The sequence below is a fragment of the Candidatus Phycosocius spiralis genome (assembly GCF_030158815.1).
GTDB classification, from domain to species: domain Bacteria; phylum Pseudomonadota; class Alphaproteobacteria; order Caulobacterales; family Aquidulcibacteraceae; genus Aquidulcibacter; species Aquidulcibacter spiralis.
In genome coordinates this window covers 57672-288357 of sequence record NZ_BPFZ01000001.1, presented here as the reverse complement: position 1 = coordinate 288357, position 230686 = coordinate 57672, and the positions used below count along the sequence as shown (strand labels likewise).

Below are 230686 nucleotides of genomic sequence, written 5' to 3'. Positions count from 1 at the left end.
CAACTTTGGGTGGGCATGTGAATTTAGCCAAGGGTGTGTATATTGGTGGACTCGCGGCTGTTCATCAATGGACGCGGATTGGTACTTATGCCTTTATTGGTGCCATGGCCTTGGTGACGCGCGACGTTATTCCTTTTGCGATGGCCAATGGCAATCCAGCTCATCTTAAGGGGCTGAATATTGTCGGATTTAAGCGGCGCGGTAATCATACAGGGCAGATTCGTGATATTCTGGCTGCCTTTGACATGCTATTTGGCGATGATGTGACCCCATTACAGGACCGTATCACCGATGTGAGTGAGGGTTTTGCAGATAATGATCAAGTCCAATCAATGCTGGACTTCCTCAATGCTCCCTCCAAACGTGGCATTTGTAGTGTGGAGCGCTAAGTAGGCTAATCCAAAGTCAAAGCCGTGGCGGAAGGGCGAGATGGGCACATTTTCTAAACTGGGCATTATAGCCGGGGCAGGGGATTTGCCGTTGCTCTTGGCGCAGCATTGCCAAGAAGCAGGTCTTGGAGTGCATGTAAGCCGTATCAAAGGCGTAAGCGATCCCAGTTTGGCGCTTTTCCCGGGCATTGAGTGTGGCTTGGCACGGGTCGGTGAGCGGATCAAAGCGCTTAAAGCCGATCAAGTCGATGCCTTGGTGTTTGCGGGTCTGGTTAACCGTCCTGACCTTAAATCCCTTAAACCCGATATGCGTGGCGCTTTGGCCTTAACCCGCATAGTACCGGAAATGAGCAAAGGGGATGATGCTTTATTGCGCGCCGTCATAGCCGAGTTTGAGCGCGAGGGCTTTAAGATCGTTGGTACGGACGATGTCTTGGCAGCCTTATTGGCAACAGAAGGGCTTATTGCAGGACACATGCCCACGCCTGCTCAAACCCAAGACTGCTACAAAGCCTTTGAGGTCGCTGGCGAAATTGGTCAGATGGATATTGGTCAAGGGGTTGTCGTCGTCGATGGCTTGGTGCTGGCCGTGGAGGCCCAAGAAGGTACTGACCGAATGTTGGCCCGCGTCCATGAATTATCCAGCCATCTGCGCGGCACCAGGTCTCACCGACGTGGCGTTTTGGCTAAGCGCGCCAAGCCCAATCAGGAACGGCGAGTTGATCTGCCGACCATTGGCGTTAAAACTGTCGAGGGTGCGGCGAAAGCCGGCCTAGCTGGCATGGTGGTTGAGGCTGGAGGGGCTTTAATTATCGACAAAACTCATGTGATCGCCGCAGCAGAGGAAGCAGGCTTGTTTATTCTGGGCATGGCAGTGGACGTTAAGACGTGAAGCCAAGGCGTGTTTTCATCGTCGCAGCGGAGCCATCGGGCGATGAGTTGGCCGGCGAGTTGGTGGCTGCATTACGCAGAGTTGAACCCACACTTGAACTTGCAGGGGTTGGAGGGGCTAAGCTGGCCAGCCATGGCGTTATCAGTGAAGTTTCCATTGAAGGACTATCGGTATTAGGCCTAACAGAGGGATTGAGTGCCCTTAGAACCGTGCGTCGACGCGCTTTAGAGACGAGCGAGGCAGCCCGCCGTTTTACCCCTGATGCCGTGGTATTCATCGATTCATGGGGTTTTACGCTTCGCGCCGCCAAGGCCATTCGCGCCTTATTGCCTAATGCAGTCTTGATTAAGATGGTTGGGCCACAGGTGTTTGCCAGCCGACCCGGGCGGGCCAAGACCGTCGCGCAGGTCTATGACGCTTTATTCTGCATCCATGATTTTGAAGTGCCCTATTATGATGGAACAGGCCTTCCAATTACAGTGATTGGTAATCCAGCAATCGCGCGAAGCAAACCCGGTAACGCTACCCAGTTTCGACAACGCCATGGACTTAAAGATAAACGCGTGGTCCTGTTGCTACCGGGTTCACGCGCCGGGGAAATCAAACGCGTTGCCCCGGCCTTAGAAGGTGCGGCTGCATTACTCAGCGCCGCAGATCCAAGTGTTGAGGTGGTTGTGGTGCTTGCACCATCGGTGGAAGAACAAATCCGCGCGCGCGCTGCCACGTGGACTTTCAAGCACCATCTGGTTGGCGAAGCAGAGAAATGCGATGCATTTGCGGCCGGTGATGTGGCATTAGCTTGTTCAGGTACGGTGACAACCGAAGTTGCATTACAAGGTACGCCCATGGTGTTGGGTTATCGATTAGGGGCAATCAGTGCATTTATTCTATTGAAATTTTTACTTAAAAGCCGTTACATCTGTTTGTTGAACATCGCACTTAATCGCATGGCCATACCAGAGTTTTTGCAAGATGAATTAACACCACAGAATATCGCGCAAGCCGCTTCAATTCTCTTATACGACCCAAAATCTGCACAAGTCCAACGCGATCAACAAGCCTTGGCGCTTGAAAAGATGGGGGGTAGCCATGCGCCAGCACCCCAGCGCGCTGCCGAAGCCTTGGTAGCCCTCCTCAACAAACAAAACAAAGATGACCCTCAATCGAATAATAGGCCTTGAGTGGGCTTAGGGAGGCTTGTTCTCTCACGTTTTGGTTTATCGCTGGCTGGCTTCTCATCTATGTGGACTTGGGCGTCGCCGTCGACAAAGGTCAAAGTCAATCGAGACTGGCCTTGCATGTCCGCTTTGGTGCGCACCACACCATGATTGCGCCCGCGCACCACCACAAATCCCCGCGCCAAGGCCGATCGATAGGAGAGGGCCTCAAGCAAACTCGCTTGGCTGGTGACATGGCGGGCTTTAAGGTCGAGTTGTCGCGCCATGGCGGCTTTCAACCGTACCGATGCGCTTTCCAGCCGTACATTCGATTGCGCAAGGGCGTGCCGTTCAAGGCCGGTGCGGCGCATCATGGCCCCTTGCAGGCGCATGCCTAATGCTTGAACCACTTGTGTCTTCCTGCTTACATCTGTGGTCAGGATCATTGGACGCAACCGACCCCCAAGGGCTGTTAAATCATGGATCTTAGCGGTCACAAGCGCACGCAAGGACGGGGCAAAGCGCAAATCAATTAGGTCCATGCGCTGACGTGCACTGGCTAGGATAGTATCGGATTTGGGAAGGCGCGCGCTCGCAGCGCGTAGCGCTATTCTTTGCCCTTCTAAGGTGCGAAGTACGGCACGGGCCAAGCGGCCATCAAGGGTTGCAAGGCGTTGGAGTAATTCCGTACGCACGGGCACTGCCAATTCAGCGGCACCGGTGGGGGTGGGCGCGCGACGGTCAGCCGCAAAATCAATCAAGGTTGTGTCGGTCTCATGACCAATGGCAGAAATCAGCGGGATGGTGCTGGCCGCAGCCGCGCGCACCACTATTTCCTCGTTAAATGCCCATAAATCCTCAATCGAGCCACCGCCGCGCGCAACGATGATCAAGTCAGGGCGGGGGATTGCGCCCGTGCCATGTCCTGAAGCTGCGGGTAAGGCATTAAAGCCCTTGATCGCGCGAGCCAATTGTGGGGCAGCTTTATCCCCTTGCACCAGAACGGGCCATAAAATCACATGCACAGGAAAGCGCTCGGTCAAGCGATGAAGAATGTCGCGGATGACCGCCCCGGTTGGGCTTGTCACCACGCCAATAATTTGGGGGAGATATGGCAGAGCCTGTTTGGCATCGGGGTCGAACAAACCTTCAGACGCTAATCGTTTTTTGCGTTCTTCTAATTGGGCCAATAAGGCCCCTACACCTGCCGGCTCAAGGTTTTCGATAATCAGTTGATATTTCGATGAGCCCGGAAAGGTGGAGATCTTACCGGTCGCAATCACTTCCATGCCTTCTTCAGGCTGAAACCGCAGGCTGGCCGCAACGCCTTTCCACATTACGGCGGAGAGAACCGAATTGGCATCCTTCAAGTCAACATAGACATGGCCAGACCGTGCCAAAGTCACCCGGCCCATCTCTCCGCGCACCCGCACATGGCCGAAATCATCCTCTAAGCGGCGCTTAATCGCGCCTGACAGCTCAGAAACTGAAAACTCTGGCGCATTGGAGGGGTCGTTGCTCATGGCACGTGCTTAATCGGTTGCGCGGTCATGGGAAAGAGCCCCTTAGGCTGGCGGACTGTGCCTTGGCATTACAATTCAGAGAGAAACATCACAATTTCGGGTACGTAGCGAACCAGTTGATCTGCGCAACGTAGAGGGTGATTGAGCTATTTTGCTCATCCAAAAGGTATGAATATGTCTATTTTCAAAATGTTTGCTGTGGCGACAGTCGTTTTAGCTGTATCAACTGTACCAGCCCTATCTCATGGTACCCAAACGCGTGGGGATGCAGCCGCCCGCGGCGCTGGCGCGAAAGCCCATGCCAATCCTGGCACGATTGTGGAAGTTGCTGTTAGGGCAGGTAGCTTCAAGACCTTGGCCGCAGCTTTGGGTGCCGCCGGCTTGGTTGACACACTTAACAATGCCGGCCCCTACACTGTTTTTGCCCCAACCGACGCTGCCTTCGCAAAATTGCCAGCGGGAACCGTTGAAACCCTTCTTAAGCCGGAAAACCGTGATCGACTTACCGCTATTTTGTCTTATCATGTGGTTGCAGGCAAAGTCACGGCTAGGCAATTGGTGGGCAGGCTCAGCCAAGCCACTACAGTTCAAGGCGGAGCAGCGATTGTTGACGGGCGGGGAGGTCAAGTTACAGTCAATGGCGTTAAAGTCATCGCGGCAGACGTCGCGGCCTCCAACGGCGTGATCCATGTCATCGATACAGTGCTCATGCCACCTAGCGCCATTGGTCGCTAGGATAAATTGCCAAGAAAAGCGCCCCCTATTTGGGGGCGCTAACTGGAGGACTAAACCCCTCCACCATGAATTGGATGATGGCATGGTTCTTTTGCTGATTGGTGTGCGCGTCCATAGGCCATTTCAACAGCCCAGGCACGGTAAAGGCAGGATTAGAGACTGAGATATTGACCAGACTTCCGAAATAGCCGCTTTGTCCCAAAAAAGGTGGTAGTTCATACCCCAAGGCGTCCGCGCGATCATTAAAGGCGACTACAGTCGTCCGAGGGGGTGTAGGCAAAATAGGGTTTGGGGAATTGGTTTGACGTAATCGGCTGTCGTTGACAGGGCAACTTGTTTCCAGGTCAGACGGCACGCAGCGCGCTCTAAGATCAGTCAGCGCTAGCAAGCTTATTTGATTGGCATGCATATAGATGGTGGCATTGTCCAGTAGCGCAAAAAAAGCAATGCGTTCAGAACTGGCACTAGGCTTCGTCGACAAATGGGTCTGGCGCGATAAATGCGCTTTAAGCGTGAGATAACTGCCCAAGGATTCAGTAACCGTAAAAAACGGCGTTTCAGCCAAGGCCGTGACCAGCTTCTCGGTGCGTGCATTGGTCAAAGATTCTAAGGAACACCTCTTGTCTTCGGTTTTGACTTGCAGATCGAAGGATTTAGCTTCAAGGTTTATAGTATTCTGCTTAAGCTTTTCGCGCGTCGCGTCCGCGCGATCTTTGGCGCTTGCGGAGCTTGAAAGGCTCTTGTTCGCTTCTTCGCCAGCGGCCTTTAGGAGTGCCGATTCTTTAGTGGCATCCGACAGAATATCATTGGCCATGACACAATAGGCTAACTGAACGTCATCTTCCAAAACGGCCCCAGCAGCACCCACGACCGTTACGGCATCGCCAAATCCATTGACCATCAAATTGTCTTTTAAGACCTGCCCATTGAACCAAAGTCTTTTGTCCGTGTTTCGGGTCGCACCAAAACTGCCTTCTGGCGGGCAAATCGTATCCAAGGGTTTGGGGGTCTGAGACACGTTGTTTCGCGCTTGGACCGCCTCATAGCTTTCAAAACATCCCAGCAACGAATTCTTGACCCAATCGCGCGTCGGCGCCCAAAACAGGGAATAGACAATCAAAGCAGGCTGGTTATCCCGCTTCCAGACGTAACGAGTGAGGACGGAACTGGGCGCGGACACCTTCCCACTGGCATCTTTTGGAAAGGCCGTCTCCAAAGACTGACCATAAAATTGCATCACCGGGTTGTAGCCACGCGGCAATGGATAGCGATCCTCTAACCCAACCGATGTTTCTGGCTCACACGCCTTTTTTGATTTACATAGGCCGAGTTGCAGCGCCAGCGCGCGTTGAGTGGGAAGGCTATAATCCTCTCGATCTGTAATCATCCCGTGAACAAAAAGGATGCGGACAGGTCGATTGCTTGCCCTCGTTTGGTTTTCCAAGGCGGCACGAATGCCATCAAATTTTTGTCCCGTTGTTGCCCATGAATTCGCCATTGGAATTGGCCGAATGTCGGCAGGGGTGATCGGTCGTGAGACGCACCCCGCTAGGATAGAGCATGCAACTAGAGCGCAACTTAAAGCAGCATTTAGGGACCGCATTTGCTATTTTTAACTCCCAGCAGCCCTGCGTAGCAGATCCAGAACATTCCTATTAAGGTTGTTCAACTTGCCCAAAGTTGTCAAGCATGAAGTGACGACAGACCCGTTCGCATGCCGCACTTATGGGCTGTATCCGAGCACATCTCATTTCACTTACATTGACCGCGTATACCGAAGCTGTAATCAAACGGCTGTTAGCTGGTTTTTGGGTGAGTTTGGCGGTGGCAATTTAGATCGTAGCGTCGTATCTGGCCGAGACAGGTCAATGAACTGAGTCTGATCGTGTTGATGGGGCAAAATGATGACGAAAATCGTCGTCGATGGACATGAAATCGATGTGCCGGGGGAATTCACACTGCTCCAGGCATGTGAAGCTGCGGGCGCTGAAATCCCACGTTTTTGCTTTCATGAACGTTTAAGCATTGCTGGTAACTGCCGGATGTGTCTTGTTGAAGTTAAAGGCGCGCCAAAGCCCGTCGCATCCTGCGCCCAACAAGTCAAAGATCAACGCCCTGGCCCCAATGGGGAGCCCCCTGAAGTCATTACTCAGTCAGCAAAAGTGAAGTCAGCCCGCGAAGGTGTGTTGGAATTCCTGTTGATCAATCATCCGTTGGATTGCCCGATCTGCGACCAAGGTGGCGAATGTGATTTGCAAGACCAAGCGGTGGCGTTTGGTCGCGCTAACTCGCGCTATGATGAAAATAAACGCGCGGTTGAAGAAAAAAATATGGGCCCTCTCGTTAAAACGGTAATGACGCGTTGCATTCAATGCACGCGTTGCGTGCGTTTTGCGACTGAGGTTGCGGGCGTGTCTGAGCTGGGTGCCATTGGGCGCGGTGAAGATATGGAAATCACCACCTATCTTGAACAAAGCTTGACCAGTGAATTATCCGCCAATGTTGTCGATTTATGCCCGGTTGGGGCCTTAACTTCAAAGCCCTATGCATTTAACGCACGCCCATGGGAGCTGCGCAAGACCGAGACTGTAGATGTGATGGACGCGGTTGGCTCCAACATCCGCGTGGATGCACGTGGCAATGACGTGTTGCGCGTGCTTCCCCGTCTGCATGAAGAGATCAATGAAGAATGGCTATCGGATAAATCGCGTCATGCGGTGGATGGCTTACGCCGCCAACGTTTGGATCAGCCCTATTTGAAAACTAAAGGCAAATTAACCCCTGTGAGCTGGCCTAAGGCTTTGGAAGCGTTTGCGAGCAGACTTCAAGGCGATGCCAAAAAGATTGGCGCAATTGCTGGTGACTTGAATGAGGCTGAGGGTTTAAAGGCGGCATTGGACTTGTTACGCGGCCTTGGGGTAACCAATACCGATTGCCGCCAAGATGGCGCACAAATTGGCCAGTCAGGCCAACGCGGGGAATATCTCTTCAACTCCACGATCATGGGGATTGAAGAATCCGATGCCTTATTGATCATCGGCTCTAATCTGCGTCTTGAAGCGCCTTTGATTAACGCACGCGTGCGCAAAACCTGGTTGTCCGGCGCGTTAGATTTGATCGGGGTGGTCGGTGAAAACCTCGACCTCACCTATGGTTATGAGCATTTGGGTGTTGGCCCCTCGGTATTGGTGGACTTGGCTAAAGGCAAGGGCGATTTCTTCAAGCGCTTCGCGGCAGCGCAGCGGCCGATGATCATCATCGGCATGGGTGTTCTTATCCGTAAAGACGGCGCGCAGGTTCTGAAATTGGCTGCTGAGATCGGCATGAAAGCCAAGATCGTGCGTGATGGCTGGAATGGCTGGAATGTCGTCCATACGGCTGCAGGGCGTGTTGGTGGCTTGGATCTTGGCTTCTTACCCATTGAGCAAGGGCTTTCTACCCAAGCGATGCTGGCACCTGGTGCCTTGGACACGCTTATTTTGCTGGGCGCGGATGAAGTTAAAGCGCCAGCGGGCACCTTTGTGGTCTATATCGGTAGCCATGGCGATGCAGGTGCCCAGCAAGCCGATTTGATCCTACCTGCCGCCGCTTATACCGAAAAAAATGGCACCTATGTGAGTACCGAGGGGCGTGTCCAGCAAGGGTTGCGCGCGGTGTTTCCAAAAGGGGAAGCGCGCGAAGAGTGGGCGATTTTCCGTGCAGTTTCAGCGTTGCTTGGCACGCCCTTGCCCTATGACACCTTAGAGGCTTTGCGCGCCAAGATGCGCGCTGATTGCCCGGTACTGGCGGGCCTAGATTTTGCGCCCGGTGCCAGCACCCCGCTTGAATTAAAGCGGATTGGCCTTGCGGGTGATGTCGATCATGTCCCTTTTTCGAGCCCGGTTGGTGACTTTTATCTCACGAACCCCATTGCGCGCGCCAGTGAGACCATGGCGGCGTGTTCGGCTTCCAGAAAAGCAGCCTCTGTAGCTGCGATCGCTGCGGAGTAGGGGCCCATGCAAGATCTTGTGCGTGACTGGGGCCCATTGTGGGGCGTGCTAGGCGGGACAGGGCAGATTTTAGCGATCATGGTCATGTTGCTTTTGACCTTGGCCTTTATCTTGTTGTTCGATCGCAAAGTCTGGGCCGCCGTGATGATGCGTAAGGGCCCCAATGTGGTTGGCCCCTTTGGTTTGCTTCAAAGCTTTGCTGACTTTTTGAAATTTGTGGTCAAGGAAATCGTGATCCCAGCCGGGGCGAATAAGACGGTCTTTATCTTAGCGCCCCTGATCACCATCACTTTGGCGTTTGTTGCTTATGCCGTGGTGCCCTTTGCGCCGGGTTGGGTTATCTCCGACATGAATGTCGGTATTCTCTATCTGCTCGCCATGTCGTCCTTGGGTGTTTATGGCATCATCATGGGGGGGTGGGCGTCTAACTCCAAATATCCATTTTTGGGCTCGCTGCGTTCAGCGGCGCAAATGGTGTCCTATGAAGTCTCGATCGGTTTTGTCTTGATCACTGTGCTTTTAGTGGTTGGAAGCTTGAATTTGACCGACATTGTTGACCACCAAAAGGCCGGTATCTGGGATTGGCACGCCTTTTCCTTCATCGGCGCTTTGGTGCACCCCCAGGAAGGCGCCGGGATTGTTGGTACCGTCTATGCCTTCGTCGTTGGCCTTGTGATGTTCATGATGCTGGGCATTTTCTTCGTGTCGGCTTTGGCCGAGACCAACCGCCCGCCGTTTGATTTGCCTGAAGCGGAATCAGAATTGGTTGCTGGCTATCAGGTTGAATATAGCTCCACGCCATATCTTCTATTCATGATCGGGGAGTATCTGGCCATTGTCTTAATGTGCGCGATGATTTCGATCTTGTTTTTGGGTGGTTGGAACGCACCTTGGGGGCCGATTGACAACCCATGGGTCGGCTTCTTGATCCTCTATATCAAGATTTGGCTGGTCTTTTTCATGTTCGCCATGGTGAAAGCCATCGTACCGCGTTATCGCTATGACCAGTTGATGCGCATCGGTTGGAAAATCTTCCTGCCCACCACTTTGGTGGCAGTGGCAGTAGTAGGCGGCCATGTCGCTTATTTTGGGAGGTAAGCATGGGGATTGCCCAAGCCATTCGCGGTGCACTCCTGCTCGATTTTGCGGGCGCATTTGGCCTTGCGATGAAGAAATTCTTCGAGCCTAAGTTCACGATCAATTACCCGTTTGAAAAGGGCCATATCAGCCCACGTTTTCGCGGTGAGCATGCGCTGCGCCGTTATGCAAATGGTGAAGAGCGTTGCATTGCCTGTAAATTGTGTGAGGCGATTTGCCCGGCCCAAGCCATTACCATTGAGGCAGAGCCACGCGACGATGGTTCGCGCCGCACCACGCGCTATGACATCGACATGACCAAATGCATCTATTGCGGCTTTTGCCAAGAAGCCTGCCCAGTAGACGCCATTGTGGAAGGCCCAAATTTTGAGTTTGCTACCGAGACCCGGGAAGAATTATTCTATGATAAGGACAAGCTTCTGGCCAATGGCGACCGGTGGGAACGCGAAATTGCGAAAAATCTAAAAATGGATGCCCCCTATCGATAGGGGCAATCCTTGGACTTTTAACATAGCGCGGCCAAGCCACAAGATGGTCAGGCCGCAGAGGGGAAGTAAGTCGCGATGATTGCGGTCGCCGCCTTTTACATCTTGAGTGCGATTGCAATTGCCGCAGCCTTCATGGTTGTGGTGGCGCGCAACCCTGTGCACTCGGTGCTCTTCTTGATTCTGACCTTCTTTACCGCATCGGGCCTTTTTGTGCTGTTAGGCGCGGAATTCTTAGCCATGCTGTTGATCGTCGTTTATGTCGGCGCGGTCGCGGTTTTGTTCCTGTTTGTCGTCATGATGCTTGATATTGATTTTGCCGAACTTAAAGCGGGATTTTTCACCTATTTGCCGTTTGGTGGCTTGATTGCTTTGATCCTATTTGGCCAGTTTGCCATGGTTGGCGGGGCATGGATTGAAAAATCAGTCACTGCCTCAGCTATCGCCGCGCCAAGCCCCGCAGCCGCGGCGGTATCGAATGCCGAAGCCATCGGGCGCATCCTTTATACCGACTATATTTTCCTGTTTCAGGCGGCAGGCATCATCTTGTTCATCGCTATGGTAGGGGCGATTGCTTTGACGCTTCGTCACCGCGATGGCATTCGCCGCCAAAATGTATCGGCCCAAGTTGGACGCACCCGTGCGGCTGGCGTTGAAATGAAAGACCCGAAGCCGGGCGAGGGGGTGGTGTTTTGATCGGCCTTTCTCATTATCTAGCGGTAGCGGCCGCTCTCTTCACCATCGGTGTTTTTGGAATTTTTGTGAACCGGAAGAACATCATCGTCATCTTGATGTCGATTGAGCTCATCCTTTTGGCCGTTAACATCAATCTGGTCGCCTTTTCTTCGTTCTTAGGCGACCTCGTGGGTCAGGTGTTTGCCATGTTTGTCTTGACGGTGGCGGCAGCAGAAGCCGCTGTTGGCTTGGCAATTTTGGTCGTTTATTTCCGAAACCGCGGCAATATCGCGGTTGAAGACCTTAATTTGATGAAGGGCTAAAGCGTGTCTGCTGAACCTCACGCCGCTTTTGGCCTCACAGAAACGCTTGCGACGATTGTCGTGTTCGCGCCACTTTTGGGCGCACTTGTTTGCGGGCTATTCAACCGCTTTATCGGTGAGAAGGTGGCGATGTTTGTGGCTACCGCCTTATTGTTTGTCGCGGCTGGATGTGCAGCCACACTATTCATTGGCCATTGGCAACATAATTTGCATTTGCCAAGCGAGCCTATTGCGATCGCAACTTGGATCCATGTTGGGGATTTTAAAAGCACGTGGTCAATCCGCATTGACGCCATTAGTGCGGTGATGATGATTGTGGTGACGGGTGTTTCTGCGCTCGTGCATCTATATAGTTGGGGCTATATGGCCGAAGACCCCCATAAGCCACGCTTTTTTGCCTATTTATCGCTCTTTACCTTTGCAATGTTGGCGCTGGTTACAGCGGCCGACTTCATGCAGCTCTTTTTTGGCTGGGAGGGTGTGGGCCTCGCCTCGTACCTCCTGATCGGCTTTTGGTATCATAAGCGCTCAGCCAATGATGCCCAGATTAAGGCCTTTGTGGTCAACCGGGTTGGCGATTTTGGTTTTGTGCTAGGCATTATGGCGGTATTCTTTGTATTTGGAACCATTGAGTTCAAAGACGTTTTTGCTTTGGTGCCCGAAAAAGCGGCAGTGATGCTCAAATGGGGCAGCTATCAATTTCCTGCCATCGAAATCATCGCCTTTTTGTTGTTCATCGGTGCGATGGGCAAATCAGCGCAATTCTTCCTCCACACTTGGTTGCCCGATGCGATGGAAGGGCCAACCCCGGTGTCGGCGCTGATCCACGCGGCCACAATGGTGACCGCTGGCGTTGTGCTCGTCTGCCTATGCTCACCCATTTATGAAGCAGCCCCCATGACTGCTGGCTTCATCACCATGATTGGTGCCGTTACGGCGTTATTTGCTGCAACCGTTGGCCTGGCGCAAAACGACATTAAGCGCGTGATTGCATATTCGACCTGTTCGCAATTGGGTTTCATGTTCTTTGCGGCCGGCATTGGTGCCTATCAGGCCGCCATGTTCCATCTCTTCACCCACGCCTTCTTTAAAGCGTTATTGTTCTTGGGCGCAGGTAGTGTGATCCATGGCATGAACCATGAGCAAGACATGCGCAAAATGGGCGACTTAGCCAAGCATATGAAAATCACCTTTGTGATCATGATCATTGGCACTTTGGCGATAACTGGCGTTGGCATTCCCCACACGCCACTTGGTTTTGCAGGCTTTTTCTCCAAAGACGCCATTCTTGAAACCACATTTGCGGCGGGTATGACTGGCAATGGTGCAGCCCAAGCCGCCTTCTGGATGGCATTGTTGGCTGCAACCCTCACCAGCTTCTATTCTTGGCGCTTGGCCTTTATGACTTTCAGCGGATCGCCAAAATGGCATGTGACTGCCGCCTCTGGTCATGATGACCTTAGCCAAAGAGATTATAACCACACCGATCATGGCCATCACGCGTGGCATGGCCCACACGAGAGCCCTTGGGTGATGTTGATCCCTTTAATCCTCTTGGCCTTAGGGGCGGTGTTTGCGGGATCGATCTTCTATGACGCCTTTGTCGGCCATCACGCCAAGGAATTCTGGGGCAGCGCGATTTATACGGCACCTGACAACACGGTTCTGAAAGACAAATATGACGTGCCACACTGGGTGTTTTATGCGCCTTTGGTTGTCATGGTGGTTGGCCTTGGTGCTGCCCTTTACTTCTATTTCTTCAATGAAGACTTGGGCAAGAAGATCGCCGACCGCAAACGCTTGGCGCACGCTTTCCTCCAAAACAAATGGTACTTTGATGAGCTCTACGAGATTATTTTCGTGAAGGCGGCGCGCGTTCTAGGCGACTTTTTCTGGAAAATTGGGGACGGCAAAATCATCGATGGTTTAGGTCCTAATGGCATTGCTGGCACTTTAAACTTTGGTTCCAAAAAAGCGGTCAAAATCCAGTCTGGCTATGTCTATCATTATGCCTTTTTGATGCTGATTGCGGTGGTCGCGCTTGGTGCTTTAGTTTTATTGCGGGGTGCTTGAGGCTATCATGGACACGCTGCCCATCCTCTCGATCCTCACTTGGCTGCCCGCGATTGCGGCCGTCCTGATCTTGTTCTTACCTCAGCTCATCAAGAGCCCGGAAGCGGCGCGCGCCAGTGCGGCGCGCTGGATTGCGCTTTTCACAACCTTGATCGTATTTGTTCTCGCCGCTTGGATGACTGTGGCGTTTGATGAGACCAATTCGGGCTATCAATTTGTCGAGCGTGCCAATTGGTATGGCATGATCCAATATCATTTGGGCATTGACGGGATATCGGTGCTTTTGATCCTATTGACCGCCTTTTTGATGCCGCTTTGCATCTTGGCCAGCTGGACGGCGATTGAGAAGCGCGTCGTTGAATATATGGCGGCGTTTTTGCTCCTGCAAAGCTTGATGATCGGCGTATTCTGCGCGCTCGATATTGTGCTTTTCTATATTTTCTTCGAAGCTGGCCTCATCCCCATGTATCTGATCATTGGGATTTGGGGCGGTAAAAACCGCGTTTATGCGGCCTATAAATTCTTCCTCTACACGCTTTTGGGCTCGCTTTTGTTGTTGGTCGCCGTCGCTTGGATGGTCGTCACCGCCAAAACAACCTCCATCCCCGATCTGCAAGCCTTTGCCTTTAGCCCGGCGGTGCAAACCTGGCTGTGGCTCGCGTTCTTTGCATCCTTCGCCGTAAAGATGCCGATGTGGCCCGTGCACACTTGGTTACCCGACGCCCATGTTGAAGCACCAACAGCTGGCTCTGTCATTTTAGCTGGGGTTTTGTTGAAGATGGGCGGATATGGCTTCTTGCGCTTCGCGCTTCCCATGTTTCCAGATGCGTCCAACGCTTTTGCGCCGTTTATTTTTGCGCTCTCAGGGATTGCCATCGTTTACACGTCTTTAGTTGCCTTCCGGCAGACCGATATCAAGAAGCTGATCGCTTATTCTTCGGTCGCGCATATGGGCTTTGTTACCATGGGGATTTTCTCCGGCAATGAGCAAGGCGTGCAGGGCGCGATCTTTCAAATGATCAGCCACGGCGTCATTTCTGGCGCTTTATTCTTGTGCGTTGGGGTGATTTATGATCGCATGCACACCCGTGAGATCGCCCAATATGGCGGGCTGGTGAACCGCATGCCAATTTATGCAGCCGTGTTCTTGCTCTTCACCATGGGCAATGTCGGCCTTCCGGGTACTTCAGGCTTCATCGGCGAAATCCTGACCATGCAAGGTGCGTTCAATATCGATCCAGTGACCGCCATGGTGGCTGCAAGCGGGGTAATCTTATCTGCCGCTTATATGTTGACGCTTTACCGCAAAGTCATTTTCGGGACGATTGTGAACCCCGCGCTTAACACCATCACCGACATGAATACGCGTGAGATTTTGATTTTTATTCCTCTGATCGCGGCGGCTTTATTCTTAGGCTTCCAGCCCAATCATGTGTTTGACCAGACAGCGATCAGTGCTGTTGCGCTCGTGGACGCCTTCCACGCCCACTTTAAATGAACCGGTACGGTAATGAGCACACCTCTAACCATCACCCAAGCAACTATGACGCCAGAACTGTTCTTGCAGCAATTGCTCTATGTGCTGCCTGAACTCAGCCTTGCGATTGGCGCGCTTATCATTGTGCTGGTTGGAGCGTTTGTGGGCGATAAGGGCGCGCGCTTGGTGACATGGCTGTGTGTGGCCACCATATTGGTTGCAGGAAGCATGGCCATTTTACATGTCCCGGCTAAGCAAATAAATGTTTTTTCAAGTTCTTATGCCGCAGACGCCTTTTCAGCTTACGCCAAGATGATCATCGCTTTAACTGCTGCCAGCGCCCTTGTGTTATCGATTGATTTTTTGGCTGAAAAAAAAATCGATAAGCCAGAATTTCCGGTGTTAGCCCTTTTAGCGACCTTGGGCATGTTCATCATGGTTTCCGCGCATGATTTGATCGCGCTTTATGTTGGTGTCGAGATGCAGAGCTTGTGTCTTTACGTACTTGCAGCCTATGCCCGCGACGATGCCAAAAGCTCAGAAGCGGGCCTCAAATATTTTGTGCTGGGCGCTTTATCGTCGGGGCTTTTACTCTATGGCTGCTCGTTGGTTTATGGCTTTACAGGCTCAGTTCGGTTTGATGTGATCGCCAGCCAAGTGCAAGATCACCGCTCCATTGGTGTGATTTTTGGCCTTGTGTTCATCCTATGTGGTTTGGCATTTAAGATGGCGGCAGCGCCCTTTCATATGTGGACGCCGGATGTCTATGAAGGCTCGCCAACGGCCGCTACCGCGTTTTTTGCCTCCGCCCCAAAAGTGGCAGCGGCTGCTTTGTTTGCACGTGTATGCTTTGAAGCCTTTGGGTCGTTACAAAAGGACTGGCAGAGCATCGCCATCATCATGGCCATCTTGTCGATGGGGATTGGCGCGCTGTTTGCGCTTCAACAAACCAATATCAAGCGCCTGTTGGCATATTCCTCGATCGCCAATATGGGCTATGCCTTGGTGGCGATTGCGTGCGGTCCGATCTATGGTCCCAAAGCGCTTTTGGTCTTTATCTCCATATATGCCATCACTTCGGTTGGGCTCTTTGGCGTCGTCTTATCCATGCGCACAACCGATGGCCAAAGACCCGAAACGATTGAAGCATTATCGGGCCTTTCACGCTCTAATCCGCTTTTGTCCGTCGCTTTGACTTTGTTGTTGTTCTCAGTGATGGGTATACCTCCCTTGGTAGGCTTTTGGGGAAAATGGGAAATCATTCTCGCGACCATTTCGACGGGTCTTATTCCCTTGGCGGTTTGCCTGATCCTGGCGTCTGTAGTCTCAGCCTTCTACTATTTGCGCATCCTCAAGACAGTTTGGTTTGACGCCCCGCGTATGGCGATGATGCCAGTTGGCGTATCTACCACCTTGACCCTCACAGGGGCGACTATCATTTTAGCTGCATTGACGGTGGTGATTGGATTTGTTGGCTCGGCAGCAGAACTGGCTGGGGCTGGGTTTCATTGAAGCCACTTCATACCAGCTGGTGGCGTGTGGCTCGACTGTATGACAGTTTAGATTCCACCAATGATGAGGCGCGCCGCCTAAGCGAACAAGGCGAGACAGGCCCTCTGTGGTTGCGTAGCCTTAAACAGACCAAGGGCAGGGGACGAAGGGGCCGCACATGGTACAGTGAGCCTGGCAATCTTTTTGCAACAGGATTAATCACGCTCGAATGTAGCCCTGCAGAAGCGGCAAACCTCTCATTTGTCGCAGCCCTTGCTGTGGCAGAGGCGATTGATCACCATGTTCCCCAAAACTTGGTCAGCCTCAAATGGCCCAATGATGTCCTGATTGAAGGGCGCAAAACCAGCGGCATCTTGTTGGAGAGTTGGCAAGGGGCCAATGGCTTTCATATCGCCATTGGCATTGGTGTTAATGTGCTTACCTATCCTCACGCCATGGATCAGCAGATCACATGTGTTGCTCGCCACCTGCTAAATGGTCAACCGACAGTGACTGTAGAAATCTTGTTTGAGGCATTGCGCCGCCACTTTCAGACTTGGTTTGATGTGTGGGTTGAAGCTGGCTTTGCCCCGATCGCGCAGGCTTGGTTGACCCGGGCCACGGGTGTGGGCCAACCTATCATGGTGCGTTTACAACATGAGACACTCGAAGGCAGGTTCTTAGGCCTTTCTATGACGGGTGCACTACAGCTTGAACAAAGAGATGGCACGATCGCGGATGTGGCGGCTGGTGATGTGTTCTTTACCTGATCCCAGCAGCTTCATGACTGGCAAGTGTCACCCAGAAAGGCTAAGGCGGTTTGCTCAACCAGACCCTAGGGGGCCTTATGCTTTTAGCAATTGATGTTGGAAATACCAATTCAAAATTTGCGGTGCATGATGGCAAAAAATGGCGCGGGACCTGGCGCGCTGCCAGTAATTCGTCGCGTACAGCCGATGAATATGCCGTCTGGCTGGATGCAGCTATGCGCTTTGTACATCTTGATATAACAGTCCTAAACCATTGCGTGATTTCAACCGTGGTGCCCCAAGCTCTGTTTCATTTGCGTAATTTGTCGCGTCGTTATGTCGGGGTAGAGCCGTGGGTGGTGGGTGAGAATGCAGCGCTTGGCATTGAAGTGCGTATTCCCAAACCTTCAGAGGCAGGCGCGGACCGATTGGTCAATGCGATTGGGTCTTTTATTCAATATGGCGGGCCCAGCATTGTGATTGACAGTGGCACCGCGACTACATTTGACATTGTAGGGGCAGATGGCGCATTTGAGGGGGGTATAATCTCGCCTGGGATCAATCTTTCTTTACAAGCACTCCACACCAATGCGGCTCGTTTGCCCCGTATCGAAATTCGCAAGCCTGATAAAGTCATAGGCACCGATACGGTTGGTGCCATGCAATCGGGTGTTTTCTGGGGCTATATTGAACTGATTGATGGCCTGATTGGTCGTATTAAGGCAGAGTATGGCGAACCCATGAAAGTCATTGCCACAGGTGGCGTTGCTTCTTTATTTGAGGGCGCGTCAAACCATATTGATTTTTATGATCAAGACTTGACTCCTGTCGGGCTATTAGAAATCTTTGAGCGCAACGGCGGCAGGTCCGTCAAACGGAACCCAACGTGACAAAAATAAAAATAAAATCAACATGTGATGAACTCGTCTTTCTTCCCCTTGGTGGTTCAAACGAAATCGGCATGAACCTTAACGCCTATGGCTTTGGCCCGGAAGGCGATAAGAAATGGATTGTGGTCGATGTCGGCGTCACTTTCGCTGGCGAGGAGGGCATTCCAGGCGTCGATCTGATCCTGCCCGATCCTGAGTTTTTAGAATCCAATAAAGAAGATATTCTAGCCATCATTCTCACCCATGGGCATGAGGATCATATCGGTGCGATTGGCTGGCTCTGGCCGCGCTTTCCAGCCCCTGTCTATGCCACACCTTTTACTGCGCACTTACTGCGTGACAAACTACGTGAGCGCGGGATTGAGAGCAAAGTGACGCTCCATGAAGTTCCCTTAAAGCATCGCTTTCAAATTGGGCCGTTTGACATTGAATATGTCACTTTAACCCACTCGATTGCTGAACCCAATGGATTGGCGATCCATACGCCTCTTGGTAGGGTTCTTCATACTGGGGATTGGAAACTTGATGCTAGTCCATTGATTGGGGGTGAAACGGATAAAGCCCGTTTGCGCCAATTGGGCGATGAAGGCGTATTGGCGATGGTGTGTGATAGTACCAATGTGTTTTCAGAAGGCGAAGCGGGCTCTGAAGCCGGCGTCCGTGACGGCTTACATGAAGTTATTGCTGAACAAAAAGGAAAAGTGGCTGTTGCGTGCTTTGCATCCAATGTGGCGCGGATCCTATCGACGGTTGAAGCTGCCACAGCCGCCGGTCGCTCAGTCTCTTTGATTGGGCGTTCGATGGTGCGCATAACCGGGGCCGCCAAAGCTGTAGGCCTTTTGGCCGATGCACATTTTATTGAGCCAGAACAAGCCAGAAGTTTACCCGATGATCGAATTTTGTATTTGTGCACCGGTAGCCAAGGTGAGCCGCGCGCAGCATTGGCCCGCATCGGAAAAGGTAGCCACCCCCATGTCACCCTTGGCAGAGGCGATACCTGCTTATTCTCAAGCCGTGAAATCCCCGGCAACGAACATGCGATCATGGCACTGCAAAACCAGCTTGCCATGCGCGGGGTAAACATCATCACCGGTAAGGATCGCCATATACACGTTTCAGGTCACCCGTGTCGCGATGAATTGCGAACGATGTATGCCATGGTACGCCCAAAAATAGCGATCCCAACCCATGGTGAGCAACGCCATTTGATGGAGCATACGAAATTTGCCTTGAGTTTGGGCGTTCCTGAAGCTTTGGCGGTTAAAAACGGTGATATGATCCGCTTGGCTCCGGGCCCTGCCAAGGTAATTGATGAAGTCCCCAATGGTCGATTGTTGGTTGATGGTGATGCCATTATCTCTGCGGAAAGTGAGTGTATCAGGGATCGCTTGCGCTTGGCGGAGCATGGCTATGTCATGGTGTCGATGGCGATTGATGGCAGTGGTAAAATTAAAGCTGGCCCTGATGTAAGGGCACGCGGATTGAGCGAGAAAAATGGTGATCCCGCCGAAGGTCGCTTAGAACAATTGGCCGATGCTGCCGAAGAAGCCTATCATCGCCTCAAGCCTGATCAGCGTACCCATGAAGAAGTGGCAGAGGGATTTGTTATGCGCGCCGTCCGCAAAGCGACGGAGCGGGTTTTTGGTAAACGTCCTATCGTCGATGTAGTGGTCATGACGGTTTAGAGGTTTATGGGTCAGCGCTTCCTTGGGAGAGAGAGATGAAACTTGGTCGGTTAAACCACGTCGGCATTGCGGTTCCTTCTATTGCCGTTGCCCTAGAAACCTATAAGTCGCTCTATGGTGTGAGCGATGATGAAATCACACCAACGCGCGAAATGCCCGAGCAAGGTGTGAAAGTGGCCTTTGTCACTATTCCCAATAGCCAGCTTGAGTTGATCGAACCCTTGGGAGACGCTTCACCCATCCATAAGTTTTTAGAAAAAAATCCAGCCGGCGGGCAGCATCATGTGTGCTTTGAGGTTCCTGACATCTATACAGCGCGCGATGCCATGCGCGCCAAAGGGGCAATGATTATGGGTGAGCCGCGGATCGGGGCGCATGGGACTTTGATCTTATTTGTCCACCCTAAAAATAGTCACGGCGTCTTAATTGAGTTGATGGAAACGCCCAAGGGGAGCCATTAGATGGATTGGTTTACCGGGATCGCCATTTATTTGATTCTATGGTGGGTAATATTATTTGCCGTGCTACCTTTTGGGGTGCTTAGCCAGAAAGAATATGGAGAAATGATAGAAGGAACAGATCCTGGCGCACCCGTGGATACCCATATCAAGCAAAAACTGATTTGGACGACTTGCATCTCCGCAGTGATTTGGATCTTGTTAGCTTTGCTAATGCTTTCTGGATGGATATCATTGCAGCATCCTTTAGGTCGATTTATAGCTTAAAGGGACCGAAATTGGACTATATCTAATTGTGAGCCTAAAAAAAAGGCAGTCATTGCTCCTCAAATAGTCCATTAGTCTAATCAAGTCATTTTTACGGTCAATTTGCGTGATTACTATTGTAACCATGAGAATTTGGACCAATTGTGCAATTGCGAGATGGGCCTGTCGCTGTCTCGTAAATGCCTGATGGCGTTTCCTCCCAGAACCTTTGTGCCGCGCTAGACAAGTCTTGCGCGGCCTTTTTTTAGGTATATTTCAGACTACATGATGGGTAAGTAATGCACACGAGAGTCACAATTTTTGGCTAACAGTGATTGCGACTTTGCAGCCTAGCTTGATCAATGTTTCTAAGATAGGGTGGGCAAATGCATCCTTAGCCCCTTCAGCAATGGCTTGATCTTTGTGCGCAATCTCTTCGTTACGAAATTGGGTGATCATGGCTTTAAGCTCAGGTTCTCGGTCACCTAATTCTTCTATCTGATCGCGATAATGGGTTTCAATCACCTCTTCAACCGCCGCTGTGCAGGCATGGGCAGCTTTTTCGCCCATCAAAGCTGTGAATATCCCAAGGCTATATCCCGCCATGCCCCACAGCGGTCCCAGAAGCGTAGGGCGAACACACCTTTCAACCAAAAGCTGATCAAAAGCAATTTTATGGACCTTTTCATCGGCTTCTTGCTCCGCCAATTGAGCGGTTATCCTGCGCGCACCAGGCAAACGCGAGAACACTGCGCGCTGGCCAGCATAAATGCGGGTTGCGCCATATTCACCAGCATGATCGACGCGCAGCATCTCTTTAAGCCGATCACGACTAAAACCAGTGCCGGGTAGGGGGGGGCGTTTGGCGCGCCCTGTCTTAACTTCTGACATGAGCCAATTCCATGAAGCCATAGGGTCGCCACGTGGCTATCCCCGAATAAATACATAGTTTAAGCGAGGTCACCATATTCCATCCAGCCATGGATAGACCCAAAAATGACCACGCGATGTGGCTACATCCTTGGGCTTGCATTGGCTTACCTAAGGCCGCCAAAAGATCAGTAGAGATCGTTTGCGTTGGACCAGCCGCGCACGAGGCAAGCCCTGGCCACCATGTGTATTCAACGCCCATATGGAAGCCTGCCACCAGAGCGCCTGTACCAAATGTGATGGCCAATAAAAAGTTTAAGGCCTGTACACTCATACGATCGGAAGCCATTTTTCGTGTTACCAGTGAGATGATCGCTATTGTAATTGCGATCCAATAGACTTCTCTCTGGCGCAAACAAAGGGCGCAAGGTGGCAAATGGCCAAAACGCTCAAACCCATGGGCGATGGCCAGCATCAAAAAACTGCTTCCAATCGCCGTCATAGGCCAGTGCTTAATCAATGGGTGGATTAATGATTTTAGGCTCATCTAAGCATAAGCATTCTATCTTGATCTCGCTTGGATGGCGAGGGGTTATAGGTCGTAGCCATAACAAACAAAGGTGCTTGATCTAAGCAAATTGCGCCGCTAGCACAAAACCACCAATAAGGACCACCGCGACAGCCCCTGTAACCCAATAAAGCTGTTTTTCGATGAAGGGCTCAATGCTGGGACCAAATTGTGCGGCCAACCAAGACACGAGAAAAAAACGGACACCCCGGGTCAGGAGGCTTGCCAATATGAAGGTCAATAGATCAAATTTTGCTAGACCAGAGGCTATTGTTACCAGCTTAAAGGGTATCGGTGTTAAGCCTTTGATGAGAATGATCAACAAGCCCCATTTGGCGTAGGCTTCGTTGAATAGATGTAATTTTTCCCCATAACCATATAAATCCAACAATGGCTTTCCTATCGAGTCCATAAAGAACGCACCGATACAATAGCCCATTAACCCACCCAATACCGAGAAAAACGTAGCTATCGCGGCTGACCGCCAAACACGCTCTGGTCGTGTAGCTGACATAGGGATCAACATTATATCTGGAGGTATTGGAAAAAATGATGCTTCAGCAAACGCCACACCAGCCAAAGCCCGGTCGGCACGGTCAGATGCGGCCAAGGCGCGTAATTTGTGATAGAGATTTCGCAACATTGCAAAGCTTTAACATAAAAAATTCAACTCTGTCTGTTTTGAGCACATCTAGTTGCAGAAGAAGTGATTGCAACATGGTCGCGTCCCGTCTAGGACACCGCCCTCGCACCCCATGCTGAAAGGCTTGCCCCGGTGGTGGAATTGGTAGACGCGCTGGACTCAAAATCCAGTTCCGAGAGGAGTGTCGGTTCGAGTCCGACCCGGGGCACCATTGGCTTTTTAAGTATCTGAAAACAAACAATAAAAACTAAGGTGCGGTACACTTTGTGAAAAGGTGCGGGGCAGTTGTTCATGTTTGTTCTCTCTGATTACGTTGCCTTAAACAGAAAAAAGTCAAGTTAGTTGCCCCTTTACAGCTTAAATAATCCAGCCAAGCTTTACGCTACCCCTGATTTTAGAGCCCTAGATATGGGACCCAAGATTTTCTTGTTAGCAAACATTTTATGCAAGTGAGAATAATACAAGAATTATGACCCATGGTGAGCTTGGGCGTTGATTGGGTCCTAGCATGATCAAACAAGACCCAGAACCCGCTTTAAGATTGCAGGATTGAGCGCGATACCGAGCCCAACTATCATCGATTGATAATGGGTACATAATCGCGTTGTATGGCACCCGTATACAGTTGGCGGGGGCGGCCAATCTTTTGGGCGGGGTCGTCGTTCATTTCGTCCCATTGGGCGATCCAGCCGGTGGTGCGGGCCAAAGCGAACAAGACTGTGAACATTTCAACGGGAAAACCCATCGCTTTTAAGGTAATGCCTGAATAAAAATCAATATTGGGATAAAGCTTGCGGCTAACGAAATAGTCATCGTTTAACGCAATTTTTTCCAATTCCATCGCCACTTTCAACAAGGGATCATCCTTCACACCAACTTCGGCGAGGACTTCATGGCAGGCCTGCTGCATTACCTTGGCGCGTGGGTCATAGTTTTTATACACACGGTGACCAAAGCCCATCAAACGTACGCTGGAATTCTTGTCTTTGACTTGCGCCACAAACGCTGGAATATTGTCAACATGGCCAATCTCGGTCAACATGTTGAGGGCCGCTTCATTGGCCCCACCATGTGCTGGGCCCCACAAGCAGGCAATACCCGCTGCAATACAAGCAAACGGGTTGGCACCAGATGAGCCTGCTAGACGTACCGTTGAAGTTGAAGCATTTTGTTCGTGATCGGCATGGAGTATGAAAATTTTCTCCATCGCTTTGGCCATGACAGGATTGACGACATAGTCTTCTGCTGGCACGGCAAAGCACATGCGCAAGAAATTGGCGGCATAGCTCAATTCGTTACGTGGGGTCACAAAGGGTTGGCCCAACCAATATTTATAGGCGCGCGCAGCAATCGTTGGGATTTTAGCGATCAGACGATGTTGAGTGATTTTGCGCTGGATGGGATCATCAATATTCAAGCTATCGTGGTAAAATGCTGATAAAGCTCCCACTGTACCAACCATAACCGCCATAGGGTGTGCATCGCGGCGAAACCCTTCAAAAAATCGATCAAACTGCGCGTGTAGCATGGTGTGATAGGTGATGTCATGGCGGAATTGCTCAAATTCCGCTTGGCTGGGTAGATGGCCTTCAAGCAATAGATAAGCGACTTCTAGGAAGTTTGACCGCTCTGCTAATTGGTCAATCGGATAGCCACGATGGAGCAAAATGCCTTCATCGCCGTCGATAAAGGTGATCTGACTCTCGCAAGAAGCAGTGGAGGTAAAGCCCGGATCATAGGTAAAGGCACCAGTCTGCGCATAAAGTTTACGTATATCGATGACATCAGGCCCAGTCGCGCCGCTGAAGATCGGCAGATCAATTGTCTTGCCTTCAAACTCCAATTTCGCGGATCCTTTTGGTATTGCATGACTTTCCATGTCTCTGCCCTCACATCATTAACTTTTACCGCCAGTTTGTACGACAGAAGTTTATATTATGTCATCAAGACGCCCTAAGGTTTCCTGTTTTCCTAGTAATTGCATCGTTACAGCCAGATCAGGTGCTGCCAAACCACCGGTCAGAGCGGCGCGTACAGCAGGTCCAATCTTGCCAATGCCGATGTTTTCCTCCCCAGCGAAACGGTCCAAACTACCTTTAATTTCGTCGTGTTGCCAGACTATTAGCAAACTTAGCTCACCGCGCAAACGCCTGATCCGCTCGATTGCTTCACTTGAAAGCGCTTTGGATGCCTTTTCATCAAGAGTAATGGGCCTTTTGGCCAGGATGAATTGGAGCTGATCTAAGAGGTCTGGCAGCGTTTGGGCGCGTGGTTTAAGATAGGGCAGGGCCGCCTTCAAAATGACATCTGGGATCGCGCTCAAATCGATCCCACTTTGGCTAGCTTGTTCCCGCAATAACTCCATCAGGCGTGTATCATCGGCCAAGCGGATGAAATGCGCGTTGACACTACCCATTTTGACAAAATCCAACCGCGCGGGGCTTCTGCCCAATCCTTCCAAGTCAAAAAGGGCGAGTGCTTCGTCGGTGCTGACAATATCAAGGTCACCCTTAGACCAACCAAGGCGCAACAAATAAGCCCGCATGGCTTCGGGCAAATAGCCCATGCGTCGATATTCATCCACACCCAAAGCGCCATGGCGCTTGGATAGTTTTTTGCCATCATCGCCGTGAATCAAAGGAATATGAGCATAGACAGGTACAGGCCAGCCAAAGGCTTTAATCAAGACAGATTGACGTGCCGCATTGGTCAAATGGTCATCACCGCGGATGATGTGCGTCACGCCCATATCATGATCATCGACTACGACCGCCAGCATATAGGTGGGCGTGTGGTCAGAGCGAAGCAAGATGAAATCGTCGATCTCGCGACCCGCAGTCACGACCCTGCCTTGAACCTTATCCATGACCTCGATGATGGTGTTGTCGCTGGGTGCGCGCAGTCGCGTGACATAAGACGCCCCGGTGGGTGGCGTGCCATAATCGGGATCGCGCCAGGGGGAGCGGAAAGCCAAGCCCTTGGCCCGTGCTTCTTCTTTAAGTGCAGATTCTTCTTCTTTGCTCAGATAACAATGGTAAGCCCCACCGCTTGCAACTAGGCTTGTTGCGGCCTCTTGATGGCGGGCAGCGCGGGTAAATTGAAAGGTCGGTGGGCCATCAGCTTCCAGCCCCAACCATGCCAATCCAGCCAAAATTGCATCAACAGCAGGCTGCGTTGAGCGTTCACGATCCGTATCTTCGATCCGCAAAAGATATTTGCCACCTGCTTTTCGTGCAAAAAGCCAGTTGAATAAAGCCGTCCTTGCCCCTCCTATATGCAGGAAGCCAGTCGGTGAGGGCGCAAATCGCGTCACGATGGCGCTGCCTGTTGCTTCGTGTGTGTGGACTGTCGGGTCGGTCGGAGCATGCATGATAGACGGGGCTTCTCAACAAGAAACAAAACTGAAAGAGGCAACGCCAGTTGGGCGTTTGTTTGCCCGCCTCTTAGCACGCTCACGGGCGCGTGAAAGCCGTCTCTACATATTGTTCATGGATTGGTTGGAAGATTTAAGGGCCCAAGATAGCGATCGGCTGGTATTATGGCTGCCAGTTGCCTTTGCGTTTGGGGCAGGGCTAACCTGTTCGGTGCGTGCTGACGACCCTGCAGGACTTTGGGTTGGTTTGACCATTGGGGCCTTATCCATCTGGTTGATTGGTATCTTTTTATCCCAGCGCGCCCAAACACATGCGATCTCTTATACTTGTGGCCTGATCGCAACCCTTGCCCTCTTGTTTGCCGCCTTTTTGGGCGGAGGTGCAGCAGGCTTATTGCGCGCCATGGCGGTGGCAGCACCTGTCATTCGTGAACATAAAGTCCCGCTGACCGTATCGGGCTATGTTGTCCAAATCGATAAGACCCAAAATGGTGTATGGCGGGCGCGGATTGAAGTTGAAAGCCTAACCCCAGCCGCAAGCCGAGAAAACCCCAGCTACGTGCGACTGGCTTTGACCCAGGACGAGCCGCCAAGGCCAGGCGAGAAAATTCTGTGTCAGGCTATTTTACGTCCACCACCGGGGCCTGTAGTGCCCACGGCCTATGATCATGCACGCCGGGCTTGGTTCATGAAGCTTGGGGGCGTCGGTTACGCAATTGCGCCATGTAAGCTGATTACGGGGCAATTGCCGCCAGATAAGGCTATGGTTTTGATATTGAGTATTTGGCGCGCACAAGCCGCACGGTATTTGGTCGAGACCACGCCAAGCCCTGGGGCAGGATTTTTGGCAGCAATCACTACGGGTGACCGCGCTTGGTTGAGCGAAGACGATGTTGAAGCCCTGCAAGTCTCCGGCCTTTCCCATATCATTTCGGTTTCTGGCCTCCATGTCGGGGTACTTGGTACCTTAATTTTTTTGGTTATCGCCAAGACTATTGCCCTTATTCCAAGTGTTGCGCTTCGATTTGATGCACGAAAAGTCGGTGCCAGCGCTGCACTCCTTGGCACTGGAGCTTATTGCATTTTTTCGGGTGCAGAAGCCCCAGCCGTGCGAGCATTTATAATGTCCGCCATTGCTTTTGGTGCGATCCTATTGGACCGAAAAGCCATATCGATGCGTGGCTTAGCGATTGCTGCCATCTGTGTGCTGGTGGGTGTACCCGAAAGTGCGATTGATCCGGGTTTTCAGATGAGTTTTTTGGCTACAGCCGGATTGGTGGCGATGTGGGAAGTATGGGAAGCTCATCATGCCCGCGATCAAGGCAAACCAACGCCCGGCCCTGTCCATACCGTGATTTTTTGGCTTGGGGCCGCTGCCGCGACCAGTTTTGTGGCTGGGCTTGCCACGGCACCTGTGGCAGCGGCAACTTTTGGCCGTATTTCGCCATGGTCCTTGCCTGCCAATCTTTTGGCAGCCCCGATCAATGATTTTTTGGTCGCCCCGGCAGCGGTTTTAGGGGCGCTCTTAGCCCCGATTGGACTGGATGGTTGGGCATGGGCACTGGCCTCTTGGGGGCTCAGCCGCACCCTCGACATCGCTCATTTCATGGCAGAATTGCCGGGAGCGCGTGCGCGCGTTGCGTGGACCGACGCCACCGCGCCAGTGGTATTGATCCTCTCTATCCTATGGCTCACCTTATGGCGGTCACGCCTGCGCTATATGGCTTTGTTGGGTTTTGTTCTGGGTTTGGCGATCTGGATCGCTGCACCTAAACCCGTTGGCTGGATTAGCCCAGAAGGGCGGGCCATACTAGCCACACCGGCGGGTGAGTACCCCCAATTATGCCGCACAACGGGCGGCCGCTTTGATGCAAGCCGCCTCATAGACCGCGCAGGGCTGAGCCCAACACAGGTTCAAGACCTGTTACCAGAGGGCGAGCATGTCATCCGCCGCACCTGTTTTGTCGGTCAAGGGGATTGGGAAGGGCGTTATGTTTATGCAGGTCGAGGGCGGGGCACCTTGGCCTTGTCCTTCGATGGCCAAAGTCATGCCTTTGGTCGTGGCGATCTCCCAGATGGTGCATTATTGATGCGCAATGGCTGGCAGCTCTATTTCTATCCTGCCTCACCACGTAAGGGGCCATGGGCGAAGTTGCCAGCCGATGCCGGCGAGGACATCGTGTTGCACGATAAAGAACAATAAGTTGCTTTACTTATCTGCGCGGCGGTGGCGAGGATTTCTTAGGCTCAGCCAGCCTACGGTCGAGATAGACGGCCGCCCGCGTGCGCAGCACATCTAGCTCATTGCGGAAGAAATGATCCGCGCCTTCAATCTGTTCCCATTCAACCAATTCACCCTTTTGCGTACGAATTTTGGAAGCTGAACGTTCCAAATCGGCTGGCGGGGACACTTGGTCATTGGAACCATAAAACATCATGCCTGAAGAGGGGCATGGTGCCAAAAACGACAGATCATAATGATTGGCAGGGGTGGCTACGGTAATGAAGCCGTCAATTTCTGGCCGCCGCATCAAAAGCTGCAAAGCAATATAAGAGCCAAATGAATAGCCGGCGACCCAGGTAATCGGGGCAACTGGGTTTTGTGCTTGCAGCCAATCGAGCGCACTTGCAGCGTCTGACAACTCGCCTTGACCATTGTCAAAATTGCCCTGGCTGCGCCCGACACCACGAAAATTAAATCGCAATGTTGAAAAACCCCGCTCCACAAATAATTTATGCAGCATGACAGTGACCCGGTCTTGCATCGACCCACCAGCTTTGGGGTGATTGTGCAGGATTAAAGCGATCGGCGCATTTTCCGATTCTGCTTGATTATAGCGGGCTTCTAGGCGCCCCGCAGCGCCAGTTAGGATTAGTTCGGCCATATTGCTCAGTTTAATTCTTGACCATAGAGGTCGGGAATACTAGGTCTATAACAGACAGAAACGGCTCCTATCATAGCCGGGCAGCACATTGCCAAGTTTTTCCGCAATGAAACTGTAACCTGTAGCAGGTAATGAGGTAAGGAGCGAGGATCATGGAGCTAACAACCAAGGGGCGCTATGCCGTAATGGCTATGGTGGATTTAGCCACCAACAGTGCGTCGGCTTGTCAAGCGGTCAAATCCATCACCTTGGCCGATATCGCCCGGCGTCAGGAAATCAGCCAATCCTATCTTGAGCAATTATTCGCTCGCCTGCGACGCCATGGCTTAGTGGACAGCACGCGTGGCCCCGGCGGTGGTTATCGATTGGCAATGCCTGCCGAAGCAATCGCCATAGCTACCATTATGGCAGCTGTTGAAGAGCCTTTAGAGATCACACGTTGCGAGGCCCATAATCGGATTGGTTGCCTCAGCGGTGGACGCCGTTGCCTAACCCATGATTTATGGGATGAATTATCGCGTCATATTCGCGCTTTTTTAGGCGCATTGACTTTGGCCGATGTTGTGTCGCGCCAAGTATCCAAAAACCAACTATCCAAAAACTACGATTCTATAGGCCCTTTAAGCTTGGTAGCGGCTCCGCCATGAACCGTCTTTATGCCGATCACAATGCCACCTCGCCGCTGCGGGCTGAAGCGCGCGAAGCCATGGTGCGGGCGTTGGATCTGATTGGAAACCCCTCTTCAGTGCATGGTGAAGGCCGCGCCGCCAAGCGGGCGTTGGAAGATGCCCGCGAAAACTTGGCCGCCACATTACAGTGTCATGGTGAGGCGATTTATTTTACCAGTGGCGCGACCGAGGCATTGCATATCGCACTCGAAAGCGCCCATGCGATGGACTTTAAGCGGGTATTTATTTCCCCCGTCGAACATGATGCAGTTTGGGCCTATGCTCAAAAACTTTGGCCAGACGCGCACTTAATCGCGGTGAACCAAGATGGGCTGCTTGATATGGATTGGCTGTCTGCCCGCCTTGGGTCCGATGCCAGCCCTGCTTTGGTGATCGCACAAGGGGCCAATCATGAAATTGGTACGCTCCAAAACCTTAACACATTGAGTAGCTGTGTGCGCGCTTCCGGTGGTGCTTTGATGTGTGACGGCGTGCAGATGGCAGGCAAGACCAGTGTCTCGCAGTTTGCGGGGTTCGCCGATTGGCTCATCATCTCGTCCCATAAGTTGGGTGGTCCAGCTGGCGTTGGCGCTTTGATTGTCGCTCCCGGTATCAATGCTCAACCGATACGCAGCGGCGGTGGGCAAGAGAGGGGTGCGCGAAGTGGAACCGAAAATCTGGCGGCCATCATTGGATTTGCCGCTGCGGCCCGCGCCGCTTGTGACGATGAAGCGATAAGAGCATTTTCGCGCCTTACTGGCCGTGAGCGCGATAGCTTTGAGCGCATCGTGACCGGGGGTGGAATTGGGGCCAAAGTGATCGGCACCGGTGTTGCTCGCCTCACTAATACTTCATGTCTTATGGTCGACGGTTGGGAAGGGTCCAGTCAGGTTATGGCATTGGATTTAGCGGGTGCTGCCGTTTCAGCGGGCTCGGCATGTACTTCGGGTAAAGTCAAGGCGTCGCGCATTTTGCAGGCTTGTGGATATGGACCAGCCGCCTCGGCATGTGCCATCCGCGTCAGTTTTGGCTGGTCGAGCGAAGTTGGCGACGGGGTCAAATTAGCAAACCTTTATCTTGAAGCGAGCGCACGGCTGGGTCGCACGCGATCAGCCCACGCCGCCTGAAAGGTACAAAGTTTATGCCTGCAATTAAAGAAACCATTGATACAGTTGAAAGCATTGCTGAATATGAGCATGGCTTTGTCACGGATATAGAGATGGAACTGGCCCCTAAGGGTCTCAATACAGACATTATTCGTTTTATTTCCGCCAAAAAAGGGGAACCGCAATGGATGCTCGATTGGCGCTTAGCGGCCTATGAGCGCTGGTTGACCATGCAAGAGCCGACTTGGGCGATGGTGCGGTACCCTAAGATCGACTTCCAAGATTGCTATTATTATGCCGCCCCTAAGGCCAAGATCGAGCTGGATAGCTTGGACGATCTTGACCCAGAAATCCTCGCCACCTATCAAAAACTTGGGATACCCCTGCGCGAACAAGAGGTTCTGGCAGGCGTGAAGGGCGCACCACGTATTGCCGTCGATGCCGTGTTTGATAGCGTCTCAGTTGCGACCACCTTTCGGGCGGAACTGGCCAAATCGGGCGTGATTTTTTGTTCGATGTCAGAAGCGATCAAGGACTATCCCGATTTAGTGCGCCAATATCTGGGATCGGTCGTGCCAGTCACCGATAATTTTTACGCGACGCTGAACAGTGCCGTGTTCTCTGATGGGACGTTTGTGTACATCCCGCCTGGCGTACGCTGCCCAATGGAGCTTTCGACCTATTTTCGCATCAATGCTGCCGATACAGGTCAGTTTGAGCGCACATTGATCATTGCCGATAAAGGGTCTTATGTCTCCTATCTCGAAGGCTGTACTGCGCCGAAGCGCGACGAAAATCAGCTCCACGCGGCCGTTGTTGAATTGGTGGCTTTAGAAGATGCTGAGATCAAATATTCCACCGTGCAAAACTGGTACCCCGGCGATAAAAACGGCGTGGGTGGCATTTATAATTTCGTGACCAAGCGCGCCGATTGCCGTGGTGCGCGCTCTAAAGTGTCTTGGACACAAGTTGAAACCGGGTCAGCAGTGACGTGGAAATATCCTTCCTGCATTTTGCGTGGTGATCAAAGCCAAGGCGCGTTTTACTCTATCGCCATCACCAATGGGCATCAACAAGCCGATACTGGCACCAAAATGATCCATTTGGGCAATCATACCCGTTCGCGCATCGTCTCGAAGGGCATTTCGGCTGGTCAAAGCAATAATACTTATCGCGGTCTAGTTAGTGCTCATGCGAAAGCAACTGGCACGCGCAATTTCACCCAATGCGATAGCTTGTTGATCGGCGATCAATGTGGTGCCCATACCGTGCCCTATATAGAAGCCAAAACGCCTCACGCCACCTTTGAGCACGAGGCCACCACAACGCGCTTGAGCGAGGATCAGCTGTTTTATTGCCGCCAACGCGGCTTACCGCCCGAAGATGCGGTAGCCCTTTTGGTCAATGGCTTTGTCCGCGAGGTCTTACAAGAATTGCCGATGGAGTTTGCGGTGGAGGCCCAAAAGCTGGTGGCCATCAGCCTTGAGGGGAGCGTGGGATGATGAGAGTATTTCTGGAAGAGGTGAGGTCATGACCGAAATCACAATCAACTTGCCTGATGCGCTCACAAGCGATCTGCAAGCCAAAGCAGATGCGTGGAAAATGAGCTTGGAGGAAGTCCTCCAAGAGGCCGCAGCCCAACTCATGCTTCAAGAGGATTTGGCTTTGGAGGCACTGGATTTGACCCCTGAAGAAACCGAAGCCTTAGAATTGGCTAATCGGGACTTGGCACAGGGCCTTACCATCAGTCATGAGCAGGCAATGACCCAGTTTCGTGATGTTTTGTCTCAATGATGGAGGTAAGATGGTCGCAGCAAGCGCTATCGGATCTCGTTGAAATTGGTCGCTGGCTCAATGAACGAAATCCCAAGGCTGCAAAGCGTGCTGAGCAGGAAATCGGCGTCGCCATAAGTTCGATTGCCAAAAGACCGTTAGCTTGGCCCAAAGCGCGAGGGCATGATGCCCATGTTCGAAGCCTTCCAAAGTGGACGCGAAGGATCGTTTATCGGGTTGGCCCAGATTTTATTTTGATCATCTCGATGAAACACACCCGTCAAGAAAGCAATATATGACCACCATCACCGCCATTGACCATGTGCAAATCGCTATCCCAGAAGGTGGCGAGGCCTCAGCGCGTCGGTTTTATGAAGACCTTTTGGGCCTCGACCCCGTACAAAAGCCAGCCAGTATGGCCGTGCGCGGTGGTGCTTGGTACCAAGCGGGCGCGGTTAAGGTGCATTTGGGAGTGGAGCAGAATTTTCGCGCTAATGACAAAGCTCATGTCGCCTTTGTCGTGAAGGATGTTGCAGCCCTTGCTGCCCAAGCCCAAGAGCATGGCTTTAAAGTTAAGCAGGATGATGAGTTGCCCGGTTATGTGCGCGCATTTCTCTATGACCCGTTTGGCAATCGGATCGAGGTTTTAAAGCCCCTTGGGGAGCCCGCACTATGACCCATAGGTTTGTTTCAAGCCCCATTCCCTATTCCTTCGGAAAGAAAATCCCATGCTAAACATTGATAATCTGCACGTGGAAATTGGCGGTAAGGCCATTATCAATGGCCTAACGCTAGAAGTGCCTGCAGGGCAAGTGCATGCGATCATGGGCCCAAATGGGGCAGGCAAATCCACTTTGTCTTATGCGCTAACCGGGCGTGAAGGCTATGAGGTGACGCGCGGCACTGCGACCCTAAATGGCGTCGATCTGCTGAGCCTGCCGCCAGAAGCCCGCGCCGCCAAGGGCCTGTTCTTGTCATTCCAATACCCGTTAGAGATCCCAGGCGTGCCAACCTTGACCTTTTTGCGCACCGCTTTGAATGCTCAGCGCAAAGCCCGTGGTGAGGACGAAATCAGCGTTCCAGACTTCATGAAGCTATCACGCGAAGTCGCAAAAAAGCTGGGTGTCACCCAGGACATGATGAAGCGGCCCTTGAATGTTGGTTTTTCGGGTGGCGAGAAGAAGCGCATGGAAATCTATGCGATGGCGCTGTTGGATCCCCGCTTCATGATCCTAGACGAGACAGATTCTGGCTTGGATATCGACGCTTTGCGCGTCGTGTCTGAAGGGGTCAATGCGCTACGCGGACCCAAAAAGGCCATGTTGGTGATCACCCATTACCAACGTCTGTTGGATTATATTAAGCCCGACCGCGTGCATGTTCTCGCAGGTGGGCGCATCGTCGATAGTGGCGGCCCTGATTTAGCTTTGACCTTGGAAGCGAGCGGCTATGACCGCTATAAGGATGCCGCTTGATGGTTCTTGTTGCACCAAGCTTAGCCGACGGCGAATTAGCTGTACTAGAGGCTTTGGCACCCACCCAAGCCGGGGAAGCGGCGCGCGCGTCCATCCTCGCTCAAGGCTTACCAACCAAGCGGAATGAAGCGTTTAAATGGTCTGACCTACGTGCGGCCCTTCAAGACGGCGTGCCGAAGCCCAGCGGATCGGCAGGCATGGTCCCGGCCTGTTGGCAAGATGCTTTGGTGATCGATTTTACCCCCGAAGGCTTTGGCCTAGAGGGCGATAAAGATGCGGGCCTTGTTATTGAAAGTGAAGAAAGCTTACCGCTTGAAGATGTAGTGGGGGTAGAGAGCCTTGCCGCCGGGTTTGCCCCGCGCGCTTTGGTGTTGCGCATAACCAGCCAGCAATCGAGGCCAATCTTCCTGCGCCGTCATCCCGGGGCGCCGATGCGGGTGCGCGTGGAGCTGAAAGCCGAGACAAATCTCACCTTGGTGGATACCAGTCTGGGCGAAGCAGGCCTAGCGAGCGCCTTGATCGAGGCTGAGCTTGCTACCGGGGCGACCTTGACGCGCTACAGTCTCCAGCAGGGCGGAAATAAAGCGATCGACCTTTCCCATTGCCGGGTCACGATTGGGGCAGGGGCCACTTATGAGGCGACATCCTTGATGTTTGGTGCCCATTTTGCCCGCGCAGAGACATTGGCGCGTCTCATCGGGGCAGGTGGCTATTGCCGTATTCGAGGCGCTTATCTTTTGGCTGGATCCTCTCATGCTGATATGACATCTAAGATAATCCATCTGAGCCCAGATACGTTCACAGAAGAATTGTTCAAAGGTGCCGTTCAAGATCGCGCGCGTGGTGTCTTTCAAGGAAAAATTCTGGTTGAACGGGGCGCACAACAAACCGATGCCCGCCAAAATCACCATGCCTTAATGCTCACCGAGGGCGCTCAAATTGATGCCAAGCCTGAGCTCGAGATTTATGCCGATGATGTGCAATGCGCCCATGGCAACACGATCGGCGCATTGGATGAAGAAGCACTGTTTTACTTGCGCCAACGCGGCATTCCCGAAAACCAAGCCAAGGCGCTTTTGATCGAGGCTTTTGTCACCGAAGTATTTGATACCCTATCAGAACAAGACGTGCGCGACTGGTTCAACGACCAAGCGCGAACATGGTTGAAGTCCAGAGTCGGTTGAGCGCCATGGCACCACCCGTAACGCCCTTTAACAGCCAAGTCATCCGTGACGCGTTTCCTATTTTGGGCCGGCGCGTGCATGGCAAGCCCTTGGTCTATCTTGATAATGCAGCTAGCGCTCAAAAACCTGAAGCTGTGATATCGGCGATGGCACAGTTTCAGCGCACCTCCTACGCCAATGTGCATCGTGGATTGCATACTTTGGCCAATGAAGCGACCCAGGCCTTTGAGGATGCGCGCACCAAAGTCGCCCATTTTATTGGAGCAGGGAGCGCGGAGGAGATTGTTCTCACCAAAGGCGCGACCGAGGCAATCAATCTGGTTGCTGCAGGGATCAGCCAGAGATTAGAGCCAGGTGATGAGATTTTGATTTCAGAGCTAGAACATCATGCCAATATTGTGCCGTGGCATATGGCGGCACAACGCACAGGCGCAATCCTTAAATGGGCTCCGATTACCCCAGATGGGGCGCTCGATATGGATAAGCTTTCGGCCTTGATAACACCGCGCACCAAAATGGTGGCGATCAGCCATATGTCCAATGTCTTGGGAAGTGTGCAGGATGTAACTGCTATCGTCGCTATGGCACACGCTCAGGGCGCACTGGTGCTGCTCGATGGCTGCCAAGGGGTGGTCCATCAAAGCATCGACGTTCATGCAATTGGTGCTGATTTTTATGTGTTTTCTGGTCATAAGATGTATGGCCCAACCGGGATTGGCGTTCTACATGGGACTCCAGCAGCCTTGGATGCTTTGCCACCGTGGCAGGGTGGGGGCGAGATGATTGAGATCGTCTCGAAAGAACGCATAACCTATAATGTACCCCCGTTTCGTTTTGAGGCTGGTACCCCTGCGATTACAGAAGCTGTCGGGCTTGGGGCGGCAATTGATTGGATCCAAAGTCAGGATCAAGCGGGTTTGCATGCCCATGAACAAGCACTTTTAAACTATACAATGGAAGCACTTCATGGCGTCAATGGTGTCCGTCTTTATGGCACGGCACCGGGAAAAGGCGCGATTGTGGCTTTCAATGTCGATGGGGCACACCCACATGATGTTGCCCAACTTCTTGATCGCTCCGGCGTAGCGGTGCGGGCGGGGCACCACTGCGCCCAGCCTTTGATGACAGCCCTTGGCGTGACCGCAACCGCGCGGGCAAGCTTTGCGGCTTATACGACCTTTGAAGAGGTCGATCTCTTTTTGGCAGCGCTGGCTAAAGCGCGCAATTTTTTGCTTTGAGGCAGGCTTATGACCGATGAAACCACTGTAACGCGAGACTTACTTGATCTGGCTACCCCCCCGATCGTGACACCAGACCGCGAGCCTTCCGATTTGCCGCCTGAAGAAATCGCACGCCTGACCGATGATCTGATCGAGGCGTTTAAAACCGTCTATGACCCAGAAATTCCAGTTGATGTCTATGAATTGGGCTTGATCTATAAGGTTGACCTCAAGGCTGGGGGCCATGTGGATATTGATATGACTTTGACTGCGCCCGCTTGTCCAGTTGCTGGGGAATTACCGATTATGGTGGAAGATGCGGCCAAAACGGTTAAAGGGATTAATTCGGCCAAGGCGATTGTCACGTTTGAACCGCCTTGGACCCAAGCCCGGATGAGCGATGAAGCCCGTTTGGCTTTAAATATGTTATAGGTGCGCCATGATTACATCCGACACCCTTGCCCCACGCACCCGCCGTCCACGCCCACAAGTGGTGACCCTTACCGCCGCCGCCGCTCAGCGCGTGCGTGACATCATGGCAAAGACAGATAAACCATATCTTCGGGTCGGAGTAAAAAATGGTGGCTGTGCGGGCATGGAATATGTGATGGCCTATGCAGACCAGCCCGATCCCCACGACGAAATTGTCGAAGACAAGGGCGTCAAGATCCTTGTTGCTTCCAATGCAATCTTATTTTTGATCGGATCAGTGGTCGACGTAGAGACCACCCGATTGCATTCCAAATTCGTCTTTACAAACCCCAATGAAACCGATGCTTGCGGGTGCGGCGAGAGCGTGACCATCGTGCCTGCCAATTTTGAGGCTTGAGAATTATTGTTGTCCAGCCTGACATGAACCACTTGCGTAAAGGCATGCTCTTACCAACATAAAGCACTATCTTGCCTCATAGAATGGGGCTTAACTTTTTGGGGAACTGGCATGGCTTTCAATACACGTCTGGCTGGCTTAGCTTTGGTGGGCATGGGTGTCGCTTCGGTGGCAGGGTGTGGCTATAACACCATTCCTACGCAAGAAGAGGCGGCGAAAGCCGCTTGGGCTGAAGTGCAAACCCAATATCAACGCCGCGCTGATTTAGTTCCTAATTTGGTATCCACGGTTAAGGGGGCTGCTTCCCAAGAAAAAGAGGTTTTAACAGCCGTGACCGAAGCCCGTGCTTCGGCCACCCGCCCCAGTTTTGATAGCTCGACCATTACTGACCCCGCCAAGTTCGCTGAGTTTCAGGCCGCCCAAGGCCAACTTTCTGCAGCTTTAGGCCGCTTGATGAGCATCCAAGAAAACTATCCAGAGCTACGCTCGCTCGAAGGCTTCACAGCCCTGCAAGGTCAGCTTGAAGGCACCGAAAACCGCATCGCGATTGCACGACGTGACTATAATGCAGCTGTGCAGACCTATAATACAACATTGCGTACTTTTCCCTCAGTAATCTGGGCCCAGACAGTCTTTGCTTCTTCCAAGCCGATGCAATTGTTCCAAGCCGCAAGCGGGGCTGAACAACCGCCAGAAGTCAAGTTTTAAGCCTTGCCTCCATGTTGCCTCACCTTGCGACTAATCCCTAGAAAGGGGGCGATATGCTGAAGATTTGGCAACACCGCGTCCGTCAGTTTACCCTTATTGGGTGTTTCGCGGTCGCCGTCCTAGCGGCGATTGTGTCCAGCACACAGACATGGGCTGCGGGGCCAACTTTTCCGGCCTTGACTGGGCGGGTTGTAGACGCCGCTAACATTATACCTGACGACACCGAGGCCCAACTGACGGCTCAATTAGCGGCTTTGGAAGCCAAATCCTCTGATCAGCTGGTGGTGGCGACCGTGCCTAGCCTTCAAGGCTTTGAGATTGAAGAATACGGTTATCAATTAGGCCGAACATGGCAGATTGGCCAAGGTGAGGGTCTAAGCAATGGCATAATTTTGCTAGTAGCGCCGAATGAACGCAAGGTGCGTATTGAAGTTGGATATGGCCTTGAAGGGGTGATGACCGATTTTTTTGCGGGGCAAATCATCCGCGATACGATTGTGCCAGCCTTTAAGGCAGGCGATATGCCTTTGGGGATTACAAAGGGCGTTACCGCAATTGAAGGGGTCCTGACAGCCGATCCAGCCGAGCTACAGGCGCGCGCCGTGCGTGGGCTTAAAGAACAGGCAAGCGGGATGCAGTATAGCCCAGCCCAAGCCATCATCATGGTGCTGGTATTGCTGTTATGGGTTTGGATTTCTGTTCATAGTTCCCGGCATGGTCGTTTCCGTCGCCGTTCGGCTTGGGGGATGACACCTTTTGTCCTGTACGACTGGGATCAACGGCGCAGAGGCGGGGGTGGCTTTGGTGGTTTTGGTGGCGGGGGGGGCTTTTCTGGCGGCGGCGGTAGCTTTGGTGGAGGAGGCTCGTCAGGATCATGGTAACACTAGCGCCTCAAGGCCTAAATGCCGATCAAAAAAAGTCGATCGTAGATGCCATTGTAGCAGCCGAACTCAAAACGGCGGGTGAGATTGTTGTGGTAGTGGCGCGCAAATCGTCTGACTATAATCTTGTGCCTTGGGTGTATGGCATCGCCATTGCATGTTGTTTTCCATTACTGCTTCTCGCGTTTGGTTTCGATCCAATCACTTTGGCCGAATGGGTCCATGCTTCACAGTCTGGTGGATGGCGTTTGGGTGTAGATTATAGTGCCTATAATGAAGCCCAGATTGGCATGGTTCTGATTGTGATCGCTCAAGTTTTGATCGTGATGTTAGCACAAACTTTGGGTCGCTTTTCATGGGTTCGAGATTTGTTGACCCCAATCTGGATTAAACGACAGCAGGTCCATCAAGCTGCGCTGGACCAATTTGTCACCCAGGCCATGCAGGAAACCCAAGCGCGAACCGGTGTGCTGATCTATGTGAGCTTAAAGGAAAAACAGGCCGAAATCGTTGCAGATACTGGTATTTATACTAAGGTTGATCAAGGGGTCTGGCGTGATGTGATCCAAGATTTGGTAAGCGCAGCATGCGCTGGCGATTTAGCGCAAGGCCTGGTTGGGGCCGTTGCAGCCAGTGCAACGATCTTGGCACCGCATTTCCCCCCTATTGCGGGCGATGCCAATGAATTGTCCAACAAGGTGATCCTGATTTAGACCCTTATCCCGCCCGTTTGGCCATCCAAATTCCAACCAGCACCAAAGCCCCGCCAGCCACTTGAATTGGGGTTAAGCTTTCGTGCAGCCACAGCCAGCCCAATAAGCCTACCAAAACAGGTTGAAGTAAGATAAGGACGGAAGCGATGTGGGTGGGCACCATGCCAAAACCAACAGCCAATAATCCTTGCCCACCGACCTGCGCCAAAAGCCCAAGTACCAAGATGGGCCACCATTGGCTGATCCAAGACTGACCCGTGTCCGGTGGCAGGATCGGCTCGCCTGCAATCAAGGTAACCGCCAAGCATATAACCATGGCGACACAAGATGAGAAGAACATAATGGTCCCAGCACCCCAATCGGCGCGCATTCTCGCCATTGCCAAGAGATAAAGGCCGTACCAAATTGAAGTGAGGGCCGCTAAGCCATCACCTACTAAGCGATCTGGATTGGTTGCCGGGGCACCACCCGATAAAGCTAGGGAACCCAATAGTGCAAGCCCAACCCCGGCCCAATAGGCTTTTGTAGGTAGCATTCTGGTGGTCAGCCACGTAAAGGCAACAACCACGATTGGGGTTAGATTCGATAAAAACGTGGCGTTAGCCGCACTGGTGCGCACAATGCTGGCGTGCCAAGTGGCTAAATCACCGGCAAACAATGCACCCGCAAGGATCAGGAGACCCCAAGGCATCGTGGGTTGAACATCGTTACCCTTTGCCTTCTTCGCTTCAATTAAGCTCCAAATACTCAATAATGGCAAGGCAAAGGACAAGCGCCAAAATGCGCTAGCTTGGGGCCCTAATGGTGATAATTTCACCATGATTGGCGCAAGTGCAATGCATGAGGCCCCAGCCGCCAACACAAATGTTCCGATGAAAATTGAACGCGGGTTATCGTGCACTAAATCAATAATCCTATAGGCCCACAAGAGCACGAATCTGGTTGGGACTTGTGCCGTTTTCACGCATACTTCGCAATGTGACCGCCTGATTTCTTTTGGCATATCTTTTGCCATCGGCATCCAGGATCAAGCGGTGGTGATGATATTCAGGCGTTGGTAAGTCAAATAGAACCTGTAACAGCACATGCAAATGGGGTACATCTGCTAAGTCCTCGCCACGAATAACATGGGTTATGCCCTGGGCCGCATCGTCTAAGACACTTGCCAAATGATAGCTAGATGGAAATTCTTTGCGCCCCAGTACCACATCGCCCAGACGTTCCAGATCCGCCTTGACCCAGTTCCCATTTGCCAAAAAGCCTAAATCTTCCCATCTAGCCCCCAAATACTGGCGGCAGCGTGAAAGGGACAGACGCCACGCAAATGGGCGGTTTTCAGCCAGAAGACGGGCTTCTTGTGCTACCGTCAAAGCGTGGTCAACAGACGCCGACACTGGGCCATGGGGTGCAGCTGCTATGTCTGCCATTAGGGATTTGCGGGTTTTGAAGCAGCGATAGATCAAACCAAGGCTTTCGAGCTGAGAGAGCGCGGCCTGATACTCATCCATATGCTCGCTTTGGCGGCGCACGGGTTGTTCCCAACTGAGGCCTAACCAGGCCAAGTCCTCATAAATCGCCGCCTCAAATTCAGGCCGACAACGGGTTTGATCACTATCTTCAATGCGCAGAATAAATCGGCCTTTGGCTTGTTGTGCCGCTTCAAAAGCCGTCCATGCCGAAAACGCATGTCCTAAGTGCAAATAGCCGGTGGGGGAAGGGGCAAACCGTGTGGTAAACATGGCTGCTCTATGCCGTAGCGGCGCTGTCTTTGGCAACGCTGTTTTGCTATGAAGGCGGATGACTTTGATTTCCTTGACCGGCCCCAGCCGCCCGCCACGATCGGGCCAACCCGCCAAAAGCCTAGTGATTACCTTGCATGGCTATGGCTCTAATGGTGACGATTTGCTCTCTTTGGCACACTATTGGGACAAGTTACTCCCCGACACGCACTTTTCCTCGCCGAATGCACCCCAATCCGTTCCAGGATTTGATATGATGTATCAATGGTTTAGCATTGAAACCATGGACCCTTTTAAACTCGCTCAAGGCGCGCATGCCGCTGCCCCGATACTTGATGCCTTTATTGATTCTGAGATCACACGTCTTGGCATAACCAAGGCACAAACTGCTTTGGTTGGGTTTAGTCAAGGCACGATGATGGCACTACAAATTGGTCTAACCTCAAAACAACCTTACGGCGGTATAGTTGGTTATTCGGGTGCCTTGGTCGGCAATCCCTTGATCGCCTCTAAACCCCCGGTCTTGCTTGTCCATGGCGATCAGGATGAAAGAGTGCCACTTGGAGCCAGTCAATTGGCGCTACAAAGGATGGTGGCCGCTGGTATAGATGTGCAGCTGCATATCTCGCCTACAACTGGTCATACGATTGCTATGGACGGGCTACAGCTGGGGGGCGCATTTCTCGCGCGCGTGCTCAATAGTTAAATCCCCGATTGGCCGCTTACTCACTGCAACGACATAAACCTTTTGCGTATCTGTCATGTTTTCTTGTTTGTGAATCGGTTAGTGCTAAATCGTTGTGCAGGAGGATAAGGTTTTCAGTACGCTAAGCCAAGCAGGTCTCGCTTATGGGTTAAGCACTCCGCGTTGCGCTTTTTGCCTAGGCGTTGGAGGATCATTTGGACATTGATCACCATTTATGTGGGTTACAGACCAATCATGCCAAACCCTATAGGCAGTTTAATGGTTTTCCTGCCTTAGTTCTCAATGCCGATTATCGGCCATTATGCTATTATCCCTTATCAACCTGGTCCTGGCAGGATGCTGTCAAAGCTGTATATATGGAGCGGGTTGAGGTGGTTGCCGAATATGAGCAGGCCGTCCATAGCCCAAGTTTTGAAATGCGCTTGCCTAGCGTGATTTCTCTCAAAGAATATGTGCAGCAAGACCGCACCCCAGCCTTCACCCGGTTTAATCTTTTTTTGCGAGATGGTTTTAAATGTGCTTATTGTCATGCCACTGATGAATTGACCTTTGACCATGTGATTCCTCGCTCTAAAGGCGGCAAAACAACGTGGGAGAACATCGTGACGGCGTGCTCGCCTTGTAACCTTAAGAAGGGCGGAAGAAACCTTCGCGATGCGGGTATGAATCCGCGCCGGGCACCTAAACGTCCCACCATGCATGAGCTTCAAGCCATGGGCCGAAAGTTCCCACCCCACCATTTGCACGAAAGCTGGGTGGACTGGCTCTATTGGGATGTTGAGCTAGAAGCTTGAGGTAAAACTCTTTGTTGGACGGAGCCCACAAGGTCTAGAAGGTCTAGACGCGCTTTGGTGCCCCTTCTGGTCAAAACCGTCCCAGACACTTGATATCAAGTTAATCCGTGCGATCGCGGTCCCAATCATCGGCCCTGCTAATATAGCCCTTACATCCCGCCGAAACTATGCTTATCTCCAGCAGGGTGCTGCGAAAGGTTAGCGAGATAGACAATCACGAATGAAGCAGCCAAGCAAAGTCAAGCTGTTAGGCTTTAAGCAAAATCTCTCCCATGGCTTGGACAAAGTGCGTGCCATCGGTTCTTTACTGTACAAATGCGGCCTTGCCGTGCTTGGCCTACTTGGCGTTTTGATCGGATTTATTCAAAGAATGTTTGGACTGGCGTTGCGCGAAACCTATGAAGCGCTCGATCGACGTCATGAGGAACAGATCAAACAAGGTATCGACAAGATGGGACGGCGAAGCGACTGGCGAGACACTGATGATGAAGATGATCGTAGAGCTTATAGCCGTAAAATGGAAGAAGCCCGTCGTCGTTATGAGTTGGAAATTCGCGCAGCTCGCGATGTGCAACGTCAAGAGCGCCGCGCGCAAGCTGGACTTAAGGCAGGCTGGACAGTGGCCAGTGTCGGCTCAGGTATTTTTTTGGCAGCCGTGATCGGCGACGCACTTAATCCTTTGGCAGGCATTGGCTTTGGCATCATGATCGGCGGATTTGTATCTTGGATTGGGTCCTCAATACTCAGTCGCAGTCAAAAAACGGCACGCCTTACCAATGCTATCCCTGTGCCAGCGCGCCCTGAAATCAAAGCGCCGACTGTGAGTGAGAATACAATGCCTCAAGGGCGCACTGAGTTGGTTCAACAAGTCTTGGCTGAAGCGGCGGCGGCTCTGCGCGCTTTGGATGGTACCGTGTCGCGCTTGCGACATCCTGATTCTGTGGCTTCGGTTGCCCGTATCGTGGCAGTTGGTAATCGACTGATGTTGAGTGTGGCGGCAAACCCCGAAAAACTTGGTGTTGCCCAACGTGTTTTCACCTATTATTGCCCTGAGACGGTGAAAGTGGCCGATGCCTTGGCCAAACTCGAAGCCGATACAGACCCTGATATAGAGCGGATCAGTGGTACCCAAACCGTACTCAAAAAACTTGAAGTCTTGTTTGAGCGTACTGAACTTGAGCTCAAGGCCGATGAGGGCAAGGAATTAGATATTGATCTACGCTTACTCGACCAATCGATCGAGACGGATTTGCGCTCGCGTTAATCGCCTTGTGTGTGTTGGTTCCAAGCTGGCGGTAGTTTAATCCCTGAAGTAAACCTACCTTGGGGACGCCATGACAGAGATTATTGCGATTTGGTCATGCCAAGGACGAACAAGTGAACCGGTTGAACGAGAAACTGGTGCCGGTTGCAGGAATCGAACCCGCGACCGTCCGATTACAAATCGGGCGCTCTACCTGCTGAGCTAAACCGGCATTATATGCTTCCTAAACGTTTTGGGGCTTATGGTGCAAGTGCGCTCTGCAATTGACCGCAGATGCTGTGTCTTTATTCTTTCTTGGGGGATCTTTTTGGCATGATTTTAAAGCTTCAAGGCCTTCCCAAACGGCTACCCCTCTAGGTATTCGCACAATTTTACCACCTTGACACGTTGCAACCAAGGCCGCTCCAGCCTAGTAAATTCAAAGATGACTGGCTTTACCAAATGTATTAAATGAGGGCGCAGATGGCGCAAACTGTAGGATCAGCCGTTGAACAAGTCGGCCTTGAGATTAATCATACGCTCGTAACCAGTGATTTTTTGCTGGACTATCTTCCTATCATTGTTTTTCTGGGGCTAGCGGCAGCCCTTGGTTGCGCCTTTATAATGGCCAGTTTTGTTTTGGCCCCATCCAGTCCTGATCCTGAAAAAGTATCGACCTATGAGTGCGGATTCAACGCTTTTGACGATGCGCGGATGAAGTTTGATGTGAAATTCTATCTGGTTTCGATCCTATTTATCCTCTTTGACTTAGAAATCGCCTTTCTGTTTCCCTGGGTTTTGGCCCTCGATGAGCTAGGCCCCTTTGGTTATTGGTCGATGATGAGTTTCCTTGGAATTTTGTTGGTAGGCTTTATCTATGAGTGGAAGAAAGGGGCCTTAGAATGGAACTAAAGCTTCCCCCGCGCGGCGGTATGCTTCCGGTAATGAATGAAAAAATTGACTCAGTCATACCCAACGATCCTTATTTTTCTGGGCTGTCTGATGAATTGGCCGATAAGGGATTTGTTGTTGCTGCCACAGATGATTTGATCACTTGGGCTCGTACTGGTTCTTTGATGTGGATGACGTTTGGTTTGGCGTGCTGTGCGGTTGAGATGATGCAAGCCGCCATGCCGCGCTATGATATGGAGCGGTTCGGATTTGCCCCGCGCGCTAGCCCACGCCAATCTGATGTTATGATCGTGGCTGGCACCTTGACCAACAAAATGGCACCGGCCTTGCGTAAGGTTTATGACCAAATGCCAAACCCACGCTATGTCATCTCCATGGGTTCATGCGCCAATGGTGGAGGTTATTATCATTATAGTTATGCAGTCGTTCGTGGCTGCGACCGCATCGTTCCAGTCGATATTTATGTCCCTGGATGTCCACCCACAGCAGAAGCCCTGTTGTATGGTATCTTACAATTACAAAAGAAAATCCGCCGTGAAGGAACGATTGAGCGATGAGCACATTGGTTGCATTACAAGACCGCCTGACCGCAGCGCTCGATACCTCAATCCTTTTGGTGAACTTAGCTGGGGGTGAACTAACGCTTACGATCAAGCGTGACGACAATTTGGCTGTTCTGCAACATCTGCGCGATATTGAGGGATTTACTTCCTTTGTAGATTTATGCGGAGTTGATTATCCTGAACGGGTAGAACGCTTTGAGATAGTCTATCACCTTTTATCCATGAGCAAGGCTAACCGCGTGCGGGTTAAGCTTTCAACCGATGAAGATACCCCAGTTGACTCCGCCTCTGGTCTTTGGCCCGCGGCTGAATGGTTTGAGCGTGAAGCATTCGATATGTATGGCATTTTATTTTCCGGCCATCCAGATTTACGCCGCATACTTACTGATTATGGTTTCCACGGCCATCCGCTGCGCAAAGACTTCCCCCTCACTGGCTATAATGAAGTGCGCTATGACGAAGCCCAAAAGCGGGTGATTTATGAGCCGGTAAAGCTGGTTCAAGAGTATCGCAATTTCGATTTCCTAAGTCCCTGGGAAGGGATGCTGTCCGGCGATGAGAAGGCAGTAGAATAAAGATTGTTAAATATCTCTTCGCCCCCTATGGTGTTATTCAATAGTCAAACTGTCGCGAACTAATCTGTGAACAAACCTAGCGACTTGCTTAAAGTTATCAACCAAGTGGATCAATGCGCCGGTGTGATGAGCTTTATGTGTTGGGTAGGCTGAAACGTGTCTATGACCTCATCTTGGGCCACAATGAATTAAGTGTGGGCAACTTTAGGGACAGATTGACTTAGCTTGCTTGACCAGCGGTTTTAGGGGTGAATCGGTTTATCAGCTTCCAAGGTATTTGGCGTTTTAACGCTCCGTTTTTCTCAGTTATGGGCCAATTGGAGCACTGACTTGGTTTACCTTTTAGCCAATGGCAAAGCTAGTCCTGTTGTGCCAGCATGTTGGATAGAATCATGTTTGGTAAAAAGCATGGCGGGTCGGCCACCGGTCTGGGTCTCCATCGCGCCTGTAGATACGACAAGGCCTGAGCGCTCTAAGGTTCGGCGGAAGTTTTGTTTATGTAGAGGCACACCGCACAAGGCCTCGACCAAATCTTGCAGCATACTGAGCGTAAACCGCTGCGGGGCTAGATCAAACACAATCGGGCGATAGCGGATTTTAGCACGTAATCGGCCCATGGCCGTGGCCAGGATGCGACGGTGATCAGAGACCATGGCCTCGCCAGCATAGTCAGTCGTGGTCATAGGTATGAAAGATGGGTTGGATTTAGCCCGGTCGCGAGCGGCTTCTTGCACAAGGCCAGCTTCATATAAAAGCTCGTATCGTTCAAGGACATGCGATTCGTTCCATGACAACCCGTTTAGACCAAAGGCTAAAGCGACCCTGTTTTGTCGCTCTGGCGTTGTGGCCCAACTACTCAAAGCGGCAATGATTGCCTGCACTGCCCGCGTACCCGACATGGTCCGCTGATCCTCCCAAGGCAAAAATCGATACCAATCCGCCCAAATACCCGCCCGTCTTTGGCCATCGATAATGCTTCCAGCTAAGGCAATATAGCCAACCGAAACAATGCGATCCCCATCGGTGGATAGGCCCATATCCGCGACAGGGGCTTCACGACCTTTGTCGCCAAACGTATATAATTGTTCAACATAGCCTAAAGCAAAGCCGGTCTGGGCGGTCACAAAATCGCGCACCGCCAACTCAAAGGTACGATGGCCGACTGGGTCGAAACTGCCAAAGGGCAATCCAATCGCTGGTTGCCCGCCACTCAATAAAACTTCAGGACCTTTAGCACCCGCCGCCACAACCACAGCAGATAGGCCAATAATCACGCGGGGAGAGGCTGTCACCTAAACCTCCCACCGGGCTGGTAAATCGAAGGCTACACCTTCAAAACAATCTTCACCACGGCCTATGGCATCAACCGCTTCTACCATTTTGCCTCCCCGACACAACAGATCATCCCCACAAGCGGTCAGAAGGCGGTTAGGTGAGGCTGTTGGCGAGAATTCACGGATGAAACTGGCAATGATGTGGGGTTCGATGTCTGGATTAAGCGCACACGCGACGATAAAGGCTGTAGCGGTGGATCGCGATACCCCAGCCCAACAATGCACCACCAAAGGCGCGGCTTGGTCCCATGCTTGAATATGATCTAATATGGCACATACATGTGCCGCCGCAGGGCTGATTAAGCCTTCTTGGCTGGAGGTGGTGTCATTGAGCCCTAACTTCAAATGGGTTGTGGGCGAGACACCTACAGGGGTATCAATCATAGAGCTTGGGTCTAGGAGTGAAATAAGCCCCCATGGATTCAGCCGTGCGACCGTGGCATGAACACGAGACAGGGAACACACAGAGATGAAAGGCATCAAGGGATCTTTCTTTTGGTGTTTGTGGGGGCTAAGGCATCGATCTGGCTGATTAAGCTGTGATGGCGTTCAAGATAGGCGGTTTGGGCTTGGCGGGTTGGCCAAGGTTGAAGAGTGAGGGTATAGCCAGCTGGTGGGGAGCCAAACAATTGGGTTGCTTCACTGATGCTAAAGCCCGCTACTTGTGTTGCTTCAAAAAATGCACTGACCCGATCAGCCTGTTTGATCAATTGTTTTAGAGCCAAGGGGGTCGTGGCTGGTAAGCCAAAACGAATATGAATCGCGCGCTCTAATCGATCTTCAAAAGTCCGATAATTCATGCCAAGAGCGTTTTTAAATGGACTAATCATATCCCCAACCACATATTCAGGCGCATCATGCAACAGAGCAATCAAGCGATCCTGCGGGCTTAAATCTGGGGCAATATGGTGGGCGATCTCCTCGACCATCAAACTATGTTGGGCCACACTTAAAGCGTGATCCCCGGTTGTCTGCCCGTTCCACCGCGCCACTCTGGCCAAGCCATGAGCAATATCTCCAATCTCAATATCTAAGGGGGAAGGATCTAATAAATCTAAACGGCGCCCTGAAAGCATGCGTTGCCACGCGCGCGGTGGCGTTTTTCTCTCATAGGATTGAAGTGTTTTTGGCATGCGTGAAAGTTTTGGTTTGGCCATAAGTCTCATCTGGTTAAAATGGCTTGTGCTAGCCTGAGTGGCTGCCTAAATCTATAGCATGACACGACGGCATGACACGATAAGGTGACAGGATAGGGTGAAGGAGCGTATGTGCAAGGGTGACTACTAGCTGGGGTGGGATTCACCAAAACCCATGATGCAACACCAGCGTTTGACCGCGTTGATGGAGAAAGATCATGAGCCAAGTTGAAATCCTGATGCCCTTATTGGGGGACAAGTCAGATGTCGATTTGATGGCACATACCCAAAAACTTGCGGCCATGATGAATGGGCAAGTGGCGTGTGTCTTCACTCAATCCGATCCAGCCGATATGATGGCTTGGTCAGCGGATGGCGCTTTTGCCGCTACTTCTGTCGGGCTCATTCAATCAGCCCGTGACGGCAATGACGAAGCATGGGACATTGTACGTAAAAGAGTAAAGTCGCTAGGCTTTCGATCTGATAACCTATGTGTAGAACGCTTGATTGGACGGGCGGATCGGTTATTGGCACGGCGCGCGGCTTTGAGCGATTTGGTGATCTTTACCTGTGAGACTGCACGGGGAAAAACCTCCATCTCACCTCTGTTTGAAGCGCTGTTGATGGATGCACATGCCCCGATCTTCATTCCAAGAAGACCCATATCTGATCTCGCTGGTGTGGCCTTGATCGCATGGGACGGCAGTGTAGAGTCAGGACGTGCTGCCAAAGCGGCATTGCCACTCTTAAAGCATGCCAAGTCAATTATCATCATCCAAGCTGTGGGGGCGCAGGACGATTTAGACAAGCAGTTGAGTGAGCCTGCGCGCCTGCATGCATGGCTTTCCCGTCATGGTATCGCCTCACAAATTGAGCAGATTGAAGCAAGCCACGAGGCCGCCACCGATATTCTTATAGCCTGCGCCAACCATGGGGCTGGCCTTTTGGTTTCAGGGGCTTATGGCCATTCGCGTGCCCGAGAATTTATCTTTGGGGGAGTGACACGCACCTTGATCAAGACGGTTACAAGCCCATCTCTTTTCATGTGTCACTAGCAATCAGGGCCCATGGGTCACTTAGTTCAACGGAGTAGGATATGACAGATCTCACACGAATCATTTTGCGTTTGGCCCGTAACCCGCAAGTAGGTTTTCCAAGTGGCGATGCACGTCATGGTTATAGCTTAGTTGCTCCATTACGCTCGGATGGGCATCTTGATGTAGCGGCGTGGCAAGCTCACCGCGCCAAATGCACAGTACGTCGTTTTGATCCCAGTCCTGATCATGGCGGCCCAGAAATTGCCGACGGTTTACTTACCCATCACGGTACACGCTGGTATTTCCATTATGATGAAGCTTTTGAAGGCCCTGATGAAAATGTAGATCATTTGGGGGAGCATCGTTTACTGATCGGGGATTATGTGACCATCACAAGGCGCGGGCAAGCTTTGACTTATCAAGTCGTGGAAGAAACAGACATGACATAGGACCGGCATTGTCACAGTCCTAGCGACAAAACCGGTCAGTTTTTGACTTCAGTTTGAAGGAAGTTTTATCGATCGTTGGCTTTTGTTGGACCCTTTATACAATCATCCAATTATGCGGGCTGTGTTAGCGGCATTATAGCCTATGCCCATCCGATTATGAGCTAAAAGCACCCCTAAATGCCCCAACACCCTTTATCAATTATTCTTCATGGCCGGTCTCATCCTCAGCGATCTAGCGATAAACATCCCGACAAGGCTGGACGTTAAATCCAAGGTCACTATGGTTTGTTCCCGGGGCAGTTCATTTTCTTTTGCGTATTGGGTAAAGCTAGCTGGAAAATCCTGTTACTCGTGGAGTTCATTCTTGATAATATTTTTTTGGCAATAGTGCACCGCCGTTTTGGATTACTCTATTGCTGGCTTTAGTGGCAAACTTGTGGTCAATTTTTGGCAGTTGGCTTTGTTCTAATCGTTACGCGATCAGGCTTATTCATGTAAATTTTAAATAATCAGCCCGCGTGGTCCGCTAATTGCTTCATCCATGAAGATTTCAAATGCATGTCTGATCTCGCGTGGTGGATCGGCAAGCCCAGACAAAAGTACGGTCAGATGCTTATCTCCCAGCTTACGCCAATGGCGTGCTTGCCACCGCCGCCAGAACGGCCCATGATCAGGACGCACAATCACCAGGCTAAACCGTGCAACAAGGTCAATCTCTAACACAGCAATTTTGGGCAAGCTCATCAGGCGGGCTTGGGGCCTTTCGAGATAGGTAATTTGACCGATCGCTTGCCACGGGATCAACCCTAAACCATCCAATCGAAATCCGTCTTCACAAAGCTCAATCGCAGGTTTGGATGGTTTAAGGACGGGCGCAAAATGAAACAATAATGCCAACATACAGCCGATAGGTGCTATAGGAATGGTTCTAACCAACACCATGGTACCAAGCGCCGCCATGCCAAAGAGGCCAAGACCCACCCAAACAAAAGCCCAAGCCGGCCGTGGGTCAAACTGGGATGTAAAGGACCGTCCCAGCACATGTGGCCGCACGGAAGGCTCCACCAATTTATCCCCCCATTTGCCCACGGTGCCGCAGGACGTGATCGGCGAGTACACATGCCATCATGGCTTCCCCAACTGGCGCTGCCCGTATCCCAACACATGGGTCATGACGGCCCGTCGTTACCACAGAAATTTCTTCAAGATTGCGGTTTAAGCTTTTAACTTCTTTAAGAATAGATGAAGTTGGCTTAATGGCAAATCGCGCCACGATATCTTGTCCCGTACTGATCCCACCTAAGATGCCACCATTATTGTTGGAGGTAAAATAAGGCTGACCATCGTTACTGCAACGCATTTCATCGCTATTGGTTTCGCCATGAAGAAGGGCTGCACCAAAACCCGCACCAATCTCCACCCCTTTAACCGCGTTAATCGACATCAAAGCGGCGGCTATATCACTATCCAGTTTTGCATAGATCGGTGCACCTAAGCCAGCTGGAACCCCACTCGCCACCACTTCAAGGACCGCCCCAGTTGAAGTGCCATCTTTACGAATATGATCCAAATAGTCCTCCCAAACAGGAACAATAGATGCATCAGGGGCAAAGAACGGATTGAGCCTTGTTTGACCCCAATCCCAGTTAGCGCGATTGATGTTATGTGGCCCAATTTGGATCAAGGCGCAGCGAATTAGGATAGACTCCCCTAGAATTTTTTTGGCAACGGCACCTGCCGCAACACGTGCGGCCGTCTCCCGCGCGCTTGAGCGGCCACCGCCACGATAATCGCGCACGCCATATTTGATGTCATAGGTATAATCGGCATGGCCGGGCCGCCAGCTGTCGCGAATTTTTGCGTAATCCTTGCTGCGTTGATCTGTATTCTCAATCATGAGGCTAATGGGTGCGCCCGTGGTCACTTGCCCGCCAGTGCGGTCATCTTCAAACACACCTGACAAAATACGAACCTCATCTGCTTCGCGCCGCTGTGTGACAAAGCGGTTGGTACCGGGTTTGCGGCGGTCAAGATCGGATTGAATGTCCTCTGCGGAAAGCGCGATGCCAGGGGGGCAACCGTCGATCACACAGCCCAAGGCTGGCCCATGGCTTTCACCCCAGGTGGTAACGCGGAACAGATGACCAAAGCTATTGTGTGACATAATGCCTTCTTAATTCGACTCATTGGATTGTGCGAAACTTATTCTTGTGGATGAGTCTCGCTTGGTTCAGTGGCTGGCCAATTACGCTGTCGCACCACTGTGACGGTGCATGGCGCGTGGGCAGATACTTGCGCGGATACGGCTCCTAGTAAATTGCGCATAGTGCTTTCAGCACGTGCACCCATGATGATGTGATCGACATAATTTGCACGTGCATAGTCTAAGATGGCTTCTGCGGCATTCATGGCTTCCGGCACGTGATAAGAAACGGCTTGCTTACCAAGGCCTAAAGGACCGGCCCAGTGTTTGAGTGCAACAATACCCGCCACATGACGATTGGGGGTAGATACCGCCAAACTTAGATCAAGCCCGCCTGCATGATGACTAAGCACTGTCATACAAACCGTGCGGGCCTGTGGGGTTGCGGCGAGCGTGCTTTGAAGTTTATCACGCAAGGCCCATCCCAATGGGCCATTGATGGTTCTTGGGTCAAGCGCGACTAGAATAATGGGTGCTGCTGCAAACTTGCTTTGGCTCGCCAGTTTACGCGCTGGCGCATAAGTGTCGGGGTTAAACTTGCGACGTAGTGCGGTGAACCAACTGTCTTGAAATTGTCTTTGACCGCGTGGGGTTAACTTGATTTGCTCTGGATTGTTAAGATCGAACGCGACTTGGGCGGCCGTTGGATAACGCTGTTCAGGGTCAGGTTCTAGGCAACGCAATATCACCTCTTGCAGCCAGTTGGGAATGTCGCTTCGCCACCGACGCGGTGGAATGGGATCGCGCCATAGCCTCTCTTTAAGACCTTTTAAGCTTATCGGATCACCAAAGGGCCGCACGGCTGTGGAAAAAAAATACATCAAGACACCCAACGCGAATATGTCAGACCGACGATAATTGCGGACACCAAGCACTTGTTCGGGTGCCATATAGGGGGCAGTGCCATAAGGTAGACGAAATTGTTCGGCCATCAAATCGGGCAATTTGGTGTGATGGGAAAGGCCATAATCAATCAAAACCGCTTCCCCACTTGGGCGAAACAAAATGTTGGAGGGCTTAAGATCTAAATGGATGACATTTTGGCGATGGAGAGAATCAAGCGCGCACGCCAATTTAATGCCTAAAGCGGCAACTTCTTGGGGCTCTAATGGCAGGGATTTGAGTTTGGGTAATAATGTTTCACCAGCAATTTCCTCAACCACTATATAGGGCTGGTGCGTGTAATCGCCGACGCCAAATGTTTTGGGCACATGCAATCCAGACAGCCGAGGCAGGATCATCTGCTCCATCTCAAAACTGACAATAGCGGCAGGATCTTTGCCATTGGCGAGTTTGGGCACTTTCATCAGTAAAGGGAAGGGTATATCTTGATGCTTACAGCGCCATAGAACCGCCATACCGCCACGATGAACGATGTCGCCTATGGTGAAACCATCGATCTGCAAGCCTGTTTCAAGTAATCCCCCTGGCATCAATCATCGACCCATATATAAGCGTGTGGCCAAGCGCTGTGGCAGACCTGCAGCTTGGATCGCGGCGGCGGCGGCATCTATATCATAGGCAAGGCGGCGAAACTGTAGTAAATGGGTGGCAGGATCATATAGACCATAACCAGCCAAAGGATTTCCGTCGCGCGGTTGGCCAACACTGGGCAGTACAACCTGCCAGCGCCGCGAAGTTAATAGCGGCACTTCGGCTTCCCCGTCAGGAATAAATTTAGAGATTGTGCCATCGCTGGCCAATCCGTAAATCGCAGGTAGGTGCACGTGGCCAGAGATAACAATCCGGTGCGGAACGGCCTGTAAGGACACAAGGGCGCTCCTACGATCGGTAACATAACGCCATTTTTCCGGTTCTGATGCATCGCCATGCACATAAAAGCGATCATCTTGCGTGATGGTCATGGGCAAAGCATCTAAAAATGCTAGTTGCTCTGGAGTTAATTGCCGACGCGTCCAATTGGCAGCTTGGGCCGCGGTTTCATTCATATCGCGATCAAAATCAGCGGCCATATCATCATGATTGCCCTTAAGGGCCAATGCCCCTTGGGCCACCAAGTCTTGTATCCGAGTTAACACCAAGTCAGGATTGCCACCATAGCCCACAAAATCTCCCAAAAAGACAAATTGGCGCGTACCAATGCCCAATGCATCATCTAGGCAGGCGTCTAAAGCCTGAATATTGGAATGAATGTCGCTCAATAATGCGATCATCAAGAGCTTCTCCCATTGGCTTGGACATCTTATAGGCTAGGTCAGCTTTTCTGTCGCCACAGCAAAACTGTTTGTTAAGTCCAAGCCGTTCCTGCTTTACTGCTCAACCACATCTCCCGCCTAGTCATTGTCGCCATCGCATTCTAAATGCACAAGCCAACCATATCACGAAAGCGCCTGACCCATGACTGCGACACCCTCCTATGACTATGATTTGTTTGTGATTGGAGCTGGTTCAGGTGGCGTGCGGGCGGCACGGATGAGTGCGGCGTTTGGGGCCAAAACCGCTATAGCTGAAGAATATCGTATTGGCGGCACTTGTGTGATCCGGGGTTGTGTGCCCAAAAAACTACTGATCTATGCTTCTGAATTTGGCCACGAGATGGCCGATATTGCGCCGGGTTATGGCTGGACATATGCAGGTGTCAAGTTTGACTGGCCGACCCTGCGCGACAATGTAGCCGCCGAAGTTGATCGTTTAAGTGGTATTTATGCGCGCAATCTACGCAATGGCGGTATTAAAGTCTTTGAAGCGCGCGCAGAGCTGATCGGGCCACATGAAGTCCATCTTTCTTCAGGTACCATCATTAGCGCCAAAACCATCCTGATCGCGACAGGAGGTAAGCCCGCGATCCCCACTGACGTGCCGGGGATAGAGCATGCGATCACTTCCAATGAAGTCTTTTTACTCGATACTTTACCCAAGTCCATTCTGATTGCCGGGGGTGGTTATATCGCCGTAGAATTTGCGTTTTTATTGAAGGGCTTGGGTGTAGATGTTACATTGCTTTATCGTGGGGATAACGTGTTACGAGGGTTTGATGATGATGTGCGTTTACACGTGCATGGAGAACTTAAGCGTAAAGGTGTACGCGTCATCACGCATTGTAGGGTGTCCTCAATTGATAAGAGTGTGGCAGGCCTTAGCGTGCGCTTAACCAATGGCCAAGCTCTAGGAGTAGATGCATTAATGCTAGCGATAGGGCGCGAGCCATATAGCGAGGGACTTGGTTGTGAGGCGGCAGGATTAACACTTAAACCCAATGGTGCCATCATGGTTGATGCTTATTCGCAGACTACAGTTCCCTCCATCTATGCGGTTGGTGATGTAACCGACCGTAAGAATTTGACCCCTGTAGCCATTCGCGAAGGAGCGTGCTTTGCCCACACCGTGTTTGGCGGCCAGCCCATGGCCTTTGACCATGATACGATTGCTACCGCCGTATTCTCCCAACCCCCCACGGGAACTGTTGGCCTATCAGAAGCCGATGCACGGGCCAAATATGGGCCGGTTGATATTTATAAAACGACTTTTAGGCCGATGCGCTATGTCATGCCCAATGATGAAACACGCATGCTGATGAAGCTAATCGTCCGGCCAAGTGACGATGTGGTGATCGGTTGCCATATGGTTGGGCCAGATGCGGCAGAAATCATTCAAGCAGTCGGTATTGCGGTGAAATGCGGCCTAACAAAAGCGCAATTTGATGCAACTTGCGCCGTGCACCCCACGGTCGCGGAAGAATTGGTCACCATGAAGGAAAAATGGGTCACAACCTCATAAAGGGAAGAAATCTACCCATCCTTGTGTCGCTTAAGCTAAATCTACTTGCATAATCTTAGTGTTGTTAGTCATTCTGTAACCCATTGGTAATACCGAAGAGTAATCGTGTTTGTGAGTAAGATTCCACCAACTTATTCGGGATCAATTGGTCATGCGTCCATTAAATACCGTGCGGCCCACATCCGTTTTATTAGCAGAATCCAATCCCCAACTCCGAACAGCCTTTCGCTCGGAACTATTATATAATGGCTTTAGCAACCTAACCGAAGTGACCGAGTCGCGGCATTTTGTTGAGGCCGTTTCCAATCAAACATTTGATGTTATTTTATTAGATACGGGTATTCGAAATCTAGACCCGATTGCCGCAACACAATTGATTCGCGAAGGCAGTTTTGGTCTCAATAAGCATGCAGCGATCATGTTCTTATCGCAACGCACGGATGCTGGATTTGTGATGGAAGCCCGTGAAGCTGGGATGACAGAATTCATGGCCAAACCCTTTTCAACTGCTGCTTTTATCAAGCGCGTGATCCATGCTGTTGAACGTCCTCGATCTGGGGCCAGTGTTGCACCTCATTCCAATGCACAATCCCCTAACAAACTAGGTGAGATAGATCTTGATTCTGTTGGTCAATTCAGGCGCTAATGTACCAAATGAGATCAGCCAAATAAGGCAACTGATTGTCGAGATGCAATTAGTGGTCGCCCTGTAGAACTCCAAAGATAGCTATTTTGGGCAGAATATCCTTCCGCGATGGCCTCACTTTTGAGATAGGCTGCATACCAACCATCAGGGCTTGATACATCATCGCTCATAAAATCCAGCATCCAAGTCATGGTGCTGATCGGGCTGAAGCGGTCATAAAGGCTCAGTGCTGCTGGTGGCGGTGCATCTGCTAAAGCCATCAGGGCAACATCATCGTGTACCCCACCACGGTCCAGCGCTTTCAGCCACCAGCATAGTTCAGCCACCTTACCCCCTGAAACCGGGGCAGGACCATTGGCTAAGCGCATATCAAAATGGCCTGTAAATTCGGGTCTAGGACGATCCTTGGCAAAAGCCCTTTCAATGGTATCGGGTCGGGGGAGCTGCGGCATGGCTATGGTTTGCTGAGCTTGTACACTGTCCCGCTTGGCTCCAAAACAAAACGTCGCATGCACCCCAAACCCTGCACTTGTTCGCAGATCAGTACTGATGAAGACGGCTGATTTGCCCTGTCGTAACAGTTTTGGTTGAATGACAACATCCCCGGAACTGGGGCCTGCAAAGGCTATCAGGGCCGAACGAAGCGGTGGTAAATCGGGTAAAGTGCGGTGGACAGCTTGTAAACTCAAGGCAGCTGTGATCCCCCCATACAGGGTACGGCCCTGCATCCAATCGGGACCAACTTGCACGTGAAACTGGCCATCTTTTTCAACTAAGCGGTCAAGCAAGTCATCAAAGCGGGTTGGGGGTTGATTTGTGTTCATGTCGTCAAAGCCTCACACACTTGAGCCAAACGCTCCTTACCGAAATAGAGTTCGCCTTTGACAAAAAAGCTTGGGATGCCAAAGACACCACGCGTAACTGCCGCTTGGGTATTGGCGGCAAGGGTAGCTTTGATTTCCGGATCAGCCGTAGCCGCCATAAGGGCAGGGCCATCAAGGCCTTTTTGGGTAAGAATTTTTGCAATGACCTCTGTTTCATCCATTTTTAAGCCATCTTCCCAAAAACCCTTAAGGACGGCTTCAAGGTAAGGCTTTCCAACCCCTAAAGTTTGCGCCGCAATGAGGCCGCGAATAGCGTGCATGGAATTGAGTGGGAAATGCGGGTTCATTTTAAATGCACCCAATTGGTGACGAACAATAAAGCGTTGCATTTCCAGCATTTCATAATCCATTTTACCCTTGATGTGGCCATACGCTACCATTGGGGCTTGGTTGTTGGTGGCTTTGAAGATCCCGCCAAGCAGGCAAGGGGTAATGATCAGTTCCACCTTGGTTGCTTCCAAAATGGGGCCCAAAGCATGATAGGCCAGATAGGCATTTGGACTTGCAAAATCGAAGATAAACTCAAGTTGTTTCATGGATCCCTCACCAGGTTTCGCTGCTGGGCCTTAGGTCCAATTCATGAGTCCATGCAGATTTGTTCTGTTTCCAAAGCCAGACCCAATTCTTGGCTGCTTCATCGACTTGAATCAGATCGCCCGCTGCCAATCGGGCCTCATAATCGGGTAACAGCCCTTTGATGAACGTTCCCTCCACCATACCATCTAGGATAATATGGGCGATATGGAGTCCCCTTGGACCCAATTCGCGCGCTTGGCTTTGGGCCAGTGCGCGCAAAGCGTGTTTAGCGCCTGAAAAGGCGGAAAATCCTTCGCGGCCTCTTAAACTGGCGGTTGCACCGGTAAAAATAATAGTCCCTCTACCGCGTGGGAGCATGACGCGCGCAGCCTCTCGCGCGGCGACAAAACCAGCAAAAGCCGCCATCTCCCAGACCTTTTGATAGACGCGTGAACTGGTCTCGGTGATCGAATACTTTACATTGGCTCCAATATTAAATGCCACTACATCCAAATCGCCAATTTCTGCTTCGATTGTGTTGATCAAATCCACCATGGGTGCTTCTTCACGTGCATCGATGCCAAAGGCGTGAGCTTGCCCACCTTGATCCCTTATCGATTGCGCCAAGATCTCCAAACGCTCAAGGTTGCGAGGCCGCCTTGTGATACATACGGTCAGGCCTTGCGCAGCAAAAGCACGCGCAATCGCACCACCCAAGCCGTCGCCAGCACCGATCACGAGGCATAATTTCGAGCGCTCTTTTGTCATGCTTGCCTTTGCCTTAACATATCCATATGAGTGAGTTTATAAACTAAACTCACAAAATAGTAAGGCTTGACTTGCGTCAATGACCTCCGCAACGGAAACCAGACGAGATTGTGCACATGCGATGGAGCGAGCTTAACCAAGCTGATTGTCCGATTGCTCGGGCTTTGAGTATAGTGGGTGACCGCTGGACTTTTTTGATCTTGCGTGATTGTTTCTTTGGTCTGAAACGATTTGAGGCTTTTCAAGCCAATTTGGGGCTTTCGCGTACCATTTTGCGTGACCGTTTGGCGCATCTGGTTCGGGCAGGCCTTTTGGTGCAAAGGCCTTATCAGATTAAGCCAGTTCGTTATGATTATGTATTGAGTGCCAAAGGCCGGGCGCTTAATGGAGTGATGTTGATGTTGGGCCAATGGGGTGCTGCCGCCGTTGAAGGCCAGCCTGAAACCCAAGTGCGCCATCGCCACCAAACGTGTGGTGAAATCTTGGTTCCCTATGTTGCTTGCACGGCCTGTGGCGAAAAAGTAGTGGAGAAAGATGTACGGGCAGAGCGGAGAGCCAAGGTTTTGACCTAGTTTCCCGCCACTGGCTCACCAGTTCGACAAAAGCGCAAGGGACCGTTAGAAGGTCTTAACCTTATATGGAACCAATTATGACGTGGACGCCTTCATCTTGGCGCGGTTTTCCCGCCTGTCATATACCAGATGACTATCCAGATTCTGCTGCATTAGGTGCGGTGGAGTCGCGGTTGGCTAAAAAGCCACCTTTGGTGGTTGCTTCTGAGATTGAGAAGCTCAAAACCGAATTGGCGCGGGTTTGTGTAGGCGAAGCTTTTTTATTGCAAGGCGGGGATTGCGCAGAAAGCTTTGCAGAGTTTGAGGCTGACCGCATCACCCGCTATTTCCGTGCTTTTCTTCAAATGGCAGTCGTTTTGACCTTTGCGGGCGGCAAGCATGTGGTCAAGCTTGGCCGTGTGGCTGGCCAGTTTGCCAAGCCGCGCTCGGAACCCACAGAAGTGAAAGATGGGATTAGCCTGCCCTCCTATCGTGGCGATAATATAAATGGCGCGGCCTTTACCCCACAAAGCCGCATTCCCGATCCTGAACGCCTGATTGAGGCCTATCATCAAAGCACCGCCAGCTTGAACCTGTTACGCGCCTTGGCCACAGGGGGTTATGCCAATCTAGAAAATGTTAACCGCTGGAACTTAGCCTTTGCCAGAAAGCAAGGTAAAGCTTCGGTTGAATATGTGAAATTATGCCATCGTATCGAAGAGAGCTTGGAATTCATGAATGGGCTGGGCTTAAACGGCTCTGTAGGTATTGGTACTGATGCGGTGGATTTTTTCACCAGCCATGAAGCTTTGCTATTGGGTTATGAAGAGGCGATGACGCGCCAAGACCAATTATTTGGCTCGGGCGCCTATTACGACACGTCTGCTCATATGGTGTGGATTGGCGACCGGACACGCCAGCTCGATCATGCCCATGTTGAGTTTTGCAGAGGTATTGCTAATCCAATTGGCGTTAAGTGCGGGCCAAGCCTTGATCCTGAAGAGCTGTTGGCACTTCTTGAGCTATTAAACCCGAAAAATGAAGCAGGACGGATTGTGCTGATTGCCCGCTATGGTGCCGATAAAATCGCTGCGGGCCTACCCAAATTAGTGCGCAAGGTCATAGAGGCCGGCCGCAGTGTGGTGTGGAGCTCTGACCCGATGCACGGCAATACGCTTAAAACCGCTTCAGGCTATAAAACTAGGCCGTTTGAGCGCGTGGTCAGCGAGGTCAGTGATTTTATGGATATTGTACGGGCGGAGGGTGGCTATCCTGGTGGCGTCCATCTGGAAATGACGGGTGATGATGTCACCGAATGCACCGGCGGTGCAACACCGGTAACAGAGGAAGCATTGGCCAGCCGCTATCGCACCCATTGCGATCCACGCCTTAATGCGGATCAAGCTATTGAAATGGCCTTTATCATCGCCCATAGCCTACGCGTAGGCCGTCAACAAAGGCGGATGGCGGCGGCCGGACTTTAAGGCTTGTTGATCACAAGACCCACATTGATCGAGTCCTTTTCCCTTAAGTGACGCGCTATATAGGGATGGTGAAACTTGCGCAATAACACTATTTGGTTCATACTGGCTTTGCTGAACAGATTCACAACCTATGATCCAAGTCGCTATAGCACCCAATGCACAAAGTGAGGCTCGTTGACGTCATGAAGTGTAAAACATCATGAATAGAGCTTTTGCTCATCTTCATAACGTCGCTGGGTTATACCAAAGCTACAAAGCTATATAGCTAAAAAGTTAGGTTTAGATAGGTAAGGATTCATGCGATCTAAATTGGTATCTTCACCTCGTTCGGATTTGGTATCCATAGGCATATCGCCATGGGTCAAGCCTATACTTTTTGGGTTAGCTATTGGGCTGCAAACTTTTGCAGGGGCTGCCAATGCGCAAAGCCAGCATGTCAATAATGGGACAGATCCCACTCAAATGGTGAGTAAATTCATCTCAACCTATGAGCATCTCGATCTCAAGGGCGGTCTTGGCAATGATACTTTGAAGTTTGAGTATACTCTTTCACTGCCCAACAATGTTGCCCTAGGCGTTAAACTGCCCGTGACCCGACTAACTGGGTCTGGGGCGGGTGAGCATTTTGACATTGGCGATGCCTCTTTGACCGTTGCAAAAGTGTTTGGTTTATCCAAACAAGGTGGTAATGTCCTAGTCGGAGAAATGATTTTTGATACTGCAAAGCGCCCGGAGTTGGGAGCCGGACACACCAGCATCAAAGCAACTTATGTTCGTGCCATTTTTTTACCCACTGGCAACATCTTAGCACCTTCGATTGTCCACCAAATCAGTATAGCTGGACGTAAGTCCCGCCCTGATGTCAATAAATCGACCTTCGATCTTTATTTTGTACCTAAATTGAATGATTCCAACAATTTGGTCACTTTTGATCCATCTTTAGTTTCTGATTGGGAAGCCGATAAGCAATATGGTGCACTCGCTATAACTTTTGGACGCATCATTGGTAAAGTCCATGGTGGAAACGCGATTGTATCCGTCAAGCCCACGGTCTTTTTTGGCGGCGATCGTCCTGGGGATTGGGGATTGGAAGTAGGATGGAAGTTGATTGGCTTTTAATGTCATTCTCACAGATTGGCAAAGTTGGCCCTAGATCCCGCCATAGCTTTTGCAAGTTTTAGATGGTGATTGGTGCTTAAATAGGATTGATGTGATTGAACCTATGGCCATAGTCAATTGACGTGACCCCTGTTTCTCATCCGGCCAAAGTGGCCCAACGATGGGTAGCAGTGCACTTCAAGGCCGGACTCTACATTCAACTGGTTGAGATTTCGGGAGTCACGTCACTGTGAGAAAAAGATCAGACCCCATAATCATTCTTTTTCCTTAATGTTGATGCTCACTAGTGTTCATGGTTTCTTCACTGCCATTTTTGGGATTGGTCACAACTGGTAAATTAAATCGCACGATTTGCTTGGGCTCAAACGTCAGCTCAACTGGGACCTGATCGCCCACTTTGAGCGGCGCGCGCAGTCCAAATACCATCAGATGTAAGCCGCCTGGGGCCAAAACCACGGTGGAGCGAGCTGGGATCACCACTTCTTTGACTTGACGCATCTGCGCCATACCGTCTGGGCCTTTTAGGTGGGCGTGCAGCTCCACCCGTTGTGCATTTGGGCTAGTAGCGGCCACCAATTTTTGCGGTTTGTCGCTCGTATTGGTCAAGGTCAGATAGCCTGCGGTAACATCGCGCCCATTGGGAGGAAGGCGTAGGCGTGGCTCACTGATGTCCACACCGCTGACCTTTGCGACGGGGGCTAGTGGGGCAGGAGGTGTAGCGGCTTGCCCGCATCCAGCAAAAAGGGTGAGGCCGACCAATAAAGGGGCAGCCAAAAAGGCAGGAAGGGATCGGCGAGAACAAAGGCGCATGTGTGTCTCCAAAGCTTGGTCGGGTTTTAAGGGAAAGTTTTAGATTGAACAGGGCGGTTAGGCACCAATCCTAAAAAGCGCGAAACGCTGGGTATTCGGGCCAGAACCAAACGCTCCAGCACGGCGATCAGCACGATCGAGGCGCCAAGAACCGGCAAAAATAAGCCAAAAACAAAAATAAGGAGGCCAAGGCCAGCTCCAATCTTGCTATCTGGAATGGGTGGGGGAGCACCCAATCCGCCCTCTGGTGCCCGCCTGCGCCAAAGTATGAAGGCTGAGGCACTCAAGGTTATAAGGCCCAATGCCGTTAAAAGGCCCATCGCTTGATTAAGGGGGCCAAAGAGCTGGCCTTCATGCGCTGCGATCCCAATCCCGACAGCCTGATCCAACACGGCCTTATCGGCGAAGGCTTGGCGGCCCACCAATGCACCGTCTTGCGCGTGATAGGTCAGACTAACTTGGCTGATCCGATCCGGGGCTGTTGAGCGCGCTGTCCAATTGGGGTTTTTGGCGGTGGGTGGGGCGATCTCGACAGGGGGCATCAGGCGCTCAGCACGGGCCTCTGCGGCGATGTCATCGATAGTGGCAAGGTAGTAAGGGGCAAAATGGCCGCCATGCTCAAACGCGGCCATGCTGGCTTGGCGTTCGCCACTGCGGCTATTGGTCCAGTCTTTGGATTTGGCTTCCGTTTTGCTCCAAGCGCGTACCTGATCAAAGCCGCCACCCCAGACATTGGTCCAAGGCAGGCCTGTTAGGAGGATGAAGAGCGCAAAAAACGACACCCATAGGCCCGTCACCGCGTGCATATCGCGCCAGAATACCTGCGGTCCTGCGCGTAGACGTGGCACAAGCACGCCCATGACGCCTTTGGCCGTGCGCGGCCACCACAGATAAAGCCCCGTCACCACCATCACAATGGCCCAAGAGGCGGCAAGCTCCACCACCAAAGAACCCTTATCCCCCATCAATAATTCGCCATGAATGTTGCGGATGATGGCCATGAAGCGATCTTCCTTTGGCACGGCTTTGAGGACAGCTAGGCTGGATGGGTGCACATACACAAGCGTATCGACGCCCTTATGTGTCACCAACACTTGGGCTGCATCGCGTGGGCCGTCAGGTAGACGATAGGATTTAAGGCGCGATCCCTCAATCTGCGCCAGTGCGACATTGACTTGCTGGCTAACAGGCGCACTAGCCCCCTCGAACGTCAACTGCGTATAGGGGCGATCCAAAGCCGCCTCGATCTGGGGCTTAAATAAATAAAGGCTGCCCGTGATGGACAAAAGGATGATGAACGGAATGCAAAACAAGCCCGCATAAAAATGCCAGCGCCAAAGCATACGATACAGGCGGGCAAATTTCTCAGAGTTAGTACTTTTTGAACCGGCTTGTTGCCCGATTGGGATTGGTTGAGATGTGGACATCTTCATCTCCTACAGCTTCAGCTTGACGTCGAACACAAAGGTCCGTTGCGGCATGGGGTGAAAAACATAGGCTTGGTCTTGGTTGATATTGTCGATCCCGGCATTAAGCTGGATGGAATCATTCAAGTCCCAAGATAAGCGGGTGTCGATGAACAGATATTCGGTTTGGAAGCCGTACACGCTGCCTTCGCGGCCAAACAGATCCGAAGTTGGCCGTGTGGCTTGGCGCCACCCCAATGACGCCTTGAGTTTGGAAGTGATGGCATAGCGGATATTGCCGCTTGAACGCCAATCGGGCACGCGTGGGAAACGCTGGCCTTGTGTTTCTGGATTGGCCCGATTGCGCACCGTTTCGGCCCGCATGCGGCTGACGCTGACATTTACATCTAAGCCTTTGACACCAAAATCCTTGGCCTCGGCAATGACTTCAATGCCTGCTTGGCTGACAAGGTCGATATTCTTAAAGTTGGAAATCACCGTGCCGAATTGATTGAGGCCGCTGAAGGAGAAAATGGCGTCCTCAATATCTTGATAAAATGCGCTGGCCGTCAGCTTAGCGCCGCCAAAACGACGGCTCGCCATCAAGCTCAGATCAAGCGAATGCTCTGGTTTCAGATTGGGATCAAAGCTTTGCGGGTCGATTTGGCGGGTGATATCGTCCAAGCGGCCTTGGAACAATTCGCCAACGGTTGGAAAGCGGGTGGCTGTTCCAACCGAAAGCTGCACCAGCGTGCCTTCAACAATTTCGGCTTGGATGGAGGCTTTGGGGCTAAAGGCTTCATCGGTCCGCTCCAGATAGCGGGCCTCCAAGCGAGCAGTACCCGATTGGCGGGCGATCAAGCCATCAAAGGCCCGCCAATGATCATATCGACCACCCACCGTCAGCATCACCGTTTCATTCAGGTCGATGGCGTCTTCAAACCAAATCCCAAGTGAGGAGGTTTTGCCAGCCGTGGCAGAATTAAAGCTCCGTCCAGACGCCTCATTCCACTCTATGGTGTTAAAGGTCGTTTGAGCGGCCTCATATTGATTGGCGTTGAAGCCAAAGCCAATGGAATGATTTCCAATTCGTTGATCGAGGCTGAGATCAGCGGCGTACCAGCCTGGATTATCCTGAACCTGATAGGTGCCAGGCCCATTGGATTTGCCCGTTAGCCAGTCTCTAGATGTTTTGGTGTTCCAGATCGGTATCCAAAACCGCGACACATTGGCTTTCACTGCCCAACCTGACACGTCGCCAGCCAGCTTTAAGCCAGCTAGATATTCATTTCGTTCAAATTTTGAGGCCGTAAGCCCCGTCGCATTCCAAATCTGATTGGCAAATCGGACCCGGCCTTGACCCACCTCCTGACCAGAAGTGTCTTTAAGGAAGGTTCGTGGACTGGTTAGGTCTTGTTCGGTTGTCCAGCCAAAAATCAAGCCATCAATCGTCCAACCCGGTGCAAGGTCATAGCCGACGCGTAACCGATACTGGCCTTGTACCTCATCAACGGGCGAGGCGGCTCCAAAAACCGGTGTTGAAAGCCCTGGATCCGCATAAGCACCCGTCACGGACGTCGCCGCACTTGAACCCGTGGCAGGGGTCAAAAGCTGATAGGTCATGGATTGACCGACATTGTCAAAATAGCGAAAGCCTGCGCGCACGCGCAATTTACCGTCTTGGAGAACCCGCGTTGCACCCCCTTCGAGGCTATAGCCGGTGAAGGTTTCATCAAACCCATATTCTTTAAAGGGCATGACCATGGTTTGGGCCGTCAAATAGGCCCCATTTTTCTTGGGCTCTTGCGTGGTAACCGAGACAATTCCACCCATGGAATTGCCACCGTAACGGCCCGAATAAGGGCCGTAGACAATATCAAACTGGCGCACATCGGCAGGACCAACCACGTTCCATTTTGGGGAGAATGAAAAGGAATTGCCTAAGAAGTTCGAGACCAAAAACCCGTCCACTAAGACAATTGTTCTCGCACTTTGAACGGTATTGGCGCCGCGCAGGGCGACCACGGCATTGTCGTCACCGGCGAAACGCTTACGCACAAAGAAGTTTGGCGCGTATTTCATTAAGTCTTCGACATTGATGGCGTTAATGGCTTCAAAATCGTCTTTGCCCAATGAAACCGACAAGCCACGGGGCACGACGGTGATGGGGGTGTCGCGTTGACCCACGACAATGACGGTTTCGGTCGGCTTGTCGGTGACGTTTTCGGTGGCTTCGTCGGCAGCAGCTAAAGTTGGGGCTAAAAGGCAAAAGCCAAGACAGGTAAAGTTCAACAGATGTCTGCGCAAAGTTTGCGTGTTTGGTACTTTGTACATGAAAGGGGTCCAGGTTTGAAGTCAAAATCATCGTGACCTGACCAGCGGGTCAGGGTCACAGTGCTTGGGCGTCAAACGTGGCGGGGTGGACCAGTCTTTGGTGGGGGTGGTGCGGCTAGTCCAAGGCCTGGAGCGCTATCGATACGGCGCGCGGGGCCCGTTAAGGCATAAGCGGGAAAGCGGATCGTTAAAAGATCATGGCTTGGGGCGGTGAGGGGGACCGACTGGCCCGCAAATTGACACCCGCTGGCATCATGATCCTTGTCGCCATCAGGGCCTGAAGTGCCCTCAGCCTCTGTCGCTGACTGATGGATCGCCCCGGCATTATCCATAAAGGCCGTGACGTCACCTGTGGCGGTACACAACACAATCGGGATTAGGCCGGTTGGCGAGGCTGGAGTGCCAACCATAAAGCCTAATGGGATCGCGACCTTGATCGCAATCGCCATCACCGCCAACAGGGTTTGTAAGCGGCGCAGCCAATTTAAAGAAGTTGTCGGGCGGACCATATAAGCGCGCTAACCAAAACGCCCGCTTAAGTCCAGCTTGGTCGGCAGGCTTGTGGTGACCATAATCGCCAAAGAACGTTGAAAAGCGGTCCTTCATTGGCCCGCTGTGACATTTTGCCCCAATTTAGGTGCGCGCGTTGACTTGCTTCCAACGCGCCGTGGCGGCCGCAGCGTCAATATAGGCTTCTTGCAACTCGACCGACCAATAACGTAAATCTTCCAAAGCAATGTGTTTACCTGTCACACCGCAGCGCACAAAACGTCCGGGTCGAAATATGGAGAGTTCAGGTGTGCCGTAATGAATTTCAGCAGCACCTTCACCATAAGCTTTGAGTTGATCGAGCATATCTGTCATTTAGGGCAATTGTGGTACAAGCGCCAGTCCATATTCAGTAACATGCGATCGCGTGCTTGTTTTGGCTTGAAGATCAAAAAAAAGCCGCATCAACTTGGATGCGGCCTTGAGGCATCCTCTAGGGGGGGGGAGACACCCACATAGCACCGAATGGATCATTCAAGGCGCACCATGCAAGATGTGTACAGCCGAGGTCCGCTGCCACAATTAAGTAGGATGACTTATCTCGCACTTTAAGGGGGCGAACTGGCTATAAAGGTTTGCAAAAATGCATAGCTAATAAAATTCTATCACTTAAGATTTCCCCAATTAACCGTCTGCTCTAATAAATATTGGCGAAATGCAGCAATGCGTTTGGAGCGCCGAAGATCGGCGGGGTAAATGAAAAACACATCGATATTGGGACCGGTGGAGTCGGGAAAAATTCGCATCAAGGTCGGATCGGATTGCGCCAAATAATCGGGTAGACCGGCAATGCCAAGGCCAGCAACCACAGCTTTGACTAAAGCAGAAACATTGTTGATCGATAAAGCCGCTTCGCGCGGACGGTGGTCCTCACGGCCTAAAGTTAGGGCAAAATCAAGGACTTTCATTGGGTCTGCCGCGCGAGCACCATAGGCAATCACTCGATGATGGGCTAAATCATCTGGCGTTTTAGGCATGCCATGCTTGGCCACATAGTCGCGTGACGCATAAAGGGATGTGGTGATAGATAAGATTTTGCGTTGGATCAAATCAGCATGGGTGGCTTCCCACAAACGGATGGCGCATTCTGCCTCCAATGTCGTGAGGTCCAATTCGCGATCATCCAGTAAAAGACGAAGTGAAACATCAGGATAAGCATCCATAAAACCGCCCAAACGTGGAGCGAGCCATGTGGCACCAATGCCGATAGGGGCCGTCACGATCAATTCCCCTTGCGGGCGGTCGCGCGCGTCTTTCAAATTTGATTCAGCTACAGCCGCAATGGTTGCCATTTGCCCAGTGGATTGCTGGAGTACTTTACCAGGACCAGTAAGGATAAGTCCACGGGCGTGACGGTGAAATAATGGGACACCAAGCCCGTCTTCCAAAGCTGCAATCTGGCGGCTGACGGCTGACTGGGAAAGGCCGACTTTTTCAGCAGCAGCGGTCAAACTGCCCGTATCGGCCGCTGCATGAAAGGTTTTTAACTTATCCCAATCCATTCCAATAAACCATTAAAGCATTAATCCATTTAACCATCAGATGGAATTCCACGTTTAGCCTGACTTAATTTCAAGGCTCCGTCCAGTCATGGCTGTGAAATACCCTTAGCATCTATGGCATAACGGCTTCGAGGAGTTTGAGAATATGGATCAAGTATCAAGAGTTTGGAGTATATTTAGCTCGTACCCGCGTCAATCCAAAACACCCAAATGTAAAGCAAATTCCAAAGATCAATAAGGTCGCACTGGCCCCCAATTTCTGACCAAGCCAAGCACCAATTACACAAAGGAGTGTCAAACCCCAATAGACGAAAGCGACCTGCCCATGTGAATAGCCAAATTGGATGGCGCGTTGATACACATGATCACGGTGTGCTTGGAATAGATCGGCTTTTTGCCCGATCCGCCATAATATTGTTAAAATCACATCGCTGAGCATGGGCAAAAAGCATAATGCAACAGCGAATGGGTTTACACCGTCCACACATGCCCAAGCACCAAGCCCCCCAACCATGAGGCCAATGAATAAAGCGCCGCTATCCCCAGCAAAAATTCGCCCATCTCGGACGTTCCAGTATAAAAAACCAATACAGGCTGCACTACATACGGCACATAGGAAGGCCGAAGTCAGTTCGGAATCATCAAGAGGTGTCTCAATCAATCTAAGACCCATAAGCCCCAATAGTCCAATAAAAGCTGAACCGATGGCCAGTCCATTTGCCCCGTCCATGAAATTGACTACATTGACCATCACCAAAAGCCAGATCAAAGTTCCAAATCCCCCTAAAATTGGCCCAAGTTCAAGATCTAAACCGGTCAATAAGGGTAAGTATTCAATGCGCAGACCAAACAAAACAAAGCTTAAAGTCAAAGCAACCATCAAAACTAATTTCAGTTTTGGACCGGCATTGGTTATATCGTCCCAAAGGCCTAATCCACCCCCTGATAAGCCAAGCGCCAAGCACATCAGAAGTGGGGGACTAATTGCAGAAGGGGTAGCAATCCATAAAGTCATAAGACCAAGCACTGTCCCTGCCATGATACCAACCCCGCCAGCAGTAGGGGTAGGAGTTAGATGCAGCTTGCGTTTGCTATCTGGTACATCCTTGATCGACCAAACAATCATCAGCCACGACACCAAACACGATGACACCATGCTGATAATGCTAGCTATAACCCAAATCATCCCAACCCTTTAGCAAAGATGGACTAGGTTTTAAAAGCTGGCGTGCACATAAAACACAGGGGCTTATGGTGTTATACCCTCGGTTGAGAATGCAATAGGGAGCCAAGCCATTGTGCTGTGAGTGTTTATGGTGAGGTTCCGCCATCACCCCATTGTTATGCCTCCTCAATGTTGAGATGGATCGGATAACCATGATTGATTGCTTTCCTTTAAGTTAACTGCATCTTAACAACTTTATTGGCCAGGTAAGGTGTCACAGTCGCATTGATCTGGGCTTATCACTGGGCATAACTTGAAGTGTTCGACCTCAAGCGATTGAGACCATATTCAAGACCCATGTCAGACCATCGTATTGAAGATGCTTAAGCATACATGTGACTTGAAGAAAGAAAGGGAAAAGTTTATCTCCACATACCTCGCATGTGTGCCGTGGTAGCTCAGTTGGTTAGAGCGCCAGATTGTGGCTCTGGAGGTCAGCGGTTCGATTCCACTTCACGGTACCATGCGGGCGTCGGGGCTTTGGAAACGCATCTATTGATTTGACCGGTTTGGCATTAAAGGGCAATGATCATCCCATGTCGCAGCTTCGCTGATGGCTTATTGTTCCTCCAGGCATGTTTTGATTATTGGTGCAGGTCCTGTCGGGCTATGTACAGGCTTGGAATTACGCCGGCTCGGTTTCAAAGTTACTATAATTGATGCGGGGATACGCGGGGCTGGATGGGCATCTGGTGGTATGCTGGCCCCTTTATATGAGTTTGTGGCTGAGCCTGATATGCCACCAATCTTGGTCAACTTCGCGTTAAAGTCTGCCCTGCTTTGGCAGACCTTAGCCTCTGATTTGAATGTTGCGCTGCAAACCGGCATGATCATTGTTGCGCGGGATAGGCGGGAACAAGCCCATCTCGATTGGCTGAGTACCCAAGCGCAAGCCCTGAATTATCCCATGCAGGCAATTGCCGTACCTGACTTTCTGCTTGGCTGCGGTGCATATTCGGCTAAAGATGAGGCAAGTCTTGACCCTCGCACAGTGCTTAGGCTCTTAAAACTCGCTTTTTTAGAACGTGGTGGAATATGTGTGAAAGGTATGGCTGCGGCGATTAGCACGCAAGGTGTGACCTTGACAGATGGCACTTTTGTGGGTGGTGATCTTATCATTGTTGCCAATGGGTATGCAGGCAGCTGCTTTGGTTTCTCAATTTCTGAGTTGAACTCGTTACGTCCGGTCAAAGGACAAATGGCGCGGGTAGGGAAGCAAGCGGACTTTAAGGGCGCGATCCGTGCTGGACGCCTCTATTTATTGGCGCGCGAAGACACAATCGTCATCGGGGCCACTTCGGACCAGAATGCCTGTGTAACCGATGAAATTGATCTTGAGCCATTGGCGGACTTACTTCAAGAAGCAACACATTTGCTTCCAAATTTAAGTCAATGCCCAGTGATTGAAGCCTGGTCTGGGATTAGGCCCGATACCCCTGATCATAGGCCCTTGGTGGGGCCAACAAGGTGCGATGGCGTTTACCTTGCTAGTGGGACCTATCGCAATGGTTGGCTCTTGGCCCCTGCAATAGCCCAATTGTTGGGGGCACAGCTGGTCGAACACGATATAGATTTTGCGCTTCAATCACTTTTGGCACCCTCTCGATTTCTTTTTGATAGGTAAAACAAGCCCAGTGATGTGCTCTTAGCTTCGCTAGGCTATTTGGAATCAAAAAACAGGCTAAAGAGACTTGGCATCGACTAAACCGACGCGCAAAAGGAATCCGACACCATGACCGGCTTTGTACAAAGTGATGAGCACCGTGCCATAGAAGAAGCTGTGGCCCGAATCTGTTCCAAATATGACGATGCGTTTTGGTTGCATACCGATGAATCCGGACAGTTTCCTGAAGCCTTTGTATCGGATATGGCCAACGGCGGCTGGCTCGGTTGTGCTTTCCCTGAAACCTATGGCGGGGCTGGATTAGGTTTGGTTGAAGCCGCACTTGTGATGAAAACTGTTGCCCAATCGGGTGCTGGTTTTTCGGGCGCTTCCGCGATCCATTTAAACATTTTTGGTCCTAAACCCATTGAGAAATTTGGCACATTGGCTCAAAAGCAGGCCTATCTTCCCAAGCTCATTACAGGTGAGCATAAAATGTGCTTTGCCGTGACTGAGCCTAATGCTGGCTTAGAGACCGCCGCCATCACAACGCGCGCTACCCGCACCTCAAACGGCTATACCATCACCGGTCGCAAGATCTGGACAACTTGCGCCCAACGGGCAGATAAAATCCTGCTGCTGGCGCGAACCACCCCACGTGAAGAAACCACACGGCCAACAGATGGGCTTAGTCTGTTTTATTGTGACTTTGATCGAAGTGCGATCGATGCCAAACCTATTCCAAAAATGGGCCGTAAAGCTGTTGAATGTAATATGCTATTTATTGAAGACCTAGAAGTACCCCATGAAGCTTTAATTGGGGAAGAAGGTAAGGGCTTTAAATATATACTCTCAGGCCTTAATCCAGAGCGAGTCTTATTTGGCGTTGAAGCCATCGGCCTTGGTCGTGCCGCTTTAACCCGCGCGACCCAATATGCAAAGGAGCGGGTGGTGTTTGGCCGCCCCATCGGGATGAACCAGGGCCTTGCTCATCCTTTGGCTAAAGCCTGGTGTGAGCTTGAGGCCGCCGAACTCATGGCCATGAAAGCGGCCACTTTGTTTGATGCGGAGTTGGAATGTGGTGCTGAAGCTAATGCTGCAAAATATTTGGGTGCTGAAGCTGGATACCACGCTTGCGAAACGTCCCTGTTGGTTCATGGTGGTATGGGCTATGCGAAAGAATATCATGTTGAGCGGATGTTTCGCGAATCCATGATTGCCCGAATAGCACCAGTTTCGCGCGAAATGATTCTCAACTTTGTGGCGGAGCGTGTATTGGGATTACCAAAATCTTACTAAATTCAAACATCATCATTATGTCAACGAAAAATTAACCTTAAATTGACCATTGATTTGAGTTCATTCGGTCCACGAATATGTGACTGTGGCTGTAGGAGGCAGGCAAGTGACACCCCAATCCATTGGCGGATCGCCCGTGCGTCAAGCGATTGCCCAGGCTTCGCGCGACACAGGGATGGATTTTCAATTTTTGCTGGCAACCGCAGTACGTGAAAGTGCCTTAAACCCCAAGGCAGAGGCTAAAACATCAAGTGCAACAGGTTTGTTTCAATTCTTGGATTCCACATGGCTGGCAACACTCAAGCGGCACGGTGCCAAACATGGCTTAGGAGCCGAAGCCTCCCAGATTGATATTAGCCAAGATGGTCGCCCTAGTGTCAATGATCGCGCCCTTAAGCGTGCGTTGTTGGATTTGCGCTATGATCCGAAGATATCTGCCTTGATGGCTGCAGAGTTTGCCGGAGATAATGCCGATTATCTGCGGGCTCGTACGGGGCAGGAGCCTGAAGCGGGGGATCTTTATGCGGCCCATTTTCTTGGCGCTGGAGGTGCTGCTGAGCTGGTTAATGCGGTGCGCGATCGGCCATGGGCCAGCGCTGCGGACTTGTTTCCCAGTGCCGCTGCCGCCAATCGAACCGTTTTTTATAAATCCAATGGCCAAGAACGCACTGTCTCAGAAGTGTTAGAAAATCTGCGCGCAACGCCCAGTCGGCAAGCCCCAGCCGTGGGTCGTCATGAGTTAGGGTATGAAGCTGCAAACCTATTTGGTCCAAACCAACCCTTACCAGGGGGACTTGATCATGAATTGTTCATTCGCTTGATGACATCCATTCTAAGCAATGATATGTTTGATACCCAACCCAATGAATATTTAAGTCTTTTGAAACAAGTCAACAACCAAAAGGCCGGCGAGACCAATCCCCTTAGCGCGAGTATGCTTGCCCAGCTTTATGCGGCCAGTGACCGGCATGCTGAAGATGCTGGCCTTAAATCCGTGCAAGGGATTATGGGATTACGTTCGATGGCTCAAATCCTATCTCCAGATCCCTCAGGCCATGATGAACCAGGCCCGTCACCACTAGGATTTGGTTTGGATACACAAGCTTAAAGGGGTTGGGTTACGGTTTTTTTAGTAAATAGACTTGCAATTTCGGCGTCACTTAAACCTACTTCTTCTAAAATCTTTTGGGTATCGCAACCAGGATCTGGTACTTTTTCCATCTAATCCAGCCGCGTGGCGATGTCGGCAAATTCGGATTTGACAAATAGCTCATCCAAAAGCGATACCAAAAGCGGCCCATGTTCCCGACGGGCTTTGGTAGTTGCAATTCTTCGATCTTGTTCCAGATGCTCCAGGCTCAATGCCCGAAACAATCCATGCCAGTCTTTGGTGCCCTGCCTCGGCACGATCGTCAACCAGCGCCCATCGCGGCATTGATAGAAATTGGCCAATGGATTGATCGGTTCATGGCGGGGTCGGGTGGATCCTATGCGCCCAAAACGCATTTGGATCTATAAATCAGAACCCAATGTATAAGTCGCTGAGCGCAACAATGAGGTGTTTATTTGGCGTCCTTTGCCAGTGGTTTGGCGTGCATATAGGGCTGCCAACAGGCCAGCCACCGTAGAAATAGAGCAAATATGGTCGCCAACTCCAGTGCGAAAATGGAAAGGGTCTATCTTTTGGTGTAGTCAAATGGGCCCAACTTGAAAGTGCCCAAAAGGCTGCGATATCAAATCCCGCTCGGTCGACATCAGGACCTTCAAGCCCATAGCCCGTTACATTGGCATAAATCAGGCGTGGATTGAGGCCGGCAAGTGGAGCAAAAGCAAGGCCGGCTTTAGTCAGACTGGCCGGGTGTACATTGGTGATGAAGTTGTCGGCCTGAGTAGCGAGTTTTCGAACGATCCCACGGCCATCTTCTTGCGTGATGTCGATAATGATTGAAAGTTTACCACGGTTGTCCAAATCAAAAACTGGATTATCGGAAATGTCTGATCCAATGGTCTCAAAAAACTGCCGGATTGGGTCACCCCCTGGTGGCTCGATCTTAATGACGTCTGCGGCCCAATCCGCCATCACCCCCCAGCACTTGGTGCCGCGATATAGGTTGCATATTCGATCATTTAGAGACCTTTGAGTAGCATGCCTGTGTCTCCCCGCAATGATGAACAGAATATTGAGGCACTTCAACCCAAGCAGCCATCTGTGTAAAGGTGCCATTAACTGTGAGCCTTCAGATTAGAGATATTACGAATCAAGGCAAATATGATGCTGGGAGTATGTATTGATGAGCGTCAGCACGCTAAGAATTCATTTGAGTGAAGACGATATTCGCGCTTTGCTCAAAGGGGAAACCGATGAAGATCGCGCTTTAGGGTGCTATCGATTATGCCGCCGCATTGAAAAAGTGGTTTTGACACCGCAAGAGCGTATCTTTGCTGAACAGATTTTACATATTGTGGTCGCAGGCGCGGCTGAACGGGTACGACGTGCTTTGGCTGTAACACTCAAGGCATCGCCTATGTTACCTTCTTCAATCGCTAATCGATTAGCCCGCGACCTTGATTCGATAGCGATCCCGGTTCTTGAATCATCGCCTTCCTTAACGGATGAGGATTTGGCCGAGATTTTAGAATCCGCTGAACCGGCACGTCAATTTGCGATCGCACGCCGCGCCCATTTATCCCCTGTTGTGACCACCGCACTATGCCGTTTTGGGATCAATGGTGCGATCATTGAGGCACTGCGGAATACGCAAGCAAGCTTTAACGAAAGTGGGTTGATTTGCGCGATTGAACGTTTTCCAGATATGGTCTCTTTGTTGGAGGCTGTGGTTGAACGTCCGGTCTTGCCTATATTGGTAGCCGAAAAGCTAGCTGCTCTCCTAACCGGAGAGCTTTTTGACCGGTTGGTAGAGCATCACGCGGTGCCACCACAATTGGCGATCGATTTGGCTAATGACACACGTGAACGCAGCGGCGTTGATTTGATTGCCCAAGCAGGATTGCAATCCAATTTACCCCGCTATGTCCAGCAATTACATCTCAATGGTCGTTTGACACCTAGTTTTGTTTTACGGGCTCTATGTCAGGGTGAAGTCCGTTTGGTTGAATATGCTTTTGCAGAATTGGCCGCAGTGCCACATAATAAGGCTTGGCTTTTAGTGCATGATGGCGGGACCATCGGACTTCGTGCTCTTTTTGAGCGCGCCCATTTCCCTGCAAGTCTTTATCCGGCATTCAGGGCAGCGATTGATGTTCTCCATGATAGCGAGTTTACAGGCAGCACGAACGATCAGTCCCGCTTTAAAAAGCTGATGATTGAGAGGGTGTTAACGCGTTTTCAATCCATACCTGCTGAAGACTTAACCTATCTACTTGAAAAGCTCGACTATGTTCCAGACCATAGTCTCCAACCGCGAAGGGCAGTGGGTTAGGCTTGGTTTCATTATGATTAAAGCGTTTAATCCTTATACCGCCCGCTCTGCTATTCGTCTAAGAAGGACTAGATCTTTTTGGTTGTTCGGGTGGGACTTCGGGTGGTACTTGGATTGATGAGTTTGTTGTAAATCATGACTTATCACATCCCTAAGCCAATGGGCATTGATTTTGCCTGACCAATTTGGAGGTATAAAGGGCGTCGTTTTATGTGTTGTGTTGGTTTTTTGATCCATTAAGCGCTTGGTTGCTTTATCAAAAGCTAGAGTTTGGCTGGCATAGCTAGGTTGATAACGCGTAAAGCCAAATTGGCGATATAATGATTTTTTCTGCCTTGATACCATGCCCGTAGCAACCATTGGTAAGCCAACTGCTTCTGCGGCTTGCATTCGGCGGGTGAAAGCTCGGGCAGCTGGACTATCTGGCGTGTGTGCGAACCCTAAAGCCGTGAGACCTTCATATTTCAGGTGGCTAAACAAGGCCCGTATCCGCTTATCAAATGCCATGATGGGTGCCCCCTGAGCGGCAAGTGCAATCTTAAACCCAAGGCCAGACAACACTTCAAGTGAACCCAACGCAACTTCCCCAGCTGCTACTAAGTCCTGCTCGTCCATTTCAAGGACCAACCAATCCGGCTCGGCCTGCGCTTGCAAGACAGAGGCTATTAATGTGTAGGAAAATTGAGGGTTTAAAACATCGCAGGCCCGTAGTTTGATCCATACATCAATGTTAAATCCCGAAGTCCGCCAAGCACAGGCAGCGCGCGCACCGTGGGTCGCCTCTGCGAGGGTGATGACACGCGCTAATGCAGCTTGCGTTTGCCCCGCATGACCACAGGGTGGATGAAGCCAGTCCGCCAAAACAAGACCCCAGTGGCCGATGGCCTCAAATGCAACAATGGCCTTTGACCCAAATTCTATTTGCGGCTGAAAACCGATATCAATCGTGGAGAAACCCTTGTTGTTATGCTTGGCATTAACCTCGGCAAACGCCGGTTCTATCGACCCAAAAGGGGTGACATTCAAATCCATGTCTTCAATCCTGCTTTGACGTGCATCATCTATTTCAGCAAGATGGGTAACATCGCAAACTTAAAGCCTTGTCAGCTCGATGCAGGAGATTTGAGAGTTTGTATTAACCGAATTGAAAAACCAATTCGAATTGGACATATATTGTCAGATGGGGCAAAGATTTACGCACTTGAGGCGTAAAGATCAACTTGGGACTGAAGCTCAACTAGAAGCGCTTTCCCAATTGGGTGATTGCTATCATGAATGCCTTGTTTGACGGCAGCAACAATGGCACTGACATGGGCATCAAGTATTTTCTTTGGCGCTTTAGCCCGCGCTTCGGGGCTGTCGATCAATTTACATAAGGATGCTGCAAACTGCGAAACAATCGGGAATCCATAGGTAGTCCCAAGCCCCTTGAGATCATGCGAACGGCGGTAAAAATCTTCTAGTTCTTCTTCTCCAGCCCCGTCTGCATTCACCAATTTATGGGCGGCCTCAAGCTTGACCAATTCCTCATCCAGCCAGCCTGCAAATTGATGTGACATCGAGGCGATAGCCGCTTCTGCCCGTGCTATAGCAGCAGCATCAAAACTTCCAATCCGATTGCCGAGTTTGGCCTTTAATCGATTAGGTGGCGAAATATATTCAACCTGTTCATCTTGCTGTGGCATCACCTACTCCAACTAAACCTATGGTAATTGACAGATTTTAATATTCCATGAAGGCTGGTCACTCGGGACGTGGTGTGATCATCCACCTAGGTATTGACACAAATACCTAGACTAAAAGGCTAAAAATTTTGTTTTTTAAATATCTAAATTCATGCATAGTGTGAATATCAGATTTTCATTCTCTGCTCTATCCTTTGATTATTGTGCAAATTGTTCAGCCAAGATGCGCTCATCTAACGAACGATCAGGATCAAACAGCATGACCATACTGCGGGTGCGGTCTTCTTTGATGCGTACCTGTGAAACATTGCGAACCTCTTGACTATCGGCAGAAACGGCTACGGGGCGAAGATCTGGGTCAAGAACTTCAAACATCACTTCTGATTCATGGCGTAATAATGCCCCGCGCCAACGACGGGGCCTAAACACACTGATTGGTGTCAAGGCTAATAATCCACATCCAAGCGGCAAAATCGGGCCATGGGCAGACAAATTATAGGCCGTGCTTCCTGCTGGTGTAGCCACCATAACGCCATCACAAATGATTTCACGCAGCCGCTCTGCTTCGTCAACAAAAATGCGTAAGCGCGCGGTTTGGTGGGTTTGACGCAACAGCGACACTTCATTGATTGCGACTTGTTGGTGGATTTGACCGTTGATTTGGTGAGATGTCATCAATAATGGGTGAATGACAGAAGCTTTTGCAGCCGCAATGCGATCTGGTAGATCAGCTTCTTTATACTCATTCATCAAAAATCCAACCGTACCTTGATTGAGGCCAAAGACGGGGATTCCGTCTTCCATATGGCGACGTAAAGTCTCCAGCATCAGGCCATCACCACCCAAAGCCACAATCACATCGGCATCGCTTTCGTCAATAATACCATATCGACGGCGCAAAAACTTCATCGCTTGATGGGCTTCTGGCTTTGAGCTCGCAACAAATGCAATGCGTTCAGGATGTCTAGGCGCAGACTTCATCGACCCGCTCCAACCAAATTGCGCTGCTTTACGCGAAACCAGCTGTTTAAACTCAGTTTTACTCGTTTGCCATATCTTTAGCAAACGCGATGCGGGCGGCAGCAGGCGAGCAGCGCATCCAAACCAAAGCGACCGTTCGATCATCATTGATCGACCAAGGTATGGATCGTGTGTCCAAGGTTTCATAAATCGTGCGCACAATTGAAGAATTAAACTGAGCCGCACGCGTTGCCAGGGCAAGACTTTCTATATCAGCACCTGATAATTTAGCGCCGACCCCTTTTAATGGGAGGTCTAAGATCGATGCGATTCCACGCACGAAATGTTCGCGCTCTCCACGCATCAGTGCGGCAACCAACACACCTGGCGTTGGTTTCACATTGAGTTTCTGCGAAGCAGTTCGCACTGCGTCTACTGCCTGTTTCGGTAGGGGTTTCTGAAATAGACGTTGGGAGGCTTCTTTCGCGGCATCAGCCGTTGCCTCACCAATAACTTCTTGCAACAATTTGCTGATTTTAGGATTGACCCGCGCAAGGATAGTGGCACGGGCCTTCGCCCCCGCTATCGCAAAAGCCGCAGCTACTAAGCTGGGTGGTAAATCGTGACGCGCGACAAAAGCATCCAAGGTCTCAGGCAAATCCACGAGTGCTTCCATGGTGCGGTGAAAATCAACCAGTGAAAGACGCGCTGTCATGTTTTTAGTCAAAGCCGACATGATCATCTTATCGCCAGTATCAATAAGACATTGACAGACGCGCTCCCCAATACAGGCTCGCTCAGCCACGCACATGCGATGATCAAATCCACAAGCCCGCACCACTTCGATTAGAATATCATCATTTAGCAATGCACAAAAAGAAATCACAGGCTGTGCAATCTCAAACGCGTCGAGTGCTAACTCACGCAGCAAATCAACTGGTGCCCAATCTGCCATCGCAAGGGCAGCCGAAAGCTTAAGGCGTACTTCTTGACGGGCGAAACCATAGAGTTTCACCAATATATCCGAAAAAAGCGTTCGCTCCATAAGGGTTGCCGTGTTTCCTTCATCCAAAAATTGTTCCGCTGTTGCTGCAACCAAAGCCTCGCGCGCTTCGCGTGAATCGTTTTCAGCAAGTGCAACAAGGGGATGATGGGAAACTAACTGGTTCATTTCTCGCAAAATAAATTTGATTTGGTTTACAGAAAGTAAAATAAAAGTCACTGTTTTGATACGGTTTTCTAAATCAACTTGACCTTAGTCTTGGAAAGAGAGAGACTTGCTTACACTTGGTTTCAGATGGAGATGAAGATGAATATCCAGACTAATCCCCTTTCTGACAAAGCGTCTCAAGCTCATGGCTCTGCACTTCCTAATGGGGCTGCACCTAGATTGTCTGGCTTGATGGCAAGCGTCACATCTATTTATGGTGAGCGGGTTGACGATGTGGAGTGGCGTGCACGGGTTGATTGTGCAGCCCTTTATCGCTTGATTGCGCTCTATGGTTGGGACGATATGATTTTTACCCATATCAGCTTGCGGATACCGGGACCAAGCCACCATTTCCTCATCAATCCTTATGGTTTCTTGTTTGATGAGATTACAGCTTCCTCTTTGGTTAAGGTCGATTTGGATGGAAATATCGTTGATCCAACTCCTTATTTCATCAATCCAGCGGGCTTCACCATTCATTCGGCCATCCACGCATCGCGCGAGGATGCGCAATGCGTGATCCATTGTCATAGTGATGCTGGGGTTGGCGTCAGTGCACAACAGGGCGGTTTATTGCCAATTTCGCAGACCGCAATGGCATGTACCGATGATCTTGCCTACCATGATTATGAAGGGGTGGCCTTGGATTTAGATGAGAGGGAGCGATTAGTAAAAGACTTAGGAAAACACCATTTTATGCTCTTACGTAATCACGGTACGTTAACTTTGGGTGAGTCTGCGGCCAGTGCATTCATGCGCATGTATTATCTTGAGCGGGCCTGCAAGATGCAGGTTCTCGCACAATCTGGAGGTGGGCTACTAACCTGTGATAAGCATATGGAGCAAAGGGTGGGTGAACAAGTAAAACCCGCCTTCACACAAGCTCTGGGTGGTTTGTTGGCGTGGCCCGGTTTACTTCGTAAGGTTGTCCGTCAATCTCCTGGTTTCAATACATAAGTCTGCATTGGACACATATGCTGTTGTTCAGCAGTTTGGCTCTAGCAGCTGGCGGCCAAGCTCATGGGGGTGCTTGGGTTGGTAAACGTGGTGACGGCGCAGTGATCATCAACGCTGTTAGTCTAAACAAGGATCAAACACCGAGGGGTTATTCGCTGGAACTTTATGGCGAAGTCGGCTTAGGGCATGAGTTGGCGTTGGTTGGAGCTCCTTCTATCAGCCAGGGTGTTCAAGCCGTTTCTTCTCAATGGTCGGTTGATGAGGTTTTAGTGGGCCTTCGCCGAAATTTTTATCGGGGGCATAGCTTCGCTTTATCCTATCAGATTAGTACCTTTACGATTCCTACTTCCGTGGGGTCAAAAACCAGCGAGATCGGCATTGAGACACGTTTCGCTCTAGGCAAGAATTTAGGACATTGGGGTTGGCTGAATGGTGAAGTTGCTGGGAGAACATGCGGCATTTCACGAGGAATACGCTATGACGCTACCGGTGGTGTTAAGTTACCTAAAGGCGATATGCTGATTGTAAAAATCTTTGGCGATGGCAATGGTTGTGCTTTGCCCTTGACCCGCTCGCAAATGAGCTATGTTTCCCCTCTTTTTGGGGCAACCAGGCTAGAAATTGGCTGGCGTACATCGTTAGGTGAAGAAAAAATAAACACCGATCAGGGACTTATCTTGGGGCTTTGGCGTGTGTTTTAGCCTCGGATTCAAAATCAAGTTGGTAAACCAAAAGGAAAAGACTGACAAATCAAGCCTAAGCGGGCTATGGTACTGGCAACGCAAATTGTGTTCTTGACGAAAGCCATTTTGGGGGTGAATTTTTTGTCTGTGTTTTTAAAGCGACATTTCTTTTTAGCTACGGCAGGGTTTATATTTGCTGCAATGTTTGGCTTAGTCCTCATCAAGGAAATCACCCATTTTTTTCAATCAAATCAATCAACAGTATCTTTTGCAGCTACGGGGCCTGGTCAAGGTAGTGGTGCAAAATCGAGTGGTCGCCCTGCCAATGTTGTGGTGAGCAAAGCAGATCTTCGGATTTTTTCCGATCGTGTTTACATTCCTGGTACCGCGCTTGCGAACGAATCCATTACCGTCACTTCAAAGGTTCAAGATGTGGTCGATAAGGTTTACTTTGAAAGTGGTCAATTTGTCACTAAGGGCGAAGTATTGATAAGATTGGCCCGAACAGAGCAGTCCGCAGACCTTGGGGGTGCTCGCAATGAAGTGGCTGCTGCGTTTCAAGATGCCGATGCGGCCTACAATGAAATTAATATGTTTAGTCGTGACCTTGAAGCTGCCCGTGCTGGTATTGCTGAAGCAGAAGCGATACGCAATGAAGCACAGCTGAATTTAGATCGGGTAAGGTCTTTAGCTGAACGTGGCTTTGCTTCTAAAGCCCGGCTTGATTCCGCCCAAACCCAGCTGCAAGCCGCCCAATCGCAGCTTTGGGTAGCTAAAGAACGCGCTGAAGGTGCACTTGATCGGATAAAAACCCAAAAAAGGCGTGCAGATGCACTTTCAAAACGGGCGCAAAGTGTCTCTAACCGCTCAACATCGATGGAATCACGCCTTGAAGACCGCACCATTCGCGCCCCATTTTCAGGTCGGATCGGACTTCGCACAATTAGTCCGGGTCAATTGGCTCGCCCGGGGGAAGTCTTGGCGACCTTGGATGATATCTCTCAGATCAAAGTTGATTTTGATGTTCCAGAAACCCGATTAGGTGCCCTGCAAGTGGGCACGCAAATTGCTATACGCTCAACAGCGTTACCCAACCAACTTTATCGCGCCACTGTACGCTTTGTAGACACCCGCATTGACCCACACACTCGCACTATTCGCGCACGTGCTTATATTCCCAATCCCGAGGGCAATCTGCGCCCAGGTATGTTGATGAGTGTGGACGTGATGGCACCTGTTCGTAACCGGCCTGCAGTCCCCGAAGTAGCCCTGGTCGAAGACGGCAATGCCAGCTTTGTTTTTATCGCGGTCAGCGATGGCAAGGGCGGGCAAAAGGCCATGCGCGTGCCGGTTTCGATAGGCACCCGTCGTGACGGTTTTGCTGAAATTATCAATGGTTTAGCACCTGGTACCTTAGTTATAACCGAAGGTTTAGTTGGCTTACGTGACGGTCAGCCCATTAAACCTATGAATACAAAGCTTGGTCGCGAAAGCAATAACAAATCAAGCCAGCACGCTAATCCCCAGTCGAGAGGGGGTTAATGTTTATAGCTGACATCTCCGTTAAGCGCCCCGTTTTAGCAACAGTGGCCAGCTTGTTGCTGATGGCATTTGGCTTGATTGCTTTTAAGACGTTGCCTTTACGCGAATTACCCGCCGTAGACCCTCCGATCGTTTCAGTTACAACCCAATATCGGGGTGCTTCATCAGATATAATTGAAAGCCGAATTACGCAGATTATTGAAGACCAGTTAACCGGCATTGAAGGCTTAGCCTCAATCCAAGCCTCGAGCCGAGACGGGCGTTCCTCAATCCGAGTTGAATTCAAGCTCTCGCGGAGCTTGGATGAAGCGGCCAATGATGTGCGCGCAGCGGTCAGTCGCATTCAAAATCGGTTGCCCTCTGGCGTTGATCCGCCCCAAGTTGAAAAGTCAGACGCCGATAGTGACCCAATTATGTTTTTAAATCTGGCTTCAACGAAGCTGTCGACAGCTGATCTAACTAACTTCACAGAACAAAATCTGGTCGATCGTTTTAGTGCAATTGATGGTGTGGCTTCGGTTCGGGTGTTTGGTGGTTTGCGTCAGTCCATGCGGGTTTGGCTTGATACAGAGGCTTTGGCTGCGCGTGGTCTCACCCCTGATGACGTCGATACAGCTTTACGTAGCCAAAATGTTGAGCTGCCTGCCGGGCAAATCGAAGGGCAGGCGCGCGATTATGCGATGCGGATCGCACGTGGTTATCGTACGGCGGAGGAATTTCGCCGCATGCCATTAGGGCGCAGTGGCGATGGGCGCTTGACGCGATTGGAAGATGTAGCACGGGTTGCCATCGAGCCTGAAGAAGATCGACGTCTTTTCCGTGGCAATGGGGTCAATCAAGTCGGCATGGGGATCGTGCGTCAATCTAATGCAAATGCCTTAGATGTCGCCCGTGCTGTGCGAGCACAAAGGGATTTGATAGCCAAAACACTGCCTATGGGTACAACAATGGTAGTAGCCTTTGATTCTACTGTGTTTATTGAGCGCGCTGTTCAAGGTGTTTGGACGACTATGGCCGAAGCCATCGTGCTGGTTATTGTGGTCATTTATCTATTTTTAGGGTCGTTTCGAGCGGCCTTTTTGCCTGCAGCCACTATACCTGTTTGCTTGATTGCTACATTTGGCGTTCTGGGCATTTTTGGGTTTTCGATCAATTTGATTACGCTTTTGGCGCTCGTTTTGGCGATCGGCCTTGTGGTGGACGATGCCATTGTGGTCTTGGAAAACATCCAGCGCCGTGTGGATGCAGGAGAGCCTGCCCTCATCGCAGCACAACGCGGCACCAACCAAGTGGCATTTGCAGTTATCGCAACAACCGCAGTTCTCGTCTCGGTCTTTACACCCTTATTGTTCACGGGCGGTTTTGTCGGGCGCTTGTTTGTGGAACTGGCGGTAACCATAGCATCTGCCGTGTCGATTTCGGCTTTTGTTGCTTTGACTCTCACCCCGATGATGTGCTCATTATTGCTGCGCCCAGCCAACAAGGCTAATCCCCTAACAACATGGATTAATAGAGGTTTTGAGAAAGTTCAAGAATCTTACACGGCTTCTGTTAAGGCCAGTCTAAGGGCTCGCAGATTCGTGATGATTGTGATGGCTGTCATTTTTGGGGCGGTTTTGTTTTTTGCGACCAAATTACCAAGTGAATTGGTCCCACTGGAAGATCGGGGCAATATCACCATCAATATCAGTGCACCTGAAGGGGCGGGCTTTTCATACACTCAAACCATGATTGCAAAGGCCGAGCCTATAATGGCAGACTATGTGAGAAGAGGGGAGGCTGTGCGTACTTTATTCATAGCCCCAAGTTTTCAAGATCAGGGCACGGGCCGGATGAACCGCGCCATTGGCAGGGTTTTTCTTAGTGAGTGGGGAAAGCGGCGTGAGGGTAATGACCTGGTAGATGAATTGAACAAAAAGCTGGCTTCTATCCCTGGTGCTCAATTTCGTGTCTCAATGCAAAATGCCTTTTCCAGCGGTCGCGGTGCTGGAAATGATGGTGTCGCCATCGTACTTGGCGGCAGCAATTACAAGGATTTAGCGGCTATTGGCGAAAAAATTTTAGCAAAAGGCCGCTTTAATGAAGGATTTGCCCGCATTCGTATGAATTATGAGCCAACCTCGCCCAAAATAGAAGTATCAATCGACCGTGAGCGGGCTGCGGCCCTTGGCGTTTCTGTTCAGTCCATTGGGCGAACCCTTGAAGCTACAACGGGCCTTAGACGCGTTGGCACCTATCCGGCCAATGGTGACGAATACGATGTTATTCTTCAAGTCGATCGGCGTGAGCGTAAACAGGTAGAGGATTTGGATCGGATTTATGTGCGCTCCGATCGCACAGGGGAATTGGTGGCATTGTCCAATCTTGTTACCACTACACATCTTGGTGGAACCGATGATTTGCCCAGAGTGAATAAATTACGCGCCATAACTATTTCCGCCAATTTGAACAAGGGATATACAATTGGCCAAGCGGTGCAATGGCTGGAGGAAGCGGCTGCCGCCGAAATGAAACCTGATATGAAGATTGATTATACAGGCCAAAGCCAACAATTTAAGGAAGCAGGTTCGGCGATTGGTTTTGCATTTATTCTGGCTATTTTGATCGTTTTTTTAACCTTAGCGGCGCAATTTGAAAGTTTTGTTCACCCCTTAACGATCATGATCACGGTCCCATTGGCGATGGCCGGTGGATTGTTTGGGCTTTATGCGGCGGGATTTACGCTCAACATTTATTCTCAAATCGGGCTAATCATTCTGGTAGCCTTGGCCGCGAAGAATGGCATTTTGATGGTCGAATTTGCTAACCAATTGCGCGACGAAGGGGCAAGGGTTCAAGATGCAATCTTGGAGGCATCGGCATTGCGCTTACGGCCAATATTAATGACATCTGTGGCAACCATCGCAGGGGCCCTCCCCTTGGCCTTATCGCATGGAGCAGGCGCGGAAGCGCGGTCAAATATTGGTGTGGTGGTTGTATTTGGTGTTCTTTGTTCGACCATCCTTACTCTTTTTATTGTTCCCCCTATCTATATGACCTTAGCCAGGTTTACAGGAAGTCCGCTGGCGCGTGCCAAGGCGATTGAAGAATTTGAACGCCAAGAATTGGCAGCTCAATTAGATAAGTCGAATTGATCTTTAATGCATAAAGATTAGCAATGGCTGTACCTATCATGTAGAAGGCAATTGCCTATACACTGCCATAGATTGTCGAAAGCTAGCAGATCTGCCTTTTCACCACATAGGTTCAATAGGGGGTACAATTAGATCCTAGGGTACGATATCCGCATCGTATGTGGTTAGCCTGTTTCTCTTGGGTAAATACCAACAAAGGGGTAAATACCAACAAAGGGCAAATACCAATACAGTGGGAGGGGTACAACTATTGGCATCAACAAAGCTGGATTTTCTGCTCTAAGCTTGTACCTAGCTGCACGTGAATGCTAAGGTGCAAGGCGAAAGCCACCTACGATTCGGGGCTATTTTGACCATTTAAAAGACGGCTTGACTCTTGACCGATATATCAGACACCGAAGGCCCCGACATGGACGATCCAATGGAGCCAGCACCTACCCCAGCTGCGATCATTGACACCAAGGGCATTACGCCAATTTCAATAGAAAATGAGCTGAAGTCGTCATATCTCGACTATGCCATGAGTGTGATTGTTGCTCGCGCTTTGCCGGATGCGCGCGACGGCCTCAAGCCTGTACATAGGCGGATTCTTTATGCCATGGGTGAAGGCGGCTTCACACCCGACAAGAAGCACGTCAAATCCTCGCGGATTGTGGGTGACGTTATGGGGAAGTATCACCCTCATGGCGATAGTGCTATTTATGATGCGATGGTGCGGATGGCACAGGACTTCTCGATGAGCCTGCCGCTGATCGATGGGCAGGGTAATTTTGGTTCAGTGGATGGCGATCCCCCGGCTGCGATGCGCTATACCGAAAGCAAATTGGCCAAAATCGCCATGTCGCTTTTGGATGATATTGACGAATCGACTGTCAATTTCCAAGATAATTATGATGGTTCAGAAAGTGAACCAGTTGTTTTACCTGCTCAATATCCAAATTTATTGGTTAATGGGGCAGGCGGGATTGCCGTGGGGATGGCGACCAATATCCCACCCCATAATCTTGGCGAAATTTGTACAGCTACGTTGGCGATCCTAGATGATCCTGCGATTTCGGATCAAGATTTGCTTGACATTGTCCCTGGTCCTGATTTTCCTACTGGGGGCGAAATTGTTGGGGGCACGGGTGCCCGCAATGGCCTTTTAACCGGACGTGGTTCGGTTATCATGCGCGCTAAGACGTCTGTGGAGACGATACGAGGCGAACGCGAAGCCATCATTGTATCGGAAATCCCTTATCAGGTGAATAAATCATCGATGATTGAGCGGATCGCCGAATTGGTGCGCGAAAAGCGCGTTGAGGGCATTTCCGGCTTGCGTGATGAGAGTGATCGGCGCGGCATGCGGGTGGTCATTGAACTTAGGCGCGATTCTTCTTCTGAAGTCGTGCTTAATCAGCTTTATCGTTATTCCCAACTTCAAACATCATTTGGAGTTAATATGCTGGCTTTGGTGGGCGGTCGCCCCATCCAAATGTCTTTGCGCGGCTTGATAGAAACGTTTTTGAGCTTCCGTGAGGAAGTGATTGCACGTCGTACCCGCCACCGCCTAAATAAAGCTCGTGAACGAGGGCATGATTTGGTTGGCCTGGCTATTGCTGTGGCCAATATTGATGAAGTGGTGCGAATGATACGGGAAGCCAGCGATCCCACGGCTGCGCGCTTGGCTTTAACCAGCAGAGATTGGCCTGCTCATGACCTTTCCCCGATCATTCGATTGATTGCTGACCCACGCTCTTTATTAACTGAGGCCGGCACTATTCGCATGAGTGAGGATCAAGCGCGCGCGATCTTGGATTTGCGCTTGCAGCGCCTAACCGGGCTTGGCCGCGATGAATTGAGCAATGAAGTGCGCTCTTTAGCAGCCAAAATCGCTGATCTACTGGATATTTTGCAATCGCGTACGCGGGTGATTGAAATCATTCGCGCGGAATTGACTCATATTCGCGATACCTTCGCTGTACCACGCCGCACTACGTTTATTGAGGCTGACCTTGACCTTGATGATGAAAATTTCATCGAGCGCGAGGATATGGTGGTGACCGTTTCTCATGCTGGCTATGTCAAACGTACGCTTTTGTCCACCTATCGCACCCAGAACCGTGGTGGACGTGGACGTTCGGGCATGGATACGAAGGATGAAGATTTCGTGGTGCGCTTGTTTGTAGCCTCAACCCACGCGCCGATCTTATTCTTCTCGTCTAAGGGCATTGTCTACCGTGAAAAAGTGTGGCGGTTGCCACTTGGGGATCCGCGGACCAAGGGTCGCTCCATTGCCAATATCTTACCCATTGAAAAAGATGAAAAAATTACCTCAGTGATGCCTTTGCCCGAAGAGGAAGACAGCTGGGCAGCTTTGCAGTTGATGTTTGCAACGCGCAAAGGCACCGTGCGACGTAATTCGCTCTCTGACTTCCAACGCGTGGCGCGCGGCGGTAAAATCGCTATGAAATTTGACGATGAGGATGATCAAATCGTCGATGTTGCCATCTGCTCAGATCAAGATGACATACTGCTGACTACCCGTATGGGGCAATGTATCCGCTTTCAAACCACCGATGTACGGGTGTTTAAGGGTCGAGATTCTACCGGAGTACGCGGCATCACCTTGGGAAAGGGCGATGAAGTCATTGCCATGTCGATTTTGCGCCATGTCGATGTCACCGCCGAAGAACGCGCAACCTATCTTAAACAAAGCCGTTCTGTTCGGGGCGAGGAAGCCGAACAGACTGAAACTGAGACTAGCGATATCGTGGTAGAATCTTCTGAAGAAGCCGTGAGTGGATCCGCACAATTATCACCTGAACGCTACGCTGAGCTTTCCGCCCGTGAGCAATTTGTATTGGCGGTGGCCGAAGAAGGTCTTGGTAAACGGGCATCGTCGTTTGAGTATCGTGTTACCAATCGCGGCGGTAAAGGCATTGTCGCCCATGATCTGTCGCGCAAGGGTGGCCAATTGGTCGCGGCTTTCCCCGTTGAGGAGAGTGATGAAGTGATGATGGTAACCGATGGCGGCCAGTTGATTCGTACCCGGGTGGATCAGATCCGTCGTGCAGGGCGCTCTACACAGGGTGTGATGATCATCCGCGTGTCAGAAGGTGAGCGCGTCGTGTCTGTTGAACGTTTGGCAGATATGGGTGGTGATGAAGATGGCGTGCCAAACCAACCATGAACGCCCCATCACAGACCGCTCATCAGTGGCAGATACGCTCTGAGGCAGGGAGACTTAGATGCGCGTAGGACTTTATCCCGGGACATTTGACCCGATCACTTTGGGGCATTTGGATGTTATTGGGCGTGCGATCAAACTTTTTGACAAATTGGTGATTGGGGTTGCTATTAACCGCGATAAGGGTCCGACTTTCTCCTTAGAAGAACGCGTGGCAATGGTCTCCCAGGACACAGAGCGCTTTCAGCCACTGGGTAAAATTGAAGTCTTGCCGATGGAAGGTTTGCTCATCCATTTTGCGGAACAGGTTGGCGCGTCGTGCATTGTGCGGGGTTTGCGTGCCGTTTCTGACTTTGAATATGAATTTCAAATGGTTGGCATGAACCAAAAGCTGAACACTGTTATCGAAACCGTATTTTATATGGCCGACGTGCAGCATCAGGCTGTGGCCTCGCGACTTGTGAAGGAAATCGCACGCCTTGGCGGGGATGTTAGCCCATTTGTCAGCGCCCATGTTGTTGCTGCTTTAAGGGAGAAGTTTAAGTGAAACTGTCGCTTTATTTCGTCAGCTTACTGACTATCACACTCAACTGGATTCACCCTAGCCCAGTTTTATCGCGCACAACGGCCATCCATTGGGCGCAAATCCAAACAGATGCAGAACCACTTTCTAATCCCGATGCATCAAAATCCACTGCCAAACCGCGACAAAGCACAAGTTCAAAGCCTTTTTCCAAGCCAGCATCATCACCGGCTAAGGCTACGCCAACTGTTGCACATTGGAATATTCCCACGCCGGAAAATCCGCCTACTCACTCCAATTCTAACTCCAAACCACAACCTCCCGCTCAAGTTCTAGCTGAGGCAAATCCAGCCCAGCCCCTAGCCAAGGCAGTATTTCCTGACGAAGACTGGCGTACGCTTAACCCAGAAAATGCGTTGATTTTTGAAACGACGAAGGGTCGCATCATCGTGGAACTCGCGCCAGATATCGCTCCAGGCCATGTGGAGCGTGTGAAAAAACTAGCCCGTGAAGGCTTTTATAATGGCTTAAGTTTTCACCGTGTGATCAACGATTTTATGGCGCAAGGTGGTGATCCGAAAGGCGACGGATCGGGGGGATCGGACCAACCTGATTTGCGCGCTGAGTTCAATTTTCGTCGCGGTGCAGATAGTGGGTTTGTTAAAGCGGTGGATCGTGGTGGTGCAAGTATTGGTTGGATAAGAACTATCCCGGTTACCACGCAATCGGACATATTGATGGAGCGCACGACCGATAAAAAAGTCGCCGCTTGGGGAAATCATTGTTTAGGTGTGGCAAGTATGGCTCGGGGTAATGATGAAAACTCCGCCAATAGTCAGTTTTTTCTGATGCGGGCGGCCTATCCAACTTTGGATCGACGTTACACAATTTGGGGCCGTGCTGTTGTTGGGGTCGATGTCATCCGCGCCTTTAAGGTGGGTGAGCCTGTTATTGACCCTGATAAAATGCTAACTGTTCGGGTGCTGAGCGATCTAGAAGAAAGCGAGCGTCCCAAGGTCGTGATCCAGCGAACAGACGGGCCGTTGTTTCAAGCCAAGCTCAAAGCGACCCTAGAGCAGCGCGGTGCCGCCTTTTCAAACTGCGATATTATGCCCGAAGGGCGCATTCTTGCACGGAATTAACTCCATCACTGACATGAATGGGGGTCTTGGGCTTTGCCGCGCGTCTTTGAACGTTTAGGACCCCAGTCACAGGAGATGATCAGATGAACCAAGACCCCGAAAATACCCTTATTCTGGAACTCGATACTGGTATAGTCACCATCGATATGCGCCCAGACTTGGCTCCTGGGCATGTAGCACGTATCAAAGAATTAGCTCGGGAAGGTTTTTATGATGGCATTGTGTTCCATCGGGTAATCGACGGCTTTATGGCACAAGGTGGCTGTCCCAGTGGTCGCGGGACTGGTGGCTCCACCAAGCCGGACTTGAAGGCCGAATTCACGAGCGAACCCCATGTTGAGGGCGTATGTTCTATGGCGCGGACCAGCGCCCCAAACTCAGCCAACAGCCAGTTCTTCATCTGTCTGGACGACGCCACCTTCCTCGATCGTCAATATACAGTATGGGGTAAGGTTGCTTCTGGAATGGATGCTGTCCATGCGCTACCAAAAGGCGTACCACCAACAGAGCCTGGCAAAATCGTTTCGATGAAAGTTGCTGCAGACGTCTAAACTCTAACCCATCTTTTGACTCTGAATGCCCATGTCAGTCAGGGATAAAAATGCAGATTTCAGAGTTCGACTTTGACTTACCAGAAGCCCTGATCGCGCTGCGGCCCGCCCGCCCGCGCGATAGTGCGCGTTTGCTGGTACGCCATTCCGATCAGATGCTAGAGGACGCTAGGGTTTCTCAACTCCCGCAGTTTCTAAGAGCTGGGGACGTGTTGGTTTTTAATGACACCAAGACTATCCCGGCCGCGTTAAAGGCGGTCCGGGCGCAACGTAGTGACGTGGGCGGGCCTGTTGAGGTGCACATCAATTTGCACCAGCGCCTGAGTCCTAGCACGTGGAACGCCTTTAGTCGCCCAGCCAAGCGCTTGGCAGTAGGCGATGTTTTGACCTTTGGCTCCGATTTGACAGCGACTATGACCGCCAAAGGGCAGGGGGGCGAGATCAGTTTGGTTTTTTCCTGTGTGGGGGAGGCTCTGGATGAGGCGATTGCACAGCTTGGTGTCATGCCACTACCACCCTATATCACCCGCAAACGTCAAGTCGATGCCCACGATAAGCAAGACTATCAAACCCTTTATGCCCGGCAATCAGGATCTGTTGCCACGCCTACGGCTGGCTTACATTTCACCCCGGCTTTGTTGGCAGCACTGACCCAAGCGGGGATTGAACAACATTGGCTGACACTGCATGTGGGTGCCGGTACATTTATGCCGGTCAAAGTTGATAACATATCTCACCACGTCATGCATAGCGAAACCTATGAGGTTAGAGAACAGACTGCTGAAGCCTTAATGCGCGCCAAGGCAGAGGGGCGCCGGATCATTGCTGTAGGCACAACGAGCTTACGCACGCTTGAATCTATTACCCATGCAGATGGTGAGATTAAAGCTGGGTGTGGGGAAACTTCCATTTTTATCACACCGGGCTATCGGTTTAGGACGGTGGATGGGCTGATGACCAATTTTCATTTACCCCGCTCAACACTCTTAATGCTGGTTGGAGCTTTGATCGGTATGTCGGGCATGCGTTCTTTGTATACTCATGCCGTTGATCATGCCTATCGTTTTTATTCTTATGGTGATGCATGCTTAATGTGGAAGGCTTCAACACGATGAGTTTCGCATTTAGCTGTCATGCACACGACGGCCGTGCGCGGACTGGCGCACTCACAACCCCGCGTGGCACCATTCGCACGCCTGCTTTTATGCCGGTCGGCACTGCCGCTAGTGTTAAAGCGATGAGTGTGGAGCAGGTAAAGTCTACGGGTGCCGATATTCTACTGGGCAATACTTATCATTTGATGCTTCGTCCGGGTGGTGAGCGCTTAGCGCGACTGGGTGGGCTTCATAGCTTCATGGGGTGGGACAAACCAATTTTGACTGATTCAGGTGGGTTTCAGGTGTGGTCTTTGGCGGGCCTACGCCAGCTTAGCGAAGCAGGGGTTGAGTTTCGCAGCCATATTGATGGCTCCAAACACATGCTAACACCTGAGCGCTCGATCGAGTTGCAAGCCGATATGATCGGCTCAGACATTGTGATGCAACTCGATGAATGCATTTCCTTTGGTTCAAGCCATGAAGAAGCTCTTGTATCCTTGGAGCTTTCCGCACGTTGGGCACAGCGATCAAAAGACGCTTTCGGGGGCACCAGGGAAAAACAGGCACTGTTCGGAATTGTTCAAGGATCCATCTTTCCCGATTTGCGTGCAAGATCTGCACATGCCCTGCATTCCATTGGCTTTGAAGGCTATGCCATCGGTGGTCTAGCTGTGGGTGAGGGCCACCAGCTGATGTGTGACATTTTGGATGTGACCCTCGAACATATCGTCGAAGATAAGCCACGTTATTTGATGGGCGTTGGCAAACCCATCGACTTACTTGAAGCTGTGGCACGCGGCATTGATATGTTTGATTGCGTTCTGCCAACCCGCGCAGGGCGGCATGGCCAAGCTTGGACTTGGGATGGTCCGATCAATATCAAGAATGCAAAGTTTGCTGAAGATAATACACCTCTCGATGCCGCCAGCTCATGCCCTGCCAGCTATCAGTATTCCAAGGCCTATCTGCATCATTTATTCAAAGCCGAAGAAATATTAGGGCAAACCTTGTTATCTTGGCATAATTTGGGCTTTTACCAGGATTTGATGTCACATCTCAGAGTGGCCATAGAAAACCATCAATTCAAAGAGGTGCGGGCGTCATTGCTTGATCGTTGGGGCCTTAAGACAAATTAGCAGCCCTTAGAATGCGCAAGTCCTTTTAAATAACCACGGCGAACCATACCGCGTTGTTGGGCTTCTCTGACAAGGCGATCTGATCGTTCGGCCCCTGATATCATTCGAATAAGGCCACGACCTGGTATGAGCGATGAGCCAGCCCCACGTACCGCTTCTGTGACGCCTGATTGCACCATCGAGCCGCTTTTTTCTTGTAAAGAGCGACTATCGTTCTCTTCTGGAGGAGGAATTTCACTTTTAAGAACGTCATCCAATTGTTTAATTTCATAATTGATCCACTGACAATTATCGCCGCTAGGTGGTGCGTATGGGTTACTGATCCGCGCGAGTGCATCAGGTATTTTCTCGCGGACAACACCAAAATCTCGAAACGGTTGGATTACGGCTTGGCTTGCTGCTTCACCCAAATCATCTTGTATTGTATCTGTATCCTTGGTTGAGTTTGATTGAAGCTGTTGTTGCTTGTCTGGACCAGAGGCGCAAGCACTAAGCCCAACCAGTGCCCCCACAACAAGCGCACCTATGCACAGCTTAAGTCTCAGATTTTTCACATGAAGATTTATATGTCTCAGTTTAACCTTGTAGTTGGTCATCGCTCCACATCTCGCTATCCATTGACCACCCAATCCAGACCAATCTGCACTAAGGGAATTCGCAAGTAGGGCACTTAGGTTAAGTGCTTTCCTCGTGAGTTTACTCCTTGTGCTACAAACCATGAATGGAGCATGGCTGGGTAAGAGAATTCTAACCTACATCAATGATTTTATCCATCATTGGGTCTGAAAGAAACTGTGTTTAATCATCCGCTAAGCCTAACCAAGCTCACTTTTTGCCATTGACTGAGGACAAGTCAATGCTTATCAGCGCCCCTCACACCCGGACCGCGGAAACGCGAACCCCAATCCATTCTTGGGAGCCTGTAGCTCAGCCGGTAGAGCAACTGACTTTTAATCAGTAGGTCCCGGGTTCGAACCCCGGCGGGCTCACCATTTTCAAAATAATTACATGTAAATAAACATAAAAATGTAGGTGTGGGGCACAATGACACTGTGGGGCATTATGATACAAGGTGCAGAACACATTTCTACAGATCTTCAAAATGTGTTGTTTGCATGCATTTTTACCATATCAGATGCCCTATAACTGGCACGTTTCCTTTAGTTTTTCCCTGATAAGTGACTTGATTAAGGTTGGTGTGACCCAAAGGACCATCATGTCAGGATCCGAGCCGCCTTGTTCTGAAATGATTTCTGACTTTATATCTGGGATTATCTCTGGGATAATTTTACGATTTTCGCACTTAGATCGAGTTTAGGCCCGCGCGAGAAGAATAAATCGTTTGGGTAAACATCATGTTGGGGACTCATTTCGATCGTCGGGCTGAGCCTTTCTCATAACTGACACTTAAGGGCAACATTTTAGAAAAGATTTCATAATAGTCTCTACTTAATGCCTACAAATCGACAACGGTCTCAATCTGGTAGTTGACCTATCCAATACATCGTTTAATACGTTGCAAGAGCGTCCAGCCGGACGTTAGCGCTTATGAGGGGAATTAAACTCATGAAGAGAATTTGGCTTTGTGCTTCTGCGATGATTGCACTCGCAGCCGTACCAAGCGTCGTATCGGCGGATGGCTGGTATGGTAGTGCTGGTGTGGGCTATAATATTGAAGGTGGTGTCGATATTGATCCTCCTGCTAACCCCACCGGGGCAAATCAAGCACCCTATGTCATTGGCCAAAAAGCTAAAGGTGATGGCGGTTGGGGCGGTAATCTAGCTCTCGGCTATGCCTTTGAAAATGGTTTCCGTATTGAAACGGCTTTGGCAAATGGCAATTCTAAGTTTAGAGACACAGATAATTTCTCCACTATTGGTAACATCAATGTGTGGTCGGCCATGGTAAATGGTCTTTATGACTTTAACCGGGATGGCACAGTAAATCCATTCGTTGGTGCTGGTATCGGTATGTCTAGGGTAAAGCTGCTAGCTGGCTCTTATGACAAAGCCTTTAGTTCAAGCGGCCCCTTGACATTGAGCAGAGCTTCTAGCGTTACAATTCAAGATTCCACCACCGGCTTTAGTTGGCAATTGATCGCGGGATTGGGTTTGAAATTATCAGACCAATTAACTGCTGATATTACCTATACTTATGTAAATGTGTCGGACTTAAAGTTTGATGCATCAGGTAGAGTGCGGACTAATACTACTGGTGGCTCTGCGTTTACGCCACTGACCATTAACGCGCGTTCAAGCAGCAATGGATTGCCCGGTATCGGTGGCATTGGCTTTGGTTTACGTTATTCCTTTGCCCCACCGCCTGCTCCTCCGGCACCCCCATCCCTGCCACCACCACCACCACCTCCGCCACCACCACCTCCGCCACCACCGCCGCCACCGCCACCCCCTCCACCACAGGTGTGTGATGCCCGCTCAATGGTTGTGTACTTTGAGTTTGATAAGTCGTTCCTGACTCCAGAGGCAACGACTGTGATTGATAATTCGGTTCAAGAAATTTCGGGCCAATCTTGTAATTATCAGTCCGTATTGATCCAAGGTCATACCGACTTGGCTGGTAAGCCTGAGTACAATATTGCTTTGTCACAACGCCGTGTTGTCTCGGTTCGTGAGGCATTGGTGGCTCGCGGTATTCCTGGTGATTTGATGACAGGTGAAGCCTTTGGTGAATCCAAACCAGCTAAGCCAACCCCAGATGGTGTCAAGGAACCCTTGAACCGTCGTGCGGAAGTTACCTTCACTTTCCAGTGATTGGTTTCAATGTTTGCTCAGAAGGCTCGGCGGTGACGCCGGGCCTTTTTTGTTTGAATTCAAGATGGGTGTCGCTAAATCGTCACTGAAAATCTGTCGCGATAGTGTTGGTCGCCACGTTGCACGATAATGTCTGAAGGAAGGATCGTGTCAGGTTGTAAAGTTGTACAGGTTTGTAGAGCTTGATAAATTGGGGCAAAATCTTGCAAGGTAGCCTCAAATAACTCGTTGAAATCCTTAATTTGAAAATAAATTTCTTGAAAATCATCTATGCGATATAAGGTACGCATCACGCGCATCAGGTCAAAACCAACTCTGTGAGGTGACGAGGATTCCAAGGCAAAACAGCTTTCAGCGGGAGATGATAAAATCCCAGCCCCATAGATGCGCGGTCCACTGTCCGTGTTGATTAAACCAAATTCGACACTATACCAATAAAGTCGGGCTAAAGAATCGAGACAATTAAGGCTCAGTGCCCGCAACCCGCCTTGACCATAGGCTTGAATATAATCACCAAACACCCGATCAGTCAGCATGGGTATATGTCCAAAGACATCATGGAAAATATCGGGTGCTTCAATATAGTCAAATTCGCTTTCAGATCGAATAAAATTGCCTGCTGGAAATCTACGATTAGCTAAATGCTCAAAAAACACAGCATCTGGGATTAGGCCGGGAACAGCAACAATTGTCCAACCAAATTTAGAAGTTAGTTGGCGGTTCAAAATTGCAAAATCAGGTATTCCGTTGCCGTGTAAATCAAGGGCGTGAAGTCCCCGGAAGAAAGCGTCGCAGGCGCGCCCTTCAAGCACCTGCATTTGCCGATCATAGAGGCGCCTCCAGCGATCATGATCACTTGGGCTAAAAGACTCCCAATTCTGATCAACGGTCCAATCTGGGCGGATATTGGGGGGACGAGAAAGGACGTTGCTACTTGCCATAAAGATTTATCCTTCACACATGCAGCAATCCCATTTTGCCAAGGATTTAATTGAGGGCACTGCCCGATTTTCGGACATAGGCGGTGCCATCAAAACCCGTAAACAATTCATGGACGCTAGGATGCTCGATTGGTTCACCAGAAGTATCTCGCAATAAATTCTGTTCAGACACATAAGCGACATAATGAGATTCATCATTTTCAGCCAATAAATGATAAAAAGGCTGATCTTTTCGCGGCCGCAGGTTTTCAGGAATTGCCTGCCACCATTCTTCAGTATTAGCGAATTGGGGGTCAACATCATAGATCACACCCCGAAACGAAAAAAGTCGATGCTTTACGACTTCCCCGATGCGAAATTTAGCGGTTTGATCCAACACGACTTACCCTCCTTTCTCTGCGTTAAAACCTATGCACGATCTTGCAATGGTGCAAGGACTTAACGCTTCGCATAAGCAGAGATTGCCCTTAAGCTTTTTAATGATACGATTAAGGTGTGCGCTCAAATTTTGGGTGCGAGTTGAGGTCATGGCTATGGTCGGCACCTTGTTAGTGCCTGAAAAGGCAAATGAAGCTATTCAGTTACCTACAGGAGTTAATCCCAGACAATTGTTCAATACTCACGAGGCTTTAAGGCAAAAGGCCCGCCTCTTTGCCGCGTTGGATTTAGGTACAAATAATTGTCGCTTGATAGTTGCCCAAAGGGCTAGCAAGGGCTTTCGTGTCATTGATTCTTTTTCCCGCGTTGTTAGGCTTGGGGAAAATCTTTCGTTAACAGGACATTTATCAGAACGTGCGATGCAGCGAACGATTGCGGCTATCACCACATGTGCCAAAAAATTAGCGCGTCATCAGCCAGATCAAATCCGTTGTGTAGCAACCCAAGCTTGCCGGGCCGCAAAAAATGGTCCGAGTTTTTTGCGTGAACTAACTAGGATAACCGGTATTTCTTTTGAAATCATTGACCCTCAAGAAGAAGCTAGATTGGCTGTGCTTGGGTGTGCTGATTTATTCAATCCCGATGGGATTGGTGCTCTGGTGATTGATATAGGTGGTGGTTCTACCGAATTATCATGGGCCTTGTATCGCGGCTCAAATCAGTGGCCAAGGCTTGAAAGCTGGTATTCAGCTCCCATTGGTGTGGTTACTCTTGCCGATCAATTTCCTGAAATTGGCGAAATACAGGTTTGGTATCGCTCCATGAAACGCTGTGCTAGCGATCATATCGCACGATTTACACCACCTCCGGAACTCACATTTTTATTGGAATCGGGCAAAGCTCATATTGTTGGAACCTCTGGAGCTATCACGAGTTTAGCGGGTGTCCATTTAAACTTACCGCGTTATTCAAGGCGTTTGGTCGATGGCCTCTGGATGTGTGAGGCCGATACCCGTACAGTGATCAACCGATTGATTTCCTTAAGCAAAGCAGAGCGCGCGCTCGAACCTTGCATAGGCCCTGATCGGGCCGATCTTGTCTTGGCTGGTGCCGCTATTTTAGAGGCAGTTTTAGATCGATGGCCCAGCAGGCACTTACGTGTCGCAGACCGCGGCTTGCGCGAAGGATTGATCCTTACCATGCTCAATCCTCAGCATTGGCGGCAGTGAAAGTTATACCTCAATGCGTGATGGCAAGAACAATGGTAAATGGGCTAAAAAGGGACCCCCGTCGCCTCTGCCAGAGAGACGCCGCCGCATTGTGTTCGATATGGGCGAAACAGACGCGCGCGCAACCCCAGCCCGCGTGAAAACGGGTAAAGGGCGCTCCGCCCAATCCACAAGATGGCTGGAACGCCAATTGAATGACCCCTATGTTCATAGGGCTAAAGCAGACGGTTGGCGCGCAAGATCTGCATATAAATTATTGGAATTGAATGAGAAATTTCATTTTATTCCCCATCAAGGCCGGGTCATTGACTTAGGAGCGGCTCCCGGAGGTTGGAGCCAAGTGGTCGCGCGGCGAGGTGCTGCAGCTTTAGTGGGCATCGATTTATTGCCCATGGACCCAATCGAGGGCGCAACCCTAATCCAAGCCGATTTTCTGGCCGAAGGTATGCAAGACCATTTGCTTGACCTGCTTGGTGGGTGCCCTGACTTGGTGATCAGCGATATGGCAGCCAATACGGTGGGTCATAAGCAAACCGATCATTTACGAACGGCAGCCCTGTCTGAGGCCGCAGCGCTTTTTGCCATGCGGGTTTTAGCGCCTGGTGGGGCATTTGTAACCAAAATGTTTCAAGGTGGTACAGAAGCACATATTTTAAGCTTGCTCAAACAATCATTTAGAGAAGTACGCCACGCCAAGCCACCTTCGAGCCGAGCCGAAAGTGTGGAGCTCTTTATGGTCGCAAAGGGCTTTAAAACTCGAAACAAAGGATAGCTTGATTAATCGAGTGATAAATCATTGGACCAAAGCCAGTGTGGGAAGACCGGGCGCATAGCTTGCGAAAATTCAATCCCGCGCCATAAGGCTATTGTTCAATGAGGATACGCCATGACCAATCGCAACTGGGATAAATCAAGACTGCCAAGCCGCCATGTCACGCTTGGTGCCGCCCGCGCGCCGCATCGCTCCTATTATTACGCCATGGGCCTTGGAACGCGCGAGATTGAAGCCCCTTTTGTTGGTGTGGCAACGTGTTGGAATGAAAGTGCACCTTGTAATACTGCCCTGATGCGTCAAGGTCATGCAGTTTCCTCTGGCGTCAAACAGGCGGGGGCAACTCCGAGGGAATTCTGTACCATCACAGTCACAGATGGGATTGCGATGGGCCATGAGGGCATGCGCTCGTCACTGGTTTCGCGTGAAGTCATTGCCGATTCAGTTGAACTCTCGATGCGGGGCCATTCCTATGACGCTTTGGTTGGCGTAGCTGGCTGTGACAAGAGCCTTCCAGGCATGATGATGGCGATGTTGCGTCTCAATGTGCCTAGCGTCTTTCTTTATGGCGGTTCTATTTTACCGGGCCGTCACAAGGGCAAGGACATTACGGTTCAAGAGGTGTTTGAGGCGGTTGGCGCCCATGCTGCCGGGCGGATGGATTTTGAAGAATTATGCGAGATTGAGCGCCATGCCTGTCCCAGTGACGGGGCCTGTGGTGGCCAGTTTACCGCCAATACAATGGCTTGTGTTGCTGAAGCGATCGGGCTTTCTTTGCCACTATCCTCCTCCTTACCAGCGACTTATCTCGATCGAGACCAGTATGGTGTGGCTTCAGGGCAGGCGGTGGTTGACTTGATCGAACAAGGCCTGCGGCCAAGACAGATTTGTACGCGTGCAGCCTTTGTGAATGCGGCCATTGTGGTGGCAGCAACCGGTGGCTCAACCAATGCGGCGCTGCATCTGCCTGCCATGGCGCATGAAGCGGGCATTGAGTTCACGATGAAGGATGTTGCCGAAGCATTTAGGTTAACTCCTTGGATCGCCGATTTGAAGCCCGGGGGTCACTATGTCGCTAAAGATATGGGCGAAGCGGGCGGCATGCCGATGCTGTTACGGGCATTACTGGATGAAAACCTGATAGATGGTAATTGTTTGACCGTGACAGGCAAAACTTTGGGGGAAAATCTGGAAGCCATCACTTGGAATTCCAACCAAAAAGTTATCCATTCGGTGAAAGCCCCAATCACACCCAATGGCGGTGTGGTGGGTCTTTGGGGTACGATGGCCCCTGATGGGGCGATGCTGAAAATTGCAGGCTTGAAGCAACTCACTTTTCGTGGACCAGCGCGGGTGTTTGACGGTGAGGAAGCTTGTTTTGAAGCGGTCTCCAACGAAGCGTTTGAAGCCGGTGAAGTGCTCGTTATTCGCTATGAAGGCCCACGCGGGGGTCCTGGTATGCGCGAAATGCTGTCCACTACAGCTGCTCTTTATGGATTAGGTCGTGGTGGCGATGTAGCTTTAATTACCGACGGGCGCTTTTCGGGGGCTACAAGGGGCATGTGCATCGGCCATGTCGGTCCTGAGGCGGCAGTTGGGGGGCCAATTGGTTTGGTGGAGAATGGCGATATCATTGCCATTGATGCCCTAGCCGGTACAATTGAGCTTGAAGTGTCCGAAGCTGTTTTGGCTGCGCGTAAAGCTGCATGGAAGCCGCGAAAAACCAACTATAATTCTGGCGCGATCGCTAAATACGCCAAATTGGTTGGGCCCGCCTATTTGGGTGCGGTTACCCATGAAGGTGGGGCTGCAGAGACCCATATATATGCCGATATCTGATCGGGCTGGGGTTCCAAGCTTCTAGGTCTTTACGGACAAAGTGCCTTGGCGGGCTAAGTGATCGGCGCGTTCATTCATAACCTCACCCGTGTGGCCGCGTACCCAGCGCCATTCAAGCGTGTGCGCCTTACAGGCTTCCTCCAAGCGTTGCCATAGATCGGCGTTGATTACGGGCTTGCCATCTGCCTTGCGCCAGTGACGCTTTTTCCAGCCATGGATCCACTCTGTAATGCCTTTTTTGACATATTGGCTGTCCGTCACCACTATGACGTTACATGGGCGCCTGAGGCTTTCAAGCGCTTGGATGGCGGCCATCAACTCCATCCGATTGTTGGTGGTTTGGGCTTCCCCGCCAAAGATTTCCTTTTCCGTGCCATTAAACTGTAAAATAGCACCCCAACCGCCAGGTCCAGGGTTTCCAGAACATGCCCCATCTGTATAAATGACTACAGTGCCTATGATGGGCGGTGATTGTCTCATAGCTTATATTTATGGGCGAATGACTTAACCGCAAAGACCCCACGATAGGCTATGCGCAGAAAGTCCTTGCCAGAACATATAAAGATATGTTTATATCTATATGTTAGGAGCAAGTATGGACCAGATTGTTGATATTGTGCGCGCCATTGGGGAGCCAACCCGAATGCGCATCCTTGTTCTGTTAGCCCGCGGTGAGCTAGCGGCTGGGGAAATGTCAACTGTCCTCAATCAAAGCCAACCTAGAGTCTCTAGGCATTTGAAATTATTGGCCGAAGCAGGCTTGTTAGAACGTCGTCCTGAAGGGGCTTGGGTGTTTTTCCGGTTAAACACGGATCGAGTGGCAGGACGTATAGTGCGCGCCATACTGGAAGAAATGCCCAAAGACGATATCGTGTTGATGCGCGATCAAGATCGATTAGCCCAAGTTCAAGCCCAACGCGAAGAATTGGCGCGCGCCTATTTTGAAACGGCAGCTGATGAATGGAATGCATTGCGTCGTTTGCATCAGCCAGAAGCGGCGGTTGAAGCTGCTTTAACCAAGATTGTAACCGATCAACGCTTTGATTTACACATTGATTTAGGCTCTGGCACCGGTCGCATGATTGAATTGTTTGCCGGCCAAGCGAAACGCTCTGAAGGTGTGGATACCAGCCGCAAAATGTTAGCCTTGGCCCGGGCGCGGCTGGATAATTCTGGCAGTGGGCAGGCTTCGGTCCGCCAAGCTGATATTTTGGGCTTACCCTATGATGATGCCAGCGCCGATTTGGTGACTATCCACCAAGTTCTGCACTATTTGCCTGAGCCTTTTTTGGCGATCAAAGAAGCGGCGCGCATTCTAAAGCCAGGCGGGACCTTGCTGATTGCAGACTTTGCGCCACATGGGTTTGAAGAATTGCGTGAACGCCATGCCCATAGGCGGTTAGGATTTGGCGATCAAGAAGTGATGGACTGGTGTGAACAAGCTGGCCTTGCCACTCTTTCGGTGGAGCATGTGGCACCGGTTGCTGGCGAAACAGGTCTTGCGGTCACGATTTGGAAAGCGACAGACCCGAAAGCGGTGCGGAATCGAGATTACGTAAAAATCAAAGAACCAAGGATTGCGTGATGGTTGATTTAGCCATTTCCTTTGAATTCTTTCCGCCCAAGACCGAGGCGATGGAAGTTAAATTATGGGACGCGATCTCTAAGCTGGCACCTTTGGCACCTGATTTTGTCTCCGTCACTTATGGGGCAGGCGGCTCCACCCGTGAAAGGACGCACCGAACCGTCAAGCGCGTATTGGAGGAGACAAGCCTTCAGCCTGCGGCCCATCTTACCTGTGTGGCGGCCTCAAAGGCCGAAGTTGACGCTGTTTTGCAAGCCTATTGGGATGCGGGCGTGCGTCATATTGTTGCCTTGCGTGGCGATCCGCCAGAAGGTGTGGGCACGACGTTCAAAGCCCATCCAGATGGCTATCGCAATGCCACCGAAGTCACAGCGGCCGCCAAACGCATTGGCGATTTTGAAGTGTCGGTGAGCTTTTACCCAGAAAAACATCCTGAAAGCCCAAGCTTGAGCCACGATATTGACGTCCTAAAAGCTAAAATTGATGCGGGTGCTACGCGTGGTATTAGCCAGTTTTTTTGCGAGGGCGAGCCTTATTTGCGCTTTCGTGATGCGGCGACGAAGGCAGGCATCACGATACCGCTTCTTCCTGGAATCATGGCCGTAGGCAACGTATCTGGTTATCTGCGTATGGCAGGGGCGACGGGCACATCGGTACCGGATTGGTTTGCCCAAGCCTTTGAAGGCCTGGATCAAACCCCAGATGTTCGCGACATGGTTGCAGCTTCGGTTGCCGCAGATTTATGCCTGAAGCTGCAAAATGAAGGCGTCGATCGGTTTCATTTTTATACGCTTAATCGCGCAGAATTAGCTTTAGCAACGTGCCGACGTCTCGGCATAAAGATCCCTTCTCAAGACCAGGACGCAGCATGAGTATTTTTCAAAGTCGCCAAGAACGCTTCGATAAGATCGAAAACATTGCACGTGAACGTATTTTAATTCTCGATGGTGCGATGGGCACCATGATCCAGTCCTATAAACTGGAAGAAGACGATTTTCGCGGTGACCGCTTTGGCGAGCATAGCCACCCTTTAAAGGGCAATAATGATCTATTGGTGATTACCAAGCCTGATCTGATTGCGGGTATTCACGAGGCTTTTTTGACGGCAGGGGCGGATCTAATCTCCACCAATAGCTTTAATGCGACCACAATCAGTCAGGCCGATTATGCGCTGGAACCACTTGTGTATGAGCTTAATCTTGCTGCTGCCAAAGTAGCGCGCTCAGCTTGTGATAAGTTTGAAACAGCAGAGCGTCCATGCGCTGTTGTTGGCTCCATTGGGCCGACGAACAAGACCTTATCGCTCTCACCAGATGTGAATGATCCAAGCTATCGTGCTGCATCTTTTGATGAAATGGTGATTGCGTATCGCGAGCAAACCATCGGCCTTCTAGACGGCGGCGTTGATTTTTTGATGGTTGAAACGATCTTCGATACCTTAGTCGCCAAGGCCGCCCTTTACGCCATTAGTGAGGTGCTAGAGGAACGCGGTGAGGCGGTTCCTGTCATGGTGTCGGGCACGATTACCGACCGTTCTGGTCGCACGTTGTCAGGTCAAACGGTTGAAGCCTTTTGGAATGCCGTGCGCCACGTATCGCCATGGTCGATAGGCCTCAATTGCGCACTTGGCCCCATTGAAATGCGCCCGTTTGTGGCCGAACTGGCGCGCGTGGCGACGTGTAAAGTCTCAGTCTATCCCAATGCGGGCTTGCCAAACGCCTTTGGCGGCTATGATGAGAGCCCCGACGACATGTGCCAAACCATGACGCCATGGGCGCAAGAAGGCCTTGTAAATGTCATGGGTGGATGTTGTGGGACGACACCCGACCACATCCGCCATATCGCGCACGCAGCTAGCCAAGGCAAGCCCAGGGTTGCGCCGGCCATACCAACCGCTTTAAGGCTTTCAGGCCTTGAACCCTTTACCGCAGCAGCGTGAGATTAGTGTTGCAATCAGCCTTAGCTGTTAAACTTCGAAGTGCTGTTTCATGGAAATTCAAAGACATCTTTTGGAGTCGAGAAATGGGCGCGTGGGGAACTGGGTATTTCGAAAATGATGATGCAATGGATTGGGCAATCGAATTAGAGGCGGCCCCGAGCTGGGAGATCATATCGATGGCCCTTTCCGCAGCAGTGGCTGGCGGCGATTATTTGGAGGTAGATGTTGGATCAATCGCAATTGCGGCTTCAGCCGTCTTCGCGGGCAAGCTACTTACAGCGACGCCACAGGGACCTACGTCGCTAGGCTTGCCGAAGCGAATAATTATGATCATTGAAAGGCTTCCTGCTCCAACTGGCGGCTTAGCAGCCCAAGCCAGAAGTGCTTTGACTGCGGTGATCTCAAAAAGCAGTGAGCTCTTTCAGCTTTGGCAAGAAGCGGATCCCGCTGACTTCAAAGCTTGGCGAGCCTCTGTTCTTAAACTTTTAGATATCCTTCCGTCCAAGCGCTAAACGCCATTAAATCTTAAGAAAAGTGTGCCAATGACCTCCTCGGTTAACCCCTTCGCAAATTTCGTTATCGTTGGCGAACGAACCAATGTGACCGGTTCGGCGAAATTTCGTAAGCTCATCGAGAATGATGATTATACCGCTGCATTGGCGATTGCGCTCCAGCAGGTTGAGAGTGGCGCCAATGTACTCGACATCAATATGGATGCGGCACTGATTGATGGCGTCAAGGCGATGACGACCTTCTTGAACCTGATTTCGGTTGAGCCCGATATCGCTAAAGTGCCTTTGATGATCGACAGCTCGAAATGGGACATCATTGAAGCAGGTCTTAAATGCACCCAAGGCAAGCCGATCGTAAACTCCATCTCGATGAAAGAGGGTGAAGCCCTATTTTTAGAGCAAGCCAAAAAAGTAAGGCGCTATGGCGCTGCGGCGGTGGTCATGGCGTTTGATGAGCTGGGCCAAGCAGACACTGTTGACCGTAAGGTCCAAATCTGCACCCGCGCCTATAATCTCTTGCGCGACAAGCTCGACTTCCCGCCAGAAGAAATCATTTTTGACCCCAATATCTTTGCGGTCGCTACAGGGATTGAAGAGCATAATGATTATGGGGTCGCCTTTATTGAAGCGACGCGGATCATTCGTGAAACCTTACCCCATGCCCATGTTTCTGGCGGGGTTTCCAACGTTTCCTTCTCATTCCGAGGGAATGAACCCGTACGCGAAGCCATGCATGCGGTTTTCCTTTACCATGCTATTAAGGCAGGCATGGATATGGGGATCGTCAATGCTGGGCAATTGGCGGTTTACGATTCCATTGACCCAGAACTTCGCGAGCGTTGCGAGGACGTCATTTTAAATCGTCGCGCAGATTCGACTGAGCGTTTGTTGGACACGGCTGAAATCTATCGCGGTAAAGAGGGGCAAAAGGCGGCAGTTAAGGACCTATCGTGGCGGCAAGCCCCGGTACGGGAACGTTTGTCCCACTCCCTGGTACATGGCATTACCGAGTTTATCGTTGAAGACACCGAAGCCGCACGCTTGGAAGCCGATAGACCACTGCATGTGATTGAAGGCCCGTTGATGGACGGGATGAATGTGGTGGGGGACCTATTTGGCACTGGTAAGATGTTTTTGCCCCAAGTGGTTAAATCCGCCCGCGTGATGAAACAAGCTGTGGCTCATCTCTTGCCTTATATGGAAGAAGAAAAGCAGCGCTTGGGCACGCAAGATCAAGCTGCGGGCAAAGTGCTGATGGCCACCGTCAAGGGCGACGTACATGACATTGGCAAAAACATTGTTGGGGTCGTTCTGCAATGTAACGGCTTTGACGTTGTGGACTTGGGCGTCATGGTGAGCTGCGAGAAAATTCTTGAAGCCGCGCGCGAGCATAAGTGCGACATCATCGGCCTGTCTGGTCTGATCACGCCGTCCTTGGATGAGATGTGCTGGGTTGCCAGCGAGATGGAGCGTCAAGGCTTTGGCGATATGCCTTTGCTGATCGGCGGGGCCACAACATCACGCACCCATACGGCCGTCAAAATCGCACCCAATTACAAGGGCCCAGTTCTTTATGTACCCGACGCAAGCCGTGCTGTACCCGTCGTCCAAAAGCTATTGGGTGACGACCGTCAAGACTTCATTCAGGAAACCCGCGAAGATCAAGAACGGGCCCGTTTGGCCCACTTTGCTGGCCAAGATAAGCGCCCACGCGCTACCCTTGAAGCCGCCCGCGCGAATGGCTTGAAGCTTGATTTCAAGTCTTACCAGCCACCTAAGCCGTCCTTTTTGGGCACGCGCGTGTTTGAAGATTATCCCTTGGACGATCTTGTTGGCCTGATCGACTGGACCCCGTTTTTTGCGACTTGGGAATTGCATGGCCGCTTCCCGGCCATTCTGGAAGACGAGATTGTCGGTGAGGCTGCTAAGCCCCTTTATGCCGATGCCTGCGCCATGCTGGACAAAATGGTTGCTGAAAAATGGGTCACAGCCAAAGCCGTCATTGGGTTTTGGCCGGCTAACCGTGTCGGCGATGATATTGCACTTTGGCACGATGACTGCCGCCAGCACCGCGAGGCCACGTTCCACACCCTGCGTCAACAGATGATTAAGGGTGAGGGCAGTGCCAATTTAGCGCTTGCGGATTTTGTCGCCCCTGAAGGCCATGACGACTGGTTAGGTGGTTTTGCCGTCACCGCCGGACACGGTGAACGCGAACGAACTATGGCCTTTAAAGAAGCAAATGATGATTATTCGGCAATTTTATTCCAGGCGCTATGCGACCGCCTGGCCGAAGCCTTGGCGGAGCGCATGCATGAATTGGTGCGTCGGGAATATTGGGGCTATGCACCCAATGAGCAGCTAAGTGTTGACGATATCTTGGCTGAAAAATACCGCGGCATTCGCCCGGCACCTGGCTATCCCGCGCAGCCTGATCATACCGAAAAACAGCAATTATTCCGTATCTTGGATGCAGAAGCAAAAATTGGTATGCAGCTCACCGAGAGCATGGCGATGCTTCCCGGCTCGTCCGTCAGCGGGCTTTATTTCAGCCATCCAGCAGCGGAATATTTTGGTGTCGGCCGCATTGATCGCGATCAAGTCTGTGAATATGCGATCCGCAAAGGGATGGAGCTAAGCGATATCGAGCGTTGGCTAGCGCCGATTTTGGCCTACGATCCTATGATGGTTGCAAAGGTAATGGCGGGGGTTTGAAGAGGGGCGAACAATTAAAGCAAGAGGTTTCCAACTTCTGGAAAGGTAACACGTTTAGTACCTATAATTGTTTTTCAGTTTGACGGATATAATAAATTGAGTAGATTTGAGTAACCTTTGTTACCTACCAAGCAACATTTATGCTGCTTAGATTTGCATAGTGTGTTGTAACTATTGGTTATTTTGAAAGAATCTACCAATGTCAGATGTTTCGAATAAAATTCTGCAATATGCTTTGCGTGATCAGCTTCCTTGGCAGCCTTTTAAAATGACAATGTCAGCGGGCCATGGTGCCGGACTTTCCGCAAACGTTTATCGCGCCGATAATACAAATGTCACGGGTCAAAATGGGCTCGGCACTGCAACATTCCAAATCCGACCAAGCGCCAGTATCGCAGGCGGGGGTGATGGCGTTAGTATCCTATTGAAGCTTGCTGTTACCCCATTGGGAGGTAATGCAGTTCCACAAGGCACGCCTTACAGCGTTGCGATTGCATTTGACCGTACATCGATTGAGCAAAGACTGATACTTCCGGTTGGTAAATCTTGGACTGGGAGCCCTATAGTAATCTCAGGTAACTATAGTACCGCCATTTTTTATGTTCAAGTCGTTCTTAACTTCAGAGGACTTTGATGATGTGGAAGTGTTACAAAGCAAATATTTCATTTCTTACGTTCATTTCTGCTGTGTTTGTGCTGTTTGGCGCTGCTTTATCGACTCCGAGCTTAGCTGGCGAAAGGAAACCTCAAACTGGCTCCGACACACTGTATGAAATTCATTCAGAAGGAGAGAAAAACGTACCTCGCTACGAAATTGCGCGGACTTTGCCATCGATTCCTGCTTTTGCGGTTATCGGTAAATCTGGATCCGACGTGGTCGGAAGTAGCGTGGGGGCTGACTTATATGTTGATATGGGTTCAGGGAATGGAACTTTAGACTTCGGCGTAAGTCTAAAGCCCTATTGGACAATCTTTGGACGTGAGAGAACCATTGATGATTTCTTGGATCCGCAGAAGACCTCAGCGTTTGAGCGGATGCTTTCGCGGTCCCAGTTCAGTTTCGCGATCGGAGAGAAAGAGAAAAAAGCGAGACTTGGCCTAGGGTTTCAATCCAGTGTTTTTGATAATACAGACCCAAGAACGAATAGAGCTCACCTAGACTGTGTCAAGAATGCCTTGGCACCCTTAACATCGCCTCCCCCGTTGCTCACCAATGCCGATATGATTTGGCTTGCTGATGCCGTTAAGGAAAGCAGTGCTTTAAAACTGGAAATTCCTGCAAAGCAAATTGCTGCTCTACTGGTGGAGAGGGCACAAGGAGGCATTACCCCAACTGCCCTGAAGGAAGAATTTATATACCGGCTCAAAAACCAAGGGGTCCTAGAAGATGATAGAGACATTTTTGGAGCCACCCTCTTAGAGATTATCAATCAAGCTCCATCTCAGGTGGCGGCATTTAAACCGGCCATGACGGCAGCCCAATCCAGTAGGGAGAAGTGCTTTGAAATCCTTAGAGACGCATTTAAAACGCAACCTGATTTGTATGTTGGCGTAGGACAAGCTTTTCATAGCGATTCAACTTCATTAGGGAACTTGAAAGATGCTGGATTGTCAGCTTGGGTAGGCTATAACTACCCACTTTCAGAAACTGCCTTCTTAAACCTGTTTGGTAAGTTGGTCCCAAAACAGGAAATAGAATATGCAAAGGATATGAAAGCAGACGCAAATGTGGGTATCCTTGCAGCACAAGCGATGTTCGCCCAAGAAACATGGAAAGCAGATATAACATTATCTCATAACTGGAGAAGCTTCGACAAGTCAGGCCTAACTGACGAAAAATTTTTCCGTTATTCACTCAATTACAGTGTAAGGCTGTATGAAAATGTTTGGCTGGAAATCGGCGCCGGCGATGTATCAAAAAGCCTTTATGAAGACGGCCCATTCGTGAATGTAAAGTTACGTTGGATAAAGCCAGGTAAAGATAAACAGTAGCAATAAGGCCTTTAGACGACTTGGGTCTGGATATGACGTGAAAAAAATCTCTACAAAGCTACCCCCCGCCACGCCTTAGCCAGCGCGAAAAACGCTTCTGGCGGGACGGTTTCTGGCCTGGCAGTTGGGTCGATGTGGGCTTGTGCCAATAGTGCTTCACAATCCCCCAAGCCCTTAAGACTGGCGCGCAGCATTTTACGGCGCTGACCAAAGGCCTGAGCTGTGACATGCTCCAACGCCGCTAAATCAGCATACGGGTGGTCGTGGTTTTCAAGCACCACAACGGCGCTTTCCACGCGTGGGGGCGGCACAAAGGCAAGGCGGGGTACCGCCATGGCCAAACGGGCGTTACAGCGGGCTGCGGTAAGCACCGTTAAGCGGCCATAGGCACCTTGTCCTGGCCGCGCACAGATACGCTCTGCCACTTCAGCTTGAAACATCAAGCACATCGGCCCTCGCCAATCCCCAGCCTTGAGCCATTTGACCAGTAAAGGTGTGCCGACATTATAGGGCAGGTTTGAAATGAGGCGGGCGGCACCTTTGGCTTCATACTTGCGCAACAGCGAAGCCTCATCCATGGCCAGCGCATCGCCCTCGATCACAATCAGACGGTCGCCGTAACTTTTAAAAAATTCTTTGAGGTGGGCAACAAAGCGGGCATCTTTTTCAATCACAATGACTTGGGCTGCTGGGCTTTCGAGCAAGGTTTGGGTTAGCCCGCCCGGGCCCGGCCCCACTTCTAAAACAGTCTCGCCTGATTGGATACCAGCTAAACGCGCAATCTTCCCTGTTAGATTGAGGTCAAGCAGGAAGTGCTGACCAAGGCTCTTTTTTGCGAACAGATCATTGGCCTCTAAAGCTTGCCTAAGGTCACTACTCATGCGCGTGCACGCCAATTGGCCATGCGTGCCCCTTGCTGTATGGCTGCGATCATCGAGTCAGCCCGCGCAATTCCACGACCTGCAATGTCAAAGCCTGTGCCATGATCGGGCGAGGTTCGGATAATCGGAAGGCCCAAAGTCACATTGACCCCGCCCCAAAAGTCTAGGGTTTTAAGGGGGATCAAGGCCTGATCATGGTACATGCAGATCACAGCATCATAATTGACGCGCGCGTCGGCATGAAACAAACTGTCAGCGGGCACAGGGCCAGTCACATTGATGCTGCGCGCCATTAACTCTTGAACAGCTGGCGCAATGATCCGGCTCTCTTCCTCCCCAAAGGCCCCATTTTCCCCTGCATGAGGGTTTAAAGCGGCAATCACCAAGCGGGGTGTGCTTAAGCCAAAGTCACGCTTGAGCGCTTCATGGGTCACAAGGGCCGCATGGACAATTGACTGCTTGGTGAGGCGCGCTGATACCTGAGCAAGCGCGCAATGCACTGTGACTGGGACGACGCGTAACCCCTCAACACACAGCATCATGATGGGACCACGGGTCTCTTTAAAAGGCATTTGCGCCGTAAGCTCGCCCAAATAGTCGGTGTGGCCTGGATGGGTAAAGCCTGCTTCCAGCAAAACCGATTTTGCGATCGGCGCGGTCACCAGAGCTTTCGCTTCGCCGCGTGCAACCAACTCAACGCCCAACTCAATAGATTTCAGGATCAATTTGCTATGGTGAGCATGGGGATGGCCCGGCATGCAGGCTTTTGTGGTAAACCCAGCTAAAATGGGCAATGCCTTGTCAAAAACAGCGGGCGCTTCGGATATATCGGGGACGACTTGGGTTGGCACATCCTGATAAAGGCGCGGATCGCCTAAAACGCAAAAACTTTCGGATCCACCCCGTAACGCCAACCACGCGTTTGCCGTTACTTCAGGCCCGATGCCAGTAGGATCGCCCATGGTGATGGCGATGGGACGCGTGTTCGAGGCGAGGGGCCTATGCACGTGATCAGGGCTGAATGATCGCCGCTTCGCGGCGAATGTCGCGCAGATATCGCCGGGCGATCAAGGACAATTCTTGCTCATAGAGGCGATCCTCTAACTGATCGAGGGTTGGAATATCGTTGCCAGTCGTCTCGCGCTCACAAAGCACCAAAACATGAACTCCCTTATCGGATCTAAAAACCTCACTTGCTTGACCATTGGACAAGTTCAGTGCCTGACTTTTAAAAGGTTCACTCAATTCATCGTCTTGAATTTCACCAAAATCTACAACTTCCATAGAGCCGCGTTTGGCGGCACGGTTCACACCTTCACACCCGTTTTTCAAGGAATCTCTGGCTAAACGTCCCGCCTGTTCGGCACGCCGCCACACAGTCTCATCAGCTCCCACTGGCACTGTTCGTGACATTTCCTTGAGTTTGAGCTTTGACCTAGGGGGGTTTGGTTCGCGCTTTTCACGTACGGAAACAATCATCACCCCTCCTGGCACCACGATCGGATCACTGATGGTTCCAGGTGGCAGTTTTTCGACAATATGGGCGACTTCGCTTTTAAGTTCGCCTAATGTAATCCAGCCCATATCCCCACCCGTGGAGGCAGAGGGAGCAAAGCTATATTGCTGTGCGATCAATTGAAAAGGTGTACCGGTTCGTAATTGCTGCACCAGCGTTTTGGCGCCTTCAAAGGTTTGGGGAGCAGATTGAGGTGTTTCGTCTTCAAGAAATATCTCAGATATTAGGTATTGTGGCTTGTTTGTGTTAGCTAAAATTCGATCAAGTGCTGCTTTCACTTGATCACGATTGATCCGCACGCGTGAACCAAAGCGGCCGCTAACGATGCGCTGCCACACCACTTCAGCACGGGTTTTATCGCGATAACTTTGTGGCGAAACCCCAATTTCGCCTAGGTCAAGGAAAAACTTGTCAAGAGTCGAGCCATTCTGACGGGCTTGGTTGGCTAAGATGCGATCAATTTCACGATCTGGTACCTCTACTTTAAACTTAGCTGCTTCTTGCATTTGCAAACGCTCATCGATCAGGCTGTTCAAAGCGGCCGAGGTCGCACTTTGGATCAATTCGGGTGTGACTTGTTGCGCGCCTGAGGTAGCGATGAGGAATTGGACGCGTTGGCGCACATCGAGCCTAGTGATGGGTTGATCATTGACCACTGCGGCCAAACCCTCGTTCAATGGACGTGCCTGAGCCCAACTGGCTTCAGGTTGAAACCAAATCGCACAACAAAGTGCAAGCATCGCGCCACGTGCGAGTGCGCCTGCACAGGCAGCGATTGTCCATTTTCTCATTCTATTCACTCCGTGCGCTATCGCGCTTATGTTCGAAAGCTGGTGCTGCCTCTTAGCCTGAAACACGTTCATGACCAACGTAATCATCAGCATCAAATCAATGCACAGCAATTTTGTCGATCTTTAGGCAGTTGATTATCAATTAAAAGGGCCATCTGACAATTCGCCAAGGGTTCTAAAAGCGATTTGAAATCGAATGGAATAAGAGGGTTCGATAAAGCGATTTTGAGTGCCGATTTCTTCATAAAACACGCGAACATCCGTGCAATCATCGTGATAAGCTAGACCTGAAGCCCAACGAAGATTGGTGTTGCTATTCAGGTCACGGAAAAGAGTGCCCATCAATTTGATATTCTTGGTGAGTTCTAGCGTGAACGTACCTTGCAGCTCTTTGTTTGCACGGGTGGGATCGGCCGAAAATTTAGCAAAATCGTGATAGCGCAATGTCCCTTCTGCCCGCCAAACTTTTAGACGTCCGCTGGCTTCTGAATGGGTGATTTTGCCTGTATCAGCGTCGATCCGGAATCGACCATTCAAGCTGGCATATGCCCCATTTTCTATGGAAAAATCAGTTACCCAATCGGACAGTTTTTTGTCTAAATTAGATGCCCGCGAAAAATTCAGGCTGTCTTGGGCACGAATACGTCGACCTAGGAAGGCTGTTGCGCGCAACGGGGGTACAGCCGAAGACTGAGGAGGTTTTAGGTCAAATCCAGTGCGAACACCTAAACTCAGCCGATTGCCGGGCTCCCATAAATCGGTTCCTGCCGCCCCTAAGGGACGCATCACACTGGTTGCATCCATCTCAAATCCTTGGGCATCTTCAACCCTTATGCGATCTTTCTGTCGATCTTGACTGGCCGTCGTTAAGGAAAACTGTGGTTCAAGGTTCCAATTAAGATCTTTCCCAGCTCGAAATAGGGGCCATTTTAGCTCCAAGGATGCAGAACCCACGGCGCGGCCAAATGTTTCAGCGGGCAGGGGATTATCTGCAATTGGACCACTGTTGGTACCAGCACTGTAATTGAAATAATCGCCGCGCAAAAAGGCTGATGGTTCGAAGACGACCCCCCCTGCAATGATTTGGCTTCCCCGCCAATTAGCCCCTAGATTGGCCCGAATGGAATCAAGACGACCCTCGCTTCGCTGCAAGGACACTGCCGTACCAGAAACATCCAAACGCCCATGCATGGGGCCAATGAGCCATTGATGGGTGCCATCGATTAACGGAACGATCTTGGGGACGTTTTTGCGCCTATCTCCTGGAATCAAATCTTGAAATGCGGCACTTAGGGTACGTGCATAGAAATGTCCTCCCTGCGCCTCAAGATAAATCTGTGACATCAGACGCGATGGCTGGGGTCGTATCAATCCCGATTGTGGGCTCGTTTCACCAAAGCGATAACGAAACAAGTAAAGATCATCGCTTGCTGTTTCTGCGGTAAATCCCCACTTCCATAAATCATTGATTTTGAAAGATCCATTACCATACAAATGGCTCCGCCAATCGGCCGTACCAATTTTTTCCCCACGTTTGCCAAAAAACTTTTCGCGTGTAATCGAGCCACTCAAATCAAGGCTGCCTGAGTAAAACTTGCGCCGATAGTCCAATAAAAGCACAGGGTTAATGTATTGGCTGATCAATGGGGTTAGTGTTAGGTCTGAATAGGGGTCGAGTACCTGAAGATAGGGGATTTCAACAAAATACCCGTTGCGTGATGTCTCACCAGGTTTTGGCTGCAAAACACCTGATCGGCGCCCGACACTTGGATCACTGTGAGCAAAATAAGGAACATAGATAACCGGGACGCCCTTCACTTCAAAAACAACATCATTGTAGGATACCAATTGGGCGCGCTCATTTTGCATGGCGCGGCGTGCCCGAATAATCCATGATGGTTTGGAGTGACCGATCGTGCAGATTGAACACGCCGTGAATACGGCTTGAGATAAATATTTTCGGTCACCCTTACGGCTTACTGCCGCATTAGCAGCCAAGGTTGACCCATCTGCAAATCGCGATGCGAACGAACCGATCACCGCTGTGGATAAATCATCCTCTAAGCTCAATTCGTCGGCAAATGTGCTAGAACCATCGGCATTAAAGACTTTTACATGACCACTCGCAGTAACAACACCTGTCTTTTGGTTATAGATGATCTGATCGGCCTGCACCGTACGGCCTTTATGTTTTGCCGTTACATTTCCTTTAGCCATAAATACCCCTGCCTCATCACCCTGTTCCACTGAATCCGCTTCCAATAGAACTGGGTCATCTATCTGTGCCAGATTAGAGGAGGTTTGATTTGAGGGGGCTGGCGTGCTTGAGGCTAAGGTGGGGCTAGTTAAGGGGGGGTTAGACTGGGCCTGTGCAAGATCAGGTACCAGAAGGTTTGTGAGCGATAGGACCAAAAGGTGATGGTGCATCACGCGTGACATGCTTCATCCTTATAAATTTATTGGGCCAGCGATCTTGGATAGATGTAAAGAGCAATGCTGATGGCGTCTACTGGACAGTTTCATCCATCTTCGCGAAAGGATATGGTGGCAAGGGCGATAAACAAAGCTGCAAATGGGGGACACCAAGCGGCAATCCAACTGGATGCATATCCCGCGGTGGCCAAAGCACCAGAAATGTCATTAACAAAATAGACAACAAGGCCCGCTGCAATCGCCGCTGCCGCCATTATGGCTCTCTGACCAAAGCGTTCGCTATTCAATGACAATACCGCAGCAATCATCGCCATGGATACTAAGGCAAGGGGCAAAGCTAGTTTTCGGTGAAAGTGAAGCCAATAACGCTGTGCAGAGCCACCACCGGCTTCTGCATTACGTGCAGTCCCTGGCAAATCCCAAACTGGTATGGCACGTATCGCTGCCTCATGGGTGCGGTTTTCATCTATTGGCTCAGCCATGATGGGAAAGAAGCGTTCTAAAAAAAACTGCGATGGTTTGCCAATTGATGTTTCTATTCCTGATTTGAGTGTCCATCCTTGATGGGTTCGATAGCCTGTTTGTGCGTCATAGCGTGCCAAGAAACTGCCATCTGTTTGACGAAAGACAAAGAAGGTTACTTTTTCATACTTTCCGTCTGAACCTGATGAAGCTGCAACTGTGTAATAATTCTGCTCACTTCGATCACGGAGCCAAAGCATGGAATTTGGGCCGACACCGGTTCGGGTGGCAGAAACCATAGAAATGGCTTGTAATTGTGTCTCATAGGCCAAATTCAAGCGCGCAGCGGCAGGACTTAAAATGCCAATTGCAAACAAGCCCAGTAAGGCAGCTAAAACCGCGACAGGGCTTAAGAAACGCCAAGTCGAAACCCCAGAAGCACGAAGGGCCACGATCTGTGAACTACGGGCAAGTCGCATAAAGGTTACAATCGATCCCACCAGAACTGCAAAAGGTAAGGCAAGCTCAAGAATACCGGGGGTTCTCATGAGTGTGAATTTCAAGGCGGTGGTCAATGTGGCATGAGCAAGACCAGAAAGATTGCGTAATTGCTCAACAATATCGACAAGAATGATCGATAAACACACCCCACCTGCTGCCACCAATATACCCATCAAAGTTTGACTGAATATATAGCGATCGAGACGGCTAAAGAGCATTAGCCTTCCCCCTTTTCGGTTGAAAATCTGAGCGTTTAGGTAAGAAAAGTCCCGCAATTTTGCCAACTCGATTTGGCTTGAGATCGCGGATCGGCACACGCATGGGCTTTGTTGCAAAGAACAGCACCCCAAGTGGCAGCACATAAAAAAGAGCGGCGAGAAATGGCTGATTGGCTACGCTTGGTAGTAAGCCTGTAAAGCTGAGCAATAAGATGATTAGCCCTCCAAATGACCAAGCCACACGTGCGCCATAGCCTTGACGCGAAAACGGGCCACCTAAAATTGCCAACAGGGCTAACGCGACCGCTGAAAAACAAATGATCGGTCCCGCTAATCGGCGATGGGCTTCTGCCAACAAATCCCCAACATGGTCCCGGTCCCAGTAATAGGTTAGATCTGGGACCAATAATTGGGATAAAAATCGATCGGATGGCTTATAAAATAATTCGGCACTTTCATCAGCAAATCCTTTAAGTTCAAGCATATAGCTAGAAAAACCAACAATCTCAACTTTTCCATCTGCTAGTTTGCGCTGCACCGATCCATTCTGCAAATAGATCACTGGACCTGAAGCGAGTTTGGCAATTGTTCCACGTTGGGCGACATACATCACGGGCTGCGATCGTGATTTTGTATCTGAAATCAGAATCCCTGAAAGCGTACCGTTACGGTCAATCTTGCGGGCATAAACCATTAAACCGTTAACTGTTGAACGAAACTCCCCCTCGCGAACGATGGAGCTTGCAAAATCCGCTCGTATAGCAAACAAGCGCTCGCGCATTTCGCGCAAAGCCAAAGGCTGAACAAATAGGTTAACAGCCAAAGTAAAAAGACAAGCCATGGCAGCAAGGCGAAAAGCAGGCTCACCAACCTTCCATAAGGTCCAACCACTGCTATAGGCAACGATGATCTCATTATCCTGATGTAGTCGTCCATAGGTCCAAGCAACAGCCAAAAATAAAGCAACAGGCATCACAATAGCCATAATTTGCGGGGTTGCCAAAAATGATATTCCGATAAACGTCATCGCACTTTGGCCGCGCTCAAACAATAAATCCAATTGCGACAAACTTTGAGTCAGAAGGGCGATCAAGGTCAAACCTATCAGGATGAGTGAAATAACTGGCACCAACTGATAAAAATAATAAAGTTGAAGCTTGTTCATGGGCCCGTCGACTGTTGAGACTTGATAAAGTTACATAATGACCAGTTGCACCAAACACCGTACCGCGCAATTGAGAAGGCAAGATTGTTCCAAAGCAAATCTTAGACTCATTTGTTAGGACATTTCGTTTGGTAGCGCCATCACGGGCATCATCACGAACTTTGGGAGCACATTTGCCATGAAATTCCAATTTATTGAAAAATCGCACGCCAGAGCTGTCATCGCCTTTGTTGCTCAATCCGATGGCGAAGCTGTTTTGACACCACCAGCCGTCAAGCTTGATAAGCTGTGCAAGGGTAGGCTGACCAAGGCAGTGGCAGCGGCGCGTTTTACGGGGGCACCAGGAAAACTGTTACAGGTACATGCACCCAGTGATCAGCATGAATTGATCGTTTTGGTAGGGTTGGGTGAAAGTGGAAAAATGGATGAGGCCGGACTTGAACGGGCAGCGGCGGTTGGCACCAAAGCCCTTTTAACAAGCGGAATTGAGACCGCGGCTGTTGCGCTGGCGGGCTGGAAAAAATGGGCAGGTCCAAGTCATGCTGCAAGAATAGCTTTTGGCGCATCCTTAGCAGCTTATCGTTTTGATCGCTATAGGACACAGCTAAAATCTGACCAAAAGCCGAGCCTAGAGACTATACAAATCGATGTTGCAGCAGGGGCAGAAGCTTGGCCAGCTTATAAAGCACTTGCCGATGGTGTTTACTTTGCACGTAATTTGGTAAATGAGCCCGCCAATGTATTGCACCCAGAAGAATTTGCAAAAAGATTAAAGGAACTTAGTTTATTAGGCATTGAAGTTGAAGTTTTAGGTGAAGCACAAATGGCTGCACTTGGCATGCATGCCCTGCTGGGTGTTGGGTTGGGATCTGCCCGCCAGAGCCAATTGGTGATCATGAAATGGCATGGCGGCGGCCATGAGGCCCCTTTAGCACTTGTCGGCAAAGGTGTTTGTTTTGACACTGGCGGAATTTCAATCAAACCATCAGGGGGAATGGAGGAAATGAAAGGCGACATGGGGGGGGCTGCAGCAATTGCTGGGACGATGCGCGCGATTGCTGGGCGAAAAGCTAAAGCCAATGTTATTGGCTTGGTTGGACTGGTCGAAAACATGCCAGACGGCATGGCGCAACGCCCTGGTGATATTGTTACCTCTATGAGCGGTCAAACCATTGAAATTCTAAACACAGATGCAGAAGGACGATTGGTTTTATGTGATGTAATGACTTATGCCCAGCAAAAGTATTCACCAAAGGTGATGATTGATTTGGCGACTTTGACGGGTGCGATCATCATTTCACTTGGTCATGAATATGCCGGTCTATTCTCAAATTGTGATGAATTGTCTGGCAAAGTGATACAAGCCGGCATCCAAAGCGAAGAACCTGTTTGGCGCTTCCCATTAACACCTGCCTATCATAAATTGATGGATAGCTCAGTTGCAGACATGAAAAATGTCCAAAAATCAGGAGGTGGTGCGGGAGCTGGTTCAATTACGGCGGCACAATTTCTTCAACGCTTTGTACAAGACGGCGTTAAATGGGCGCATCTTGATATAGCCGGTACGGCGTGGAAACCAACAAATGAGGATCCCCGTGAACCATCATGGGCAACAGGCTATGGAGTGCGACTGCTCAATCGCCTCATCGCAAATGCGTTTGAAGTTTAACCAAATGTCTGTAGATTTGGGTCCAGAGATTTGGTTCTATCATTTGGAATCAAGCAGTGTGGAGGACACGTTGCCTCCATTAATTGAGAAATGCTTAGACCGTTTGTGGCGCGTGGGGGTTTACTCAACCTCAAAAGATCGCCTTCAAAGGCTTGATACCCACTTATGGACTTGGAAGCCTGGTTCTTGGTTGGCGCATGAGAGTCCAAATTTTTCGGCAAAAGAATCATTAGCGCCCATTTGTTTACTGTCTTCCACGGGCACACATGTGGAGCAATGGTCAACACCTGAGGCTATTTTTTTGCTCGATGGGGCGGAATGGGGCAAAACGGATGATGTAAAACGTATATGTGTATTGTTTGATGGGCGCGATGAGGGTGCGTTAACCCATGCGCGAAGCCAATGGCGGTTGGCGAAAGAAAACGGATTGATACCAACCTATTGGCGCCAAAGTGAGGATGGGAAATGGGACAAAAATCTATTAGCTACAGCTTAATGATTGTGATCTTTTGTCTTTCTGGCACCGTATTTGCCCAAACACCTTTGTCACAACCCCTGACATCTGGCCCTGCGTCCAAGCAAGATCCCCAACCTCATTCAACCCCACCACAAATACAAGATAAGTTACCAAAGTGCGATGCACGCCCTTATCAATATTTGGTTGGTCGAACGATTAGCGACGTCCTGACAGTCAAATTACCACCAGGAACGCGGATTTATCGAGTTGGTGATCCGCTTTCATCTGAGGTAAATCCGGGTAAACTTACGATTGAACTCAATCGTGGCACAAGAGTTGCGCGAGTCTATTGTTCATGAGGCTTTCAACTCGTTGCGCGTGCTGCTAGAGGCGCGCGTTCCATATCCCAGATTGCGCGTTCTTCAAGAACGTGCGTTCGCTTATAAGGAGGCCACCATGGCGCTCGAACGAACTTTCTCCATTCTGAAACCAGATGCAACTCGTCGTAACTTAACAGGTGCGGTCAACGCGATTATTGAAGGCGCTGGTTTGCGTATTGTCGCGCAAAAGCGCATTCTTATGACCCGCGCGCAGGCTGAAACCTTTTACGGCATCCATGCAGCGCGGCCATTCTTTGGTGAATTGGTTGATTTTATGACCTCAGCTCCCGTGGTTGTGCAAGTTCTTGAAGGTGAAAATGCGATCGCGACTTATCGCGATGTCATGGGGGCTACCAATCCTGCTAATGCTGCTGAAGGCACCATTCGCAAAACGCATGCTCTATCAGTGGGGGAGAATACGGTGCATGGCTCCGACGCGCTAGAAACTGCTGCCATAGAGATCGCGCAATTTTTTGCTGGTAATGAAATCGTCGGCTAACTCACTCTTGATTTAACGCATCAAAGCGGCGGTCGCAATGCGGCCGCCATTGTGTGCATTAGGTTTAAGAATTGTCCAATAAGGCAATGCCGCCCTGAAGCCCATCTAAAAAAGTTCGTCCATGGATCAGTTTTGCCCGCCCAGAAGCCACTGCTTCCACGCATAAGGGGTATAGGCGGTGTTCTTGTACCAAAACACGTGATGCAAGGATTTCTGGTGTATCACCCGGGAAAATGGGCACGCAAGCCTGACCGATGATCGCCCCTTGATCCACATCCGCGTTGACCCAATGGACGCTACAGCCGTGCAAGGTAACGCCGGCTTCAAGGGCGCGGGCATGTGTGTTGAGTCCTTGAAAATTGGGCAGAAGGGAAGGGTGAATATTTATCATTCGCCCTTCATAACGGTTGACAAAATCTGCACTCATGATCCTCATAAATCCAGCACAAAGAATCAGATCGGGCGTGACATGATCAATTCGCCGCGCCAAAGCATCCTCAAAAAATGCCCGCTCTTTGAAGGATTTATGATCAAGGGCCTCTGCTGCTATTGAGGCTTTAGTCGCACGCAGGAGCCCCCCAGCCTCTGGTCGATTGGATATGACGTGGCTGATTTCAAATGAGGAGTTGGCTTTCAGGCTCGCATCAATTAAGGCTTGCAGATTACTGCCACCCCCAGAAATCAATACCAAAACGCGCGCTTTGCTCATCGGGCGCGCACTTCGCCCATCACCACTGGTTCATGCCCTTGCGTTATCCAAGCTTCGATTAAGGGACTGACCAATTCTGGAGCAACACATGCAACCAACCCTATCCCACAATTAAAGGTGCGCGCCATTTCGGTGCTTGCAATACCCCCTGTTTCCTGCAACCATTGGAATACTGGTGGAAGAGCCCAAGCAGCATCATCTAATATAGGTACCAAGTGTTTGGGCAACATGCGCGGAATGTTGTCGGTGAGGCCACCGCCCGTGATATGCGCCAGACCCTTAACCAGTTTCGCCCGAATGATGGGTAAAGCCACCCGAGGATAAAGGCTTGTAGGCGTTAATAGTGCTTGGCCAAGGGTTTGTGCGGCACTGAACGGGGAAGGGGCATCCCAAGTCAGACCACTTAAAGCCACTACCTTGCGAATTAAGGAATAGCCATTGGAATGGGGCCCTGAAGAGGGTAGGCCAACCAAGACGTCACCCACGCGCATGTCTTCTAATGTGGGCAAAACGCAATCGCGCTCAACCGCACCGACGGTAAAGCCTGCCAAATCATATTTTTTATCGCTATACATGCCAGGCATTTCAGCGGTTTCCCCGCCAATTAAAGCGCACCCAGCCTCTTTACAGGCACGCGCAATGCCACCGATCACGGCAGATGCTATTTCCAAATCAAGCTTGCCGCAGGCAAAATAGTCAAGAAAAAATAAAGGTTCAGCGCCTTGGGCCAAAACGTCATTGACGCACATGGCTACAAGATCTTGGCCGATCCCATCATGTAAGCCAGCAGCAAGGGCGATTTCAAGTTTGGTTCCAACCCCATCGGTTCCCGAAACTAAAATCGGGTCACGCATGCCCAAGGCTTTGAGATCAAATAAGCCACCAAAGCCCCCCAAAGCTGCATCGGCTCCAATCCGTGCGGTTGCTTTCGCCAAGGGAGCGATGCGTTTAACCAAAGCATCCCCAGCGTCAATATCAACACCAGATTCCTTGTAAGTCAAACCAATTGGTGGTGGGGTGTCAGTATATCGCGTCATTATAGCCCTATGATCGGGTGCAGCTATTACCGCAAGTGTGCATTTCACGTTAACCTGCAATGGCGCTATAATGAAGCCATGAACTTCAAGCAATTATCCTGCCGACCCATCTTGTTGTTGATTTGCACAGCTGTTGCCATGATAAGCCTACTGGCTTGTCCTAGTTTGGCCGAAACACGTCAACATGTTACGCTCTCAACTTCAGATAAGATATCGCCCAAAACAACGCCCTTGAATGTTGAGGTTTTAGTGATTTATGCCAACCTCAAAGAGTGGAGGCGGTTAAGAACGGCTTTAGATCGGATCCAGGGTTTGACCGTGACCATCCGCGCTGTTTCAATTGATGGAGCCTTGGTTTTAATGCGATTTGAGGGTAATATCGTTGAATTAAAAACATTACTGGCGCGTATGGGTCTGGACCTGAATGTGAGCCATCATAAAAATACCCTAAAACTGGTAGGTGCATGAAGGCGTGTCCAATAGACCATCCTTAATCGCGGGCGATAAGGCCGGCAAGACTGGTGCCATTGAGCATGGCGCGCAACAATGGCAGCTGGATTTTGGCAGCCCAAGCTTTGTTGCTGACAGCTTTTTAATCTCAGATGAAAGTAAAAATGCTCGTGAAGCTCTGATACCTTGGCGAACATGGCCAGGTGGGGTGATGTGTCTTTATGGCGAAAGCGGCTCGGGTAAATCGCATCTAGGAACGCTTTGGGCCTATGAAGCTGGAGCTATATTTCTGAAAGGACATGAGCTTAACTTACAATTGATCGAAGGTGAGGCGGATCCAAATCCGCTTATTGCTTTGATCGATGACGCCGATTTGAGTGAAGAAACGGCATTATTTGCACTATTATCTAGGTTGGAGCGCGAAGGCGGAGCTGTTTTGCTATTAGCCCGCACACCCCCTATGCTATGGAACTTTAAGCTTCCTGACCTAAAATCGCGTCTATCGACGATTGTCTGCGAGACCTTGCGTCCGCCAGAGCAACCTCTTCTTGCACGATTGATTATTCGTCATGCGGCTGCCATGGGATTTAAACTCGATGAAACTTCTGCAGCTTATTTGGCTGCACGGCTGCCAAGGACATTTAATTCTGCAAAGGCCATTACTTTATGCATGCAATCTGTCACTGCTTCTTCATTAAAATCTCCTATGGCCTTGGCGCAACGTGCGCTTCGCGTCATGTATCCACAAGTCTATGATGACGATATGGCGTCAGGTAATGACGTTTTTGAGGCAAAACATAAAGAGCAATGACCAAAGTCACCGATCATATCACGCCAGACAGCTCTAGGCCGTCGGTTCAAGGGCTTGACATTACACCTGATCTTTTAGTGACCCGCCGTGCGCCTGTGCGGGCAATCAAACCAAAGGTGACTTTAGGCAGGGGCCATGAGCCAAATCGTTTTTTGAACCGAGAATTGTCTTGGCTGGCTTTTGATGCCCGCGTATTGGATGAAGCCGAAAACCTTCATCATCCCATCATGGAAAGATTGCGGTTTTTAGCAATTTGCGGCAGCAATCTTGATGAATTTTATATGGTTCGTGTTTCGGGTCTGCGTGAACAAGTACGCGACAATCTTAAAACTCCAAGCCAAGACGGCTTAACACCCCTTCAGCAATTGGCGCGGATCGACAAGATTGCTAATGCCCTGATGGAACGCCAGCAAGCGTGCTGGCGAATGATACAAGGTGAACTGCGAGATGTGGGCTTTGCCGTGGTCACCATTGAAGAGGCAGGCGAAATAGACCGTGAGACTTTGCGGCAGGATTTCTTAACACAACTTTTCCCTGTTTTGACCCCCTTAGCCATTGATCCCGCTCATCCATTTCCCTTTATACCCAATCTTGGTTTTACCGTCGCCTTTCGATTACGCCGAGAAGAAGATGGGCGCCTGATGACAGCACTTGTCCCGGTTCCGATGCAGGCGGCGCGCTTCATGCCGTTGCCTATATTGGACGGTGTTAAGCGATTTGTCTCGGTTGAAACCGCCATACGCTTATTCGCCGATAGCTTGTTTCCTGGCTATGATGTAATTGGGTCGGGTGCGTTTCGGATCATTCGTGACAGTGACGTTGAACTCCAAGAAGAAGCTGAAGACTTAGTACGCCAAGCAGAAGCCGCGTTGCGAGAGCGTCGCAAGGGCGATGTGGTGCGCCTAAAAATCGAAGCGACGATGCCCCTTGATTTACAGAGCTTTATTATAGAACAACTTCAAGCCGCACCTAATGAAGTCGTTCGGGTTAATGGAATCCTTGGCATTTCCCAGCTCAGTCAAATCATTCCAGATGATCGACAAGAACTGAAGTTTAGGCCCTATGTGGCGCGCTTCCCAGAACGTATCCGCGATTTTGGCGGTGATTGCTTCGCCGCTATTCGCGCCAAAGATATATTGGTTCACCACCCGTTTGAGAGTTTTGATGTGGTGGTTCAATTCTTACGTCAAGCCGCAAGTGATCCCAATGTTTTGGCGATTAAGCAGACCCTGTATCGGACTTCTACCGACTCTCCGATTGTTGCGGCCTTGATTGCCGCAGCGGAGCAAGGCAAGTCCGTCACTGCCCTTGTAGAAATCAAAGCCCGTTTTGATGAAGAGGCAAATCTAAAGTGGGCGCGCGATTTGGAACGCGCAGGCGTGCATGTTGTTTATGGCTTTGTGCATCTGAAAACCCACGCTAAAGTCAGTCTGGTTGTGCGTCGAGAAGGGGCGGAGTTGCGAACCTATGCCCATTTTGGAACCGGTAATTATCATCCAGTAACAGCGCGAACCTATACTGATTTATCTCTTTTTACAGCCGACCCCGCTTTTGGACGTGATGCCGGTCGCTTGTTTAACTTTGTGACCGGCTATGCAACGCCGGTACAAATGGAAAAGCTGTCTGTTTCGCCAGTCTCTATGAAATCTGAGTTATTGGGCCTTGTTGAGCGTGAAATTTCAGCTGCTAAAGCAGGAAAACCATCGGGTGTATGGGCTAAGATGAACTCACTGGTTGATCCAGTCGTGATCGATAAACTCTATGAGGCCAGTCAAGCGGGCGTACCGATTGATTTGATTATACGGGGCATTTGTTGCTTACGACCGGGTGTCGCTGGCCTATCAGAGACCATTCGGGTAAAGTCGATTGTTGGCCGTTTTCTTGAGCACTCCCGCATCGTCTGCTTTGCCAATGGTACAGGTTTGCCTAGTCCTAATGCACGGGTTTATTTCTCCTCTGCCGATTGGATGCCACGCAATTTGGACCGTCGGGTGGAAACCTTAGTTCCGATTGAAAACCCCACAGTCCATCAGCAAGTTCTCGATCAAATCATGGTGGCCTATTTGGCCGATGAAGCTCAAAGTTGGCTCATGGATTGTGATGGAGTCTATCACCGCGTGCAGCCCCAAAATCCCGATCAACCTTTTAATGTTCATATGTGGTTTATGGAAAACCCCAGTCTTTCTGGGCGGGGGCGCGCGGCCAATTTGACCCGTCCTACGACCCCGCGCGCCAAAGTGCGCCGAAAAACTGTTTCTCGCGTCAAGAATTAGCATGCCAAAGCGTTTTGCACGAAGCCATGTTCGCGAACGGGCGGTCATTGATATTGGCTCCAATTCTGTTCGTTTGGTAATTTATCGGTTGGAGGGACGCGCCACTGCACCTATTTTAAACGAGAAAGTATTGGCAGGCCTCGGACGCGGGCTTTCTCAAACCGGTAAGCTAAATCAAGAAGGGGTTCGCCGCGCTCTTGAAGCCTTGAAACGCTATCGGCTGCTCGTTGAAGCCATTGGTGTGGAAAACGTGCATGCAGTCGCAACGGCTGCTATTCGTGACGCATCAGACGGTAGCGACTTTGTTCAAAACGTGTTCGATCACACGGGCTTCAAAGTCAAAATCCTCTCTGGCCATGAGGAGGGCCGCTTATCGGCATTAGGGGTGTTAGCGGGCGCGCCGGGTGCTGGCGGTGTCGCAGGAGATTTGGGTGGATCAAGCCTTGAATTGGTGGCTTTAGGTCCAAACGGACCCGGATTGGCGGAAAGTTGGCCAATGGGCCCTTTAGCTTTGGGGATGATCGAGCCGTTTGATGGGGCGTCAATTCAACTAAGTATTGAAAGGTTTCTAAGGCAATCAGAAGTGCTAAAGCGGTTTAAGGGGTGTGCTTTTCATGCCGTCGGGGGTGCCTGGCGGGCCATTGCTAAGATCGACATGATTACCCGCAATTACCCCCTACAAGTCTTACACAATTATGCAATGTCTCGGGCAGAAGCCATCACCATTTGTGAGTTTATCGCCGGACAAAGCCGCCAATCCCTTGAGCGCATAGATGGTGCTATAGGTAAGCGGGCAGAGACTTTGCCTTATGCGGCAGGTTTGATGCGCTCATTGCTTGATTTTGGTGCATTTGAACAAGTTATCATTTCTTCCCATGGTTTACGTGAAGGGATTTTATTGGAAGATCTAAGCCCCGAAGAGCGGGCACAAGATCCATTGGTGGCCGGTGCTATGGCCATGGTGGGTCAAGACCCGCGCATGCGGGAGTTTGGTGAAGCGCTCTTTTGGTGGACGTTGCCTTTGTTTGAAGATTTACCGCCGGTTTTTCCAGATCAGCGCGATGAAATTCTCCGTGCCTCTGCCTGTATGCTGGCAGATGTTGGGGCCATTTTGCATCCAGATGATCGCGCGCGCATTGCCTTTGAAATTGTTTTGCGGGCACCATATCCTGCAGCATCGCATAGTGAGCGAGTCTTTTTAGCCCGTGCCTCGGCACGTCGATATGGAGCAAAACTAGATGAAATTGAATCCAAACTTGTTAGTCGCCTTCTCGATGCAGAGCGGTTGGTGCGCGCCGACGCGCTAGGTGCTACGATTCGTCTGGGTGCAGAAATATCTGGGCGTTCCGCGCGATTGTTGACCCAAAGCACTCTTAAATTTGAAGCAAACAAACTGATGCTTTCCACCCAGCCCTCGTTCAGAGGCTTGATGACAGAACAAGTTGTTAAACGCTTAAATCAATTAGGAAATATTCTAAAAATACCTGTGGAAATCCAAGCCAACTAATCTCATTTCGGCAGCGTCAATCATGATCTAAATGAGGATCGCGCTCTTCTTCCACAATTGCATTATCTGCGACATCAAACACCCGCACCCGCTTGCCCTTCATCACAAGGCCAATATCACCCCGTTTTAGGCGCAACGCTTTTTCACCAAAGGCTTGACGCCGCCACCCCTTCATCGCGGCCACATCGGCACTATCACTGGCAGCAATCTCTTCTAAATCAGAGACAGTCGCAAGGAGTTTGGAAGCTACACCTAAACGCTCCGCCTCACAGCGTAATAATACTTTCAGCAATTCAACGACCGGGCCAATCCCCGATGGCAACGCTGGCAATTTTTCGATTTTAGGGGCATATTCGGCAGGATTGTCTAGGGCTTCATTGAGGGCTTCTATTAATTGCATACCACCTTTTGATCGACCAAAACCCTTTGGTAGAGCGCGCATACGGTCCATGGCATCGGCATCGCGGGGGCGTTGTTCTGCGATTTCAAAAATGGCATCATCCTTAAGGATACGCCCGCGCGGAACATCACGCTCTTGCGCAAACCATTCACGCCAAGTGGCTGCAGTGAAAAATGCTGCCAGATAATCATGCGCAAATCGTTTAGGCTTTAAACGCTTCCAAGCATTTGCGGGCGTGGTGTCATAAGCGGCAGGATCGACAAACGCTCTCATCTCCTCACTGATCCAATCGCTACGCCCCTTGCGCTCTAATTGACCGGCCATCTTGGGATAAAGGTCGCGTAAATGGGTCACGTCAGCTAGGGCATAAGTCAATTGATTTTCCGACAAAGGCCTGCGGCTCCAATCTGTAAAGCGGTGTGATTTATCGACGGGCCGCTTAAGAAGGGCCATCACCAGTCCATCATAAGCAATCTGCTCACCTAGGCCCAAGGCCATAGCTGCTGTTTGGGTGTCGAATATCGGGCTAGGAAGCTTGCCACCCATCAGGCGATAGAAGATTTCCAAATCCTGACGTGGCGCATGAAAGACTTTGAGGATCGCTTGATTGGCCATCAGGTCTAAGAAAGGTTCAAGCGATAGTCCCTCAATCAGGGGGTCAATCAAAATCTCAACATCACCTGCGGCAGCTTGGATCAAGCATAGCATGGGCCAATAGGTGGTTTCGCGTAAAAACTCAGTATCTACGGCCACAAATTCATGTTGGGCAATGGCGTCGCAAGCCTCGGCAAGTTCATGGGTGGTTTGGATAACTTTCATCCAAATTCATATGACGTGGATCGGGGCAAAGCGCGAGGGTTTAGAGGCTGCTCTTTGCTGTGAAGGTGTAAATCGCATCTCTATGGCGCGAGCCTGCAACACTGATCCCACTCATTCAGCGATTTTCAGCGATGAAGATGCGATTTGAGCCCACCCAATGACCTCTTTTCTTGACCTTTCGTGCGGCACACGGTCTATCGCCATCTTCAACCCACTTAGTGAATCGGCCCTATATCATGTCAGCCTATCGAACTCATACCTGCGGTGCGCTTCGCGCCGAACATGTTGGCCAAACGGTCAAAATTGCAGGCTGGATCCATCGTCGGCGTGACCATGGTGGCGTCGCTTTCATCGACTTGCGCGACCATTATGGTATCACCCAAATCGTCTGCGGGCCAACCAACCCAAGCTTTGATACATTAACCCATTTACGCGCTGAGAGTGTAATCGGGGTTGAAGGTGAAGTGATTGCCCGCGATCCGTCTACGATTAATCCAGACTTGGCCACAGGTGCCATTGAATTGCGCGTGCTCCATGTTGAAATCCATTCGCAAGTCTTGTCTGAACTGCCAGTGCCAGTATTCGGAGAGCCTGATTATCCAGAAGACATCCGTATGCGCTATCGCTTTATCGACCTGCGACGTGAAACCTTGCACAACACCATTATGTTGCGCTCCAAAATAGTAACAAGCATTCGTAAACGTATGATGGATCAAGGTTTTTCTGAGTTTACCACGCCCATCTTGACGGCCTCCAGCCCAGAAGGTGCCCGCGACTTTTTGGTACCAAGCCGGCTTAATCCTGGTAAATTCTACGCACTACCTCAAGCACCCCAACAGTTTAAGCAGCTGATTATGGTAGCGGGTTTTGATAAATATTTCCAGATCGCACCTTGCTTTCGCGATGAAGACCCCCGCGCAGACCGTTCACCCACAGATTTCTATCAACTCGATGTTGAAATGAGTTTTGTCACCCAGGATGATGTTTTTGCGACCATGGAGCCTGTAATCGCTGGGGTGTTTGAGGAATTTGGGCAAGGCAAGAAAGTAGACCGCAATTGGACGCAAATTTCTTATAAGGATGCCGCCCTTTGGTATGGCACCGATAAGCCAGATTTGCGTAACCCCATCAAAATGCATCAAGTGAGCGATCATTTCAAAGGCTCGGGCTTTGCCATTTTCGCCAATCTATTGGAACAGCCCGGCACGCAAATCCGCGCCATCCCAGCGCCCGGGGGCGGTAGCCGCAAATTCTGTGACCGTATGAACGCCTTTGCACAAAAAGAAGGCCTGCCAGGTATGGGCTATATCTTCTGGCGTCAGGCCGAAGACGGTTCTGGCCTTGAAGCCGCAGGGCCCTTGGCCAAGAACATTGGGCCAGAACGCACTGAAGCGATCCGTCACCAATTGGGTTTGGGTTCAGGCGATGCTGCCTTTTTCTTGGGCGGTAAGCCCCAAACCTTTGAGCGCATAGCTGGTAAAGCCCGTATGGTCATTGGCGATGAATTAGGCCTTACCGAATCTGACCGCTTTGCCTTTGCCTGGATCGTCGATTTTCCGATGTATGAGGTTGATGAAACAAGTGGCAAAATCGACTTCAGCCATAATCCCTTCTCCATGCCCCAAGGTGGGCTGGAAGCGCTACAGGGCAATCCTCTTGAGGTTTATGCCTATCAATATGACTTGGCGTGCAATGGCTATGAGCTTTTGTCCGGCGGTATCCGCAACCATAAGCCTGAAATCATGTTTAAAGCATTTGAATTGGCTGGTTATCCAGCCTCAGAAGTCGAAGCCCGCTTTGGCGGTATGGTCAATGCGTTTCGCTATGGCGCGCCACCCCACGGGGGTTGTGCAGCTGGGATTGAGCGGATGGTGATGCTATTGGCAGGTACGGCCAATATTCGAGACGTCATCATGTTCCCGATGAACCAAAATGCGCAAGACTTGATGATGGGGGCGCCAAGCCTGCCAACGCCACAGCAATTGCGCGATCTGGGCCTGCGGGTTGTGGCGGACGATAACAAGGCCAATTCCTAAAATTAGCTCCCGTCACGCAAGCTTCGCACAGCTTTCATACACGTGACATCAAAGCGATTGACGCTGCAGGCCTCAGTGAGAAGGAGATAAATTATGGCTATGGAAGATGAGGAGATTGTTGCTGAATATGAACAGCTTGCCGCTGTTCATGGCAATCAGCCAGCGAATCTCGAAGATGATTTGGACGAGGATGACGAGATCGACGATGAAGATGAGGGCGAGGAAGAAATCTAATCTTCCAGTCGTTTAGTGGACACCTCCCCCGTAAGCGGGGGAGGGTAGCTCACAAATTAGCTCAGCTTCAAATCTCGATCTTTCAGGAGGGCTTCAACCCCCGGTGCTCGGCCACGGAAGTGAATATAATTGTCCATCGGGTCGGCTTGACCGCCGCTCGCGAAAATGAACTCTTTCAGCCGCGCCGCGGTTTGTGGGTCATAGACATTGCCTTTTTCAACAAAGGCTTGGAAGGCGTCGCATTCCAGCACTGCGGCCCAAATATAGCTGTAATACCCTGCTGCATACCCGCCCTCAAACGTATGCTTGAAATAGCCTGGGCGGTAACGCACCACAATCTCAGGAATGGAGCCAATACTGGCCAACATTTCTTGCTCCCAAGCATCCACATCCGTTGGGGCAGGACCTTCAATCATATGCATTTTCATGTCCATAATCGCGGCCATCATAAATTCACTGGTCGCCCAGCCTTGATTGAAATTCTTGGCCGCAATGATTTTATCAACCAAAGCCTTGGGGATAACTTCGCCCGTCGCATGGTGCTTGGCAAAGCGGGTCAATATTTCAGGGGTTGTCACCCAATGTTCCATCAATTGGCTTGGAAACTCCACAAAATCACGTTTCACATTGGTACCAGATTGGCTGGGATAGGTCACGTTGGAGAGCATGCCGTGCAGGGCATGACCAAATTCGTGGAACAAGGTCGATACATCATCCAAGCTCAATAAATTGGGTTTGCCTTTTGGAGCCTTGGTGTAATTACATACATTGTAGACGACAGGTTTGATATCACCGATCAAACGCTGTTGATCGCGGAAACTGCTCATCCATGCGCCCGACTGCTTGCCTTGTCGCGCAAAGAAATCACCATACCATAGGGCCATGGGTGCGCCATTTGAATCATATACCTCATAGACCACTACATCTGGGTGCCAGGTGGGTACGCCATGGATCTTCTTAAAGGTGATACCAAACAATTGATTGGCGTTCCAATGGATCGCCTCAATCATCTGGTTGAGTTCAAGATAGGGCTTGGTCTCGGCTTCATCGACGTCAAATTTCGCTTTGCGGACCTTTTCAGCATAATGCCACCAATCCCAGGATTGTAGTGGTCCTTCCAAGCCGTCTTTTGCTGCCAAGTCCTGCAACATTGCCCGCTCACGCTTGGCCGTGGCGAGGGAAGCTTTCCAAACACCCATCATCATATCCATAGCGGCTTCGGGCGTCTTGGCCATTTTATTGTCGAGCTGGAAATGTGCAAACGACTTAAAGCCCAACAGCTTGGCCTTTTCGTTTCTTAAATTGATGATTTCGATGATCAGGGGACGATTATCAGAGGTCCCTGGGGTACCGCCTACTGCCATCCAGCCTTTTTGCACGGCTTCGCGAAGGTCGCGCCGGGTCGACATTGTCAAAAACGGCTCAAAGCTGGACCGGGTTAATGTGACAACGCCTAAAGCATCAATCTTGCGTTCCTTGGCTTCAGCGGCTGCGCTTACAATAAAACTTTCGGAAAGTCCGGCTAGATCGGCTTGGGATTTTAGCGGTAAGGCGTAAGCCGATTGGCTGGCCAACACATTTTGGCCGAAAGTCACTTGCAGGGTAGACAGGCGCGCATCAATGTCGGCGACGCGTTTTTTTTGCTCCTTGGTCAGTAAAGCCCCGCTGCGAACAAAGCTTGAATATGTATCTTCTAATAACTTGCTTTGTGCAGCATTTAAATTCTGGGTGGCGCGACTGTCATAAAGCGCTTTCACACGCGCAAAAACAGCAGGATCTTGGCTAATGGCGTTGTTATGCGCGGATAATTTTGCCGATAATGGTCCCTCAATTTTCTGGATTGCCGGGGTGCTCAACATGCCGGAAAGATTGAAAAAAACTGTTGCAGCGCGGTTTAAATCTTGACCTGAACGCTCCATCGCACCAATTACATTATTAAAGGTGACAGGAGCCTTGTTGGCGGCAATTTTAGCTATTTCAGCGAGATTTCTGGCCATGCCTGTTTCAAAGGCCGGAGTGAAATCGCTTGGTCGGATCTGATCAAACGGCGGGACACCCCATTTGGTTTTCCAGGTCGCCAATAAGGGGTTGGCGCGTGCTTTTGCCTTAGTTGCCGCTGCCACTGCACCTTCACTGGTGCTTACTGCCACGGTCACTGCACCTCCTGCCAAAAAATCTCGACGTTTCATTTTCTTTTCACCTATCTCACTTGCGATTTGCGTTATGCACAGCAAGCTTATGTTTATCCCATGACCTATAGTGCCGCGCCATGCCCGTTCCTACAAGCGATTATAACTGCAATTGAATAAAGGCTGGCCGTGACAGGTTAACCACGTGCAAAAACGCGGAACTGTCCGGATTTAGGATCTTGTGCCACACAGCGTTGTGCCGAACTTGGTAGTTTCAAACACACAACTGGTGCACCAGAATCCCTTATGGTTTCATAGGTTTCGCGGGTAAATTCAGATCGTGTTGGGCTGTCACTTCCTACCGGCCAAGCTGGATAGTCAGAAGCTTTGAGGGCGGAGGGGGGTAAAAGTCCTGACAGGCGATCTTTGATTTGATCCGCGTTAGCATTGGCAGCTATACCAAAATCACGGGTTGGAGCCTGCAAAGTGTAAAGCGCCCTACCTTCTGCAGTTTCAAGCATGATCCTTATATTGCCAGATGCACAATCAGGGCCTGTTGCCATTATGGTGACTTTATCCAGAGATTTCCAAGACCGGATCGCTAGCGATTGGTTGACCTTAATATCACATTGGCTAGAAGCTTTATCCGCCGACATCGAAAGTTCTGTTTCGTCATGCACCCCTGATTCAGGGGGTAAGTTACTTGGTGTAGCAATCACCACTTCATTGATTGCACTGGCCGGGGGGGCAGGTAAAGGGGCAGGGGGGGGCGTAATGACATTTGGGTCACTGCCCACAGCAGCGTCCGGATCGGCCAAAGGATTAACCAAACCAGCAGGGTCGAGGATCGCATTGCTTGGCGAGTTAGCGACTGGTGGGTTCGATGATAAAACGAATTTACCCACAACAACCCCTAACCCAAACACTATAATCACTGTCAAAGCGGCTCCTGAGACCATGATCAAGCGCACAATCAAATTCCTTCTCTTCTCACTGAGTTACTTTATGACACAAAAGGCAAAATCTAGGCAATCAAGCTTCAATTCAAATGGTGCTTAAGCACCAAAGGGGGATTTTGTATCGCACGCATGGCCTCTTTATACCCACTCTCCACTGCGGCATCATAGGCCTTCCAGTCCCGTAATTGAATGCCTTGCATGTCGGGTAAAATCAGTAAATCTGTTTTGTCATGTGATCTCATCGCGTCAACAGATGCTGTAGCTGAGCGCATTAAGAGTTCAGCAATTGGGGGAGCTGAATGGATTCCATGTCGGCTAACCCATCTCAAAAAACCCTCGGGCTTACGAAATTCATCTGCCCGTAGCGCTCGTTGGCGAGTTACATCGACGCCTATATTGGGACCACGATGGAGATCGGCCATGGCATTAATGGGAAAATTGTCCAACACAGCACCATCCACCAATATATCATCCCCTGACACAACTGGCGGTAATATGCCTGGCAAAGCGATTGAGGCACGCAACGCATCCCGTAGCCTGCCACTGCGGTGTAATTTCGAGCATCCCAATGTCAAATTTGTGGATACACAAAAGAAAGGACGTGGTAAATCTTCTATCAAAACATCGCCAAAATGAGCTTCGAGCCTTTGATCGACTTTTCGACCAGAGGTCATAGCTACAACGGGTAAGATATAATCATTAAGGGGATTGCTTTGCACAAAGCCATCCCAAATATGGCGTTCAATCTCACCATCATCCCAGCCAAGTGCAACACATGCAGCAATCACACCACCCATCGAGGTGCCGCCAACGAAATCAAAGGCAATACCTGTTTCGCGTAATGCCCGCACAACTCCAATATGGGCATAAGCACGCGCACCCCCACCACCAAGCACTAAGCCAACCGAAGCCCCGGATAAAATGCGGGCCAGCATCATCACGTCTTGGATGTGGTCAGCACGCCAATGAAATAGCCGCTGAGCTTGGCTGGCGGCAAGCCATGCTGATGATAGAGATCGGGTTGTCATTTCGCCGATCCGATCTTGGGGACCCACTAAAATGAGATCTACTAGTTGAAATTGTCGCGCAGGGGAGGAACCTTCGGGGAGGATATGATGGGGTGGAGCTGTATCACTGCGGCCAAAAATCCATAATCGATCAGCCTGCCTTAGGCATATTTTAGGCCAGATGCCTTCTTCCTGATCCGCAGCTAAAAGGATGATATCATAATTGCGTTCAATATCATCAAACCAAGAAGCGGCCTTTCCAACGGCTTCCATGCCAATAACAATCGCACGTTTACCCAGCACATGAAGGGCATCCTTTAGCGCCTCTGCACGCTTGATGATGTCGATCGAAGATGAAGCAGAGATGAGCCCAAAAACGCGTGGATCCGAACGCGGATTACGCCGCCTATTTTGGCGCGAGCGAAATAACATAATTCGGGCTAAATTTTGCATCAACGGGGGGTGGCGGTGTATCAGACGATTAAAAGTAGATCGATCGAGTGCCAGCAATTCAGTGTCGCGCAACGCATAAACAGAGGCGCTATGCGCTTCACCTGCCACCAAAGCCATTTCACCGACTGGCTCCCCTTGGCGAATATGACCAATAAATTCGTTACTACCGTCCTGATTGCGACGAAATGCACCTAAAGAACCCGAACGAACAAACCACAATGCCTCAGCCGGTTCATGCTCAAGAAACAGTGGCCACCCCCCCGGTAGAGAATACCAAATCGCCGATTTTTCAACATCTTTTAAGGCATTTGACCCTACATCGCGTAAAAATGGAATACCTGCAAAGTCTTTAGGCGTCATTTCAGTCCCCTAATATATGGTAGACACTGACTTTCTATTTGCATGGTTTGAATTCTCAGGCCCAAATTAGAATTTCCAGCGTGCAAATAGGGTTATCATCGGCCAATATTGGTGAGGTTTGAGTTCTTGACTCATTTTTTCTTTTTCTAAAGCAAGATCAGCCTGAAAAGTTGGGTTTGAGGCCAATGAACCCGATGCGCTGTAATCCACTATGGGTTTTCCCTGCGAATAAACCCCCGCCTCCAAGGCGGTTTCGAGCGGTCCCAAATCCAGTTTAAGCCCAGCCCCAAGAAAATAAGCCACATCGTCAAATTTGGCTTTGGAACTTAATGTCCCGACTTGGGCAGGCGTATAAATCTTATTGCCAATCTCTACATTGCCTGTTGGCGTTACGCTTAAGGAATAATGATTGTCATTGGCAAAAATGCCAGCGGTGACATATAGTGGGACAAGAGGTGGGCGCCAATCCATCTGGGCACCATAAGAACTAAGCTTAAGCTTCCCATCATACTGAATACCATCAATCGACGGTTCATACCCATAATCAAATCCTTGGATTATACCTCGAACCACAAGAGTGGGGACCATCTGAACTGCCATCTCGCCTCCCAAACCATTACTTCCTGCCCGGGCTCCAATCCAAGCTGGTTCAATGGCGAAAGCGCAATTTGGTATACTTATCATGAAAAGGATTATGTGCTTTATTGTGGTGGTGAAACGCATTGGGGTGATCTCCTTAGCCCAATTCAATAGCCTTAACTGAAACATACAGCCAACATGACTTCTTGACACAAGCCTGTTAAATGAACGTCAACATCAATTTGGCTTAGATTTCAAAGTTATTGGAGATTTCATTGGGTTCATTAACCAGTCGGATCGATATCACCTCGCCAGCTTTCATCCGAAATCACGCTCATATGACTGAACTTGTTGGCACATTGGTTCACAAAACCACACTTTTCGCCCAAGGTGGTAACCAGATGGCTCGTGAGCGCCATGTCGCGCGGGGTAAATTGCTGCCACGTGAACGGGTCAATCGCCTTTTGGATCCTGGCAGTGCTTTTTTAGAATTATCCGCTTTGGCGGCGCACGGGCTTTATGGTGAGGATATTGCAGGTGCAGGCCTTATCACGGGAATTGGACAGATTTGTGGAAGGCCTGTCATGGTGGTGTGCAATGACCCAACTGTTAAAGGTGGTACCTATTATCCAATGACCGTTAAAAAACATGTGCGGGCGCAAGAAATTGCTTTGGAAAATCGCTTGCCTTGTGTCTATCTGGTTGATTCTGGAGGTGCCAATTTACCCCATCAGGCAGAGGTCTTTCCTGACCGCGATAACTTTGGCCGTATCTTTTTCAACCAAGCCACAATGAGCGCACGAGGCTTAGCCCAGATTGCCGTCGTGATGGGATCGTGTACCGCCGGGGGCGCCTATGTTCCCGCGATGAGCGATGAGACCATAATTGTGCGCAAGCAAGGTACCATTTTTTTGGGTGGGCCCCCGCTTGTTAAAGCAGCAACCGGTGAAGATGTCAGTGCAGAGGAGTTAGGGGGTGGCGATGTTCATGCTCGAAAATCCGGCGTAGTGGATCATTATGCTGCCAATGATGGCCATGCTTTGGAGTTAGCCCGTCAATGTGTGGCAACACTAGAACCTAACCCAGACTATACGCGCCGACAAACGCCACGCCCGCCCTTAGTGGATGAACGCGATCTTTATGGTATCATACCAGATGATGTGCGCACACCTTATGACGTGCGCGAAATCATTGCCCGCCTCGTCGATGGCTCAGAATTTCACGAGTTTAAAAAATTGTATGGGGAGACCTTGGTGACAGGTTTTGCCCATATAGATGGCTGGCCAGTGGCGATCATTGCTAATAATGGGGTGTTATTTGGCCAAAGCGCGCAAAAAGGGGCGCACTTTATTGAACTGGCTTGTCAGAGAAAAATACCCCTTTTATTCTTGCAAAACATCTCAGGTTTTATGGTGGGCAAAGATTACGAAGCCGCAGGTATCGCCAAGGACGGCGCTAAAATGGTGATGGCTGTTGCATGCGCGACGGTTCCTAAAATCACGGTTGTGATTGGCGGATCTTATGGCGCTGGCAATTATGCCATGTGTGGTAGGTCGTATTCACCACGATTTTTATGGCTTTGGCCCAACGCACGTACCAGCGTGATGGGGGGCGAACAAGCCGCAAGTGTTCTGGCCACTGTTAGGCGTGAGAATATTGAAGCCAAAGGTGAAACTTGGAGCTCCCAAGAAGAAGAAGCCTTTAAGCAACCTATCCGCGATAAATATGAAGCAGAGGGCGACCCCTATTATTCTACAGCTCGCCTATGGGATGATGGGATTATTGATCCCGCGCAAACCCGTCGTGTGGTATCTCTGTCCTTTGCCAGTGTCGCAGGTTCGCCCATTGCTTTGTCCCGCTTTGGTATTTTCCGAATGTGATCGATCAAGGATTTAACATGTCAGACGCCATTCAAGATGAGCCCCCAGTTTTGTTGGATATTTCCCCAGATGGCGTCGCGTTGGTGATCCTCAATCGACCCGAAAAGAAAAACGCTTTTGATGAATTCACCATTGAGGCTTTAACCGACATTTTTGAAACCTTACGCGTTGCAGATGGGGTGCGCATTGTTTTCTTGCGGGGTAAAGGGACGTCATTTTGTGCAGGGGCTGATCTTGAATGGATGCAAAGGCAGGCGCACCACGATTTTGAAGACAATGAGTTAGACGCTCAAAATCTGGCTAAGATGTTGTTAGCACTCCATAGGTTGCCGCAATTGACCGTCGCTTTGGTCCAGGGCGGCGCTTTTGGCGGTGGCGCGGGCCTTGTTGCCGCTTGTGATTACGCCATTGCCTTATCAGATGCGAGGTTTTGCTTCTCTGAAGTCCGCTTGGGACTGACGCCAGCAACGATATCGCCTTATGTGATCGAAGCCATTGGGGCACGTCAAGCGCGCGCCCTTTTCGCAACCGCTATGCCCTTTGATGCACAGCGCGCGCATGAAATCGGCTTGGTTCAAGAAATTGCATCCGATCTAGATGATCTAGCCAAGCGAGAAGAGCGTCTGGCCGATTTAGCCTTTTGTGCGGCACCTGGAAGTGTAGCGGAAGTAAAAGAATTGGTCAGGGATGTCAGCGGCAAGGTCATTGATATGGATTTAGGCCACCAAACCGCCCGTCGCATCGCCCATCGCCGCGCGAGCCCGGAAGGAAAAGAGGGCCTCGCCGCATTCTTAGAAAAGCGGCAACCGTCGTGGAGCCAAACTTAAAGCGCTTGATAAATCAAAATCTATACAATGAGGCTTTCAGCGAAGTCATAATCATGGGGCGTGTTTCACCAAAAAGGAGTTAAAGACATGCCCACATTGAAAAAAAACTACGACAGCATCGCGGCGCAAGACGAAGATCTAATACCCCTAAATGCGATACTTGAAGTCGAATCCAGTGAAATTGAAGATTATTACCCACGGCTTGATGCGTTTTATGATCATTTGGACGCGCAGTGGAGTTCATTTTCCTCCTTTGACGATTATGCGGCAATGGTTGAGCAAGCGGTGGCAACTGAAGACGCCTATTTTCAAGGTTTTTTGGCAGCAAGGTTCGCCAATAAAATAGGGCAAAGGGTTGAGCATGTCATCGTTAGGGGAGTTAGGCGTCGAGCGCCGTCCAGCGGCGGCTCACTTGGACCTTATTTTACTGGCGGCGGTCGCGGCGGTGGCGGTGGTGGCGGCGTGTTTTCGCGGCTACTTACCGATACACAAAAAGCCAATCTCCGGGCGAATCTGAAGATGTTATTCCCGGGAATAACCGATGCGGAGATTGATGTATTGGTCGCTCAACTCGATGCAAATCCACTTTTGTTGGCCTATGCTTGGCCACTTCGCAGAGAGATACCAATCCTAAACGATAAGGGTAGAGTATACGTCCTCCTTTCTAAAGAACAATTGAACGCAGCCAACGCCATCCTGAATGGCTTAAGAACACCAGAAGCTGCGGCAGCCAAACAAAGACTGGATCAAGCGATCAAAAATGGGAGTATTCGCATTAAGCGCCCTCCTGGTCGATACGGGTTTTGATTGTGTGACCGAGCTCCCGATAAGGCGAGATTAAATTCTTGTTCAGCTAAATTCTTTTCCCTCTAGATGAAAAGTTCTAGAGGGAAAAAGGGGAGAATATCTAAAACTTGAGCCGAAGTCAGAACCCCGTAAACCCAATTACAGATTCAAGACCAAAACTAAGCGACTTAAGCCACAAAATCCCGCTTGTGTTGTTGGAACATCGGCACTATTATTCGGGTAGAATAGGGGATGTCTTCATTTTTAAAGTAGCTTAAAATGCTAAAAAGAACAATCAGACTCACTTTAAGGGTGATGTTTGCATTAGCGATATTCTATACCGTTGTTGGCTTTTGTCTTTTTGTTTTGAATTGGCAGGTGCCTCCCGACTTGGCCAATTCACCTTTAGGTAAATTTTTTGATCGCGTTTTGGTGTTCTCTGTTTACGTTCCGGGCATGCCGTTTGGGGCATTAGGCTTTATTCTCGGTTTTGGTCCCGATCTTGAAAATTCACCTTTCTTACGCATTATCTATCAGATTGGTGTCTGGCTATTATTGATCCCGATGTTAAGCGGGGCGATGGCGGTTTGGTGTGACGTTATCGTCAAAAGAATATCTACAAGAAATGCGGTGTTCTTCTTTATCTCTTTCGCTATTTTGTGCGCCTTAAACAGTATAATCAGCTTGGACATAATGAAACAATTGATCGTAATAGCGGCTTTTAGATTGATGATTTTCGATCATCCTATTCCATCTGATTTCATGGTTGTTGAATTGCCTCGCATCATAATGGTTTCCGTAATTTTTGGCGTCACTCTTGGCTTTTTTGCGCTTTGGGAGTTTATCGCGCGAAGAAGTGTCCAGACCAGCTCAAACGAAAAGAGGGCCCAGCCGCATTCTTAGAAATGCGAGCGCCGTCTTGGGCTTCTAGATGAAGCAGAGCATTGACCAACTCTTAACGGCGCGTCCCAAATGTGCGGGTAAAATCAAGATCGCTTCCCACTTTGTGAGGGTCGTTCAACGTGCTGCGTAATTTGCTGAGGACTTCAAAAGCTGTATTCGTGCATTTGAAAACTTTAGTCCTTTACCTATATTATCCAATGGCACCTTGGTTAGAGTATTGACTCCAGAGTGGTTGTCAATTTCCACTTAGCCCGCCATGTTCAATGTCATAGCATCTTTGCCAAATGCCTGTGCATGGCTATGTTGGTTCTATGATCAACTTTAGCATACCAAACGACCTCGATATTCGTGCTGCGCGCCCTGATCAATATGTTGCTGGGGCAACTGGGGACTGGGAAATCATCGTGGGGCTGGAAGTACATGCCCAAGTCAGTGCACAGTCCAAGCTGTTTTCAGGTGCCAGTGCCGCTTATGGCGGAGCACCCAATGCACATGTCAGCCTCGTGGATGCGGGGATGCCAGGCATGCTGCCCGTATTGAACCGTTTTTGTGTCGAGCAAGCTGTGCGCACAGGGCTTGGGCTTGGCGCTAAAATAAATTTATGGAGCAGGTTTGATCGGAAGAATTATTTTTATCCTGATTTGCCGCAAGGTTATCAAATCAGCCAATTCGCCTATCCCATTGTCGGGGAGGGGTCGCTAAACGTCGATTGCGATCATGGCGAAACCGTCCCTATTCGCATTGAGCGCATCCATCTAGAGCAAGATGCCGGCAAATCGATCCATGACCTTGATCCGAATGCAACCTATGTAGACTTGAACCGTTCAGGTTGCGCATTGATGGAGATTGTTTCAAAGCCCGATATTCGATCGAGCGAGGAAGCGGCCAATTACTTTAAGACTTTACGCGCTTTGGTGCGCTATCTTGGCACCTGTGATGGCAATATGGATGAAGGCTCTATGCGGGCCGACGTTAATGTCTCGGTACGCAAGCCCGGTAGCCCATTTGGGACACGCTGCGAAATCAAGAATGTCAACTCAACCCGCTATGTCGCCTTAGCAGTGGATTATGAAGCGCGACGTCAGATTGAGATCTTAGAAGATGGCGGTACCATCATCCAGCAAACACGCCTGTTTGACGTTAAAACGGGGAAAACCCGGGCGATGCGCTCGAAAGAGGACGCGCATGATTATCGCTACTTCCCAGATCCTGATCTCCTGCCCTTGGTTTTAGATCAAGCATGGGTGGACGCAATTGCGGCCAGCTTGCCAGAGCTTCCCGACGCTAAAAAACAACGCTTTAAATCTGAATATGGCTTGTCGGCCTATGACGCGTCGGTGCTGGTTGCCGATAAAGACGCTGCAGATTTTTTTGAAACCGCTGCCAAGGGTCGCGACGCAAAGCTTGTGAATAGTTGGATGACGGTTGAATTATTCGGCTGGCTTAACAAGCATGACAAAGACCTAGCCCATAGCCCTGTATCCGCCGAACGCTTGGGCGAACTGGTGGAATTGATCAGTCATGGCACCATAACAGGGAAGATTGCGAAAGATGTGTTTGCACGGATGATTGAAACCGGAGATGCACCCGCCATCATTGTAGAGCGGGAAGGCTTAAAGCAAGAAACCGATACAGGCCTGATTGAAGCCACCGTTGAGGCCTTAATGGCCGCCAATCCCGATAAAGTAGAAGAGGCGCGCACCAAGCCCAAGGCTTTGGGTTGGTGGGTTGGTCAATTGATGAAAGTAACAGGGGGGAAAGCCAGCCCTGCGGTGATCAATGAGGTCATCAAAACCAAATTAGGGCTTTAGGGGTAGTTTGGGCGTAACTCGCTCTTTTAGTCTTAACACTCTGAAACTCAAGTTGCACGCCTTAAGCATGGTGTGGTTGAACCCTTTGACTGTGAAGACTTTGATCCAGGCCTTACATATTCAAATCATTTGAATTCATTGATGAAGAGAGAAATGCCCCGTTATAGTTTCTCCATCAGGGGAAGAGCAAATCTTTGATGGGTTGAGCGAGGGGACATAGCGTCCGAATACCTTTGTGCCATTTTTCTCCGCATTGGCGAAGGGTAACTATACGCACCCATTGTATATCTTGTGTAGCCTTTTCCCGTTGCAATGAAGTGTGGATGGCATTAGCGCCCAAAGGAAGGATCAATTCTCCAGCCGCGCCCGGATGGGTAGGTATGTCGTGTTACATAGGCAAGTGCGCTGACATCTGGTTTGCGCATACGGGCTGATATAGCCCCGGCACAGCCGATCAAGAAACCGCAGATCGCAAGAGCCACCACCCCAAATAATAGGGCCGAGGCAATGAGCAATCCTGAGACCAAAGCAAAAATGCGTTGATAGAAATTTTTGGCAGATTGTGGCAGAAAATCCATCATATAGAGTTGGCACGGAAACTCTTACCGTCAAGAGGGCAAAGTCTGTTTATGTACCTATTCGCTGAACTTGAGAAAAGATCCGTCATGGTTGGGTCTCAAGCGCTTAAATGGGCGGTTTTAGGGTGTCGTTTTGCCGCTAGATTTGACTTCAGCTGCAGAAAAGCAGCGTTAATAATCGCGGTTTTTTCGTGTGCGGCTTTAATAAACTCAATTGGGGCACCGCGCGCAATAAAGCGATCTGGGTGGTTTTCGGCCACAAGGCGTGTCCAAGCACGGCGAACTTCATCTTCATTCGCAGAAAGGGCAACGCCCAAAATGGTGTACGGATCAGGTTCGCGATCTGGAAAATAAGGTGCCCCAATGCGAGCAAACTCAGTCTCCGTCAATCCAAAAAGGTCTGCAACCCGCTCAAGATACGTCAGTTCTCCTTGCGTGATGGCTCCGTCCGCACTTGCGACCACGAACAGGACATCCAAGACGTCTTCAAGTAAACAAGGACGTGCCATATATCGCTTGCCGATTTTACGGGCATAGCCTTCATAACCGTGCACTGTTTCTTGGGCTAAGGCAAACAAACGATCAAAAAGTGGCTGATCTTCAGAGGATACCGGAAAAGCTGCGCGAAAAGCCGCAGCCTCATCCAAAGTCGAGCGTCCATCTGCCTTAGCCATTTTTGCAGCCAAGGCAACAACTGCAGCCGCAAAGTCCATATCACCGGGATCTGGCGCACATGGATCATGGCCTTGTGCGTCAACTGTGGTTGGATGAAAGGCGGTTCCAGCCAGATCTAAAAGGCGTTTCCAAATCGACATGACATACCCTTAGCACGATTTGATGATGTTCGAAGAGATCGAGGTGAAACAAGCCATCATGGTGCATTCTATCCAATTGCGTTGCTGCTAACAGAAGTAGACGTGTGTGATTTTCACACGATATAGCCTGATTCAATGAAAGATGTGTATGTTTCGCGCATTGCGGAGGGTCTTGGCATGGATGTTCAATGGTTTCGCACGCGCATGAAGGAGGTGGGAGCCACCCAAGAAGCTATAGGGGCGGCGATCGGGCGTGATCGCTCTGCTGTGAGCCGTCTATTATCGGGTGCGTTGGAATTTAAAGCCGCACATGCAGGGCCACTGGCAGTTGTGCTAAAAACCACACCCAATGAGATTTTAGCGCGTGCCGGCGTGGATTTGGGTGCAGGTGGGCGTGCGTATCCACCCGTAATTCATGCTCGCGTTGAAGCAGCTATTGAAGCCTTCGCTGCAGGTGAGATCGTGGTGGTTACCGATGATGATGACCGCGAGAATGAAGGCGATCTCATTGTTGCGGCAAGCTTATGCACCCCAGAAAAGATGGCATTTATTGTGCGTCACACCTCTGGCATTGTTTGTGCGCCCTTGACACGGGAATTAGCAAGAAAACTGCGCCTGGATCCGATGGTAGCCAATAATGATGCGCCACTCGCGACTGCCTTTACGGTTTCAGTAGATGTGCGCTATGGTACCACAACGGGAATATCAGCCGAGGACCGCACCAATACTTGTCGTGCTTTGGCCAATCCCAATAGTGGCGCTGTCGATTTTGTCAGACCCGGACATGTGTTTCCACTCGTGGCGCGCGATGGCGGCGTTTTGGTGCGAACTGGCCATACCGAAGCCACTGTAGATCTATGCCGTATGGCGGGTCTTCCTGAAGTCGGTGTGATTTGTGAAATGATGAATGATGATGGCACAGTGATGCGTGGGCCCCAAGTGGCCGCATTTGCAGCAACACATGGTCTAAGGCATGTTTCCATCGCTGAAATGATCGCCTATCGCCAAAGCCGAGAAAAATTGGTTGAACGTGTTTCCAGCTTTGTTGTCCAATCTGAACAAGGGCCAGTGCAGGGTTATGCTTATTCAACCCCATTTGACCAAGTTCATCACTTAGCATTTGTAGTTGGTAAGATTGGTGATGGCCAAAATATTGCTACGCGTTTACACCGTGGTGATGTCATAAAGGACGTTTTTGGTGGTGCACCTGCCATCAAAGCAGCTATGGCGACATTTCAACAAGATGGGCGTGGCGTACTTGTTTATCTGCGTGACGGAACGGTTGGTGTCCCGTTTCAACAGCATGAGGAAACCCAATCAGAGAGCAAGCGCCTTCAAACTTGGCGCGAAGTGGGGGTAGGGGCTCAAATCCTCCGGGACCTAGGTGTGCATTCAATCAAATTACTCACCCGCTCAACCCACAAGTTTGCTGGCCTTAATGGTTTTGGGATCGAGATATCTGAAGTGGATAGCCGCTAGGCCCCCACTGCATTGGATTTGTCCTGCGCTAAATGTTGGACGTAGCCATAATCAATTTTGCCTGTCCCCAAGAGTGGAATTTCTTTTACTTTGATAATCTTTTTGGGCAAGGCGAGCTCTGCGGCACCATTGATCTTATACCAAGCCAAAAGGTCTGAGCGGTTAGCAAAGCTACAATCGCTCAGTAATAGGATTTGCTCACCCTTTTTGGGGTCGCTAACTGCCACAGCGGCATGCAGGTGATCAGGCCAACAGCTGGTGGCATAATTTTCAACCGCCGTCAGCGACACCATCTCGCCACCGATTTTGGCAAAGCGCTTCACGCGGCCCTTGATGGTGAGATAACCATCCTTATCGATGGCAACTACATCGCCGGTATCGTGCCAACCGCCAGCTAGTGGCTGGATCTCACCTGGTGCATCCACCCGTACATAACCACGCATCACATTTGGTCCCCGCACATAGAGCCTACCACCGCCATCAATGCCTGGTATGCTTTCAAGTTTCCATTGAATCTCGGGCAGCAACCGTCCACAAGTTCCAGGGCGATTAAGGTGGTTTGGGGTGTTGACCGCGATAATTGGGGAGGCTTCGGTTGCGCCATAGCCTTCAATAATGGGAACATTGAACCGCGACATCATGGTTTGGCGCGTTTCTTCTTTCACCCTTTCCGCCCCACACACGACAAAGCGCAGGTTAGTAAGGTCTTCCTCATCAGCTTGGCGTGCATAATGGTTCACAAAAGTATCGGTACCAACTAAAATGGTTGCTTGGGTTTCGCGTATGAGTTTGACAATGGAATTTGCTTGTAAAGGTGAGGGGTAAAGGATGCATTTCATCCCCTGCAATAAGGGAAGAAACGTCCCCCCCGTTAAGCCGAAGCAATGAAAAATCGGTAACGGATTAAACACCATATCGTCAGGATTGAGATCGACATGGCCTGCTACCTGCTCAACATTGGCAATCAGATTTGCATGACTTAGCGCAACCCCTTTTGGAATGCCTTCGGTTCCAGATGTAAATAACATCACCGCAGTGGCATCGGGGTTGATCTTAACTTGCGCTAGAAAAGGCACGGTAGCGTCTATGAGGCCACGTGCCTTTTCAAAAGGGGTAATTTGATCGCGAATATCTTCAAGATAGATGATACGAAATTCTTGACCCAAATCTTCGATCAGAGCCGTTAAATGAGCTTGTTCAACAAAGCGGCGGGCAGTGAAAATGGTTTTAACCTGAGCAGCATTGCACGCTGCATGGATATTCTTGGTCCCTGCCGTGAAATTCAGCATCGCGGGTGTTCGCCCAAAAGCCAATAGACCAAACAGTGTGACTATGGCCCCTACCGAATTGGCGATAAGCATGCCAACATTCTCACCAAGCGCGGTCATACCTGATATTTTTCGCCCCAAAACAAGCGAACCAAACACCAATCGATCATAGGTAATCGGAGTGCGATCAGGGTCTTCTAAGATTTCTTTGCTACCACCGAAGCGACCGCGCGCGTCAAGGAGTGCGTCAAAAATGCTGCGCCGCGTCCGCGCAATGTCAAAAGGGCGTAGTGGCATTAAGGCATCCTTGAGGGGTTACCTCACCCGTGAATTAGTCTTATTCGATTTGTTGTGTATTCGCTTTAAAAACGCGAAGCTAGCTTCATCATGTCAGATTGCAATTTGTTTCATCAATTGAAGCCACACCATCCACTCCAGTCAGCTTGCAATCATAGCTTCTCCACGCATTTCAGCCAAATTCAGTTTAATGCTTGAGCTTTGAAGCAATCCAGTGTCAAACTTCTATCATGAAACATTTGTTGATCCCCCACCTCCTCGTAGTCGCCCTATGTGCGACCCTCACGATATCATCGCCTGTTCACGCCCAAGCCATCGCGCAAACCAAAGGCGATTTTCAAGACAAATTCCGCCAGCTTGATCCCGAAGATGCACCAACCCCAAATGACTATCGGGCCGCCTCAGGCGCACCAGGTCATCGCTATTGGCAACAAAAAGTCGATTATAAAATGAATGTGACCTTGGATGAAGCGAGCAAAAGCCTGAAGGGCTCCGCCGACATCATCTATACCAACAACTCTCCTGATACTTTGAACTACCTTTGGCTGATGTTGGATCAAAACGACGCTAAAAAAAACTCGATCGCTGAGTTGACTTCTACGATGGGTGAAACGGGGCGTATCACCTTCGATCAAGTACGCCGCGCACAAGCCATGCGCGATCAGGACGGCGGCTTTACGATTACGCGCGTAACTGATCCAAATGCCAAACCGCTTGTTTATGATGTTGTCGATACATTGTTGCGGGTGGATTTAGCTTCACCCTTAAAACCTGGAGAGAGCGTGGCAGTTAAGATTGATTGGACTTTGGCGATCCGCGACACCCGCTTGATTGGTGGACGTTCAGGCTATGAGTGCTTCACCAAAGCGGATCAAGACGGCAATTGTATCTTTCTGGCCGCCCAATGGTTTCCCCGTGCCGCAGTCTATTCAGATTATGAGGGTTGGCACAATAAGAGTTTCTTAGGTCGTGGCGAATTTACTTTGGAGTTTGGTGATTATGATGTTGAGATCACATTACCTGCCGATTTTGCTGTATCCTCAACAGGTGAGTTACAAAACCCCGATGAAGTTTTGACCCCGACGCAACGTGAGCGTTTGGCGAAAGCAAAAACAAGTTATACCGATCCTGTTTATATTATTACGCCCCAAGAAGCTGAAAGTGCTGAGAAATCCAAAACGACTAAGTTTAAAACTTGGCGGTTTACAGCTAACAATGTGCGTGATTTTGCTTGGGCGGGTTCTCGCAAATTCATTTGGGACGCCATGGCGGTCCGCCAAGAGAGTGGTCAAGACGTCTTGGCCATGAGTTTCTTTCCGAAAGAAGGCGATCCATTGTGGTCGGCTTATTCAACCAAAAGCATTGCTCATACCATTCATGTTTATGGGCGCATGACCTTCCCCTATCCCTATAAGGTTGCCCAATCGGTGAATGGCCCTGTGGGTGGCATGGAATATCCGATGATTACGTTCAACGGACCTCGCCCTGAAAAGGATAAGGCCGGTAATCTGACTTATTCAGATCGCACAAAATATGGGTTGATCAGCGTGGTCATCCATGAAGTAGGCCATATCTGGTTCCCGATGATTGTGAATTCCGATGAACGCCAATGGACGTGGATGGATGAAGGTTTAAACACCTTTTTGCAATATGTGGCCGAACAAGAATGGTCAAAGGCCTATCCTTCACGCCGTGGCGATCCGCGTGACCTAATTGAATATATGCGCTCCAATAACCAAGTCCCGATCATGACTCAGTCTGATTCCATTCAAAAATTGGGTGACAACGCATATGGTAAACCTGCCACGGCCCTTGTGATCCTACGTGAGACCATCATTGGGCGGGCAAGATTTGATCGGGCCTTCAAAGAATATGCGCAACGTTGGCGCTTCAAAAGGCCTACCCCTTACGATTTCTTTCGTACTATGGAAGAAAGCTCCGGTACAGACTTAGACTGGTTCTGGCGGGGATGGTTTTATTCCACAGATCATGTGGATATCGCTTTGTCCCAAGTGCGAGAAGGCACAATTGACACCCAAGACCCAGATACGGAAGCTGCACGTCGTATTCGGGAGCGCGACGCCAAGCCGATTGAGCTTGGGCAGATCAATAATACCGGGATCAAAACCTATGCGGACCGTGATCCGAAAGTTCTCGATTATTATGACCGGACTGACCCATTGGCTGCCACCAAGGGCCAAAAGAAACGTGCGAACTCTAGCCGCTCTGAGCTTACCCCTCAAGAACGCGCCGTTTTGGACGTGAAAGATCGGTTCTATAGTGTGAGCTTGGAGAATAAGGGTGGCTTGGTTTCCCCGGTTATTCTCAAATTTAGCTTCAAGGATGGGTCAAATGATACAATAACTATTCCGGCTGAAATCTGGCGCTATGACGCCAGACGGGTGAATTGGACCTATATAACCGCCAAGGAGGTCACCCAAGTTGAGCTTGATCCACGCCAAGAAACCGCTGATGTTGATCGCTCCAATAATTATTTCCCAACCCGGATAGAACCTACTCGATTAGAAGTGTATAAAGCCAACGCGGGTCCGCCTAATCAGATGCAAGACAATGACTTAGCCGTTACGCCTAACTCTCTTGAAACCAAACCAGCTGTAGCCCCTAAACCAGAGGTTGGTGGGCAAGCTCCCAAGTTAAAATGAGGCAGTCCTGTTATGAAAGGGCTTAAGTTTGGGTTGATGAGCGCAGCACTTTTGGGTCTGACCATGCCCGCCCAAGCCCATCGCATACAAGCGGCTTTGAGCGTGGTGGAAATAAGCCCCACCACGCAAAATCTGGAGATCACCCACCGACTCTATGTCCATGATTTAGAGCATGCGCTTGATCTTGGCTCTATTGGCATGAGCTGGTTTTTGACCCAAGAAGGCCAAGCGGCGATAAAGGGTTATTGCCTGCGTCAATTCTTTATTGGAGACGTGAATGGTAGGCCTTTAGCCATCCAATTTGTCGGCGCTGAATTGTCTGGCGACCTTTTATATGTCTATTTTGAAGCAGGGCAGTATCGCGGCCAGTCACTGACTTTGGATTCTAATCTGCTGCAGGATTTCACCAAGGGCCAACTTAATCAGATCAATCTGCGTCGGGATGGGAAAACCGTCTCCGCCCTCTTTCAATCTGATACGGCGGCAAAAAAAATGCTCCTGCCTTAAGCGTGCATAGTAGGTCTGCGCATCCATCTGGACTTGGGACTTTCCTTTTCGCCCAATTGGTCTCATTTAAAGAGGATGGTCACTCTCCTTGATACACGGGCGCAACGTGCAGCTCGCCACCCTGAAAAGCAAAAGCGCCCCGATAGTGAAATGCTGCGTAAACCTAAATGGATACGCGTGCGGGCACCAGGTGGGGCTAGGTTTGAAGAAACCCGCGCCATCGTTAAAGAAAATCATCTGGTGACGGTGTGTGAAGAAGCTGGTTGCCCTAATATTGGTGAATGCTGGTCCAAAAAGCATGCCACAATGATGATTATGGGTGATACCTGCACGCGGGCATGTTCCTTCTGCAATGTCAAAACAGGTAAGCCAGTCGCGCTTGATCCGTTTGAGCCCGCCAATGTGGCTAAGGCCGTTGCGGCCATGAGCCTGTCACATGTGGTCATAACTTCGGTCGACCGCGATGATTTAGACGATGGGGGTGCCCGCCATTTTGTGGAGACTATTCAAGCCATTCGCGCCGCTGCACCCTCAACCACGATTGAAATATTGACACCTGATTTCTTGCGCAAGGCTGGCGCAGCGGAGGCGGTCATTGATGCCAAGCCTGACGTGTTCAACCATAATCTGGAGACTGTACCCCGGCTTTACCTCTCGATCCGGCCTGGCGCGCGCTATTATGCATCGCTACGCCTATTAGAGCGGGTGAAGGAACGCGATCCCAATCTGTTTACGAAGTCTGGATTGATGGTGGGTTTGGGAGAAGGCAAAGAAGAAGTCATGCAGGTCATGGACGATATGCGTAGCGCTGGCGTCGATTTTCTGACAATTGGCCAATATCTCCAACCGACACGCAAACATGCGCCAATTGATCGATTTGTTACGCCTGAAGAGTTTGAAGCCTATGAGACTATCGCTTTATCTAAGGGCTTTTTGATGGTTTCAGCGTCACCACTAACCCGCTCTAGCCACCATGCTGGTGAGGATTTTGCCAGACTTAAAGCGGCCCGTGAGACACAACAAGGCCGATCTCAGCTGTGAATCACTTTGAAACCACTGAGCTTCTGGAATTTGCACCTGACGATCTTTTAAAGCTTGTGAGTGACGTTCCAGCCTATTCGTCGTTTCTACCTTGGATCAAAGCGTCGAGAATCAGTCAGGAAAAACAAACTGAAACCGGGCGTTACTTTGTTGGCGAAGCGGTCATTGGCTACAAAGCCTTTCGGGCTCAATTTTCAACCCATGTCGAAGTCAATAGGGTCGCCCGAACCATCCAAACCAATTTGATCCAAGGTCCATTTAAGTCATTGACCTGCATGTGGCAGTTTATGCCATCCCAATCTGGAACTTTAGTTGATTTAACACTTGACTTTGAGTTTTCAGAGCTCTTTTTATCTACTTTACTTAGTGCTAATTTGAATACTGCTGTATCTCGACTAATGATAGCCTTCACACGTGAGGCAGAAAAGCGCTACACAGTCGTACATTAATTTCTCAATACTTGGGCCAAAGGAACTCGCCCCGTGACAGATATTCCCAAATTAAATCTGTCCAACAAAATGGATCATTTGTCGGCGACACAACTACAGCCAACACCTTTAGAGAAGGCTGTTTCTTGGCTCTATCCCGCAACAACTTTTTTGTCTGCGGCTTTGTTATTTACCCTCCAACCTCTATTTGCCAAAATGTTAACTCCATTAATGGGAGGAACACCAGCGGTTTGGAATACAGCTTTAGTCTTTTATCAATGTGCGCTTTTAATCGGCTATCTGTATGCGCATATTTTAGCAACGCGGTTTACGCTCAAAATTCAATTATGGATGCATACAGGCGTCTTGTTGATTGGCCTTATTTTTTTACCAATCAAGGTCTCCACGCTGGTGGGCGCACCTAATATAACCAGCCCAGTCTTGTGGACACTCAGTGCACTGATAATGTCTTTAGCGGCCCCAATGATAGCTATTTCAGCGACCGCACCCTTGATCCAAGTTTGGCGGGCCCGTCTTGGGGATCATGTTGATCCTTATCGGCTTTATGGTGCCTCCAATCTGGGCAGCTTTATTGCCCTTGGCTTTTATCCATTTGTTCTTGAACCCATGGTTGGTGCTAGGTTGACCTCTGTGCTTTGGAGTCTTGGTTATTGTGTGTTGATGATAGCTTTGATCGTTGCATGGATGGCTGTGCCTAAAGATAGCCACAATCCTAACTTGCAGATTGTTAGACCCACTACTTGGTTAGATCGTGTTAAATGGGCGGGCTGTGCGGCACCACCCTCGGCTTTACTGGTAGGGGTTACAACACATTTAACTACAGATGTGGCTTCGGTTCCTTTACTTTGGATCCCGCCGCTTGCCTTATTTTTATTGACGTTCGTCATTGCTTTTTCCCCGATTGGTCAACGCATCGTGGAAGGGGCTGCTCCTTTAAAATTCTTGGTTATCTTTCTTCTGGCAGCTGTGATGGCTGCTGATCTAGATGGGGGCTTAGCAGGGTTAGGCATCCATTTAGCGGCGTTTTTTCTTATCGTTTTATGTTGTCACCTCGAGTTGGCTGCAAAGCGGCCAGAACCCGCGCGATTGACTGAATTTTATCTATGGATGTCTTTAGGTGGGGTTATTGGTGGGGCAAGCGCCGCTTTATTGGCCCCGATGATCTTGAAAAGTACATTGGAATATCAATTGGCTCTCGTCGCTACTCTTGCGGTAGCCCCATGGCGTCGACCGCGACTGACATGGACAGTTTCAGCTGGGGTGCTGGTGGTAGGAGTAACGCTGCTTTACCATTTTTTGCCCGACCTAGCGGTGTGGTTACAATCGCATGTTCCAATCACTCAGGCTGGCGTTCGAAGTTTTGCCTACAGTTGGTATGATGCGTTGCACATAGATAATCCGGAATTTTTAGGAGCAGTCCTTAGTGCCGTTTTGGCAATCGCAGCAGTGATGGTCTCACGCTTTGCACCTGTGGTGGCGGCCATTGGAGCTATTGCCTTAATGTTCCCAGTCTTGAGTGAAGATCAAACCGGTATTCGATTTCGTGAAAGAAGTTTCTTTGGGGTCTTGCAAATTCGTGATAATGGTGTGGCACCTACTGGCTGGCGCTATCTCACACATGGAACCACATTGCACGGTGTGATGAGTTTAGATCCCAAAAGAATTAATGAGCCCTTGTCCTATTATTGGCGCGAAACACCCATTGGTACCTTATTGACGGAAGCCACCGCCGCCAAGCCCGAAACCTTGCGGGCAGGGGTGATTGGCATGGGGATGGGATCATCGACTTGCTATGCCAAGGTCGGACAATCTTGGACGGTTTTTGAAATTGACCCAGATGTTGTTAAAGCAGCCACAGACCCAAATTTGGTTGGCTTTATCAATCGATGTGCGCCCTATACCAAGATTGTCATGGGCGATGCCCGTATCCAAATGCAGCAACAACCCAATGATTGGTTTGATATTTTGCTGGTTGATGCTTTCTCTTCAGATGCAATCCCAACACATTTGATTACCAAAGAAGCCATTGCCTCCTTCATGAGCAAAATAGCACCCGACGGCATTATGATTGTTCACATTTCTAACCGCTATCTGGAACTGAGTGATATAGTGAGCGATGCGGCGCATTCTCTTGGCTATGCTGCAATGCTGGGTGACCGCGATGGAGCTAGCGATAATCCAAATGCTGATACAGCGGTTCGTGTCGTAGTGATTGCGCGAAGGCCAGAGCGTCTAGCACGTTATGGATGGCCAATGTGGTCTTTGATCGTACCCCGTGCACAACCACAACCTTGGACCGACGACCATACAGATATCATCAGAGCTTTATTTGCCATTCATCCAAAGCCATAAATCAGCGCATCACGCCATCTCGCAGCATCCTCACACCAACCCGAACTGCTTCAAGACGGATCTGCGAGCGACCAATGTCACCAAACAAGTGCTCTTCATGGCAGATAGGTCGATTTGCCTTTGCACTGGCAAAATGCACCAAACCAACGGGTTTAAAACCTGTTGCGCCACTTGGCCCCGCGATACCAGTTATCGCAATTGTCAAATTGGCGCGGCTTTCATGCAAAGCACCTTCAGCTAGAGCACGGGCAACTGGCTCTGATACTGCGCCATAATCGGCCAATACATCGCCTGGAACATGGAGCATCTCTTCTTTAGCGCGATTGGAATAGACAATAAATCCACGTTCAACTACCGATGATGAGCCGGCAATCTCTGTCAACAAAGCTGCAACCAAGCCACCCGTGCAGCTTTCTGCGGTGGCTATTCTAATATTGTGCGCAGCAGCTTCTTCAACCAATTTTTGTGCTTCTAACCAAAGGTCTTCAGGGAAAGGCGACATAGGTTGAGCCTCTAGAGTGAGAAAGGGGAGAAATCGGTAGGTAATAGGATGGTCACGCAAGCTTGGGCCGCGATGCCCTCTCGTCGACCTGTGAAACCCATGCCTTCAGTTGTTGTCGCTTTGATTGAGACTTGATGATGCGCCAAGCCCAACAAGCTGGCTGTGGTTGCGATCATAGCCTCCCTATGCGGGCCAATTTTGGGTTGCTCACACATAATGGTCAGATCTAAATGGTTAATCAAACCATCTGCTTCACGCACCAAATGCGCAGCATGGGATAAAAAAATATGCGAGCCAGCGCCTCGCCATTTCGGTTCCGATGGCGGGAAATGCTTGCCAATATCGCCTGCTGACAAAGCACCGTAAAGCGCATCGGCCAGACAATGCCAAGCAACATCTGCATCTGAATGTCCAACAAGACCTTGGCAATGGGGAATTTGAACACCGCATAGGGTAACATACGCACCTTCACCAAACCGATGAGCATCAAAACCACTACCGGTACGAGGAAGGAAGGTCGGGGCTAGAACTTGCGTCATATGGGCAAAATCCTCATGCCAGGTTATTTTGTCGAGTCTGGGGCTACCCTTGACAAACGAAACAGTTAAACCTGCCATTTGTGCCACCGCCACATCATCGACCATCGTCTTTTCTTCCGCTACATGAGCATAGGCTGCACCAATGGCCTGACCAACAAACGCTTGAGGGGTTTGTACCCGTACGAGCGCATATCGATCCACACCTGCCACCAAGTGCTGCTCATGGGTACGCCAAAGCGCATCAGCGAGTGGCAACGCTGGCACTGCGCCCATGGACCCTTGCTCTAAAGCTTTAAACAAGGCATCTAGCGTCGATTGGTCAAGGCCAGGCCTTGCCGCATCATGAATGAAGTAGAATTGGGCATTTGTTTCTTGTGCGACTTTTAACCCACTGGCCACCGACTGAGTTCGCGTTTGGCCACTATCGGCATAGAGAATATCCAAGTCCACAGCACAATGAGCCACTTTATCGCGCATCTTCGGGTCACAAACCACGATGGTTGGTCCAAAGCGCGGATCGCGGGCAAACGCCTCCAAACTCCACCTAAGAATAGGTTTTCCAGCAAGAATTTGGAATTGCTTGGGCCATAAGGAATTAAGCTGTTCCTTTGGGATTTGACCGCCCAAACGCGCACGCGAACCCGTTCCGCCTGCGACAAGAATGGCAATTGCAGGAGCTGATCTAGGTGAAGACGTTACCATGACCATGATCTAGCGGGTTTGAAACCTACCGACCAGTGCCATTGCTTCGAGAAACGGCACTTCGTAATCGTAATCATTGCCGAATAAGCCTAGGGTCAAAAGAATAAAACGCTGAATTTGAGTAAGCCGCTGACAGCTGCCACTGCAACCGCACAAAAAATAGGCGATCTAAGACTAAAATAGATGCAAAATGCTTTCAGTAAGAGAAGTCTTTGACCGAAAATGCCAAATATGTAAGCATATTACTATAACACAATGGAATGATCGCATTGGAAAGCCTGAATACAACCAAAGTCTCAGTTGGATTTGATGCAAGCCAGATCAAGGCACGACAAACTGTGGACCGTGAAGGGCAGATTGCGGCTGCTTTCCTTGATGCTTTACCGCTACCAGCGCTTGGAGTTAAGGATGGGACCGAAATCATTTTAGCCAATGGTGCGGCCCAGGATTTATTCCTCAAATCCATCCGAAGTATAAAGACCAATGGCATACTGGGTCTGTTTAGCCAAGACAGCCCCATTCACGACCTGCTTGAACGGGCAAGGGTGACCAGTTCACCTGTTAGTGCACGTGATATGAAGCTGGGTGGCGCGGGTTTTGGTGATTTCATGTGTGATATTACTGCCTCACCTAGTGAAGATGGTAGCTTTGTTGCTGTTGTATTGCGGCCACGGGGCCGTGGACGCGACTTGTCAGAGCGGATGCAAGACATGGCAGGTGCGCGTTCCATGGCGGCCCTTGGGAGAACTTTAGCCCATGAGGTAAAAAATCCACTGGCTGGAATCCGGGGGGCAGCACAATTGTTGTTGCGCGATGCAGATCCGGGAGAATTAGAGCTGGTCAATCTTATTGTCGAAGAAACCGACCGGGTACGCCGGTTGATTGACCGAATGGAGAGTTTCGGAGCTGATCCCCCAATTGAATTTGCGTCGGTAAATGTTCATGCTGCATTAGAGCGGGTAGCCGCTTTGGCCGAAAACGGTTTCGCGCGTGATCATGTGGTCAAGCGGCTCTTCGACCCATCCTTACCCGAAGCTTTAGGCGACGAGGATCAGTTAATCCAAGTCTTTTTGAACTTGGCTAAAAATGCCGCCGAAGCCACCCACACACACCAAGGAGGGGCCGAAATTATTTTGGCAACAGCTTATCGACATGGGGTGCGCATTAGGACTGCTTCAGGCGAAACCAGAGACCTACCGCTTGAAATAGCATTTTACGACAATGGGCGTGGTGTCAGCGATGATGTCAAGGATTGCTTGTTTGAACCTTTTGTGTCCACCAAGCCGTCTAGCGGTGGGTTAGGGTTGCCTCTGGTTCAAAAGATTGTCAACGCTCATGGTGGCGTGGTGGATTTTGAATCTGAACCTGGGCGTACCGTTTTTCGCGTTCGCTTGCCAGTGTCCACCCAGCGCGCTGGACCTTTAACGGCTCACTATCCATAGGAAACATCATGAGTGTTACAGGTCGAAATGTGTTGATCGCAGATGATGACGCTTCAATCCGCTTGGTCCTTTCACAAGCTTTAGCGCGCGAAAGCTATCAAGTTCGCGCCACAGGGAATGCTGCTACCCTTTGGAAATGGATCAAAGAGGGTGAGGGCGATTTGGTTTTAACCGATGTTATGATGTCTGATGGTAATGTATTTGATTATTTACCGCGTATGCGGATGGAGCGTCCTAAACTACCCATCATCGTGATGAGTGCACAAAACACGCTTTTAACGGCTGTGTCTGCAGCCGAACATGGGGCTTATGAATATTTACCAAAGCCCTTTGATTTGGATGTGATGATTGGTCTGGTTCGTCGTGCCCTCGATGGAAAAAAAGACTTTAATGCATCAAATCAACAACGTAAGGCAGAAAAAGAAGAGCGTTTGCCCTTGATCGGCCGCTCTTTACCTATGCAGGAAGTCTATCGAACCTTGTCACGTGCCGCAGGTTTTGACCTTACCATCTTGATTGAAGGTGAATCTGGGGTTGGAAAAAAACTGGTTGCACGCGTGGTACATGATTATGGTCGCCGCAAAACTGGGCCATTTGTCACATTGAGCCTTGCGGCCCTAGATCCTCGCAGTCTGGATCAAGCCATTGAGGGCCATGGTGGTAAAGGGATATTCGCGCAAGCTTCTGGAGGAACATTGTTTCTAGATGGATTAGCAGATGCGCCACTTCCTACCCAAGCGCGATTGGCGCACATCCTTTCCGATAGGGATCGTGGGAAATTTCAGGCCGACAATGTACGTTTGATCGCGGCAAGCGACCGCAATTTGAAAGACCTCGTGATAAAGGGTAGCTTCCGTGAAGATCTCTATTACTGCCTGAACGTGATAACTATTTTTGTTCCCCCCTTGCGGGAGCGCATGAGTGATGTTGCTGATCTTGCTCGCGCATTTTTAGCAAGGGCGACCAAACAAGGTCTTGGGGAAAAAGTGTTGGACAAAACAGGTGTGCAAGAATTGGAAACCTGGTCCTGGCCTGGCAATGTTCGTGAGCTCGAAAATGTGATGCACAAGATTGCGGCCTTAAGTCCTGATCCTGTCATTAGTGCTGATACAATCCGTCGTGAGCTGTTTCGTGAAAGAAGCCTCACACATGGTTCAGGCGTCGGCTCGCATGACGATGATTTGGAAGCTGTAGCTCGCAAAGCTATTGCAAAACTGATCGCACAAGCTTCTGCATTAGGTCGATCTATGACAGATCTACACGACAGCGTTATTGCGGCAGTCGAGCGCCCCTTGTTTGAACTAACTCTGCGTGAGACAAGAGGCAACCAAATCAAGGCCGCCGAAATATTGGGTCTAAATCGCAACACATTGCGTAAACGCTTAGCTCAATTGGCGGTTGATGTTGGAAAAGGGAAGCTATAAAGCGTAAAAGTGTTGCTGGTTTAGCACATTTGTGTTCTTAAGATCACATGACCACCCGCCGACAAATCCCAAACCCCTCAAAGAGAATCAAACCCACACCTAACTTGTCTGTTAGATTGTCTGATGCGGCGCATATTTCTTTGACCGATCTTGCCAGCTATGTCAGTGCGGTTGTGTTGACCTTCTTTGGTCTCTTATTTTCTGTATCCGGTGGCGATGTTGTTGGTCCGGCCAGTACTTGGATTTTGGCGCTTTTGATCGTCAGCGGATTAGTGATCGCTTATTTATCGATCCGAGTTGGTAGCCGCGTTCTGGCATTACGCAATGCGGGACGCAACGCGCAGACGGGCGCGCGTCTGCATCTGCGTTTTGTGATGCTGTTCGCCGCAAACGGGGTTATTCCTGTTGTGTTAATTGCGCTTTTTTCTGCTCTCACCATCCGTCAGGGGGTACAGGCTTGGTTTTCCGATCAAGTTCGCGAGGCGGTACAAGCGACGCGTGTCCTTGGCAATCAATCCGTCGATAAGACCGCGGAGGCCACAAAAATTGATATCGCGGCTATGGCCGTTGATCTCAATGCTTCAGCAATTCAATTGAAGGCTGATCCCAAAGCTTACCGCAACTATTTGGCCACCCAAGCAGACAGACGCGGTTTTGTGGCGGCCTATGTCCTTAATGCTCAAGGCGAGAAGCTAGCGCAAGCGCAAAGACCTCAAGGGGTCCCGGAATTTATTATGCCTGACAAGGGTGATTTTGCCATAGCACAAGCCGGTGATGTTTCCATCAATATCGATCCTTCCGCAGTTGTGCGCGCGCTTTATCGTCTTGATGCGTTTTCAAACTCTTATTTGGCGGTAGTTCGCCTACCAGAGCCTGGACAACTTGCCTTATTTGAGAAAGCCAAGGCAGCGATCTACGCATATCAATTGATTGAAGACCGTCAAGGTATCCTTCTGTTTCTATTTGGTTTAGCTTATTTAGAAATCGTCTTATTGGTGTTGATTGGATCGGTATGGCTTGGCCTTTTATCGGCCGGTCGAATCAGTACGCCAATTGGCTTATTGGCGGATGCGGCGGAGCGTGTACGAGCAGGGGATATGAGTGCACGGGTTGCCCAAGTTGGAGGAGGCGATGAAATCTCCGCCTTGGCCACCACATTCAATAAAATGACGGGTGAACTACAGTTTCAAAGGCGCGCTTTAGAAGAAGCCGCCGAATATGCCGAAACAAGATCTGCGTTTATCCGTGCCGTACTGGAAGGTGTTTCTGCGGGCGTGGTTAGCTTGGATAAAAGCCATATTATCCGCGCCGCTAACGGATCATCAGGGCGCTTGCTTCAACCCAAAGATGAGCGATTGGAAGGGCAAGACTTTTCCCAGATCGCACCAGAATTTATGGCAATTGTGGGCAGCGCGCGACCCAATCATCCAGCGCAAGGACAAGCCGAACGCTTAGTAGGGGCTGAGACTTTGTTGTTCGATGTTCGAGCTGCCTATGCAGGAGATGATTTGGTTGTAACCTTCGATGATGTATCCGGCCTTTTGGCAGCACAACGTCAAGCTGCTTGGAAGGATGTAGCGCGGCGAATCGCGCACGAAATCAAAAATCCACTAACACCCATCCAATTGTCAGCTGAGCGGCTCAAACGCAAATATGCTGAAATCATCACAACAGACCGCGATGTTTTCATTCGCATGACCGACACCATTGTCCGCCAAGTCACTGACATTGGTCGAATGGTGGATGAATTTTCGAGCTATGCGCGCATGCCATCCCCGAAATTCGCTGTTGATGACCTGAGCGAGGCTTTGCGACAAGCAATTTTTGCGCAACGTATCGCGAACCCAGACATTGAAATCATCACCATGCTTCCACCAGAACCCGTGATGGTCTCTATGGACACGCGCCTATTGATCCAAGCTTTTACCAATATAATCAAAAATGCCGCTGAAGGTATTGCCGCACGCCGCACGCGCGATGGTACCGATTTAAAAGGCTTGATCGAGGTGCACCTAAGTCTTGATCCTAAAACGGCCTGGATTGAAATCAGCGATAATGGTGTGGGATTCCCATCCCAAGACCGTCGGCGGTTAATGGAACCCTATATGACCACACGTGCGAAAGGAACAGGCCTTGGATTGGCCATAGTAGCGCGCGTTTTGGAAGAACATGGTGGTGCTTTGGAACTGTCTGATCGCGCCAATCATGAAATGGGTGCATTGGTGCGCATGAATTTGCCAATCCATAACCACGCATCAGCCTTGCAAAATGAATCAAAGTTTAAAAAAGAAAAACAGTCTATTGACTTGGAGTGTTCAGATGGCATCTGAAATTTTAATCGTCGATGATGAAGCCGACATCAGGGAGTTAGTAGGTGGAATTCTTGAGGATGAAGGATATGTGGTTCGCTACGCGGCCGACTCGGACGGTGCGTTAGAAGCATTTCGGTCACGGCGTCCAGATTTGGTGTTGTTGGATGTCTGGTTACAGGGCAGTCACCTGGATGGCATGGAGATTCTGTCTGTGGTGCAAGGTATCGACCCAACAATTCCAATTGTTCTCATCTCTGGACATGGGACAATCGAAACAGCCGTCAATGCTTTGAAACGTGGGGCTTTTGATTTTATTGAAAAGCCTTTTAAATCTAACCGTTTAATTCTGATTATCAGCCGTGCACTCGAAAGTGCGCGCTTGCGACGTGAAAACATGGCATTACGGGCGCGGGCAGTGGCTGGGGATGAGCTGATTGGTGAGAGCACGGTGATGTTGCAATTGCGTGCGGCTATTGAAAAAATTGCCCCGATGAACAGCCGTGTCTTGATTACGGGGCCGGCAGGTTCTGGCAAAGAAGTTATTGCGCGTGCCATTCATGCTGGCTCACAACGTGCGGATGGCCCATTTATTGTGATCAGTGCAGCAGCCATCAACCCTGAACGCATGGAATCTGAATTATTTGGGGAAGAAACCAGTGAAGGCAGGCCAACCAAGATTGGGGTGTTTGAACATGCCCATAATGGCACACTTCTGCTCGATGAAGTCGCTGAAATGCCAATGCAAACCCAGTCTAAAATCCTCCGCGTCTTGGTTGAACAGCGCTTTCGCCGCCTTGGTGGTACCCGCGACGTTACTGTCAATGTGCGCGTTATTTCTTCTACTACCCGTGATCTACGCGATGCAATTGTCACGGGTCGGTTTCGCGAAGATCTCTTTCACCGATTAAATGTTGTTCCGATTCGCGCGCCTGCTTTAGCGGAGCGACGCGATGATGTTCCACGCTTGGTGGCACATTTTACAAAAAGGGTGGCTGAAGCCAATGGCGTCACCATACGTCAGTTCAGTCCTGAGGCGGTTGCCGCCCTTCAAGCCGCAAGCTGGCCAGGCAATGTCCGAGAATTGCGCAATTTGGTTGAGCGCATGTTGATTCTGGCTTCTGGCGACCCCGATGAGCCCATCGATGCTGCCGCTTTAGCACTCGATGGCGTTGGCGTAGGTGAACTTGCAGACCGAACAGGTCTTCACCAATTGGTATCACTACCTTTGCGAGAAGCTCGAGAACTCTTTGAACGCGAGTATCTGTCGGCTCAAATCACCCGTTTCGGCGGTAATATTTCACGTACGGCAGGATTTATCGGGATGGAACGTTCCGCCCTGCATCGTAAGCTAAAGAGCCTAGGGGTTGAAGGAACCCGTGGTTTTGATTTGGAGGGTTAGTTGTGCCCAGAATTGCCTATGTCGATGGTCAATTTGTCCAACACAGTCAAGCTTGCATTCATGTTGAAGATCGTGGTTTACAGTTTGGTGATGCTGTGTATGAAGTCTGGGCCGTCCGAGACGGCTATGTGTTTGACCGCGACGGCCATTTAGCGCGCTTGGGTCGATCTTTAGCGGCTCTTTCGATCAAGCCACCCTTACACTATAGCAGTCTGATGGTGGTGATTCGGGAGCTTATAGCCCGCAATAAGCTAAAAAATGGGCTCATCTATCTGCAAATCTCACGCGGGGTTGCGCGGCGGGATCATCCCTTTCCGCCCCACACCAATCCCAGTATCATTTTGACTGCCCGCAGCCTTAACCAAGCCAAAGCAGATGAACGCGCACAAAAGGGTATCCGAATTACAACCTGTCCAGACAATCGTTGGGGTCGGGTAGATATCAAGACTGTCAATCTTTTAGCGAATGTCTTAGCCAAGCAAACCGCACTGGATGCGGGGTTTGACGATGCTTGGTTTGTAGACGACCAAGGCATGATTACCGAAGGTACTGCGCAAAATGCTTGGATTCTTGATCAAGTAGGCAGGCTTCGCACAACCAAGGCGTCACCAGCGATTTTGCGGGGGGTTACCCGCGACAAGATTATTGAAATCGCCAGTAGGCTGGGTTATCCATTTGAGGAAAGAGCTTTTAGTGTGCCCGAAGCCTTAAAAGCACAAGAAGCATTTATGACCTCCGCGACCAGTTTTGTGACCCCAATCATTGCCATCAATGGGTGCATAATCGGTGATGGAAAGCCTGGAAAAATAGCTTTATCATTGCGAACTGCATATATTTCGCAACAAACATCAGTAAAAATCAATTCTAAGCATTAATCTCGATTGAATTTTGTACCAAGTCCTGCGTATTGAGAAAAAAGGTAGAGACCAACGATACCTACTAAAAGACAGGGTTTACAATGTCTGCAGACAAAAAACAGAATCTACAAGACACTTTCCTGAATGCCGTTCGCAAAGCACGAACACCTTTAACCATATTTCTTGTAAATGGGGTCAAGCTTCAAGGTGTTGTCACGTGGTTTGATAATTTTTGTGTGTTATTGCGGCGAGATGGCCAAGTCCAACTTGTCTATAAGCATGCTATCTCAACCATTATGCCGGGCGCGCCTGTCCAAATGTTTGAAGGTGACCCAGCTGAACCTGACTAAACACGATTGTTCGCCAAATGGTTAAATATTACAGGTTGGATGATATTTTGTTGTGGCGCGGAACATGACCATATACCAGATTTTAAGTCTGCTAAAAATCAGGCTTCAAGTCTTACAGATGAAAAAAAGATATATAAATTGACATCCAACTTAGCCTTGGTCAGGACTTATTGATTTGATCGACCAGCAGGATCAAGTTCAACGTGCCATACTTATCCATACCATGCGATATGAAGGCTTGGATTATCGTGACCCCGACCTCAGGTTAATTGAAGCGCAAGGCTTGGCAGAGGCACTTGATCTGATTGTTGTTGATTCGCACCATGAGCCTGTGCGGAAAATCAGGCCGGGGGCTTATTTTGGCATCGGCAAAATCGAAGAACTCAAAGCCCTCGCAGAGAGTTTAAATGCGGATGTTTTGATCTTAGACGATCAATTATCACCAATTCAACAACGCAATCTGGAAAAAGCACTACAAATTAAGGTGATCGATCGCACCGGTCTGATCCTCGAAATCTTTGCACGCCGAGCCAGAACACGTGAAGGCGTACTGCAAGTCGAGTTAGCTCGGCTGAGTTATGAAAAATCGCGCCTTGTCAAAACCTGGACCCATTTGGAGCGGCAACGGGGTGGAACGGGCAAGACCGGGGGGCCGGGTGAACGTCAGATCGAACTAGACCGTCGGATGATTGCCGATAAGATATTGAAACTCAAAAAAGAACTTGAAGATGTTAAGCGCACCCGCGCACTTCAACGTGCCAGTAGAAAGCGCGTACCTTATCCTGTGATCGCTTTAGTTGGCTACACCAATGCAGGCAAATCCACTCTTTTTAATCTAACAGCTTCGGCCGATGTCTTGGCTAAAGATATGCCCTTTGCCACTTTAGATACCACCTTGCGCGCTGTGCGCACTCCGAGCGGGCGCGACGTGATCCTATCTGATACCGTTGGATTTATTACTGATTTGCCGACAGAGCTGGTCGCAGCTTTTCGCGCCACATTAGAAGAAGTGGCTCAAGCCGATCTCTTGGTCCATGTACGCGACATTTCCCACGCCGAAAGTGACAATCAAAAGCGCGATGTTGAGTTGGTTCTTGACCGTATTGTTAAAGACATGCCCGTTCGCCCGCCTTTGATTGAGGTATGGAATAAAGTGGACACACTTGATGATCAAGCCCGCACTTACGTGCGTGGACGCGCAGCCGCATCGGGACGAGACGGCACGACACAAAGTGTATGTGTGTCTGCCTTAACTGGGGAAGGGGTTAAAGAGCTTTTTGACTTGATCGATCATGAACTCGCACTTGATGCCAAACCTCTTAATGTGATGATTGGCCCTGATCAAGGAGCGGCACGTGCTTGGCTGTTTCGTAAAGGGGCCGTACGCCACGAGATAACCGATGAAGATGGCGCAATCCACCTTCAAGTGCGCCTCAATGAGCACGATGCCGCTCGCTTTGTCGCGCAATGGCCGCAAGCTTTGGATTCCCAAGCCCTCCCTAAGACCTATGTCAGCACATCGATGAAACAGAAGTCTATAGGTAATTGTGATACAGAAATCTGAGCATGACTTATGGGAAATAGAAAGGGAAGGGAGCGAGAATCGAGATAGAATTAAGCCTATGCCCGCTCATACGCTTTGGCCTCAAGCCATAATTGTTCCATTTCTTCGAGACTGGACTGATTTGGACTGCTGCCTTGGCGTTTTAATGCAGCCTCTATCCAACGAAACCGACGCTCAAACTTGCTATTGGCACCCCGTAACGCAAGCTCTGGATCAATGTTTGCCTTGCGGGCCAGATTGGCGAGCACAAATAGCATATCTCCGATTTCCTCTTCTACATGCGTCGAAACACCTTCAGTTAAAGCCTCACGGGCCTCAGCAGTTTCTTCTGCCAACTTAACAAAAACCTCCTCCACATTAGGCCAATCAAACCCGACGCGCGCTGCCCGTTTCGACAATTTGAAAGCCCGCGTCAGTGCAGGTAAGGCGAGGGGGACATCGGCCAATACGCTAGAGTCTGAAACAAGTTTTTGCGTCCGTTCGTGAGCTTTGATCGTTTCCCAATTTTGCGTTTGCTCCTGAGCGCTTTCGATAATCTGATCGCCAAAAACATGGGGATGGCGGGCCATCATTTTTTCACATAGCGCTTTTACGACATCGTCGAATCCAAAAGCGCCTTGCTCCTCAGCCAAACGGGCATGAAAAACCACCTGAAACAGCAAATCACCCAATTCTTCTTTTAGGGCCGCCATGTTCTTTTGCGCGATGGCTTCGGCCACCTCATAAGCTTCTTCAATCGTATAAGGTGCAATGGTTTCAAAGGTTTGCTCTAGGTCCCAGGAACATCCTGTACCGGGGGTGCGCAAGGCGGCCATAATGGAAAGCAGGCGCTCTAAGGCAGTTTGGTCGGTCATGTGGCCTTATGGGGTGATTCTTGAGGCCCAAAACCAAAAACCGATTATAATCGTTCAATCAAGCCTGTATCCCGCTTGGCCTTGATTTCACTTTACAGCTTAATAGTTCTATTAAAATCAATTAGGTAGCATAAAAGTAATGCAGTGCCAATCAAACTGACGATTATTGGCACGCCGATAAATAGAAAGGTTAACCCCGTCAAAGCGAGCGAACTGTTTTGGGTACCGAGGTTAGAGTCAAATCCGATCAGACCCAGGCCAATATAGGTGACCCCTACAGCGACCGCAGAGACTGCTTTACCGATTAAGGTCACCAAAGCGTAGAAGAAGCCTGTGCGGTCTTGCCCAGTTTGAAGCAAATCCTCATCGCCCACATCGGCCATCATTGCGCGCAACAAATAAGCCGGCGTAATGGCGCGGCAATGGGACGATCAGGGTTAGCTTACACGCCTTTGCGCGGCTTGAAAGCTCAGAAGTCCTTGAAACTCAAATTGATTTAGGTTGTTGGTGCGGCCAACGCTGCATTGATGGCCCGGGTCAGCTCTTTAGCATCAGGCGTGACGGCCGAAGGGAAGGCGTCTACAGGGCGCCCATCCTTGCCAATCAAGATTTTATGGAAGTTCCATTTTGGTTCAGCTTTGGCGCCCAACACTTTCAAACTATTGCGATAAAATGGATGGGCGTTAGGACCTCTAACGCTATATTTCGCAGCCATCGGGAAACTTACGCCGTAATTGAGCTCACAGAATTTTTTGATCTGGGCAGCACTGCCAGGCTCTTGACCACCAAAATCATTAGAGGGCACACCAACAACAACCAATCCATCGCCGCGTCGCGCTTTCCATAAACGCTCTAGGCCCGCATATTGGCCGGTATAGCCGCATTCTGAAGCGGTATTCACGACCAAAACGACTTTGCCTCTATAAGCCGATAAATCGATCTGACCGCCCATTAAGCCTTCAAATTGCTGGCTAGAGGTGGTTGATTTCGCTGGCATGGGTAACTTGTCCGCCAAACTCGGTGTGACAGTCACAGAGGCGATCAAGCACGCGAAGGCGCCACTGAGGCTAAAGAGGCCTGCTAAACCACGAGCGTTCGTTTTTGGCATCACCAAACTCCGATTAAATATCTACCCAGTCAGAAGTAGAGCGATTACAGGGAAAGGCAACCGCCACACATCATGATACGATGCGACGGCGGAAGGGCATGTCAGCCCAAAGCTGGCATCTATTGAGGCTGGTTGCAGGAAAGCTTGCTAACAAACTCTAATCCGTCTTTGGGGGCGAGTTTGCTTGGATAGCCTTAACCAACCGCGCATTCGCTTTGTCCATAGTCGTCTGTAAAATTGCGTTGAATACGGGTGACTTTTGCATCGGTATTACACCGTAAGTTTCTATAACTATCTCTGACGAGTGCGCAGCGTTTATAGAATAATTCTGTCCAAACACCGAAACGTCAAGCTCGACCGTAACGGGAGGGTAATTACTGGTTAGGTCGCTGGGGTCGAACCATCCACTATGCATGCGTTCTCGATCACATCTAGGCTTACGCCAGACGGTTGGTGCATTAACATCTCCAGACCCAACCAAGCCACCGCTTGCCGCGGCGGCCCCCAAAGCGCCTCCGATGGCCACTGACCAGACCATAGTGCTGACTTCGCTTCCTTGGTTGAGATAGATGTCGTACCGTCTGACAATTAGTTGGCCTGAACGTCCTGGAAATGCCTCAGCCAGCGCATTCTCAAGTCGCGCAATACGGTCGGCGGCAAATTTGGAATCCCCAAGCTGCGAAATACCAATAAAACATGAAAACCCCCCAGCCAAACCGGTCAAATTGACCTTGACCTGAGTAGCGTCGGGCTTTCGCTGGTCGACTATTGAAAACGCGCCAGAGAGTGTTGCAGGCGGCTTAAGGCGACTTGCTATCGTATCAAAGCGAACTTGCTCCTCCGGCGACACTGGTACAGACGCACAACCCACAAAACAAAAAGCTAAACCAATAACCCAATAGCGCATCGAATATCTCCAACTCTAATCGTCAGAAGCTAATAGGGGAGTTCGCGCTCGTCAATGATCTTTAGAAGGCATTAGGCGCCATTATACTCATCAATCGCCTCATCCGTAATTCGCATAATATGTATTATGGGACAAAATGGTCTAAACTTCAATTTAACATGATTGTCTGGTCGAACGACCGCCATAACCAAACTGATTCAAGCGCGCATTGGGATGCGCACTTCAATTTACCTCCATGCAGTCCTTTTTGCTCGGGCATAGCGGTGGCACGGGTTTAGCGGGCGGCTTAATTGGTTTGGCGGGCAACTTGAGTGCATCGTCAACCCTGAACACGATATCCTGAGGAACACGGTCGCCCAGCAATGCTCCCGCTCTTGGGTCTTTCAAATTGATCCAATAGTCGGGTCCAAAGGCAAGTGCGGCAGCGCCAAAGCCGTAGCCTAACGGTTTTTCTTCCAAAATTGTGCATTTCTCAAATTGCCCGGTCTTGCGCACGCTGCACTGAAGCATGACCCAGCCGTCTATACCTGCACGTAGCGCTTTTGGTGGATAAGCCGCAGCAATTTTTGCCGGATCTGCCCGTTTTATCAAAAAGTCTTGTGCCTGCACTGATGCTGGCGCTGCCATGCTGGCGACAGCAAGTCCAGCGAAAATGATCTTCTTAGCGTTTGAATGAGCCATGGGTACCACTTGCCGTCATTGTTTTGGTTTCAGGATCAACGGTCAGGGTACAAGCGCCACGAACCGTGTTGAAGCCGCCTTTGCTGGAGTCGCGATAAACGGTCGCACATTGGGCTTCCCAATTGCACGAACCCGTTGACTTAATCTGACTGAATTTAAACGCGCCTTGGGGCCATCCGCCGGTTGGATGATTATACAAAAGCGCGTTGCCGCCATCCTTAAACCGCACCCCAGCCACCGTGACTTGTGCGCCGTCGGTTCGCGTCCAATTACCCTCAATGTCGGCTGCGCCACAGGTCTTTTCTTGAGGTGCCGGTCCTGCACGCGTCCATTCGACGTTGGTTACAAATATCTTTGGTCCGCCAAGGATTTTTTTAGCGTCCCTTTTGCAGGATCAACATTTAAGGTGCAGGGGTTTGCGCTGCCTAAGGGAGATGTGCATTGGGCGCGGTATTCGCAGGTTTTAGATGCCTGAATTTGGGATACCACCACCTCACCTTCCCCATAAGGCGACGCATTGAAGCCTGAAACACGGCCCATGGGTTGTTTGGTGGCGGAGGCGTCATCAAATTGTAAACGCACCTGTGGGCGCTGCGCACCCTTCCCCGGGCGCGACCAAGGACCCGCATAGCTTTTGGCGGTGCATTGACCGGCAACGATCGCCTTTTTCGGGGCGAGATTGAGCTCGCCTGCCGCCCAATCGAATGGCCAGCACCTATATGACCCTAGACCAATGACTTGATAGCCATTCATCCGCGCGCCAATCTTGGCTAAAGCCAGCGCTTCATCACAAGTTAAATAACGATAATTATACTCGTAAAAACTCATTACCCAGAAATTTCGAACTTCACCACGATCGCTGTCTACGCACTTCATGCGCCCAGAGTCGCAGTGTTCTTTCCACCCCGCGCTACTAAAAGAAGGGTCTGAAGCACCAAAGCTCATCATAAATGAGATTTGCCTTGTTGGATATATAATCTCAACTTCGGGTTTCCTCGTGAAGGAGAACAGGTATTCAACGGCCGTGCTGGATCCCGTGGGCACGGCAAACGAGGTCGGTTGCCCTAAATTTTTGAGCGAAACGTCGTTTAGACCGGGAAAGGAGGAACTGATGTCCACCTCATCTTGGGCCACGCTAGGCACCGTGCCGCTGAGTGCCAAAAGCATAAACGCGACTGCGAAACCAAGCCATTTTCTCACGTAAACTCACCCATCTTTGTTCGATAAGCTTACCCAAGTTGCATGGAAAAACAATCGTAACCCGTGCAGGAATTCTTAATCGGCTAGCAGGATTGATGCGCAAGCATTTAGCCGCAATGCCTTGCCGGATGCCCTTTGCATCGCCATCTGGTATAAGTTGATAGCTTTATCGCTACACATGCGCGACCACGTGCAAACAGGACTTCGCCAAATTCCGATGATTGATGTTAAGCCACCGACGCCCATGGGCCTTAATCCGGCACTGACCGAAGATCCTATGATTGCCTATCGCCGGATGAAGCGGGTCGCGACGGGCTTGTTTCTGGGTATGACGGCTTTGTTTGTGGTGGCCAAGTTTTTTGAGGCCAGCCACCCGGCGGTTCCCTTTATCCGCGCTTTTGCAGAGGCGGCTATGGTTGGGGCGTTGGCCGATTGGTTTGCGGTGACGGCCCTGTTTCGCCGCCCATTGGGTCTACCTATTCCCCACACCGCCATTATTCCCCGGTCGAAGGACCGCATTGGCGCGGGCCTTGGCCGATTTATCTCCCGCAACTTCCTCCAGCCCGATCAAGTGCAACGCCGCCTCAAGGACATGGATTTAGCGGGCGGGAGCGCGCATTGGCTCACTGAAGGCGATCGTGCGCGCCGCATTGGGCATGGGATAGCTGGGGCCGTACCGCGTATCTTGGGCTTACTCAATGAAGGCAAGATTGCCCAATGGCTGCAATCGACCTTAACTGAGCGTTTGCGCCATGCCGATATCGCCCAGTTATTGGCCGAGGGGCTCGATATTTTGATCCGTGGCGGGCGTCACACAGCCATTGTGGACTTGATCCTGTTTCATGCGGACCTTGCCATTCATTCAGAAGAAACCGAATTTAGAACCCGCGTGTCCGACAAGATGGATTGGTTACCAAAGCTATTTTCGGTTGATGCGGCCGCCTCTGACGCGCTTCTCACCGCCATCAAGGACACGTTGAAAGCGGCTTCAAAAGACCCAAACCATTCGATACGCACCAGAATTGATGAGGCTTTAGCCCATTTTGCCCGCGATTTACGCCACGACCCTAATCTGCGCGATCAATTACAGCGTTGGGTCTATGAGGTGTCTGACCACCAAGTCGTGCGCAATTATGTGACCCAAGTATGGAATGACCTCAAAAAATCCTTGCGCGATCAAACCCCACAGGAAACTGAGCGCCTAAGTACCGCCATTGCAGCGGGCCTAGAAGATCTTGCACGGGCGATAGAGCAAGACCCAGAGCTTCGCGAAAGCTTGAATAAGCGCCTAAAGGCTTGGGCTGTTGAATTGGCGGGCGCGCAAGGTGCAGGTGTCGGTACCATGGTCGCTGAAACCATCCAGAGCTGGGACGCGCGAACCGTGGTCGATCAGATTGAAGCCGCAGTTGGCCGTGATTTACAATATATCCGCATCAGCGGCACCGTGATTGGGGGCCTTGTGGGCCTGATTATCCATAGTCTGTCGATTTGGATATTTAATAATTAAATTATTGTTCTATTGATCTAAGTTCAGATCAAAGTAGAGCCCATCATAGGCTGGAATGACACCTTCGGGCAATGTTTCGCACAAGGTCTTGTAGTCTAAGTCCAAATGCATATTGGTCAGCACGGCTTGTTTTGGTTTAAGCGTATTAATCCAAGCGAGACTTTGATCCAGATGGGCGTGGCTTGGATGGGGTGCATAGCGCAACGCATCAACAATGAATAAGTCTAACCCATAACAGGCAGCTAAACTGGCTTCCGGCAAGAGTTTGCAATCATTACAATAGGCAACAGGTCCAAAACGAAAGCCCAAACTGTTCATTTCACCGTGGTTTTGGTTAAGGACCCTAAAGCCAATCCATCCCCCTGCCCCGTTGATTTGTAACACTTCGCCTGGCTCTGGCATGATTTGGGCATCTAGAAGTGCTGGATAATGACTGCCAATTGGTGTTTCAAAAATATAGCCAAACCGATTGATCAAGCTATGCGAGGTAACCTCATCCATATAAGCCGGGATACGGTGGCGTTGATGATACACAATCGCCCGCACATCGTCGATCCCATGGCTTTGGTCGGCATGGTCGTGCGTATACAACACAGCGTCAATATGGGTTACTTTGGCGGCCAGTAATTGCGCTCGTAAATCCGGCGAGGTGTCGATCAAAACAACCGTTGAGGTCTCGTGGCTATAAGTGCCCTGATAGGCTTCAACCAATAGGCTGCAACGGGTGCGGCGATTGCGCGGTTCGCTTGGATCACAGACCCCCCAAGCCCCACCAACGCGGGGAACACCCCCAGAAGACCCACAGCCCAAGATCGTAACCCGGACGCGGGCTTGCCCGTTTCCCGTCATGGCTGGGCCTTTTTAAACAGGTCAAAAAAGTTCTGATCGGTTCGCGCCGCTAAGGCAGCAGCCTCAACGCCATAAAAATCGGCCAAAAATGCGTTGATATAGGGTAAAAATGCAGGCTCATTGCGCTGCCCACGCTTTGGTATGGGTGCCAAATACGGGCAATCGGTTTCGATCAACAGTCTATCCAAGGGCACCAAACGTGCAGCATCTCGGACGGCACCTGCATTTTTGAATGTCGCAATCCCTGAAAACGATACATAAGCGCCAAGATCAAGCCCGCGACGTAACAATTCAAGCCCGCTGGTATAACAATGTAAAAGAATCGGGAAAGCGCCTTTTAGCGTCTCTTGCTCTAAGAGGTCCGCCATAAGTTCATCGGCTTCTCGTGTATGAACAATCAGGGGCAGTCCTGTCACGCGCGCGGCATGAATATGGGTGGTAAATACTTGAATTTGTGCTTCCAATTTACTGTAATTATAATGAAAATCTAGGCCCGTCTCGCCAATTCCGATGGCTTTGCTAGAATGACTTGCCGCTACCAGCTGATCCGACGTCAAATCAAGATGGTCATCGGCAAAATGGGGGTGGGCCCCTACACTGTGCCATACATGATTATGGGCGGCCGCAAGGGCTGCAATCTGGGGCAATGAACTCATTTGATCGCAAATGGTGAGCATACCATCAATACCTGCTCCCTGCGCGCGACGCATAACATCGTCAAAATCGACGCGAAATGCTTCATGGTGTAAATTGACATGGCTGTCGATCATGCGAGCTCTTTAGTGGATTGGAGACAGGTCTTCACGAATGGTGCGTAAAACATCAAGCGTGGCTAGGCTGCGATCCAAATTTAAGGATTCGACGCGTAACCGAACATCTCGAACCTTGCTCCAAGCGCGTGCACAGCTATCTTGGCCAGCATTGGCGGCCAGACGGGCCAAAACAGCACTCTCACCTGGCTCCACTTCACGGATGGATAATCCAAGCCCAGCTCGGCCAGCGCGGGCGAGCCAGTCTTCCAACATATCAAAAACAGCATGGAAGGTATCAGCATCACCAGTCGTATCAGCCAATGCCAAAGCTTCGTCTAAGGGGGCACGGGGCAAGCCTGCTAAATGGCGTGTCAACAGACGATAAAGCTTGGCCCCCTGCACATGAACCAAAGCATAAGCCCGGCCAAGTCTACCTCCGCTCAGTGCCAATGTCGTTGCATCCATGCTCGGCAACGCCATTGCCATCTCTTGATCTGATAATGGCAACAAATCCAAACGCCGACACCTCGACCTCAAAGTCGGTAGCAAACGCCCAGGGGCATGGGCGATCAGGATTATTGTTGCACCCGGTGGCGGCTCTTCGAGCGTTTTAAGGAGTGCGTTGGCCGCGCTGACGCTCATATCATCGGCGCAATCCACAATACCAACCCGTGCACCGTTTGCGCCATCTGCCGTCATGGTGAAAAACGCGGTCAACTCACGAATGGCGGCGACACTGACATCGCGCTTGATCTCGTGCTTCTCAGGATCAAAACGGGTTGCCGTTCGCAAATCTGAGTGGGACCCTTGCGCTATTTTACGCACACAAGGATCATCGCGGTCGCTTGCTAAGGGACTGCCCGAAGCAGGTTTAGCGCCCAAGAGACGACGGGCAAACCGATAGGCCAAAGTCGCTTTGCCAACCCCTTTTGGCCCCGTGATCAGCCACGCGTGGTGCGATCTGCCGTTTTGAAGACTGGAGGCAAGTTCATTTTCAGCATGTGCATGTCCAAAAAGGTCAAAAACTGCTCGTGGATGCTGTGATCCAGTCTCTTGGTCAGGCAATTGAATATCCTGGGTCATGCCAACACAAATCTTTTGGTGAGCAATTCCCATGCAACATGCCCCAACGCCTCGGGCTTGGTTTGCGCATCTAACACGACACAACGAGTAGGAAAGTGATTAGCCAGTCCAAGATAGGCGGTCCGTAGAGCATTATGAAAGTCTAAGGTCTTGCTTTCAAAGCGATCTTCATTGCCATGTCTCGCGGCTGCACGTTTAAGTCCGATGGCAGGATCAAGATCCAAAATCATGGTCAAATCGGGTTGGGTGTGACCAACAATCAAACGATCTAAGAGTTCAACGGCTTCAAGCCCTGCCCCACCCGCTTGGCCTTGGTAGACCCTAGTAGAATCTGTAAATCGGTCACATAAGACAAATGCCCCTCGGGCTAAAGCAGGCCGGATCAAGCGGTTTAAATGATCCTCGCGTGCTGCAAAAAACAGACACAATTCAGACAAAGCTGACCATCGTTCGGCAGAGCCTGTCACCAACAGATTACGAATAGCCTCAGCCCCTGGGGTTCCACCGGGTTCACGCGTCACCACCACTTCATAGCCTTTAGCCAACAGTTTGGATTGGAGGGTGGTCAAAAGGGTGGTTTTACCTGCCCCCTCACCCCCCTCTAACGTGATAAACCTTCCAGCCTGCATTGGATGAGCCCTTTATGTTCCAGTTAGAGTATCGGCTGGCGGCAGGCAAGTTTCGGCGAGGTCTAAAGGGAACCCATATATCTGGTCCGTATGTATTGGGATAACAATGATGTAACCAGCCATATGCCGAGAACACTCTAAGGATCGAAGGCACGGCTTGCACAATGTGAACCTACTTCTCTGTGAGACCTCTAATCGATTGAAGCCATCACATGGGCACCACCTAAGCCAAAAGTTGAGATTGTCTGGGCTGTTTGACGAGCTTCTTCAGGGTTCATTACTGGTCCAATCACCAGCCTATACAAGGTGATGCCATCTTTATTTTGGCTCTTTACAATACTTGCTGACCCTATACCGCCCAGTTGGCTGAGCGCGCGCTGCGCATTAGAGCGACTTAAAAAGGCCCCTGCTTGCACATATAGAGCTCGAGATGCCCGGTTGGTTGCTTGAGTGACTTCTCCAAGTGCCATGGGTTTAGATGATTTTTTCTCCTCGCTGGCTGGCGACAGTGTGGCAAGACTAACCAGCGGTTTTGGATCGGCTGGGCCAACGTAACGCACCCGCACTTGGGTTGAGCCTTGATCTTGGAACCCCAATAAATAAGCACCGCGGGCAGATAGATCTATCAACCGATTGCCAACAAACGGACCACGATCATTGACCCGCACAATCATGGATCGTCCATTGGCCAGATTGGTGACTTCAACAAGACTGGGGATTGGTAATGTTGGATGGGCAGCGGAGACAACATTCATATCAAACACTTCCCCATTGGCAGTTGTTCGGCCGTGAAAATCACGACCATACCATGAAGCAGTCCCAATCTCATTATAATCGGGCTCATGGGCGGGAATATACCAAGTACCATTGGCCTGATAAGGCGCACCGATTTTTTGAAAATCCTGGACATCCATTGGCCGTACAGATGGGGCTAGAGGAGGCTCAGAGGCAGCAATGGTGATCGGCGAGTGTGGATGTAGGCTTGGATTGTCTACAATGCCCATTCCCGCTTTCGCGGCGGACTGTGTGCTGAAGGATGTTGATTTGGTACTAGGACGTCGGGCAATCAGAGACGTACGATCAGGTGAGGCAGCTTCGTTATTAACTACGTTGGCCATGGTGTTAGACAAGGTGGCGCGTTCTTGCGATGCCGCCAGCACAGGCTGGTTACATACACCAGAAAAAAACAACACAAGACCAGCAAAACTTCGCATAATACCTAAACCTGATCTTTCTTTATGCCTACGCACAATCGGAGCTTCAAAGGGTTTGATCACCATATTCTGAATCATGCTTTGTCCCACCTGAGTTCAATGCAGTAGTTTTTGCAGACTCTTGTCGTACGCCAGTTGATCCGAAGACCTAATGCACTTTAGAAGCAAAGTTTGAAATGAATGCTTGGATTTTAGATCAACTTTTATCTAATTTCCGATTTTCTCACCCGATTTCGTGCTCGATTTCGACTGGACATTTCAAAATGCGGACAGGTGGCCGAGTGGTTTAAGGCAGCGGTCTTGAAAACCGCCGTAGGTGAAAGTCTACCGTGGGTTCGAATCCCACCCTGTCCGCCATTATTTTCATATAAAAACAAAGCACTTACTAGATCAGACTGTGACTATCCAGTTACCTATAACACCGTATTGGTGGCATCGCAGAGTCTGTTCGTAAACGCACGCTAAGCCTCAAAATGACGGGATTTCGTACCTAGCGAACGAAAACCGTCCTCCGGCAATTTCATGTCGCTCCAGAGATAGTCGCCTGTCAGGCCGATGTGCTCTCAGCCAAGTTGTGCGGCGTGGTTGACCAGCTTATCGTCAATGTCACGGCCCTGATACCGGAGATGTTCGGCGGCCCGGCCAAGATAGACCCTATTCTACAGGAGGATCCCCGCGGATACTTGATTGAGGCCCGAGGTCCGGTGACGCTGATTTTCAAATGTTTAATCGCGCAGTTCGTCGAGCCGGTTAAAGATAACGGCGCGGGCTAGGGCGTTTCGGGCTTCACCCTTGTTAAGATTGGCGTTGGTGCGGCGGCGCAGATCAATGTCGTCAAGCCAGTCCAGCATGAACAACGACCGCTCGATCCGCCCGATTTCCTGCAAAGCCGGTGATAGGGAATTTTGCTGGGAATACCCTGCCAGCTTCTTCAGTATGACTAAGGCGTTGACCGTCCCGGTGCGGATCGAAGCCGCCAGATGCAAATCCTCTTTCCAGTCGTCCTCAATGGCTTTCACATTGATGGAGCTGCCGATCAGTTACTCCAGAGGAGCATATACAGCCGCAGGCATCAGGGTGTTGAGTTGTCTCTAGCTGAGATCACGAATGCGCGGCGCGAACAAAAATCCAATCAGAAGGCACTACCCGAACACATGATCGACAGCGCCTGCGGAGTCGGTTGCATGTTAATCGATGTCAAGTTGGCTCTTGTAGTCGAGCAGGCCGTCGATGACGTGGGCCGCTCACCGCTTTCTGGTTCACCTCGGCCACGCGGGCATTGAGCCTTTGCCGCCGTTCACCAAGCCAGGGTGCGAACGAAACATCATCCGCAACCGGAACAGTCCGCTCGGCCAGCATCTCCTCGAAGGCGGGCTTGGGGAGAAGTCAATCGCTCAAGGTTCTATAGGCCCGGCTACCTTCGAACCAGATCGCCCCCAAGGCCAGTCGCTGGCGCAAATAGCAAAGCTGTACGTCGAAGCCGATCCGGTTGGCAGGCCACCACCAACGGCTGACTGATCTTCGCGATTTTCGTCGGCCTCGCCGAGTTCGAGTGCACCGCGCAGGCTTGGGATAAGTGCGGGCACGCGGTCGACAAGGCGGGCGTCCGTTCAAGATGACGCCCGCCAAACTGCGCTTCTCCCAGGCGGCGATGGGCAAACCAGAGACGATAGTCGCCGAACTATGCGCCAAACTCGGCCTTTTACGACAGACCCTCTGCCGACACGTCACGCCAAAGGGGGAGATCAGGCTCGACGGCGACAAGCTCCTGACGCGAAAGTGGCGTAGATCCCGTGACGTCTGCCAACATCGCCGTGGCGATCAGCGCAGCATCCTCGCCGGTGATATCAAATAGGCCGAACCGGAACCGATATCCCCAGTTCGTCCCCTTCGCGGTGAATGCGAGCCGGCCGATCAACGGCCTGATCGGAGTTGCATGTGCGGCATGCCATTGCACCTTGCGCCGCCAAGGCTTGAATCCTGGTGTTATCTCGACCTGATAAGGCATTGTGTCGATGACTGTGCCGATCGCGGTGAACGCCTGGAGACGATCCTTTCCGCCGAAACGCGACACGGGCGAGTAGTAGATGACCTGATCGCCGGGCGTGATCCGTCGGAGGGGTGCCGCCTTACCATGACAGACCTGCATGATGCCGAGCGTTTGGCCGAGCAAAACATGCTCGGCCGAAGCAACGGCGATCCAGTGTCGCGCCGCGTTGCTCATATTTCCTCCGCGACCGTATAGACGCGCAGCCGGTGTCCATCCGGATCGAGCGCGACGAAGCTGCGTCCGAAGTCGAGATCGGTCGGCGGAAATGCGATGGTTGCGCCTTTGGCTTGCCAATCCGCATGTGTGCTGTCGATCTCCGCGGTGCCTTGCACCTTGAAACCGATCTCGCTTCCGCCCCCTCCGGCGGCCGGTGCCGGTTGCACGCGTTCCTTTTCCCACAGGCCGAGTGCCAGTCCGGAGGGCAAAATGAATAGCGCGAACGTTGGGCTGGCATCGACCGGCTCGATGCCAAACAGATCAGTGTAGAAGCTCGCGCTTGCCAATGGGGCGGCGACATAGAGGAAAATGGTATTGGTGTCGGTCATGAAGATGCTCCAATCCAGAAATGGATTGAGCGGATACTACACCGGCATGCTGTCAGTTTCCGGCAGTAGGTTTCGACGTTCCGATGATACCTTCGGCCTCACGCCATTCCTTCAGCAGAGCTTGTCGATGCTTGGGATAGCGCGTTTCGATCGGCGTAGCAGAGACAATCCGGTCGCTGCGAAAATGGCGAAAGCCTTGCCGCAGCTCGCACCAACCCAGCAACACCCGTACGTTGTCAAAGAATGCGAGCGCGAATGGCCAGATGATGCGCTCCGACGCCGCGCCGCTGCCATCACGATAGACCAGCGCCAACTTGCGTTCGGTACGAATTGCCCTGCGCAACAACTCCGGATCGACGCCGTCAGTTGGAACCTCCACACCTGGCCCGATCAGCAACGCCGATGTGTCGAGTTCGTCGCGAAGATTGGCCGGTAGTACAGCTGCGATCCGTGCCAGCGCGCTCCGCGCCGCATCGCGCAACGGATCATCGGTGCGACCAGCGACCCATCGCGAGCCGAGTACAAGCGCCTCGATCTCCTCCGGCGTGAACATGAGCGGCGGCAATAGAAATCCGGGCTTCAAGACATAACCGACACCTGCCTCTCCTTCGATTGCGGCTCCCAAGGCCTGAAGGCTGGCGATATCCCGGTAAAGCGTTCGGATGCTAACGCCGATCTCATCTGCCAGCTTCTTCCCGCTGATGGGGCGGCGATGGCTGCGCAACACATGTAACAAATCGAAGAGACGTTCGGAGCGCGACATGCGCTACATGTATAACCTTTCCCGCCTGCCAGAAAGTGCCAGTCGCCATGCAGTCAACCTTGCGACAAGCTTAGCGAACGTTTACGACCAGATTCTGCGATGCCCCCAGGTATGGCGAAGGGAATGCAACACAACATCGTCAATAGGCGTCCCGATCTCTTTCATCCGTTCCAGCGCCTCCAAGGTCAAGGAAGACAGCAATGCGCAAGGCTGACCGCTTCCACCACGTCCGCCGCAAGCCACTGTTCTGGGGCATGGCGATGCTGGTCTGCTTTCACTTCATCATCTGCCTTTGATCCTCGAAAGGACATCCCATGATCTACCTAAGCAGTTTCCGCTATCGCGTCACTGAAATCATCCTGTACTGCGCTGACACCGGCCCAGAATGGATAGCGGGGCTAACCTCAGCTGAGTGAGCAACGGTGGGGCACATCAAACAGGATGGGCTAAACGCGCATGACAGGCGGCGGAGCCCACTTGCCATCCATGACTTCTTTCCTTGGCGCGTAAAGACGCAATGCCAGTTTGAACTTGCCGGAACCGGGAGCCGGAAGCCAATTTGCCTCCTTATCAGGACCTGGAGATTCGTTTTGGACATAGATGGACAGTGACCCGTCGCTGCCAAACGTCATCGCGCTGCGATCGCCAAGCGCATTGCGGTTGATCGGGTTCGCCACGAGGTAGCCGTCGATATCGTACATCGTGACCGACCAGAATGCGTTGACGGGCGGGATTTCGGATTTGGCGAAATGCAGGATGTATTTGTTGGCACCGTCCAGCGGTACACCATCGCCGTCTGTCTGCGCAAGCGGATAGACTGCATCCTCGGCCAAATTGCCGCCCACCCCGAAGAAGGTCCAATATGCCCGATATGGGTAATTGGTGCCGTAACGCCCCATGTCGAGGGTGATGACCCAACCGTTCACCTTCTTGCCGGGTACCGTTTCGCGCATCTGCTTCACGCCAGCCGCAACGCCTTCCTCGATGGCCTTGAGGACTTCGGGGCTGAACTCGGCCGTGCTGAATGCAGCCCCCGGCGTTATGCCGAGTTGGGCGATGCGCGCCATAAATGTTGGATCTGCCGGTTCGGGTGGGTTGTCGACTAATAAAGCGTTCAGGCGCCCAAAAAACGCGACAGACGTCATGCCCAGGACTTGTTCCGGAACAGGGGTCTTGCTGTCAACGCCCGACTTGAGGGGCACATCATCCGGCGGTGCATAGGGCTTGCCCCACGCATGAAGCGGTATCAGCTTGTACTTATCTTGCAACACATGCACCGCAGAATAATCGTCCTTGTCTGCCGTGTAGGTGCGGCCGCCTACCATTGCGATACTGGTGGGCATGCGTAACTCGGTCAAACCCGGGGGAAGGGTGCCTTGCCAGTCCGGTCCGACGATGGCGAAATCTCCGCCTTTACCGCCAACCGTGCGCGAGCCCGGAGCATGGGAAACGTTGTTCCATCCATCGACCAACTGCATCACCCAGTACCTGGTGCCCATGTTAGGCACGGTCAACACGATTGGCTCCTGCGACAAGTCCAGTGACGCCAGCGAATAAAGTGTGTCGACATTGAAGCCGACAACCAGTCTGTTTGTAGGATCTGGAAACTCCCGATAATGCACAAATTGGTTGATCGGTGCGGCCGACCCTTCCGGTTTCAAAACATGAGTCAGGACATCGACTTGGGTCGCAATGTAGACCAGTGGTACACCAAACAGCCAGGCTTCCTGAGCGAGAGAGCGCGCGACTTCTGGCGTCAGTGTGGCCTTGTTGTGGGCTTCAACGGTGGAGGCAACCAGCGGCACCAGCGAAGCGCTCGCCAACAGGATGGCTTCACGTTTGGTTAGCTTAACGTCTGTCTGTTTCATGATCTTCTCTTCGCCAGGCTATAGAACCAGTTCACCAAATTCGTTCTGCAATTCATTGGTCATGATCTTGCCTTCGCTTGAACAAAACCATCTACGGGCTAGATCTTACGATCATGCGCAATGGATCATTCAATACGCTCGATGGCGTTGTCGATCTCTACGCCGCCTTCAATGAGGCTTGTCCAGTTCGCCGCCCACCTCGCAGGGGTCGCCGAGGCACCGGAGCAGGAAGTTTCTAGCGCGGTTCGCACGTTGCTCGCGGCGCTCCTGTGCGGAAACCCACGCCGTGGTCGCGGGAAGCTCTTTCCGCAGGTCTGCGAGCTTGACGACTTTCGCGGTTTGCACGGCGTTCTGCAGGGTTGGCGCGACTGGTTTGGTGAGCGTTTGCCAACGCACTCCAACGCTCCCGTAAGGAATGCCGCCGACGTCGATCCAGTTGTAAACGCCCGGGTCCTTTCGTGCGAAGACGAAGGTGATGGATCCATCCGGGTTTTTCTTTGACTGATAGTTGTTCAGGCTACTGGTTCCGAAGACATGTTCCGGGCTGACGAGGAAGGGCCGGTACGAACTGACACTGAGATACTCTGCGCCCATCATGTTCAGGGTGACGATTAACGCTTCGTCCTCTTTGATGTTGAACACGAACGGCGACAGAAAGCCGAGCGCCTGATCGGGTCCCACAGGCTCGTCAGTGGTCAGTTTCTGATTGCCCTCTTCGAGCCAGCGAACGCGGGGTGCGCCTAGCTGGTTCTCGGCCATTTTTCCAAAACCGACGCTAATGTTGGTTGAGCCGAATGTCCCGGCGGCGATATAGGCGGCGGTTTCTGCCGCCAGATCGTTGATCGTCTTTTTCGGGGGAGGATTCCCTCTCGTGCGCCTAACAGAAAGGCGAACCGCAGGGAGAGTTTCGTCTCCCCGAATCTCTCGAACCAGTACTTGCTTTGCCCCCGGCTTCAATTGCAAATGCGTAGGACGACCGTTGGCCAGTTCGGGACCGACGGTCAGGGTTATCGAGCCGTCTGGATTGCGCGGCGTCGCCTCAGTGATAGTCAGGGTCCCCAACGGCACATCGTTGCGAGGATCAGTGCCGTCGTGAATCAGCCAATTGTAGAGCATGAATGACAGTTGCGAAGGCAGGACTTTACCCGGAAGCACCGTGATCTCATAACTTGACGTTTCGTCGACCCTCACCGCCCTATAAAACGTATCCACGTTGTCAGCGTACCAACGCGAGCCTGGAAGGCTGTAACCGTGCCACCGACGCGGTGCCGCATAAAGCCATACAAATGTCGGATCGGACACCCCGCCCATGGCTGCATTGAGAGCCGCGAAGGTTGCCGCCTCCTCAACCGCTGACCTCGCGTAGCGCATGGCGTCGGGTTTAGATGCGATGGCACTGGCCGCATATGTTGCGATGCCTTTCTCAATTGCCTCCTTGACTTGTGCCGTCTCCAGAATTTGAAGCGCGAGGCGCTCAACTTTTTGAGTGCGTATGCCATTAGCATCGCTATCGGACGGAAACGACTGCTGTGTAGTTTGGCTAAAAACCGCCAGAGGGCAAGTGATGGCAAGCGCTGTAGCAACGGCCCCTGCGGACAAGAGAATCAACCGCTTTGTGAATGTCATGCCAACTCCTCATTACCATTTCCTGATTGTGCCTCGTTATAATCCTCCCCGATATCCAAGCCACTGCTTCCATCTTGCAGCACCGCATGTCTCAAAATAACGGCAAGAAGACCGACCGCGCCAAGATTGCCAACGCTGCGGCCTCCTGATACTCTGATTACCCTAAGAATTCAGTTACTCTATGAATTCATTGCTTCCATTATCGGCTTGCGCCCATAACAACACTGCCTTGCATAAAAAGCATTTTAGTTGATTTTGTCAAGAGTCGCTGCAATCGGTACCATCTTGTTTATCGTCTTGATCAAGACTGGATCATAGGAGGCCGGTATGGCATTGGACTCTTTGCGTCAGATAGACATCATCAGCGCGCTTGCCGGCCACGGTAAATTTCAGAAGGCTTCCAAGGCCTTGGAAATAGCACAACGGTCTCTTTCACGATCATTGAGTGCGGTCGCGGGTCTCATCAATATTGTGGCGGTAAGCGATGCGGTCTCGGCGATCATGTCTGAACAAATCCAGTCGAAGTTGGAACGAGGGCAACTCCATTTGCTGTCGCTACCACTGCCGCATTTTTGACTGAACTACGACTTCATCTGGCACCGCTGAAGGGCACTCTCACCTGCCGTACTGGTTTTCATGGACCTGGTGCGCAAGATAGAACGGACGATCCCAGAGTAGTCAATGAGACCGGGAGAATTGATTTCCTTGCTGATCGCGAACGCGGCAGAGCTACTGCGTGGAGCTAAGTTCCACATGATCCGGCAGAGAAAGTTCGAGAGAAGACCAAGGGACCGCATGTAAGTTTTACACTGCATCCGATTGCGGGTTGTGAAAAAAAACATCGTGTGCCTGTCGAACGAGTTCGCCTCCAAGCCCATTCGCAAGTAAGTAAGGCCTTGGCCATCATTGGCGACAAGTTACGACCCATCTTATCGATCTCAATACGATAGACCAGAAAGATTGGACTGCAGGCCCATCCCTTCCGCCAGTACTTACGATTGAGAGGGCAATTGCTACTTGTTTAACTACTCTAAATGCCAGCCAGATTTGAGTTTGAGTATGCGATAAGATCGATTTTGATCCTGCGTTTGCTAGACCATTTCGATTGTTAGAATTCAATCGATCGCAGATGAGCCATTTTCTTGGCAATTCATATGTCGTGAAACCTTGACTGGGTGATTTGGTTTAAGAAGTGCCTCAAGACTTTGGTGTACTTGAGTCCGCACCTCCGGTGCACCTGTTGTTTCGATTAAATCGCCTATCCGGGCAGCGCCGACGACATGGATTGGGGCAAGCCCAAGTGGGGTTACTCGATGCGATTTATCCCCCGCAATGCCATAGCCAAGACCGGATGTATTAAAGTGACCATCCCGCAAAGCTTGGCCAAAAAAGGAGTTCATGTTCATGTTTATGCGCGCGAAGCCGCGCGCGTCAACAACCCAGTCAGGCTTGATAATTCCACCAGAGCCGATCAATTGGACACAAACATGACCATCGTTATCAAAATGAAGTCGAGTAAAGCTTTTAATGATTTCAAGCCGACCGTGGTCGATTGCTGTTTCTACTTGCCTTAGCACATCGGGGGGTAAGCGGTTGCGATGGGCGGTCCACATGCCGCTCAAATGCCTCAGCGCTAAGCGTCGTTCAATCGTCGTCCAATCATGCCAGATTATGTTAGACTGGTCGCGCAGTGCATTCATCACAGCCTGCCATGGTACCCTGCTTGCGGCAGTGCGGATGGTTTTTAACACTTCTAATGGGCAACCCTTGAATTGCACGTCCAGTCTTTCTCGTGCTGCTGCGTCATGAGCCAAGGGTAAGCGTCCATCACGCGAGATCATGGTAAGCTTTGTCACCTCAGGCTCTGCCAGCGCACTGATTGCTGCATCAATACCAGATAGCCCAGTGCCGATTATAACCACCTGACCGCAAGCACCCTTAAGACATTGCAATCCATGTGGCCATATGGGCGAGATGAGCTTTTCATGCCTTAGGCCTGTTTCAGAGATTAAAGTTGGGCCCATACAAACCAACACAGCAGCGCATGAATGGTTGGTGCCTGCATCGTCAACAATGGTGACAAACCGATCGGTCAGTTCAAGGATAGAAATTGCGCTTTGCTGAATCACATGAACTTCTACACCCTTTAGGGTCAGCAGTTTAAGATTTTCATGCCATTTGGATTGCAAGAAAGCGCCATACTCCGCACGCGGTACAAAATCTGACAGTTTCTTTGTTGGCGATTGAGCTGAAAGCCAATGTGTAAAGCCATCTGGCTCATCCAATAAAAGACCCATATTCCAATGTGCTGAGTTCAGCAAATGAGTAGGATCTTGAGCACCATAAGCCAGTCCGCAACCATAGAAATTGTCCGCGCCGTCTGCCGGTGTCCGTGATCCAATCATGACAGCTACGCGCATTGCTTTAGGAGCCAGTCGCGCCAGCCAAGCCAATGCCGAGCAAGCTCCAAAGCCGCCACCAATAATCAGTAGATCATGCACAGGCACTCTTGGATCCAACTTGCCCCTTATCTCATTCTATAGGACCCTTTGCTCTGAGCTAGACCTAAAGCGCAAGGCTTTGGGTGCAGATTTGCAATTCATCCATGTTCCCGTTTCATCTATTCAATCGGTGACCCAGTTGGTGAGCTTTAGCCAGCGACATGCTACCATTTTGCTGCCTTGATTGTTATTTTCGTGAGCGAGCAAAGACCTGGCACCTTGACTTGCTCAGCCATGCGTCTGGCAGGGACTAGCTCAGCCGTCTTGGCATCCACCAAACCCAATGCGCCAAATGATCCAGCCCGTTTTGCTTGTACTCGCAACAGATCCATTCTGCAGACCTAGTTCAGCGTATCCATCGTCTGAAGTTAAGGCTTGGCGCTACGCGCCAGTTCCTATCTAGGTGCAAGCTACATGTGTGACGTGCAGCGCGGTTGGGTAACGCCGATCGCCCTTATCGATCGAGCTTTACGTTCTGATTCAGCGACGAATATCTTTCCCCGCCAAGACATTCATCCTTGACGCGTATCGCCCTGACGGGCCATTCGCCCTCTTATTATAGCGATCAAGATTTCAAACCAAACATTTAAGCTCATTATCTTTGAAACTACATCATCCGAACAGCGGGAATTTCGGCCCATTTGGTTGTAAAGCGGGGTGAAACATGCGCCTGTTGCATCTGCCATGCTGCATTTTTTGAGGCGAAACCCATCCGCGCCGCGCCGCGGCCATAGCGCGTATTGATGTGATCGACGGCTTTCATGAGGCTATCGTTGGGTGTTTCGATCACATCCAATAGTGATGGTGCTATTTGGTCGGGTGCGCTTAGATCGAACAGATGCACACCAGCCTTTCTCCAGCCATAACCATCCTGCCAAATTCGGTCGAATATCTGTGTTACAGCGGTGGCAATAGCGCGGGTGTTGGAGGTGGGCCGATCCAATGTCGTCAAGCCAGATACCGACTTTTTGGGTACGTTCCGAGCGAACGGGTCGGTTTGGATGAACAGCTGTACCGCACCAGCAACTTGACCGGTTTTGCGTAGCTTTGCTGCTGCCTGCTCGGTAAAGCACGTGACAGCATCTTGGATCTGCATTTTATCGTAGATCGCTGTCCCAAACGTGCGCGTATAGCAGGTTGTCTGCTTTGGCGCCGGCTGATCCGCAAGCGCATGGCAAGCAATGCCACGTAATTCATGAACAGTACGCAGACCCACAACACCCATACATTGTCGCACCCAAGCATCAGGGGCATTGGCAAAATCATGGGCCGTGTGAATACCGCGCTCTTCAAGTTTTTGGGTCCAGCGGCGACCTATACCCCAGACATCGCCTATCGATGTTTCACGCAAGGCCGTATCAATTCTAATTGGGTCATCCATAAAATTCAGTACGCCGCTCTCTCTGACTGATTTTTTCGCCAAACGATTGGCCAGCTTCGCCAAAGTCTTGGTTGGTCCTATGCCAATCGACACTGGAATGCCGGTCCATTGCATAGTTTGGTGACGCAGATTTCGACACCATTGTGTAAGATTAGGAACGCTGAGCCGATCAAGATCGAGAAAGCATTCGTCGATGCTGTAGATTTCTTGGTTAGGCGCGCTTTCGCCCAGCACACGCATCACACGCTCAGAAATATCACCATAAAGCGCATAATTAGACGAGCAGACTGCAATGTCATGCGCCTTAATCAGCTGACGTATCTTGAATGCAGGGGTGCCCATGAGAATACCAAGCGACTTGGCTTCATCGGATCTGGCAATCACACATCCATCATTATTAGACAGGATCACAACTGGGCGACCACGCAGGTGGGGCTGGAACAGCCGCTCACAAGATGCATAAAAATTGTTGCAGTCAACCAATGCAAAAATAGCCATCAGCGTCCACAATGCTGGTGGATCGTATAGGTCACGACGCCCCAAAACGCGCAATCACCTTCACCGATCGGTATGGATGGATAATTCTTGTTCTCAGCCGCCAGATGCCACACGCCATCAGCCTTTTTCAGCCGCTTTACCGTAAGTTCACCATCGAGAATGGCAAGCACAATGTCACCTAATTGTGGGGTGACGCTGCGGTCAATAATCAAAAGATCACCATTGAAAATTCCTGCATCACGCATGGATTCCCCTGATGCGCGCACGAAAAATGTAGCCGCCGGTCGCCTGACCAGATGCTCATTCAAGTCAAGCTTGCCTTCAATATGGTCATCCGCAGGACTTGGGAAACCAGCTGATACATGCGTACTGAACAATAAGGTTTCGAGTTTGGGCGGCGAATTAACAAGGCGCAACACAACACAGCTCCGGTGAAATGAGAACATAATAAGAACATTTTAACGGCAACTTGTCAATCATGACCAATGTTTCAGGGCAAGAGCCCACGGTTTCAGTGACGACGTGCCAATTCATGGATTGGTTAAGTGAGCAAATTGCCTGCAAAGCCATGGTAGAAAGGAAAGTCAAGGGCAGCATTTAAGTTGTTTGATGCCGCGCAACTCCTATATGAAATCGTATCCCTAATGAGACAGAGCCAGATGAACTAAGAAAAAAGGCAAAATCGAACGCACATCCTCTAATCTGGTTCTGATCTGGAATACAGTTTGAAAACCGACGTTTATAAAATCAGAAGGCGTCGTTTAAAACTTCAGTCCAAAAAGTGGTTAAGGGTCTACACATGTATGGAAACAGATGATGGGATATGAATGATAAAAAACCCTCGCTTTTATGCCGTCTTGGACACTGATTGCACCACTGACGGGCTGGATATTCTTCGCCGTTTATTACGTAACGCAATCGCCCATCATTCTTGTAGGTCTTGGGTTGGCTTTATTTGTCTGCGTGCTCGCAGCGGTGCATCATGCTGAAGTCATCGCCCATAAGGTTGGTGAACCATTTGGTACGTTCCTGTTTGCAGTTGCCGTGACCATTATTGAAGTGGGGCTGATCGTATCGATCATGCTTGCTGGGGGCCCAGCTGCCGAAACCCTTGCCCGCGACACGGTAATGGCCGCTATTATGATTATTCTAAATGGGGTTATTGGAAGCTGCTTATTTTTGGGCGGGCTTCGTCATGGTGAACAAACCTATATGCAAACAGGGGTAAGTGCAGCATTGGCGACACTTGCAACCTTGTCGATAATCACACTGATCTTGCCTAACCATGTCACCACCCTACCTGGTCCAGTATTTGCTCCGGCCCAATTAGCATTTGTTGGAGTTGTCTCATTCGTCCTTTATGCCAGTTTTGTTATGATACAGACCATCCGCCACCGTGCTTACTTCATGTCCGATGATAAGCAGGTCATGAGAGATGAAACAATAGATGAAACAACAGATGTACCATTACCTTCAAATCGTTTGACTTTAACCAGCGGGGCATTCTTGATGATGTCGCTGGTTGCTATTGTTTGGATTGCAAAAACGCTGGCACCCACGGTGGAACTGATCGTGGCCAGTGCGGGTGCACCCAAAGCGATTGTTGGAGTCATCATCGCAGGTGTTGTTCTCTTACCCGAGGGTATTGCTGCTGTCCGTGCTGCACGCGCCAATCGCTTACAAACCAGCCTTAATCTTGCACTTGGTTCTGCACTTGCGACAATCGGCCTGACTATTCCTGTTGTTGCGGCGCTTGCGCTTATCTTTGACTGGAAATTGCTGCTTGGTGTCAATCAGACGAATATGGTGCTTTTAGTCTTAACCTTACTTGTCTCGACCCTTTCCCTCTCAACTGGTAGGACAACGATTATGCAAGGTGCCGTGCACTTGGTGTTATTTGCCGTATTCCTATTCATGCTTCTGGTTCCCTGAGCGCCAGCACGACAAGTTTAATTCGTTCAAGCTTGATCGAGATGTCCAGATCGACCAAAGCTGCCAAAGATTTAGGGCCTTTGTGAAAATTTTTCCCTTCACCTTCAGTGGCAGATCCAAATGCCATCTGTGTCTGACCTTACTGGATGATGAGTTTGGTGGTGATCTCGCTTGGCTTTTATACCTTTTCCCGCCAGCGATCGCCCACTAATCCGTTCACATCCCACCGGCTAAACCCACCAAAAGAGCGGCAAAAAGAGCGCTAAGAAAACGGCTTGACAATTTTTTTAGTAGTGTCGATATGGTTATGTAACTTAAAGTTATAGTTGTGACAAGCATGAGTAAAAGCCGACATGATCGCTTAGCGATGAAACGAGAAGGTAGAAAGAATGCCCATAATAAGAAAAAGGCAAGCATCTGATTTTAAAGCACAAATTGTTTTAGAGGCATTAAAGGGTGACCAAACAACATCCTGACAGCTTGCTGAAAGAGACAAATTGGCCCGCTACCCGATATCGGTGATTAAAGCACTAAAGACTTTCAACTAGCCCGTCTCACCGAACAATTCGCGACCAATCAACCAGCGGCGAATTTCACTTGTCCCGGCTCCAATTTCATAGAGCTTAGCATCGCGTAACAACCTGCCGGTTGGGTAATCATTGATATAGCCATTGCCCCCTAAGCATTGAATGGCCTCTAAAGCCATCCAAGTTGCTTTCTCAGCGGCATAGAGTATCGCACCGGCGGCATCCTTGCGTGTCGTCTGGCCACGGTCGCAGGCCTTTGCGACAGCATAGACATATGCGCGCGTTGTCGAAAGGGTCACATACATGTCGGCAATCTTGGCTTGCATCAGCTGGAACTCACCTATGGCTTGACCAAACTGTTTGCGTTCATGCAAATAAGGTAAGACGATATCGAGGCAAGCCTGCATGATCCCGATAGGCCCTGCGGCCAGAACCGCGCGCTCATAATCAAGGCCTGACATCAAAACCTGCGCACCCTTATTAAGTGGGCCCATCAAGTTTTCAGCGGGAACTTCACAATCTTCAAACACCAATTCACCAGTTGGAGATCCCCGCATACCCAATTTGTCGAGACTTTGGGCTACCGAAAATCCCTTAAAATCCTTTTCAATTAGAAAGGCACTAATCCCGCGAGAAGCGGCTTCGGGTTCGGTTTTGGCGTAAACGATTAAAGTGTCGGCATGCTTGGCATTGGTGATCCAGAATTTGCCGCCATTAAGAACATAACGATCGCCTTTTCTGTCCGCACGCAGGCGCATGGACATGACGTCTGACCCTGATCCGCTTTCAGACATTGCAAGCGAACCTACATGCGCGCCAGAGATCAATTTTGGCAGATATTTCGCCTTTTGTTCTGGCGTGCCCCAGCGCCGCAATTGATTGACGCAAAGATTCGAATGCGCGCCATAGGAAAGGCCAACAGAAGCAGAAGCGCGACTGATTTCTTCCATCGCCACAACATGCTCTAGATAACCAAAACCAGATCCGCCATCTTCCTCGCTTACCGTAATTCCCAGAAGGCCTAATTCCCCGAGTTGAGGCCATAAATCACGAGGAAACTCATCGGTTTTATCAATTTCGGCAGCGCGGGGCGCGATATGTATCGCTGCAAACCGCTCTATGGTTTCGCGGATGGCATCCGCACTCTCACCAAGGTCAAAATCAAGGCGGGGATAGGAATTTTTTAGCATAAGTTTTCATGCGCGAGGTTAATGTCGAGCGCAAGAGTGCAAATGGAATGCTAAGGCAGTTATTTCTCCTCAACCCCATCAACTTGGCTTCGCCCTAACGATAAGGCAGAGGTAACAAAGGTCACTAAGCCGATGCCGGCAACGATCAACGCTAGGGTTGCTTGCAAGCCTTGCACCACATGCAAAGGTTGAAAACTAATCGCCTTTACCGCCAAACCATACCAAATACTTCCACCCATCAAAGCTATGCTGAACACTAAAAGCATCAAAGCCAGTTTCTTACTCGGTACTGGTGACCACAAACCCTCTTGAACACCATCCTCACCAAACACAGTTTCGTCTAAATCAAGCGGCAATTGATTGGGTTCATTCATCAGGTCATCGGCCTGATCTGCTTTGGGTTGATGGGTCGAACTTGTGGTTTCGCGCACGACCGGATTGATTAGGCTTTCAGTTTGTATCATGACCCGCGGGGGGATTGCCACGGATGTTTCATTCATCATGTCTGGTTTGGTTAAACTGGGAGTAGTCTCATCAAGGCGCGGTTCTGGTGGTCTTTGCTCTGGTGGTCTTTGCTCTGGTGGTTGGACAATCAGCCCTGCCGAAGGATCAACCTGCGGACGCACAACGGAGCTTGGGGCCGCAGGACGTGGGCCAACGGGCTCTAAAAACATCGCCGCTTCGGCAGCACGACGTCGTACCAGCGCATCAATCACTATGATACGACCATTGACCTTAGCGCGCCGCCAAGCGTGCATCGCCAAAGCTGCCGCCACGGGTTGACCTTGATTGAGATAGCGCAGGACGTCAGACTTTGCGAAGTTAACCAAGCCGATGTTAAAAGCAAAAGAAACCAGTGCGTCAAACTCATTTTGAGACAATGGCATTAAGGCCGACTGTCGCACCGCATCTTCAATGGTTCGCAAATCCCAACGCAACAAATCCTCAGCCTCAGATCGCGATACCGACAAGCCTTCGCGCGCGGTCTTGACGTGACCAAAGCCAAGCGTCCACCGCCCATCAGGGGTTTTGGCCGCACGGGCACGGAAGCCTTCAAAACTGGCTATAAGGTCCAATGCGGCACGTGACGCAGTTAATCTGGACATAAGTCGTTCCAAAAAGAGACGGATTTCGCCTAGTGATACACTTCTTGCAGGATTGGGGCCGCCAATTGTTCCTGTCCCCCTCGACAAGGGCTATGGTTTCTTGCACCTTGTTTACCCTGATCGAAACACAAGGATGAGGCCTCATGCGCATACCATGCTGTTTGGGATATGACGATTTAGGAGCGAGGCTGAAGGCACTCATGATAGTTCTCATGGCATTGCCTGTGCCCGGTTTCACCCAATCTGCCCCCGCACCGGACAACGTTACCAAAGCATGGTCACAATTGACCACCGCAGAGTTGGTTGAGAGAGCTCCTGATACAGCCTGGGAAAACTTGGATCAAGGGCGCCTGCTATATCTTTTTTTTGCCAAAGATACCGCGCAAAGTATGCCAGCGCGTGTTATAATTTTGTTGGCCCCTGATTTTGCCCCAGACCATGTCGCCGCCTTACAGGAATTGGTCACAAAGGACTTTTTTAAAGGGCGCGAGATTGTGCGCAATCAGGACAATTATGTCGTTCAATGGGGCGATGGTGCGGCAGCTTTGGCGTTAGGGTATAAGGGTGCCAAGATGGCAAGCGAATTTGAGCAAAAAATCCATGCTCAATTTAAGGCCATCCTATTGAAAGACGGTGATGTCTATGCACCCAAAGTTGGGTTTTGGAAAAACTGGCCGGTTGCTTGGAGCCCGAAGGAAAACCGCTACTGGTTGCCCCATTGCTATGGCATGGTCGGAGCTGGTCGAGATGAAGCCGCTGATTCAGGCGGACCTGCAGAGCTTTATGCTGTAACAGGTCATAGCCCACGTGCCTTAGACCGCAATGTGACGCTGTTAGGCCGGGTGGTGGACGGTATGGACCAGCTGACCAGCTTACCGCGCGGCAGTGAACCCATGGGATTTTATAGTGGGTTACAGCAAAAGCCCAAAATCATCACCATGAAACTGGGTAGCGCTATGCCCATCGAACAACAAGTAGCACTCCAAGCCCTGCGAAGCGATCATCCCATCTATACAGAGGTGCTGGAAAGCCGCAGGAACCGTCGAGATAGCTGGACCAAATATAAAGCCGGCAAGCTTGAGATATGTAACGCCCCTCTGCCTGTTCGTAAAAACCCTATAAAATGATCAAAGTTGCAAGCCCTAAAAAGGCAACAAAGCCAACAAGGTCAGTTACAAAAGTTACCAACACGCCTGAAGATACCGCAGGGTCTTGGCCCGCGTGTTTGAGCGCCAATGGAATCAATATCCCGGCAAAACCTGCTATGGATAGATTGAGTAAAATCGCCAGCGCGATGGTGACAGCTAACAGCACGCTCTTAAACCATACGATCGCTACAGTGGATAAAAGCATCGCGAACACAGCTCCATTGACGATACCTGTACCAACTTCACGGGCAATGATTCGCGCGGAATTGCCGGGGGTAAGTTCACGCGCTGCTAAGGCACGCACCGCTACAGCCAAGGTTTGGGTACCGGCATTTCCACCCATGGAAGCCACCATAGGCATCATAACGGCCAAAGCCACAATTTTTTCAATTGAATGCTGAAAGGTGCTAATCAAAAACGAAGCCACAAGCGCTGTAACCAGATTGACGCATAACCATGGCAGACGCGACTTAACCGATGACCACACCGAATCGGCTGTTGAGGCATCCCGAACCCCGGCGAGTGCCAACAAATCTTCTTCGTTTTCTTCTTGTATCACCCGCACAATATCATCAACCGTGATCATCCCGGTTAAACGGCCCGCGCGATCGACCACCGGGGCGGAAATCAAATGATATTTCTGGAATGCATGGGCAACCACTTCTTGATCGGTTTCAGGATCAACAATGATTTCAGGGGCTTCCATCAAGTCTTTTAATAAGATGGTTCGCCGTGCGCGCATCAGTTTTGATACCGGTATCGCCCCGATCGGTGCCATGGTTGGATCGACCACATAAATATCAAAAAAGAGGTCTGGTAGGTCCTCACCCGTTTTACGCATGAAATCGATGGTTTGCCCAACATTCCAATGGAGTGGGGCGGCTACAAACTCCCGCTGCATCAATCGGCCAGCGGTTTCCTCATCAAACGACAAGGCCCCTTCAACCGCCACGCGCACATCATTGGAGGCTGCCGCCAGAACTTCCGCGCGATCTTCATCATCCAATTCTGCCACAATGGCGGCAGCATCATCGGTGTCTAAATCTTCAAGTTTTTGCGCCAATTTGGTGGCTGGAATGAACTCAAGAGCAAATTCACGCAATTCATCTTCAAGTTCGGCATAGACTTCAGCGTCTAAATCTTCCCCGATCAAGTTAAAGATGGTGCGCGCGGTTTCCTTGGGTGCATTTTGCAGAAGTTCCGCAATATCAGCGGGGTGCATTGGTAAAAGCAGACGGCGCAACAAAGGCCCGTCATGATCTCCAGCCGCACCAATGACTTTAACTGTTAACGACCGGTCAACACCATGTTCAGAATGTGTAGGGTCCGACCCTAGGGCTTGTAGATCGTCCATGACTGTCACTTTCCGTCATGTCTAAGGCCCATCTGTTAGTGTAACGACCTATCTCATCGCTGGCAGCAGAGATAAGCCAAATTGTCTTTCCTTTGGTGTGCCCAAGAGGACTCGAACCTCCACGGGTCTCCCCACTAGCACCTCAAGCTAGCGCGTCTACCAGTTCCGCCATGAGCACGTCCCAGAAAGAGCGCGCTTTTAGTAGAAGCCGACATTCTTGTGAAGCCCTTTTAAGCTGTCGAAACCAGTCGCCCGCAGTTCAAGGGTGTTATGAGGAGAGATTTCTTGGATAAGGATCATGGGCCTGCCAAATAATCAAAGACATCGGCTTCACCGACAATCTCAACCGATATGCGGTCATCATCAAGTTGGATATCGCCTCGCGCCACTGGGTGATTATTCACCAAGACCCAAACTGGATCATTGGGTGAAGCCGTTAAGGGAATCACAGCACCCCGACCCATGCGCAAAAGCTGATGCATCGGCAAGGTAGATCGCCCGACCAAGACCGAAATTTCGACCAAGACCTTTTCGATCTGCGAAGGAGGGTGTTCACTATCATCTGTCACTTGGCTACATTGGACCCTGGAGTGTTGGAACTTGGTTAACGCCGATAAAGATACTGCACAAAAAAGGATAATTGCTGTGATTGAGTGGGCGATCTCCTCCGAATTGGTGGATTATCAACAAGGTGTCGCCGTGATGGAAGCGCGCGCAGCCGCCATAGCCGCGAAAACTCAGAATCAGTTGGTTTGGCTTGTAGAACACCCTGCCCTTTATACAGCCGGAACCAGTGCCAAACCGGGTGACCTTTCTCCTAATGCCCTTTATCCAGTCTATAAGAGTGGTCGGGGCGGGCAATTCACCTATCATGGACCTGGACAACGTGTGGTTTATTTGATGTTGGATCTACGTGAACTAGGCCGTGATGTTCGCGCCTTTGTCCAATCTATAGAGCATTGGCTGATCGATGCACTCGATGCGTTCAATGTTAAGGGCGTTATACGCGATGGGCGCGTAGGTGTTTGGGTGGATCGTACCCTAATTGGTGGGCCCCGCCATGAAGATAAGATTGCGGCCATTGGCTTGCGGGTAAAAAAATGGATCTCCTTGCATGGAATTAGCTTGAATGTTGAACCTGATTTACACCATTTCGACGCAATTGTTCCTTGTGGAATTCGAGAACAGGGCTTAGGCGTCACCTCGCTGGTTGATCTGGGATTGCCAATTACGCTGGCTGAGGTGGATGAAGTACTCAGACAATCCTTCCAACGCCAATTTGGGCCGGTGCAAAGTGTTTCGCCGCCGATTTAGGCTTATCGATCAATAATGGCGCCCCGCTGTGGAATAATCAGCCACAGCATGGATTATCAGCTGTGCTGAAACTTGACCACCAGCCAACTTGGAACGAACAAATATGCGCTTGTATGACTTTATCCTTTTGTGTGCCTGCTGCTTAGCATGGGGAGTGAATCTTCCCCTAACGCGCTGGATGATTCAAGATGTACCACCCATTTTTCTTGCGGGTTTAAGATTTTTAGGCTTAGCCGTTTTGCTATCGCCATTCTTGCCTCCCGTCCCCAAGCAATTTGGTCTCGTATTGGCTATTGCTATGTGTATAGGCGGGGTTCATTTTGCTTTGCTGTTTTTGGGGCTTCGAGCCGCTCCAGCATCGGCAGTAACGATTGTTGGGCAAATTGGCCTGCCGATTATTACCGTGCTCTCTATCTTTTTTCTGCATGAAAAAGTGCGCTGGCGGCGCAGCTTAGGCATGTGCTTAGCTTTTGCGGGCGTGATCGCCATGTTGTACCAGCCAGGCAAGTTCAGTTTTGAGATCGGCCTTGTTTATGTAGCAGCAGCAGCCTTTGTCGGGGCGATAGGATCGATCTTGATGAAGCGCCTCCAGCCAATTCCCGCCCTAAACCTGCAAGCTTGGGTTGGATTAATGTCCATTATACCCCTTTTTGGCGTATCTTTCTTTACCGAGAATGGTCAACTTGAAGCTATAAGACAGGGCGATCTTCACTTGTGGGGTGGTATTGCTTTTTCCGTGATTTTTGTCTCCATTTTTGGCCATTCAGTCTATTATCAATTGGTCAAAAAATATGATATAACTTTGCTTGCCCCACTGACCTTGATGTCGCCGATTATCGCTGTAACAACTGGTATTTTCTTGCTGCATGAACCAGTTACGCTTAAACTCATTTTGGGTGGTGGCCTAACTTTGGCAGGCGTCTTCCTTGTCGCAGTGCGGGAAAATAAAACTTTACCCGATCATGCTGTCGCGCAAGTCAAAACCGGCTAGAAAAGCCGATGCTTGCCCGTTCAATTGCTTCACCTAAGCCACTGCAAAGCCGGATAAAGACCTTGACGCCGCTCACCATTCTGCAATCGCCATCACCCAATTTTGATGAAAGAACACGGCCCATCCGCTTGATTGTGCTCCATTATACAGGCATGCAAAGCGAACAATCAGCACTGCGGATTTTGACCGACCCGGCTCCTACCCGATCCGCTTATCAAGATGATTTGCCAAGGACACCCCAAAATACTGAATCTATCCCAGAATCGATGAGCCGGGTATCCAGCCATTATCTGGCACTACAGGACGGCACAATCCACCAACTCGTAGATGAATCGAAGCGGGCTTGGCACGCTGGCAAAGGCTTTTGGGATGGCGAGACTGATGTCAACTCAGCTTCAATCGGGATCGAGATCGCCAATGGCGGCCATGATTTTGGCTTACCAGAATTCGCAGAATCTCAAATTGTCGCAGTCATGCAATTGGTGAAGCATATCTTGCAGCGCCATGGCTTGGACAAGCACCATGTCATTGGCCATTCCGATGTAGCGCCAGCGCGGAAGCCTGATCCCGGTGAGAAATTTCCGTGGAAACGCTTTGCAGAAGCCGGTTTATCCATTTGGCCAGCCCCTGCCCTTGAAGATGGTGATCAGCGACCTTTGTTCGATGAAGCCGATCAGATGGATCATGGGATTGCTGCGGTTCAGACTGGGCTTGACACGATTGGGTATGGCATTCCTGTCAATGGCAGATTAGATGCTCATACACGTGCAGTTCTAACTGCCTTTCAGCGCCGGTTTCGACCAAATAAAGTGGATGGTATGATCGATATCGAAACCAAATCACTGGTTGGGCGTGTCGCTTCCATATTGCGTCCATAGGTCTATTGGTGCCATAAGGGCTGGTCAGGCGGTTGGGCGGCCGCTCTTGCAAGGCTTGAAAGGGCGCAAGAGAGGAAAGTCCGGGCTCCACACAAATATGGTGGCGGGTAATGCCCGCCGAGAGCGCACATAAGGTGCGGTTTTAGGGATAGCGCCACAGAGAACAGACCGCCTCAACCAGCTTGCTGGGACGGGGTAAGGGTGAAACGGTGGGGTAAGAGCCCACCGCTCTAACCGTAAGGAAGGAGGCATGGCAAGCCCCACCAGGAGCAAGACCGAATAGGGACACCAAGTCAGGGTTTACCTCTTGGGGTATGCATCCTGGCGGCTTGTTTGTGGGTTGGCGTGTCCGGGTAGGTCGCACGAGGCTATGTGTGAACATAGTCCCAGATGAATGGTCGCACATAGGGGATCACCCCTGGGACAGAACCCGGCTTATAGACCGTCTGACACATTCTTTCGATCATAATTTCCTATCCCTTATAGGCATAGGCACAATAGGCGCTAGAGACCAAGCACCATCTTGGCGATGATGTTGCGCTGAATTTCATTCGACCCGCCATAGATGGAGGTTTTGCGCGTATTAAAATAAGTTGGTGCGGTCCAATGGGCATAATCAGGCCCAACACCCATATTATCGCCATAGTCGCGGAAACCACGGACATAGGGGGCGGCATAGTTTCCGACCGCTTCCATCGCAAGCTCGGTCAAACGTTGTTGAATTTCTGTACCCTTGATCTTCAGGATGGAGGATTCAGGGCCCGGTCCTTCACCAGCCTGCTCGCGCGCCAAAGTCCGCAATTCTGTCATTTCAAGCGTGGTCAGGTCGATTTCAAGCTCGGCGATTTTACGCGCGAAGTCAGGGTCTTCAATCAGGCTAGCCCCGTCCATAGTCTCCGCGCGCGCTAATTCCTTCAAGCGCTTCACGCCAACTTTGGAGCGCGCCACACCAGCAATACCAGAGCGTTCGTGCGCTAACAGGAATTTCGCACATGTCCAACCCATATTCTCTTCTCCAACCAGATTGGAAACGGGTACACGGACATTTTCAAGCCAAACTTCATTGACTTCATGGCCGCCATCAATGGTAATAATGGGACGCACGGTGATCCCTGGTGTCTTCATATCGATCAACAAGAAAGAAATGCCTTCTTGTGGTTTACCATCAGCCTTCGTGCGCACCAGAAAGAAGCCCCAATCGGCATGTTGGGCCAAGGTCGTCCAAGTCTTTTGGCCATTGACAATATAGTTATCACCATCGCGCTCTGCTTTTGTTTTCAGGCTGGCAAGGTCAGAGCCAGCACCTGGTTCTGAATAACCTTGACACCACCATTCTTCCCCTTTTAGGATTGGCGGCAAGAAGCGGTCCTTTTGCGCTTGGTTACCAAATGTATAGATAACTGGGCCGACCATATTGATGCCAAATGGCAAGATCGGTATGGTTTGCGCGCGTGCTAATTCTTCGCTAAATATGTAGCGCTGTGTGGGCCCCCAGCCGGGGCCGCCATATTGGGTCGGCCAAGCTGGTGCGGACCAGCCACGGGCCCCTAAAATACGATGCCATTCAAGAAAATCTTCCTTGCCCAAATCATCGCGATCGGCAATTGCACGTAAACGAGAGGGATAATTTGTTGCGATAAAAGTTCGAATTGTGTCACGAAAGGCGATATCTTCATCGGTAAAAGCAAGGTTCATTGAACACTCCCGTTTGGGGGTACCTTATTTATTTGGCACCTCCCCCCATTCGATCATAGTGTGTCATGGGCTTGGATCAAGCAACTAAGGCAAAAAAGCACATAGTGCTAAGTTTCGATCTAGTGACTTTGGCAGTTCAGGTTTTGGTGTAGGTACAAGTTTAGGGCAAACCTTCTACACCATCTTGAGCTTGATAAATGGAGTCAGGCTCGCAGACTACCACCACCTAGGCCTTGGCCTAAAGCCTGTAGAGCCTGGGCAATTATGCCTCCTGCATCCAAGCCTGCTTGCTGATATTGAATATCTGGCTTGTCTTGATCTTGGAAGAGGTCAGGCAGGGTCAATGTGCGAACCTTTAGCCCTTGATCCAGTAAACCCTCGCCCGCCAAGAAATGCAAAACAAACCCACCAAAGCCCCCCACGCTGCCTTCCTCTATGGTCAGGAGAACCTGGTGATGGCGTACCAATTGACGGATCAATTCATGATCTAACGGCTTAGCGAAGCGGGCATCAGCAACGGTCGTCGGCAGACCCATGGCAGCAAGTTGATCAGCTGCGAGCAAGCATTCATGCAAACGTGTCCCAAAGGACAAAATCGCTATCACCCCACCTTCTCTAACAATCCGGCCTTTCCCAATTTCAAGTGGGGTCAAATCGGATGGGATCATCGCACCTGTCCCCTCCCCGCGTGGATAGCGAAAGGCGCTTGGCCGATCGTCAATTGCGGCTGCTGTAGCGGTCATGAGCGCTAATTCTGCCTCATCGGCTGCAGCCATCATGACCATTCCTGGCAACGAACCCATAAAGCCGATATCAAACGTCCCGGCATGGGTTTGACCGTCAGCGCCGACCAACCCTGCGCGATCAATGGCAAAGCGTACCGGTAAGGATTGAATGGCAACATCATGGACGACTTGATCATAACCGCGTTGGAGAAAGGTTGAATAAATTGCGGCAAATGGCTTCATGCCATCGGCGGCCAATCCAGCCGCAAAAGTCACTGCATGTTGTTCAGCGATTCCTACATCAAATGTTCGCTCAGGAAAGGATTCCCCAAACAAGTCTAGGCCTGTACCAGATGGCATGGCCGCCGTGATGGCAACTATTTTGGGATCGAAATGAGCAAGCTTGACCAGCGTATCGGCGAACACGCGGGTATAGCTGGGGGCATTGGGTTTACCTTTGGCCTGTTCGCCGGTAATCACATTGAATTTTGAAACACCATGATATTTATCTTCGGCAGCCTCGGCAGGTGTATAGCCCTTGCCCTTTTGGGTTACGACATGGACCAAAACTGGGCGGTCTTCAATTTTCTTGGCGTTTTCAAGAACACCAACCAAGGCCTCAAGATCATGACCATCGATTGGGCCGACGTAGTAAAAGCCCAATTCCTCAAAAAACGTGCCTCCTGTGGCCATGCCACGTGCATATTCTTCCGCTTTACGTGCAGCTTCTTGGATCGGCTTAGGAAACACGCTGGCAGCCTGTTTACCAACTTTGCGTAAGGTGCGATACCCCGTGCCTGAAACCAAACGTGCAAGATAATGGCTCATACCGCCTACGGGTGGGGCGATTGACATATCATTATCGTTGAGGATGACGGTTAAACGGCTTGTCGTCTCAGCAGCTTTATTCATAGCCTCATATGCCATTCCAGCGGTGATGGAACCATCGCCAATGACCGCCATGACAATGTGATTATCGCCTTGCAAGTCGCGGCTGGCACAAAATCCAAGCGCTGCTGAAATTGATGTTGCGGCATGGGCTGCACCAAAAGGATCAAAAACACTTTCGCTGCGCTTTGTGAAACCAGATAAGCCCCCACCTTGCCGCAACGTGCGAATCCGGTTGCGCCGCCCAGTTAAGATTTTATGGGGATAGGCTTGATGTCCAACATCCCAGATCAAAATATCTTTGGGCGTATCAAGCACATGGTGCAGCGCCACAGTGAGCTCTACCACCCCAAGACCAGCCCCTAAATGCCCGCCAGTCACCGAAACCGCATCAATGGTTTCAGCGCGCAAATCATCGGCGACCTGTCGCAAGGCCTTAATCGAAAGTCCTTTTAGGTCTTTGGGGGATTGGATAGCATCAAGTGCAGGGGTCAGTGGCGGCATTATCGTCTATTCGTTTGGGTTGAATGGGAAGCATTGCCCGAAAATGGTTGGATCATTTGGTTGGATTGCTTTAGGATTTGCGCTCAATAATCGTATCAATGATGGTATTCAAATAGTGGGCCCGGGCACCAAATAGAGCAAGATGGGCGTGTGCTTGATCTGCCAACAGTTTAACCCTTTGTTTTGCCCCCGCAAGACCCAAGAGGCTGACAAAGGAGGCTTTACCTTTATGCCTATCTTTGCCTACCGCTTTGCCGACCAGCTCAACACTGCCCTCAGCGTCCAAAATATCGTCGGTGATTTGAAACGCTAACCCCAAATCATGGGCATAAGCTGATAGAGCGTGACGCGCATCCTCACTGGCCCGCCCCATCAAGGCACCAACTTCTACGGCGAAGGTGAACAGCATACCAGTCTTGAGGCGCTGCATCCTTGTGACGGCTGCGATATCGTCACCCAATTTCTCTGCAATCATATCCATCATTTGACCACCCACCATGCCGCGAGCACCTGCGGCCTCTGCCAAGCGCGCTACGACCTGAATACGAATGCTAGGATCTGTATGGGTTTGGGGATCGGCCAGAATTTCAAACGCTAAAGTCAATAAGGCATCGCCTGCAAGGATAGCTGTTGCTTCATCATAAGCAATATGAACACTGGGTCTGCCCCGTCGCATGTCATCATCATCCATACAGGGCAAATCATCATGGATCAGGGAATAGGTATGCACACATTCAAGAGCTGCAGCGACGCGCAGAAGGCACCGCTCATCCACCCCAAATAACCGACCAGTTTCGAGAACCAAAAACGGACGTAGTCGTTTACCACCACCTAATGCGGCGTAACGCATCGCACTCATCAATCGCGCTTCAGGACCTTGCACGCGCGGCACCAAAGTATCGAGTGCGACGGTGATCCGGTCAGCTGTTTCTTCTAAGCGTTGCTCTAAACTGACCGCAAGGTCCATCGACCCACTCCTTACCCGATATGGGCTGTTTCAAGGGCAAGCCCCTGAGGGCTCTCAACTATTTGGTCGACCCGCATTTGTGCACGTTTGAGCCTTTCTTCACAATGGGCCTTAAGGAGTGCGCCGCGTTCATAAAGGCTAATTGATTCTTCCAGACTGGCTTGGCCAGACTCTAGTTTGGCAACGAGGTTTTCTAATTCTTCAAGAGCGACTTCAAAACTCAAGTCAGCGATTGGGCTCAAGGTGGCCTTAGGTTCATGTGACATGGCAATATTCCTCTACCCCATCCCTACTAGACTGTGCCAAGCTTTGGGGCAACGAGGCTTTTTATGGAAATGCATCCAAGTTCAAAGCGCTTGCGCTTTTAACAACTTCTACCAACATCAGGAAGTATAATTGGGTTTTAGTCGGGTTTTGGTCGGTAGATGCGATGAGACCAATGCGCATCACGGCCATCATAGACACACACCCAGCCACGGGCAATTAAATATGGGCGCATCATGCGGTTAAACCAACCGTGGGCCAATAGACCGACACTGCCGAAGGTTTGCGCCTGTTCAATCAACCAGTCCGCAGCCCCTTGCGCCCTGATTTCAGCCTCAGCGCGGCTTTCCTGATCTCGGTGGTAACCCAAAAACCAGCCGATGCGCGAAATTATACCCCAAAACCTGGGTTTGAATAGTATAAAGCTTGGCAAGGGCGGAGGTGGCAGTGGGGCTTCAACAAAGCGGGGGTCGATGATGAGATCACGTCCAGGGGCCGCCAGTTCAGCCGTTTCTAAAGCACGTCGTAAACTACTTGAAACTACAATTTTACATGCCATAAGTGCTTGCATAAGTGCATTGGGAACCTTTTGCCCAGCCGTCAGACCCCCCGCATCATATTGAGCCCACCAATCCTGGTATTGTTCTGCATTGATCCAAACGTGGCGATCCAGTGCAGGGCGACCATGACGCGCAATGACAATCATTGGGCTATCACTTGATATGCTAGCATTCCGTTCAGAGTTGGCAGTAGGCGTTGACCCAAATTTTGCCACTAGATGATCCAATTTGGTTTCAAACACCCGTATTTTCGCCCCCGCGCGATTGATAGGTTTGTAAGATGTGTACATGTGCACTGACACAGGCGGCCAGTGCCTGTAAGTGGTAGCCGCCCTCAAGGGATGATACAAGTTGACCATCTGCAGCATCGAGCAAACGCTGCGTCACCCATCGATAATCGTCCACTTCCAGATTGAACCCAGCCAAAGGATCAAGACGATGCCCATCAAAGCCGGCCGAAACAATCACAAACTCAGCTTCAAAAGCTTGCAATGCTGGTAAGATTTTTTCTTCAAAAGCAGCGCGCCAAGTTTGGCCGTCTGTCTCACTTGGCAGGGGTACATTGACCAAATTCCCAAAAGCGGTTTCTGCCTCAAACCCGCTTTGCGGATAAATGCCGCTTTGATGAATAGAAGCATAAAATATATCGGGTTCGCTTAAGGCCAATTCTTGAGAACCATTGCCGTGGTGGACATCAAAATCAACAATGGCTACGCGCTTCAAACCATAAGCATGACGGGCGTACATCGCCCCTATTGCAGCCGTATTCCACAGACAAAAACCCATTGGCATCTTGGCTTGTGCATGATGACCAGGTGGACGGGTCGCGCAAAATGCCCGCTTAAATGCGCCAGTCATGACGCCATCGATACCTGCCTTGATTGCCCCAACTGCATGCATGGCCGCATTAATTGACCCATGTGAAAGGTAGGTATCTGGATCAAGCTGGTAACAATGACGGCCTGCCTGAGGTTCAAGCTTCATTATGCCCTCTACCAGCTCACGTGGGTGGAAGCGTGTCAGGTCTTCAATACTGCACTTTTGTGCTTCCAAACGGATCAAACCTGGCATGGACTCTGGCGCTAAGGCGTCAAGTATACGTTCTAATCGCTGTGCTGATTCGGGATGACCGGCAGGTGGTTGATGCATCAAGCAATCGGGATGGGAAATCAAAGCCGTGGGTATCATTGCTTCTTCATTGCTCGCCAAGGTCTTAACCAGTTTCGATCCAATAATTTATGCAGCATCCTAATCGTAAACTCTAAAGCAAGATGGAGAAAACTCAAACATGATACGTGCCCTGCCTCTGATACCGTAAACAGTTTGATCATTCTTCATATGGAGGACTTTGATGATTAAGAGGTCTTAGGGCGACTGACGCGTAAGTTTCACAATGAGGTAAGAAAAGCTTTAGATCTGATCCACGCATTTAAGGATGCATAAGAATACAATTTGTTTTTATCATCTAATTGCTGTTTGCTACATCTTGCTGCTAGAGGCCCTTAACATGACGATGTCACACGTGTTCGATCTTGTACCACTTGGTAAAACTGGTATTTCGGTGTCCAGCTTGGGTTGGGGCATGTGGCGGTTTGCGGGCACACCACCTTTAGCCGCACGTAAGATAGTTGAAACTGTTTTTGAAGCAGGCATCAATTTATTTGATACAGCCGACGTCTATGGCTACAGGGGTCTACATGGGTTTGGCGATGCTGAGGCCTTATTAGGGGCTGTTATCAAGGAGGCACCGTCACTACGCCAATCCATGATATTGGCAAGCAAAAGCGGCATCACACCCCCTACCCCTTATAATTCAAGCTTTGCTTATTTGGTTCAGGCTTGCGAGGCTAGCCTGCGCCGACTCAACACAGATTATCTCGATTTGTGGCAAATTCATCGGCCTGATCTGTTGACCCATCCCGCAGAGATCGCTAAAGCCGTTGATAACTTGATGCAAGCTGGAAAAATCCGCGCTTTTGGTATCTCTAACTTTACCCCGTCGCAAACCCGCGCCCTAGTGTCTTATCTGTCAATTGATATTGCATCTTTCCAACCTGAATTTTCTCCCCTCGCCCTAGATGCGTTAAGCGATGGTACGCTTGATTTGGCGATTGAACTGGGTGCATCGGTTCTTGCCTGGTCGCCTTTGGCGGGTGGGAAATTAGCTAAAAATGGGGAAGATGCAAGGTCTAAGGCGGTCATTGCAGCCCTTGATCATGTCGCACAAACGCATAGAGTAAGTAGAAACTCGGTTGCTTATGCGTGGGTTAAGGCCCATCCAAGTCGGCCAATTGCTTTGATCGGCACGCAGAACCCTGACCGCATCCTTGAAACCCGCCAAGTATCTACTTTTAATCTTTCGCCAATTGAGTGGTACCAAATCTTAGTCGCGTCACGTGGGGCACCTATGCCATAACCTCCAGGCTCAACAATTCGATTTGGATTAAAAGCCGATCCCACCTGCGGTAGCGATTGGCGCTATGTTAAGGGCCAAGATCAAATCTCTTAATTCCTGACGGGCGGCGACATGGCTTAAGGTAAATGCCGCTGCAGCACCCTCGTCACTTAGATCAAGCAGGGTTAAACCTGCTGTAAACATTTCGCGGTAAATAACCCGCTCAGAAAGCCCCGGTGCTACCCGAAATCCAATGCGTTGAGCCAGTGTAGATAAAGCATCACCTACCCGGCGCTTATTCTTAGCATCAAGCGGGGAAAGTCGGTTGCGCATCAAGACCCAATCGATTGATTGACCTTGGGTAGCCGCCTTGATCTTACGGGCTTGCCAAACCATTTCTGCATAAACACTAGGTTTACCGATATTGCCGGTAACTGGATCAATCTCAGCTAAAAGATCAAAATCTACAAAACTATCGTTTAAAGGTGTAACCAAAGTATCAGCACAGGCATGTGCAACGCGAGAAGCTGGCGTATCCGCCCCTGGCGCATCAATCACCACAATATCATGGCCAGCGCACATCTCGTCAATCAGGGTGCGTGTAGCATCTTGCACCTCACCATTTGTTTCCTGGAGCTGATGTGCATGCTTAGGTACTAAGAAATGAAATTCAGGGCTGGCAAGTTCTATTTCTTGTGTATGGGCCCAGCGAGCGCGATTCTCAAAATAGCGTTCAAAAGTACGTTGTCGGCGATCAAGATCCAATGCGGCGACTTTAAGCCCTGAAATCACGCAAGCGACTGCAATATGCACCGATATGGTAGACTTACCAGCGCCGCCCTTTTCATTACCAACAACAATGACATGTCCCATATAGATGACCTTACTTCTTAATCATTGACCGCAAGCCAAACGCGTGCCGGACTTGGCCCAATCAGGGCCACATCGTGCACCTTGTCTAGGGGTTTGGGACTGATGCCAAATCAGAACTACAGCTATGAGCCAATGAGCACACTTTAAGGAGATCGACGACTGGGACGGTTGGTGGCTGATTTTTTTGGCCTTGGTTTAGGAGTTGTTGCCTCTCCTTCCCTCTTTTCGGCAACAAATGGCAGGGATTGACCCTCGGATTGAGGTCCAAGATCAAGGCCAGTGTAGGTCACAACCGTCGCTGGACGTGATTGGGCTTCTGCTTGCACACTGGCACCTGGCCAGATCGGGCGGGGGCGAAAAGAACGCTCCATTCTGGTTTTTTCAAGATTTGCGGCCCTACTAGCTCCAGAATTTGGCACACTTTCATCCGTCATTGGAGGTGGTGAAAGGGTAGATAAGCGTTTGGCTAAATCACGCAATTCGCGCTGCGCTGGATTAACCCATTCAGGATCTTGCGCTGCGGCCCGCGACAAATCATCAACGACTTGACTGAGGACCTCGCTTATCGGCTCAGCTTTTTGGGATTTGTCGACCCATGGTAAGGCGTCTGCTAATGCTTCAGGTGCATCATGCAACAAGCTCTTTGTTGAATCGCGCACGATGCGTGTGAAAGCCCCAGGTGGTTTGCGAGGTTTTAATTTTTTATCTTTTTTTTCAGTATGTTCATTCGTATTATTAGAGTTATATATCCATTGATTACGCATTGATTCCTTCTTGATTGGCTCGCCAATTGACACAGCAAGGGGTGGAACAGGTTCGGGCAGAATAGAAGTCATGGGCATCACACTAACAATTTTCATAGGCGTGCCATCGGGATGGGAAGATAGGACATTTGGCGACGGTTGAAACATAATGACAGGTGAATTAGGCGATCGGGTGGTGCTAGGTGATGACCCCGATTTGGGCTTGACACGTTTGCTTGCTTTTCCACCAGATTTTGCACTTGGAGGGGTTGGCTTATTGGGTTTACCAGAATTGGAACTTGCTCCTTGATCGTGGTTCAAGGAAGGTTTGTTACTAGGATTTTTGCCACCATCCGACTTAGATTCTGGCTTTGGTTCTGGGCAAATACATGAGGCTTGTGCCGCCACTTTGTTGACCTCAATCTCTGGTTCAGTGGCAGGCGGCGGCGGAGGTGGAGGTGGAGGTGGAGGTGGCACATAGGGGCTGGTCATGAACGAGCCGGCCGATTGCGCAAAAGCCGATGATCCACTCCACCACAAGGTTAAGCCCAAGCAAGCAACCCAAATGGATAGTCTTTTATTGAAGTGATTTGACCTTGCCATGAAAAAAAATCTAGCGTGACATGGTAAAGAGGAGTTTAAGACGCATCTTCGATCAGGGTCTTGTTATCTTGGTCCATTTGTATTTTTTGGAGTGCCCATGTCGCATTTGATCTTGGCCCGTAGTCGCAATGATATGCGTCAGCACCTTAAGATTTGGCGAGATCAAGGCAAAAAAATTGCTTTGGTTCCAACGATGGGTGCCTTGCATAACGGCCATATTGCTCTCATCGAACTTGGGAAGCAATACGCGGACCATGTAGTCACTTCGATTTTCGTTAACCCGACTCAATTTGGTCCCAATGAGGATTTAGCCCGATATCCGCGTCAAGAGGATGAAGATCGTGCGAAATTGTGCACCATTGGTTGCGACCTTCTATACGCGCCTAACTTAGAGGAACTCTATCCGCAAGGCTTTCAAACACGCATCGAACTGGGGGCGATTACGCAACGTTTAGAAGGCGTGTTTCGACCTCATTTCTTTAGTGGAGTGGCCACCGTGGTGGCTAAACTATTGCTGCAGGTTACACCTGACCTAGCTATCTTTGGAGAGAAAGATTGGCAACAGGTCCAAGTTGTTTCCACTATGGTTAAGGATTTGGACTTAGACGTCACTATATTGACCGCACCAACTGTCCGCGATCCTGACGGGTTAGCCCTATCGTCACGTAACGCTTATCTCAATGCCGAAGAGCGCCGTCTTGCTCCCAAGCTAAAATCCGCGCTAGACAAGATAGCCCACCAATTGAAGACAAATCCTGCGGGACTGGACTTCATTGTGGGACAAGCCAAACAGGACCTGCTTGCCGCAGGATTTAGGGAGATCGACTATCTGGAGGTCTGTCACAGCCTTACCTTAGAACCTTGGCAATTGGGTGATCCTGCCCGTATTTTGGTTGCAGCTTGGCTTGGTCAGACGCGATTAATTGATAATATCGGCACAAGCTAAACTCAGGAATAATCGTCAGTTTTGAGATTTACCACGCACCTAATTTGAACAATTCCTGACGCAGTGGTTCAGATAAGCCTTCTCCACCTTCTAGATTTTTATGGTCGGGCGGTGCATCCTTAGCCAAGAGATAACGCCACCCTTGAAAGGCGCTACACCGTTGAGGCACTGTTTGAATGGGATCGTGCTGGAGTAGGATTTCACACCTGGTTTTGCCTGTGCCATCTTCTAGAGTCACAATATCTTCGATAGGATGACGCACAAGGATCTGCCCTTTAATTACCCAATAAAGCGATCCTCCATCGAGCACTTCATCGCGCCGCTTTGGGGTCATCCGCGTGTCACAGACCGGGCGGGGGGCAAGACCTAAATTTTGACGTGTGGAGGCTTGATGCTCATGCCAATCCAGTAAATCCTGAAGGCAGGTAGCACCAACAGCCAGTTTGATCATATGAAGGGGCATTGGTCTGATTTATTCTGGCTTAAGTCGAATTAAAGTGTCTCCCGCCTTAACTTGGCGGCCATCTTGAACATATATTTCTTGGATGAAACCATCACGGGTGGCGGTCAGCGCGTGTTCCATTTTCATAGCTTCAAGCACGGCTAGGACCTGCCCTTGCTTAACCTGCTGATTGGGCTTGCCATAAACCATCACAATTTTACCAGGCAAGGGGGCTTGAATATCATCGCTGGCGTCTAATCCGTCAGAGTTGTCATGGGTACTTGTCAATCGATAATGCCAAACCTCACCATTTTCGACCAAGGTAACCCCAACTTTATCAACGAATAAAGTGGCGGCAATTGATCCAATTGTTGCATCACCATCGACCATTGCACGATGATTTTTGTCGTGGGCAATCAACATTGTCCATGCACCTGATTGACCGACAACTTGCAGGAGATTTCGCGCAACAACCCCGTGATCGCCAGCGATACTAGCGCTGATTTGGGTTGCATCTGACTTTATGCTTAGGCTGTATGTGTCGGGTTCGCCCTCAAAATGCACCGCTAAATGAGCATTGGCATTAAGGCGCCAGCCGTCTGCCAGGTTAAATGGCGACGGAAAATCGCCAATTTCTAATTCGCGTGCCACTTGCACCCCAATGGCCCCAAGCGCAAGCCGGCGCGCGTCATAGCCATCTGGCTTTGATAATACACTTGCCGCTTCTTCCAATAAGCCAGTATGGACTTCGCCTTGAAGAAAGGCGGGTAAACGACACAGCCTTTCCAAATAGCCAATATTGGTCTTAATGCCCGTAACCACGCGAGTGGACAATTCTTGTTGCAGAAGTCTTATGGCTTGCGGACGATCCTGCCCATGCGCAATTGCTTTTTCGATCAAAGAATCATAAGTATCGGGGAAACGATCTCCGAGATCAAACCCCGAATCGATCCGGATTTTGCTTTGGTGGCTTAATCCGCCCAGTACGCCAGAGGAAGGCAAAAAGCCTTTGCTAGGATCTTCGGCCACAAGGCGGGCTTCGATAGCCGCCCCTGTCATGATGATATCGGCTTGGTTTAATGGCAATTTTTCACCCGCCGCAACGCGTAATTGCCATTCGACCAGATCAAGCCCAACAATAGCTTCTGTAACTGGATGTTCGACTTGAAGCCTGGTATTCATTTCCAAAAACCAAAAACCATCAGGGCGAAGCGGTCCTTGGCCGTCAAACACAAATTCGACAGTACCAGCATTACAATAATGGACGGCGCGCGCGATCTTGAGAGCCGCTTGAGTTAGGCTATCTCGGACCGCTTCTGTCATGCCCGGTGCTGGGGCTTCTTCGATAAGTTTTTGTCGGCGTCGTTGGATTGAACAATCACGCTCAAATAAATGCACAAGGTTGCCATGTAGATCACCAAAGATTTGAACCTCAATATGGCGGGGACATAAAACGAGCCGTTCAAGCATCACCCGATCATCTCCGAACGCTGCTGCGGCCTCACGCTTGGCACTTTGTAAAGCCAAGGCTAAACCGTCCAAGGATTCCACCACGCGTATGCCACGGCCCCCTCCCCCCGCAACCGCTTTTATTAAGAGCGGGAAACCGATGCGATCAGCTTCAGTCTTTAGTCGCTCAGTGCTTTGTTCGGCCTCCCAATAGCCTGGCAATACCGGGGCCCCGACCTGCTGAGCAATAGCCTTGGCCCGGTCCTTCAAACCCATGTCACGTATGGCATCTGGGCGCGGTCCTACAAAAGCAATACCAGCAGAGGTACAGGCCTGCGCGAAGTCAGCATTTTCGGATAAAAATCCATAGCCAGGATGGATGGCATCGGCCCCTAATTCCTGTGCAGCCTTGAGGATGAGATCTCCGCGAAGATAGGAATCACGGGCGGCTGCAGGCCCCAAACGTATGGCGTGATCGGCTTCTCTTACATGCTTGGCATTCTGATCGGCATCTGAATAAACTGCGATCGTCGAGATACCTAATCGACGCGCGGTTCGCATGATACGACAAGCGATCTCCCCCCGATTTGCGATCAATAATGTGTTAAACACGCAAGCCCTCCTCTCACAGCCATTGGCATGGTTTGTAGGATGGGCATAGCCTTCACACCAGTAGTATGATGGGGAAATTCACCCACTCAGCCTACGAGGCCCAAAGCAATAATTAAACTCAAAAACAGACTGATTAAGATGGGAGCAAAAAAGCAAACACAATTGTACGCCATAATGCAGAAAACCACTTAACACCATATGCCTCTTTAAACTGGAAAAAAGATGCAAGAATACACCCAAAAGGACAACATTTTGATCCTTAAAAACGAACCAATGAGCCAAGATTGCTAAGCTTGAGAAAAAAACGACATAAATGATTATTAATATAAAACAAAAACACTATGATCATAGAGTGTAATACCGCGCTTTAGATAAATAATAGCCAAATGAAAGTTAAGCTTAAAGGAATGAGAAGGAAATAAAATTTATAAACTGTATTGTGAAATTTATAACAAAATAGTTCTGAATTTTCGATTTTGCTGGTAATTTTCTGATTCAATAATGATCATTGGGTGTTGATTTTGATTTTTTTAGACAATGCGTTTAGCAGCAACCCCTTCCAATCTTCCTCCGTTAGGACTTCAATGGTTTGCTCATTTTGACGATTGGTGGCTGAGGTAGGCCCGCCACTGAGTGAGGCGGTTAGAGTTTTTTTGGCAAATTCTACCTGTTTTAAGGCCTGATACTCTATTTTAAGCGCCAATTGAAAAGATTTTCTAGCTGCTTCGAGTTTTTTGGGCTTAGTGGCAAAGTCGGAGTTAGTGCGTGCAGATTGGTTGTGGGGCGTTTGGTTGTGGGACGTTTGGTGAACAAGACTATTGGTCCCAGTGATAGCAAACACCAGAAACATCGCAAAATTGGAAGCTAGAAACATCGAAAACGGCGGTACATAGTGGCTGCTAAGACCCATGACATAACGTCTTGTCAAAGTGCCAAGTCGAAACACTAGCATGGGAAAGAACGCCAAGTTTTAGAATCAAAATGCGTGATCCCATGGAACGCTTCTTCCAGCACATGCAAAAACGAGCGATGCACGTGCGCCTACTGTCCACACCCATGACAAAAGTCCCCGATAGGGCTTGTGCCGCAATTAAGGCATGCGAGATTTTGGGCAGGTACGTTGGGATTTTTGAAAAGTGGGTTTGTGGTCTCTTTCTGGTTGGGGCTAGGTACCTCAAAATTTACTGCCACCTTGGTTTCCATCGAAGACTTTCTCGATCCACAAGCATTCCAAGGTTTGCCATTGGCCAATACTTCAAGTCAAATTCGCTATTGTCTCAAAAATGACCAGATGAAAAATCACCCTAATCTACAAATCAGTCCCCTCTTTTGCAGGCAAATCAAGGTTCAATTGGTCGTTGTGCTTGAGCTTTAGACCCATTGTTATCCATGTTATGCCAATGAAAACAAGATCGACGCCCAGAAATATCCCCAGACTATAAGCACTTGAATAAGGCCAGCGAAACAAAATCATTAGACCAAGCAAAAGCGTAATCACACCCGATGCAGCGATCCAGACCCAAGGAATGCCTTGCTTAAAAGGAAAAGCGAGAAAAATCCGAACAAAACCAGATATCAAGAGTGAAAAGCCAAGAAATAAAGTCAGGACTGACGCGGCTAACAGCGGATTATTAAATGTCATAATCCCGGCAACTATATAAAGCACCCCTAATAGTGCCCAAAGCATAAATCGACCCCAAGTCTTAACTTGAAACGCATGAATGATCTCGAAAATGCCACTGACAATCATCATAGCCCCTACAATCACCACAGTTGCAACCGTTGCCGTGACAACGCTGCCTAACGCAATGATTCCAGCACCCAGATAGACAACGCCAAGGGCAACGATCCACCCCCATTTGCCGCGAAGCGCTTCAATACCCCGTGCAAGTGAAGGGGGAGGATTCCCAACATCAGTTGAATGGTTCATAAACCTCACTCCTCTAGCTCCAAGGCCAGAAGGTAACACGTGTTGTTGGATTTACCAGCTCCGATTTCGGACATTTCTATCCTTGATCTAGCTTATAATGGATGGATTGATCATCGTTGCACGATTAAAACATATAGGATGATCAATGAGTTGGCTATTCATGTTTCGATCAGTGCCACCACAGCGCCCGCACACGTCGATCGGCGGTTGCCCCAGCAATCTTCGCGCGCAACCATCAGCTGCAAAGCGCCAAACGATCCAAGCCCGCTTCGCCACAGCTACGCCACAGCTCCACTCAGCGGGTCTTGTCTACCCATTATAAAAAAGAAGGCGAGCAGACAATATTGATCAATAACCCAGACCAATGGGCTGAAGCAGCTCGCTTAGACACGATTATTTGCGGCTTCCCGTAAAGCCTGATGATCCGGTCCAACTCGCGTGCGACACGCGCACCTGACAAGGATGTGTCAGCAACCAGCGCCAAACATTCACGGGTAAAGTCGTCAATCACCGCCAATATCTTGAACCCTCGGCCATCACCAAAGCTGTCTGAGACAAAGTCGAGGCTCCATCTAACCGAAGGTCTTGATGGTTCCAACATCGGCGCACGCGTCCCCAGAGCCCTTTTGCGACCGCGCCTGCGCTTCACCGACAGGCCTTCTTCGCCATAGATCCGCCGAAGCTTCTTATGGTTCATCATGATGCCAACACGATCCAGCATCAGGCCGATCCGGCGGTAGCCAAACCGGCGGCGCTGCCCTACAATCTCGCGCATCTTGACGCGAATGTCCTCATTATCAATGGCGGCGCTCGCTCACCCCAGCAAGTCTTTCAAGACAACATTGTCCAGCATCGCATCGGCCAGCAATCTCTTCAGTCTTGCGTTCTCTTGCTCCATAGCCTTCAGCCGACGCGCATCGTTCGGCAAGGCTTCTTACCGATGGCGGCTCATGTCTTACCATGCAAACCACCATACTTGGCCTTCCACTTGTAAAATGTAGCACTGCTCACACCGTGCTTGCGGCACACATCACCCGTCGGCACACCGCGCTCGTGTTCCTTGATCATCTCGATGATCGGTAATTGCGTAAATCTGCTCTTGCACATCTGTCATCCTCTCGTCTGAGGATCCTACAAACTAATGGCCGGATTTTAAGGAGTTGGGTCAATATAGGCTCACTTTATCGTCACTTGCTAATCCCAACAAGTTACCCTCGAACTCACGTTCAGACACGCTTCGAACAAGCTGCAATGATCGGAGCTGAAACTTTAGTCAATGGAGGCGTTTGCATGCGGGAAACATACCAGCAAACATGCGATGGCGTCAGCAAGCAAACGCATTTTGATGTTTTGCAGTGATGGCTAGTTTGGACGCTGCATTGTTAGGTTGAGCCGATGCACAACGCAGTAGGCGTTTGACTAGCATCGCGCCGGTGTGTTTTAGTGGATGGGTTCGAAACTGAACAACGGGATTCTCTAAAGGTTGATCTTGGTTGTGCAAGCGGCCAAACGCAAAGCACGCGGTTACAGCAAGTCATTTTATCGCCATGGCTTATGTGTGGTCCTTCAAACGTAATCTTAGCTTAATCTATCTGCACCTAGCCACACGTTTTGGAAAAATGTCAGTAAATTGCTTTTCTTAAGGGCAATCGTTTGTTAGTCAACGGCAATCGAAAATGGCGAAGCGGTTAGGGTGACGACGTTGGCACATGAGGAGCAAAAACAATTCTGTTTGTCGGTAAAACAAAAATTTCCAGATTTCTTTCGCGACAAATGGGTGCTAGACATCGGTTCATTCGATATCAACGGCAATAATCAATATTTATTCACGCAATGTGGGTATTTAGGCCTCGATTTGCTGCCTGGCAAAAACGTCGATTTAGTTTCCACCGGGCACGAGCTGCAATTGCCCGATGCAACATTTGACGTTATTATATCGACAGAATGCTTTGAGCATGATCAATATTATGCCAAAACCATCACCAACATCGTGCGCATGCTGAAGCCCGGCGGCTTATTTTTGTTTACATGCGCTACGACCGGTAGGCCAGAACACGGCACGCGTCGCACCACACCAGAGGATGCGCCGTTTACAGGGGCATTCGGGGATTGGGGCGACTATTATAAAAATTTAGAAGAAGCCGACATACGGGCTGTTTGCGATATCGAGCAATTTTTTTCGTGTTTCGAGTTCTCAAGTCAACACAAAACCCACGATTTGTATTTTTGGGGCGTAAAGCACGGCGTGTTGCCGTCGCGCGACGATTATTCGTTTCATCTGCCCGAGGCACCTTTGCAGCGTACGTACGAAGCGCTACGGCGGCTGGAAGATGAAGCGGCTGCGACCGCCTCGGCATTGCACGAAGAACGAACCCATCGTGGCGAGGCTGAAGCACGTTGCCTGATTCTACAAGATCGCGCGACATGGTCGGAAGGGCGTTTGTCGGAAACCGAGACGCGTTTGTCGGAAACCGAAACGCGTTTGTCTTCAACGGAGATGCGTCTAAGCGAGACGGAGATGCGTTTAAGTGCAACCGAAACACATCTAACCGCAACCGAAAACCGATTAAGCGAAGCACAAGCGCAGGCGGCCCGGGCATTGCACGAAGAACGCACCCAACGCGTGGAGACTGAAGTACGTTTAACCGCAACCGAAACCAGATTAAGCGAAGTACAAGCGCAGGCGATGTTTGCGGAAGAAGAGCGCCGTCGCATCATCGGCTCAAACTCGTGGCGCATTACTCGGCCGTTACGGGCGGCTGCGCGCCTGGTGCGCGGACAAACGACAGGCTTTCGCAAATGACGGCGGTGCTGTGGCGAGCTATAAAAGCTGCGGGCTACCTTGCGCGCGGCGATTGGTGAGGGTTACGCAAACGCATCAATTTTTAATAAGTTAAGAACCGGCGTTTGACGGGATGTGTGGCATCGTAACGACCGGTTATACTTTGTTTGTTGCGCACCTGATTGCCCAACGGTTACAGAAAAACGGTATAGCTGCTCAGATTATGTCATCGATGCCGCAAGATTTTACCAATTGTATGTACGTGGTGCTGTGTCCGCTTCCGCAAATGTTTGATCGGTTGCCACCGCCTGAGCGCAGATTTGCATTTCAATGGAGCAAAGCGTCAGCTCACGTTGGTTTACGCATGAGTACTTGGATACATTTATTAACTCGCATTCTGTCATTGACTATTCTTTAAAAAATATTGAATTTTTAAAGGAAATAACATTGCTCATCCCCATGTTCATTATTTGCCCATCGGAGCTTCGGCCGATTACGGCCGTGACGTGACGGTCAACGAAAAAAATACGATGTTTTGTTCTTCGGCGACTATCTAAGTTCGCCACGCCGGCAACGCATGCTCGAAGCTTTGGGCAAACGGTTTCGCGTACATATGGTCACTGACCTATTCGGCGAAGAAATGATCCGCACGATTAAACAATCACGGGTCGTTATCAATCTCCATTATTATGAAAACGCCCTGCTTGAAATGCCGCGGCTGCAAGAATGTTTGTCGCTTGGCGTGCGCGTGGTGTCGGAAAGCGCACACGATCAAGCGGAATATCCCGAGTTGGGTAATGGGGTTACATTTTTCGAGACCGGGTCGATCGAGGCCATGTTGGCGGCCGTCGAGCGGGGTTTGACTGCCGAAGACGATGCTCCGGCACTTGCATGTGCCGCTTCGCAAAAGCGCTTCGCATTTATGTTTGATCGTTTTTTGATCGCGAAGGGCTTTTTACCTGTTGCTCACGTTGCAGAGTTAACGTTGACTTTGCCGACGGGTGCCAACACCTTCGGATTGTCGATGCCCGAAACCATTGCCCGTCGGCGCCTATTTGAAACGATTTGTCCGGAAGGTTGTGCTCTATTTGACGGCATCGTACGGCACCCGGGCTGGATTGGTTGCGGTTTAAGTTTTGCCGCCTTGGCGCGACACGCGTTGCAAAACGATCATAAATCGATCACGGTGATGGAGGACGACGTTGTGTTGCCGCCCGATTATGCGGCCTTACGCAAAAGCATTGACGCTTTTCTACAATCGAAAAACGATGCGTGGGATGTTTTTTCCGGCGTGATCGCCGACCTGCACACGGATACGGTTGTCTCGGCGGTGGAAACGTTCGACGGTCGTACGTTCGTCACCGTAAATAAAATGACGAGTACGGTATACAATATATATAACGAGCGAACGTTACACCTGCTGTGCGAATGGAATCCTGATAACCAAGATGCAGTCACCAACACCATCGATCGTTATCTCGAAAGCCGCCGCGATTTGCGCGTGATCGTGATGTTGCCGTATTTCGTCGGGCATCGAGAAGAGGTTACTTCGACGCTGTGGGGTATCGGCAATGAACGATATTCAATCATGATTGCGGCAAGCGAAGCGCTGCTGCGTCGCAAAACCGACGATTGGTTGGCAGAACGTGCTTGCAGCGTGACACCATTGCGTTGAATTGCGGCCGAATGCAATTATCACCAGTGACTCTATTTTATGCTAGAGTTTTTTGTGACTACGCTGCTCCGCTATCCACATTCATCGATATATATGCGTGCGCGTTTTGTTCCTATTCTAAACAATCCAGCCAACCTGTTGGATGGTTGGATACTCGTCTACCTCTGCATTGCCATATTTAATGCCCGTTATACTGGATAACGCGACAGATGATAGCGAACCCTTCGATCAATTTGTAATCCCCACCGACTTGCAGAGGTAACTCATGGCTTTTCGACCCGGTGCCAACTAGGTCTAAATCTTTGGTGCCGTCAAAAATTGAAGCGCATGCATTGCTGGCTGCCCGTCAGCGCATCATCTCTAAACAAATTTTGTGCTCGGGAAGGTTTGTACGCCGAATGAAGGTTCTGATCAGATTAAAAAGCATGAAAAGTTAGACAATAAGAGCCACCTGATGGTACTTGGTGCACAATTTTATCTTGTAATAATCTTAAAAAGACCGTGGCGACCCAAGCAGGATTCGAACCTGCGACCGTCCGCTTAGAAGGCGGATGCTCTATCCAGCTGAGCTATTGGGCCTAATGTGACCAGGGTTCGCGACGATAAAACGTAAAATTATCGCCATAGGAGCGCGGAATGCGTTTTGGATCCTTTCGGTCCATCACTTGAAACGCAAGCCCATGTTTTTGTGCATAAAATATAGCTTCGTCGCGTGTATCAAAGCTTAAGCGTACTTGGCCTTGGGTATCTGCACTTGAGGTCCAACCCATTAAAGGATCAGAGCTGCGAGCCGCATCAGTCTCAAATTCCAACATCCAGACATTGGTCTTAGCGCGACCAGATTGCATTGCTGATTTGGACGGACGAAAAATTCTAGCAAAACCCATGAGACCCTCGACCATTTATGCAAAAGCTTGGATTTATGCCTAAGTTTGATCGCGTTTGGCACATTTGTAAAACCCCACGCTGCACCCATTCTAGGGACCTAAATGGTCGGGGAGACAGGATTCGAACCTGCGACCCTCTGGTCCCAAACCAGATGCGCTACCAAACTGCGCTACTCCCCGAAAGGGACGCCTATAGCGCGACCGACCTTAGAAGGGCAAGCATTGTGATCAGATTTTACTGAAGTCAAATAGCCTAAAATCTTATGGGGGGAAAATTCTGTGCGAAACCTTCTGGCCAGGTTTAATTCCAAGCCGCATGGCTTCCCCTGCTCCAATTTCTAACACACCCAGTACAGGCCCATCAGAGGGCACCAAGTCACGCGATAGCGGCGCTGCATTAGCGACAATATTGGCAATAATGCCATTTTCTCGAATGAAGATAAGGTCGAGCGAGACCAATGTGTTTTCCATCCAGAATGTAGCGGGGGTAGGTTTTTTAAAGTCGAACAACATACCCGTTCCAAGCGGCACTTGTGTGCGCCACATCATACCGATTTCCCTAGTGCGCGCAGTATCTGCGACCTCAACCTTAAACCCACGGACACCTTTTGGGGTTTTTATGCTTAAACTCTCAACCCGTAATCCAGTTTGCGGCCCATTCAGCATGACGGGTTGGGCTAAACTCAACATTGGCGTGACTAAAAATGTCACACAAAAAAGCAGGGTGATTGTTATGAATTTGCTCATGATGATACTTACACGCCCTTTGGACCAGCCGTGCCGGCTGACCCTACCAAATCTACACCCTTGGATCTATCACATAGGAGAAAGAACATGATTGGGTATACCTATACAATCATGCGTTCCTGTTTAGGTTATACCCACTTGGGCTATTGAAAATCTATCGGATGCTGGTTTATTAAAAGAAACGAAATCCTCAGTCGTCTGCCTGAACGACGGCTGTTGCAATGGCCCCTTTTTCACTCCTCTCAACACGTGCGCGCAACACTTCACCGCCTTCAACCTGATCAATTCCGCCACGGCGCAAGGTAGCAACATGAACAAAGATATCTTCCGCATCCGGACCATCCTTGGTTAGACCGGCAAAGCCATAGCCTTTGGAGCGATTGAACCATTTGACTGTAACTTGCTCAAACGTATCCACATCCTCTGGCGGTGGACGTACAATTGGCCGCACACTTAAAATCTCAACAACTTGAAGCCCACGTTCACCCTCAGCTGTCAAAACAGAAATTCCATCCCCTTCTTTTGGGATCATGGTACCATATTTGCGCAAAACACTAATATGGAGAAGGGCGTCAACTTCGTGATAACTCGCCTCACTGCTGGTATTAATTTGAATAAATCCAAAGCCTTTAACTGGGTCAAACCATTTAACTGTCCCTTCCGCCATCGTCCCCAATGGCTCTGGACCCATAGATGTAATTGTTTCGAGTAATTGGTGTGTCACGATGCTTATCCCTCACTCAATCCGTTTCTGTGCCCCCACCAACAAGCTAAGCTGCTTATAAAGAGATGGATGACACAAGACGGCAACTAAGCCTACAAGATGTTAGGTTACCCTTTGGTAAGTAAACACAAGGTTTACAAACGTGCAACCACTTTTTGGTAATTAAGATTTTTGAGACTGCTAGATGATCTGCTACTAGAAACACTTGACCCAGCACTCGAACAAGAGCCCATATCTGTGCATTGCCTAATCCCTAAAATTCGCTGCTTCGGCGGGTCATGGGAGGTCATCATATGTAAGTTCATCCTAGGGAAATCAGAAGAATGGCTAGCAATGCCGCTCCCAATTCAAATCTTTTCGATCAGTTCGAGCCAGAATCGACCTCAGCTGGAAGTTTAGGCTATTCGGCAAAAGATATTGAAGTTCTAGAAGGACTAGAACCGGTTCGTAAACGCCCTGGTATGTATATTGGCGGCACCGATGCTCGCGCGATGCATCACTTGTTTGCCGAGGTCCTTGATAACGCCATGGATGAAGTCGTCGCTGGCCATGCCACATGGATCGAAGTGACGCTAGAGGCCGATGGTGCTTTGGCAGTCGGTGATAATGGGCGCGGAATTCCGATCGATCCGCACCCAAAATATGTGGATAAATCGGCCTTAGAAGTTGTTATGACCGTACTTCATGCCGGGGGTAAATTCTCTGATAAGGCCTATCAAACCTCTGGCGGTCTTCATGGCGTAGGCGTCTCGGTTGTCAATGCACTGTCAAACCGCTTGGAAGTTGAAGTTGCGCGCGACAAACGACTGTATCGCATGCAATTCTCGCGCGGCATGCCACAGGGCCCGATCGAGCATTTAGGGCCGATTCATAACCGCAGGGGTAGTGTTGTTCGGTTTCATCCAGACCCAGAAATCTTTGGAGAAGGCGCAAGCTTTGATCCTGCGCGCCTGTTTCGCATGGCGCGCTCAAAAGCCTATTTGTTTCGTGGCGTAGAGATCCGCTGGAAATGTGCGCCAGAACGCATAAAAGCCGGCGATCACACTCCAATTGAGGAAATTTTATGCTTTCCCAATGGATTGGCAGATTATCTTCATAGTACAATTGGGGATGCCCTAACCGTTACCAGCCAGGTATTTGCCGGGCGAACCACCCAAGCCGCTGGGCATGGCGGCGTTGAATGGGCGATGACTTGGGGTGTGCGCGGTTTTGGCGATCGCGATGGATTTCTTTTATCTTATTGCAACACCATTCCCACGCCAGAGGGCGGCACGCATGAACAAGGCCTGCGCGGTGTGATCACCAAAGGCTTGCGCAATTATGGTGAACTTGTAGGTGACAAAAAGGCTGCCCAAATCACCGCAGAGGATGTCTTTAACACTGCTGCGGCCTTGGTAAGTGTGTTCGTGCGTGAACCAGAATTTGTTGGTCAAACCAAGGATCGCTTGGCGACTGCGGAAGCTGCGCGTATCGTTGAAAATGCAATCCGGGATCCCTTCGATCATTGGTTGGGTGCCAGTCCGCGTGAAGCGCGCGCATTGCTGGATTGGGCCATCGCTCAAGCCGATGACCGGATGAAACGTCGCAAGGAAAAAGAAGTTCAGCGCCAAAGTGCAACGCGAAAATTGCGGCTACCTGGAAAATTGGCCGATTGTGCACGCCAAGACGCCATTGGTACCGAGATCTTTATTGTAGAGGGCGATTCTGCTGGTGGCAGCGCCAAGCAGGCGCGTGATCGCACCACACAAGCTATTTTGCCGCTACGTGGCAAAATCCTCAATGTCGCCAGCGCAGGAGGCGATAAGTTGGCGGGCAACCAAGAATTGTCGGATCTGGCTTTGGCACTTGGAGTTGCCCCGGGCGCGAAGTTCCGGTTGCAGGATTTACGCTATGAGCGGATCATTATCATGACCGACGCGGACGTGGACGGTGCCCATATTGCGGCACTATTAGCGACCTACTTCTTCCGCGCTATGCCCCAATTGGTGCATGCAGGGCGCCTATTTGTGGCTTTACCACCTCTTTACCGCCTCACGCATAATGGCAAAACACTCTATGCCAAAAATGATGCGCATAAGGATGAATTGCTCAAAACTGCCTTTGGCCCGCGCGCAAAGGTTGAGGTCGGTCGCTTTAAAGGCCTTGGCGAGATGATGCCAGCACAGCTTAAGCTTACGACCATGAACCCAGCCACACGGACACTGGCGCGTTTAGTGATCCCGGAAGGAGATATACCCGGTGTGGGCGAGTTGGTTGAGACCTTGATGGGGCGCAAGCCAGAGCTAAGGTTTAAATGGCTACAGGAAAATGCGCGTTATGCAGAAGAGCTTGACGTTTGAGGCAGGAACAAATTTGGGGCTTGCCCATTTCATCCTTCTGCGCCAAACAAATAGCCAAACAAAACATGCTGGGAGCCTAAAGAATGAGCCGGGACATTGACATCATTGTATTTGGCGCATCTGGATTTACCGGTCGTCTTGTCGCTGAATATCTTGCCAAAACCTATCCAAGCGGTGTGCGCTGGGCGATGGGGGGGCGTAATGAACAAAAGCTTACCGCCGTGCGCGATGAAATTGGTGCCCCAAAAGATACGCCCATCATTGTCTGTGATACCGAAGATGCAGCGTCTTTAAAAGCGATGATTTCTTCAACCATAGTGCTTTTAACCACCGTTGGCCCCTATCAGACCTATGGCAGCGAAGTGGTTGCCGCCTGCGCCGAACTGGGCACCGATTATGTCGATTTATGTGGTGAGCCTGCGTGGATGCGCGCCATGATTGATGCACATGAAGCCAAGGCCAAAGCTTCTGGCGCGCGGATTGTGTTCTCGTGTGGCTTTGATTCCATTCCATTTGATCTAGGCGTTCAATTGGCACAAGAAGCCATGCTGACCCGTTCCGGTAAGCCTGCGCGCAACATGAAGGGCCGTGTGCGCAAAATGCGGGGAACATTTTCGGGTGGAACCGCAGCCAGCCTCAAGGCCACGATGGCAGCCGCGATGAAAGACCCGGGCATAATGGATTTGTTACGCAATCCTTTTGCTTTAACTCCCGGATTTGAAGGCCCAGCTCAGCCCCATGGTCAAAAGCCGTATTTCGACGAAAAATTAGGCACGTGGGTTGCCCCTTTTGTGATGGCACCCATCAATACCCGTAATGTCCATCGCACAAACGCGCTCCTTGGCCATCCATATGGCAAAGACTTTGTCTATGAAGAAATGTTGGTCACGGGGCCCGGTGATAAGGGAAAGGAGATTGCCTTTGCGGTCGCTGGCGACAAAAGCTTAGGCGCAGAGGGCGGCCCAAAACCCGGCGAAGGCCCGTCCAAGGAAGAACGCGAAGCTGGCTTTTATGACGTACTTTTCGTCGCAGAGGCCGAAGCTGGGCCGGATGTCCAAGTCGTTGTGACAGGTGACCGCGACCCCGGCTATGGTTCCACCTCAAAGATGATCACAGAAGCGGCGCTTTGCCTAATCCAAGAAGCTAAGGATGCCAAAGGTGGGATTTGGACGCCCGGCGCCATCATGGGCCCTGCCCTTCGCGCCCGCCTGATCAAGAGTGCAGGCCTGACCTTTGACGTCATTGTACCTTAAAAACTAAACGGTGCGGCGGGCTTTAAGGGCCGCCAGTAAAGTGCCGTCGTCGAGATGATCCAACTCACCACCCATCGGTACGCCTTGCGCAAGGCGGGTGGTCTTAACGCCACTATCTGCCAGTAAATCAGCGAGATAATGGGCTGTCGTCTGGCCTTCTACTGTGGCGGCGAGCGCTAAGACCACTTCGCGTATCTGGCCCAAGCCAACGCGCGCCAAAAGGCCTCCAATACGCAAATCCTCCGGCCTAATCCCATCGAGGGCGGATAACACGCCGCCCAAGATATGATAGTGACCCGAAAAAGCGCCCGAGCGCTCCAGCGCCCATACATCGCTGACATCGACAACCACACACAGGATCGTGGGATCGCGCGACGGGTCGATACAAATGGCACAAGGATCCATCGTATCCAAATTACCGCATTGGCTACACTGCTTAATCTTGAGCGCCGCATCGCCAAGCGCTTCGCCCAGTGGCTGCATCAGCGTTTCACGCTTTCGCAACAGATGTAACGCGGCGCGACGGGCAGAGCGAGGCCCCATGCCCGGCAATTTTGCCAGAAGCGATACTAAGCGCTCAATCTCTGGGCTCGCTACCGCCCGCTTGGTGCGTGAAACTGGCTCACCCATCCTAAAATGGCATCTTAAAGCCGGGCGGTAGGGGCAAGCCCCCCATCAGATCCTTTTCCATAGCACCACGGCTTACTTCTACCTTTTTGCGGGCATCTTCAAAGGCCGCCTTGATCAAATCTTCAAGAATTTCAACATCTTCTGGGACACATAAACTTGGGTCAATGGATAGTGCGATCAATTTACCCTCGCCATTGGTGGTTACTTTGACCAAGCCGCCACCCGATTGGCCTTCGGCTTCAATTTTTTCCATCTTCTTTTGTGCATCTGCGACCTTTGTCTGCATCTGCTGCATGGTTTTCATCAACCCGCTGAGGTCTTTCATCATGTCTATTCCAGTCCCTTTGACCATGATCGATTGGGGTAAACAGCTTAATCCCCTACCCGTTTGCGGGTAAAGTCCACCGATAAAACATTGTCTGGCGCAATGCTATCCTCATCGACTTCCACTTCCATTGCATCGAGATCAATTGGAGAGGTCTCATGCTGGATCGCACTGGGCACCGGTGCCGGTCTAATTTCAACAATACGTGCGCCGGGGAAGGCTTCCAGTGCCGCTTGAATTTCTGGTGCGGCTGTTGCGGCGTCTAAACGCTCTTGCGCCAAACGTTTGGTGCGCTCAACAATACTTTCGCGCCCGCCTTTTCCCAATTCCACACGCCATTGGGATTGGGTAAGCGCTGTTAAGGCCTCAGCCGTACGCTTTAGAAGATCTGCGGGGGCATTGGGCAGAAGCTCAATCACCAGCTCTCCAGGTTTAAACCCGATCAGTCGCACAAAGCGCTCTAACTCTGTTACCAGCACGATTTCACGGGCTTCTTCGAGCATTTCGAGAGCCATCTCAAAGCTACTTGGCCCAAAGGCCGCTATGACTTGGGCGGCTACTTCAATGGGTTCGATAACTGGGTCGGGTGCCATGTTGGTAGCCGCTGTAGCGGCAGATTCTGGCGTATGAGGCAAGGCAGAGGACGCATTTGACTGTACTGGCGCAGCTGGAGTTGAGACAGATTGCCCCTGCAACAGGCGGGCTAAGTCCTCGGGCGGTGGCAAGCTCAAGGCAGCACACAGCCGTAACAAACACATTTCAGCGGCTTGAACGGGGTCTGGCGCGCGCGTTACTTCTTCAAACCCGCGCAACAACATCTGCCATAAGCGTGCCAAAGCCGCAGGCGACGTCGATTGGGCAAAGGCCCGCAAGCGTGCAATCTGATCGCTCGCACCAGCAGGATGCCAATCGCTACCCAGCACTTCAGCGCGGGTGATTTCATGGGTTAGGTCCATGAGGTCACGCAAAATCAGGCTGGGATCGGCCCCTATATCAAATTGCTCACGAAATTGCTCTAAAGCAGATTTGGCGTCACCCTTTAGGATGGAACCAATGAGGTCCAAGGTGCGTGAGCGGTCCGCGAGACCCAGCATATCACGGATATCGGCGCCTGAAACACCATTGCCACGGTCTTGCACGATGGCTTGATCTAAAAGCGAAAGACCATCGCGGGCGGAACCTTCTGCGGCACGCGCAATGAGGTCAAGCCCGTCTCGGGCAATCATGGTGCCTTCCTTCTGTGCGATCCTTTCGAGATAATCAGCAAGGATTGCAGGCTCAATGCGGCGCAAATCAAAGCGCTGGCAGCGCGACAATATGGTTACAGGAACTTGACGAATTTCGGTTGTCGCAAAGATGAATTTGACGTGCGGCGGGGGTTCTTCCAGCGTTTTCAACAAGGCGTTGAACGCGCTTTTGGACAGCATGTGCACTTCGTCGATGATATAGACCTTATAGCGCGCAGCGATGGGTCCATAGCGCACCCCATCGAGCAATTCGCGCATGTCCCCAACCCCGGTACGCGAGGCGGCATCAAGCTCAAACACATCAGGATGATTACCACGCGTGATCGCTTCACATTGGCTACCAAGCGGGTCAAGCACCATAGAGGGGTGATCGATGGAGGGCGACTGGTAGTTTAGAGCCCTAGCAATCAGCCGCGCTGTAGTCGTTTTACCAACCCCACGCACCCCTGTCAGCATAAAAGCATGTGCGATACGGTTCGCGCCAAAGGCATGGGTTAAAGTCCGCACCATGGCTTCTTGGCCAATCAAATCTTCAAACCGCTGCGGGCGATATTTTCTGGCGAGCACCAAATAAGGCTGGGTTGGCGCAATAGGTAGGGCACCCTCTTGATCAAAAATCGAAATGGTCAACATATCCGGGTCAGATTGTGCATCCATAGCTGCATTGTGCACCCCAAGAATTGGATGTTCACCTCTATCAAGCAGATCCATCTCATCCATAGCGGGGTTCCAAAACCATCAATCCATCCTAGGCAAAGGGCGGATCACCATGTGGCTTTACTTTTGATAACAAGCCCAGCTTTCCTAGTGAGGGTGGAGACCGAACGGCGACCCACAGCAAAACTCGTTGCGGCTGCTTCCTTCCGGACCTGACCGAATTGGCGAGGACTATGTCCACCGCCGATCTCCTCCTTCTCTATCGCAATTCGGCGATAGAGATTCAAGCTTTAAAGACTGCACCCATGCGGAAAATCTCCGCTTGACCAACACATAGCAGCCAGTTCAGATGCTTCAATGGTCACCCTATCTTCACCAATTCCTTTTAGTGCTTTTCCCCTTGATCGTGCCGGAGCAAGACGGCGTGATCAGGATTTTATCTTCGACCTATTGCGTCTTCGCGATACAGATTTAGTCTTAATCCAAGACGGCAAGCCGGTTTTAAAAGTCGGTGGGCAGCCATCAGCACCTAGAAAATTGTTACGACTCGCCGCCGCCAGCCGGGCTGGTTTTTTGCAAGAGCACAACGACACACTCATCTTTATGGGGCAAAATACGCATGGGCGCGCGACGTTTGCCGCGTCTTTACCCTCCAGTTTTGATTGGGATGACGGCCCATTACAGGGTTTAGGTGAGATTGAAGACATGAGAATGGCGGCAGGTGTAATGGATGTCGGCGACCTGGCCATTGCTGGAACCGCCAAATCTATTCTCGATTGGCACAGTCGTCATCGTTTCTGTGCTAATTGCGGCGTACCGTCTCAGGTGGCAGAAGCAGGCTGGAAGCGCCATTGCACGAATTGCGATAGCGAACATTTTCCGCGCACAGACCCTGTTGCGATCATGTTGGCCGTCCATGGTAATCGATGCTTACTAGGTCGGGGGCCAGGGTTTAGGGCTGGCTATGTTTCTGCTTTAGCCGGATTTATAGAACCTGGTGAAACTATAGAGGAGGGTTGCGCACGGGAATTACATGAGGAAGCAGGTGTGACCATGACCCATGCCCGTATTGTGGCCAATCAACCTTGGCCTTTTCCCTCGCAATTGATGATCGGCTTGATTGCTTCAGTCAAGAACCTTGAATTGACCATTGATCTGCACGAAATCTCTGAAGCGATCTGGTTTACCCGAGAGGAGGCGCGCGCCTTGCTATCAGAAGGCGGCTGTAGGCGTGATGGTGTCACACTGCGCGCGCCACCACCTCTTGCTATAGCACATCACTTAATTCAACATTGGATCCACGAAGGCTAATCGGGGCTCTCTATGTGTTGATTTTACCCTTATTGTGAAGGAGGTTGAGACGAAGACTGGGCCGAGTTTGGCGTGGTTGAAGCCACGCCACTGATAGTATCACTTTGTGTGGATTTACCTTTGACACTGGTGGGCGTCCCATTTGAAACATCACCAGTGATCTGATCTTGCAAAAGTTTTGCGGGGTCGATGGGTGCACTTTGCCCTTGGGGAATGTTGGGACCTGGCGCGTCTGTACCATCTGGATAGACCCATCGTGACGCACGACTATCGATGCTGATCGAACTTCTCGGAGCAAACCCTTGCGAGCCATCATTTAGTCGCAAAATGTACCATGCAATACTGGAATTGGTTTGCCCGATGACACGTACCATTTCCCCGATTTGTAGCGCGCGAATGGTCCGAGAATTTTCAAACGGTGTCGCTTGTACATTGGCTACTCTCATAGCTCGGCCAAGAACCCCAACATTTGAATAATCTGAGACATTCAGCTCATCTACAGCTGAATCATCATCAACAGTTGTAAAACGTTGAAGCAAAAAAACTGTGCTATTGGCACCTAAAGGTACGCGCATCCACAACTCACCCTCGGCTTCAACAACGCCATCGGAGACCAGTCGTGTTCCACCATCTACTGTGCCAACGATTTTACCTGACATAGAAGGTGTTTCGCGGAGATTTAAGAGGGCAGACGTGACGATATTACGAACCCCGCCATTGATTTTACTCGCAGATTTTCCTGCTATCAATTCGCGAAACAAGGCCTTTGGCGCAAACCCTTTTGCACCATCAACTGCAGTCAAGGACAACCACTCAATGCCAGACTTCATGCCAACCACCTGACCTGAAACAATTGTTCCTTCCTTAAGGTTAAGAGCGATTGGTGCATCAATATCAGGCTCTCGGCGCACTGCTATCCGTCCAAGAGCGCTATAGGACCTAGGAGCTTCTAAAACCTCCTCTTCGTGATGGTGATGGTCAAAAAGGCTGGTAAAACCAAAAACAGCGCCATAACCAATCAAACACGTCACACCAATAGCCACCAGGGTGAGAAAAATACGGGATCCTAAGCCTGATTTAGTCTCGTCGACTTCTAAGTTTGAATCAAAATCATGCGAATACATAACCTATGTCTCCGTTAGAGATCCCAATGAAATCATTTCATGGCCGCTTTGGCTTATTGTAGAACACATGTGTAATCTAAACCAATCACATGTCGGCTTATCCCATTGCGATAGTCTTACCATACACCATAGATCTCCACACCTTAGCTTTATAAAATGGAAAACTGAATTTCAACCTATAGTTCTTGATAGCCAAAACGGGTCAAACTGTTCGTTTGGTTCCATTAAGGAGGGTAGACAACCTCAACGCTGGGCTTGCACTTAATAGCCCAAATGCTCAACGTCTCAAAGGGTCGTTCTTCTCTAGCTACTTAAACAGCCGAACTATCAATGTCGGGCATAGGTAACCGGCTCATCGCAGGTTTGGTACTTGATCGTGTTTGGAGCAAGCTGCCATTTACTTTTATGCCGATCAGCTGATGACATCGTGCTTAACAAAGCCCTTGTTGACATCCTCAATCGCTGCGTTAATCAAGCATAAAATCGCTGAATCAATGGGAAACTGGAAGCGCAAGGCATGTCACCTCTTCCTTCCAGCCGTTCATACAGATGTAAACCCCATGCAATAAGGATTTGCAAGGTGAAGGCTCTCCTGATCGAGACCCCCTTCAAAACATTCACCACCTTCATGCAGCCTAGGTGATCACAAGGCCTTTTTATCTTAGCGAATTGGAACCAACTCCAATCCTATGGCTATGAAGACAATTACCAAAAAGGGCTAAAGTTAAGCCTTTTTGCCTGTTTCAAGGTCTGCCAGCTTCTGGATTTGTATCTGTTGGTGCAGCAAGGCTTGGCAGATTGGCTGGGGTGGTGGCAGGTTGGGAAACGGCTTGACCAGGTGGTGAGACGATCGTTTGTGACCCTGCTGCACTATGAGAAGTATCGGGTTCACCAGAAGATGTTGAAGTGGTAGGCATCGCAATCGGGGCCATAGATGCAAAAGCAATCCAACCCGTCCGGCCATCGGTGAGGGATATTTGAAACCAAGTTCCTGTTGCATTGGTTAATTGACCAATCACGCTAACCATTAGCCCAGTTTGCACTTGACCAATTTGCACGCTTTCATACCCAGGTTGCAGCCGTAAAGCAGCAGGGGGACCGATGATCTGATAGGTTATACTTTGATTATGCATCCATGGCCCGATCTGCACTGGCATAATTGGTCCATTGACGGCTTGGATTGTGTTTACGG

General features: G+C 50.5%; 212 protein-coding genes, 8 tRNA genes, 2 other RNA genes and 2 pseudogenes (2 of these 224 only partly in view). 117 read left to right on the top strand and 107 right to left on the bottom strand.

What is annotated here, in order from left to right:
* The 3 genes in view from lpxA to lpxB are tightly spaced (at most 40 nt apart) and all read left to right on the top strand, a layout consistent with a single transcriptional unit that may run on beyond the window.
* A protein-coding gene (lpxA, locus tag PsB1_RS01380; protein WP_284358582.1) for an acyl-ACP--UDP-N-acetylglucosamine O-acyltransferase crosses the window boundary here: on the top strand, window positions 1-389 show its 3' end. The gene continues 406 nt to the left of window position 1, outside the view; only the last 389 of its 795 coding nucleotides appear in the window; its start codon lies off the left edge, out of view; its stop codon occupies window positions 387-389.
* 40 nt (window positions 390-429) lie between these two features.
* Window positions 430-1281 (top strand): LpxI family protein, encoded by an 852-nt coding sequence (lpxI, locus tag PsB1_RS01375; protein WP_284358581.1) that lies wholly within the window; start codon window positions 430-432, stop codon window positions 1279-1281.
* Window positions 1278-2462, top strand: coding sequence for a lipid-A-disaccharide synthase (gene lpxB / locus PsB1_RS01370; protein ID WP_284358580.1), 1185 nt, complete (start codon window positions 1278-1280; stop codon window positions 2460-2462). The genes lpxI and lpxB overlap by 4 nt, the downstream gene beginning before the upstream one ends.
* On the opposite strand, the gene xseA is transcribed toward lpxB, so the two are convergent.
* A complete protein-coding gene (gene xseA / locus PsB1_RS01365) occupies window positions 2441-3961 on the bottom strand; it encodes an exodeoxyribonuclease VII large subunit (RefSeq protein WP_284358579.1) in 1521 nt (506 codons plus the stop codon). The genes lpxB and xseA overlap by 22 nt on opposite strands.
* A 174-nt stretch (window positions 3962-4135) precedes the next feature.
* On the opposite strand from xseA, the gene PsB1_RS01360 reads away from it, so the two are divergent.
* Entirely contained in the window at window positions 4136-4696 is a 561-nt protein-coding gene (locus tag PsB1_RS01360) for a fasciclin domain-containing protein (protein ID WP_284358578.1), read from the top strand.
* Between the two features lie 25 nt (window positions 4697-4721).
* Here PsB1_RS01360 and PsB1_RS01355 read toward each other — a convergent pair whose 3' ends face one another.
* Window positions 4722-6194: a hypothetical protein gene (locus tag PsB1_RS01355; protein ID WP_284358577.1), complete on the bottom strand. Its 1473-nt coding sequence runs from the start codon at window positions 6192-6194 to the stop codon at window positions 4722-4724.
* A gap of 406 nt (window positions 6195-6600) precedes the next feature.
* Here PsB1_RS01355 and nuoG point away from each other — a divergent pair, with 406 nt between their 5' ends.
* The 13 genes from nuoG to PsB1_RS01290 all read left to right on the top strand — a co-directional run bounded on the left by nuoG (window position 6601) and on the right by PsB1_RS01290 (window position 20356).
* Complete coding sequence (nuoG, locus tag PsB1_RS01350) at window positions 6601-8685, top strand: NADH-quinone oxidoreductase subunit NuoG (RefSeq protein ID WP_284358652.1); 2085 nt, start codon at window positions 6601-6603, stop codon at window positions 8683-8685.
* A 6-nt stretch (window positions 8686-8691) separates the two neighbouring features.
* Window positions 8692-9783, top strand: a complete 1092-nt coding sequence (nuoH, locus tag PsB1_RS01345) for an NADH-quinone oxidoreductase subunit NuoH (protein ID WP_284358576.1) — start codon at window positions 8692-8694, stop codon at window positions 9781-9783.
* A gap of 2 nt (window positions 9784-9785) precedes the next feature.
* Window positions 9786-10271, top strand: a complete 486-nt coding sequence (gene nuoI / locus PsB1_RS01340; protein ID WP_284358575.1) for an NADH-quinone oxidoreductase subunit NuoI — start codon at window positions 9786-9788, stop codon at window positions 10269-10271.
* A gap of 75 nt (window positions 10272-10346) precedes the next feature.
* Complete coding sequence (locus tag PsB1_RS01335) at window positions 10347-10964, top strand: NADH-quinone oxidoreductase subunit J (RefSeq protein WP_284358574.1); 618 nt, start codon at window positions 10347-10349, stop codon at window positions 10962-10964.
* Window positions 10961-11266, top strand: a complete 306-nt coding sequence (gene nuoK / locus PsB1_RS01330) for an NADH-quinone oxidoreductase subunit NuoK (RefSeq protein WP_284358573.1) — start codon at window positions 10961-10963, stop codon at window positions 11264-11266. Before PsB1_RS01335 ends, nuoK begins: the two co-directional genes overlap by 4 nt.
* Window positions 11267-11269: 3 nt before the next feature.
* Window positions 11270-13339: an NADH-quinone oxidoreductase subunit L gene (gene nuoL, locus PsB1_RS01325; RefSeq protein ID WP_284358572.1), complete on the top strand. Its 2070-nt coding sequence runs from the start codon at window positions 11270-11272 to the stop codon at window positions 13337-13339.
* A gap of 7 nt (window positions 13340-13346) precedes the next feature.
* A complete protein-coding gene (locus PsB1_RS01320; RefSeq protein ID WP_284358571.1) occupies window positions 13347-14837 on the top strand; it encodes an NADH-quinone oxidoreductase subunit M in 1491 nt (496 codons plus the stop codon).
* 12 nt (window positions 14838-14849) lie between these two features.
* On the top strand, window positions 14850-16328 hold the full coding sequence (gene nuoN, locus PsB1_RS01315) for an NADH-quinone oxidoreductase subunit NuoN (RefSeq protein ID WP_284358569.1): 1479 nt from the start codon (window positions 14850-14852) through the stop codon (window positions 16326-16328).
* On the top strand, window positions 16325-17077 hold the full coding sequence (locus tag PsB1_RS01310; RefSeq protein WP_284358568.1) for a biotin--[acetyl-CoA-carboxylase] ligase: 753 nt from the start codon (window positions 16325-16327) through the stop codon (window positions 17075-17077). Before nuoN ends, PsB1_RS01310 begins: the two co-directional genes overlap by 4 nt.
* Window positions 17078-17154: 77 nt before the next feature.
* Window positions 17155-17946, top strand: a complete 792-nt coding sequence (locus tag PsB1_RS01305; RefSeq protein ID WP_284358567.1) for a type III pantothenate kinase — start codon at window positions 17155-17157, stop codon at window positions 17944-17946.
* Window positions 17943-19631, top strand: a complete 1689-nt coding sequence (locus tag PsB1_RS01300) for a ribonuclease J (RefSeq protein WP_284358566.1) — start codon at window positions 17943-17945, stop codon at window positions 19629-19631. The genes PsB1_RS01305 and PsB1_RS01300 overlap by 4 nt, the downstream gene beginning before the upstream one ends.
* A gap of 35 nt (window positions 19632-19666) precedes the next feature.
* Entirely contained in the window at window positions 19667-20092 is a 426-nt protein-coding gene (gene mce / locus PsB1_RS01295; RefSeq protein ID WP_284358565.1) for a methylmalonyl-CoA epimerase, read from the top strand.
* Window positions 20093-20356 (top strand): DUF1467 family protein, encoded by a 264-nt coding sequence (locus PsB1_RS01290; protein WP_284358564.1) that lies wholly within the window; start codon window positions 20093-20095, stop codon window positions 20354-20356.
* A 291-nt stretch (window positions 20357-20647) separates the two neighbouring features.
* Here PsB1_RS01290 and PsB1_RS01285 read toward each other — a convergent pair whose 3' ends face one another.
* The 3 genes from PsB1_RS01285 to PsB1_RS01275 form a co-directional block, all read right to left on the bottom strand.
* The gene (locus PsB1_RS01285) at window positions 20648-21226 is read right to left on the bottom strand and encodes a demethoxyubiquinone hydroxylase family protein (protein ID WP_284358563.1); all 579 of its coding nucleotides are present in this window, start codon (window positions 21224-21226) and stop codon (window positions 20648-20650) included.
* Window positions 21213-21707 (bottom strand): disulfide bond formation protein B, encoded by a 495-nt coding sequence (locus PsB1_RS01280; RefSeq protein WP_284358561.1) that lies wholly within the window; start codon window positions 21705-21707, stop codon window positions 21213-21215. Before PsB1_RS01280 ends, PsB1_RS01285 begins: the two co-directional genes overlap by 14 nt.
* Window positions 21708-21834: 127 nt before the next feature.
* A complete protein-coding gene (locus PsB1_RS01275) occupies window positions 21835-22416 on the bottom strand; it encodes a YqaA family protein (RefSeq protein ID WP_284358560.1) in 582 nt (193 codons plus the stop codon).
* A 126-nt stretch (window positions 22417-22542) separates the two neighbouring features.
* On the opposite strand from PsB1_RS01275, the gene PsB1_RS01270 reads away from it, so the two are divergent.
* Window positions 22543-22627 (top strand) — tRNA-Leu (locus tag PsB1_RS01270).
* 363 nt (window positions 22628-22990) lie between these two features.
* Here the strand turns inward: PsB1_RS01270 and gltA are convergent.
* Together gltA and gltX are read right to left on the bottom strand one after the other, a co-directional pair.
* Window positions 22991-24295: a citrate synthase gene (gene gltA / locus PsB1_RS01265; RefSeq protein ID WP_284358559.1), complete on the bottom strand. Its 1305-nt coding sequence runs from the start codon at window positions 24293-24295 to the stop codon at window positions 22991-22993.
* 51 nt (window positions 24296-24346) lie between these two features.
* Entirely contained in the window at window positions 24347-25786 is a 1440-nt protein-coding gene (gene gltX, locus PsB1_RS01260) for a glutamate--tRNA ligase (protein WP_284358558.1), read from the bottom strand.
* Here gltX and PsB1_RS01255 point away from each other — a divergent pair.
* A complete protein-coding gene (locus PsB1_RS01255) occupies window positions 25785-27992 on the top strand; it encodes a ComEC/Rec2 family competence protein (protein ID WP_284358557.1) in 2208 nt (735 codons plus the stop codon). The two genes, gltX and PsB1_RS01255, sit on opposite strands and share 2 nt — an antisense overlap.
* A 10-nt stretch (window positions 27993-28002) precedes the next feature.
* On the opposite strand, the gene PsB1_RS01250 is transcribed toward PsB1_RS01255, so the two are convergent.
* Window positions 28003-28674 (bottom strand): alpha/beta hydrolase, encoded by a 672-nt coding sequence (locus PsB1_RS01250; RefSeq protein WP_284358556.1) that lies wholly within the window; start codon window positions 28672-28674, stop codon window positions 28003-28005.
* Window positions 28675-28826: 152 nt separating this feature from the next.
* Here PsB1_RS01250 and PsB1_RS01245 point away from each other — a divergent pair, with 152 nt between their 5' ends.
* From PsB1_RS01245 to PsB1_RS01185, 14 genes are all read left to right on the top strand, one after another.
* A complete protein-coding gene (locus PsB1_RS01245; protein WP_284358555.1) occupies window positions 28827-29321 on the top strand; it encodes an Rrf2 family transcriptional regulator in 495 nt (164 codons plus the stop codon).
* Window positions 29318-30469 (top strand): cysteine desulfurase family protein, encoded by a 1152-nt coding sequence (locus tag PsB1_RS01240; protein ID WP_284358554.1) that lies wholly within the window; start codon window positions 29318-29320, stop codon window positions 30467-30469. Before PsB1_RS01245 ends, PsB1_RS01240 begins: the two co-directional genes overlap by 4 nt.
* 14 nt (window positions 30470-30483) lie before the next feature.
* A complete protein-coding gene (gene sufB, locus PsB1_RS01235) occupies window positions 30484-31950 on the top strand; it encodes a Fe-S cluster assembly protein SufB (RefSeq protein WP_284358553.1) in 1467 nt (488 codons plus the stop codon).
* Between the two features lie 28 nt (window positions 31951-31978).
* Entirely contained in the window at window positions 31979-32242 is a 264-nt protein-coding gene (locus PsB1_RS01230) for a hypothetical protein (protein WP_284358552.1), read from the top strand.
* Entirely contained in the window at window positions 32239-32520 is a 282-nt protein-coding gene (locus PsB1_RS11880; RefSeq protein WP_420887847.1) for a type II toxin-antitoxin system RelE/ParE family toxin, read from the top strand. The genes PsB1_RS01230 and PsB1_RS11880 overlap by 4 nt, the downstream gene beginning before the upstream one ends.
* Entirely contained in the window at window positions 32517-32897 is a 381-nt protein-coding gene (locus PsB1_RS01225; RefSeq protein ID WP_284358551.1) for a VOC family protein, read from the top strand. The genes PsB1_RS11880 and PsB1_RS01225 overlap by 4 nt, the downstream gene beginning before the upstream one ends.
* A gap of 52 nt (window positions 32898-32949) precedes the next feature.
* Window positions 32950-33696: a Fe-S cluster assembly ATPase SufC gene (sufC, locus tag PsB1_RS01220; RefSeq protein ID WP_284358550.1), complete on the top strand. Its 747-nt coding sequence runs from the start codon at window positions 32950-32952 to the stop codon at window positions 33694-33696.
* Window positions 33696-34880 carry a Fe-S cluster assembly protein SufD gene (gene sufD, locus PsB1_RS01215; RefSeq protein ID WP_284358549.1) on the top strand — a complete coding sequence of 395 codons (1185 nt, stop codon included), beginning with the start codon at window positions 33696-33698 and terminating at the stop codon, window positions 34878-34880. The genes sufC and sufD overlap by 1 nt, the downstream gene beginning before the upstream one ends.
* Window positions 34856-36118 carry an aminotransferase class V-fold PLP-dependent enzyme gene (locus tag PsB1_RS01210; RefSeq protein WP_284358547.1) on the top strand — a complete coding sequence of 421 codons (1263 nt, stop codon included), beginning with the start codon at window positions 34856-34858 and terminating at the stop codon, window positions 36116-36118. Before sufD ends, PsB1_RS01210 begins: the two co-directional genes overlap by 25 nt.
* A 9-nt stretch (window positions 36119-36127) precedes the next feature.
* On the top strand, window positions 36128-36532 hold the full coding sequence (locus PsB1_RS01205; RefSeq protein ID WP_284358546.1) for a DUF59 domain-containing protein: 405 nt from the start codon (window positions 36128-36130) through the stop codon (window positions 36530-36532).
* Between the two features lie 7 nt (window positions 36533-36539).
* Complete coding sequence (locus PsB1_RS01200; protein WP_284358545.1) at window positions 36540-36929, top strand: HesB/IscA family protein; 390 nt, start codon at window positions 36540-36542, stop codon at window positions 36927-36929.
* A gap of 111 nt (window positions 36930-37040) precedes the next feature.
* Window positions 37041-37637 (top strand): LemA family protein, encoded by a 597-nt coding sequence (locus PsB1_RS01195; protein WP_284358544.1) that lies wholly within the window; start codon window positions 37041-37043, stop codon window positions 37635-37637.
* 53 nt (window positions 37638-37690) lie between these two features.
* Window positions 37691-38518, top strand: coding sequence for a TPM domain-containing protein (locus PsB1_RS01190; RefSeq protein WP_284358543.1), 828 nt, complete (start codon window positions 37691-37693; stop codon window positions 38516-38518).
* Entirely contained in the window at window positions 38512-39231 is a 720-nt protein-coding gene (locus PsB1_RS01185; protein WP_284358542.1) for a TPM domain-containing protein, read from the top strand. Before PsB1_RS01190 ends, PsB1_RS01185 begins: the two co-directional genes overlap by 7 nt.
* 4 nt (window positions 39232-39235) lie before the next feature.
* Here the strand turns inward: PsB1_RS01185 and PsB1_RS01180 are convergent, their stop codons facing one another.
* Together PsB1_RS01180 and gluQRS are read right to left on the bottom strand one after the other, a co-directional pair.
* Entirely contained in the window at window positions 39236-40234 is a 999-nt protein-coding gene (locus PsB1_RS01180) for a DMT family transporter (RefSeq protein ID WP_284358541.1), read from the bottom strand.
* Complete coding sequence (gene gluQRS / locus PsB1_RS01175) at window positions 40146-40970, bottom strand: tRNA glutamyl-Q(34) synthetase GluQRS (protein ID WP_284358540.1); 825 nt, start codon at window positions 40968-40970, stop codon at window positions 40146-40148. The genes PsB1_RS01180 and gluQRS overlap by 89 nt, the downstream gene beginning before the upstream one ends.
* Before the next feature lie 58 nt (window positions 40971-41028).
* Here gluQRS and PsB1_RS01170 point away from each other — a divergent pair, with 58 nt between their 5' ends.
* The 3 genes from PsB1_RS01170 to PsB1_RS01160 all read left to right on the top strand — a co-directional run bounded on the left by PsB1_RS01170 (window position 41029) and on the right by PsB1_RS01160 (window position 43734).
* Window positions 41029-41676 (top strand): alpha/beta hydrolase, encoded by a 648-nt coding sequence (locus PsB1_RS01170; protein ID WP_284358539.1) that lies wholly within the window; start codon window positions 41029-41031, stop codon window positions 41674-41676.
* Window positions 41677-41876: 200 nt separating this feature from the next.
* The gene (locus PsB1_RS01165) at window positions 41877-42470 is read left to right on the top strand and encodes an HNH endonuclease (protein WP_284358651.1); all 594 of its coding nucleotides are present in this window, start codon (window positions 41877-41879) and stop codon (window positions 42468-42470) included.
* A 220-nt stretch (window positions 42471-42690) separates the two neighbouring features.
* The gene (locus tag PsB1_RS01160; protein WP_284358538.1) at window positions 42691-43734 is read left to right on the top strand and encodes a 5-bromo-4-chloroindolyl phosphate hydrolysis family protein; all 1044 of its coding nucleotides are present in this window, start codon (window positions 42691-42693) and stop codon (window positions 43732-43734) included.
* 135 nt (window positions 43735-43869) lie between these two features.
* On the opposite strand, the gene PsB1_RS01155 is transcribed toward PsB1_RS01160, so the two are convergent.
* Window positions 43870-43945: transfer RNA gene (locus tag PsB1_RS01155), tRNA-Thr, on the bottom strand.
* Window positions 43946-44196: 251 nt separating this feature from the next.
* Between PsB1_RS01155 and PsB1_RS01150 the strand changes: the two genes are divergently transcribed.
* From PsB1_RS01150 to PsB1_RS01140, 3 genes are read left to right on the top strand one after another with little or no spacing between them, the layout of a single operon-like run.
* Window positions 44197-44625, top strand: a complete 429-nt coding sequence (locus PsB1_RS01150; protein ID WP_284358537.1) for an NADH-quinone oxidoreductase subunit A — start codon at window positions 44197-44199, stop codon at window positions 44623-44625.
* Between the two features lie 20 nt (window positions 44626-44645).
* A complete protein-coding gene (locus PsB1_RS01145; RefSeq protein ID WP_284358650.1) occupies window positions 44646-45182 on the top strand; it encodes a NuoB/complex I 20 kDa subunit family protein in 537 nt (178 codons plus the stop codon).
* Window positions 45179-45763, top strand: a complete 585-nt coding sequence (locus PsB1_RS01140) for an NADH-quinone oxidoreductase subunit C (protein WP_284358535.1) — start codon at window positions 45179-45181, stop codon at window positions 45761-45763. Before PsB1_RS01145 ends, PsB1_RS01140 begins: the two co-directional genes overlap by 4 nt.
* A 335-nt stretch (window positions 45764-46098) precedes the next feature.
* On the opposite strand, the gene PsB1_RS01135 is transcribed toward PsB1_RS01140, so the two are convergent.
* The 3 genes from PsB1_RS01135 to PsB1_RS01125 are packed head-to-tail and all read right to left on the bottom strand — an operon-like array spanning window position 46099 to window position 48173.
* Complete coding sequence (locus tag PsB1_RS01135; protein ID WP_284358534.1) at window positions 46099-47055, bottom strand: NUDIX hydrolase; 957 nt, start codon at window positions 47053-47055, stop codon at window positions 46099-46101.
* On the bottom strand, window positions 47056-47577 hold the full coding sequence (locus tag PsB1_RS01130; RefSeq protein ID WP_284358533.1) for a tyrosine phosphatase family protein: 522 nt from the start codon (window positions 47575-47577) through the stop codon (window positions 47056-47058).
* Complete coding sequence (locus PsB1_RS01125) at window positions 47577-48173, bottom strand: YfbR-like 5'-deoxynucleotidase (protein WP_320412707.1); 597 nt, start codon at window positions 48171-48173, stop codon at window positions 47577-47579. The genes PsB1_RS01130 and PsB1_RS01125 overlap by 1 nt, the downstream gene beginning before the upstream one ends.
* 278 nt (window positions 48174-48451) lie before the next feature.
* Here PsB1_RS01125 and PsB1_RS01120 point away from each other — a divergent pair, with 278 nt between their 5' ends.
* Window positions 48452-49288, top strand: a complete 837-nt coding sequence (locus PsB1_RS01120; RefSeq protein ID WP_284358532.1) for a universal stress protein — start codon at window positions 48452-48454, stop codon at window positions 49286-49288.
* A 41-nt stretch (window positions 49289-49329) separates the two neighbouring features.
* The gene (locus tag PsB1_RS01115) at window positions 49330-49719 is read left to right on the top strand and encodes a YwiB family protein (RefSeq protein WP_284358531.1); all 390 of its coding nucleotides are present in this window, start codon (window positions 49330-49332) and stop codon (window positions 49717-49719) included.
* Window positions 49720-50220: 501 nt separating this feature from the next.
* Here the strand turns inward: PsB1_RS01115 and PsB1_RS01110 are convergent.
* Genes PsB1_RS01110 through PsB1_RS01095 form a run of 4 tightly spaced genes read right to left on the bottom strand, consistent with a single transcriptional unit; the run spans window position 50221 to window position 54096 of the window.
* Window positions 50221-50772, bottom strand: a complete 552-nt coding sequence (locus PsB1_RS01110; protein WP_284358530.1) for a hypothetical protein — start codon at window positions 50770-50772, stop codon at window positions 50221-50223.
* A 16-nt stretch (window positions 50773-50788) separates the two neighbouring features.
* Window positions 50789-51883 carry a chorismate synthase gene (aroC, locus tag PsB1_RS01105; protein ID WP_284358529.1) on the bottom strand — a complete coding sequence of 365 codons (1095 nt, stop codon included), beginning with the start codon at window positions 51881-51883 and terminating at the stop codon, window positions 50789-50791.
* Between the two features lie 38 nt (window positions 51884-51921).
* Window positions 51922-53355 (bottom strand): serine/threonine protein kinase, encoded by a 1434-nt coding sequence (locus PsB1_RS01100; RefSeq protein ID WP_284358528.1) that lies wholly within the window; start codon window positions 53353-53355, stop codon window positions 51922-51924.
* Between the two features lie 3 nt (window positions 53356-53358).
* Window positions 53359-54096 carry a metallophosphoesterase family protein gene (locus PsB1_RS01095; RefSeq protein ID WP_284358527.1) on the bottom strand — a complete coding sequence of 246 codons (738 nt, stop codon included), beginning with the start codon at window positions 54094-54096 and terminating at the stop codon, window positions 53359-53361.
* Window positions 54097-54280: 184 nt separating this feature from the next.
* Between PsB1_RS01095 and gor the strand changes: the two genes are divergently transcribed.
* Window positions 54281-55660, top strand: coding sequence for a glutathione-disulfide reductase (gor, locus tag PsB1_RS01090; RefSeq protein WP_284358526.1), 1380 nt, complete (start codon window positions 54281-54283; stop codon window positions 55658-55660).
* Window positions 55661-55811: 151 nt separating this feature from the next.
* Window positions 55812-56306 carry a response regulator gene (locus tag PsB1_RS01085; protein ID WP_284358525.1) on the top strand — a complete coding sequence of 165 codons (495 nt, stop codon included), beginning with the start codon at window positions 55812-55814 and terminating at the stop codon, window positions 56304-56306.
* 14 nt (window positions 56307-56320) lie between these two features.
* Here PsB1_RS01085 and PsB1_RS01080 read toward each other — a convergent pair whose 3' ends face one another.
* The 3 genes from PsB1_RS01080 to PsB1_RS01070 are packed head-to-tail and all read right to left on the bottom strand — an operon-like array spanning window position 56321 to window position 58474.
* Window positions 56321-57130, bottom strand: coding sequence for an acyl-CoA thioesterase (locus PsB1_RS01080; RefSeq protein WP_284358524.1), 810 nt, complete (start codon window positions 57128-57130; stop codon window positions 56321-56323).
* Entirely contained in the window at window positions 57127-57726 is a 600-nt protein-coding gene (locus tag PsB1_RS01075; RefSeq protein ID WP_284358523.1) for a 2-hydroxychromene-2-carboxylate isomerase, read from the bottom strand. Before PsB1_RS01075 ends, PsB1_RS01080 begins: the two co-directional genes overlap by 4 nt.
* A 7-nt stretch (window positions 57727-57733) precedes the next feature.
* Window positions 57734-58474 (bottom strand): SDR family NAD(P)-dependent oxidoreductase, encoded by a 741-nt coding sequence (locus PsB1_RS01070; protein ID WP_284358522.1) that lies wholly within the window; start codon window positions 58472-58474, stop codon window positions 57734-57736.
* A gap of 116 nt (window positions 58475-58590) precedes the next feature.
* Between PsB1_RS01070 and PsB1_RS01065 the strand changes: the two genes are divergently transcribed.
* From PsB1_RS01065 to PsB1_RS01055, 3 genes are all read left to right on the top strand, one after another.
* A complete protein-coding gene (locus PsB1_RS01065) occupies window positions 58591-59046 on the top strand; it encodes a winged helix-turn-helix transcriptional regulator (protein WP_284358521.1) in 456 nt (151 codons plus the stop codon).
* Between the two features lie 77 nt (window positions 59047-59123).
* Window positions 59124-60509 (top strand): class II 3-deoxy-7-phosphoheptulonate synthase, encoded by a 1386-nt coding sequence (locus PsB1_RS01060; protein WP_284358520.1) that lies wholly within the window; start codon window positions 59124-59126, stop codon window positions 60507-60509.
* Between the two features lie 297 nt (window positions 60510-60806).
* Window positions 60807-61628 (top strand): hypothetical protein, encoded by an 822-nt coding sequence (locus tag PsB1_RS01055; RefSeq protein ID WP_284358519.1) that lies wholly within the window; start codon window positions 60807-60809, stop codon window positions 61626-61628.
* Between the two features lie 267 nt (window positions 61629-61895).
* Here the strand turns inward: PsB1_RS01055 and PsB1_RS01050 are convergent, their stop codons facing one another.
* From PsB1_RS01050 to PsB1_RS01020, 7 genes are all read right to left on the bottom strand, one after another.
* Window positions 61896-62438: a copper chaperone PCu(A)C gene (locus tag PsB1_RS01050; RefSeq protein ID WP_284358518.1), complete on the bottom strand. Its 543-nt coding sequence runs from the start codon at window positions 62436-62438 to the stop codon at window positions 61896-61898.
* Window positions 62439-62464: 26 nt separating this feature from the next.
* Window positions 62465-63865: a PepSY-associated TM helix domain-containing protein gene (locus tag PsB1_RS01045; RefSeq protein WP_284358517.1), complete on the bottom strand. Its 1401-nt coding sequence runs from the start codon at window positions 63863-63865 to the stop codon at window positions 62465-62467.
* 9 nt (window positions 63866-63874) lie between these two features.
* Window positions 63875-66178, bottom strand: coding sequence for a TonB-dependent receptor (locus tag PsB1_RS01040; protein WP_284358516.1), 2304 nt, complete (start codon window positions 66176-66178; stop codon window positions 63875-63877).
* A gap of 71 nt (window positions 66179-66249) precedes the next feature.
* Complete coding sequence (locus tag PsB1_RS01035) at window positions 66250-66687, bottom strand: hypothetical protein (protein ID WP_284358515.1); 438 nt, start codon at window positions 66685-66687, stop codon at window positions 66250-66252.
* Between the two features lie 124 nt (window positions 66688-66811).
* A complete protein-coding gene (locus PsB1_RS01030) occupies window positions 66812-67042 on the bottom strand; it encodes a DUF2093 domain-containing protein (RefSeq protein WP_284358514.1) in 231 nt (76 codons plus the stop codon).
* Window positions 67043-67332: 290 nt separating this feature from the next.
* Window positions 67333-68229, bottom strand: a complete 897-nt coding sequence (locus PsB1_RS01025) for a LysR family transcriptional regulator (RefSeq protein WP_284358513.1) — start codon at window positions 68227-68229, stop codon at window positions 67333-67335.
* Between the two features lie 157 nt (window positions 68230-68386).
* A complete protein-coding gene (locus PsB1_RS01020; protein WP_284358512.1) occupies window positions 68387-69355 on the bottom strand; it encodes a glycosyltransferase family 4 protein in 969 nt (322 codons plus the stop codon).
* A 486-nt stretch (window positions 69356-69841) separates the two neighbouring features.
* On the opposite strand from PsB1_RS01020, the gene PsB1_RS01015 reads away from it, so the two are divergent.
* The 4 genes from PsB1_RS01015 to PsB1_RS01000 all read left to right on the top strand — a co-directional run bounded on the left by PsB1_RS01015 (window position 69842) and on the right by PsB1_RS01000 (window position 73464).
* Window positions 69842-69918, top strand: a tRNA-His gene (locus PsB1_RS01015).
* A gap of 89 nt (window positions 69919-70007) precedes the next feature.
* The gene (locus PsB1_RS01010; RefSeq protein WP_284358511.1) at window positions 70008-71078 is read left to right on the top strand and encodes an NAD(P)/FAD-dependent oxidoreductase; all 1071 of its coding nucleotides are present in this window, start codon (window positions 70008-70010) and stop codon (window positions 71076-71078) included.
* 108 nt (window positions 71079-71186) lie between these two features.
* Window positions 71187-72356 carry an acyl-CoA dehydrogenase family protein gene (locus PsB1_RS01005; protein WP_284358510.1) on the top strand — a complete coding sequence of 390 codons (1170 nt, stop codon included), beginning with the start codon at window positions 71187-71189 and terminating at the stop codon, window positions 72354-72356.
* Window positions 72357-72462: 106 nt separating this feature from the next.
* Complete coding sequence (locus PsB1_RS01000) at window positions 72463-73464, top strand: transglycosylase SLT domain-containing protein (RefSeq protein ID WP_284358509.1); 1002 nt, start codon at window positions 72463-72465, stop codon at window positions 73462-73464.
* 113 nt (window positions 73465-73577) lie between these two features.
* Here the strand turns inward: PsB1_RS01000 and PsB1_RS00995 are convergent.
* Window positions 73578-74436, bottom strand: a pseudogene (locus tag PsB1_RS00995) (CoA transferase).
* A gap of 211 nt (window positions 74437-74647) precedes the next feature.
* Between PsB1_RS00995 and spbR the strand changes: the two are divergent.
* Window positions 74648-75796 (top strand): SpbR family protein, encoded by a 1149-nt coding sequence (gene spbR, locus PsB1_RS00990; protein ID WP_284358508.1) that lies wholly within the window; start codon window positions 74648-74650, stop codon window positions 75794-75796.
* 33 nt (window positions 75797-75829) lie between these two features.
* Here the strand turns inward: spbR and PsB1_RS00985 are convergent, their stop codons facing one another.
* The 4 genes from PsB1_RS00985 to PsB1_RS00970 form a co-directional block, all read right to left on the bottom strand.
* Window positions 75830-76828: an EAL domain-containing protein gene (locus PsB1_RS00985; protein WP_284358507.1), complete on the bottom strand. Its 999-nt coding sequence runs from the start codon at window positions 76826-76828 to the stop codon at window positions 75830-75832.
* A 161-nt stretch (window positions 76829-76989) separates the two neighbouring features.
* Window positions 76990-77481 carry an Hpt domain-containing protein gene (locus tag PsB1_RS00980; RefSeq protein WP_284358505.1) on the bottom strand — a complete coding sequence of 164 codons (492 nt, stop codon included), beginning with the start codon at window positions 77479-77481 and terminating at the stop codon, window positions 76990-76992.
* Between the two features lie 198 nt (window positions 77482-77679).
* Window positions 77680-78462 carry an NAD kinase gene (locus tag PsB1_RS00975; RefSeq protein WP_284358504.1) on the bottom strand — a complete coding sequence of 261 codons (783 nt, stop codon included), beginning with the start codon at window positions 78460-78462 and terminating at the stop codon, window positions 77680-77682.
* A gap of 58 nt (window positions 78463-78520) precedes the next feature.
* Window positions 78521-79612, bottom strand: a complete 1092-nt coding sequence (locus tag PsB1_RS00970) for a DUF2336 domain-containing protein (RefSeq protein ID WP_284358503.1) — start codon at window positions 79610-79612, stop codon at window positions 78521-78523.
* A 231-nt stretch (window positions 79613-79843) separates the two neighbouring features.
* Here PsB1_RS00970 and PsB1_RS00965 point away from each other — a divergent pair, with 231 nt between their 5' ends.
* The 10 genes from PsB1_RS00965 (at window position 79844) to tgt (ending at window position 93585) form a co-directional block, all read left to right on the top strand.
* Window positions 79844-80608: a class II aldolase/adducin family protein gene (locus tag PsB1_RS00965; RefSeq protein WP_284358648.1), complete on the top strand. Its 765-nt coding sequence runs from the start codon at window positions 79844-79846 to the stop codon at window positions 80606-80608.
* A gap of 17 nt (window positions 80609-80625) precedes the next feature.
* Window positions 80626-81309, top strand: a complete 684-nt coding sequence (locus PsB1_RS00960) for a hypothetical protein (protein ID WP_284358502.1) — start codon at window positions 80626-80628, stop codon at window positions 81307-81309.
* Window positions 81310-81375: 66 nt separating this feature from the next.
* The gene (locus PsB1_RS00955) at window positions 81376-82833 is read left to right on the top strand and encodes an efflux RND transporter periplasmic adaptor subunit (protein ID WP_284358501.1); all 1458 of its coding nucleotides are present in this window, start codon (window positions 81376-81378) and stop codon (window positions 82831-82833) included.
* A complete protein-coding gene (locus PsB1_RS00950; protein ID WP_284358500.1) occupies window positions 82833-85967 on the top strand; it encodes an efflux RND transporter permease subunit in 3135 nt (1044 codons plus the stop codon). The genes PsB1_RS00955 and PsB1_RS00950 overlap by 1 nt, the downstream gene beginning before the upstream one ends.
* Window positions 85968-86376: 409 nt before the next feature.
* Window positions 86377-89139, top strand: coding sequence for a DNA gyrase subunit A (gene gyrA, locus PsB1_RS00945; protein WP_420887850.1), 2763 nt, complete (start codon window positions 86377-86379; stop codon window positions 89137-89139).
* 58 nt (window positions 89140-89197) lie between these two features.
* Complete coding sequence (gene coaD, locus PsB1_RS00940) at window positions 89198-89683, top strand: pantetheine-phosphate adenylyltransferase (RefSeq protein WP_284358499.1); 486 nt, start codon at window positions 89198-89200, stop codon at window positions 89681-89683.
* Window positions 89680-90801 (top strand): peptidylprolyl isomerase, encoded by a 1122-nt coding sequence (locus PsB1_RS00935; RefSeq protein WP_284358498.1) that lies wholly within the window; start codon window positions 89680-89682, stop codon window positions 90799-90801. Before coaD ends, PsB1_RS00935 begins: the two co-directional genes overlap by 4 nt.
* 83 nt (window positions 90802-90884) lie before the next feature.
* Entirely contained in the window at window positions 90885-91352 is a 468-nt protein-coding gene (locus PsB1_RS00930) for a peptidylprolyl isomerase (RefSeq protein ID WP_284358497.1), read from the top strand.
* A 50-nt stretch (window positions 91353-91402) separates the two neighbouring features.
* Window positions 91403-92467 (top strand): tRNA preQ1(34) S-adenosylmethionine ribosyltransferase-isomerase QueA, encoded by a 1065-nt coding sequence (queA, locus tag PsB1_RS00925; RefSeq protein WP_284358496.1) that lies wholly within the window; start codon window positions 91403-91405, stop codon window positions 92465-92467.
* Window positions 92464-93585 (top strand): tRNA guanosine(34) transglycosylase Tgt, encoded by a 1122-nt coding sequence (tgt, locus tag PsB1_RS00920; protein WP_284358495.1) that lies wholly within the window; start codon window positions 92464-92466, stop codon window positions 93583-93585. The genes queA and tgt overlap by 4 nt, the downstream gene beginning before the upstream one ends.
* On the opposite strand, the gene PsB1_RS00915 is transcribed toward tgt, so the two are convergent.
* Window positions 93582-94181 carry a hypothetical protein gene (locus PsB1_RS00915; RefSeq protein WP_284358494.1) on the bottom strand — a complete coding sequence of 200 codons (600 nt, stop codon included), beginning with the start codon at window positions 94179-94181 and terminating at the stop codon, window positions 93582-93584. The two genes, tgt and PsB1_RS00915, sit on opposite strands and share 4 nt — an antisense overlap.
* A gap of 320 nt (window positions 94182-94501) precedes the next feature.
* Here PsB1_RS00915 and PsB1_RS00910 point away from each other — a divergent pair.
* Together PsB1_RS00910 and PsB1_RS00905 are read left to right on the top strand one after the other, a co-directional pair.
* Window positions 94502-94577, top strand: a tRNA-Lys gene (locus PsB1_RS00910).
* Window positions 94578-95151: 574 nt separating this feature from the next.
* The gene (locus PsB1_RS00905; RefSeq protein ID WP_284358493.1) at window positions 95152-96357 is read left to right on the top strand and encodes an OmpA family protein; all 1206 of its coding nucleotides are present in this window, start codon (window positions 95152-95154) and stop codon (window positions 96355-96357) included.
* Window positions 96358-96431: 74 nt separating this feature from the next.
* Here PsB1_RS00905 and phhA read toward each other — a convergent pair whose 3' ends face one another.
* Both phhA and hspQ read right to left on the bottom strand, forming a co-directional pair.
* On the bottom strand, window positions 96432-97298 hold the full coding sequence (phhA, locus tag PsB1_RS00900; RefSeq protein WP_284358492.1) for a phenylalanine 4-monooxygenase: 867 nt from the start codon (window positions 97296-97298) through the stop codon (window positions 96432-96434).
* A gap of 46 nt (window positions 97299-97344) precedes the next feature.
* A complete protein-coding gene (gene hspQ, locus PsB1_RS00895; protein ID WP_284358491.1) occupies window positions 97345-97677 on the bottom strand; it encodes a heat shock protein HspQ in 333 nt (110 codons plus the stop codon).
* A gap of 154 nt (window positions 97678-97831) precedes the next feature.
* Between hspQ and PsB1_RS00890 the strand changes: the two genes are divergently transcribed.
* From PsB1_RS00890 to ilvD, 3 genes are all read left to right on the top strand, one after another.
* On the top strand, window positions 97832-98905 hold the full coding sequence (locus PsB1_RS00890; RefSeq protein ID WP_284358490.1) for a Ppx/GppA phosphatase family protein: 1074 nt from the start codon (window positions 97832-97834) through the stop codon (window positions 98903-98905).
* Window positions 98906-98918: 13 nt separating this feature from the next.
* A complete protein-coding gene (locus PsB1_RS00885; RefSeq protein ID WP_284358489.1) occupies window positions 98919-99677 on the top strand; it encodes an RlmE family RNA methyltransferase in 759 nt (252 codons plus the stop codon).
* Between the two features lie 114 nt (window positions 99678-99791).
* Entirely contained in the window at window positions 99792-101516 is a 1725-nt protein-coding gene (gene ilvD, locus PsB1_RS00880; protein WP_284358488.1) for a dihydroxy-acid dehydratase, read from the top strand.
* Between the two features lie 21 nt (window positions 101517-101537).
* Here the strand turns inward: ilvD and rnhA are convergent, their stop codons facing one another.
* Window positions 101538-101996: a ribonuclease HI gene (rnhA, locus tag PsB1_RS00875; protein WP_420887845.1), complete on the bottom strand. Its 459-nt coding sequence runs from the start codon at window positions 101994-101996 to the stop codon at window positions 101538-101540.
* Between the two features lie 115 nt (window positions 101997-102111).
* Between rnhA and PsB1_RS00870 the strand changes: the two genes are divergently transcribed.
* The 7 genes from PsB1_RS00870 (at window position 102112) to PsB1_RS00840 (ending at window position 110259) form a co-directional block, all read left to right on the top strand.
* Window positions 102112-103101 carry an ArsR/SmtB family transcription factor gene (locus PsB1_RS00870; RefSeq protein WP_284358487.1) on the top strand — a complete coding sequence of 330 codons (990 nt, stop codon included), beginning with the start codon at window positions 102112-102114 and terminating at the stop codon, window positions 103099-103101.
* Complete coding sequence (gene metF / locus PsB1_RS00865; protein WP_284358486.1) at window positions 103101-103973, top strand: methylenetetrahydrofolate reductase [NAD(P)H]; 873 nt, start codon at window positions 103101-103103, stop codon at window positions 103971-103973. The genes PsB1_RS00870 and metF overlap by 1 nt, the downstream gene beginning before the upstream one ends.
* Window positions 103970-105040 (top strand): homocysteine S-methyltransferase family protein, encoded by a 1071-nt coding sequence (locus PsB1_RS00860; RefSeq protein WP_284358485.1) that lies wholly within the window; start codon window positions 103970-103972, stop codon window positions 105038-105040. Before metF ends, PsB1_RS00860 begins: the two co-directional genes overlap by 4 nt.
* Before the next feature lie 83 nt (window positions 105041-105123).
* Window positions 105124-105552: a DUF4259 domain-containing protein gene (locus tag PsB1_RS00855; RefSeq protein WP_284358484.1), complete on the top strand. Its 429-nt coding sequence runs from the start codon at window positions 105124-105126 to the stop codon at window positions 105550-105552.
* A gap of 30 nt (window positions 105553-105582) precedes the next feature.
* Window positions 105583-108267, top strand: a complete 2685-nt coding sequence (metH, locus tag PsB1_RS00850; RefSeq protein WP_284358483.1) for a methionine synthase — start codon at window positions 105583-105585, stop codon at window positions 108265-108267.
* A gap of 199 nt (window positions 108268-108466) precedes the next feature.
* On the top strand, window positions 108467-108901 hold the full coding sequence (locus PsB1_RS00845) for a hypothetical protein (protein ID WP_284358482.1): 435 nt from the start codon (window positions 108467-108469) through the stop codon (window positions 108899-108901).
* The gene (locus PsB1_RS00840; protein ID WP_284358481.1) at window positions 108901-110259 is read left to right on the top strand and encodes a hypothetical protein; all 1359 of its coding nucleotides are present in this window, start codon (window positions 108901-108903) and stop codon (window positions 110257-110259) included. Before PsB1_RS00845 ends, PsB1_RS00840 begins: the two co-directional genes overlap by 1 nt.
* Window positions 110260-110309: 50 nt before the next feature.
* On the opposite strand, the gene rsmA is transcribed toward PsB1_RS00840, so the two are convergent.
* From rsmA to PsB1_RS00810, 6 genes are all read right to left on the bottom strand, one after another.
* On the bottom strand, window positions 110310-111140 hold the full coding sequence (rsmA, locus tag PsB1_RS00835) for a 16S rRNA (adenine(1518)-N(6)/adenine(1519)-N(6))-dimethyltransferase RsmA (protein ID WP_284358480.1): 831 nt from the start codon (window positions 111138-111140) through the stop codon (window positions 110310-110312).
* Complete coding sequence (gene pdxA / locus PsB1_RS00830; RefSeq protein WP_284358479.1) at window positions 111137-112147, bottom strand: 4-hydroxythreonine-4-phosphate dehydrogenase PdxA; 1011 nt, start codon at window positions 112145-112147, stop codon at window positions 111137-111139. Before pdxA ends, rsmA begins: the two co-directional genes overlap by 4 nt.
* Window positions 112148-112151: 4 nt before the next feature.
* The gene (locus tag PsB1_RS00825; protein ID WP_284358478.1) at window positions 112152-113447 is read right to left on the bottom strand and encodes a peptidylprolyl isomerase; all 1296 of its coding nucleotides are present in this window, start codon (window positions 113445-113447) and stop codon (window positions 112152-112154) included.
* A gap of 138 nt (window positions 113448-113585) precedes the next feature.
* On the bottom strand, window positions 113586-115886 hold the full coding sequence (gene lptD / locus PsB1_RS00820) for an LPS-assembly protein LptD (protein WP_284358477.1): 2301 nt from the start codon (window positions 115884-115886) through the stop codon (window positions 113586-113588).
* Window positions 115887-115966: 80 nt separating this feature from the next.
* Window positions 115967-117061, bottom strand: a complete 1095-nt coding sequence (locus PsB1_RS00815) for an LptF/LptG family permease (RefSeq protein ID WP_284358476.1) — start codon at window positions 117059-117061, stop codon at window positions 115967-115969.
* Entirely contained in the window at window positions 117051-118226 is a 1176-nt protein-coding gene (locus PsB1_RS00810; RefSeq protein WP_284358475.1) for an LptF/LptG family permease, read from the bottom strand. The genes PsB1_RS00815 and PsB1_RS00810 overlap by 11 nt, the downstream gene beginning before the upstream one ends.
* A gap of 178 nt (window positions 118227-118404) precedes the next feature.
* Here PsB1_RS00810 and PsB1_RS00805 point away from each other — a divergent pair, with 178 nt between their 5' ends.
* The 4 genes from PsB1_RS00805 to ndk all read left to right on the top strand — a co-directional run bounded on the left by PsB1_RS00805 (window position 118405) and on the right by ndk (window position 121231).
* On the top strand, window positions 118405-119895 hold the full coding sequence (locus tag PsB1_RS00805; protein WP_284358474.1) for a leucyl aminopeptidase: 1491 nt from the start codon (window positions 118405-118407) through the stop codon (window positions 119893-119895).
* Window positions 119896-119899: 4 nt separating this feature from the next.
* On the top strand, window positions 119900-120391 hold the full coding sequence (locus PsB1_RS00800; RefSeq protein ID WP_284358473.1) for a DNA polymerase III subunit chi: 492 nt from the start codon (window positions 119900-119902) through the stop codon (window positions 120389-120391).
* Complete coding sequence (locus PsB1_RS11875; RefSeq protein ID WP_420887843.1) at window positions 120361-120711, top strand: I78 family peptidase inhibitor; 351 nt, start codon at window positions 120361-120363, stop codon at window positions 120709-120711. The genes PsB1_RS00800 and PsB1_RS11875 overlap by 31 nt, the downstream gene beginning before the upstream one ends.
* A gap of 97 nt (window positions 120712-120808) precedes the next feature.
* Window positions 120809-121231: a nucleoside-diphosphate kinase gene (gene ndk, locus PsB1_RS00795; RefSeq protein ID WP_284358645.1), complete on the top strand. Its 423-nt coding sequence runs from the start codon at window positions 120809-120811 to the stop codon at window positions 121229-121231.
* 64 nt (window positions 121232-121295) lie between these two features.
* On the opposite strand, the gene purN is transcribed toward ndk, so the two are convergent.
* Both purN and purM read right to left on the bottom strand, forming a co-directional pair.
* Entirely contained in the window at window positions 121296-121940 is a 645-nt protein-coding gene (purN, locus tag PsB1_RS00790; protein WP_284358472.1) for a phosphoribosylglycinamide formyltransferase, read from the bottom strand.
* Window positions 121937-122977, bottom strand: a complete 1041-nt coding sequence (gene purM / locus PsB1_RS00785; protein WP_284358471.1) for a phosphoribosylformylglycinamidine cyclo-ligase — start codon at window positions 122975-122977, stop codon at window positions 121937-121939. Before purM ends, purN begins: the two co-directional genes overlap by 4 nt.
* Before the next feature lie 78 nt (window positions 122978-123055).
* Here purM and PsB1_RS00780 point away from each other — a divergent pair, with 78 nt between their 5' ends.
* From PsB1_RS00780 to PsB1_RS00765, 4 genes are read left to right on the top strand one after another with little or no spacing between them, the layout of a single operon-like run.
* Window positions 123056-123445: a hypothetical protein gene (locus tag PsB1_RS00780; protein WP_284358470.1), complete on the top strand. Its 390-nt coding sequence runs from the start codon at window positions 123056-123058 to the stop codon at window positions 123443-123445.
* A 4-nt stretch (window positions 123446-123449) separates the two neighbouring features.
* Complete coding sequence (locus tag PsB1_RS00775) at window positions 123450-124238, top strand: P-loop NTPase family protein (protein ID WP_284358469.1); 789 nt, start codon at window positions 123450-123452, stop codon at window positions 124236-124238.
* Window positions 124235-126511, top strand: a complete 2277-nt coding sequence (locus PsB1_RS00770; protein WP_284358468.1) for an RNA degradosome polyphosphate kinase — start codon at window positions 124235-124237, stop codon at window positions 126509-126511. The genes PsB1_RS00775 and PsB1_RS00770 overlap by 4 nt, the downstream gene beginning before the upstream one ends.
* Window position 126512: 1 nt before the next feature.
* On the top strand, window positions 126513-128018 hold the full coding sequence (locus PsB1_RS00765; protein WP_284358467.1) for a Ppx/GppA family phosphatase: 1506 nt from the start codon (window positions 126513-126515) through the stop codon (window positions 128016-128018).
* Window positions 128019-128034: 16 nt separating this feature from the next.
* Here PsB1_RS00765 and rnd read toward each other — a convergent pair whose 3' ends face one another.
* Window positions 128035-129237, bottom strand: coding sequence for a ribonuclease D (gene rnd, locus PsB1_RS00760; RefSeq protein ID WP_284358465.1), 1203 nt, complete (start codon window positions 129235-129237; stop codon window positions 128035-128037).
* Between the two features lie 236 nt (window positions 129238-129473).
* Here rnd and aspS point away from each other — a divergent pair, with 236 nt between their 5' ends.
* Together aspS and PsB1_RS00750 are read left to right on the top strand one after the other, a co-directional pair.
* Window positions 129474-131273, top strand: coding sequence for an aspartate--tRNA ligase (gene aspS / locus PsB1_RS00755; protein WP_284358464.1), 1800 nt, complete (start codon window positions 129474-129476; stop codon window positions 131271-131273).
* 93 nt (window positions 131274-131366) lie between these two features.
* Window positions 131367-131507 (top strand): hypothetical protein, encoded by a 141-nt coding sequence (locus PsB1_RS00750; protein ID WP_284358463.1) that lies wholly within the window; start codon window positions 131367-131369, stop codon window positions 131505-131507.
* A gap of 56 nt (window positions 131508-131563) precedes the next feature.
* On the opposite strand, the gene PsB1_RS00745 is transcribed toward PsB1_RS00750, so the two are convergent.
* The 4 genes from PsB1_RS00745 to PsB1_RS00730 all read right to left on the bottom strand — a co-directional run bounded on the left by PsB1_RS00745 (window position 131564) and on the right by PsB1_RS00730 (window position 137015).
* On the bottom strand, window positions 131564-133696 hold the full coding sequence (locus tag PsB1_RS00745; RefSeq protein ID WP_284358462.1) for a M3 family metallopeptidase: 2133 nt from the start codon (window positions 133694-133696) through the stop codon (window positions 131564-131566).
* A 137-nt stretch (window positions 133697-133833) separates the two neighbouring features.
* Window positions 133834-134607: a hypothetical protein gene (locus tag PsB1_RS00740; protein ID WP_284358461.1), complete on the bottom strand. Its 774-nt coding sequence runs from the start codon at window positions 134605-134607 to the stop codon at window positions 133834-133836.
* A 68-nt stretch (window positions 134608-134675) separates the two neighbouring features.
* Entirely contained in the window at window positions 134676-136415 is a 1740-nt protein-coding gene (locus tag PsB1_RS00735; RefSeq protein WP_284358460.1) for a patatin-like phospholipase family protein, read from the bottom strand.
* Window positions 136416-136481: 66 nt separating this feature from the next.
* Window positions 136482-137015: a hypothetical protein gene (locus PsB1_RS00730; RefSeq protein WP_284358459.1), complete on the bottom strand. Its 534-nt coding sequence runs from the start codon at window positions 137013-137015 to the stop codon at window positions 136482-136484.
* 254 nt (window positions 137016-137269) lie between these two features.
* Here PsB1_RS00730 and PsB1_RS00725 point away from each other — a divergent pair, with 254 nt between their 5' ends.
* The 5 genes from PsB1_RS00725 (at window position 137270) to gatB (ending at window position 143201) form a co-directional block, all read left to right on the top strand.
* Entirely contained in the window at window positions 137270-138874 is a 1605-nt protein-coding gene (locus PsB1_RS00725; RefSeq protein WP_478210048.1) for a carboxyl transferase domain-containing protein, read from the top strand.
* A 17-nt stretch (window positions 138875-138891) separates the two neighbouring features.
* Window positions 138892-139701: an enoyl-CoA hydratase-related protein gene (locus tag PsB1_RS00720; RefSeq protein WP_284358458.1), complete on the top strand. Its 810-nt coding sequence runs from the start codon at window positions 138892-138894 to the stop codon at window positions 139699-139701.
* An 87-nt stretch (window positions 139702-139788) separates the two neighbouring features.
* The gene (locus PsB1_RS00715) at window positions 139789-140508 is read left to right on the top strand and encodes a hypothetical protein (protein ID WP_284358457.1); all 720 of its coding nucleotides are present in this window, start codon (window positions 139789-139791) and stop codon (window positions 140506-140508) included.
* Window positions 140509-140802: 294 nt separating this feature from the next.
* Entirely contained in the window at window positions 140803-141390 is a 588-nt protein-coding gene (locus tag PsB1_RS00710) for a hypothetical protein (protein ID WP_284358456.1), read from the top strand.
* A 311-nt stretch (window positions 141391-141701) separates the two neighbouring features.
* On the top strand, window positions 141702-143201 hold the full coding sequence (gene gatB, locus PsB1_RS00705; RefSeq protein ID WP_284358455.1) for an Asp-tRNA(Asn)/Glu-tRNA(Gln) amidotransferase subunit GatB: 1500 nt from the start codon (window positions 141702-141704) through the stop codon (window positions 143199-143201).
* A 329-nt stretch (window positions 143202-143530) separates the two neighbouring features.
* Here the strand turns inward: gatB and PsB1_RS00700 are convergent, their stop codons facing one another.
* Together PsB1_RS00700 and PsB1_RS00695 are read right to left on the bottom strand one after the other, a co-directional pair.
* Window positions 143531-143782 carry a hypothetical protein gene (locus tag PsB1_RS00700; RefSeq protein ID WP_284358454.1) on the bottom strand — a complete coding sequence of 84 codons (252 nt, stop codon included), beginning with the start codon at window positions 143780-143782 and terminating at the stop codon, window positions 143531-143533.
* A gap of 95 nt (window positions 143783-143877) precedes the next feature.
* Window positions 143878-144594, bottom strand: coding sequence for a J domain-containing protein (locus PsB1_RS00695; protein ID WP_284358453.1), 717 nt, complete (start codon window positions 144592-144594; stop codon window positions 143878-143880).
* A 135-nt stretch (window positions 144595-144729) separates the two neighbouring features.
* Between PsB1_RS00695 and ribB the strand changes: the two genes are divergently transcribed.
* Window positions 144730-146073: a 3,4-dihydroxy-2-butanone-4-phosphate synthase gene (gene ribB / locus PsB1_RS00690; RefSeq protein ID WP_284358452.1), complete on the top strand. Its 1344-nt coding sequence runs from the start codon at window positions 144730-144732 to the stop codon at window positions 146071-146073.
* Here the strand turns inward: ribB and PsB1_RS00685 are convergent.
* On the bottom strand, window positions 146070-147638 hold the full coding sequence (locus PsB1_RS00685; protein WP_284358451.1) for an AMP-binding protein: 1569 nt from the start codon (window positions 147636-147638) through the stop codon (window positions 146070-146072). The genes ribB and PsB1_RS00685 overlap by 4 nt on opposite strands.
* A gap of 230 nt (window positions 147639-147868) precedes the next feature.
* On the opposite strand from PsB1_RS00685, the gene PsB1_RS00680 reads away from it, so the two are divergent.
* From PsB1_RS00680 to PsB1_RS00660, 5 genes are all read left to right on the top strand, one after another.
* Window positions 147869-150301 carry a M1 family metallopeptidase gene (locus tag PsB1_RS00680; protein WP_284358450.1) on the top strand — a complete coding sequence of 811 codons (2433 nt, stop codon included), beginning with the start codon at window positions 147869-147871 and terminating at the stop codon, window positions 150299-150301.
* A gap of 12 nt (window positions 150302-150313) precedes the next feature.
* Window positions 150314-150808, top strand: a complete 495-nt coding sequence (locus tag PsB1_RS00675) for a DUF6702 family protein (protein WP_284358449.1) — start codon at window positions 150314-150316, stop codon at window positions 150806-150808.
* A 75-nt stretch (window positions 150809-150883) separates the two neighbouring features.
* Window positions 150884-151849 (top strand): lipoyl synthase, encoded by a 966-nt coding sequence (gene lipA, locus PsB1_RS00670; protein ID WP_284358447.1) that lies wholly within the window; start codon window positions 150884-150886, stop codon window positions 151847-151849.
* Complete coding sequence (locus PsB1_RS00665; protein ID WP_284358445.1) at window positions 151846-152298, top strand: type II toxin-antitoxin system RatA family toxin; 453 nt, start codon at window positions 151846-151848, stop codon at window positions 152296-152298. Before lipA ends, PsB1_RS00665 begins: the two co-directional genes overlap by 4 nt.
* 33 nt (window positions 152299-152331) lie before the next feature.
* Window positions 152332-154650: a fused MFS/spermidine synthase gene (locus PsB1_RS00660; RefSeq protein ID WP_284358443.1), complete on the top strand. Its 2319-nt coding sequence runs from the start codon at window positions 152332-152334 to the stop codon at window positions 154648-154650.
* Window position 154651: 1 nt separating this feature from the next.
* Here the strand turns inward: PsB1_RS00660 and PsB1_RS00655 are convergent, their stop codons facing one another.
* Both PsB1_RS00655 and ispF read right to left on the bottom strand, forming a co-directional pair.
* Window positions 154652-155152 (bottom strand): CinA family protein, encoded by a 501-nt coding sequence (locus PsB1_RS00655; protein ID WP_284358442.1) that lies wholly within the window; start codon window positions 155150-155152, stop codon window positions 154652-154654.
* A gap of 11 nt (window positions 155153-155163) precedes the next feature.
* Entirely contained in the window at window positions 155164-156393 is a 1230-nt protein-coding gene (ispF, locus tag PsB1_RS00650) for a 2-C-methyl-D-erythritol 2,4-cyclodiphosphate synthase (protein WP_284358441.1), read from the bottom strand.
* Between the two features lie 269 nt (window positions 156394-156662).
* Here ispF and PsB1_RS00645 point away from each other — a divergent pair, with 269 nt between their 5' ends.
* From PsB1_RS00645 to hflX, 7 genes are all read left to right on the top strand, one after another.
* Window positions 156663-157835 carry a two-component system sensor histidine kinase NtrB gene (locus tag PsB1_RS00645; protein ID WP_284358440.1) on the top strand — a complete coding sequence of 391 codons (1173 nt, stop codon included), beginning with the start codon at window positions 156663-156665 and terminating at the stop codon, window positions 157833-157835.
* An 8-nt stretch (window positions 157836-157843) separates the two neighbouring features.
* A complete protein-coding gene (locus PsB1_RS00640) occupies window positions 157844-159259 on the top strand; it encodes a sigma 54-interacting transcriptional regulator (RefSeq protein ID WP_284358439.1) in 1416 nt (471 codons plus the stop codon).
* A 47-nt stretch (window positions 159260-159306) separates the two neighbouring features.
* Window positions 159307-161589: a sensor histidine kinase NtrY-like gene (locus PsB1_RS00635; RefSeq protein ID WP_284358438.1), complete on the top strand. Its 2283-nt coding sequence runs from the start codon at window positions 159307-159309 to the stop codon at window positions 161587-161589.
* Window positions 161579-162970, top strand: coding sequence for a nitrogen assimilation response regulator NtrX (gene ntrX / locus PsB1_RS00630; RefSeq protein ID WP_284358437.1), 1392 nt, complete (start codon window positions 161579-161581; stop codon window positions 162968-162970). Before PsB1_RS00635 ends, ntrX begins: the two co-directional genes overlap by 11 nt.
* A 2-nt stretch (window positions 162971-162972) precedes the next feature.
* Window positions 162973-163845 (top strand): D-amino-acid transaminase, encoded by an 873-nt coding sequence (locus PsB1_RS00625; protein ID WP_284358436.1) that lies wholly within the window; start codon window positions 162973-162975, stop codon window positions 163843-163845.
* An 83-nt stretch (window positions 163846-163928) separates the two neighbouring features.
* A complete protein-coding gene (gene hfq, locus PsB1_RS00620; RefSeq protein WP_284358434.1) occupies window positions 163929-164177 on the top strand; it encodes an RNA chaperone Hfq in 249 nt (82 codons plus the stop codon).
* Window positions 164178-164352: 175 nt separating this feature from the next.
* Entirely contained in the window at window positions 164353-165741 is a 1389-nt protein-coding gene (gene hflX, locus PsB1_RS00615; RefSeq protein WP_284358433.1) for a GTPase HflX, read from the top strand.
* A 56-nt stretch (window positions 165742-165797) separates the two neighbouring features.
* Here the strand turns inward: hflX and mazG are convergent, their stop codons facing one another.
* The 7 genes from mazG to PsB1_RS00580 form a co-directional block, all read right to left on the bottom strand.
* The gene (gene mazG / locus PsB1_RS00610; RefSeq protein WP_284358432.1) at window positions 165798-166595 is read right to left on the bottom strand and encodes a nucleoside triphosphate pyrophosphohydrolase; all 798 of its coding nucleotides are present in this window, start codon (window positions 166593-166595) and stop codon (window positions 165798-165800) included.
* A gap of 92 nt (window positions 166596-166687) precedes the next feature.
* Complete coding sequence (locus PsB1_RS00605) at window positions 166688-167008, bottom strand: MFS transporter (RefSeq protein WP_420887848.1); 321 nt, start codon at window positions 167006-167008, stop codon at window positions 166688-166690.
* Between the two features lie 83 nt (window positions 167009-167091).
* Window positions 167092-167703: a glutathione peroxidase gene (locus PsB1_RS00600; protein ID WP_284358430.1), complete on the bottom strand. Its 612-nt coding sequence runs from the start codon at window positions 167701-167703 to the stop codon at window positions 167092-167094.
* 157 nt (window positions 167704-167860) lie between these two features.
* Window positions 167861-168610 carry a hypothetical protein gene (locus PsB1_RS00595; RefSeq protein ID WP_284358429.1) on the bottom strand — a complete coding sequence of 250 codons (750 nt, stop codon included), beginning with the start codon at window positions 168608-168610 and terminating at the stop codon, window positions 167861-167863.
* Between the two features lie 222 nt (window positions 168611-168832).
* Window positions 168833-169237, bottom strand: a complete 405-nt coding sequence (locus PsB1_RS00590; protein WP_284358428.1) for an energy transducer TonB — start codon at window positions 169235-169237, stop codon at window positions 168833-168835.
* 34 nt (window positions 169238-169271) lie between these two features.
* Complete coding sequence (locus PsB1_RS00585; protein ID WP_284358427.1) at window positions 169272-169529, bottom strand: hypothetical protein; 258 nt, start codon at window positions 169527-169529, stop codon at window positions 169272-169274.
* A 104-nt stretch (window positions 169530-169633) separates the two neighbouring features.
* Window positions 169634-170167 carry a hypothetical protein gene (locus PsB1_RS00580; RefSeq protein WP_284358426.1) on the bottom strand — a complete coding sequence of 178 codons (534 nt, stop codon included), beginning with the start codon at window positions 170165-170167 and terminating at the stop codon, window positions 169634-169636.
* A gap of 514 nt (window positions 170168-170681) precedes the next feature.
* On the opposite strand from PsB1_RS00580, the gene PsB1_RS00575 reads away from it, so the two are divergent.
* On the top strand, window positions 170682-171998 hold the full coding sequence (locus tag PsB1_RS00575) for a DUF445 domain-containing protein (RefSeq protein WP_284358425.1): 1317 nt from the start codon (window positions 170682-170684) through the stop codon (window positions 171996-171998).
* 9 nt (window positions 171999-172007) lie between these two features.
* Here PsB1_RS00575 and PsB1_RS00570 read toward each other — a convergent pair whose 3' ends face one another.
* The 5 genes from PsB1_RS00570 to PsB1_RS00550 all read right to left on the bottom strand — a co-directional run bounded on the left by PsB1_RS00570 (window position 172008) and on the right by PsB1_RS00550 (window position 176603).
* Window positions 172008-172847, bottom strand: coding sequence for an MBL fold metallo-hydrolase (locus tag PsB1_RS00570; RefSeq protein WP_284358424.1), 840 nt, complete (start codon window positions 172845-172847; stop codon window positions 172008-172010).
* The gene (locus PsB1_RS00565; RefSeq protein WP_284358423.1) at window positions 172844-173617 is read right to left on the bottom strand and encodes a TatD family hydrolase; all 774 of its coding nucleotides are present in this window, start codon (window positions 173615-173617) and stop codon (window positions 172844-172846) included. The genes PsB1_RS00570 and PsB1_RS00565 overlap by 4 nt, the downstream gene beginning before the upstream one ends.
* A 9-nt stretch (window positions 173618-173626) precedes the next feature.
* Window positions 173627-174715, bottom strand: a complete 1089-nt coding sequence (locus PsB1_RS00560) for a DNA polymerase III subunit delta' (protein WP_284358422.1) — start codon at window positions 174713-174715, stop codon at window positions 173627-173629.
* The gene (gene tmk / locus PsB1_RS00555; RefSeq protein WP_284358421.1) at window positions 174679-175311 is read right to left on the bottom strand and encodes a dTMP kinase; all 633 of its coding nucleotides are present in this window, start codon (window positions 175309-175311) and stop codon (window positions 174679-174681) included. Before tmk ends, PsB1_RS00560 begins: the two co-directional genes overlap by 37 nt.
* A gap of 191 nt (window positions 175312-175502) precedes the next feature.
* Window positions 175503-176603, bottom strand: coding sequence for a septal ring lytic transglycosylase RlpA family protein (locus PsB1_RS00550; RefSeq protein ID WP_284358420.1), 1101 nt, complete (start codon window positions 176601-176603; stop codon window positions 175503-175505).
* 189 nt (window positions 176604-176792) lie between these two features.
* On the opposite strand from PsB1_RS00550, the gene PsB1_RS00545 reads away from it, so the two are divergent.
* Window positions 176793-176882 (top strand) — tRNA-Ser (locus PsB1_RS00545).
* A gap of 368 nt (window positions 176883-177250) precedes the next feature.
* Here PsB1_RS00545 and PsB1_RS00540 read toward each other — a convergent pair.
* The 7 genes from PsB1_RS00540 to PsB1_RS00510 form a co-directional block, all read right to left on the bottom strand.
* Window positions 177251-177550: a Tn3 family transposase gene (locus PsB1_RS00540; protein ID WP_284358642.1), complete on the bottom strand. Its 300-nt coding sequence runs from the start codon at window positions 177548-177550 to the stop codon at window positions 177251-177253.
* Between the two features lie 369 nt (window positions 177551-177919).
* Window positions 177920-178111 carry a hypothetical protein gene (locus PsB1_RS00535; RefSeq protein ID WP_284358419.1) on the bottom strand — a complete coding sequence of 64 codons (192 nt, stop codon included), beginning with the start codon at window positions 178109-178111 and terminating at the stop codon, window positions 177920-177922.
* Between the two features lie 116 nt (window positions 178112-178227).
* Window positions 178228-178749, bottom strand: coding sequence for an EVE domain-containing protein (locus tag PsB1_RS00530; protein ID WP_284358418.1), 522 nt, complete (start codon window positions 178747-178749; stop codon window positions 178228-178230).
* The gene (locus tag PsB1_RS00525; RefSeq protein ID WP_284358417.1) at window positions 178746-179120 is read right to left on the bottom strand and encodes a VOC family protein; all 375 of its coding nucleotides are present in this window, start codon (window positions 179118-179120) and stop codon (window positions 178746-178748) included. The genes PsB1_RS00530 and PsB1_RS00525 overlap by 4 nt, the downstream gene beginning before the upstream one ends.
* 52 nt (window positions 179121-179172) lie before the next feature.
* Window positions 179173-179883, bottom strand: coding sequence for a helix-turn-helix transcriptional regulator (locus PsB1_RS00520; RefSeq protein WP_284358416.1), 711 nt, complete (start codon window positions 179881-179883; stop codon window positions 179173-179175).
* 446 nt (window positions 179884-180329) lie between these two features.
* On the bottom strand, window positions 180330-181751 hold the full coding sequence (locus tag PsB1_RS00515; protein ID WP_284358415.1) for a DUF1254 domain-containing protein: 1422 nt from the start codon (window positions 181749-181751) through the stop codon (window positions 180330-180332).
* A gap of 168 nt (window positions 181752-181919) precedes the next feature.
* Window positions 181920-183377 (bottom strand): hypothetical protein, encoded by a 1458-nt coding sequence (locus PsB1_RS00510; protein WP_284358413.1) that lies wholly within the window; start codon window positions 183375-183377, stop codon window positions 181920-181922.
* Window positions 183378-183704: 327 nt separating this feature from the next.
* Here PsB1_RS00510 and PsB1_RS00505 point away from each other — a divergent pair, with 327 nt between their 5' ends.
* Window positions 183705-183953, top strand: a complete 249-nt coding sequence (locus PsB1_RS00505) for a hypothetical protein (protein ID WP_284358412.1) — start codon at window positions 183705-183707, stop codon at window positions 183951-183953.
* Between the two features lie 539 nt (window positions 183954-184492).
* Here PsB1_RS00505 and PsB1_RS00500 read toward each other — a convergent pair.
* The 3 genes from PsB1_RS00500 to PsB1_RS00490 form a co-directional block, all read right to left on the bottom strand.
* The gene (locus PsB1_RS00500) at window positions 184493-185884 is read right to left on the bottom strand and encodes an FAD/NAD(P)-binding protein (RefSeq protein ID WP_284358411.1); all 1392 of its coding nucleotides are present in this window, start codon (window positions 185882-185884) and stop codon (window positions 184493-184495) included.
* 601 nt (window positions 185885-186485) lie between these two features.
* The gene (locus PsB1_RS00495) at window positions 186486-187757 is read right to left on the bottom strand and encodes a Y-family DNA polymerase (protein ID WP_284358409.1); all 1272 of its coding nucleotides are present in this window, start codon (window positions 187755-187757) and stop codon (window positions 186486-186488) included.
* The gene (locus PsB1_RS00490; protein WP_284358408.1) at window positions 187757-188176 is read right to left on the bottom strand and encodes a LexA family protein; all 420 of its coding nucleotides are present in this window, start codon (window positions 188174-188176) and stop codon (window positions 187757-187759) included. The genes PsB1_RS00495 and PsB1_RS00490 overlap by 1 nt, the downstream gene beginning before the upstream one ends.
* Window positions 188177-188606: 430 nt before the next feature.
* Here PsB1_RS00490 and PsB1_RS00485 point away from each other — a divergent pair, with 430 nt between their 5' ends.
* Entirely contained in the window at window positions 188607-189689 is a 1083-nt protein-coding gene (locus PsB1_RS00485; protein WP_284358407.1) for a calcium:cation antiporter, read from the top strand.
* Here the strand turns inward: PsB1_RS00485 and PsB1_RS00480 are convergent.
* From PsB1_RS00480 to PsB1_RS00470, 3 genes are all read right to left on the bottom strand, one after another.
* Window positions 189670-189816 (bottom strand): hypothetical protein, encoded by a 147-nt coding sequence (locus PsB1_RS00480; RefSeq protein WP_284358406.1) that lies wholly within the window; start codon window positions 189814-189816, stop codon window positions 189670-189672. The two genes, PsB1_RS00485 and PsB1_RS00480, sit on opposite strands and share 20 nt — an antisense overlap.
* Before the next feature lie 417 nt (window positions 189817-190233).
* A complete protein-coding gene (locus PsB1_RS00475; protein ID WP_284358405.1) occupies window positions 190234-191406 on the bottom strand; it encodes an isovaleryl-CoA dehydrogenase in 1173 nt (390 codons plus the stop codon).
* Between the two features lie 59 nt (window positions 191407-191465).
* Window positions 191466-192512: a lysozyme gene (locus tag PsB1_RS00470; RefSeq protein ID WP_284358404.1), complete on the bottom strand. Its 1047-nt coding sequence runs from the start codon at window positions 192510-192512 to the stop codon at window positions 191466-191468.
* Between the two features lie 212 nt (window positions 192513-192724).
* On the opposite strand from PsB1_RS00470, the gene PsB1_RS00465 reads away from it, so the two are divergent.
* Window positions 192725-193639 carry a peptidylprolyl isomerase gene (locus PsB1_RS00465; protein WP_284358403.1) on the top strand — a complete coding sequence of 305 codons (915 nt, stop codon included), beginning with the start codon at window positions 192725-192727 and terminating at the stop codon, window positions 193637-193639.
* Here PsB1_RS00465 and mgtE read toward each other — a convergent pair.
* The 3 genes from mgtE to PsB1_RS00450 all read right to left on the bottom strand — a co-directional run bounded on the left by mgtE (window position 193629) and on the right by PsB1_RS00450 (window position 195583).
* Window positions 193629-195014 (bottom strand): magnesium transporter, encoded by a 1386-nt coding sequence (gene mgtE / locus PsB1_RS00460; protein ID WP_284358402.1) that lies wholly within the window; start codon window positions 195012-195014, stop codon window positions 193629-193631. The two genes, PsB1_RS00465 and mgtE, sit on opposite strands and share 11 nt — an antisense overlap.
* 93 nt (window positions 195015-195107) lie before the next feature.
* Window positions 195108-195192, bottom strand: a tRNA-Leu gene (locus PsB1_RS00455).
* Between the two features lie 118 nt (window positions 195193-195310).
* The gene (locus tag PsB1_RS00450; RefSeq protein WP_284358401.1) at window positions 195311-195583 is read right to left on the bottom strand and encodes a FliM/FliN family flagellar motor switch protein; all 273 of its coding nucleotides are present in this window, start codon (window positions 195581-195583) and stop codon (window positions 195311-195313) included.
* Window positions 195584-195614: 31 nt separating this feature from the next.
* On the opposite strand from PsB1_RS00450, the gene lipB reads away from it, so the two are divergent.
* From lipB to rnpB, 4 genes are all read left to right on the top strand, one after another.
* On the top strand, window positions 195615-196328 hold the full coding sequence (gene lipB / locus PsB1_RS00445; RefSeq protein WP_284358400.1) for a lipoyl(octanoyl) transferase LipB: 714 nt from the start codon (window positions 195615-195617) through the stop codon (window positions 196326-196328).
* Between the two features lie 103 nt (window positions 196329-196431).
* The gene (locus tag PsB1_RS00440; RefSeq protein WP_284358399.1) at window positions 196432-197319 is read left to right on the top strand and encodes a DMT family transporter; all 888 of its coding nucleotides are present in this window, start codon (window positions 196432-196434) and stop codon (window positions 197317-197319) included.
* Between the two features lie 8 nt (window positions 197320-197327).
* On the top strand, window positions 197328-198197 hold the full coding sequence (locus PsB1_RS00435) for a peptidoglycan recognition protein family protein (protein ID WP_284358398.1): 870 nt from the start codon (window positions 197328-197330) through the stop codon (window positions 198195-198197).
* Window positions 198198-198221: 24 nt separating this feature from the next.
* Window positions 198222-198651, top strand: an RNA gene (gene rnpB / locus PsB1_RS00430) — RNase P RNA component class A.
* A 50-nt stretch (window positions 198652-198701) separates the two neighbouring features.
* Here the strand turns inward: rnpB and PsB1_RS00425 are convergent.
* The 6 genes from PsB1_RS00425 to PsB1_RS00400 all read right to left on the bottom strand — a co-directional run bounded on the left by PsB1_RS00425 (window position 198702) and on the right by PsB1_RS00400 (window position 205009).
* On the bottom strand, window positions 198702-199892 hold the full coding sequence (locus PsB1_RS00425) for an acyl-CoA dehydrogenase family protein (RefSeq protein ID WP_284358397.1): 1191 nt from the start codon (window positions 199890-199892) through the stop codon (window positions 198702-198704).
* A 203-nt stretch (window positions 199893-200095) separates the two neighbouring features.
* Window positions 200096-202009: a 1-deoxy-D-xylulose-5-phosphate synthase gene (gene dxs / locus PsB1_RS00420; protein ID WP_284358396.1), complete on the bottom strand. Its 1914-nt coding sequence runs from the start codon at window positions 202007-202009 to the stop codon at window positions 200096-200098.
* Between the two features lie 70 nt (window positions 202010-202079).
* Entirely contained in the window at window positions 202080-202976 is an 897-nt protein-coding gene (locus PsB1_RS00415) for a polyprenyl synthetase family protein (protein ID WP_284358395.1), read from the bottom strand.
* An 11-nt stretch (window positions 202977-202987) separates the two neighbouring features.
* Window positions 202988-203242 carry an exodeoxyribonuclease VII small subunit gene (locus PsB1_RS00410; RefSeq protein ID WP_284358393.1) on the bottom strand — a complete coding sequence of 85 codons (255 nt, stop codon included), beginning with the start codon at window positions 203240-203242 and terminating at the stop codon, window positions 202988-202990.
* Between the two features lie 137 nt (window positions 203243-203379).
* The gene (locus PsB1_RS00405; protein WP_284358391.1) at window positions 203380-203946 is read right to left on the bottom strand and encodes a histidine phosphatase family protein; all 567 of its coding nucleotides are present in this window, start codon (window positions 203944-203946) and stop codon (window positions 203380-203382) included.
* Between the two features lie 88 nt (window positions 203947-204034).
* The gene (locus PsB1_RS00400) at window positions 204035-205009 is read right to left on the bottom strand and encodes a histone deacetylase family protein (RefSeq protein WP_284358390.1); all 975 of its coding nucleotides are present in this window, start codon (window positions 205007-205009) and stop codon (window positions 204035-204037) included.
* A 298-nt stretch (window positions 205010-205307) separates the two neighbouring features.
* Here PsB1_RS00400 and PsB1_RS00395 point away from each other — a divergent pair, with 298 nt between their 5' ends.
* Window positions 205308-206216, top strand: a complete 909-nt coding sequence (locus PsB1_RS00395; RefSeq protein WP_284358389.1) for an aldo/keto reductase — start codon at window positions 205308-205310, stop codon at window positions 206214-206216.
* A 27-nt stretch (window positions 206217-206243) separates the two neighbouring features.
* Here the strand turns inward: PsB1_RS00395 and PsB1_RS00390 are convergent, their stop codons facing one another.
* Entirely contained in the window at window positions 206244-207068 is an 825-nt protein-coding gene (locus PsB1_RS00390) for a division plane positioning ATPase MipZ (RefSeq protein ID WP_284358388.1), read from the bottom strand.
* A 143-nt stretch (window positions 207069-207211) separates the two neighbouring features.
* The gene (locus tag PsB1_RS00385) at window positions 207212-208303 is read right to left on the bottom strand and encodes a hypothetical protein (RefSeq protein WP_284358387.1); all 1092 of its coding nucleotides are present in this window, start codon (window positions 208301-208303) and stop codon (window positions 207212-207214) included.
* Between the two features lie 208 nt (window positions 208304-208511).
* Here PsB1_RS00385 and panC point away from each other — a divergent pair, with 208 nt between their 5' ends.
* Window positions 208512-209360: a pantoate--beta-alanine ligase gene (gene panC, locus PsB1_RS00380; RefSeq protein ID WP_284358385.1), complete on the top strand. Its 849-nt coding sequence runs from the start codon at window positions 208512-208514 to the stop codon at window positions 209358-209360.
* Window positions 209361-209388: 28 nt separating this feature from the next.
* Here panC and PsB1_RS00375 read toward each other — a convergent pair whose 3' ends face one another.
* The 5 genes and pseudogenes from PsB1_RS00375 to PsB1_RS00355 all read right to left on the bottom strand — a co-directional run.
* Entirely contained in the window at window positions 209389-209811 is a 423-nt protein-coding gene (locus tag PsB1_RS00375) for a DUF1489 family protein (protein WP_284358384.1), read from the bottom strand.
* Window positions 209812-209832: 21 nt separating this feature from the next.
* The gene (locus tag PsB1_RS00370; RefSeq protein WP_284358382.1) at window positions 209833-211863 is read right to left on the bottom strand and encodes an acetyl/propionyl/methylcrotonyl-CoA carboxylase subunit alpha; all 2031 of its coding nucleotides are present in this window, start codon (window positions 211861-211863) and stop codon (window positions 209833-209835) included.
* A 505-nt stretch (window positions 211864-212368) separates the two neighbouring features.
* The gene (locus PsB1_RS00365) at window positions 212369-212815 is read right to left on the bottom strand and encodes a DUF3667 domain-containing protein (RefSeq protein ID WP_284358381.1); all 447 of its coding nucleotides are present in this window, start codon (window positions 212813-212815) and stop codon (window positions 212369-212371) included.
* A 357-nt stretch (window positions 212816-213172) separates the two neighbouring features.
* Window positions 213173-213793 (bottom strand): HdeD family acid-resistance protein, encoded by a 621-nt coding sequence (locus PsB1_RS00360; RefSeq protein ID WP_284358380.1) that lies wholly within the window; start codon window positions 213791-213793, stop codon window positions 213173-213175.
* A gap of 385 nt (window positions 213794-214178) precedes the next feature.
* Window positions 214179-214900 (bottom strand): annotated as a pseudogene (locus PsB1_RS00355) (transposase); the annotation flags it as partial.
* Between the two features lie 586 nt (window positions 214901-215486).
* Here PsB1_RS00355 and PsB1_RS00350 point away from each other — a divergent pair.
* Both PsB1_RS00350 and PsB1_RS00345 read left to right on the top strand, forming a co-directional pair.
* Window positions 215487-216596, top strand: coding sequence for a class I SAM-dependent methyltransferase (locus tag PsB1_RS00350; protein ID WP_284358379.1), 1110 nt, complete (start codon window positions 215487-215489; stop codon window positions 216594-216596).
* A gap of 556 nt (window positions 216597-217152) precedes the next feature.
* The gene (locus PsB1_RS00345; protein WP_284358378.1) at window positions 217153-218250 is read left to right on the top strand and encodes a glycosyltransferase family protein; all 1098 of its coding nucleotides are present in this window, start codon (window positions 217153-217155) and stop codon (window positions 218248-218250) included.
* Window positions 218251-218752: 502 nt separating this feature from the next.
* Here the strand turns inward: PsB1_RS00345 and PsB1_RS00340 are convergent.
* From PsB1_RS00340 to PsB1_RS00320, 5 genes are all read right to left on the bottom strand, one after another.
* A tRNA-Arg gene (locus tag PsB1_RS00340) sits at window positions 218753-218829 on the bottom strand.
* Window positions 218829-219137: an ETC complex I subunit gene (locus PsB1_RS00335; RefSeq protein WP_284358376.1), complete on the bottom strand. Its 309-nt coding sequence runs from the start codon at window positions 219135-219137 to the stop codon at window positions 218829-218831. The genes PsB1_RS00340 and PsB1_RS00335 overlap by 1 nt, the downstream gene beginning before the upstream one ends.
* A 103-nt stretch (window positions 219138-219240) precedes the next feature.
* Window positions 219241-219317 (bottom strand) — tRNA-Pro (locus tag PsB1_RS00330).
* Window positions 219318-219398: 81 nt separating this feature from the next.
* Complete coding sequence (locus PsB1_RS00325) at window positions 219399-219884, bottom strand: DUF192 domain-containing protein (protein ID WP_284358375.1); 486 nt, start codon at window positions 219882-219884, stop codon at window positions 219399-219401.
* Window positions 219885-220074: 190 nt separating this feature from the next.
* Window positions 220075-220608: a cold-shock protein gene (locus PsB1_RS00320; RefSeq protein ID WP_284358374.1), complete on the bottom strand. Its 534-nt coding sequence runs from the start codon at window positions 220606-220608 to the stop codon at window positions 220075-220077.
* Window positions 220609-220931: 323 nt separating this feature from the next.
* Here PsB1_RS00320 and parE point away from each other — a divergent pair, with 323 nt between their 5' ends.
* Both parE and PsB1_RS00310 read left to right on the top strand, forming a co-directional pair.
* On the top strand, window positions 220932-222947 hold the full coding sequence (gene parE, locus PsB1_RS00315) for a DNA topoisomerase IV subunit B (RefSeq protein WP_284358373.1): 2016 nt from the start codon (window positions 220932-220934) through the stop codon (window positions 222945-222947).
* An 83-nt stretch (window positions 222948-223030) separates the two neighbouring features.
* Window positions 223031-224200 (top strand): saccharopine dehydrogenase family protein, encoded by a 1170-nt coding sequence (locus tag PsB1_RS00310; protein WP_284358372.1) that lies wholly within the window; start codon window positions 223031-223033, stop codon window positions 224198-224200.
* A gap of 3 nt (window positions 224201-224203) precedes the next feature.
* Here PsB1_RS00310 and recR read toward each other — a convergent pair whose 3' ends face one another.
* From recR to ffs, 4 genes are all read right to left on the bottom strand, one after another.
* A complete protein-coding gene (gene recR, locus PsB1_RS00305) occupies window positions 224204-224830 on the bottom strand; it encodes a recombination mediator RecR (protein WP_284358371.1) in 627 nt (208 codons plus the stop codon).
* Window position 224831: 1 nt separating this feature from the next.
* Complete coding sequence (locus PsB1_RS00300) at window positions 224832-225158, bottom strand: YbaB/EbfC family nucleoid-associated protein (RefSeq protein ID WP_284358370.1); 327 nt, start codon at window positions 225156-225158, stop codon at window positions 224832-224834.
* Window positions 225159-225202: 44 nt separating this feature from the next.
* Entirely contained in the window at window positions 225203-227122 is a 1920-nt protein-coding gene (locus tag PsB1_RS00295) for a DNA polymerase III subunit gamma/tau (protein WP_284358369.1), read from the bottom strand.
* A gap of 91 nt (window positions 227123-227213) precedes the next feature.
* An RNA gene (gene ffs, locus PsB1_RS00290) (signal recognition particle sRNA small type) lies at window positions 227214-227312 on the bottom strand.
* A gap of 104 nt (window positions 227313-227416) precedes the next feature.
* On the opposite strand from ffs, the gene nudC reads away from it, so the two are divergent.
* Window positions 227417-228370, top strand: a complete 954-nt coding sequence (gene nudC / locus PsB1_RS00285; RefSeq protein WP_284358368.1) for an NAD(+) diphosphatase — start codon at window positions 227417-227419, stop codon at window positions 228368-228370.
* 29 nt (window positions 228371-228399) lie between these two features.
* Here nudC and PsB1_RS00280 read toward each other — a convergent pair whose 3' ends face one another.
* Window positions 228400-229494 (bottom strand): SH3 domain-containing protein, encoded by a 1095-nt coding sequence (locus tag PsB1_RS00280; RefSeq protein ID WP_284358367.1) that lies wholly within the window; start codon window positions 229492-229494, stop codon window positions 228400-228402.
* Window positions 229495-230237: 743 nt separating this feature from the next.
* Window positions 230238-230686, bottom strand: partial view of an SH3 domain-containing protein gene (locus tag PsB1_RS00275; protein ID WP_284358366.1) — the 3' portion only. 688 nt of this gene lie beyond the right edge of the window; only the last 449 of its 1137 coding nucleotides appear in the window; its start codon lies beyond the right edge, outside the window; the stop codon is at window positions 230238-230240.

What these genes read in the sequence shown, in the direction of transcription:
- mgtE (WP_284358402.1), bottom strand. Translation starts at nt 195,014, where the DNA reads ATGGACGATCTACAAGCCCTAGGGTCGGACCCTACACATTCTGAACAT.
- PsB1_RS01145 (WP_284358650.1), top strand. Translation starts at nt 44,646, where the DNA reads ATGCTTCCGGTAATGAATGAAAAAATTGACTCAGTCATACCCAACGAT.
- PsB1_RS00770 (WP_284358468.1), top strand. Translation starts at nt 124,235, where the DNA reads ATGACCAAAGTCACCGATCATATCACGCCAGACAGCTCTAGGCCGTCG.
- PsB1_RS00590 (WP_284358428.1), bottom strand. Translation starts at nt 169,237, where the DNA reads ATGGCAGCGCCAGCATCAGTGCAGGCACAAGACTTTTTGATAAAACGG.
- PsB1_RS01250 (WP_284358556.1), bottom strand. Translation starts at nt 28,674, where the DNA reads ATGGCCGAACTAATCCTAACTGGCGCTGCGGGGCGCCTAGAAGCCCGC.
- PsB1_RS00765 (WP_284358467.1), top strand. Translation starts at nt 126,513, where the DNA reads ATGCCAAAGCGTTTTGCACGAAGCCATGTTCGCGAACGGGCGGTCATT.
- PsB1_RS00980 (WP_284358505.1), bottom strand. Translation starts at nt 77,481, where the DNA reads ATGCCACAGCAAGATGAACAGGTTGAATATATTTCGCCACCTAATCGA.
- PsB1_RS00890 (WP_284358490.1), top strand. Translation starts at nt 97,832, where the DNA reads ATGGTCGGCACCTTGTTAGTGCCTGAAAAGGCAAATGAAGCTATTCAG.
- ispF (WP_284358441.1), bottom strand. Translation starts at nt 156,393, where the DNA reads ATGGTAACGTCTTCACCTAGATCAGCTCCTGCAATTGCCATTCTTGTC.
- PsB1_RS00960 (WP_284358502.1), top strand. Translation starts at nt 80,626, where the DNA reads ATGCTGTTGTTCAGCAGTTTGGCTCTAGCAGCTGGCGGCCAAGCTCAT.
- PsB1_RS00840 (WP_284358481.1), top strand. Translation starts at nt 108,901, where the DNA reads ATGATGTGGAAGTGTTACAAAGCAAATATTTCATTTCTTACGTTCATT.
- PsB1_RS01180 (WP_284358541.1), bottom strand. Translation starts at nt 40,234, where the DNA reads ATGCCAAAAGAAATCAGGCGGTCACATTGCGAAGTATGCGTGAAAACG.
- PsB1_RS01010 (WP_284358511.1), top strand. Translation starts at nt 70,008, where the DNA reads ATGGCTTATTGTTCCTCCAGGCATGTTTTGATTATTGGTGCAGGTCCT.
- PsB1_RS01140 (WP_284358535.1), top strand. Translation starts at nt 45,179, where the DNA reads ATGAGCACATTGGTTGCATTACAAGACCGCCTGACCGCAGCGCTCGAT.
- gltA (WP_284358559.1), bottom strand. Translation starts at nt 24,295, where the DNA reads ATGGAAAGTCATGCAATACCAAAAGGATCCGCGAAATTGGAGTTTGAA.
- PsB1_RS01125 (WP_320412707.1), bottom strand. Translation starts at nt 48,173, where the DNA reads ATGCTTTCAGGGCGCCGTTTAGATTTATTAGATCCTTCCCCCTTAGAT.
- hfq (WP_284358434.1), top strand. Translation starts at nt 163,929, where the DNA reads ATGTCTGCAGACAAAAAACAGAATCTACAAGACACTTTCCTGAATGCC.
- PsB1_RS00715 (WP_284358457.1), top strand. Translation starts at nt 139,789, where the DNA reads ATGCCCACATTGAAAAAAAACTACGACAGCATCGCGGCGCAAGACGAA.
- PsB1_RS01225 (WP_284358551.1), top strand. Translation starts at nt 32,517, where the DNA reads ATGACCACCATCACCGCCATTGACCATGTGCAAATCGCTATCCCAGAA.
- mce (WP_284358565.1), top strand. Translation starts at nt 19,667, where the DNA reads ATGAAACTTGGTCGGTTAAACCACGTCGGCATTGCGGTTCCTTCTATT.
- PsB1_RS00505 (WP_284358412.1), top strand. Translation starts at nt 183,705, where the DNA reads ATGGCATTGGACTCTTTGCGTCAGATAGACATCATCAGCGCGCTTGCC.
- PsB1_RS01160 (WP_284358538.1), top strand. Translation starts at nt 42,691, where the DNA reads ATGAAGCAGCCAAGCAAAGTCAAGCTGTTAGGCTTTAAGCAAAATCTC.
- PsB1_RS01065 (WP_284358521.1), top strand. Translation starts at nt 58,591, where the DNA reads ATGCGATGGAGCGAGCTTAACCAAGCTGATTGTCCGATTGCTCGGGCT.
- aroC (WP_284358529.1), bottom strand. Translation starts at nt 51,883, where the DNA reads ATGTCACACAATAGCTTTGGTCATCTGTTCCGCGTTACCACCTGGGGT.
- PsB1_RS00930 (WP_284358497.1), top strand. Translation starts at nt 90,885, where the DNA reads ATGAACCAAGACCCCGAAAATACCCTTATTCTGGAACTCGATACTGGT.
- ilvD (WP_284358488.1), top strand. Translation starts at nt 99,792, where the DNA reads ATGACCAATCGCAACTGGGATAAATCAAGACTGCCAAGCCGCCATGTC.
- PsB1_RS00325 (WP_284358375.1), bottom strand. Translation starts at nt 219,884, where the DNA reads ATGAGCAAATTCATAACAATCACCCTGCTTTTTTGTGTGACATTTTTA.
- PsB1_RS00510 (WP_284358413.1), bottom strand. Translation starts at nt 183,377, where the DNA reads ATGACATTCACAAAGCGGTTGATTCTCTTGTCCGCAGGGGCCGTTGCT.
- PsB1_RS00720 (WP_284358458.1), top strand. Translation starts at nt 138,892, where the DNA reads ATGTCAGACGCCATTCAAGATGAGCCCCCAGTTTTGTTGGATATTTCC.
- PsB1_RS00550 (WP_284358420.1), bottom strand. Translation starts at nt 176,603, where the DNA reads ATGATTCAGAATATGGTGATCAAACCCTTTGAAGCTCCGATTGTGCGT.
- PsB1_RS01055 (WP_284358519.1), top strand. Translation starts at nt 60,807, where the DNA reads ATGCGATCTAAATTGGTATCTTCACCTCGTTCGGATTTGGTATCCATA.
- PsB1_RS00855 (WP_284358484.1), top strand. Translation starts at nt 105,124, where the DNA reads ATGGGCGCGTGGGGAACTGGGTATTTCGAAAATGATGATGCAATGGAT.
- PsB1_RS00425 (WP_284358397.1), bottom strand. Translation starts at nt 199,892, where the DNA reads ATGAACCTTGCTTTTACCGATGAAGATATCGCCTTTCGTGACACAATT.
- PsB1_RS01040 (WP_284358516.1), bottom strand. Translation starts at nt 66,178, where the DNA reads ATGTACAAAGTACCAAACACGCAAACTTTGCGCAGACATCTGTTGAAC.
- PsB1_RS00860 (WP_284358485.1), top strand. Translation starts at nt 103,970, where the DNA reads ATGAGTATTTTTCAAAGTCGCCAAGAACGCTTCGATAAGATCGAAAAC.
- PsB1_RS00985 (WP_284358507.1), bottom strand. Translation starts at nt 76,828, where the DNA reads ATGGATTTGAATGTCACCCCTTTTGGGTCGATAGAACCGGCGTTTGCC.
- PsB1_RS01195 (WP_284358544.1), top strand. Translation starts at nt 37,041, where the DNA reads ATGGCTTTCAATACACGTCTGGCTGGCTTAGCTTTGGTGGGCATGGGT.
- mazG (WP_284358432.1), bottom strand. Translation starts at nt 166,595, where the DNA reads ATGACCGACCAAACTGCCTTAGAGCGCCTGCTTTCCATTATGGCCGCC.
- gyrA (WP_420887850.1), top strand. Translation starts at nt 86,377, where the DNA reads ATGGACGATCCAATGGAGCCAGCACCTACCCCAGCTGCGATCATTGAC.
- PsB1_RS00395 (WP_284358389.1), top strand. Translation starts at nt 205,308, where the DNA reads ATGACGATGTCACACGTGTTCGATCTTGTACCACTTGGTAAAACTGGT.
- PsB1_RS01320 (WP_284358571.1), top strand. Translation starts at nt 13,347, where the DNA reads ATGGACACGCTGCCCATCCTCTCGATCCTCACTTGGCTGCCCGCGATT.
- metF (WP_284358486.1), top strand. Translation starts at nt 103,101, where the DNA reads ATGGTTGATTTAGCCATTTCCTTTGAATTCTTTCCGCCCAAGACCGAG.
- PsB1_RS00825 (WP_284358478.1), bottom strand. Translation starts at nt 113,447, where the DNA reads ATGAGAAAATGGACAATCGCTGCCTGTGCAGGCGCACTCGCACGTGGC.
- PsB1_RS00970 (WP_284358503.1), bottom strand. Translation starts at nt 79,612, where the DNA reads ATGAACCAGTTAGTTTCCCATCATCCCCTTGTTGCACTTGCTGAAAAC.
- PsB1_RS00805 (WP_284358474.1), top strand. Translation starts at nt 118,405, where the DNA reads ATGAAATTCCAATTTATTGAAAAATCGCACGCCAGAGCTGTCATCGCC.
- PsB1_RS01120 (WP_284358532.1), top strand. Translation starts at nt 48,452, where the DNA reads ATGAGCCAAGTTGAAATCCTGATGCCCTTATTGGGGGACAAGTCAGAT.
- PsB1_RS00390 (WP_284358388.1), bottom strand. Translation starts at nt 207,068, where the DNA reads ATGGGACATGTCATTGTTGTTGGTAATGAAAAGGGCGGCGCTGGTAAG.
- PsB1_RS00365 (WP_284358381.1), bottom strand. Translation starts at nt 212,815, where the DNA reads ATGCTAGTGTTTCGACTTGGCACTTTGACAAGACGTTATGTCATGGGT.
- metH (WP_284358483.1), top strand. Translation starts at nt 105,583, where the DNA reads ATGACCTCCTCGGTTAACCCCTTCGCAAATTTCGTTATCGTTGGCGAA.
- PsB1_RS01185 (WP_284358542.1), top strand. Translation starts at nt 38,512, where the DNA reads ATGGTAACACTAGCGCCTCAAGGCCTAAATGCCGATCAAAAAAAGTCG.
- PsB1_RS00905 (WP_284358493.1), top strand. Translation starts at nt 95,152, where the DNA reads ATGAAGAGAATTTGGCTTTGTGCTTCTGCGATGATTGCACTCGCAGCC.
- nudC (WP_284358368.1), top strand. Translation starts at nt 227,417, where the DNA reads ATGGTCACCCTATCTTCACCAATTCCTTTTAGTGCTTTTCCCCTTGAT.
- PsB1_RS00885 (WP_284358489.1), top strand. Translation starts at nt 98,919, where the DNA reads ATGCGTGATGGCAAGAACAATGGTAAATGGGCTAAAAAGGGACCCCCG.
- PsB1_RS00735 (WP_284358460.1), bottom strand. Translation starts at nt 136,415, where the DNA reads ATGACGCCTAAAGACTTTGCAGGTATTCCATTTTTACGCGATGTAGGG.
- PsB1_RS01335 (WP_284358574.1), top strand. Translation starts at nt 10,347, where the DNA reads ATGATTGCGGTCGCCGCCTTTTACATCTTGAGTGCGATTGCAATTGCC.
- PsB1_RS01200 (WP_284358545.1), top strand. Translation starts at nt 36,540, where the DNA reads ATGATTACATCCGACACCCTTGCCCCACGCACCCGCCGTCCACGCCCA.
- PsB1_RS00410 (WP_284358393.1), bottom strand. Translation starts at nt 203,242, where the DNA reads ATGTCACATGAACCTAAGGCCACCTTGAGCCCAATCGCTGACTTGAGT.
- coaD (WP_284358499.1), top strand. Translation starts at nt 89,198, where the DNA reads ATGCGCGTAGGACTTTATCCCGGGACATTTGACCCGATCACTTTGGGG.
- PsB1_RS00470 (WP_284358404.1), bottom strand. Translation starts at nt 192,512, where the DNA reads ATGTCCAGATTAACTGCGTCACGTGCCGCATTGGACCTTATAGCCAGT.
- PsB1_RS01115 (WP_284358531.1), top strand. Translation starts at nt 49,330, where the DNA reads ATGACAGATCTCACACGAATCATTTTGCGTTTGGCCCGTAACCCGCAA.
- PsB1_RS00675 (WP_284358449.1), top strand. Translation starts at nt 150,314, where the DNA reads ATGAAAGGGCTTAAGTTTGGGTTGATGAGCGCAGCACTTTTGGGTCTG.
- PsB1_RS00595 (WP_284358429.1), bottom strand. Translation starts at nt 168,610, where the DNA reads ATGCGCTATTGGGTTATTGGTTTAGCTTTTTGTTTTGTGGGTTGTGCG.
- PsB1_RS00570 (WP_284358424.1), bottom strand. Translation starts at nt 172,847, where the DNA reads ATGACGGGAAACGGGCAAGCCCGCGTCCGGGTTACGATCTTGGGCTGT.
- gor (WP_284358526.1), top strand. Translation starts at nt 54,281, where the DNA reads ATGACTGCGACACCCTCCTATGACTATGATTTGTTTGTGATTGGAGCT.
- PsB1_RS00635 (WP_284358438.1), top strand. Translation starts at nt 159,307, where the DNA reads ATGACCACCCGCCGACAAATCCCAAACCCCTCAAAGAGAATCAAACCC.
- PsB1_RS00480 (WP_284358406.1), bottom strand. Translation starts at nt 189,816, where the DNA reads ATGGCATTTGGATCTGCCACTGAAGGTGAAGGGAAAAATTTTCACAAA.
- PsB1_RS00870 (WP_284358487.1), top strand. Translation starts at nt 102,112, where the DNA reads ATGGACCAGATTGTTGATATTGTGCGCGCCATTGGGGAGCCAACCCGA.
- PsB1_RS00950 (WP_284358500.1), top strand. Translation starts at nt 82,833, where the DNA reads ATGTTTATAGCTGACATCTCCGTTAAGCGCCCCGTTTTAGCAACAGTG.
- PsB1_RS01070 (WP_284358522.1), bottom strand. Translation starts at nt 58,474, where the DNA reads ATGACAAAAGAGCGCTCGAAATTATGCCTCGTGATCGGTGCTGGCGAC.
- gatB (WP_284358455.1), top strand. Translation starts at nt 141,702, where the DNA reads ATGATCAACTTTAGCATACCAAACGACCTCGATATTCGTGCTGCGCGC.
- PsB1_RS00845 (WP_284358482.1), top strand. Translation starts at nt 108,467, where the DNA reads ATGTCAGATGTTTCGAATAAAATTCTGCAATATGCTTTGCGTGATCAG.
- PsB1_RS00780 (WP_284358470.1), top strand. Translation starts at nt 123,056, where the DNA reads ATGAACTTCAAGCAATTATCCTGCCGACCCATCTTGTTGTTGATTTGC.
- PsB1_RS00710 (WP_284358456.1), top strand. Translation starts at nt 140,803, where the DNA reads ATGTTTGCATTAGCGATATTCTATACCGTTGTTGGCTTTTGTCTTTTT.
- PsB1_RS00375 (WP_284358384.1), bottom strand. Translation starts at nt 209,811, where the DNA reads ATGATCAAACTGGCTGTTGGTGCTACCTGCCTTCAGGATTTACTGGAT.
- PsB1_RS01205 (WP_284358546.1), top strand. Translation starts at nt 36,128, where the DNA reads ATGACCGATGAAACCACTGTAACGCGAGACTTACTTGATCTGGCTACC.
- PsB1_RS01005 (WP_284358510.1), top strand. Translation starts at nt 71,187, where the DNA reads ATGACCGGCTTTGTACAAAGTGATGAGCACCGTGCCATAGAAGAAGCT.
- PsB1_RS01305 (WP_284358567.1), top strand. Translation starts at nt 17,155, where the DNA reads ATGCTTTTAGCAATTGATGTTGGAAATACCAATTCAAAATTTGCGGTG.
- PsB1_RS00815 (WP_284358476.1), bottom strand. Translation starts at nt 117,061, where the DNA reads ATGCTCTTTAGCCGTCTCGATCGCTATATATTCAGTCAAACTTTGATG.
- PsB1_RS00745 (WP_284358462.1), bottom strand. Translation starts at nt 133,696, where the DNA reads ATGAAACGTCGAGATTTTTTGGCAGGAGGTGCAGTGACCGTGGCAGTA.
- dxs (WP_284358396.1), bottom strand. Translation starts at nt 202,009, where the DNA reads ATGCCGCCACTGACCCCTGCACTTGATGCTATCCAATCCCCCAAAGAC.
- PsB1_RS00335 (WP_284358376.1), bottom strand. Translation starts at nt 219,137, where the DNA reads ATGGGTTTTGCTAGAATTTTTCGTCCGTCCAAATCAGCAATGCAATCT.
- PsB1_RS00810 (WP_284358475.1), bottom strand. Translation starts at nt 118,226, where the DNA reads ATGAACAAGCTTCAACTTTATTATTTTTATCAGTTGGTGCCAGTTATT.
- PsB1_RS00800 (WP_284358473.1), top strand. Translation starts at nt 119,900, where the DNA reads ATGTCTGTAGATTTGGGTCCAGAGATTTGGTTCTATCATTTGGAATCA.
- PsB1_RS01020 (WP_284358512.1), bottom strand. Translation starts at nt 69,355, where the DNA reads ATGATTGTTTGGTCGATCAAGGATGTACCAGATAGCAAACGCAAGCTG.
- PsB1_RS01275 (WP_284358560.1), bottom strand. Translation starts at nt 22,416, where the DNA reads ATGTTGCGAAATCTCTATCACAAATTACGCGCCTTGGCCGCATCTGAC.
- gluQRS (WP_284358540.1), bottom strand. Translation starts at nt 40,970, where the DNA reads ATGTTTACCACACGGTTTGCCCCTTCCCCCACCGGCTATTTGCACTTA.
- PsB1_RS01080 (WP_284358524.1), bottom strand. Translation starts at nt 57,130, where the DNA reads ATGAACACAAATCAACCCCCAACCCGCTTTGATGACTTGCTTGACCGC.
- PsB1_RS00640 (WP_284358439.1), top strand. Translation starts at nt 157,844, where the DNA reads ATGAGTGTTACAGGTCGAAATGTGTTGATCGCAGATGATGACGCTTCA.
- PsB1_RS00345 (WP_284358378.1), top strand. Translation starts at nt 217,153, where the DNA reads ATGCTCGAAGCTTTGGGCAAACGGTTTCGCGTACATATGGTCACTGAC.
- PsB1_RS00975 (WP_284358504.1), bottom strand. Translation starts at nt 78,462, where the DNA reads ATGAAGTCTGCGCCTAGACATCCTGAACGCATTGCATTTGTTGCGAGC.
- PsB1_RS00750 (WP_284358463.1), top strand. Translation starts at nt 131,367, where the DNA reads ATGGCTATGGAAGATGAGGAGATTGTTGCTGAATATGAACAGCTTGCC.
- PsB1_RS01050 (WP_284358518.1), bottom strand. Translation starts at nt 62,438, where the DNA reads ATGCGCCTTTGTTCTCGCCGATCCCTTCCTGCCTTTTTGGCTGCCCCT.
- PsB1_RS00360 (WP_284358380.1), bottom strand. Translation starts at nt 213,793, where the DNA reads ATGAACCATTCAACTGATGTTGGGAATCCTCCCCCTTCACTTGCACGG.
- PsB1_RS11875 (WP_420887843.1), top strand. Translation starts at nt 120,361, where the DNA reads ATGGGACAAAAATCTATTAGCTACAGCTTAATGATTGTGATCTTTTGT.
- PsB1_RS00300 (WP_284358370.1), bottom strand. Translation starts at nt 225,158, where the DNA reads ATGATGAAAGACCTCAGCGGGTTGATGAAAACCATGCAGCAGATGCAG.
- tmk (WP_284358421.1), bottom strand. Translation starts at nt 175,311, where the DNA reads ATGCAGGCTGGAAGGTTTATCACGTTAGAGGGGGGTGAGGGGGCAGGT.
- queA (WP_284358496.1), top strand. Translation starts at nt 91,403, where the DNA reads ATGCAGATTTCAGAGTTCGACTTTGACTTACCAGAAGCCCTGATCGCG.
- PsB1_RS01210 (WP_284358547.1), top strand. Translation starts at nt 34,856, where the DNA reads ATGGTTGAAGTCCAGAGTCGGTTGAGCGCCATGGCACCACCCGTAACG.
- PsB1_RS01285 (WP_284358563.1), bottom strand. Translation starts at nt 21,226, where the DNA reads ATGTCAGAAGTTAAGACAGGGCGCGCCAAACGCCCCCCCCTACCCGGC.
- PsB1_RS01060 (WP_284358520.1), top strand. Translation starts at nt 59,124, where the DNA reads ATGACGTGGACGCCTTCATCTTGGCGCGGTTTTCCCGCCTGTCATATA.
- PsB1_RS01030 (WP_284358514.1), bottom strand. Translation starts at nt 67,042, where the DNA reads ATGACAGATATGCTCGATCAACTCAAAGCTTATGGTGAAGGTGCTGCT.
- PsB1_RS00485 (WP_284358407.1), top strand. Translation starts at nt 188,607, where the DNA reads ATGCCGTCTTGGACACTGATTGCACCACTGACGGGCTGGATATTCTTC.
- PsB1_RS00525 (WP_284358417.1), bottom strand. Translation starts at nt 179,120, where the DNA reads ATGACCGACACCAATACCATTTTCCTCTATGTCGCCGCCCCATTGGCA.
- PsB1_RS01095 (WP_284358527.1), bottom strand. Translation starts at nt 54,096, where the DNA reads ATGATCGCATTATTGAGCGACATTCATTCCAATATTCAGGCTTTAGAC.
- PsB1_RS00435 (WP_284358398.1), top strand. Translation starts at nt 197,328, where the DNA reads ATGCTTGCCCGTTCAATTGCTTCACCTAAGCCACTGCAAAGCCGGATA.
- recR (WP_284358371.1), bottom strand. Translation starts at nt 224,830, where the DNA reads ATGGGTGAGCCAGTTTCACGCACCAAGCGGGCGGTAGCGAGCCCAGAG.
- PsB1_RS00685 (WP_284358451.1), bottom strand. Translation starts at nt 147,638, where the DNA reads ATGCCACTACGCCCTTTTGACATTGCGCGGACGCGGCGCAGCATTTTT.
- ribB (WP_284358452.1), top strand. Translation starts at nt 144,730, where the DNA reads ATGAAAGATGTGTATGTTTCGCGCATTGCGGAGGGTCTTGGCATGGAT.
- PsB1_RS01245 (WP_284358555.1), top strand. Translation starts at nt 28,827, where the DNA reads ATGGAGCTAACAACCAAGGGGCGCTATGCCGTAATGGCTATGGTGGAT.
- PsB1_RS01355 (WP_284358577.1), bottom strand. Translation starts at nt 6,194, where the DNA reads ATGGCGAATTCATGGGCAACAACGGGACAAAAATTTGATGGCATTCGT.
- PsB1_RS00580 (WP_284358426.1), bottom strand. Translation starts at nt 170,167, where the DNA reads ATGAAGTGCGTAGACAGCGATCGTGGTGAAGTTCGAAATTTCTGGGTA.
- PsB1_RS01130 (WP_284358533.1), bottom strand. Translation starts at nt 47,577, where the DNA reads ATGCCTTTCATCTCTGTGTGTTCCCTGTCTCGTGTTCATGCCACGGTC.
- PsB1_RS00730 (WP_284358459.1), bottom strand. Translation starts at nt 137,015, where the DNA reads ATGGCAGTTCAGATGGTCCCCACTCTTGTGGTTCGAGGTATAATCCAA.
- sufC (WP_284358550.1), top strand. Translation starts at nt 32,950, where the DNA reads ATGCTAAACATTGATAATCTGCACGTGGAAATTGGCGGTAAGGCCATT.
- PsB1_RS00295 (WP_284358369.1), bottom strand. Translation starts at nt 227,122, where the DNA reads ATGGATGAGATGGATCTGCTTGATAGAGGTGAACATCCAATTCTTGGG.
- sufD (WP_284358549.1), top strand. Translation starts at nt 33,696, where the DNA reads ATGGTTCTTGTTGCACCAAGCTTAGCCGACGGCGAATTAGCTGTACTA.
- PsB1_RS00965 (WP_284358648.1), top strand. Translation starts at nt 79,844, where the DNA reads ATGGCAAGCGTCACATCTATTTATGGTGAGCGGGTTGACGATGTGGAG.
- PsB1_RS00440 (WP_284358399.1), top strand. Translation starts at nt 196,432, where the DNA reads ATGCGCTTGTATGACTTTATCCTTTTGTGTGCCTGCTGCTTAGCATGG.
- rnd (WP_284358465.1), bottom strand. Translation starts at nt 129,237, where the DNA reads ATGAAAGTTATCCAAACCACCCATGAACTTGCCGAGGCTTGCGACGCC.
- PsB1_RS00955 (WP_284358501.1), top strand. Translation starts at nt 81,376, where the DNA reads ATGGTACTGGCAACGCAAATTGTGTTCTTGACGAAAGCCATTTTGGGG.
- PsB1_RS01255 (WP_284358557.1), top strand. Translation starts at nt 25,785, where the DNA reads ATGATAGACGGGGCTTCTCAACAAGAAACAAAACTGAAAGAGGCAACG.
- PsB1_RS00280 (WP_284358367.1), bottom strand. Translation starts at nt 229,494, where the DNA reads ATGTATTCGCATGATTTTGATTCAAACTTAGAAGTCGACGAGACTAAA.
- PsB1_RS00600 (WP_284358430.1), bottom strand. Translation starts at nt 167,703, where the DNA reads ATGCCAAAAACGAACGCTCGTGGTTTAGCAGGCCTCTTTAGCCTCAGT.
- spbR (WP_284358508.1), top strand. Translation starts at nt 74,648, where the DNA reads ATGAGCGTCAGCACGCTAAGAATTCATTTGAGTGAAGACGATATTCGC.
- PsB1_RS01025 (WP_284358513.1), bottom strand. Translation starts at nt 68,229, where the DNA reads ATGGATTGGGATAAGTTAAAAACCTTTCATGCAGCGGCCGATACGGGC.
- PsB1_RS01240 (WP_284358554.1), top strand. Translation starts at nt 29,318, where the DNA reads ATGAACCGTCTTTATGCCGATCACAATGCCACCTCGCCGCTGCGGGCT.
- parE (WP_284358373.1), top strand. Translation starts at nt 220,932, where the DNA reads ATGGCTAGCAATGCCGCTCCCAATTCAAATCTTTTCGATCAGTTCGAG.
- gltX (WP_284358558.1), bottom strand. Translation starts at nt 25,786, where the DNA reads ATGCATGCTCCGACCGACCCGACAGTCCACACACACGAAGCAACAGGC.
- PsB1_RS00700 (WP_284358454.1), bottom strand. Translation starts at nt 143,782, where the DNA reads ATGATGGATTTTCTGCCACAATCTGCCAAAAATTTCTATCAACGCATT.
- PsB1_RS00415 (WP_284358395.1), bottom strand. Translation starts at nt 202,976, where the DNA reads ATGGACCTTGCGGTCAGTTTAGAGCAACGCTTAGAAGAAACAGCTGAC.
- PsB1_RS01230 (WP_284358552.1), top strand. Translation starts at nt 31,979, where the DNA reads ATGACCGAAATCACAATCAACTTGCCTGATGCGCTCACAAGCGATCTG.
- lptD (WP_284358477.1), bottom strand. Translation starts at nt 115,886, where the DNA reads ATGTCACGCGTGATGCACCATCACCTTTTGGTCCTATCGCTCACAAAC.
- PsB1_RS01360 (WP_284358578.1), top strand. Translation starts at nt 4,136, where the DNA reads ATGTCTATTTTCAAAATGTTTGCTGTGGCGACAGTCGTTTTAGCTGTA.
- PsB1_RS00655 (WP_284358442.1), bottom strand. Translation starts at nt 155,152, where the DNA reads ATGTCGCCTTTCCCTGAAGACCTTTGGTTAGAAGCACAAAAATTGGTT.
- rnhA (WP_420887845.1), bottom strand. Translation starts at nt 101,996, where the DNA reads ATGAGACAATCACCGCCCATCATAGGCACTGTAGTCATTTATACAGAT.
- xseA (WP_284358579.1), bottom strand. Translation starts at nt 3,961, where the DNA reads ATGAGCAACGACCCCTCCAATGCGCCAGAGTTTTCAGTTTCTGAGCTG.
- nuoG (WP_284358652.1), top strand. Translation starts at nt 6,601, where the DNA reads ATGACGAAAATCGTCGTCGATGGACATGAAATCGATGTGCCGGGGGAA.
- sufB (WP_284358553.1), top strand. Translation starts at nt 30,484, where the DNA reads ATGCCTGCAATTAAAGAAACCATTGATACAGTTGAAAGCATTGCTGAA.
- PsB1_RS00695 (WP_284358453.1), bottom strand. Translation starts at nt 144,594, where the DNA reads ATGTCGATTTGGAAACGCCTTTTAGATCTGGCTGGAACCGCCTTTCAT.
- PsB1_RS00465 (WP_284358403.1), top strand. Translation starts at nt 192,725, where the DNA reads ATGGCATTGCCTGTGCCCGGTTTCACCCAATCTGCCCCCGCACCGGAC.
- PsB1_RS00310 (WP_284358372.1), top strand. Translation starts at nt 223,031, where the DNA reads ATGAGCCGGGACATTGACATCATTGTATTTGGCGCATCTGGATTTACC.
- PsB1_RS00565 (WP_284358423.1), bottom strand. Translation starts at nt 173,617, where the DNA reads ATGATCGACAGCCATGTCAATTTACACCATGAAGCATTTCGCGTCGAT.
- PsB1_RS01085 (WP_284358525.1), top strand. Translation starts at nt 55,812, where the DNA reads ATGCGTCCATTAAATACCGTGCGGCCCACATCCGTTTTATTAGCAGAA.
- PsB1_RS01280 (WP_284358561.1), bottom strand. Translation starts at nt 21,707, where the DNA reads ATGACGGCGATTGGAAGCAGTTTTTTGATGCTGGCCATCGCCCATGGG.
- PsB1_RS01190 (WP_284358543.1), top strand. Translation starts at nt 37,691, where the DNA reads ATGCTGAAGATTTGGCAACACCGCGTCCGTCAGTTTACCCTTATTGGG.
- lpxI (WP_284358581.1), top strand. Translation starts at nt 430, where the DNA reads ATGGGCACATTTTCTAAACTGGGCATTATAGCCGGGGCAGGGGATTTG.
- purN (WP_284358472.1), bottom strand. Translation starts at nt 121,940, where the DNA reads ATGAGCAAAGCGCGCGTTTTGGTATTGATTTCTGGGGGTGGCAGTAAT.
- PsB1_RS00680 (WP_284358450.1), top strand. Translation starts at nt 147,869, where the DNA reads ATGAAACATTTGTTGATCCCCCACCTCCTCGTAGTCGCCCTATGTGCG.
- nuoN (WP_284358569.1), top strand. Translation starts at nt 14,850, where the DNA reads ATGAGCACACCTCTAACCATCACCCAAGCAACTATGACGCCAGAACTG.
- tgt (WP_284358495.1), top strand. Translation starts at nt 92,464, where the DNA reads ATGAGTTTCGCATTTAGCTGTCATGCACACGACGGCCGTGCGCGGACT.
- PsB1_RS00560 (WP_284358422.1), bottom strand. Translation starts at nt 174,715, where the DNA reads ATGGGAATTGCTCACCAAAAGATTTGTGTTGGCATGACCCAGGATATT.
- PsB1_RS01170 (WP_284358539.1), top strand. Translation starts at nt 41,029, where the DNA reads ATGACTTTGATTTCCTTGACCGGCCCCAGCCGCCCGCCACGATCGGGC.
- nuoI (WP_284358575.1), top strand. Translation starts at nt 9,786, where the DNA reads ATGGGGATTGCCCAAGCCATTCGCGGTGCACTCCTGCTCGATTTTGCG.
- aspS (WP_284358464.1), top strand. Translation starts at nt 129,474, where the DNA reads ATGTCAGCCTATCGAACTCATACCTGCGGTGCGCTTCGCGCCGAACAT.
- PsB1_RS00495 (WP_284358409.1), bottom strand. Translation starts at nt 187,757, where the DNA reads ATGGCTATTTTTGCATTGGTTGACTGCAACAATTTTTATGCATCTTGT.
- PsB1_RS00915 (WP_284358494.1), bottom strand. Translation starts at nt 94,181, where the DNA reads ATGACCAACTACAAGGTTAAACTGAGACATATAAATCTTCATGTGAAA.
- PsB1_RS00385 (WP_284358387.1), bottom strand. Translation starts at nt 208,303, where the DNA reads ATGACCAGCCCCTATGTGCCACCTCCACCTCCACCTCCACCTCCGCCG.
- ndk (WP_284358645.1), top strand. Translation starts at nt 120,809, where the DNA reads ATGGCGCTCGAACGAACTTTCTCCATTCTGAAACCAGATGCAACTCGT.
- PsB1_RS00515 (WP_284358415.1), bottom strand. Translation starts at nt 181,751, where the DNA reads ATGAAACAGACAGACGTTAAGCTAACCAAACGTGAAGCCATCCTGTTG.
- phhA (WP_284358492.1), bottom strand. Translation starts at nt 97,298, where the DNA reads ATGGCAAGTAGCAACGTCCTTTCTCGTCCCCCCAATATCCGCCCAGAT.
- PsB1_RS01100 (WP_284358528.1), bottom strand. Translation starts at nt 53,355, where the DNA reads ATGCCAGGGGGATTACTTGAAACAGGCTTGCAGATCGATGGTTTCACC.
- PsB1_RS00475 (WP_284358405.1), bottom strand. Translation starts at nt 191,406, where the DNA reads ATGCTAAAAAATTCCTATCCCCGCCTTGATTTTGACCTTGGTGAGAGT.
- PsB1_RS00520 (WP_284358416.1), bottom strand. Translation starts at nt 179,883, where the DNA reads ATGTCGCGCTCCGAACGTCTCTTCGATTTGTTACATGTGTTGCGCAGC.
- PsB1_RS01150 (WP_284358537.1), top strand. Translation starts at nt 44,197, where the DNA reads ATGGCGCAAACTGTAGGATCAGCCGTTGAACAAGTCGGCCTTGAGATT.
- panC (WP_284358385.1), top strand. Translation starts at nt 208,512, where the DNA reads ATGTCGCATTTGATCTTGGCCCGTAGTCGCAATGATATGCGTCAGCAC.
- PsB1_RS01045 (WP_284358517.1), bottom strand. Translation starts at nt 63,865, where the DNA reads ATGTCCACATCTCAACCAATCCCAATCGGGCAACAAGCCGGTTCAAAA.
- PsB1_RS01290 (WP_284358564.1), top strand. Translation starts at nt 20,093, where the DNA reads ATGGATTGGTTTACCGGGATCGCCATTTATTTGATTCTATGGTGGGTA.
- lipA (WP_284358447.1), top strand. Translation starts at nt 150,884, where the DNA reads ATGGTCACTCTCCTTGATACACGGGCGCAACGTGCAGCTCGCCACCCT.
- PsB1_RS01035 (WP_284358515.1), bottom strand. Translation starts at nt 66,687, where the DNA reads ATGGTCCGCCCGACAACTTCTTTAAATTGGCTGCGCCGCTTACAAACC.
- PsB1_RS00405 (WP_284358391.1), bottom strand. Translation starts at nt 203,946, where the DNA reads ATGATTGTCATTGCGCGTCATGGTCGCCCTGCACTGGATCGCCACGTT.
- rsmA (WP_284358480.1), bottom strand. Translation starts at nt 111,140, where the DNA reads ATGAGTAGTGACCTTAGGCAAGCTTTAGAGGCCAATGATCTGTTCGCA.
- nuoH (WP_284358576.1), top strand. Translation starts at nt 8,692, where the DNA reads ATGCAAGATCTTGTGCGTGACTGGGGCCCATTGTGGGGCGTGCTAGGC.
- PsB1_RS00530 (WP_284358418.1), bottom strand. Translation starts at nt 178,749, where the DNA reads ATGAGCAACGCGGCGCGACACTGGATCGCCGTTGCTTCGGCCGAGCAT.
- purM (WP_284358471.1), bottom strand. Translation starts at nt 122,977, where the DNA reads ATGACGCGATATACTGACACCCCACCACCAATTGGTTTGACTTACAAG.
- ntrX (WP_284358437.1), top strand. Translation starts at nt 161,579, where the DNA reads ATGGCATCTGAAATTTTAATCGTCGATGATGAAGCCGACATCAGGGAG.
- PsB1_RS11880 (WP_420887847.1), top strand. Translation starts at nt 32,239, where the DNA reads ATGATGGAGGTAAGATGGTCGCAGCAAGCGCTATCGGATCTCGTTGAA.
- PsB1_RS01075 (WP_284358523.1), bottom strand. Translation starts at nt 57,726, where the DNA reads ATGAAACAACTTGAGTTTATCTTCGATTTTGCAAGTCCAAATGCCTAT.